Consider the following 228,698-nt stretch of genomic DNA (forward strand, 5'->3'; position numbering starts at 1 on the left):
GCCGAGGGCTGCGCCGGGGGGGTGTCGGCGGCGTTGGAGGCGGGCGGGGTTGCGGCGGGCGGGGCGTGGGTCGGGGGGGGGGGGGGGGCGGCGGGGGGGGGGGGGGGGGGGGGGGGGGGGGGGGGGGGGGGGGGGTGGGGGGGGGGGGGGGGGGGGGGGGGGGGCCCCGGGGGGGCCCCCCCCCCCACCCCGGTGTTCGGTGCGGATGCGGTCAGTTGACCGCGATCCCCCGCTCTTCGAGCGCGGCGACCATGTCCTGCTGGGTCTTGGTGAAGGCATCCACCAGCGGCGTCCCGCCGTCGATCGCGGCGGAGACGTTGTCGGACAGCGTCGCGAACAGGGTCGAGGACAGCGGCGGCCAGGACCAGGAGGTGTCGACCGCGGCATCCGACTCGGCGAAGACGTCCCAGATGTCCTGTCCTCCGTAGAAGGCGAACACCTCGGGGTCGTCCTGCAGCACCGTGATCTCACTGGTGTCCGCGATGGCGGGCCAGCCTGCACCGATGTTGGTGAGGATGTTGACGCTCTCCGGGTCGGAGTTCAGCCACAGCGCGAACTCGGCAGCAGCCTCCGGGTTGTCCGAGCCCTTCAGGACGGCGCTGGCCGAGCCTCCGGCCCAGGTCGCCGACACGTTCTCGCCTGCCTCCCACTGCGGGACGGCGCTGACGGCCCAGCTGCCCGCCGTGTCCGGCGCGGTGCCGCGCACGATCGCATCGGCCCAGGAGCCCGAGATCCACGTGGCGATGTTGCCGCTCTGGATGTCGGCGTTCCACTCGCTGGACATGTCGGCGACGACCTTGACGAGGTCCTCATCGATGAGCTTCTGCCAGAACTCGGCGACGGAGAGGGTCTCCTCGCCGTCGATCTCGACGGTCCAGGCGTCGTCCTCCGCGGTGAACCAGTTGGCGCCGCCCTGCTGGGCGAGACCGATCAGCCACGGCGCCTGGTTGAACGCGAACGCGGCGATGTAGCGGTCGGGGTCGGAGGCCCGGATGACCTTCGCCGCCTCGTAGTAGTCGGCCCAGGTCTCTGGCGCTGCGAGACCGAGCGAGTCGAAGATGTCCTTGCGGTAGAACTGGCCGAGCGGGCCGGACGCCTGCGGGACTGCGTACACCGCGTCGCCGAAGACGCCGGTCTCCCACTGCCAGGGCACGAAGAGGTCGGCGGAATCCGCCGCGTACTCGGTGATGTCCTCCAGGGCGTCGTTGACGAGGAAGTCGGGGATCACGTCGTAGCCGAGCTGGACGACGTCGGCGGGGTTGCCCGCCTGGACCGCAGCGAGCATGGTGGCGTAGCCGCCGTCCGGGCCCGCTGTGATGGTCTCGAGGGTGACCTGGATGTCGTCGTGCGATTCGTTGAAGGCGTCGACGGCGCGGTCGATGTTGGGCACCCAGGACTGGAACGTGATCTCGACGGGCTCGCCGTCTGCCTGCGGCGCGTCGTCAGCGCCGGCCGTGCAGCCGGAGAGGACGAGCGCAGCGGTCAGCCCTGCGGCCCCGAGAAGCACTGCCCTGCTGTGGCGCTTCCGTGCGGGTGTGGACATGGATTGCTCCCTTGCAATGCGGTGCGAGCACCGGGATCTCGGATGATGCCTGATGAGGCTACGGCGAAGCGCCCGCCGAACACATGGCGGATGCCATGGAGTGCCTGGACGATCCTACGGTCAGCCCAGCATCCACCGCGTCGAGGTCACCAGCTCTGCCGAACGCAGGCCGCAGAGCAGCCCCGCCTCGTCGACGCGCGCGCGGGCGGCGGTCGGCAGATCGACGGGCGTGCGGGCGGTGATCGGAGCCACGTGCAGGGTCAGCACCGCATCCTCGGGGACCTCCGTGACATCGATCCGCCATGGCTGCCCGTCCCAGAACCTGTCACGGATCACGACACCGTCGGCCCTGAGCTGCGCGACATCGCCCTCCCAGTCCAGGACGAGCTCGACGAGCGCATCCGCTGCGCGCTTCGGCGACGCCGGGATCTCGAGTCTCCAGACGGCGGCGACCTCGTCGAGCTGCGCGTCGTCCGGTGCCGTAGAACGCCCCGTCGCCGCGCCATAACCGGCGGGCGGCTCTTCCCATCGCCGCACCTGCTCCGCCCCGACGGGGAAGACCCCGTGCGGCCCCATCGCCACGGCAGGCACCGGGACGAAACGACGGCCGTCCCATCGGCGAACGTCGGTGGGACGCTCAACGCGCGCGACCATCCCGCCCGGCTCGCGCCAGACGGCGTCCGCCGTGTCGAGCAGTTCGTCTCCCACGTACCAGAGGCGCTCCGCGGTCGCCTCGTCGACGACGAGGACGCGCAGGGCATCGTCCACGGTGACCGCTTCGCCGGGCGCGAGCTCTATCGGCGAGGTCGCGTCGATGGCATCCGCGTCGCGCCGGATCCGGCATCCTGCGCCGAACATCACCCTGGCCGCGACGCCATCGTGGGCGCGGAGCACCAGCGTGGGCACCGACGCACCCACGAGCCCCGCCAGAGAGGCCGTCGCCCATTCGACGCGGACGCCGGCGACGTCGAGCCGAAGCGGCCACCGCCCGACGACGCCGGAGGGGATGTCGACCGGGCGATCGGGGACCACGAGGTCGGAGCCGGCCAGCGGGATGCGCCACTGCACCCCGGCGACCAGCCCGAGCGGCTCGTGCGGCTGGTGCGTGTTGAGGAAGAGGACGCCGCTCGCGCCGTCGGTCCGTACCGCCCAGCGCAGCGTCGCGAGGTCGTGGACGTCGACGGGCGCGTCTTCCGGAAGCGCACTGAACGCGCCGGCGAGAAAGGGGCCGAATGCCGCGAGGAAGGCGTTGTGCTCGCGCAGCGCGGAGAGCGGCGGGCCGGGGCGCCCCGTGGCGCCGAAGGCCGCCTGGAAGTCGTAGTCGAAGCGCGGCAGGTCGTTGGGGTATCCGCTGCGCCGGCTCTCCTGCAGACCGTCCTCGGGGTTCACGCCGCCGGCGTACATGTAGAAGCCCTGCCATGCCGAGCCGTTGCCGATCTTGATGTTCGCGAGCGCGGCGACATCCTGCCCCGTCGTGACCGGCCGGCGATGGTAGGCCGTCGCCATGCCGCCGCCGAGCTCGCAGGTCGAGGGCGGGAACTCCGGGTCCACGGGGCGGACGACGATCGACGAGGTGTCATCGCGCTGGTCCGCTCCGACGCCGGGGTCGTCCCAGACGTGCGTGAAGCGGAAGTGGTCCCGGAAGCTGTCGTCCCACCCCGAGCCCTGCCCTGCCCAGAAGCCGTCGGCGTAGCCGCTGTAGACCGGGAAGACGTCATGCTTCGGCAGCAGCGCCCCGCCCCACGCAGTCGCCGTCCACAGCGGCGCGTGCAGGCCCGCCTCGCGTGCGAGCGCCTTGAGGGTGGCGATGTGCTCCGGCCCGTCGTGCAGCTCGTTCTCGAGCTGGATGCCGATGATCGGGCGATCGGGCCCGCAGAACGGCCCGGCGTGCTCGGCGATCCTTCCGAACCAGGCCCGGACGAGGTCGAGGTACTCCGCATCGTCGGTGCGGGCGCGATCGCCGACCGCGTCGACGACCCAGTCCGGGTGCCCGCCGTTTCGCACCTCGCCATGGCACCAGGGGCCGATGCGCAAGACCACATCGATGCCCACACGCTCGGCGGTCTCCAGGAAGGCTCCGAGGTCGAGGTCGCCGTCGAACCGGACGAGGCCGCGCTCTCGCTCGTGGTGGATCCAGAAGACGTACGTGGAGATGCTGGTGAGCCCGGATGCCTGCATGAGGCGCAGCTGCTCCTCCCACCTCCGGCGCGGGATCCGACTGTAGTGCAGCTCGCCCGTCACGGGGATGGTGAGCACGCCGTCCTGCTCGACCCAGCGGCTCGTGAGGCGCAGCCGCTCATGGCGATCCTCGGCGTTGCTCATCGCCGGCTCGATCAGCGGCGGACGGGAGTCGCGGAGGCGGATGCGGAGCGGTGCGGGCGACATCGACGGCATGGTTCCCACGCTAGGGCGGCCCGAGGGGAGAGCAGCAGAACGAATCGCGTCCGCCCCTGGACGAAACGATGCCCGCCAGGGGTCGGTAGCATCGATGCATGAGCGACTCCCCCGCCGATGCGCCGCGCCCGAAGGGCCGGTATCCGAAGGGCATCGCCCGGCGTCAGGAGATCCTCGACAAGGCGATCGAGGTGTTCGCGAAGCGCGGCGCGCAGAAGACCAGCCTTCGCGCGATCGCCCAGGAGGTCGGCGTGACGCACGCGGCGCTCAGCCACTACTTCGGATCGCTCGAAGAGCTCCTCGTCGAGGTGTACGCCGGATCGCAGCGCCTGCCGAGCGCGGAGACGCCGGCGGATGCCACACCGGCGATGGCGATGAAGCTCTCGGCCGAGGCGAATCGGGAGATTCCCGGGCACGTGCAGCTGTACTCGACGCTGGTCGCGATGGCACTGGAGGATGGCCACCCCGCGGCGCAGCGCTGGGCGACCGACCGCTTCGCGCGGATCAGGGAGGAGATCGCCGGACGGGTGACGCAGATGCAGGCATCCGGCCGTCTGCGTGCGGACCTGGATCCCGTCCTCGTCGCAGCTCTCGTGATCGCGGCATCCGATGGCCTGCAGACCCAGTGGCTGCTGGATGAGACGGTCGAGCACGAGGCGGCGCTCGATATGCTCGACCGCCTCCTGCGGGGTCTCTGACCCTCGCAGGAGGCGGTCTCTCAGCGGATCGCGGCGCTCAGAGCGTCGCGGCGAAGGGGTCGAAGCCCTCCGGGAGCAGCGGCACAGGTGCCACGGTGCTCTGCACGACGACGGTCTGCCCCGTCGCAGCGGATTCCTCGGCGGAGAGCAGGATGTCCAGCACGTGGAATCCGAGCTCGCCGGAGGCGACGTGCGGGCGGCCTTCGGCGATGGCGCGGACCATGTCGAGGGCGCCGAGACCGCGGCCGATCTCGATGTCCTCGTGCGAGACCTCGATCCACTCCTGCTCGAACTTCATGCCGTCGCGGATGACACCGAGCGGCTTGACGTACGCGATGCGTCCGGCGAACTGGTTCGGGTCGGGGATCACGATGGTGCCCTCGGTGCCGTGGATCTCCACGACGCCGTGACGTTCGAGAGCCGAGTCGAAGCTCAGCAGGCTCTGCGCCTGGGCACCCTGCTCGAAGGCGGTCACGATCTGGATCGTCGACGGCACCTCGACGGGGAACGTCGTGCCCGCGTTCGGGCCGGTGTGGATCTCGCGCTCTTCGCGCGCCTTCGTGCCGACGGCGGAGACGCGGTCGACCGGTCCGAGGAGGCTCACGAGGGCGGAGAAGTAATACGGTCCCATGTCCAGCAGCGGGCCGGCGCCCTTCGCGAAGAGGAAAGCGGGGCTCGGATGCCAGAGGTCGGGCCCCTGGGTCTGGAACGCCGTCTGTGCGAACAGCGGGCGGCCGATGACACCGCTGTCGATCGCACGGCGCGCGGCCTGGAAGCCGGGGCCGAGCAGGGTGTCCGGCGCGGAGCCGATCCGCAGGCCGGCGGCCTCCGCCTCGCGGAGCAGCTCGGCTGCGCCGTCGCGGTCGAGACCGAGCGGCTTCTCGGTCCACACGTGCTTTCCCGCCGCGATCGCGGCGCGGGAGACCTCGATGTGCACGGCGGGGATCGTCAGGTTGATGACGAGGTCGACGCCGGGGTGCGCGAGCACGTCCTCCGCCGAGCCGAACGCGGGCACGCCGTACTTCTCGGCCTGCGCCTGGGCGCGGTCGAGAAGCAGGTCGCCGACGACGAGGACCTCGACATCGGGGAACGACGACAGGTTCTGCAGATAGGTGTCGCTGATGACGCCGACGCCGATGATGCCGACTCCGACGGCGCTCATCGGGCGAACCCGCCCTCGATGAGGAACGAGTAGCTTGCCGCGATGTCGGCGAAGACGTCGCCGGGGGCGTTGTCGTACTCGATGATCGCGTACTGCAGGGCGGTCGCCGCGCGCAGCGCATCGGCGAGCGGCACGTCGCCGGTGCCCGCGTGGCGCTGGTCGAGGGTGTCGGAGCCGAAGGACTCGGCGCCCGGGGCGAAGGGGTTGCTCGCGGGCGCGATGCCGTCCTTCACGTGGACGGCCGCGAGGCGGTCACCCAGGCGCGAGACGAGGGCGGTGACGTCCTGGCCTCCGACGAGGGCCCAGTACAGGTCGAGCTCGACGACGACGCGCTCGTCGGTGAGGGCGATGAAGCGCTCGTATGCGGTCTGTCCGTCGAAGCTCTCCACGAACTCCTGTGCGTGGTTGTGGTAGCCGACCGAGAGGCCGAACTCCGCTGCCTTGTCCGCGAGCGCGTTCAGGCGGTCTGCGATGTCGGTGACGCCCTCGAGCGTGAACCAGCGCTCCGGTGCGACGAACGGGTCGATGACCGTCTTCAGGCCGACCTTCGCGGCGGCCTCGAACACGACCTCGGGAGCGGGCGTGGGGATGGAGCCGTCCGGCGTCCACAGCTCGTCCGAGAGCAGCGGGGCGTGCCCGGTCGGCGAGACGAGGCCCGACGCGTCGAGCGCGGCCCGGATCTCATCGGGGCGACGCACGAAGTCGAACGCCTCGACATTGCGCAGTCCGATGGCGGCGAGCTTGTCGAGCGAGCCCGACATGTCGGCGGTGAACTCCGCCGCGAGCGTGTACAGCTGGACCGATGCTTCTGGCAGGGCCACGTTGACCTTCCTTCTCTGGCAGGGATGAGGGGTCGGCGACGCCGCCCCGCAGACACGATAGCAGAGGAAACCTCCGGGTGGAGGTTCTTGCGAAATCTGCCGCAACAGGGCGTGCAGCCCTTACTCCGCGAGCACCCCGATCTCCCTGGCGAAGCCCCGCATCCGCTCGGCCAGATCCGCCGGCACCTCGGCCGCCGCGAAGTGGCCACCCCGTTCGAGACGCTCGAACGTGCGCAGGTCGCGGTAGAAGCCGCGCGCGAAGGACTCCGGGTAGTCGTGCTCGTGCCGCTGGATGTGCACCGATGCGGGCACCTCGACCGGCGGGATCGTGTCGGGCTCGCCATCGCCCTCGTAGTAGGGACGGAACGAGGTGGCGATGCTCTGCGTCGTCCAGGAGATCATCGCCTCGGTGAGGATGCGCTCGCGGGAGATGCGCTCCTCCACCCGACGGGGATCACCGGGTGGGGTATCGCTCCACTCGACGAGCTTCTCGGCGATCCAGGCGAGCAGTCCCGCCGGGGAGTCGTTGAGCGCCGCAGCCAAGGTGTCTGGACGCGTCCCCTGCACATGGCCGTATGCACCGTTCGGGCCGCCCCACTGCTCCAGACGCTGCACGAAGGCGACCTCCTCCGGGTCCGTCAGCGACGCCCGCTCGGAGTGCGGCGGGAAGTGCGAGTGCGTGGCGAGGATCCCCGACACGGCCTCCGGGTAGGTGGCCGCGATCAGATCGCTCACGTTCGCGGTGACGTCCTCGCCATAGGTGAGGTAACGCTCGTAGCCGAGCACGTCGGTCATCAGCCGGTGCATCGTCTCGGCCATCCGCGGCTCGGTGAGTGCCCCCTCGCCGTAGGCCGACGAGTAGGCGAAGCCGGGAAGGCTCGGCACCACCACGTGGAAGTCGGGCAGCAGATCGGCGAAGTCGAGCTGCAGGGCGAAGGTGTGCGGCCAGCCGTGCATGATCAGCAGGGCAGGCGCATCAGCGCGCTGAGCCTTGCGGTGCACGAAGTGGATCGTGGCATCTTCGATCTCGACGAGGAACTGGGGATGCCGGTTCAGCCACGCCTCCCTGGCCCGCCAGTCCAGCACCCGCCAGCTCGCCACGAGCTCGGCCAGGTAGTCGGCGGACATCCCGGCCGCCGGACGGCGCGGCGAATCCGGCAGCGGCCGGAAGCGGTCGAGGCGTACGTGCAGATCGGAGAGCACGTCGTCATCGACGTGGATGGTGAACGACTGCGGCGTGTTCATGCAGGAAAGCTACTCCAGGCATCCGACACCGCAGACGGCGACTCCTGGGCGGAGCCACCTCATTCCGCCCAGATCTGCCGTTCGGAGCGGACGACGTCGCCGCTCTCCGCCGCACGGGCGACGAGCATGCCGAGATAGTGGTCCTGCGAGGCCTCGGCGAGCCCGTAGAAGGCGTCCCCGCCCCTGGCGTAGTCGGACATCTTCACCAGGCAGTCCGCCACGGCGATCTCGTCGTCGATGAAACCCGCCGGGGCGAACCGGTTGCGGTAGACCCATCGTTCCCCGGCGATCAGCCCCCGCAGGAAGTGCCCTTCCAAGTTCGTCTCGTGACCGGCATCCACCCGCCGGATCGTGTACTGGATCGGTGTGCGGAAGTCGGCGAGGTAGCGGACGTCCCGGCCATCGATCTCGCCGCGGTCTCCGCGGGCGAGCAGCCGGGTCGCCCGCACCCAGGATCGGTTCTGCGCGGGTGCCCAGTCGTAGACGCCGTGCCGGTCGCCGAAATCGAGATGGGCGATCGTCGTCTCGGCGACGCCGACGCGCTCCTCCTCGGGGTCGCCGCCGCGGCCCGGCCCGCCCATGAGCGGAGCCTCGAACCGGAGCGCGCGGATCTCCGCATCCTCGAATCCGATGCCGAGCATCCGACGCATGATGCTGATCGCGTGATAGCCGTGACTGATCGACACCCGGCATTCGCTCACATCGCCGATCACGCCGGATCGCGCGATCGACAGCTGCGCCGCGATGAGCGGCTGCAGATGGTACTGCTCGGCGACCTGGACCCGCGCGCCACCGGCCGAACGGTGCAGCGCGATCAGCCCCTCGATCGTCTCCGCCGGCGGGGTCTCCGTGAGCACGGGCACGTCGGCGGCGATGGCCTGCGCGATCAGTTCCGCGGATGCATCCCTGGGCACGCAGAGCACGAGGAAGTCGGGGGGACGATGCGCGAGCAGCTCCGCCATCGTCGAGTAGGTCGGGATCCCCCACGTGCTCGACAGGCGCTCGGCCTTGGCCGGGTCGCGCACGACGACCCCGATGGGTTCGAAGAGCTCGGGCAGCGATGCGGCGATACGGAGGATGAACTCCGCCCGCCAGCCCGCCCCGACGACCGCGACGCTGCTCGGCGTCGTCATGCGGGGTCTCCGAAGTCGCTCCCGCGCGGTCCGCGATTTCGGACGAGCCGCCGCACACGGACGATCACGAACCAGGCGAACAGCACCACGATGACGCCGACGACGATGTCGGAGAGCACGCCGCTCCAGGTCGAGAGCACCGACTCGATCGCCGGCCCGAAGGCGAATCCCAGACCGATCCAGATCCCGTTCCAGACGCCCGAGCCGACGACCGTCAGCAGGGTGAACGTCGCGAACGGCATCCGCTCGATCCCCGCCGGGATCGACACGAAGGATCTCACCAGCGGCACGCACCGCCCGAGAAGCACGGCCCACCTCCCCCACTTCAGGAAGAAGGCCTCCGCCCTGTCGAAATCGTCGTGGTCCATGAGCGGCACGCGCCCGACGAACCGCCTGGTCCGATCGCGCCCGAGGGCGGCGCCGATCGCGTACCAGCCCCACGCGCCGAGCAGCGCTCCGGTCGTCGCGGCCGCCCACGCGAGCCAGACGTTCATGCGTCCGTCGAAGGCGAGGAAGCCCGCACCGGGGAGGAGCGCCTCCGAGGGGATCGGCGGAAGGAACGTCTCCAGGAGGACGGCGATGCCCACGCCGAGCTCGCCCATCGTGTCCATGAGCGAGAGGACCCAGCCGATCAGACCCTCGTACTCGGCCGTGTACGTCATGCGGAGCTGCTTCCGTCGTGGCGGCACGTCATGCCTTCGACGCTAGCAAGCGCTCCCCGAGGATTCACCCAATGGGCGGCGCTTGGCCCATGGTCAGGCGCTCTCCACCGCGCCGCGCTTCGCGACCTCGCCGAGCCACCACAGGCTCGGCTTGGGCTGACGCTCGAACGTCTCCCTGTCCCAGCCGATCAGCCCGAAGGTGGGCCGGAACGAGCCCCACTCGTAGTTGTCCAGCAGCGACCAGTGCAGATAGCCGATGAGCGGCAGCCCCGCGGCCACCTCGTGATGCAGTGCTTCGAGCGCACCGCGGGTGTAATCGATCCGACGGCTGTCATCGGCGGTGGCGATTCCGTTCTCCGAGACGAAGACCGGCAGTCCCGTGATGTCGTAGGCGAGACGCGCGGCCTCGGCGATCGCCGGCGGGTAGTACTCCCACCCGGTCAGGGTCTGCTCGACGTCGTCCGGTGCCGGCAGCGGCCCGTCGGCGGTGATGCGCGTGCGGGTGTAGGCCTGGACGCCGACGAAGTCGTCGCCGCGGGATGCCTCGAGGAAGATGGTCTCCCGCGGATAGGCGTATGCGCGCATCACGTCTTCCGCGCCGGGGTCGGCGTAGAACTGCTGCGGCGCGATGGGCCAGCCCACCGGGCGACCGGTGGTGCGCACGAGCTCGACGGCCCTGCGGTGGGCCGCGATGATGTGCTCGGTCACGACGGCATCCGGTTCGGGCAGCGACCCGGCCTGGATCTGCTGGTTGCCTTCCTTCCCCGCGAAGATCATCGCGAGGATGTTCGGCTCGTTGATCGTGAACACGTGCGATGCCGTGGTCAGCAGCGGCAGCACGGTCTCCACGAAGCGCGCGAAGCGGTCGACGGATGCCGGGTTGCGCCAGCCCCCGTCATCGGCGAACCAGCGCGGGGTCGTGAAGTGGTAGATCGTGATCGCAGGCGCCACGCCCGCCTCGTGGCAGGCGTCGATGACGCGCTGGTAGTGCGACAGCGCCGCGCGGGACACCATTCCCTCCGCCGGCTCGATGCGCGACCACTCCAGCGAGAAGCGGTAGGTGTTCAGCCCCGACTGCGCCAGTAGCGCGATGTCCTCGCGGTAGCGGTGGTAGCCGTCAGCGGCGTCCCCCGAAGGCTCGGGGATGTCCGTGCCGGGGGCGACCTCGCGCGGCCACCAGTCGCTGTTCACGTTTCCGCCCTCGATCTGGTGCCCGGCGGTCGCCGCACCCCAGAAGAAGCCGTCGGGGAAGGTGAGCATGGTCATGGACGAGTCCTTGTCTGGGCTCACTTGAGCCCGGTCATGGCGATCCCCTGCACGAAGTAGCGCTGGAGGAACAGGAACAGGATGAGGATTGGCGTCACGACGAGCACGGAGCCTGCCATCAGCAGACCGTAATAGGTACCGTTCGAGCCGACCGAGTAGAGCGAGAGCGCCACGGGCAGGGTGTACATGCTCTCCGCCTGAGCGACCACGAGCGGCCAGAGGAAGTTGTTCCACGAGGCGAGGAAGGTGAGGATGGCGAGCGTCGCGATCGCCGGACCGCACTGCGGGAGGACGATCCGCAGGAAGATCCGGAACTCCCCCGCCCCATCGATGCGGGCGGCCTCGAGGAGCGCGTCGGGAACCCCCATGATGAACTGCCTCATGAGGAAGACGCCGAGCGGCCCCGCGAGGAACGGAAGGATGAGCGCCGGATAGGTGTCGACCAGGCCCATGTTGGCGACGAGCACGAACATCGGGACGAGCGTGACGACGCCGGGCACCATGAGCGTGAGCAGCACCAGCCCGAACAGCACCTTCTTGCCGGGGAACTCGAGCTTCGCCAGCGCGTAGGCGACCATCGAGCAGAACACGATGTTGCCGAGGACCACCACCACGGCAACGACGACCGAGTTCAGGAAGAACTGTCCGTAGTCGAGCTGGGTGAGCCACCGGGAGTAGTTGTCCAGCGTCGCCTGCTCCGGCCACCACGTGATCGGTCGCTGCAGCAGTTCGCCCTGCGTCTTGAAGCTGCCCAGCAGCATCCAGATGAAGGGCATCAGCGTGAAGATGAGCCCGATCGTGAGGGCGAGGTAGGTCGCGGAACGCGACCATTCGATGCGCCGACGCCGGCGTCCGGCGGTCGGTGCGGCCGACGCCTGGGACCGGAAGCCGGTCTCCGTCTGAGTCGTGATCGTCATGTCAGTTGTCCTTCGAACGCAGCAGTCGGAACTGCACGGCCGACAGTGCCGCGATGAACGCGAACAGCACGTAGGCCGCAGCGGATGCCAGCGAGTAGTCGCCGTAGCCGAACTGGTTGTAGACGTAGTAGCTGATCGTCAGGGTGGAGTTCAGCGGGCCGCCCTGCGTCATGACGAACGGCTCCTCGAACACCTGCAGGAATCCGACGGAGAGCAGGACTGCGCCGAGCAGGAGCGTGGGGCGCATCAGCGGCATGGTCAGGCCCGTGAACCGGCGCCAGGTCCCCGCGCCGTCCATCTCCGCCGCTTCATACAGCTCCCGGGGAATGGCCTGCAGGCCCGCGAGGAAGATGATCATGAGGGTGCCCATGTTGCGCCAGACCGCCATGACGATGATCGAGGGCATCGCCCACACCGGATCGTTCAGCCAGTCGGGACCATCGATGCCGACCCACGACAGCACGGTGTTCACAAGGCCGGCGTCCTGGAGGATGAAGCGCCACACGACGGCGACAGCGACGATCGAGGTGACCACGGGCGTGTAGTAGCCGACGCGGAACACGCTGCGGAACCGCTCGATGCCCGAGTTCAACGCCACCGCGAGCAGGAGCCCTGCCGCCATCGTCAGGGGGATGCCGATGATGACGAAGTAGAAGGTGTTGAAGATCGACTTCACGAACAGCTCGTCCTGGAACACCTCGACGAAGTTGTCGAAGGCGATGAAGTTCACCGCGAACGGCGAGCGCAGATCTTTCACCCCGAGGTCGGTGAACGACATCGCGAAGGAACCGAGCAGCGGTCCGAGCATGAACACCGCGAAGATCGCGACGAACGGGAGCGCGAACAGCCAGGCGATGAGCGCGGTCTTGCGCCGCTGACGGCGGAACCCCCCTCCCGTGGGGAGGTTCCGCCCAGCGGTGCCCGCAGCGGCGAGCGTCATGGTGCTTACCAGCCGGTTCCGAGCGACTCCGCCTCCGCCTCGATGGCGGATGCGGCATCCTCGGCGCTCGCACCGTTGGCGACCTTCTCGGCCTCGGTCTCGATGAACGCGGACATCTCGTTCCAGCTCGGCACCGACGGCGGAGCCCAGGTGCTCTCGAGCTGATCGCTGAGCACGGACAGTCGCGGGTCGGAGGCGAAGCTGTCATCGGCGAGCACGGAGGTCACTGCCGGGAGGTCGCTGGTGGTGTCGAACCAGGCCTGCTGCGTGTCGGCCTCGGAGAGCCAGCGGACGAACTTCCATGCGCCGTCGGCGTTCTCGGCATCCGCGAAGACGCCGAGGTGACCGCCGCCCAGGTAGGACTCGTTGTTGTCGGCGCCGGCCGGCACGGGGACGGTCGCCACATTCTCGGCGACCCAGTCGGCGTCCTCCATGTCCTCCAGGACCGAGACCATCCACGGGCCGGAGATGAAGGCCGGGTTCGAGCCGTCGACGAAGGCGGCCGTCTGCGAGTCGCCGTAGCCAGACGTGGGCGCGAGGCCGTCGGTGAAGAACGAGCCGTAGTACTCGAGCGCGTCGACGAGGGCGTCGTGATCCCATTCGTACGCGTCGCCCGCATCGTTGAGCTCCTCGCCGCCGGCCTGCGCGTAGAACGGCATGATGACCTGCGTGGAGTCCTCGGCATCGCCCATCGGCAGCTGCAGGCCGTATGCGGATCCCGCGTCCTTGAAGCCCTGCGCGAAGGACGTGAACTCGTCCCAGGTGGTGGGAGCCTCGAGCCCTGCGGCCTGCGCGAGGTCGCTGCGGTAGTAGAGCACGCGCGTCTCGACGTACCACGGCACGGCGTAGGAGGTCCCGTCGACGACGGTCGACTCGGCCGCCGTCTCGTTCAGTGTGCTGGTGTCGACGACGCCGTCCGGCACAGCCGCCAGCCCGCCGGCCGCGACCATCGCGGGCAGGAACGAAGAGCCGATCATGATCACGTCCGGCACCGTGCCTGCGGCGACCGCGGTCTGGTACTTGGTCATGACGTCCGCCCAGGGGATCGTCGTCACGGTGATGTCGGCGTCGGGGTTCTCCTCGACGAAGGCCTCGGAGAATGCTTCAAGGTTCTCGCCCTCCTCCCCCATCGCCCAGACGGTGATCTCCCCCGTCGCCGGCGCGTCGTCGATCGTCACGGCGTCGCCTTCGGAGGGGGTGTCCGCGTCGTCTGCGCGGCCGCAGCCGGCGAGCGTGAGCATGCCGACGATGCCGATCGCTCCGACGGCGAGTGCTGTGCGCCTCTTGTCCATGGTGTTCTCCTCGCTGAGTTCCCGGGTGATGATCCCGGTCTGAAACAAACCTCGCAACTGCTTGCTTAGTTTGTTGACTATAGACTGTGGCGAACATCGAGCGCAACCAGGAGAGCGATGAGCGACCAGCAGGATGCCGAGACACCCGCACGGACGGATCTGCGCCGCGTGCGCGGCGACCGTCGGCGCAAAGCCATTCTCGAGACGGCCGTCGACGTCTTCGGTGAGCAGGGCTACCGCGGCACATCGCTGCGCGAGGTCGCGCGCAGGGTGGGCATCTCGGATGCCGGGCTGCTGCACCACTTCGGCACGAAGGTCGGGCTGCTCGCTGCGACAATCGCCGAGCGCGACGAGATCGACCTCCACCGCCGCGAGGAGGCGGAGGCGGCCGGCGCGACGTTCGTCGAGACGATGCGCAGCCAGGTCGCGCGAAACGCCCAGTCCCCCGGGCTGGTCGCGCTGCACGTCGTCCTGTCGGCCGAGGCGACCGATCCGCAGCATCCGGCCCACGAGTCGTTCCGTGAGCGCTACCGACAGCTGCGCCACCAGGACGACGACGCGTTCACCCGTCTGCAGCACGAGGGGCAGCTGCGCGCCGACCTCGACCCGATGAGGGTCGGTCAGCTCGTCACGGCGATGATGGACGGCCTGCAGCTGCAGTGGCTGCTCGACCCGGACAACGTCGACATGGTCGGGCTGTTCGAGGATTTCCTGCGACTGCTGGAGGTACCCGGCAGGGAGAAGTCGGACGAGGACTGACCTCGCCCGACGAGGCTCCTACTTGAGCGACCCGTTGAGCAGCCCCGCGACGTAGTACTTCTGCAGGAGCAGATACACGATGACGCAGGGGATGACCGTGATCGCGACACCCGTCTGCATGAGACCGAAGTCGAGCTGGAAGTTCGCGTCGGCGGACAGGATGCCGATGCTCACCGGCAGCGTGTAGAGCTTCTGGTCGGTGATGAGGATGAGCGCCGCGAAGAACTCGTTCCAGGCACCGAAGAAGGACAGCAGCGCGGTCGACACGACGCCGGGAACGGCGACGGGCAGCATCACCCGCCACATCGCCCCGAAGGCCGTCGCACCGTCGATCTGGGCCGCCTCTTCGAGCGAGGACGGGATCGCCGCGAAGGAGTTGCGCATGAGGAAGATGCCCAGCGGCAGGTTGAACGTCGCGATGACGAGCGCCACGCCGACGAGGTTGTTCTGCAGGCCGATGTCGCGGAGGACGAGATACAGCGGGGTGATGATCGCCTGGAACGGGATCATGAACGTCACGAGCGTGACGAAGAACGCGATCCTGCTGCCGCGGTAGGGCAGCTTGGCGAACGCATAGCCCGCACATGTGCTGACCACGACGGCGGTGCCGGTGGCGAGCAGCGCGACGAACGCGGAGTTCCCCGCGCTCTGCCAGACGCTGAGACCTCGGCTGGAATCGAAGATCTGCGCGAGGTCGTTCGGCCCGACCTGCGACAGCATGACGCCGATCGGATAGAGGAAGAGCACCGCCAAACAGATGCTGATGACCCACCAGGCGAAGCGCGGCAGCATCCGCTGTCGTGGTCGAGGCGGCCGAGTGGCCTTGGGGAGGACGACGAGCGTTGTCGAGGAGAGCGTGGCGGTCATGAGTTGTCCGAGTTCCGAAGAAGAAGCATCTGCACGGCGCTGACGACACCGAGGGCGAGCATGAGCAGGATGGAGAGGGCCGAGGCGTACCCGACGTCGAACCGCACGAAGCCCGAACGGTAGATCTCGAAGACGGCGGTGATCGTCGACCCCGCCGGGCCCCCGGTGGTCATGATGTAGAACTGGTCGAAGGCCAGCAGTGAACCAGCCACGGAGAAGACGAGAACGAGCGCGAGCGTCGGCCGCAGCAACGGCACGGTGATGTGCCAGAAGCTCTGCCATGGGCCGGCACCATCGATCCTCGCCGCTTCGTTGACCTCCTCGGGCACCCCCTGGATGCCGGCGAGGACCAGGAGCATCTGAAGACCGACGACCTTCCAGGTGACCATCGCGACGACGATCGCGAACGCGGAGCCGAACTCCGCGAAGAAGTTGCGCGTCGGATCGATGAGTCCGAGCTCTCCCAGCAGCACCGTGGTGGGCCCGATGTCGGACTGCCACATGAACAGCCAGATGTAGCTTCCCGATGCGAGACCGATGACGACGGGCAGGAAGTAGATCGTCTGGAAGAAGCGGTGCGCGCGCGTGCCGCCTTTCACGAGGAAGGCCAGCGCGAAGGCGAGGACGATCAGGATCGGCGTGATGACCACCGTGTAGAGCAGGGTGAATCCGGCTGCACGAAGGAAGTTGGCGTCCTGGAAGGCGGCGAGGTAGTTCGCCGCCCCTGTGAACTCGGGCTCGCCCAGAAGCGGCCAGTCGTGCATGGACATCACGACGGTGCGGATGAGCGGCCAGACGAAGAACATCCCGAGCAGGACGAATGCGGGAAGGCTGAGCGCGAGCCCGAGCCTGCCTCGTCGCCGGGCGATCCGACCTGTGCGGTTCTGCGCCGGTGCGGCGCCATTGCGAAGTGCGGTCATGTCTCTCTCCGGAAGAACAGGGGCGGCCGGTGCGGGCCGCCCCTGCGCGCGGATGTCAGCCGTTGGCCTCGTCGAGGAGCGCCTGGGCCGCCTCCTGCGCCTTGGCCTGCGCGTCTGCCACGCTGCCCGGGCCGAAGACCGCCTCCTGGATCATGGTCGACCAGACGCCGTTGGGGTCATTGATGATCTCGTTCTCGATGACGCTGTACGGCACGCGTCCGACCTCGAGCGCATCCGCGAACACCTGGAAGCGCGGGTCCTGCGAGATGTAGAGGTCCTCGAGCAGGTCGAGACGCGTCGGCATCACGCCGTTCTCCGCGATGATGGCCTGCGCGTCCTCACCGGTAGCCCACTCCAGGAACTCCCACGCCCCGTCCGGGTTCTTCGCACCGGCGGGGATCGTCAGGTTGTCGCCTCCCGCGAAGGAGCCGATCTGCCCATCCGCAGCGCCCGGGATGGGGGCCACGCCCCAGTCGAAGGTCGCCTCCTCCTCGAGCGAGGAGAGGTAGAACGTGCCCCAGTTGTAGATGCCGACCTTGCCCTGGTTGAAGGCGTCGCCGGCGTTCGAGCCACCGTCGGACTGCACGAGGGCCGGCATCGCGCCGGACTCCCACATTTCGCGATAGAGCTCGAGCGTGGAAGTGACCTCTGCGCTGTCGAACTTCGCATCCAGGCCGTCCTCGGAGAGGACGTCGCCATCCTGCGCCCAGACGTACGGCCCCATCGAGAAGATGTTGCATCCGCCGCAGGCTCCGGAGAACGCGAAGCCGTAGTTCCCGTCGCCGGTCGCGGCGATGGCCTCGGCCGCTGCCTTGACCTCGTCCATCGTCGCGGGCGGTGCCTCGGGATCGAGGCCCGCCGCGGCGAAGAGGTCCTTGTTGTAGAACATCGCGGACACATCGGCCGTGAACGGCACCGAGTACACGCCAACCTCGTAGACGCCCTGGGCGATGTGCCCCGGGCTCATGTCGTCCTTGTAGTCGAGGCTGTTCCACTGCTCGCCGATGTCGGAGAGAGCCCCGACCGAGGCGAAGTACGGCACGTAGACGAGGTCGAGCGACGCGATGTCCGGTGCGTCGCCGCCGGCCGCCGCCGTGCCGAACTTCTGCACGTAGTCCCCCGAAGTGATCAGGGTGATCTCGACCTGCGTGTCGTGGCTCTCGTTGAATGCATCCGCGAGCTGCTGCATGAATCGCGACTGCGAGTCACGGACCCACATGGTGACGGTTCCGCCGTCCTCGGATCCGCCTGCTCCCGACGTCGAGCATCCGGCCAAGCCGAGACCGACGGCCGCGATGGTCGCCAAGGCGATGAAAGGCTTCAGGTGACGCCTCATTGCGTGGTTCCTCTCTCTGTGTCTCTCTGTGGTGAAGGGTGGCCGGTGAACGGCCGCCGTGGGGGTGTCAGATGGTCGGCACCCACACACGCATGGCTCCGGGGGCGCGGTTCGCCCACCGGAAGTAGGGGATCGCCCGGATGTCGCCGAGTTCTGTCGATTCGCCACGCGCGGTGTCCGAATAGAGGCGGTTCTCCTTGGCGCGTCGACGAGCACCGGGGATCGCCAGCGCCGGGGCGCCGAGGACATCGTCGTGACCCGCCTCTCGTGCGGTCGGCTCCTGGGGGATGACGACGTCTTCAAGTCGGATGCCGTCGTCGAGATCCGCTTCCTCGACGCAGTAGTAGATCGGCCCGCGACGCAGCGCGAGCGTTCCCCGCGATCCATCCACCCACGGGTGAGCACGCTCGAAGACGGGCTCTACGGAGAGGACCAGCGTGATGGAGCTCGCTCCGGCGGGCACGGCGACGTATCCTGCCTCGACCTGACGCGCTTCTCCCCCATCGACGGCGACCGTCGCACCCCTCGCCCACCCGGGGACACGAAGCTGCGTCTCACGGGTGGCGGGAGCGTCGAACGAGATCTCGATCGTCTCGTCCCACGGGAACGTCGTCGCCACCGTCGCCGTGACTCCGTCGCCGATCTCGTAGCGTCCCGCGGCGTACAGCTGGAACTGCACGGCGTTCTCGGTCTCGGTGACGAGGTACCCCGTGATCGAGGACAGCAGCCTCGCGAGGTTGGGCGGGCAGCAGGCGCAGAAGTACCAGTCGAGCCGCGTCGACGGGGCGTCCTCCTCGTGGGTGTGCCCGGATCGCAGCTGCAACGGGTTGGAGTAGAAGTACGACCTGCCGTCGATCGAGGTCGAGACGGCGATGGCGTTGTAGAGCCCGCGCTCCATCTCGTCCGCGTACCGTGCGTCGCCATCGAGCAGCAGCATCCGCCAGTTCCAGTGCAGGTTGGCGATCGCCGCGCACGTCTCGGAGTACGCGCGGTCGGCCGGCAGCTCATAGGGATCGCCGAACGACTCCCCCCGGTGGCGCGAGCCGAGGCCGCCGGTGACGTACATCTTGTGGTCGTGGACGCTGGTCCACAGCGCGTCGAGGGCATCGCGATATCCGGCATCCTCCTCATCCAGCTCGACGTCCGTGGCGCCCGCGAGCAGGTAGAGCTGACGGACCGCGTGACCGGTCGCCTCGCGCGACTCCTTCACGGGCGTGTAGTCCTGGTAGTACGCGCCGCCGAACTGCCCCTCACCGATCGTGCGGTGCCCGCGCAGATCCAGCATCCGCTTCGCCAGCTGCCTGTGCCGGTCGTCTCCGGTCAGACGCGCGAGTTCGACGAGCGCGGTCTCGATCTCGGGATGGCCGTCGATGTCGTCGCGGCGCCCTTCACCGAAGGTCTCGTGCACGAGCTCGACGTACCGCAGCGCGATGCCCAAGAGGTCGGCGCGCCCGGCGTGCGCCCACGCGACGGCGGCCTGGATCAGATGGCCGAGCTTGTACATCTCGTGACCCTGCGGGAGGTCCGTGAAGCGCCGCCCGGCATGAGGGCCCTGGTAGTAGCTGTCCAGGTAGCCGTCGTCCTCCTGCACCGCGGCGAGCAGGCGAGCCGACTCGTCCACGAACGGAAGGAACTCGGTGACGTCGCCTCGGACGGCTTCCCATCCGATCGCCTCGAGCGTCTTGTAGAGGTCGGAATCGGCGAACAGCGGGCCACGGAACGCGGCGTCGCTCTCCCCCACGAGGCGGCGGAGGTTGTCGAGCACCCCGGTGGTCTCGAGGCGCTCGATGACGTGCGGGATCGTGCCCTCACGGTTGACCCGCTGCCAGTCGCCCAGGAAACCTCCGTCGAGCCGGACCCGGCGCAGATCGACCGGCCGGAATGCGGTGGCGCGCGCCGGAGCGGCGGGCGTGACGAGCGCGTCGGAAACACTGACCATGGTTCTCCTCATTGAGCGGAATGATGTCGGCAGCCGGTAGTACACCGGTGCACTAAATGTGATAGTACACCGATGTACTAGACTTGCAACAGGCTTCCGCAGAAAGGTGGATCCATGAACAGCTCGCCGACGATGGCAGATGTCGCCCGCCTTGCCGGCGTCTCGAAGAAGACCGTCTCCAACTACTTCAACGGCTATCGCTATCTCCGAGAGGAGACGAAGGCGCGTATCGCGGATGCCGTCGAGCAGCTGAACTACAAGATCAACATCTCCGCCCGCAACCTCAGTTCGGGCCGCACCGGCGCGATCGGGCTGGCCATCCCCGAGCTGGCGCACCCGTACTTCTCCGAGTTCGCGCAGGCCGTGGTGGCCGCCGCGCAGCGGCGGAGCGTGAACGTCCTCGTCGAGGTGACCGGCGGCGAGCGCGAGCACGAACTCGACGTGCTCCGCGGAGGCAAGGGCCGCTCCGTCGACGGCGTCATCTTCGGCCCGCTGGCTCTCGGTGCGGATGACATCGCCGCCGCCACCGCCGACGTCCCGATCGTGCTCATCGGCGACCGCGCCGACTCCCGTCGCTTCGACTTCGTCACGGTCGACAACGAGCGGGGCGCATACGACGCGACCGCGCATCTCATCGCATCGGGGCGCACGCGCATCGTCGGTCTCGGCGCCGAGGAGAGCACCGCCCCGGCGGCAGCTTCGCTCCGCTCGCGCGGGTTCCGCGCGGCGCTCCACGATCACGGAGTCGCGATCGACCCGCAGCTGCTGACCGGTCCGATCCCCTGGACCCGCGCGTCGGGCGCGGACGCGGTGAACCGGCTCCTCGACGCGGGGACGGAGTTCGACGCCGTGTTCGGCCTCAACGACGCCCTCGCCCTGGGCGCGCTCAGCGCGCTTCAGGGACGAGGGGTCGCCGTGCCGGCCGAAGTGGCGGTCATCGGCTTCGACAACGTGGAGGAGGCGGGATTCGCCTCACCTCCTCTCACGACGGTCGACTCCGGCCTCGGCTGGGTCGCCGAGCGTGCGGTCGAGCTGCTGATGACCCGCATCGCGGGTGAGACCGGCGGGCCGACCTCCGAGATCGCGGCGCATCGCATCGTCGTGCGCGACACCGTGTGAGGCCCCGTCCAAGCGCACGATCCTCACCGTCGTCCTGGTGAGCTACTTGATGATCCTGCTCGACAACTCGGTGACCTTCCCCGTCTGCCCGCGCCATTGCTGATGACTTCGGGAGGCCGCTTCGGAGACACGGCGGAGCAGCGCACACGAAGTCGACCTCTCAGGTCAGAGACGTCACCGGCCGAGTCGACGTCGCACCACCCACTCACGCATCGTGTCGAAGGACGCGGAAACACCCTCCAGACTCGATGGTGAACGGCTCCGCTCCGGGAAGAAGGACCGTGCCCTCGACTCCGGTCGGCACGCGGAGTTCGTACTCGATGCCTTCGAGGGTTCGATGCCATGTGCCCTCGATCAGGCCGTACGGCGACTCGAATGCGATGCGTGCTGAATCGAGGCCGCCGCCGGGTTGCGGAGCCCAGACGATCCGGCGGTATCCGGGTGCGGCCGGCGAGAGCCCGCCGATCACACGGTGCATCCAGTCGGCCACCGAGCCGAGCGCGTAGTGGTTGAAGCTCGTCATCTCGCCGGGGTTGATGGTGCCGTCTGGCAGCATCGAGTCCCAGCGCTCCCAGATCGTGGTCCCGCCCATGCGCACGGTGTACAGCCACGAGGGGCACTCGGTCTCGAGCAGCAGATCGTACGCGGTGTCGAGATGTCCCGTCGACGACAGCGCATCACTGATCACCGGGGTTCCGGCGAAACCGGTGGCGATGCGGTTGCCTGCCTCGGCGACCAGTTCGCTGAGCCGTGCTCCGGCAGCATCCTGCTCGGAGGCGCTCAGCAATCCGAAACGGATCGCGAGTGCGTAGGCGGTCTGTGCGTCGGAGGTGAGCAGCCCTCCCCCGGCCGTGTACTCCGCACGGAAGGCATCTCGCGCTTCATCCGCGACGCGCGCGTAGCGCCCCGCGTCCGCGTCCTCGCCGAGCAGGCGCGCGATGTCCGCCAGACGACGCGTCGTGAACGCGAAGTACGCCGACGCGACGAGGTAGCGATCGGTACGCGCATCGGCCGGGTCGTGCGGTGGAGCCGCCGGGTCGAGCCAGTCGCCGAGCTGGTGGGCGTCGTGCCAGAGACGGGCGTCCCCCGACTGTCGGATCATGCGCTCGACCCACCGGCGTCCGCTCTCGTACTGGCGGCGGAGCACGCCGAGGTCGCCGAAGCGCTCGTACAGCGTCCACGGGGTCAACACGGAGACGTCGCCCCACACGGCACCCGTCTTGATCGGCGTCCATGTCGGGCCGCCCGGAACCACGGGAACGAACCAAGGGATCGTTCCGTCCGGCAACTGCTCCAGCGCGACATCCTGCAGCCAGTTCTCCAGGAATCCGGCCGAATCGAAGAGGAACGACGCGGTGGGTGCGAACACCTGGATGTCGCCGGTCCAGCCGAGGCGCTCATCGCGCTGGGGGCAGTCGGTCGGGATGCTGAGGAAGTTGCCGCGCATTCCCCAGACGACGTTCTCGTGCAAGCGGTCGACATCGGAGTTCGAGGTCTCGAGCCAGCCGGTGCGGCGCATGTCGTTGTGCAGCACCCGTGCGACGACGTCGCCCTCGGCGATGTCCGTGAGGCCTGTCACGGTGGCATAGCGGAAGCCGTGGAAGGTGAACTTCGGCTCCCACGTGCGCGCCGGTCCACCATCCAAGGTGAGGACATCGTGCGCATCGGCCAGACGGAGGGGGCGGACGCCGAGCGCGCCGCGCTCGAGGACCTCGGCGTGCCGCAGTGCGATGACACTCCCCTCGTCACCCCGCACGCGCACACGCAGACGGCCGACGAGGTTCTGCCCGAAGTCGATCAGATGCGTCGTGGCGTCCACCCGCGTGACGGTCTGCGGGAGGAGCTCCTCGGTGCAGCGCACGGGGGGCAGAGTCGGAGCCACGAGCGTCACCGGGTCCCGATGGCCTACGGCGACGGGCGACCAGCCGGCGCCGGGCGCGCCGGGAGCTGACCAGCCGACGAGTTCCGCGCGGGCGTCATGCTTCTCGCCGTCGTAGAGGCCCGAGAGCTGGATCGGGCTGAGAGCCGCCTCCCAGTCCGCATCGGTCGCGATGGTCGTGCGCGTGCCGTCCGTGTGCGTCACTTCGAGCTGAGCGATGAGCGCCTGATCGGTGCCGTAGAGATCACGGTAGCCGCCGTTGAAGCCGAGCCGCCCACGGTACCAGCCGTCACCGAGCCAAGCCCCGATGACGTTGTCGCCGAGAGCCACATGGTCGGTGACATCGAACGTCCAGTAGACGAGCCGTTCGTCGTACTTTGTCCACCCCGGGGAGAGCTCGTGGTCACCGACGCGCCTGCCGTTGATCTCCGCCTCATAGAGCCCGTGCGCGGTGACGTAGAGACGCGCGCGGTCGATCGGCTTCTCCACGCGGAATGCCGTGCGCACGAGCGCCGGACGGCGCTCGGTGTCCGGTTCCTCGCGCCAGCCCGCGCCGACCGGGCGGGCGCTCCAATCCTCAGCATCCAGCAGGCCAGCCTCGACGACGCCTGCCGCGCTCCACGGCGACCACGCACCGTCGGAGCCGCGGACGCGCACACGCACGTCGACGCGCTCACGCGACTCCAGCGGCGCGAACGGCCACTCGACGAGGAGCTGGTCATGACCGGAGCCCTCGGCGACGACGGATTCCCCGCCCCGGTCGCAGGAGAGCTGCCAGCCGTGCTGCGTCCACCCCTCCTCCGCGACGATCTTCCACGAGACGCGCGGCGCGGGCGTGCCGACTCCGATGGCGTCATCGAGGTGCTCGAAACGGGGAGCGGTGACCTGCACGAGGTTCCTTCCTGAGGCAGCGGCGGACATCAGCCCTTGACCGCTCCGGCCGTGAGGCCCTTCTGGATCTTCTGGTTGAGGATGAGGTAGATAAACAGCAACGCGAACACGTTGATGCTCACGGCGGCGAACAAGGGTCCGTACTGCGTGGTGCCGAACTGTCCGTTGAAGTTGAGCAATCCGACCTGGAGGGTGCGCAGGTCACCTGAGTTCGCGAAAGTGAGCGCGATGAGCAGGTCGTTCCAGAAGAAGAAGAACTGCACGAGACCGACCGTGAAGAGACCGTTGCGCATCATCGGGAGCGCGATCGAGAAGAACTGCCGATAGATGCTGGCGCCGTCGAGTGTGGCGGCTTCGAAGACCTCGCGGGGGATCGCGCGGAAGTACGTGGCCATGAGGAACACGGTCAACGGCAAGCCGGTCGCGGTGTAGGTGATGAGCAGCGGCCACAGCGTGCCGGTCAGCCCCAGCTGGAAGTAGGTGCTGAACAGCGGAAGCAGGATCATCTGGGTCGGGACCATGATTCCGGCGAGGAAGACGATCAGGACTCCGCCGCGGCCCTTCCACACGAGCACCTCCAGCGCGAAGGCGGCGGCGGTGCCCAGCAGCAGCATGAGCGCCAGCGAAGGGAGCACCGTGATCGCGCTGTTCAGCAACGACTGGCCGAGCCCTGCGGTGTCCCACGCGGTGACGTAGTTGTCGAAGTTCCACTCCTGGGGGAGCGCCCAGGTCGGCTCTTCGAGGAACTCGCGCTGGGTCTTGAACGACCCCAGGAGCAGCCAGAGCAGCGGGTAGCCCACCACGACGAGCAGCGCGGCGACGAGGATCCACACCGGGATGCGTCTCATGACGCGCGCGGTGCGACGGCGGGATGACGAGATCGAGGCGCTCATGCGGCGGCTCCCTTCTTCGCGGTGCGGGTGTTTGTCCGGAAGATGAAGACCGTGACAACGAGGCACACGATCGTGAGCAGCATGGCGATGGTGGATCCGTACCCGTAGTTGCCGTAGGTGAAGGCGTTGTCGAACATCGAGATGGTCAACGGGCTCGTCGAGGTTCCGGGGCCGCCGTTGGTGAGCGCCAGGACGCTGTCGAAGACCTTGAGCGTGCCGTTGATGGAGAAGATCAGCGATGAGATCAGCACGGGCGCCGACAGCGGGACGACGATGTGGCGGATGAGCTTCCAACCGCTGGCGCCGTCCAGACGCGCCGATTCGAGGACGTCCTCCGGAATGTCGATGAGGCCTGCATACAGCAGCACGCCGTAGAAGCCCATGGAGCGCCAGATGTCCATGATGGCGATCACGATGAAGGCGCTCGCGCCGTCACCGAACCAGTCGACGGGCACTCCGCCCATGCCGGACAGCAGGGAGTTGACGACGCCCTCGGTCGGAGCGATCGAGAACAGCTGCTGGAACAGCAGCGCGACCGCGACGGTCGGCATGACGACGGGGAAGAAGACGAGGGTGCGCACGATTCCCGATGCCCGCTTGAGCACGAACACGTACAGCAAGGAGAGGAGATAGCCGATCAGCACCTGGCCGATCGTCACGACCAGCGCGTAGCGGAGCGTGAACAGCAGCGCGGCATGGACCTCGGCGTCGCCGATCAGACGTACGAAGTTGTCGACGCCGACGAACTCGAAGCCGACGATCGCGTTCCCCTCGAAGAACGTGTAGCCGAGCGACCAGATCACCGGCACGAGCATGACGACCGAGTAGATCACCAGTGCCGGCCCGAGCATGATGGCGATCGCCTTGCGATCGCCCAGTACGTTCTGCATTCTCTCTCCCGTGTCGAACCGGGGCGGACCATGCGCGGCCCGCCCCGGTTGGTGAGTATCAGCCCAGGTCGGCCTGGATCATCGACATGAACTCCTCGGCCGAGATGCTCCCGGTCACCAGCGGAGCGGCGTTGCGCTGGCTGGTGGTGGTGGCCTCGGCGGAGAAGAGCGCCTCGAACCACAGGACGGTGGTCTCGGTGTCGGCGATCTGCTGCTGGATCAGCTGGGTCAGCTCGGGAACGTCGGTGACCTCCTCGTTCAGGGCGAAGCCGGACACGCGGTTCTCCTGGGCGAGGGCGGTGCTCCCGTAGTTCTCGGTGATGCAGCTCAGCCAGGCCTCGGTGTCCTCGGTGACCGCGTTGGCGTTCATCGTGACGGGGAGACCGACGTTCGCGGCGAGCTGCGAGCGGTCGCCCGCACCACCGGTCACGCCCGGGAAAGGCATGAATCCGACGTTCTCCGCACCGATCTGGTTCGCCTCCGGGTCGTTGGCCTGGCTGAGGAACCACGAGCCCATGTAGAACATCGCCGCGGAGCCGTTGAGGAACTGGTTCTCGCTGGTGGCCATGTCGATCGAGCCGACCCCCTGACCGAAGTAGCCCTTGGCGCCGAGGTCGGCGATGGCCTGGGCGGCCTCGACGTACTCGGGGTCGGTCAGCTTCGCGTCGCCGTCGGCGACCTTCTGCATGGCATCCGGGCCGAGGTCGCGGAAGATGTAGCTCGAGATCAGGCGAGTGATCGGCCAGCCCTGCTCGCCGCTTGCGGAGAATGGCTGGATGCCGGCATCGGCCAGCGTGTCGGCGGCGCTGACCAGGTCGTCGAAGGTCTGCGGCTCCTCGATGCCCTGCTCGGCGAAGATCGCCTTGTTGTACCAGATGCCCTCGACGTTGTACTCGAACGGCAGAGCGCGGAAGCCGCCGTACAGGTTCTCGATCGTGGAGATCGCGGCCGGCTCGACGTTGTCGATGACGTCGAGGTCCGTGAGCAGCTCCTCGAAGTCGGCGACGTGCCCCGCGTCGGCGAGAGTCTGGGTGAGCGCCGGGGCGTTTCCGGCCGAATAGAGCACCGGCAGGTCGCCCTGGCCGGCCTTGAGCTGGAGCTGCTGGTCGAGGTTGCTCTGCGGAACCGTCTCGACCGCGAGCGGCAGCGTCTCGGCCTCGGCCAGACAGACGTCGCCGGCAAGGGTCTCGAGGACGGCAGGAATCTCGGTGTTCTCGACGTTGATGAGCAGGCTGAGCTCATCGGAGCCCGCGTTGGCCCCGCCGCCCCCACCGCACGCGGTGAGAGCGAAGATGGTGGCGCCGGTCAGGGCGGTGACGGCACCGCGCCGGACGAGCTGTGCTGTGTTGCGCTTCATGAAATTCCTCCTCGAAAACGGGCGAGCCGCATTGATCACACACTTGAAGCGCTCCAAACAGTACACTTGAAGCGCTCAAATTGCCAAACGAGCGTCGGTGACGATTGGATGAACAGCGATGAACACCACCTTCGACGCATCGCGGCGTTCGAGACCCGTCATGGCAGATGTCGCGCGCCACGCGGGCGTTTCCCTGGGCACGGTCTCCAATGTGCTCAACAACCCGCACATCGTCACGCAGGACAAGCGCGAACGCGTCCTTCGTGCGATCAAGGAACTCGGCTTCGTCCGGAACAACGCGGCGCGTTCACTGGTGACCGGTCGTGCAGACACGGTCGGTTTCGTGGTCGTCGACCTCGGCAACTCCTACTTCGTCGACCTGGCACGCGGGGTCGAGGACGAACTCGATCGCCACGGCATGCGGCTGCTCCTCGCCAACAGTGATGTCGACCTGGCCAAGCAGGATGCCTACATCGGCGTTTTCGAAGAGACCAAGGTCGCCGGCATCCTGCTCGCCCCCTTGGACGCGCCGCTGGGCGCCGCCGACACAGCGCGTGAGCACGGCGTTCCCCTGGTGCTCGTGAACTGGCCCGGCGGTGACGGCTACTGCGGGGTCGTGGTCGACGAGGAACTCGGCGGCTATATCGCAGCGCGACACCTGCTCGACAAGGGGCTTCGGCGACTCGCCTTCGCCGGCGGCCCGTTCGCCCTGTCCGCGATCGCGCAGCGTCACGCCGGCGCATCACGCGCCGTCGCCGAAACACCGGGGGCAGTGCTCGAGGTCATCGAGACCCGGAGCATCACCGTCCGAGGCGGCTACGATCTGGGCGCCGCACTGAGCGAGCGCCCGTCCGACGAGCGCCCCGAAGGCCTGATCTCAGCCGCCGATGCTCTCGCGGCGGGAGCCATCCAGACGATGCAGCTGTCCGGCATCCGCGTCCCGGAAGACATCGCTGTCGTCGGCTACGACAACAACCACTTCGCTCAGGACAGCTCCATCCCGATCACCAGCGTCGGGCAGCCGGGACACGATATGGGCCGGATTGCCGCGAGCGTGCTGCTCGAGGAGGTCGCCGGCGAGGAAGACCATAGCCACCGGACGGTGACGCTCGCTCCGACGCTGTTCGAACGAGCGAGCTCGGGCGCCTGAGAGCTTCGTTCCCCCGGCACCACTAGTCCGAGCTGGATCTTCGCGGGCAAGGAATCAAAGCTGCAGGATCAGCCTTCATATTTGCGTTCTCAACAGGGATTCTGTGGCGGAGACGGAGGGATTTGAACCCTCGGTCCCCGTGAGGGGACTCCACCTTAGCAGGGTGGTGCACTAGGCCTGACTATGCGACGTCTCCATGCGCCCGGCCGAAACACGGACGCGTCATGCCATCATAACGGGTCGCGGGAGGCTGGTCGAACCACGGCTCGAGTTCCGCACGGTAAGCGCTTTCCAGTATCCTGGGTGAGGATGCGCAGAGGCATCCGTCTGGAGCCGCACCTATGACCACCGTCCTGCTCGTCGGAGCCCACGGCTACGGCGCCGTCCACTTGCGCAACCTCGAACGCCTCGGCGACCGCGTACAGCTGATCGGCCTCGCCGACCCCAAGGGCGGCCCCGAGGAGGGCTTCGGATCCGACACTCCCTCGTGGCCGACGCTGGGCGCGGCTCTGGATGCCGGCATCCGGCCGGACATCGTCATCGTCGCCACCCCCACCAACACGCACTTCGCCCTCGCCGCCAACGCGCTCGAAGCCGGCAGCCACGTCTATCTGGAGAAGCCACCGGTCGCCACGATGGCGCAGTTCACCGAGCTCCTCGCCCTCCAGGAGCGCACAGGGCTCGCCATCCAGGTCGGGTTCCAGAGCTTCGGATCGCATGGCCTGACCGAACTCGCAAGCCTTGGCGAGCCGACCTCGGTGGCGACCTGGGCCAACTGGAGCCGCGACGTCTCGTACTGGAACCGCTCCGCCTGGGCGGGCAAGCGCAGCCTGAACGGCGAACCGGTCGTCGACGGCGTCCTCACCAACGCCCTCTCGCACGCGATCGCCACCTCGCTGCGCATCGCCGGCGCGCGTCGCCGCGAAGACGTCGCACGCATCGAGCTGGAGCTCTACCGCGCGAACGACATCGAGGCCGACGACACCTCCAGCATCCGGATCACCCTCGCGAACGGCCGCATCGTGTCCGCCGCACTCACCCTCGCCGCCGACGAGCATCCGGAGCCCCTCGTCGAGGTGCGCACGCCCGCCGTCGACGTGCTCTTCACGTATACCGAAGACGTCCTGCAGTACCCCGATGGCCGCACATCCCGCCCCGGGCGCATCGAGCTGTTCGAGCAGTTCCTCGATCACCTCGACACCGGAGCGCCCCTGCTCTCGCCGCTCGTCGAGACCGGCGCCTACATGGAGGTGCTCGAGGCGGTCCGCACGGCACCCGACCCCGCACCGATCCCGGGGTCCGCCCTCACCCGCACAGCATCGCGCGTCTCGGTCGACGACATCTCCCAGTGGGTCCAGGCGACCGCGCGGGCGGGCGCCCTCTTCAGCGAGCTGCGCGCCCCCTTCGCCGCCGAGCCCTCCCCCGGGCGGACCAGCGAGTACCGCGTCGACGGACGCATCGTCGCCGTCCGCGACGACGGGTCGACCGTGGCACCCACCTCCGGCCCGCGCCCCTTCCTCCACCCGATCCGCACGCCGGGCGGCACCGTCGTCACCGACGCGCATCCCGCCGACCACGACTGGCACCTGGGCATTTCAGTGGCCGTGCAGCACGCGGGCGGCGTGAACTTCTGGGGCGGACGCACGTATGTCCCAGGCAGCGACTACCGCTGGCTCGCCGACCACGGCCGCATCGTCACGACCGCTCTCGACGCCGCCGGCGACGGCTTCTCCGCGAACGCCGAGTGGCTCACCCCCGCAGGTGCCGTACTGGTGACCGAGCAGACGGACTGGCGCTTCGCCGCCACCGACGATGCGCGGGCCTGGGCTTTCCGCACCGCGACGACGTTGACCGCCGGCACCGAGGCCGTCGAGCTGGGCAGCCCCGGATCGCACGGACGCATCGGCGGCGGCTACGGCGGCTTCGCCTGGCGCTTCCCGGCATCCGCCGATGTGGACGTCCGCACGCCGGATGCCTCCGGCGAGGATGCCGTGCACGGCACCACCTCCGCCTGGCTCGCCTTCGCCGCGCGGTTCCCCGACGGCGAGGCGACCGTCGTACTCGCACCAGGAGACGAGCGGACGGCGCTCGACCCCTGGTTCGTCCGCGTCGCCGGCTACCCGGGCATCGGCTCGTCACTCGCCTGGGACTCTTCCGTCCACGTCGCAGCCGGCCAATCCCTCACCCTGTCGTTCCGCGGACTCATCGCCGACGGACGCCTCTCGGATGCCGAGATCGAAGCCCTCCTCGGCTGACGCGGCGAGCGCTCATCGATCGGCATCAAGCCCGCCGCTGCAGCGCCTCCGCGAAGAGCTCCGCCGCCTCCGCCTGCATCGCCGCCGTCGACTCGTGCCCCGCGTCGTGGAACGCACCCCGGTATCCGCCGTCCGGGTGGACGGCCTCGAGATGTTCGTGGGCAGCACGCATCCCGCGCTCAGGGAACAGGAGGTCGTGCCGTCCGTACTGCACGAGAGTCCGCCGCCCACCGCCGATGGCGGCCACTTCGGGCCAGTCGAACTCCTCCCGCAGGCGCGGGCTGTGCAGCAACCAGGAATGCACATCCAGGTACGCGGGCACGAGCGAGTCGAACGTGGCCATCATGCACGTGATCACGACGGCTGACACCCGTGGATCCAGCGCACCCAACAGGGCCGCACGGCCTCCGCCGCCGGAGAGCCCGAAGACCCCGATCCGAGTGGGATCCACCTCCGGCAGGCCGCTGAGCACGTCCAGCGCCGCCAGGTCATCCGCCGCCACCGCACCGGCGAGACTCGTCCCGAGCATCCCCGCCGCCTTGGCGAGCGAATCCTCGTGCAGCCCCGAGATCGCATCGAAGCGCACATCGGGTGCGGGATCGATACCCGCCTCACGCCACGCCGCCTCCTGCGCGGCGATGAGCCCGGCCAGCCGCGGCGTCGGTGCGCTGAGATCGAAGGCCCGACTGCCCCAGGAGAATGTGTCGTGCACCAGCACGGCGAACCCCGCCATGGCCAGATCGTTCGCGGGGGCCTTCCCGTCGTAGACCTCGGCGCGCAGCCTGGCGGCGGCTGCCGACGGATCCCGGTCGGTGCGCACCAGCTGCTCCGCGCCGGTCGACCGCACCCCTCCGTGACAGTGCATCCCGAGGAGGCCAGGGACGGGCGCGACGACATCGTCGGGAACGAGCAGATACGCCGTCGTGGCGGGCCCGTACGGCAGCCGCCATTCCAGCTCTCGGCCGCGCACGCCGTCCTCACACCACTCGCGCACCACCCGTCTCTCCGCAGCCAGAGGGCGGCGCACACCGAGCACGGCAGCCAGCCTCGCCGCATCCGGATGCGCGGGCCGATACCTCGGCGCGTCCCTCAGATACGGCACCCAGTCCTCATAGCCGGCCAGAGGACCGGCCGCGCCGACGCCACCCGCATCCCTCATGCGCTTCTCCATCCGTCCTCCTCGTCGCCCGTGGAGCCGAAAGGGCCCGGAGGCGGTGCGAAACCGTCCCCGGGCCCTGATCAGTGCAGCAGGATCAGCCGGCTGCGTCGATCTCGCCCTGCAGCTCGGCGATGAACGCCTCCGCCGCGGCAGCGGGCTCGGTCTGACCCGCGAGCACCTCCTGCGTGTAGCGCTGCAGCATCGCCTCGATACCGCTCGCGCCGTTCGGGGCGACGATGGGGGCCGTGCCGGCCTCGATGCGGTTCTGGTACTCGATCGCGGCCTGATCGGTCTCGCTGAGGTCCGACTCGATGGCCGCCAGCGTGTTCTCGTTCGCCGGGATGCCGCGGTCGGTGCCGATGATCTTCGCCGCCGTCTCGCTGTTGAGGAAGTAGTCCACGAGGAGCGCGGCCTCGGCCGGGTGCTCGCTCTGGCTGGAGACCGTCCAGTACATCGACGGCTTGTAGAAGTCGGGCTTCTCGTCCGCCGGCTGCGGCAGCTTCAGCAGGACGAGGTTCCCACCGTTCGCCGCCTGGTACGCCGTCAGCTGAGCGTGCCATGCCATGCCCATCGCGACCTGGTTCGTCGAGATCGCGCTGCCGGAAAGACCTGCCGCGTAGCTCTCGTTGATCGCGTCGGCGCTCTGCGAGGCGCCCGAGTCGATCAGGTCGATCTGGTACTGCCACATGTCGGCCAGCGACTGCGGGTCGAGGCTGACCGTGCCGTCCTCCGCGAACAGCTCGCTGCCCACCGAACGACCCCAGTAGCGGACGCTGCCGGTATCGAGACCGCCGATCACACCCGTGCCGTGGATCTCTCCGCCGCTCTTGTCGGTGAGCTCCTTGGCGAGTGCCGCGTAGTCGTCCCAGGTCCAGGTCTCGTCGTCCGGAAGGGCGACACCGTACTGGTCGAAGAGGTCCTTGTTCGCGATGATCGAGTACACGCTGACGCCGATCGGCGCCCCGTACTGCACGCCGTCGACCTGACCGGTCCCGACCGCGTCCTCCGGGATGCCGGAGAGGTCGATGTCGAGGCTCGAGAGGTCTGCCAGCGCGCCGCGCGAGCCGTAGGACGCGATGTAGAGCTCGTCCATCTGGATCACATCAGCGGCGTCGTTGGCCGCGGTGGCGGTCGCGAGGCCGTCCCAGTAGCCGGCCCAGTCGCCGAAGGTGGGCTCGACGGTGATGTTCGGGTACTCCTCCTCGAACGCGTCGATGACCTGCTGGGTGAGCTCGGCACGGCTGTCGCTGCCCCACCAGGTCATGTTGATCGTGACGGGCTCGTCGCTGAGCTCGGGGGCCTCTCCCCCGTTGGACGTGCCGCCGCACGCGGTCAGCGCGAGCGCCGCCGTCGTGAGCGCTGCCACGGCGATGCCGCCGCGGCGCATGATCTTGCCGTTCATAAAAGGCTCCTTTGTCGTTATGTCGGACTGGTGCGGAAGGGATGGTGCTTACTTGCCTCCGGTCGTGGCGATTCCCTGGAGGAGGAAGCGCTGACCGATGAGGAAGATGAGGAAGACCGGGAGCAGGGATACGACGCTCATGGCGAAGATCGCGCCCCAGTCGGTGACCGACTGGGCGTCCACGAAGGCCCGCAGGGCGATCGGGGTCGTGTACAGGTCGGGCTTGGTCAGGTAGATCAGCTGCGAGAAGAAGTCGTTCCACGTCCAGATGAACGTGAAGATCGTCGTCGTCCCGAGGGCAGGAACCATCAGCGGCAGCACGATCTGGGAGTAGATCCGGCCGTGGCCCGCTCCGTCGATGCGTGCCGCTTCGTCGAGCTCCTTCGGGATGCCGCGGATGAACTGCACCATCAAGAAGATGAAGAAGGCATCGGTGGCGAGCACCTTCGGCAGGATCAGCGGGATGTACGTGTTCACCCAGTCCAGCTGGGAGAACATGATGTACTGCGGCACGATGATGACGTGGATCGGCACCATGATCGTGACGAGCATGATGGCGAACCAGAAGTTCTTCCCGCGGAACTCGAGTCTGGCGAAGGCGTACGCCGCCAGCGAGCAGGCGACGAGGTTGCCGAGGATGCATCCGATCACGATCAGCGCGGAGTTGACCATGTAGTGCCCGAAGGGCTGGGCGAAGGCGTTCCAGCCGTTGACGTAGTTCTGGATCTCGAAGTCCTGGAGCAGGATGCTCGGATCCTTGAAGATCTCGTCGTTGGGGCGCAGGGAGCTCGCCACCATCCACAGCACCGGATACAGCATGATCAGGGCGCCGAGGATGAGCACGATGTGCTTCACGACGGCGGAGACCGAGGTGGGCAGGCGTTTGCGGCCCGCGCTGGTCCGCGTCGCGCCGGTGCGTGCGTTCAGGATCGTCGAGGTCGCGGTGTCTTCACGCGGGAGCTGATCAGTCATCGTAGAAAACCCAGTACTTGGAAGCCCAGAAATTGATGGCGGTGAATCCGCCGATGATGAACACGAGCAGCCAGGCCAGCGCCGAGGCGTATCCCATGTCGAAGTTGCCGAAGCCGCGCTGGTACAGATACAGCGAGAACAGCAGCGTGGAGTCGGCCGGCCCGCCCGTCCCCGCCGAGACCACGAAGGCCTGCGTGAACGACTGGAACGCGTGGATGATCTGCAGCACGAGGTTGAAGAAGATGATCGGGCTCAGCAGCGGCATCGTGATCGACCAGAACTGGCGCCACTTGGTCGCGCCGTCGACGCTCGCCGCCTCGTAGTAGGAGTGCGGGATCTGCCTGAGGCCGGCGAGGAAGATCACCATCGGAGCACCGAACGTCCAGACGTTCAGGATGATCAGGGTACTCAACGCCGTGTCGGGGTTCGAGATCCAGCCCTGCCCCTCGATCCCGAAGAAGGCGAGGAACTGGTTGAAGAGCCCCTCGGTGCCGAAGACGGTCCGCCAGAGCACGGCGATCGCGACGCTGCCGCCGAGCAGCGAGGGCAGGTAGTAGATCGACCGGTAGAACGCCAGGCCGCGCACACCCCGGTTGAGCAGCACGGCGAGACCGAGCGCGAGGGCGAGCTGGAGCGGCACCGAGACGAGCACGTAGGTGAACGTCACCCCGAGCGACTGGTGCAGGCGCGCGTCGGTGAGCATCCGGATGAAGTTGTCCGCGCCGATGAACGTCGGCGGCTGGAGCAGGTTGTACTTCGTCGTGCTCAAGAACAGCGAGGCGATCATCGGACCCGCCGTCACGGCGAAGAGGCCGATGAACCAGGGCAGCAGGAAGAGGAGCGCGGCCTTGCCGTCGCCCTTCCGGGGCTTGACGCCCTTGAGGTGGCGGAGTTCGTTGAGGGCGGTCATGCCGCACTCACCGCCAAGCTCGATCTGTTGAACATCATCGTCCTTTCATCGCCTGCGACCGTTCGCACAAGCCAAAACGGAAAGCGTTTCCCGTTGATGGTAATCGCTTTCCCGATTCGATGCAAGCGGAAACAAGAAAGCGTTTCCCGACCGCTACGCATCCCACTCCCAGGTCTGCAGCATGCCGCACATCCCGTAGCGCCGATCCCCCTCGTCTCGCACCACACGCGTCACGAGGGACTCGGCCATCACGCCGGGCGCCCCCGCCTCCAAGGCGTCCAGCTGCACCCTGGTGCGCTCGGTCTCGGCGAGCACGGTGGCCTCCCACCGACGACGCCACTGCGCCACCCGGGGACGGACGAGCTCGACAGCCCTGCGCTGGAACTCCTCCAGCGCAGCCGGTCCGCCGTCGCGCAACCGCAGATAGCCCTCGAGCGCCAGATCGCGACGCGCCCTGGCGGCATCGGCGCGGCCATCGCCCTGCGGCAGCGTCGCCGCCTCGGCGTAGCGCCGGGGATCGGCCAGCACCCCGGCAGGGAAGGTCAGGACGGCGTCCCCCGCCTCAGGGAGGCCCGTATTGGCCATCACGGCCACGAGGCGTAAACCGTCGTCGTTGACCAGCCGATGGACGGTGCCGGGGGTGAACCAGAGCACGTCCCCCGCTCCGAGCGCATGACGGGCGAACCCGCCTGAGGAGAGCGTCTCGACGGCCCCCACCCCGCCCGTCACGAGGTAGCCCTCAGACGACGCGGTATGCACGTGCGGCGAGCCACCACGGCATCCGTCCGAGCCCGCCCAGTCGTAGACGGCGAGGTCGGTCAGCGCGACACCGCCGGGGAACACGCTCACAACAGCCCCTTGAGCCGCGCCGCAAGGCCGGCCGCAGCAGTATGGTCGGAATCCGCGACCCCGACCGCGTAGCGGAAGGTCACGGACTCCTGCGGCGCGATGGGGAGCTCCTCGCTGAAGAAGGGCGCGGGGTTCAGCGCTGCGAACTCGGCCGATCGGGCGAACCACTGCGGCGGATGCTGCGGATTGCGCTCGGCATCCACGATCACGAGCAACGACACCGCGTCGATGACGTCATGACGCCCCTCGAAGCCCATCCACTCATGCCGCTGGCCGCGCACGTCGTCGCCGCTGCCCGTGCGGTCCACCGTGACGAGCGTACCCTCGGTGAACGAGCGCGGCCCGCGCCAGAACAGCCCGCCATATCCCGCATTCTCGCGCCCCTTGGTCGTCGGAGAGCCGATGCGGACCTCCGCGTCGGAGACGTTCGTGAGCACCGTCTCGAAGGTCAGCGCCCAGCTGTCGTCATCCAGGAGCCGCACCGAGAGGGTTCGGCGTTCACGGAAGACCGCGCGCCCCGACTGCGTCGTCCACTCCAGCGCATGTGCGAAGCGGGCTCCGTCCTCGCCCGCCTCCGCCGTCTCGACGGAGACATGCCGCTGCGTCCCGTTGTTGGGCAGCTGCACATACCCCTCGCCGTGCACGTAGGTCGGACCGCCCCAGAAGTTCTCGTCGTCGACGACGGGCAGCGACCAGGCGATCCCCTTGTGCCAGACGTGATCCCAGGGCCGGAACAAGGACACGACACGGCCGGCCCTCGTGCGGATCGGATCGATGTAGGGCTTCGGCGATTCCAGCTCAGGGCTGTCCGGCACGAAGACGTACCGCAGCAACTCGGTGTCGCCGTCGCGCACGACGAACGAACCGTCGGTGGTCACGAAGGAGAGGGTCATCGCTGGACCTCCTTGATCCGGGACCACGGCACGGCGCCGCCGTCCATGCTGGTGTAGAACGGGTCGTCGCCGTCGATGTCGCCGGCGTGCACGAGAAGGCCACGGAACGCAGAGGCGTAGGTGGCGGCGGCGAACTCCAGCGTCCGCCTGGCGTCCTCGACATCCACCCCCGGCGCCTCTCCGGCGAGGAGCGCGTCGGCGATCGCCTTCACCTGACTGCGGTGCGCGCTGCGCTCGTCGTCCAGCCCGTCCTGCCAGAGCGCGAGGAGATGCTCGTGCCCGTCCGACGGCGTAAAGGTCCAGTCCGAGGCGCTGTAGCCGTAGACGTGCTCGACCTCGACGCTCGCGTGCTCGAAGTCGAACCGCAACCGCGACGACTCTCGCGGAGAGACGATCGAGTTCACCACGGTCGCCATCGCTCCGTTGTCGAACTCGACGAGGGCGAGGGAGACGTCTTCGGTGTCCGTCGGGAGCTTCTGCCGCGCTGCGAACGCCGACAGCCGACGCCACGGGCCGAGCACCGAGAGGAGCAGGTCGAACTGGTGGATGCCGTGCCCCATCGTCGGCCCGCCTCCCTCGACCTCCCACCGGCCGCGCCACGGCACGTCGAAGTACTCCGCCGGGCGATCCCACATGGTCTCGCAGGTGGCCACCAGCGGGCGCCCGAGATCGCCCTCCGCCACGAGCTCGCGCAGGCGCACCGCCGCCGCCCCGTACCGGTGCTGATACACCGTGAGCACCGGCATGCCTGTCTCGCGAGCCACCTCGGCGACGGCATCCAGCTCGGCGAGGCTGAGCGCGGTGGGCTTCTCCACGAGAGACGGCACGCCGGCACGGGCGGCCAGGATCGCCAGTGGCGCGTGCGTCTGCGGCGGGGTGCAGATGTGCACGAGGTCGATCTGCTCGCCCGCGAAGAGGGACTCGGCATCCTGGTACACCGCGGCGACGCCGAAGGCAGCCGCGAAATCGGCGGCACGAGTGCGGTCGAGGTCGACGACGGCCACGAGGTCGATGACCCCTGGCAGCGAACGGATGGCCTCCGCATGGGCGTGAGCGATGCCACCGGTGCCGATGATGGCGGCGCGGAGCGGGGCGGAAGGAGTGGTCATGGGCCCTTGCGGCTTTCCTCGAACCGCGTCTGCAGCGATGCGGATTCGAAATAGTGATCGTTCACCTTTTGTGACGCATGCCAAGATAGTGAACGATCATCCCTGCTGTCAACACGTCCTGAGGAGACACACGATGACGGACCAGCCCGCCGGACGACGACGTCCGACGATCATGGAGGTCGCCGCCCTCGCCGGCGTCTCACACCAGACCGTCTCGCGCTTCTTCCGCGACAACGCATCACTGAAGACGAGCACCAGGCAGAGCGTCGCGGCGGCGGTCACCGAACTGGGCTACCGCCCCAACCCCGCGGCGCGCTCGATGCGCACGAAGCAGACAGGACGACTGGCCGTCGTCGTCCCGACCCTCGCCTTCAGCCCCGCCCGCGTGCTCGCCGGGGCGAGCGCGACAGCCCATGCGAACGGCTTCGCGATCGATGTGCTCTCGGTCGAGGGCGGTGCCGAGGAGCGCACCGCCCGCACCGTCGAGCTGGCCGACTCGGGGCAGGTCGACGGCATCCTCTCGATCGCCCCGCTGACCAGCGAGATCCCGGAGACGGCCGTGCCGGTGCACGTGTCCGCGGGCTACGACGATCAGATGCGCGGCATCGCAGAGCTGACGGACGCCTCGCCGATCGGGGAGCTCGTGCACGGACTCGCCGCCCTGGGTCACACCCGTCTCCTGCACATCACGGGTGCACTCGAGTTCGCCTCGGCCCGCGCACGCAGCGCCGCCTTCCAGGCGGTGGTCGATGCGACCGAGGGGATCGACGGAGAGGTCGCCGAGGGCGACTGGACCGCCGAGTGCGGCATCGCGGCTGTGCGCCGCCTGCCCGAGCACGACCGCCCGACCGCCATCATCGCCGGCAACGACCTCATCGCCGCCGGCGTGCTTCGCGGGGCGCGGGAGCGCGGCTGGCAAGTCCCCCACGATCTCAGCGTGACGGGGTGGGACTGCCAGCCGATCGGTCAGTTCATGCACCCCGCCCTCACCACGGTCGACGTCGATCACGAGCTGCTCGGCGCGACGGCGATGACCGGCCTCATCGCCGTCCTGCGCGGAGGAGACGGCGCGGACACCCCGTCGCTCATCACCGCCGAGCGCCCGCTCAACCGCACCATCTGGCGGGAGTCGACGGGCCCGGCTCCCGCGCGCGTCGCAGCACGGGAATCCGTCGACGGGGGTTGACAGCGTCAGTGAACGTTCACTAGCGTCACTCGCGACCGTCGCAGTGAACGTTCACTAAGCGACTGCTTCCGTCTCGCCGACGATGCGGAAGCGGAAAGGCGCATCGATGTCCCGACCGTCCTCCTCCCGCCGTCGCCCCGCGCTCCTGGTGAGCGCCGCGGCCTCGGCACTGCTCTGCGCGGGCCTGCTCACGGCCGCGCCCGCCGCGGCGAGCCCCGGCATCACGATGCCGACGGATGCCTCCGCGGGCACCTTCGCCGGGTTCACCGACAAGACCCCTCTCGAATCCAAGGGGCGCGACGTGGTGTCCTCCGGCATCCTTCCCGTCGAGGACGGATCCGCCCCCGCAGGCAGCGGGATCACCTACTACGTCGATGCAGACGCCGGCGACGACAGCGCGGACGGGACCTCTGCCGCGACCGCGTGGCAGAGCTTCACCAACGTCAACGACCGCACCTTCGGCCCCGGCGACCGCATCCTCCTGAAGGCGGGGAGCGTCTGGGCGGCGGAGGGCACCGAGGTGAGCCGAGAGGCATACGACTACACCACGTGGAGCGGGGGCGCAGGCACCGACGTCGAGGGCACGGACGCCACCGCCCTGCTCGCGCCCGGCGGCTCCGGAACCGCCGAGCATCCCATCGTGCTGTCCAGCTACGGCGACGGCGCCGCCCCAGAGCTCAACGGGCGCGGCGTCGTGAACGACGTCCTGCAGCTCACCAACCAGTCGCACTGGGACATCTCGAACCTCGAGATCAGCAACGAGACCGCGGGCTTCGATCCGAGCGACTTCACCCCGGCGAGCGCATACGGTCAGGTACCGGGTCAGGAGGATCCGCTCACGGGTGACCTCCGAGGCATCCACGTGCAGGGCGAGAACGCCGGCAGCCTCACAGGATTCGACATCCATGACGTGTTCGTCCGCGACGTGAGCGGCGTGACATGGTCGGTCAGCGGCGCGGGGCTCGATCGCTCCAAGCGCACCGGCGGGATCATCTTCGAGGGGCTCAAGGGAGATGCGACCACGGCATCGACGTTCGAGGACGTCACCGTGCGCGACAGCGTCATCGCCAACACCTCCTTCGCGAACCTGACGTTCAAGCAGTTCGCGGGCATGGGCACCAACCGCTACCAGGATCTGAGCCCCGGCTGGGGGGACCGAGCCGTCGCGAAGGCCGCGGCGGACGGCACGATCACGGAGGACCCGGACTGGCGCCCGCACACCGACATCCACATCACCGGCAACTACCTGACCAACCGCGACACCGAATACGGCTGGGACGCGATGTACCTGACGAGCATCAAGGGCGCGGTCGTGGAGGGCAACGTCGTCGACGGCGCGGGGGTGTCCGGCATCGAGATGTACTACGCCGACGACATCGTCGTCCAGGACAACGAGGTGGCGGAGCTCGCGACCCGCACGGGCGCGGCGGACTCGAACGGGATCGACCCGGACCGCGGCACCTCGAACATCCTCATCCAGGGCAACTACGTGCACGATTCGGGCGAGGGCATCCTGCTCTGCGGCTTTGGCTTCGGCACCGCGGTGGTGCGCTACAACATCATCCAGGACGTCGACCGCAACTACATCAACCCGCACGGCAACAGCGGCGTCAACGTCATCTACAACAACCTGATGTACAACACCGTCGCACCGCTGAAGAACAACACCGTCGGATTCTTCGAGTCCTCTGGCAGCGCGAGCGACTACCTGGTTGCACGCAATCCGCATCATGTGATCGGCAACGTCTTCTACAACGCCAGGGCGAGCGTCGCCGGCGCCGCGTTCCGCACCGAGTTCCCCGGCGTGCATTTCGCAGGCAACTCCTACTTCGGCCCTCAGGTGACGGCACCGGCGGCCGACGCGACGGCGGCGACCGCTGACCCGCTGCTCGGCGGAGACCCCGCCGACGACATCCGCAATGCGGCGGTCGCTTCGTACACCTCGCCGCTCGTCGGCGCCGGCACCGACGTCGATCTCGCAGCGATCGCACCGGGCTTCGACACGACCGGAGGCCTCGGCACCAGCCTGCTCCCGCTCGCCGTCGACTTCTTCGGCGAGCCGCTGCCCGAGACGGGCCAGATCGGGCCGGTCGCGTACCGTCCCGCAGACGGCCACGGTCTCGTCGCCGGCACCGTCACGGATGCCGCGGGCGTCGCCGTCCCCGGGGCGACCGTCGCGGGCGGGTCCGTCTCCGTCACCACCGACGCCCGAGGCCGCTTCGTCCTCGAGCTGCCGGTCGGCGAGCACGTGCTCACCGCCTCGGCCACGGACTACGAGCCGGGCCAGGGGACGACGATCTCGCTCGCCGAGCACGCCTCGATCAGCCGCGACCTCGCGCTCGGCGCCACCACGACGACCAAGGGCACCCTCTCGGGCACGGTCAGCTCGGCGGGCTCCCCGCTCGCGGATGCCATCGTCGAGCTCTCGCTGGACGATGCCGTCATCGCCGAGACGCACACGGACGCATCCGGAGGCTACGCCTTCGCCGGTGTCGAGGCAGGAGACGGATACGCCGTGACGGCGCGCCGCGACGGATACCAGGATTCCTCCGTGACCGGCCTCTCGGTCTCGGCCGCGCGGACGACCGATGCGGACCTGATCCTGCGCACCGTCGTCGCCGAGACCTCGTACGCGATCAGCGAGAGCTTCGATGACGAGGGCGCCGGCGCTTTCAGCGGCACCGCGGACGGGATGCTCGTCGCCAAGACCAACGCGGCCGTCGGCACGATCACCGTCGAGGAGGACCAAGCGCAGGCAGGCAACAAATACCTGCGGATCAACAAGTCCAGCTCCTCCTCCGGGGTGCTGGGCGTGCACAACACCGAGGAGCTCGACCTCACCGGTACGGTGACGATCCAGGCGAGGCTGCAGCGCACAACGACGAACACGACGGCCAACCAGCTGGCGCTGTACTCGTACACGGAGAGCGGATGGAACGCCGCAGCGCCCGCCTCGTCGACGAACCCCTCGGCGACGATCGGCTTCTCCGGAGGACGGATCATGACCCACAACGTCACGGGGGCGAGCACGGTCAAGAACGTCACCGACTACGTCGTCGGGCGCTGGTACACGGTGCGCAACGTCGTCGATCTGGATGCCGGCACGTTCGACTTCTACGTCGATGACATGACGACGCCGCTGCTCACGGACCAGCCGCTGAGGACGAAGGTCGACGATCTCGACCACTTCCTCTTCTACATCAACGGCTCGAACGTCGGAGATCTGCTCATCGACGACTTCCGCGTGAACACCGGTGTGCCGTTCGAGGCCGACGACGCGGCGCTCGGCGCGGCGACGGTGCGGATCGGCGACGAGGACGTCGAGCTGACGCCGTCGGTCGATGGGCTCACGCTGACAGGCACCGTGGACGCGTTCGCCGAGAAGGCCACCGTCGGCGCCGCGGCGGACAGCCCGTTCGCCGCGGTGAGCGTCGATGGCACCATCGTCACCGACGAGAACGGCGTGGAGGTCGCGCTCGACGGCGCAGACCCCGACGTCGTCGAGATCGCCACGCGCATCCCCGTCGTCGTGACCGCCGAGGACGGATCGACCCGTGCATACACGGTCGTGCTCTCGCGGACCAACCCGAGCCAGCTGGCCGCGCTCGGCGACGTGCGGGTGGACGGGCTGGAGCTCTCCCCCGCATTCGATCCGTATCGCCAGGGATCGGACTCGCCCTATGTCGTGACCGAGGAGGTCGCGGCAGGGACGACGTCGGTGCGCGTGGAGGTGAACCGCGGTTGGAACGGCCAGCCCGTGCAGATCGATGGCGTCGAGCTGCCTGCCGATGAGTCGGGAGCGACGATCCCGCTCGCGGTCGGCGAGAACACCATCGAGATCACGGCCGGATCGTTCGCCGGCGATGTCGGCACATACTCGCTGCTGGTCACGCGGGCTGCGGCGCAGACGCCGGACACGACGAAGCCGGTGAGCACCCTGACGAGCCCGACCACCACGGGCCCGCATCGCACCCTCGCGGTGAGCGTCGATGCATCGGACGATCGAGGACTGCAGCGGATCGTGGCCAACATCTATCGCGGCAGCACGCTCGTCAAGAGCACGCAGACGGCGATGGACGGCGCCCGCTCCGGCACGCACAGCGCGACCGTCGCGCTCCCCGACGGCGACTACACCATCCGCTACAACGCGCAGGACCTCGCGGGGAACATCTCGCAGACGAGGACCTATGCGGTCACGATCGACGGCACCGCTCCTACCGTGACGGTGAAGAGCGGCGCCGGCGAGACGGTGGGCACCGGCGGCGTCTACACGCGCCTCAGCGTGAAGCTGTACGACGCCGGCCGCATCGACAGGGTGACGATCAACGGCACGGTCAAGGACCTCGTCGACAACGCATGGTCGGACGTGAACGGGATCGTCCCCGGGACGTTCGGAGCCGTGCGCGGCGAGAACACCCTCGTCGTCCACGACGTCGCCGGCAACACCACGACGCTCCGGTTCACCCTGGAGTAGCGGTCAGCGGTACGGCAGGGCGGTCGGCCTCGGCAGGCCGCCCTGCTGCACGGTCGGCCACCGCCCGTCGAGGGTGAGCACCTCCCACCCGTCCGCCGTGCGCAGCAGGGTGTCCTCCACCTTGACCCCCGGCGCGGTCGGGTTCCAGGCGAAGGCCTGCCCCTCGACGATCAGATCGCTCGTGGCATCCGTCGCCCTCGGGTCGCGCCCCGCGTATCCCGTCGGCCCGCCCTGATGGTGCCGCTGCCACTCATCCGCCGCGAAGCCGTTGGCCTCGTATGCGGCGCAGCCTGCGGCGAAGGCGTCGTCGAGTCGGGCACCGGGCACGGATGCGTCGAGGAAGGCCTGCTCCACGGCGAGGATGCGCTCATCGGCGGCATCCTCCCCCACCCACCTCGTCGCATTCGCGATGAGCCCATGCCGCCGCCCGCAGACGACGAGCATCGCCCGCCTGCCCAGCGGAGCATCGGTCGGCAGCGGATGCCGGTGCCCGATCCTCGATTCGCCTGCGACGAGCACGACGAGGGCGTCGATGCCGCGCGCGACGAGTCCCCCTGCCGCCGCCGCCGCGAGGGACCGCTCGGTGTCGGCGGGAGACGCCGCCCGCAGGACATCCGTGAGCACCTCCGCCGTGTCCCGTCCGAGCGCACGATAGCGTTCCCGCTCGGCCGGCAGCAGGGATGCTCGGGCGGCGCGGAGCTCCGAGGCGAGCGCCGACTCGGCTGCGCCACCGTCCGCCGCCGCAGCCACGGCGGGCGGAGTCTGCCAGGGGACGCGCACGAGGCGCTCCGCATCGGAGGGCAGCAGTTCCTCGGCGATCAGCCGATCCGCCTCGTTCGCCGCGACGAAGAGGGTGTCGCCCTCGTCGTCGACACGGACGGCGAGCACCGGAGGACCGGCGAGCGAGACGTGCGTGCGGACGCCGTCCAGATACCAGGACACCGCTTCGTGGGACGAGAGCACAAGCGGTCCACCGCTCTGCGCGCGCACCGCGGCGATCCGCTCCTGCTTCTGCGTGCGGTCTTCGAACGACCCGACCATCGCCACCTCCGGAAACGTTTTCTTGTCGATGTTGGCTAGTATGGCGTGACTCGCGCCGTCACGCGAGCCGAGGAGACGCACGATGGCACGAACGACGCCGAGGACACGCATCACCGACGTCGCGCGCCTCGCCGGGGTCTCGCTCTCCACCGTCTCCAGGGCCATGAACGGCAATCCGACCGTCGACCCCGCCCTCGCCGAGAAGGTGCGCGCCGCGGCGGCCGAGCTCGGCTACACGGCCAACCCCGTCGCCCGCAGCCTCGTCCTCGGGCGCACGCAGACGGTGGCCGTGGTGGTGCCTGATCTCGAGAACCCCACCTTCCAGGCCATCCTCAGAGGCCTCAGCCGCGCCGCGGCCTCCGACGGCTACCACGTGCTCATCGCCGATTCGATCGAGGATCTCGACAACGAGCGCGCCCTCGCTCGCACGACCAGGCTCCGCACCGACGGCCTGATCCTCTGCTCCCCCCGGATGCCGGAGGACGAGCTGCGCGCCCTCCTTCCCGACGTCTCGCCGGCCGTCGTCATCAACCGCGGCGAGCTGCCGAGCACCCCCGTCGTCGCGGCCGACTACGCGGCGGGCCTGCGCGAGAGCATCGATCACCTCGCCGCCCTCGGCCATCGCCACCTGGTGTACCTCGCGGGCACGTCGCGCAGCGTCTCGCACCTCGCCCGCCAGGAGGCCATCCGGCAGGCCGTGACGGAGATCGACGGCCTCGCCGTCGAGGAGATCCCGACCGGTGTCGACTTCGACAGCGGCGAGGCGGCGACGGACCGCGTGATCGCCTCCGGCGCGACGGGCGCCCTGGCCTTCAACGACCTCGTCGCGATGGGCCTGCTGTCCGGCCTCGCGGCGCGGGGAATCGCCGTTCCGGCGCAGTTCTCGGTGACCGGGTTCGACGGCATCCCCTTCTCGGCGTACACCACGCCTCCCCTGACCACCTCGGCCGTTCCCGCCGCGGAGCTCGGTGCGCACGCCTGGCGCGCCATGCACGAGCTCCTCGCCGGTGGCGAGCCGGCGCCAGCCGTGCGCATCACGCCCTCTCTCGTCGTGCGCGGCAGCACCGCGGCTCCCGCCTGACCCGCGCGCCCGCTTCGCCTGCTCCCCTCGGACCGGGTGTGCTACGTTAGTCGAGAAAACGTTTCCTGAGTGATCGAGAACGAGAATGACAAAGACGCGTTACGCCCTCGCCGGTGCAGGTCACCGCGCCCAGATGTATGTCGATGCGATCATCGGCACCCACAGCGACAAGGCGGAGCTCGTCGCCATCGTCGAGCCGAACCCCGTCCGCGCCGGCTACTACGCCGACCTCGTCGCGAACGCAGGCTTCCCCGCCCCTCGCACGGCGGCCCCCGAGGAGCTGGAGCGCGTCATCGGCGAGGAGAGCGTCGACCGCGTCATCATCTGCGCCCGCGACGACCTGCACGCCGAGCTCATCGTGCGCGCCCTCGAAGCGGGAGCCGACGTCGTCGTCGAGAAGCCCCTCACGATCGACGCGGCGAGCGCCGCACGCATCGAGGATGCCGTCGAGCGCACCGGCCGTGAGGTCGTGCTCACCTTCAACTACCGCTACTCCCCGCGCAACAGCGCGCTTCGCAAGCTGCTGCAAGACGGCGAGATCGGCGAGATCACCTCGATCGACTTCTCCTGGGTGCTCGACACGAACCACGGCGCCGACTACTTCCGCCGCTGGCACCGCCAGAAGGCGAACTCCGGCGGACTGCTCGTGCACAAGTCCAGCCACCACTTCGACCTCGTCAACTGGTGGCTGCGCTCTGCACCCACGAGGGTCTACGCCTCCGGCGGGCTGCGGTTCTACGGTGCCGAGAATGCGGCGGCGCGCGGGCTCGGCGAGCGCCCGGAGCGCGGAACGCACGACGGCGGCGATCTCTTCGAGCTGGACCTGCGCGATGACGAACGCCTGAAGGCGCTCTACCTCGACGCGGAGCAGCACGACGGCTACGTGCGCGACCTCGACGTCTTCAGCGAGGGGATCACCATCGAGGACAACCTCGCGCTCGTCGTGGACTACGCATCGGGCGCCACCCTCTCCTACTCGCTCAACGCGCACTCGCCCTGGGAGGGCTACCGCGTCGCCGTGAACGGCACACGGGGACGCGCGGAGCTCGAGGTGATCGAGCGCGGCGCGGTTCTCGCGGGCGAGGGGCTGCACCCCACCCTCGACCCGAGCCTGTCCGGCGGCGACGGAACGACGAGCCTGCGTCCCGAGGGCGAGCGCCTCATCCTGCAGAAGCACTGGACCGAGGCCCGCGAGATCGTCATCGAGTCCGGTGAGGGCGGACACGGCGGCGGCGACGCCCTGCTGCTCGCGGACGTCTTCGAGGGCCCAGGCGACGACCCGCTCGCCCGCCCCGCCGACTGGAGCGACGGCATCCGCTCCATCGCCGTTGGGATCGCCGGCAACCGCTCGCTGGAGAGCGGCCTGCCCGTGCGCATCGCCGACCTCGGCATCCGGGCCCTTCGACAGGCTCAGGGACCGAGCGCCCAGACTCAGGGACCGGGCGCCCAGACTCAGGGACCGAGTGCCCAGGCCCGAGCCGCGCAGGTCGGCTCATGAGCCGGATCGTCGTCACAGGCGGGGCCGGCCGACTCGGCCGCTCGCTCGTCGAGGGGCTCGCCGGGCTCGGCCATGAGCTCATCTCCCTCGATCGGGTGACCGCCCCCTCGCTCGCCCTGGACGCCGTGACGCAGGTCGAGGTCGATCTCTCCGACGCGGATGCCGCCGCCGCCGCCCTCACCGAGGCGCGCGCCGATGCACTCATCCATCTCGCGGCGATCGCCGTGCCGTTCTCCGCGCCGGAGGACGTCATCATGCGCACGAACGCGGGCCTCGCGGTCTCGGTGCTGCACGGCGCGGTGCGCGCGGGCATCCCGAAGATCGTCGCGGCGTCGAGCCCGACGGTCCTCGGCTACGGATGCCCGCGGGGCTGGACGCCCGACCGCCTTCCGCTCGACGAGGAATCCCCCGTCCTGCCGTGGAACGCCTATGCGCTCTCGAAGCAGATCATCGAGGACACGCTCGGGATGCTGCGCCGCCAGACCGGCGATGCCACGCGCTTCGCCGCCTTCCGTCCCTGCTACGTGATCGCGCCGGAGGAATGGGCGGGAGCACCGACCCAGCAGGGCCACACGGTGCGCGAGCGCCTGGACGATCCGGCGCTGTCGGCCCCGGCGCTGTTCAACTACGTCGATGCCCGCGACGTCGCCGGGTTCGCCGACACGCTGCTGGCAGGCATGGCGGAGATCCCCAACGGCGAGGTGTTCTTCGTCGGCGCGGCCGATGCGCTCGCCCGCGCACCCCTGGCCGATCTCCTGCCCCAGTTCCACCCAGGCACCGCCGATGCGGCTGCCACCCTCACGGGCACCCTCCCCGCCTTCAGCACCGCGAAGGCCACCCGCCTGCTCGGCTGGCGCCCCCAGCACGACTGGCGCACCGAACTCTCCCTCGCCGACTCCCTCCTCGCGAAAGGCCGATGATGAACTTCGACGGCATCCTCTTCTTCCCCGTCACCCCCTTCACCACCGACGACGCGGTCGAGCACGACCTGCTCGCCCAGCACGTCGACCGCGGGGTCGTCGCCGGCGCGGGCGGCGTGTTCCCCGCCTGCGGCACGGGTGAGTTCCACGCCCTGTCGGCCGCCGAGGCATCCGCCGTCACGCGCACCGCCGTCGCCGCCGTGAACGGCCGCGTGCCCGTGATCGCGGGAGCCGGTGGGCCGCTCGGGCACGCGCTCGAGGTCGCACGTGCCGCGGCGGATGCCGGAGCCGACGGCCTCCTCGTCCTGCCGCCCTACCTCGTCGGCGGCACGCAGGAGGGGCTGATCTCCTACGTCGAGGCGATCGCCGCGGCATCCGACCTGCCCGTCATCGTCTACCACCGCGGCACGGCGCAGTACGGCGTCGAGACCGTGCGACGCCTCGCCACCAACCCCAAGGTCGTAGGCTTCAAGGACGGCACGGGCGACATCGGCACCACCCAGCTCATCGTGCGCGCCGTCGCCGAGACGGGCAGGGACGACTTCGCGTTCTTCAACGGCCTGCTCACCGCCGAGCTCACGCAGGGCGCGTATCGCGGCATCGGGGTCCCGCTCTACTCCTCGGCCGCCTTCGCCATGATCCCCGAGGTCGCGAACGCCTTCTACCGCGCCTACGTCGACGGCGACGAGGCACGGCGCCTGCAGATCCTGGACGCCTTCTACCGCCCCCTGGTCGGGCTGCGCGACGAGACCCCCGGGTTCGGCGTCTCGCTCATCAAGACCGGGCTGCGCCTGAACGGCCTGCCGGTGGGCTCTGTGCGCGCGCCGCTCGTCGACCCGACGCCCGCGCAGCAGGACCGCCTGTCCGCGATCCTCGAGGCGGGGCGCGCGCTGCTGTGACCACCATCGCCCGGTTCTCCACCCGTCTGCAGCGGATCGCGCTCACCCGCCCCTGGGCGGCGGACGTCACGAGCGTCGGCGTGATCTCGACGCACGTCGTGCGCTCGGACGGAGTCGAGGGCTGGGGCTTCTCATGGACGCCTCAGATCGGCGCCACGGCCGTGCACGCGCTGCTCGAGGGCGACATCACCGCCTTCGCGACGGGCCGGTCCGCGGTGCCGGGCGAGCTCTGGCAGCCGGCCTGGGAGCACCTGCACGAGGCGGGCGGCGGAGGCATCACGACCATTGCGCTCGCGGGCCTGGACCTCGCGCTGTGGGATGCCGAGGCGCGCGCCCGCGGCACCGGCGTCGCCGACCTCATCGGACGTCGCCGCGATCGGGTGAAGGCATACGGCTCGGGCGTGAACCTGCACTACACGCAGGATGAGCTGCTCGCCCAGGTGCAGCGCTGGATGGATGCCGGGTTCACGGCCGTGAAGATCAAGGTCGGAAAACCGGACCTCGCCGAGGACGTCGATCGGGTCGGCGCCGTGCGGGAGCTGCTCGGCCCCGATCGCGAACTCATGATCGACGCCAACCAGCGCTGGGATCTGGACACAGCCGCGCGGTCCATGCAGGCCCTGTCGGTCTTCGACCTCGCCTGGATCGAGGAGCCGCTGCGCGCCGACGATCTGGCCGGTCACGCCGAGCTCGCCCGCCGCATCGACGTGCCGATCGCCGTGGGCGAGAACCTGCACACCGTGCACCGCTTCCGCGACTTCCTCCGTGCGGAGGCGGCGCAGATCGTGCAGCCGAACATCGTCCGCGTCGGCGGCATCACGCCCTTCCTGCGCATCGCATCGCTGGCGTCCGAGCACGGCGCCGCATTGCATCCCCACCTCCTGCCCGAGCTCTCCGGTCAGCTCGCCCTGACCCTCCCCGGCGAGCCGTGGGCGGAGGACGTCGAGGATGCCGGCTTCGGCGACCTCGGCGCTCTCGCCGACGTATCCCCCATCGCGATCGCGGACGGCTTCCTCACCGAGGTCCCCCACGACGGCCTCGGCCTCCGCTTCTCCCCCGTCCTCTCAGGAAAGGCCTGACATGACCACGACCACCGCACAGCTCGAGGAGTTCGCCACGGCAGCGGCCTCCGCCGCACCGATCTGGCGCCGCTCGACGGCGGATCAGCGCGCCGGATGGCTGCGCGCGATCGCCGACACGCTGGATGCGCACGTCGCGGAGCTCGTCGAGATCGCCGACCGAGAGACGCGACTGGGCGCGGGGCGACTCACCGGAGAGGTCGCGCGCACCACGGGTCAGCTGCGGCTGTTCGCCGGAGTCGTCGAGGAGGGCGCGTACCTCGAGATCACCGTCGACGATGCGGATGCCTCGGCCACCCCTCCGCGCCCCGAGCTGCGCCGATTCCTGACGGCAATCGGGCCGGTCGCGGTGTTCTCGGCCTCGAACTTCCCGTTCGCGTTCTCGGTCGCCGGCGGAGACACGGCCTCCGCACTCGCGGCGGGCAACCCGGTGATCGTGAAGGCCCACTCCGGACACCCCGAGCTCTCCCGGCGCACCGCCGCCCTGGTGATCGAGGCGCTGCGCGCCGCCGGCGCTCCCGAGGGCTCGTTCGCCCTCGTCGAGGGGCGCGAGGCAGGCAACGCCCTCGTGCAGCATCCGGTCATCCAGGCGGCCGGGTTCACCGGCTCCGTCTCCGGCGGCCGCGCCCTCTTCGACCTCGCCTCGGGACGCCCCGACCCCATCCCGTTCTACGGCGAGCTGGGCAGTGTGAACCCTGTCGTGCTCACCCCCGCCGCGGTCGCCGCCCGCGGGGCGGACCTCGCGGGCGGGCTGGTCGGCTCGTTCACACTCGGCGTCGGGCAGTTCTGCACCAAGCCAGGTGTGGTGTTCGTGCCGCGGGATGCCGGATTCGAGGATGCCGTCGCGGCTGCCGTAGCCCCGGTGGCCGGCGGCCCGCTGCTCACCGACCGGATCACCGACGCGTTCCCCGACGGCATCCGGAACCTGCTCGACGACCCGTCGACCGAGGTGATCGCGCACGGTGCCGAGACGACCGATGGCGCGCGTCCCGTCGTCGTGTCCACCGATGCCGCGGCCGTCGCCGAGCGGCCCGAGACGCTGCTCGAAGAGGTCTTCGGCCCGCTCACCCTCCTCGTCCGCTACGACGGCGAGGATGAGCTGCACGCCGCGCTCACGTCCGTGCCGGGCAGCCTCACGGCGACGCTGCACGCGGAGGCCTCGGACGAGGTCGACGAAACGGTCGATCTGCTCCAGCAGCGCGCCGGCCGCGTGCTGTTCGCCGGCTGGCCGACGGGCGTCGCTGTGACCTGGTCGCAGCAGCACGGCGGACCGTGGCCGGCGACGACGTCACTGCACACCTCCGTCGGGGCGACGGCGATCCGGCGCTTCCTGCGGCCGGTCGCCTACCAGGATGCTCCGCAGCGGCTGCTGCCCGCGCCGCTGCGCGACGAGGCGCTGGAGACCACGCCGCACCGCCGCAACGGGGAGCTCGTCCTGCCCTGATCCCGCCCGCCGCACGCTTCCGTTCCCTGAGCGAGAATCCCGTTCCCTGAGCCTGTCGAAGGGAACCCCGGCAAGCACGTTGTCCACAATCACGGAATCGCAGCCCACGCCAGCACGCATCGGGCCAGACTCACCTCATGGCATGGATGTACATCGTCCGCTGCTGCGACGGATCCTTCTACACGGGCAGCACCCGGCTCGACCCTGAGCAGCGCGCATGGGAGCACAACAACGACGACGCGGTCGCCGCCAACTACACGCGCAAGCGCCGCCCCGTCACGCTCGTCCACTGGGAGGAGTACGCCGATCTCAGGGATGCCTTCGCCCGCGAGAAGCAGGTTCAAGGCTGGTCGCGGGCGAAGAAGCAGGCCATGATCGACGGGCGGTACGGCGATCTGCCCGACCTGTCGAGATCGCGCGCTTCGACAAGCTCAGCGAGCGAGGAGGAAACACGCTCAGCGAGCTTCCCGTTCCCTGAGCCTGTCGAAGGGAACCCACCACGCGCTTCGACAGGCTCAGCGAGCGAGGAGAGGCAGGCTCCGCGAGCGAAGGAGCAAGTCCAGCGGGCTAGGGCAGGGCGCGGAGCGCGGCGATCGACGCGGCGATCTCCGTCTCGGCGTCATCGCCCCAGTTGCACTCCAGCGAGACGGGGCCGTCGAAGCCTCCGGCGCGCAGCGTCGCCACGAACTCGCGCCATTGCCCATCACCCGAGCCCAGCCAGAGGCGCCCGGCATCCGCGATATGCGCGTGCCCGATGCGGTCGATGTGCTCGGTCACCGTCGAGAGCGGCTCGCCCTCCCTCTCGATGTGGAACAGGTCGGCCACGACCGGCACACCCTCGATGCCATGCGCATCGAGGAACGCCACCGCCTCGCCGAGGGTGTGGATGAGGTTGGTCTCTCCCTGGTGCAGCGGCTCGAGCATCACCCGCAGCCCGTGCGCCGCCGCGGCATCCCGCGCGGCGACGAGGGATGCCGCGAAGCGCTTCTCCGCCGCATCCCTGTCGACGCCCTCAGGGATGCGGCGCGCGCCGCCCGACCCGAAGACGATCTTCGCCCCCGGCTCCGCCACCTCGGCGAGCACCGCGAACACCCGGCGGAAGTAGTCCTCCACGACGGCGAAGTCGAACGACGGGTCCGCGACCCGGACGTCGCCGGGCAGCAGGATCGCGAACGACGGGTACCGCTCCCCCGCGAAGTCGGGATTGAGGCTCAGCGAGCCGTCCTCTCCGATCAGCACGACGTTGCCGACGATCGCGGGCTCGACGTAGTCGACGCCGTGCTCCTTCGCGATGAGGCCGTTCGCGCGCGGTCCGATCAATCCGACAGTGGTCACTTGAGACTCCCAGAGACGAGGTCGAGGCGCCAGTAACGCTGGAGCACCAGCACGAAGGCGACGACCGGGATGATGGCGATCGCGGCGCCCGCGATGGCCAGGGTGTAGAGGATGGGCTCGCTGCCACCGCGGTTGAGCATCATGTACATGGCCACGGTGATCGGGAACAGGTCGGTCTTGGTGAGCATGATGTACGGCAGCAGGAAGTTGTTCCACGCGCCGATGAACTGCAGCAGGAAGATCGTCACGAGCCCCGGCATCAGCATGGGAAGCCCGACCGCGCGGAACGTGCGCCACTCGCTGGATCCGTCCACCCGTGCGGCCTCCAGCAGCTCCACCGGCACGGATGCCCTGGCGAACACGTACGCGAGGTAGATGCCGAACGGCGTGATCATCGTGGGGATCAGTACGGCCCAGTAGGTGTTGGCCAGGCCGATCTGCGCGAACAGGAGGTACTGCGGGATCGCCAGGGTGATGGTCGGCAGCAGGACGCCGCCGAGCAGGCCGATCATGATCGCGCGTTTCCCGCGGAACTCGTACATCGCCAGCGCGTAGCCCGCCCCGGCCGAGAACAGCGTCGAGGCGAGCGCTCCGACGATGCTGTACAGGAAGCTGTTGCCCAGCCACTTCGCGAATCCGCCGTTCTCGTACGTGAACAGCTCGACGATGTTGTCCCACAGGGCCGTCCCGAGGCTGAACGACGGTGTGGTGAACAGCTCGGCCGACGACTTGGTCGCCGAGAAGAACACCCACACCACCGGCAGCAGGAAGTACACCGCCGCGAGGATGAGCACCGTCGTGGGCAGGATCGCCGCGATCGGCACCCCCCGGCGCTTGTCACCGGCCGGCCGGTCGAACGCGGGCGGCCTGGCCGCCGTCTCGCGCTTCTCGCGCGTGGTCAGCACGCTCATGAGTTCACCTTCCTGGTCGCGAGCTGACGGCCGCCCAGCACGAGCAGCGAGAGCACCACCGTGCCCAGCGCCAGCATGATCGAGGCGGCCGCGGCGGAGTTCAGGTCGTCGTGGGCGAACGCGTCGCGGTAGACGCGCATCAGCGGGAAGAACGTCGAGTCGATCGAGTTCGTGAGCGTCGAGAGCATCGCCGGCTCGCTGTAGATCTGCAGCGCCCCGATCACCGAGAACAGTCCCGTGACGATCGTCGCGGGCACGACGTGCGGCAGCTTGATATACCAGGCGATGCGCCCCTCGCCGCAGCCGTCGATGCGCGCGGCGTCGATCTGCGAGCGGTCGAGCGACTGCAACGCCGTGTAGATGATGACGGTGTTGAAGCCGATGCCGCCCCAGAGGACGACGTTGACGATGCCGACGTAGACCCAGTCGCCGCGCAGCAGGTTCGGCAGCTCTATGCCGAGCCCCTGCGCGAGCTGGTAGACGGGGCTGATGTCGGGGACGTAGAGGAAGCCCCACATGAGCGCCGCGATGACGCTCGGGACCCCGTACGGCAGGAAGATCGCCGTCCGGCTGAACGCCCTGGCCTTCGCACGCGGGAGATCGAGCAGCAGCGCCAGCAGGATCGAGGTGACCATGAGCAGCGGCACCATGATGAGGGCGTAGATCCCGAGGCGCCCGAGGCTGGCCCAGAACGTGGGATCGTCGACGACGGAGGCGTAGTTCGCGAAGCCGACGAAGGTCTCCTCGCGGGGCGCGAACGCACCGCCGCCCGTCGACTCGCGTCCGCGCAGGCTCAGCCAGCCCGAGTAGACGATCGGGATGATGAACACCAGGGTGAACATCACCAGTGCCGGCGCCATGAGCGCGTAGGCGAAGAGCGTGTGCCGCTGGAGGTGCGGCCGGCGCGCCCGGCGCGGCGGGAGGACGACGCTGCGCGTCTCCTGTCCGCCGGCCGGGGCGCTCTCCTTGAGGAGTGCCGTCATGATCAGCCCAGGTCGTCCTCGACGGTCGCCTGCACCGTGGGAAGCACCTTCGACCAGTCACCCGACTCGATGCCGGTGCCCAGCGCGTCGTTCAGCGCGGTAAACGCGACCTGCGTGTTCGGACCCCACTGGACCGAGACGAGACCGGAGGCAGACTCCGCGGCCGTCGGCCAGTAGGTGTCGTCCTCGGGGATGAGGTCCGGCGCCGGACGGTCGATCTCCTGGCCGTGCAGTGCGGCGGTGAACTTGTTGATGCCGACCAGCCCCTCCGCACCCTCGTCGCTCGTGTTCAGCCAGGTGAGGAACTTCACGGAGGCGTCGTAGTGCTCGGTGTCGGCGAGGACGATGTTCGCCGAGCCGCCGCGCGCGAAGGTACGCAGCTCATCGGCATCCCACTGCGGGATCTGCGCCGCGCCCCACAGCCCGACCGTCTCCGGGTACTGGTTCAGCAGCGGACCGGGCGCCCATGCTCCCGCGATCTGTCCGAGCACCTTGCCGGAGGCGACGGCCTCGATGTACTCGGGGCTGTTGGTGAGGTAGGTGCTCACGAGGTCGTCCTCGACGAGCCCCTGCCAGTACTCCAGCACCTCAGCCGTGGCGTCGTCGTCGATGTCGACGTGCCAGGCCTCGTCGGAGTACTCCCACCACTGCGCGTCGTTCTGCAGCGCGAGACCCATGAAGAGGTCCGCATCCAGCGAGCTGAAGTTGGCGAGGTAGTGGTCGCCGGGGAGCGAGCGCACCTGCTCCGCCAGCGCACGGAAGTCGTCCCAGGTCGACGCCGGCTCGATGCCGAGCTCGCTGAACAGGTCGGTGCGGTAGACCCACAGCGCGGGCCCGAGGTCCTGCGGGATGCCGAAGACCGTGCCGTCGAAGGTGACGGTGTCCATCGTGCTCTCCGAGTACGCGGCCTCCAGGTCGCCGCGGACGGACTCGAGGTCCGCGACGACGCCGGCGGACACGTACGTCGGCAGCTGCGAGTACTCGGCCTGGGCGATGTCGGGTCCCTCTCCTGCGCGGACGGCGGAGAGGACCTTCACGGGGAAGTCCGCGCCGCCGGCCGGGGCGGAGATGTTGACCTGGATGTCCGGGTTCGCGGCGTTCCATTCTTCGACGCGCTTGTCGACGTTCGAGCCCCAGGCCCAGAACTCGAGGGTGACGGGCCCCTCCTCTGCCTCGGATCCGGTGTCGTCGGTGCTGCCTGCGCAGCCCGAGAGGGCGAGCCCTGCGATCGCGATTCCCGCGAGAGCGGTGAGCGTCCTGCGATGTGCCATGTGATCCTCCTTGATACGTGGTCCTGCGTTTTTTCGTTGCCGTGCGCTTCGACGAGCTCAGCGAACGGATACGTCTTCTCGTTGCCGTGCGCTTCGACGAGCTCAGCGAACGGGGTCAGAAGAGCTCGGCGAAGCCCAGCTCAGTGAGATTGCGGTGCGAGGTCTCCAGCGCCTCCCAGACGGTCCGCCCGTACAGGTCGTCCTGCTCGACGAGCAGGTACTCCGCACCGGACGCGATGCTCTGGGCGATGATCCCCGGCCAGTCGAGGTTCCCCTCGCCGACCTCCGCGAACTGCACGGCGCCGTTCCAGGCGGCACCCCATGCGGCCTGGTCGCCGCGCTCGAAGGCCTCGATGGCGGCGTCGTCCAGCCATCCGATCCGGTAGTCCTTCAGGTGCACCATCCGGACCCGGCCGGCGTACTCCCCGATCACCCGCGCGGGGTCCAGCCCTCCCCGGGCGATCCAGTGCGCGTCGAGCTCGATGCCCACGTGCGGGGAGTTCTCCGCGATGATGTCGAGCAGGTAGCGCCCGTCGACCTTCGCGAACTCGATGTGGTGGTTGTGGTAGTACAGCGCGATGCCCTCATCCGCCAGGCGCACGGCCGCGGCATCCGCTCGGCGGCAGAAGTCGAGCACCGTCTCCAGCGAGCGCATCGCCGGGATGGGCAGCATCCCGATGCGCACGAGGGATGCCCCGAGCGCCCTGGAGTCCGCGACGATCTTGTCGAAGTCGTCCTCCAGCGAGTCGTTGATCCCGCCGGCGGTGAGCGCTGCGGACAGCGCGCAGTACTCGAAGCCGAACTCGCCCTGCGCTCGACGCAGCTCCTCGACGGTCTCCCCCGTCAGCGGGATCTGCGACAGCTCCGCGACGCGGTATCCGATCTCGGATGCCTTTCGGAACGTTTCAAACGCGCCGAGCTCGGCGACGGCGCTCTTGAGCATCATCGCCTGCACTCCGATGCGTGCCATGGTTTTTCCTCTCACCAGTCGTGGACGGTTCCGTCATGGAGCCGGTTGTAAGGCAGGTAGGCCTGCTCGTACGGGTACTTCCCCGCTTCGTCGACATCGAGCTCGACGCCGATCCCCGGCTCGTCGCCGGGGTGCAGCAGGCCCTCGCGCCAGGAGAACGACTGCCGGAAGACCTGGTCGGTCTTCGAGCCGTGCTGCATGTACTCCTGGATGCCGAAGTTGTGGATCGCGAGCCCCAGGTGCATCTGCGCGGCCATCCCGACCGGCGAGATGTCCGTAGGCCCGTGGAAGCCGGACTTGATCTGGTACTGCGCGGCGTAGTCGACGGTCTTCTTCAGCGCCGTGATGCCGCCCATGTGCGTGACAGCACCTCGCACGTAGTCGATGAGCTGCTCGCGGATGAGGTCCTTGAAGTCCCAGATCGTGTTGAAGATCTCGCCGATCGCCAGCGGCGTCGTGGTGTGCTGACGCACCAGCCGCAGCGCCTCCTGGTTCTCCGCCGGAGTGCAGTCCTCCAGCCAGAACAGGTCGTACGGCTCCAGCGCCTTGCCGAGTTTGGCCGCCTGGATCGGCGTCATCCGGTGGTGCCCGTCGTGCAGCAGCGGGATCTCGGGGCCGAACTCGTTGCGGACGGCTTCGAAGACGCCAGGCAGATGCCGCAGATACGACCGGGTGTCCCAATCCTCCTCGACGGGCAGCGCACCGCGCCTGGCCGGCTCGTGATCGTAGCGCGCCTCGCCGCCGAACGTGTCGGCCGCCTGCGAGGCGATGCCGTAGATGGCCTTCAGCCCCGGCACGCCGGTCTGCACCCTGATCGCACGGTATCCCTGGTCCAGATGCGAGCGGATGCTGTCGAAGAGCTCGGGGAGCTCCTTGCCGGAGGCGTGTCCGTAGGCGAGGAGGCCCGTGCGCGACGCCCCGCCGAGCAGCTGGTAGAGCGGCATGCCGGCGGCCTTCGCCTTGATGTCCCACAGCGCCATGTCGACCGCGGCGATCGCTGCCATCGTCACGGGGCCGCGGCGCCAGTACGCCGAGCGGTACAGGAACTGCCAGGTGTCCTCGATGCGGTGCGCGTCGCGTCCGATGAGCAGCGGCACCACGTGCTCTGAGAGGTAGGCGACCACGGCGAGCTCTCTGCCGTTCAGCGTCGCGTCGCCGAGCCCGGTCAGCCCGTCATCCGTGGTGAGCTTGAGCGTCACGAAGTTGCGGTCCGGGCTCGTGACGATCACCTCGGCCTTGTCGATGATCACGCGTGCACTCCCTTCAGTTCCGCGATCGAGCGCGCGAGCTGCGCGCGGATCGCCTGCAGTTGCGGATGCCGCTGCAGCACGGCATCCGTGTCGATGTCTTCGGCCGCCGCCCAGGCGGCGATGGCGAGCACCTCGCCGGCACCGGCATCCAGCCCTTCGGCGAGCCTCGCCTCGATGACGGGCACGACCCTGACGCCGACCTTGATGTCCGAGTCGGTGGCGATCTGCCGCAGGGCATGGCGGATGCGGGCGTTCTCGAAGCGCGCGGTGATGATCGCGCGCTGCTCCGCGATCTCCGCCGCGTCGAAGGGCAGGACGGCGGCGGCGTCATCCCAGAGGTGATTCAGCGCATCGCGGCAGACGTCGTCCTCCATCGCCTGGGCGACGGTGGCGTGACCGCGCAGCCGCCCGAGGTTCGCGAGCAGCGAGTGCCCGGCGTTGAGCAGCCACAGCTTGCGGCGCTCGAAGGGTGCGATGTCCGCCGTGAACTGCGCGCCCGCGATCTCCCACGAGGGACGCCCCGCGGGGAAGTCCCCGGCGAGCACCCAGGAGGAAGCGGGCTCGGTGACGACCGCGCACGGGTCGTCGGTGACGGTGATCTCGCCTGCATCGGCGGCCGCCGGGGTGATGCGGTCGACGACCGACGACACGAACGAGGCGTTCTCGGCGATCCATCCGCGAAGACCCGGATCGGCGGCGTCCCGTACGAGCCGGGCGAGGAGCGCGCCGTTGCCGTCGAGGTTGTCGCAGCTCACGATCGCCATGGCACCGCCGCCGGCGGCACGGCGCGCATGCAGGCCGTCGACGATCCGCTCGGCCGCTCGGCTCCCCTCCCGGTATCCCGCCTCGGTGATCGTGACGGTGAGCACGTCGACCGTGGAGAGCGCATCGCGCCAGGCGTCGGCATCCGCACCGTCGTACGCGGCGACGATCGATGAGATCGGCTCGACGACGTCGCCCTCAGGCCCGCGGACGACGAGGTCGTACCGGCAGTCCTGGGCGGCGAGGGCCGCAGCGGCATCCGGACGGCGCCCTGTGAAGGCCGCGATCCCCCACTGCTCGTCGCCGGCGCGGTTGACGACCTCCGTGTACCAGGCCTGATGCGCGCGATGGAACGCCCCGAGGCCCAGATGGGCCACGCGGACGGGCGCGCGCTGGATGCGGGTCATGCCGTGGCGACCTCGATGGCCGGGACCTCGAGCGCGATGTCGTCGTACTCGCCGGCGATGACGTCGGCGATGCGGACCTTCTGCCCGAGCACGGCCGAGACGTAGACCGCACGCACGGTGGCGAGCGCGAGCACAGCGTCGTCGACGGTCAGGAGCGGCTCGCGCCCTTCGGCGATCGCGGCGAGCAGGTCGTCGTACTGACGGATGTGCCCGTCGACGAACTGCGTGGCGTCGACCGCCGCTGCGGACCCTGCCTCGTAGCGGTCGGCCTGGTTCCCCGAGCCCTGCAGGCCCATGTCCGCCGCGTCGCCCTCCTTGATGTGGATGTACTCCAGCGCATCGCGGTGGATGATCGCCGAGCCCTCGGAGCCGAGCACCGTGAGCCGGACGCCGAGTCCGGGGTACCCGGCCGTCGTCGCGTGCAGCACGGCGAGGGCCCCGCCCTCGAACGCGACGGTCGCGACAGCGGTGTCCTCGACCTCGACGCCCTCGTGGGCGAGCAGCGCGATCTCGGAGGAGACCGTGACGGGCCGGCCGAGGAACCACAGCAGCAGGTCGACGGTGTGCACGCCCTGGTTCATGAGGGCTCCTCCGCCGTCGAGAGCCCAGGTGCCGCGCCAATCGCCGGAGTCGTAGTACGCCTGCGAGCGCCACCACGGCACCGTCGCGATGCCGGAGGTGACCCGACCGAAGCCGCCGTCGGAGATCGCGGTGTGCACGATGGTGCTCGCGGGGTCGAAGCGGTGCTGGCTGATGACGCTGCACACCTGCCCCTTGGTCTTCGCGACGGCGGCCGCCTCCGCGAGACGCCTGGCGCGGACGAGATCCACGTCGAGCGGCTTCTCGATGAGCACGTGCGCGCCGGCCTCCAGAGCCACGACGGCCTGCTCGACGTGCAGCCCGCTGGGCGTCGCGACGACGACGAGCTGGGGAGCGGATGCCGCGACGAGGTCCTGCACGGTGGCGTAGACGTCCGGCCGGATGCCGGTGCGCTCCTCGACGACGTCGGCGAGCGCTCCCGCACGTTCGGCGCTGACGTCGACGAGCGCGTCGAGGCGGAGGCGGTCGGCGAGATGCAGCACGGCGTCGACGTGGGTGCGTCCGATGACGCCGCAGCCGATGATGGCGGTGGACAGGATGCTCATGAGAGGGTCACTCCAGCGTTGTCGGTGAGGGTGCGGAAGGCACGGGCGGCGAGCCCGTAGCCGTGGGGGCCGGTGAAGCCGCCGAGGGCGCTCTGGGCCGTCAGGTGAGGCTCGAGCGAGGCGAAGCCTGCGAAGCCGAGGTCGCGAAGGGCGGCGACGGTCTCGGCGAGTTCGCCGTCGCCCTCGCCCGCCGGGACGACATCACCGGTGTCCAGACGGGCATCCTTCACCTGCAGGTACTCGATGTAGGGCGCGAGGCTCGCGAAGCCGTCGGTGACGGGGCGCACGCCGACCTGCACGAAGTTCGCGTTGTCCCAGGCCAGGCGGAGCGCCGGCGAGCCGACGGAGGTCACGAGGTCGAGCACGCGCTCCGGCACGTCGCCGTAGATGTGCTTCTCGTTCTCGTGCAGCAGGACGACCCCCGCGGCCTCCGCGCGGTCGGCGAAGAGCCCGAGGCGCCGGATGACCTCGTCGCGCATCTGCTCGACGGGAGCGCCCTCGGGCTGCCAGAAGGAGAAGATCCGGATGTAACGAGCCCCGAGCGTCTGCGCCACGTGGATGATCCGGTCGAGCCGAGCGAGCTCCTCCTCGACGGGCGCGTCGATGTCGCACTTGCCGATCGGGGAGCCGATGGCCGAGACCCCCATGCCCGCGGCGCGGATGATGGCGTCGAGCTCGCCGAGCTGCGCGTCGTCGAGCTCGACGACGTTCACGCCCCACGCGGAGCGCACCTCGATGTGCCGCGCTCCGAGGGCGAGGAGCACCGCGCACTGGATGCGAGGATCCGGGTCGACTTCGTCTCCGAAGCCGGACAGATTCCAGGTGAGTGAGGGGGGTGAGGCAGGCGACATCGCATTCCTTCGACGGGGCCGGGTCGTTCCGGTGGAGACCACGGTAGCGAAACGGCAACCGGATGACAAGCGCTTGCCAAACTTTGCCAAAAACACTCGTGCATGGATATGCTCACCGCATGAGCGACACCGATGTCACCGGCCCGAGCGACGCCGCAGGCACCGCGGGCAGGGCCGCGACGATCACGGATGTGGCGCGCCTGGCCGGGGTAGCCGCATCGACGGTGTCCCGCGCGCTCAGCACGCCGGGCAGGGTCAACGCCGCGACACGACAGCGCATCGAGGAGGCAGCGGCCTCGCTCTCCTACGTGCCGAGCTCGCAGGCGCGCTCGCTCGCCTCCGGCCGCACCGGCACCGTCGCACTCCTCGTCCCCGACATCGCGAACCCCTTCTACTTCGACCTCATCCGCGGATCGCAGCGGCAGCTGCGCGCGGCGGGGTACACCCAGCTGCTCGTCGACACCGAGGAGTCCCGCGAGGTCGAGGCCGACACGCTGGAGCTCATGCGCAAGTCCGCCGACGGCGTGATCCTCGCCGCCTCGCGTCTCGACGAGGAGCAGCTCACCGCCGCCGCCGCCCGGCAGCCGCTCGTCACCGTCAACCGCGACCTGCCAGACGTCCCCAGTGTCCTCATCGACACCCCGACGGGCGTCCGCCAGGCGCTCACGCATCTGCACTCGCTCGGGCACCGCCGCATCGCCTATGTAGCGGGCCCCAGCGGATCCTGGTCCAGCGCCCGCCGCTGGGAGGCGCTGCAGGCGGCCGCCGCCGAGCTTTCTGTGGAACTCACCTTCCTCGGCCCGTGGGCGCCGAACGCCGCGGCCGGCGCGACCGCAGCCGACAGCGTCGCCTCCAGCGCGGTGACGGCGTGCATCGTTTTCAACGACCTGCTCGCCATCGGGATGCTCGGACGCCTCGCCCAGCGCGGCATCCGCGTCCCGGAGGACCTCTCGATCGTCGGGACCGACGACGTGTTCGGATCGGACTTCTGCCATCCGCCGCTCACCACGGTCTCCGCCCCCATCGAGGAGGCAGGTCGCGTAGCCGTCACCATGCTCCTCAGCCGACTGTCCGCCGGCGGGACGCCACGCCTGCGGACGATCCTGCCCACCTACCTCCGCACCCGCCAGAGCAGCGGCCCGGCACCCGCCTGAGCCGCGATCACCCCACGACGAAGGAGTCGCCCGTGCACCTCGATCTCTCCCCCGAACGCCTGCTGCCCGCCGACCCCGCGACGAGGCGCATCGCCGGAGAGCTCTACGAGGCCGTGCGGGATGCGCCGATCCTCTCCCCGCACGGGCACGTCGAGGCGTCGATGCTGCAGAGCGACGCGCCGTTCACGGATCCGGCCGATCTGCTCATCGTCCCAGATCACTACGTGCTGCGCCTGCTGCATGCGCACGGCGTCCCCCTCGACGAGCTCGGTCGCGGCGGCGGTTCCACAGACGCGCGGGCGATCTGGCGCCGGTTCGCCGAGCGCTGGCACCTGTTCGCGGGGACCCCGGTGCGCGTGTGGTTCGAGGATTCGCTGCACTCGGTGTTCGGGCTCACCGAGCATCCTTCCGCGGCCAACGCCGACGAGCAGTTCGATGCGATCACGGCGTGGATCGCGCACCCCGCGTCTCGACCGCGCGCCCTGTTCGATCGTTTCGGCATCGAGGTGCTCGCGACCACGGACGATCCGGCAGACTCGCTCGACGCGCACCGGGCGCTGCGTGAGGATGCCTCATTCGAGGGGCGCGTCCTGCCGACGTTCCGTCCCGACCGCTACGTCGACCCCTCCTCCCCGGTGTGGCGCGCGGCTCTCGATCAGCTGCATGCCGCGAGCGGCATCGACACGGGCACCGCGGCCGGCCTCATCCGTGCCATCGAAGACCGCCGGAGCTTCTTCCGCTCGCTCGGAGCGACGGCCACCGACACGGGCGTCGTGGATGCCTGGGCGACCCGACTCTCTTCGGAGGCCCTCGAACGCATCCATCGCGCAGGAATCGCCGGCACGGCAAGCGCGGACGACGCCACGGCCTACCGACGCCACATGCTCTGGGAGATGGCGCGGATGTCCAGCGAGGACGGCCTGGTGATGCAGCTGCACCCCGGGGTGCTGCGCGGCCACCACCGTCCCACGACCGAGCGCTTCGGCGCGGACACCGGCCACGACCTCCCCCTGCTGACGCGCTACACCGAGCCCCTGCGCGAGCTGCTGACGGACTTCGGCACGAACGAGACCTTCCGCATCGTGCTGTTCACCGTCGACGAGACGGCCTTCACCCGCGAGATCGCCCCCCTCGCCGGCTTCTACCCCTCGGTGTTCGCCGGGGCGCCGTGGTGGTTCCTGGACAGCCCTGACGGCATCCGCCGCTTCCGCGAGGGCGTGACGGACTCGGCCGGGTTCTACAAGACCAGCGGCTTCATCGACGACACCCGCGCGTATCTCTCGATCCCCGCCCGCCACGGCGTCTCCCGACGGATGGATGCCGGCTGGCTGGCGACGCTCGTCGTGACGGGCAGGCTCGGGGAGGAAGAGGCGCACGTGATCGCGCACGACCTCGTGGATGCGATCCCGCGGAGCGTGTTCCGGCTCTGAGCCTCAGCGGGCCTGCTTCGCGATCTTGTGGAACATGTCCTCCAGGAGGAAGCGCACGTCCACGCTCTCCACGACGAGCAGCTCCCCCGTGGAGGCCGCAGGCGTGTAGTGCCCGTCCTCCGTGAAGCGGATCCTCGGCTGCGTGCGCATCGCCGCGCAGAACGGTTCGAGCATGAGCGCGATCGCCGGGGAGTCGCCGAGCGAGCGCGATTCGATCGCAGTACGGTGATGCGCGGAGTTGAAGTCGACGACCTGCTGGGCGAGATAGCGGCCGAGCTCGCCGTGCGGCTCGACTCTGGCCTCGAGCTCGGCATAGGAGACGTTGACCTGACGGTAGATGTTCGAGGGCACCTGCCAGACGCGGATGCCGGAGTCGAGCACGACGTTGGCGGAGGCGATGTCGTTCTTGAGGTTGAACTCCGGCCAGGATCCGACCGAGACGACGTCGCCGTACGGCGGACCTCCGATCCAGATCACGGTGGTGTCGGTCTCGGCGATGTCCGGCGCCAAGAGCAGCGCGCTGGCCATGTCGGTGAGCGGGCCGAGGAAGGCGATGTACAGCGGACCGGCATCCGCCCGCCTTGCCTCCTCGATGATGAGGCGCGCGCCGGGGCTGTCGACCGGGGTGCTCTCGTCGGGGAGTGCGTGCGGTGCGCCGTCGGCGGTCGGCACGTCGCGGTCGAGGTCGAGCAGGCTGAGCAGCAGGTCGAGCTCCTCGCGCGACTCGGCCAGCGAATCCGTGGTGCGGTGCGTGCCGAAATGCGCGGGGATGATCCCGCGGATGTCCAGCGTCGGCGAGAGCAGTGCGTGCACCAGGGCGAACTGGTCGTCCGCCTCGTTCTTCACATCGGAGTCGATGATGACGCGGCGGGTGCGTCGATCGTCGTTGATCATGTCCGTCCTTCGGGGTCGGGGTCAGGTGGCGCGCTCGGCGAGGAGACGCGCCGTGGCCGTGGCCATGTGCACGGCCATCGCGGATGCCGCAGCATCCCCGTCGCCGTCGGAGACGCCGCGCAGCACCGCCTCGTGCTCGGCGAGCGCGCGCTCGGCGTGCTCGCTGGTGTGCACGGCGCGGTCCGCGTAGACCTGCAGGAGCGAGCGGATCACGTGCAGGTGATCTGTGAGCGTGGCGTTCCCGGCCGCCTCGGCGAGCGCATGGTGGAAGTCGAGGTCTGCCTTGGCGAAGGCACCGAGATCGGTCTGGATGGTCTCGCGCATGCGGGCGACGTCCTTCTCGAGCCGCGCCAGGATCCGCTCATCCGCTCTGACGGCCGCAAGGCGCGCGACGAAGATCTCCAGCCCTTCGCGCAGCTCCAGCAGCTGCGCGGTGTTGCGCTCGCCGATCAGCAGTCCCCAGCGCAGCGTCTGCGGCAGCAGCTCGCTCGCTGCCCCTCGCAGGTACGTTCCGGAGCCCGGTCGCACGTCGACGATCCCGAGGATCTCCAGCGCGGCGAGCGCCTCGCGCACCGCGGAGCGCCCGACGCCGAGCGTCGTCGCCAGCTGCCGCTCGGGAGGGAGTCGGGTGCCCGGTGCGATCGAGCCACCGGTGAAGAGATCGAGCAGCCGCCGCGCGACCTCGGAGACCGGCGTGCCAGACGGCAGCGCACCGAGCGCGGCGGTGATGTCGTCGACGGGATCACCGGGAAACGCGGGCATGCAGCAAACCTATCGGGCGACCCGCCCCGTGCGCATCATTTTGGTCAACCGGTTTTCGGCGGATCCCGGCCCGATGCTTGCCAGAGCGCACCCGGTTCGACTACGAACGAGAGCATGGCAGAACCCGACGGCGCATCGGCCGCCCTCATCGACGCGGGGCTCATCCCCGCCGACGCACGTCTGGAACAAGTGCACACCGGATCCGTCTGGATCGAGGGCCCGCTGTGGATCTCCGACCGCGGGCGCGTGCGGTTCAGCGACATCCCGAACGACTGCATCCGCGAATACGACCCCGCCTCGGGCGAGACCGCCGTCTACGCCTCCGGAGTGGAGTTCACGAACGGGCGCACGCTCGACGCCGACGGCAGCGTGCTGCAGTGCTCGCACGGCCGGCGCAGGGTGGAGCGCGACAGGGACGGCGTCGTGGAGAACGTCGTCGACGGCTGGAACGGCGTGCGCCTGAATTCGCCCAACGACATCGTCGTCGCCGGGGACGGCGCGATCTGGTTCACCGACCCGGCGTACGGCATCACCGAAGCACGCGAGGGCCACCCCGGCGAGCGCGAGTACGGCGATCACTACGTCTTCCGTCACGACCCCCGCACGGGCCGTACGACGCCGGCGATCATGGACGTCGAGCAGCCGAACGGGCTGGCGTTCTCCCCCGACGGCTCGCTGCTCTACGTCGCCGACTCGTCCCCTCTGCAGGACATCCGCGTCTACGACGTGCAGGACGGCGGACGTTGCAAGAATGGGCGCGTCTTCGCACGGCTCGGTGCGGGCGAGGGTGTGCCGGACGGCATCCGGATCGATGCTCGCGGGAGGGTCTGGTCGTCGAGCGGCATCGGAGTCGTCGTCTTCGATCCGGACGGCTCGCGCGTCGGCGCGATCCACGTCCCCGAGGTCGTCGCGAACCTCTGCTTCGGCGGAGCAGACGGGACGGACCTCTACATCGCGGCCACGACCAGCCTCTACCGGATACGCATGACCGTGGGCACCTGACCTTTCGCTTCGCTCTCGAGGAGAGGCGCTTGCAATTGGTCAACCGGTTTGCCAAAATGGTCGCAGCGTCTTGCCCATCACCGCCGATACAGGAGTCACTGTGGACAGCCCCCAGACCGCGAGCCCGGTCGCGAAATCCGCGATCAGGAAGATCTCCATCCGCCTCGTGCCGTTCGTGGCGCTGATGTTCTTCATCAACTACCTCGACCGCACCGCCGTGAGCTTCGCCTCCCCCAACGGCATGAACGATGACCTCGCACTCACCGCGGCCCAGTACGGCTTCGCCTCGGGCGTCTTCTTCATCGGCTACATCATCCTCGAGGTGCCCTCGAACCTGGCGCTGCACAAGTTCGGCGCCCGCCGCTGGCTCGCGCGCATCATGGTGTCCTGGGGCATCGTCGCGCTGCTGTTCACCTGGGTGCAGAACTACGAGCAGCTCGTCGTGCTGCGGTTCCTGCTCGGCGTCGCCGAGGCAGGCTTCTTCCCCGGCGCGATCCTGTTCCTCAGCCTCTGGGTCCCCGCGCAGTACCGCGGACGCATCCTCATGCTCTTCTACCTGGCCCAGCCGCTGACGACCGTCATCGGCGCTCCGCTGGCCGGTGCCCTCATCCAGCAGCACGGTCTGTTCGGCCTCGAAGGCTGGCGCGTGATGTTCCTCGGCGTCTCCGTGCCGGCGATCGTCGTCGGCGTCATCGCCTGGTTCTACCTCAAGGACAAGCCGTCCGAGGCGAAGTGGCTCTCCGCGGAGGAGCAGACCTGGCTCACCGGCGCCCTCGACGCCGAGCGCAAGAACACGGAGGCCGGGCAGAAGCACGTCTCGATCCGCTTCGCCTTCGCAAGCGGACGCGTGTGGCTGCTGTCGTTCATCTACTTCGGCTTCATCTACGGCCTCTACGCCCTCGCGTTCTTCCTCCCCACGATCATCGAGGGCTTCCAGGAGCAGTCGGGCGTCACCTACGACGTCTTCCAGAAGGGTCTCATCACCGCCATCCCGTACCTGCCTGCGGCCATCGTCATGTACCTCTGGTCGAGGGATGCCGGAAAGCGCGGCCTGAAGACGTGGCACATCGCCGTTCCGGCCGTCGCCGGTGCGATCTCGATCCCGTTGGCGCTGTTCGCAGGCTCTCCCGCCGCCACGATCGCGGTGATCACCGTGACCGCGTGCGCGATCTTCGCCGCACTGCCGAACTTCTGGACCCTGCCGACGCAGTTCCTCACCGGCGTCGCAGCCGCGGCCGGTGTCGCGCTCATCAACACCGTCGGGAACCTCGCAGGCTTCAGCGCCCCGTACATCACCGGCGCCGTGCACGACTGGACCGGCGGCTACGAGGTGCCGATGTTCATCGTGGGCGGGTTCATGCTGCTCAGCGCCGTGCTGATGATCGTGCTCTCCCGGCAGAGCAGGAACGCGGATGCGGGCGCCGAGGCCACGGAGACGAGCCGATGACGCGTCTGTGGAACGACCCGGCCGACTTCGCCGATGAGATGATCGACGGCTTCGTCGCCGCCAACGCGCGCTCGGTGCGCCGGGTTCCCGGCGGCGTCGTGCGCTCGACCGTGGTGCCCACCGGCCAGGTGGCCGTCGTGATCGGCGGAGGATCCGGCCACTACCCCGCGTTCGGCGGCCTCGTCGGCCAGGGGCTCGCGCATGGCGCGGCGATGGGGAATCTCTTCGCCTCCCCGTCAACGCAGCAGATCCACGCCGTCGCCACCGCGGCCGACCGTGGGGCCGGCGTGTTCTTCAGCTACGGCAACTACGCCGGTGACGTGCTCAACTTCGACGCCGCGCAGGACAGGCTCCGCGCCGAGGGCATCGAGGCGGCGACGGTGGCCGTGACGGACGACGTCTTCAGCGCACCGCTCGCGGAGAAGCACAAACGCCGCGGCATCGCCGGAGATCTCACCGTGTTCCGCACCGCCGCGGCGGCAGCGGAGGCGGGGTACGACCTCGCCGCGGTCGCCGAAGTCGCCGGCCGAGCCAACGACCGGACGCGCTCGATCGGCGTCGCCTTCACCGGCTGCACGCTGCCGGGCGCCCCCGCGCCGCTCTTCACGGTGCCGGCCGGCCGGATGGCGATCGGCCTCGGCATCCACGGCGAGCAAGGCATCGAGGAGACCGACATCCCCACCGCGGACGAACTCGCCGCCCTCCTCGTCGAGAAGCTCCTCGGCGAGGTGCCGGACGGCGTCGAGGTCGCCGGTGCGCGCGTGATCCCGATCCTGAACGGCCTCGGCTCCCTGAAGTACGAGGAGATGTTCGTCGTCTACCGGCGCATCGCACAGCTCCTCGAGGATGCCGGCCTGGTGATCGTCGACCCGCACGTGGGCGAGTACTGCACCTCGTTCGACATGGCCGGCACCTCGCTGACCCTGTTCTGGCTGGATGAGGAGCTCGAGCGCCTGTGGGAGACCCCGGTCGACGCCCCCGCCTATCGGAGGGGATCCGTCGTGGCAGCGGCGCAGGCGGATGCCGTCGACTTCGCCGTCGCCGAGGACGTCATCGCTCAGGGTGATGACGTCTCCCAGGAGGTCGCCCAGACCGTCCGCGCCGCGCTCCAGGTCATCGTCGACACCATCGACGAGAACGTCGAGGAGCTGGGCCGCATCGACGCCATCGCCGGCGACGGCGATCACGGGATCGGCATGCAGCGCGGCTCGCATGCGGCACTCGCGGCGGGGATCTCTGCCGCCGAGGCCGGCGCCGGAGCGCAGACCGTGCTCGCCCGTGCCGCGGACGCCTGGGCCGACAAGGCCGGCGGCACCTCCGGCGCGCTGTGGGGCGTCATCCTGAACGCCGTCGCCGCACGGCTCGGCGACAGCGGACGCCCGGATGCCTCGGCCGTCGCCGCAGGCGTCGCGGACGGCGCGCGCGGCGTGCAGGCCTACGGCAAGGCCGAAGTCGGAGACAAGACCCTCGTCGACGCACTCGTGCCGTTCTCCGCCGAGTTCGCCACCGCCGCCGACGGCGGCGCGCCGCTCGCCGACGCGTGGAGCAGCGCGGCCGCCGCCGCGAGCAGGGCCGCCGACGCGACGGCCGACCTCCTGCCGCGGATGGGCCGTGCACGCACCCACGGCGAGCACGCCATCGGAACCCCCGACCCCGGCGCGATCTCGCTCGCGCTCATCGCCACCCGCATCGGCGAGCTGCTCGCCGCGCGCGCTCGAAAGGACACCCACTCATGACCGAACCGCTCCGCCTCGTCATCGGCTGCGACGACGCCGGCTTCGACTACAAGGAGATCATCAAGAAGGATCTCGAGCAGAACCCTCAGGTCGCCTCCGTGGTCGATGTGGGAGTGGACGCCGACGGCCACACCCCCTACCCGAAGGTGGCGATCGAGGCTGCCGAGCGCGTCGCCCGCGGCGAGGCCGACCGCGCGATCCTCATCTGCGGCACGGGCCTCGGCGTCGCCATCAGCGCCAACAAGGTCCAGGGCATCCGCGCGGTGACGGCGCACGACTCCTTCTCCGTCGAGCGCTCGATCCTCTCCAACGACGCGCAGATCCTCTGCATGGGACAGCGCGTCGTCGGCATCGAGCTCGCGCGGCGCAACGTCCGCGAGTGGCTGACCTATCGCTTCGACCCGACCAGCGCCTCCGCCGAGAAGGTCGCCGTCCTCGAGCAGTACGAGAGCACCGGAAGCTGCTGATGACCGTTCCCCTCGTCGGCGTGAGCCTGAAGATGTACTTCGGGCATGACCGCGCGCGATCCTGGTTCGCCGAGGTCGCCGAGCGCGTCCGCGCCCACGATGCCGTGTCCCGCGGGGAGGTCGAGGTGTTCGTCACGCCGACCTTCCTGCAGGTGCTGCCCGCGGTGGCGGCGTTCGATGGCACTCCCGTGCGGATCGGCGGACAGGATGTCGCCGCGGAGGCATCCGGCGCCTTCACCGGCGAGGTCTCCGCCGCCGAGCTCGCCGAGGTCGGCGCGTCCATCGCGGAGATCGGCCACGCGGAGCGCCGACGGCTGTACGGCGAGACCGATGAGGTCGTGGCGGCGAAGACACGGCAGGCGCTGGATGCCGGCCTCACTCCCCTGCTCTGCATCGGCGAGACGGAGCAGCAGGATCCGCAGGCGGCTGCCGTCGTCGCCGTCGCCCAGTTGGCCGCGGCGCTCACCGGCGCTCCCGCCGGCGCCGTGATCGTCGCCTACGAGCCGGTCTGGGCGATCGGCGCACCGGAGCCCGCCGGCCACGCGCACATCAGGGTCGTGGCCGCCGCGCTGCGGGCGGCGCTCGACGCGGACCCTGCGCGGACGGGCTCCCGCGTGATCTACGGCGGCGCAGCCGGACCCGGGCTGCTGACCGCGCTGGGAGATGCCGTCGACGGGGTCTTCCTCGGGCGCTTCGCGCACGACCCCGATGCGCTGATGAGCGTCATCGACGAGGCGGCTTCGGTTGCCCTTCGACAGGCTCAGGGAACTCACCAGGGGACTCCCCCGCTCGCTGAGCCTGTCGAAGCGCAGCCCGCCGAGGAAGACGCCTCATGATCGGCCTCGGCACGTACGCGTACTTCTGGCAGCACTCCGACCGCGTGCCGGAGCCGCTCAGCCTCATCGGCGCGTTCGAGGACACCCGCGCCCAGGACGTCGAGCTGTTCCAGATCTGCGACTACGCGCCCCTCGACGCGATGACCGACGGCCAGCTGCGCGATGCAGCAGCCGCTGCCCGTGACCTCGGCCTCACCATCGAGCTGGGCACCAAGGGCATCGTGCCTGAGCACCTCAGCCGCTACCTGCGACTCGCCGAGGTGTTCGGCGCCGGCCTGGTGCGCAGCATGCTCTACGGCCCCGACTCCCGCCCCAGCCTCGCCGAGGCGGAGACGTGGCTGCGCAGCAGCATCCGCGCCTACGAATCCGCCGGCGTGACGCTCGCGCTGGAGACGTACGAGCAGGTCCCGACCGCCGAGCTGCTCGGCGTTGTCGATCGCGTGGGCAGCGACCGCCTCGGCATCTGCCTCGACCCAGCGAACGTCGTCGCGCAGCTGGAGAACCCGAAGGCCTGCGTCGAGCTGACGGCGGCAGCGACGAAGAACGTGCACGTCAAGGACTTCGCGTTCGCGCGCCAGCCGGGCTGGGTCGGCTTCACCTACGGCGGCGCGCCCATGGGTGCCGGGCTGCACGACTACGCCCACCTGCGCGCGACCGTCCGTCCGAGCGAGCGCGGCATCAACGAGATCGTCGAGCACTGGCTGAGCTGGCAGGACGACGCAGAGACCACCATCCGAACCGAGCGGGAATGGACCCGCATCACCCTGGAACACCTGAGGAGCACATCATGAGCGACACTTCGACAAGCTCAGCACCCTACAAGATCGCCGTCGTCGGCGCCGGCGGAAAGATGGGCATGCGCGTGTCCAACAACCTCGTGAAGACCGACCACACCGTCTGGTACGTGGAGAACTCGCCCGCGGGCCAGCAGCGCACGATCGACGCCGGCCGCGAGCTCACCGAGGCGTCCGTCGCCGTCGCCGACGCCGACATCGTGGTGCTCGCGGTGCCCGACCTCGCTCTGGGCCCGGTCACCGCCGACCTCGTCCCCCAGCTGAAGTCGGGGGCGATCGTGCTCACGCTCGACCCCGCCGCCGCATACGCCGGGCTCCTCACCACTCGCGAGGACGTCATCCAGGCCGTCGCGCACCCCTGCCACCCGTCGATCTTCCTGCAGCGCGAGACGCCGGAGCAGTGGGCGGACACCTTCGGCGGCATCGCCGCGCCCCAGGACGCCATCGCCGCCATCGAGTCCGACGACGAGGCCAAGAAGGCCATCGTCGAGGCCACCGTGCGCGCGATCTACGCCCCCGTCATCGACGTGCACTGGGTGACGATCAAGCAGCTCGCCCAGCTCGAGCCCACGCTCGTCGAGACCGTCGCCTGCATGATCGGCGACCTCCTCAACGAGGCTCTGCAGGAGACCGTGAACACCATGGGCGTCCCGGAGGCCGCCGCGCGCAGCATCCTCTACGGCCACACTCAGGTCGCGCTGGCCAACGGCCTGCGCGGAGACAACCCGTTCTCCGACGCCTGCCTCATCGCCATGCAGTACGGCCGCGACAGCATCATCAAGGAGGATTGGAAGAAGATCTTCCGGGACGACGAGCTGGACCGCAACCTCGCCAAGATGCTCCACCTCGATCACATCGAGCGCTGATCATGGGGCAGCTCGAAGGGAAGACCGCGCTCGTCACGGGTGCGGCGCTGGGCATCGGCCTTGCCGTCGCCCAGCGCTTCGCCCGCGAGGGCGCCCGGGTGATCCTCGCCGATCGCAACGGTGAGGGCGCGTCCGCCGCCGCAGCCGAGATCGGGGCGAACGCTCGCGCACTGACCATGGACATCTCGGACGAGGACGCCGTGGCGAGCGGCTTCGCCGAGGTCGCCGCCGACGGCTGGGCGCCGGACGTCGTCGTCGCCAACGCCGGCGTGCAGCTGTTCGGCCAGGATGCTCAGGCCGCCGACCTCGACCTCGATGTCTGGCGCCGCACGGTCGACATCAACCTCACCGGCACGTTCCTGACGGTCAAGCACGCCGTGCGCTCGATGCTGGCGACCGGCGGCGGATCCATCATCCTCACCGGCAGCCCCACCGGGGTCAACGGCGAGGGCAAGGACTTCACCGCGTACAGCGCGACGAAGGCCGGCATCCACGGTCTCGGCCGCACGGTCGCCGCGGCGTATGCCGACCGCGGCATCCGGGTGAACACCGTGCAGCCGGCGTACACCGAGACGCCGCTCGTCGCCGCGATCAGCGAGGACCCGGAGTCCAGGGCCGCGATCGTCAGCCGCATCCCGATCGGCCGCGCTGGAACGCCCGCCGACGTGGCGGGGATCATGGTCTATCTCGCCAGCGACGACGGCTCGTTCGCGACGGGAGCGACCTTCCAGGTCGACGGCGGGATGACCTCGCTCTGAGCCTGCGCCGATCGACGCCTGCACCCCCGTAGGATTGCGTGAAAACGTATGCCGCCGAGGGGGTGCAGGTGTCGAGGACGACACGGCGGGCCAATCCGAACATCAACGCCGTCGCACGCGAGGCCGGCGTCTCGGTCGGGACGGTCTCGAACGCCCTGAACAATCCGCAGCGGCTGGCGGAGGACACCCTGCAGCGGGTCCAGGAGGCGATCGACAGCCTCGGCTACATCCGCAGCTCGGCCGGTCGCACGCTGATCCGCAATCGCTCCGACAGCCTGGGCCTCGTCACGCCCGACCTCGTCAACGAGCTCTTCGTCCGTGTCGCCAGGGGCGCCCAAGCCACCGCTTCGGCGAACGGCCAGCGCCTCGTGATGGCCAACAGCCTGTTCAACGCACATGATCTGGCCTCCGGGGTCATGCAGCACGATCTGCAGGACTCCTACCTCGAGTACTTCGCCGAGGCGAGGACCGACGGAGTGCTCGTCGCGTCGATGCGCGACCCCACCGCCGGCATCGAGCGGATCCGCAACCACGTGCGCCCGATCGTCGTGATCAACTACGACGTGCCGGGTGCCGACTGGTGCACCGTCCTCATGGACAACGCGCAGGTCGGCAGATCCGCCGTCGCGCACATCGCCGATCTCGGCATCCGCCGCGCCTTCTTCGTCTCGATCCCCGACATCGTGCAGCCCGTCATCGAGCGCCGCCGCGGCGCGCACGAGGAGGCGGCGAGGCGCGGCATCGACCTGATCGACGTCGATGCCGCCGGACTCGATTCCGCAGCCGGGCAGGCGGCAGCGGCCACGATCATCCCGCAGGCCGCGGGCGAGCGGATCGCCGTGCTCGCCCTCTCCGACGATCTCGCCGCCGGGGTGCTTCGGACCTTGCGCACGAGCACCGCGCTGCGCGTGCCAGAGGACGTCGCCGTCGTCGGGCTAGACGGTGACCATCGCGATGCCGGGCTCGACTGGATCACGCTGACCTCGATCGAGCTTCCGGGCTACGAGATGGGTGCCCAGGCGATCCGTCTGCTCGAGGCGGAGGCGCAGCCGGGGCACGTGCACGAGCGCGTCGTCGTCCCCGTCCCGTTCACGCCGCGCCAGAGCACGGTGGGCTTCTCCGAGGCGCGCCCGACATGACCCGACCGCCCCGCACCGCAGATGAGATCCGCGCCCGTGCAGGTCTTCCTGCGATCGAGCACGCCCCTGGCGACCTCGCGCGCGGTGCGCTGTGGTGGTATCCGGACGACCAGTTCGAGCTGGCGACGCTGCAGCGCATCGTGGCAGAGGGGTTCGCCGCGAACCGATGGGTGGACTACGCCGAGAACACGGGCCGCGCAGCGCAGGGCGGACGCTTCCGCCGCGGCATCGGGCGCGGTGCGCTGACGGTGCGCGCGACCGGACCGATCTCCGCATGGCTGGACGGTCACGCGCTTCGGACGTCGGGGGATGCCCTCTCCCTCGACGCCGGCGACGGAGGCGGGCTGCTGGAGGTCGAGGTGCGGACGGGAGAAGGAGTCCCCGCCGCCGTCAGCGACGATGCCGGAGACGGTGTCGCGTGGGAGTTCTGCGCCGACGGCGATCGCTGGCGCCCGGCGCATCCGCGTCGATCGAGGCGGCACGCACCGCACCTCGAGCACGAGCCCGGTGTCGTCGTCGCGCTGGAACGTGATGACGACCTGTGGGCGTCGCCCGTTCCGCTGCTGGGCCGCGTCGTCGTCGAGACGGATGCCGCACCGACCATCCGATCCGGGGAGTCCCGCGAGGAAGCACGGTCCGATGGCGAGCACGAGAGCTCGCACGAGCTGATCGAGCGCGCGCCCGGTGTGTGGGCCTCCGTCCACGAGCTGGCGGTCCGCTGGCTCCGCATCGACGGCGAGGAGCCGACGGCGGTGCGGCTGGAAGCCGCGCTGCGGCCTGCTGAGCTGCGCGGGGCGTTCACGAGCAGCGACGCGACGCTGAACCGGATCTGGTCCATGAGCGCTCTGACGCTGCGGCTGTGCATGCAGCGCCTGATGGTCGACGGGATCAAGCGCGACCGGATGCCGTGGATCGGAGACCAGGCCCTCAGCGTGGGTGCGAACGCCTACAGCTGGGCGGATGCCGAGATCGTGCGGGACACGCTGACCGCTCTCGGGCGTCCCCGCGACGGCCACATCAACGGCATCGTGGACTATTCGCTGTGGTGGGTGATCGCGCACCGGTTCCAGCAGCGGTACTTCGCCGATGACGCTCAGCTCCGGCGGGAGGCGGACTGGCTGGATGCCTTCATGGCGCGGTTGGACGTCGAGGCGGATGCCGAAGGCGTCTTGCGGCCCTCGCCCGCGCCCGACGCCTTCGGCCCCGCAGGCCCGACGGGCGTCTTCATCGACTGGAACGTGACGGTGGACCCGGCGCGCACGCCGACCGCACTCCAGGTGCTGTGGTTCTGGGCACAGCACACAGCGGCGGAGCTGCTCGGCGCGATCGGCCACCCCCGGGCGCGGCACTGGGATGATCGTGCACAGGCGACCGCGCGGACTCTGCGTGCTCACGCCCTCGACAGCGCGAACGGGCGCTGGCGCACCTATCTCGACGGCGACGGCGCTGGCTCGGAGTACCCAAACTTCCTCGCGGTGCTCGCGGGCCTCGACGGCGCGGACGAGGATGCCCTCCGGGAGCTGCTGCGCACGCCGACCTCCGGCACGCCGTTCATGCAGAGCTTCGCGCTGCAGGCCCTGGGACTGCTCGGCGAGAGCGCACACGCCGTGGAGACGATCCGCGCGCGGTGGGGAACGATGCTCGCCCACGGCGCCCAGACGTGCTGGGAGGAGTTCGGCGACGAGGGCTCGCCCTGGGAGATGTACGGCCGGCCGTTCGGCAAGTCCCTCGCGCACGGCTGGTCGGCCGGCCCTGCGGCGCTGCTGCCCGAGCTCGTGCTCGGCATCCGCCCGCAGGAGGACGGCTGGCGATCGTTCACCGTCTCCCCGTCACTGGGCACGATCGCGTGGGCCTCGGCCGTCGTCCCCACGCCATACGGAGACATCGTCGTGCACGCCGATGGCACGGGCGTCCAGGTCGACGTACCGGCTCGCACCACGCTGACGACGCCGACCGCCCGATTCCTCGGGCCGGTCAGCGTGCACGGCTCGGATGCCGGCTGGAACGTGCTCTGACGGTCAGCGCGCTTCGCGCAGCCCCACCCGCACGAGGTGCTCGTTGACGAACCGGCCCGCAGGGTCGAGGCGCTCGAAGACCGCGCGGGCCTCGGCGAGGCGCGGGTGCACCCGCTCGAGGTCCGCCCGCTCCAGCAGGTGCCGCTTGCCCCAGTGCGGACGGGCTGCGAAGGGGGCGAGCACCGGCTCGATCACGCGGAGAGCCTCGGTGACCTCGTCGGGGTGGTTCTCCCAGGTGAAGTGGATGATGAAGGCATCCCGCTGGTACGCGCCGCTCAGCCACAGCTCGTCCGACGCCGCCGTGCGCAGCTCGGTCCAGATGAGGTGCTCGGTGAAGGGCGCCATGACCTCGCGCACGGCGCGAAGGGCTGCCGCAGCATCCACGCGGTCGACGAAGTACTCCGACTGGATCTCGTCACCGCGCGAGGGCTCTGCGTCGGCGCGGAAGTGCGGGAGGCGCTGGTACCAGGGACCTGCGGTTCCGATCTCGGTGACGTTGTCGCCGAGGCCGAGCGGTGAGACGCCGCTGTCGGAGAGGCGTCCGCCCAGCAGCTCCGTCGGCACGGCCGATGCGCCCTCGGTCGCCCGGCGCTTGACCCACACCCAGCCGAGGTCCTCGCCCCAGCGGGTGAACACGGAGACGCTGTCCCCTGCGGTGGTGACCGCGTCGATGTCGTTCAGCAGCGCGTCCCAGGACACCCCCGCGTAGAGGTCCTGGCGGACGAGGTAGGTGGGCTGGATGTCGAGGGTGAGTTCGGTGAGGATGCCGAAGGCACCGACGCCGACGGCGACAGCGGGGAAGTCCGCGTCGCCGCGGCGGAGTTCGCGGACCTCACCCGCGGCATCCACAAAGCGCACGGCGCGCACGGCGGTGGTGAGCACGCCGTTGCGGTCGCCGGATCCGTGCGTACCCGTCGAGGTGGCGCCGCCGACCGAGATGTGCGGCAGGGAGCCGGTGTTGTGCAGCGCCCAGCCCGCGTCGTGCAGCTGGGCGGCGAGGACGCCGTAGCGCGTGCCTGCGGTGATGCGGACGGTGCGGTCCTCGGCGTCGATGATCGCGGGGGCGTCGAGGCCGGCCATCTCGATGAGCGTGCCGCTGGTGTCGGGGAGGTCTGTGAAGGAGTGCCTGGTGCCGAGGGCGTGCACAGGCCCTGTTCCGGCGAGCGCCTCCTGCACCTCTGCCTCCGTGGAGACCGTCACGTGCTTCGGTGCCCGGTAGTCGTACGTCCCGGCCCAGTTGCCTGTCATCGCGGCCCTTTCCGATCGATGTGTCCTCGGTCGAGACTACCGGTCGATTGGTCAACCGGTTACGCTCGGAGGGTGGTTTCGAGGACGAATTCCTGGTGGCGCACGGACGCCACGACATGGAGCGCGAACGGGTGGCGTCTGGAGCTCCGCGGTGATGAGCTCGCGGAGATCGGATACGGCGGACGGATGCTGGTCCGCGCCGTCCGCGCAGCCGTCCGCGATCATGGCTGGCTGACCGTGCCGGTGCGGGTGCTCTCGACCTCCGGCGGCGACGAGACGCTGGAGCTGGAGCTTCGCCACGAAGGGCTCGGAGCGGACATCTCCTCTCGGCTGACTGTGCGTGCAGATGCGTCGGCGCTCACGATCTCGTGGGATGCCGTGAACGGCCCCGCCTTCGACACCTGCCGCACGGGGTTGGTCCTGTTGCACCCTGCCTCCTCCGCAGCGTCAGGGGCGACGGTGCTGCATCCGGACGGGTCGGAGGAGCGGACGGCGTTCCCTTCGGCGATCAGCCCGCATCAGCCGATCATGGACATCCGCGAGCTGCGGGTCGACGACGGCCCCGTGCTGGCCTTCGACGGCGATGTCTTCGAGATGGAGGATCAGCGCAACTGGACGGATGCCTCCTTCAAGACGTACAGCCGGCCGCTCGGGCTGCCGTATCCCTATCCGCTCACGGCGGGAGAGCGCGTGCGGCAGAGCATCACGATCAGGGTCGAGGGCCTCGCTTCCGTCCCGGCGGGCGCGACGGGCAAGGACACCGTCCACGACCCGGCGTCCGTTCCGGTGATCGCGCTCGTCGAAGGCGGCGCGTTCCCCGCCATCGGGGTCGAGGCATCGACCGCGCCCGATCCCGTAGCCGGGTCGGATGCCGGCGGATTCCGTGTGGTGGAGCTGGATCTGGCCACACCCACGTGGCCCGCCGCTCTCGGGCGGGCTGCCGCTGACGGCCTGCCGCTCGATGTGCGGCTGGTGACGGACGGCGACGCCGAGGGGATCGCTGCTGCGGTGCGAGCGCTCTCCGCGTACCCGGTGCTGCGCGTCGCTCCGTTCGATGCGGTGGAGCACGTCGCGCTGGAGTCCACGGTCGCCGCGCTGCGGGCTGCACTCGCGGAGACCGGTCTCGACGTTCCGGTGATGGGCGGTGCGCGTTCGCACTTCACCGAGCTGAACCGGGAGCAGGACCGCCTCGCGCGAGACGTCGACGGGATCGCGGTGAATACGACGCCGCTGTTCCACACCCTCGACACGGAACAGCTCGTCGAGGCGGTCGCGATGCAGCGCCTCATCGCCGAGCAGTCCGTGCGGATCGCGAACGGCGCACCGGTGCACATCGGGCCGGTTTCGCTGCGACCGCGATTCAACAATGTGGCGACGACGGCGGAGCCCGCGCCGACGCGGGAGGATCTCGCCGAAGGATACGGCGCGGAGTTCACGGGTTCGTCGGATCCGCGGCAGACCGCCGAGGAGTTGGCAGCCTGGGTGGTCGCGAGTGCGGCGGCCCTCGCCGTACCAGGCGTCGCGTCGTCGAGCTGGTTCGAGACGGTCGGCCCGCGGGGGGTCGAGGGCACGCCGGCGGCAGAGGCCATCGCGGCGCTCGCCGCGCTCGAAGGCGGGACCCTGCTGACGGGTGGGAGCCCGGATGGGCTCGTGTGGGCGGTCGGAGCCCGACGCCCGGACGGCGATGTCGTGCTCGCGGCGAACCTCGACCGGGTTGCGCGCCGCGTCAGCGTCCAGGTCGTCGGAGGAAAGACGGTCGAACGTGAGCTCGCCGCGGGCGGATGGGCGAGGTTGTAAGACGCAGCACGCCTTATGCGACGCAGCACATCGCACCTGCGCTGCGGGCGACTGGAGGGCGTTGCAGGACGCGACCCATCGCCCGTGATCGCGGGCACCCATGGCCTCTCAGAACGGGGCGGGCGTGGTGTCGAACCCAGTCGGCGTCGTCACCTGAACGGTGCGATCGGGTCTTGATCGATAACGTGCCCTCGTACGGTGATTGTGTCGGTGATCCCGTGGACACAGCGGGGCCAGATTCGCGATGTCCGTGGTTCCGCCGTTCGCCCACGGGGTGCGATGGTCGATGTCGGCGTCGACAGCGAGCCGCTCGCATCCGTCCCTGGCGCACGTGCCGTGTTGCAGAATGATCCAGTCGCGCTGCACCTTCGTCGGCCGATATGTTCGGCGATCCATGTCGAGCACCACTCCACGAACCGGGTCGGTGATGACCCTGCGGAAAGAGCTCGCGTCGAGGAAGAGCTGCCGCGCGGTGACCGGGTCGATCGCGCCGAGGCCGACGACCTCTGCCCGCTCATCCCTGATCGCGGCGGCCGCGCACTCGTCGATCGTGGCCCCGTCACGAACCGCCGCGAGCAGTTGCACGGGCACCGTGACGACGACCTTGGTCTTCACGGCCTGCGCTGTCCCTGCTCCGAGAAGCCAACCCGCGGCCAGATCGGAACGGAGCTGATCACGCGTGCGCCCGCAGCGCTCGAGGGATGGCATCTTCTTCGCCGTCGCCGTCGCGCGGCGGAAGGCTGCATGCGCCTGCGGCGTCGGGAGCAGGATCGAGAACCACGACATGCCGCCGTCGACATCCTCCACCGCCACCCGCCGATCCCGCATCGCTGCCGCATGCGCCTTCTCGGGTGCCAAAGGAGCGAGACGGTCGACCAATGCCTTCAGTCTTCTATTGAACGTCGCCGGGGCGCTGGTCTCCGACCACACCGCCGCGGCGAGATCGATCGCCTCGACGGCGGCCGTCTCGCGCGCGTGCTCCTCCGGCGAAGCTCCCACCGGCGCCTGCACACGATGCAGCGCTCCGACCGTGCGCTGCACGAGATACGGGGAAGCGAAGCCCGTCCGCGCCCTCGACCACAGTTCAGGAAGCCGTGTCGTCGCCACCTCCGCGACGTGCACCGTGTGCCGGACATGATCCTCGGAGAGGTTCATCCGCAGGGCGAGGTCGAAGACCGCAGCGCGTTCCGCGAAGGCGATCGACTCGGCGTCTGCCGCCCCGTCGACGTAGAGCTCGGGATGGCGCCGTGCGCACTGGACGACGCGGAGCATCCGCTCCGCCTGCCACGCCGCCTGACGATGCGCATCGACCTGCGTGCACTCCGCATCGGCGAGCAGCACGGCGATCTCCTCCTCGACGGCGAGCCGTCGAGGTTCGGTGCTGCTGTACCCGGGTTCCATGCGCCCAGTTTAGAACATCACTTCTAATCTGCGCAAGTGCTACCATCGCACTTATGTTCGATATACGAAGGCGGGGGCCGCCCTCTCGGACGACCCCCGCTTCAGCCCCTCCGGGTCACTCCACGGCGAACAGCGTGTAGCTCTCGGCGTTCGCGGCGTTGATGACGATGCAGTCGATGGACTGCTTCTCATCCGCGCCGGTCTCACCGGTGGTGATGAAGCTGTCCGCCTGCTGCACGGCCAGCTGCGAGATCAGCACGGCGGGCTGCAGACCGGTGGCCAGCAGCGTGCCGGCCTTGATCGCCTCGACGGCATCCGGGCTGCCGTCGAAACCGGCGATGACGACCTTGCCGGTGAGGCCCGCGGCCTCGACCGCGGCGACCGCGCCGAGCGCCATGGTGTCGTTGCCCGCGATGATCCCCTGGATGTCGGGGTCGCGCTGCAGCAGCGTCTCGATCTTCGTGAAGGCCTCGTCCTGGCTCCAGTTGGCCGTCTCCTTGGCCACCTGGACGAGGTTCGGATACTGCGAGATGACGCTCGCGAAGGCCTCGGAACGCACGCCGGCGTTCGTGTCGGACTCCTTGCCCGTCAGCTCGATGTACTTGCCGCCGTCGGGAAGGGCCGCGACCCACTCCTCGGCGACCGCCGCGGCGCCCTGCGCGTTGTTCGCGACGATCTGCGCGGCCGCGACGCCGGTCTCGTTGATCTCGCGGTCGATGAGGAACACCGGAATGCCGGCATCCTTCGCCTTCTGGATCGGACCGATGGAGGCATCGGCCCCCGCGTTGTCGAGCACGATCGCGACGGCGTCGTTGCTGATCGCCGCATCGATGAGCTCGCTCTGCTTGTTCGGGTCGTCGTCGTGCGAGGCGACGGAGGTCTCGTAGCCGAGCGACTCGGCCTCGGCCTGCGCCGCGTCTGCCTCGGCCTTGAAGAACGGGTTGTCGTGCGAGGGGGTGATGATCGCGATGAGGCCGCCGGCCTCACCGGATCCACCGTCGCCGCCCTCGGCCGGGGCGTCGCCGCCCGAGCTGCACGCGGCGAGCCCGAGGACGAGGGTCAGTGCCGCTGCCGCGGCGAGGATACTGCGTCGCATGATTCTCCTTCGATCGTGCTGTGGGTGCTGCGGACGTTGCAGCGGGTCACGCCGTGGCCGGCGTCGTCTGAGGGGGTGCTGATTGCTTGTTCGCCGCGGCGAGCGCCGCGTTCTTCGAACGGGTGATGCGCTGCTGGGCCTGGTCGAGCATCACGGCGAGGATGATGACCGCACCCTTGATGGCCATCTGCCAGAAGGTCGAGACGCCGACGAGCACGAGGCCGTCGCTGAGGAATCCGATGACGAACGCGCCGATGAGCACGCCGCGGACGTTGCCCCGCCCTCCGGTGAGGGCGGCCCCGCCGATCACCACGGCGGCGATGGCGTTGAGCTCGAAGGTCTCACCGAGCTGCGGCGCCGCACTGGTCAGCTCGGACGAGATGATGAGTCCGGTCGTCGCCGCGCAGAAGCCGCTGATCATGTAGACGCGGAGCTTGACCTTCTTCACCGGGACACCGGACAGCTCGGCGGCGCGCTCGTTGCCGCCGGTGGCGTACACCCAGCGGCCGAACGGCGTCTTGCGCAGCACGAAGGAGGCGACGAGGGCGAAGACCACCATGATCCAGATCGCGGTGGGGATGCCGAGGATGCGCCCGCCGCCGATGAGGAGGAAGCCCTGGTTGCCCAGTTCCTCCGTGCCGCCGAGCTTCGGGTACGTCGTCCCGTTCGATATCAGCATCGCGGCGCCGCGGGCGACGTAGAGCATGCCCAGGGTCGCGATGAAGGGTGCCACGTTGAACCGCGTGACGAGGATGCCGTTGATGAGCCCGACGAAGGTGCCGACGGCGAGCGCGATCACCACGACGAACCAGACCTGCGGGTACACGACGATGTCGAACAGACTCAGCTGCCATCCCTGCAGCATCGTTCCGGCCACGACGCCGGAGAGACCGACGGTGGAGCCGACCGAGAGGTCGATGCCGCCCTTGAGGATGACGAAGAGCATCCCGAGCGCCAGGATCGCGTTGTAGGCGACGTGCTTGGTCATCGTCACGAGGTTGCCGAAGCTGAGGAACGAGTCCGACAGCAGGGCGAAGATGACGATCAGCACGATGAGCGCGATGAACGCCCTGCCCTCCAGGAGCAGCGAGCCGATGTCGACGTTGCGGAGTCGGCCGGTGCGCGCGGCGGATGTCTCTGTGGTGCTCATTGCTCGCTCCCTGCGGGCTCGTCGGTGTGTGCTTCTCCGGAGGCGGCCATCAGGTCCTCACGGGTGGTTTTCTTCGGGTCGAACTCGCCGACGACGTGCCCCTTGCTCATCACGACGATGCGGTTGGAGACGCCGAGGGCCTCGCTCACCTCGCTGGTGGCGAAGAGGACGGCGAGTCCACGGCGCGCCTCGCGCGCCATGAGGGCGAAGATCTCGGCCTTCGCGCCGACGTCGATGCCGCGCGACGGCTCGTCGAGAAGGATCACGCGCGGGCCGGTCATGAGCGTCTTGGCGATCACGACCTTCTGCTGGTTGCCGCCCGACAGCGAGGTGATCGCCGCCTGCGGCCCCGCCGCCTTCACGCGCACATCCGCCATGCCCCTGGCGACGGCGTCCTTCTGACGCCGTCCGAGGATCCAGCCGAACGGCGCGAAGTCGAGGATGCTGGAGAGCGCGGTGTTCTCGCCGACCGACATCGTCTGGACGAGCCCGTCCCGCTGCCTGTCCTCGGGAACCAGGGCGAGCCCGGTGGAGATGCGCTCCGCGATGCTCTGTCTGTCGAGCTCTTCGCCGTGGATGAGCACGGTGCCTCGCTGGATCGGCGATCGGCCGGCGAGGGCCTCGAGGAGCTCCGTGCGCCCTGCGCCCATCAGCCCGTAGAGGCAGACGATCTCCCCCGCGCGCACGTCGAGGTCCAGTCCGTCGACGGCCAGTCGGCTCGGGTTGGCCGGGTCCGCGACGGTGACGCCGCGCAGCGAGAGGGCCACCTCGCCGAACTCGTCGAGGAGGTCGGGGGCCAGGTCGTCCGCCGCGCGTCCGACCATGTTCGCGACCACCCAGTTGAGGTCGATCTCGCCGCGCTCACCCGTCGCGACGAGGGCGCCGTCTCGGAAGACGACGGCGTGGTCGGCGATCTCGAGGGCCTCCTCGAGGTGGTGGGAGATGTAGACGATGGCGACGCCGGCATCCGTCAGCTCGCGGATGAGGGAGAAGAGCACTTCGACCTCACTGCCGCTGAGAGCGGAGGTCGGCTCGTCCATGATGAGCACCCTGGCTTCGCCGGCGAGAGCGCGGGCGATCTCCACGACCTGCTGCTGCCCGAGGCGGAGATCGCCGACGAGCGTGCGAGGGTCGAGGTCTTCGGCAAGGCGCTGCATGAGCTCGCGGGTCTTGGCGGTCTCCGCCCTGTCGTCGACGACGAGACCACCGCGGACGTACTCACGGCCCATGAAGATGTTGTCCTTGATGCTGAGGTTGGGCGCGAGGCTCAGCTCCTGGTGGATGATCGCGATCCCACGAGCGGCCGCATCGACCGTCCCCGCGAGCCGGATCTCCTCGCCGCGCAGCTCCAGGCTTCCCGAAGTGGGGGTCTCGACGCCGGACAGGATCTTCATCAGCGTGGACTTTCCCGCGCCGTTCTCGCCGAACAGCACCGTGACCGCTCCCGCGCGGATGTCGAAGTCCACGCCCTTGAGCGCGTGCGTGGCGCCGTAGACCTTGGTGATGCCGCGGGCGCGCATGACGACGGCATCCTGCGCGACCGTCTCGGCGAGCACCGTCATGGAGCGACCTCGAGTACGACCGGCACAACGGAGACGAGCGCCGGGTTCACGCGGGTGAACGCGCCGGTCACCGTCAGGGTCTGGCCCTCTGCGATCTGTCCTGCGTCAGCCAGGATGCCGTCGCGCACCCGATTGTTGAACTCGGTGGCGACCTCCTGGAACTCGAGCTGGTTGGTGAAGTCGTTGAAGGAGACGGTGCCGGTGACATCACGCAGCGCCGTTCCGTTGACGGCGGGCCCCACCTGGAGCTGCACCGTGACATCCGAGGGGACGCCTTCGACGGTGACCGGCAGGATCGAGCCGTTCTGCGCGCCGGCCGTCGCGGTGAACGTCACGGGGAAGCTGTACGAGCTGCCCTCCCCCGGCGCGTGTCCGAACTCGGACTCGTCGGCCCCACCGGCCAGGTCCGCCAGCAGAGTGCTGAGATCGATCGCCTCGTCCTCGATCTGCGGGACGACCTCGCTCTCGAAGCGCTCATCCGCGTAGGAGATCGGGTCAAAGGCGCCGGCGCTCGCACTGGCTGTCGCATCCTCGATGGAGATGTACTTCGTCGTCGCGAGGCCGACGCCCGTGACGACGAGAAGGGCAACGGTGATCGGGATCCAGGCCTTGATCCTGGGTCGACGCGCCGTCGCGTTCATAGGCTGCTCCTTCGCAGGTCGGGTTCCGGTCCCAGATCGCTCTTCCGAGACATCAACCGGTTGACCAAAATGTAGCAGGCGAAGGCGCGCGAGGGGAACCCCCGATGCGCGATGATCCGAACGGGTGCGATTCAGGTGCCACCCGGATCGGAGGAGATCACCCGATTCGGAGGAGCGAATATCGTCGAGGCATCCTCCTTTCCATGCGATCTCCTCCGCAGCTGCGCCGCCATCGGACGGCAGGGACTCAGCGCCAGTCGTGCTCGGGTGCGAAGCCGAGACGATCCTGGATCTTGCGCACGGAGAACAAGGACTCGTGCTCGCCGAGATCGTCCGCGACCGGCACACCAGGGAACCAGCGCTCGGCCGCCTCGCGCGACGTCGAGGCGATTCCGGAGCGCGGATGCGCCACGTGGTAGACCTCGAAGCCCGGCTGCGCATGCTCCAGCGCGAGGTGGACGGCGAGCGCCCCGTCGCGAGCGTCGATCCAGGACCCGAGGAGATCGCGCCGGTACCCGGGCTCGGACGCGCGCTGGAAGGTGGCGTACTCTCCCTCGGCGACGACATTGGTGAAGCGCAGTGCGGTGATCGAGACGCCGTCGCCCCACGCGACGAGCTGCGCGGCCATGGCCTCCTCGACGATCTTGCCGAGGGCATACGTGTTGAAGGCCTGCGCGTGCGTCTCGTCCAGCGGCAGCCGCGGCGGCGGCACCTCGTAGGGGAAGCCGGTGGCCGTGATGCTGGATGCCGTCACGATCGTCCGGATGCCCGCACGATGCGCCGCGTGCAGGACGTGGAAGGAGGAGAGGACGTTGTTCTCGAAGGTCGTCACGTCCGGCACGAGGCCGTTCACCGGCACCGCGCCGAGGTGCACGAGGGCATCGATCCCCGAGTGACGCGCCGTCACCCCGAGAAGCGCATCGAGGACCTGGCCGTAGTCCGTGAGGTCGACCCTCGTGAAGCCTGACCCCGCAGGACCGGCGAGGTCGAAACCGATGACCTCATGCCCCTCGGCGCGCAGTCGCGCCACGGTGGCACGCCCGAGCTTGCCCTCGCTGCCGGTGACCGCGATGATCACGCGGGCACCTGCGTCGGCACGTCGAGCCGGACGCTCGCCCGATGCACGCCGGGGCCGATCTCGACGCCCTCGGCGCCCGGGAGCCGGATGACGCCCGTCGTCCCGGTCGGCAACGCGACGTCGAGCACGAGCTCCTCCCTCTCCAGATGCCATGCGACGTCAATCCGTCCGTACGGAGACTCGTGCGAGGCGGACGCACGCGTGAACCCTCCTCCGACGTGCGGCTCGACGACGACCCTGCGATACCCGGGCTCGACCGGAGTGAGCCCGACGAGGACCCGGTGCATCCAGTCGGCGACAGAACCGAGCGCGTAGTGATTGAAGGACGTCATCGTGCCGGGGTTCACGGTGCCGTCAGGGAGCATCGAGTCCCAGCGCTCCCACACGGTCGTCGCCCCCTGCCGCACCTGGTACAGCCACGACGGGCACTCCTGCTCCAGCAGCAGCGCGAAGGAGGCCTCGTCCTGGCCAGTCGCGGTGAGCGCGTCGTTGATGATCGGCGTGCCGGCGAACCCGGTGGAGATGCGGTTGTCCGCCTCGGCGACCAGTTCGGCGAGGCGCCGCCCGGCGACGCTGCGCTGTTCGTCGGAGAGCAGCTCGAAACGGATCGCCAAGGCGTAGGCGGTCTGGGCGTCGCTGGCCATGCGACCGTCGGCGGTCGCATAGGCGGCGACGAACGCCGCCCTGACCTCTTCCGCGAGCCGGGCGTAGCGGACGGCATCCTCATCCTTGCCCAGCAGCTCGGCCATCTTCGCCAGATGCCGCGCCGACCACGCGAAGTACGCCGTCGCGACGAGGTAGCGGTCGGTCTTCGCCTCCGCCGGATCCTGCGGCGGTGCATCGGGGTCGAGCCAGTCTCCGAGCTGGAACCCCTCGTTCCACAGCCGATCGTCGCCGGCGAGCTCGGCCATCAGATCGACCCAGCGCCGAGCGCTGTCGTACTGCCTGGCGACGATCTCGGCGTCACCGAAGCGCTCGTACAGCGTCCAGGGCGTGAGCACCGCGACATCGCCCCACACCGCCCCCGGGCGGATCGGCGTCCACATCCGGTGCGCGGGGATGACGGGCACGTACCAGGGGATCGTGCCGTCGGGGAGCTGCTCGATCGCGACGTCGCGCAGCCAGGAGTCGAGCATCCCGGAGCAGTCGTAGAGGAAGCTCGCCGTCGGCGCGAAGACCTGGATGTCACCGGTCCAGCCGACCCGCTCGTCGCGCTGCGGGCAGTCGGTGGGGATGTCGAGGAAGTTGCCGCGCATGCCCCAGACGATGTTCTCGTGGAGCTGGTTGACGAGCTCGTTCGAGCTGTCGAACCAGCCGGTTCGTTCCATGTCCGTGTGGTAGACCCTGGCGACGATCGCGCCGTCGGCGACGGCGGCATCCAGATCCCCCGGCCACCCGCTGACGTCGACGTACTGGAAGCCGTGGACGGTGAAGCGCGGCTCCCATACCTCCTCGGCCCGCCCTGCAGCGATGTAGACGTCCGTCGACTTCGCCGAGCGGAGCGGGCGCGTGTAGATCTCGCCGTCCTGGAGGACCTCGGCGGTCGAGAGGGTGACGGTGTGACCGGCATCCGCATCGGAGATCCGGATGCGCAGGCGGCCGACGAGGTTCTGGCCGAAGTCGAGCACGCGACGGCCGGACGGCGACGTAAGGACGGCGACGGGCGGCACCTCCTGCGTGCAGCGCACCGGCGGTCCCACCGGGGCCTCGAGCGTACGCGGATCGCGCTCGCCGACGCGGACAGGCGTCCAGTCGGCATCGTCGAAGCCCGGCGACGACCAGCCCGCCTGCTCCTCGCGGGCGTCGTAGACCTCGCCGTCGTAGTTCCCGCTGCGCACGATCGGACCGATCGCCGCTTTCCAGCTGTCGTCCGTCGCGATGGTGCGGATGCTCCCGTCTGCACCCCGCAGCTCGAGCTGGGCGATCAGACCGATGTCGCTTCCGTACAGGTCGTAGAAGCCGCCGTTCCAGCCCATCCGGCCCCGGTACCAGCCATCGCCGAGCCACGAGCCGATGGCGTTCTCCCCTTGGGAGATGAGGTCAGTGACGTCGTAGGTGGCGTAGCGCAGCCGTTCGCCGTAGACCGTCCAGCCCGGCGCCATCGCCTCGGCGCCGACGCGCGTGCCGTTGATCTCGACCTCGTAGAGCCCGTGCGCCGAGACGTACAGGCGAGCGGATGCCGGCCTCTCGGCGACCTCGAACGAACGGCGGACGAGCGGCGGACGACGGTCGTCGCTCGCAGGCCCCTCGTCCCAGCCTGCGCCGACGGGCCGGGCTCGCCAGTCCTCCGGGCGCAGCAGCCCCGCCTCGAGGACCGTCGGCGCGCTCCACTCCGACTCCCCCGTCGTGCCGATGACCCGCACGCGCACGACCGCTCGCTCGCGGGAGACCAGGGCACGGAAGGGCCATGCCACGAGGACCGAGTCGGCGCCGTCGACGCGGATCCGCTCTGGCCCATCGGCGCCGATCACGCCCTCGATCTCGTAGCCGGTCTGCACCCACCCCGGAGCGGCTTGCGTCTTCCAGGACAGCCGGGGTCGGGACTCGCCGATCCCGAGAGGTTCGCGGTGATGCTCGATGCTCGGTGCGCTCAGAGTGATCGACATGTCGCGTGTTCTCCCGGTGTCTTCATCGTCCGTCGAGGATGCGGCGCCGCGCCGCGCGCCCGACAAGAGCCGGGCGGGTCCAGTATGACACGTTTCAAGTTGTGACGAGAAGGGACATTGCGAACTTCTGAAACGTGTCAGAGGTCATCGTCGCCGTACGAACGAACCGGTGCCCTCAGCGCGTCGTGCTGCGTCGCCGGATGAGACGCGGGGCGAAGACCGCATGCGATTCCGACAGTGGCACGGCGTCGATCTGGGCCATCAGCATCGCGATGGCCGCCTCCCCCATGGCCTGCCGCGGCACCTCGATCGAGGACAACGGCACGAGGGAGTTGGCGGCGTACTCGATGTCGTCGTAGCCGATGATCGCGATCTCTTCAGGGATCGCGATCCCCGCCGTGACGAGCGCCTGTTCGACGCCGATGGCGAGGAGGTCGTTCGCCGCGAAGATCCCGTTCGGCCGCTCGGACGGCGCCATTGCGACGATCCGCTCGCCGGCCGCGACTCCGGCGGCGATGGTCCGCACCGGTGTATCGATGAGCTCGATGCGCGCACCCGTCGTCTGCGAGACGACGCCGGTCGCACCGTGCAACCGATCGGCCACCTGGCGCACCGAAGTCGGCCCGCCGACGAACGCGAGCCGCGTGCACCCCGTGGAGATCAGTTCCTGCGCGGCGAGTTCGCCTCCGCGGATGTCATCCGCTGCGATGGAGGGCTGCTCGGCGGCATCCGTGCGCCGAAGCAGCACCGAGGGCATCCCGCGCTCGCGCAGCAACGCGAGCCGCTGCTCGACGGGGCCGGCGGAGGAGACGACGAGGCCTCCGAAGCCGTACTGCGCGAAGAGGTCGAGGTAGGCGCGCTCGCGATCGGGGTCGTCCCGCGTGTTCGCCACGAAGAGGGAGTAGCCGTGAGCCTCCGCCGCACCTTCCAGGGCCTCGGCGATGCCGATCGAGTAGGGATTGCCCGACTCGGGTGCGATGTAGCCGAGCGAGAAGCTGCGGCCCATCTTCAGCTGTCGGGCGACATCATTGCGTACGAAGCCCAGGCGCTCGATCGCCTCCTCGACGCGCTTGGCCCGCTCCGGCGAGACGAGCTCCGGATGATTGAGATAGTGCGAGACGGTACCGCTGGAGACGCCCGCCTCAGCGGCGACAGCGCGGATCCCGACTCTCTTCACGGCTCTCACGATAGGGGAACGGAGGCGGACGGTAGCGCAGAGCGCCCCGCATTGAATATTCTTTCGTTAGCGAATCTGAATTTGGAATCGCAGGAGAGGAAGCATCCGTGCCTTCGAATACTTACAGCCGCCCGCTCGACGGACAAGTGCGGCTCATGACGAAGGTCGCCAGGATGTACCACGAGCGCGGCATCCGGCAGTCCGAGATCGCGGAGTCGCTGAACATCTCGCAGGCGAAGGTCTCGCGGCTGCTCAAGCGCGCCGCGTCCGTCGGAATCGTCCGCACGATCGTGACGGTGGCGCCAGGGGTGTACGCCGAGACGGAGGAACTCCTCGAACAGCGCTTCGGGCTCGCCGAGGCCGTCGTCGTCGACGTCGACCCCGACGCCGAACGTGCGGAGACGCTCGCCGCCCTCGGCGCGGGCGCCGCCGCATACCTGGAAGCGACGCTCTCCGGCACCGACCGGATCGGCGTCTCCAGCTGGAGCCAGACGCTGCTCGCCGTCGTCGAGCGCATGCGCCCCTTCGCCGCTCGCGGCGCCACCGAGGTCGTCCAGCTGCTCGGAGGGTCTGGCGCACCTGAGGTGCAAGGCCACAGCCACCGCCTGCTCGGTGATCTGTCCAGGATCCTGGGCGCCGAGGCCGTCTACGTCCAGGCGCCGGGCATCGTCGCCGGCGCGGGGATCAGGGATTCCCTGCTGGCAGATGCGTCGATGCAGGAGATCACCCGCCGGTGGCGCGAGCTGACCATGACCATCATGGGCATCGGCAACATCGAGCCCAGCGACGTGCTGGCCTCCAGTGGCAACGCGTTCGCCGCAGAGGAGCGTGCAGAGCTGCTGGCAGACGGTGCGGTCGGCGACATCTGCCATCGCACATACCGACTCGACGGCAGCCCCGTGCAGGAGGGCTTCGACGAGCGGGTCATCGCGATCCCCGTCGAGGATCTGCTGCGCATCCCCCGTCGCCTGGGAATCGCGGGCGGCGCGCACAAGATCGACGCCATCCGCGGAGCCCTCGCCGGCGGCTGGGTCAACGCCCTCGTCACCGACCTGCGCACCGCAGAGACGCTGCTCGCCGGCTGACCCCTGGCCTGTCGGATCAGGACAGTACGTCGCGCAGGCGGGTCACGCCGGGCTCCAGGCTCGTGAGCACCGGCACATCGACGGCGACGGCGGCCGCCGCGCTGGCCATGGACGCCTGAGCGAGCACGACGACGTCCGCATCGGCCGCCAGCCGGGTGATCGCGGCGGCCACCAGAGCATCATGGGCGGTTCGGTCGCCGGACGCGACAGCAGCGAATGCGCCATCGACGACCTCGCTCACGATCACGGGAGTCACTCCGGCGAGCTCTGCGCGCTCGGCGATGAGGGCCGTCGTCGGCGCGAGAGTGGTCTGCAGCGTCGCGATCACGGCGATGCGCTCCCCGGTGGCGACCGCCTGATCCGCCATCGCCTCGTCGATACGGAGCACGGGGATGCCCACTCGATCGGACAGCGGTGCCGCGTACGCGGAGATCGACGAGCAGGTCAGCATCACGGCATCCGCCCCCGCCGACCTCGCGGCGCGCACGAGGCCCTCGAGCCGTTCGTCGACGGATGCAGCGCGTGTCGGGTCGCCGAGGTCCGCGACGATCTTGTCATCGAGGTAGTTCACCGTCTGCGCGGCGGGAAGCAGGCGTGCAGCGAGCTCCATCACTGGCGGGATGACCACTGCTCCGGTATGCAGGAACGCGATACGGGTCATGACTATCCCTTCACCGAGCCGGCAGCCATGCCGGCCATGATCTTCTTGTTGAGGAAGACGAACACGATCAGCAGGGCGACGATGTTGATGCTGATCGCCGCGAAGAGCGGGCCGTACTGCGTGGAGCCGTATTCGTCGTTCATGCTGAGCAGCCCCACCTGGATCGTCGCGAGCTCCGGCTTCGACGTGAACGTCAAGGCGATGAGCAGATCGTTCCAGACGCTGAAGAACTGCACCAGTGCGATCGTGAGGATCGCGTTCTTCATGAGCGGGAGGCCGATCACGAAGAACTGCTTGAGCGGGCTGCAGCCGTCCATCGTCGCTGCCTCGAACACCTCGCGGGGCACGGAGCGGAAGTACGTCGCCATGAGGAACGTCGTCAGGGGCAACCCCATCACCGTGTAGGTGATGATGAGCGGCCAGAGCGAATTCGTGAGCCCGAGCTTGAAGTAGACGGTGAACAGCGGGACGAGGATCATCTGACCGGGCACCATGATGCCGGCGAGGATGAGCAGCAGCGTGGTGTGCCGCCCCTTCCAGATCATCACCTCGAGCGCGTAGCCGGCTGCGACGCCGAGCAGAACGATGAGCGCTACCGATGGCAGCGTGACGAGCAGGCTGTTGCGGTAGTTCGTCGCGACGTTGCCGCGCGTGAACGCCTGGATGTAGTTCTCCAGGTTGAACGACTCGGGCAGTGCCCAGGTCGGATTCGAGAGGAACTCCGACTGCGTCTTGAACGACCCGAGGATCATCCAGATCTGCGGGTAGAGGACGATGATGAGCAGCAGCGTCACGATGAACCACACCGGGATGCGGCGGAGCACGCGTACGGCCTGGCGTGCGAGGGGCGCGGGCGGGGTCTTGCGCGAGATCGGCGATGCCCCGACGAGGGTCTGTGTCTCGGTCATGTCAGACCTCCGCATTCTTCTTGCTGGACGAGCGGAAGACCGCGAGCGTGAACACCAGGCACAGCAGAGTCAGCACGAGGGCGATCGTCGAACCGTAGCCGTACTCTGCGTACTCGAACGCGGTGCGGTACATGTAGAGCGTCAACGGAGCGGTCGTCGTGCCAGGGCCTCCGCCGTTGAGCGCGAGCAGGCTGTCGAACACCTTGAGGGTGGAGTTGAAGCTGAAGATGATCGACGAGATGAGAATGGGCAACGACAGCGGCAGGACGATGTGGCGGACGAGCTTCAGCCCGTTGGCCCCGTCGATGCGGGCGGACTCGATGACCTCGTCTGGGATGTCCAGGAGCCCCGTGTAGAGCAGCACGGCGTAGAAGCCCATCGAGCTCCACCACGTCATGGCGAGCGCGACCGCCATCGTGCCGACGGTGGATGCGAGGAACTCCACGCTGCCCAGCCCGAAGAAGTTGAGCAGGTCGTTGACCGGCCCCTGATTGTCGCCCACGGCGACGAAGCTCTTGAAGAGCAGGGCGACCGCGACGGTGGGCAGGACCATCGGGAAGAAGACGGCGGTGCGAAGAAAGGCCGAACCCTTGCGCAGCACGAACACGTACAACAGCGCCAGCAGGTAGCCGAAGACGATCTGTCCCGCCGTGGCGAGCACGGCGAAGATGATGCTCACCCAGAGCGATTGGATGCCGGCCGGGTCCTGGAAGAACTTCGCGAAGTTGTCCACCCCGACGAACTCGAAGCCGCGGAGGGTGTTCCCCTCGAAGAAGGACAGACCCAGCGACCATGCCACCGGGACGAGCTTGAGGCCGACGTACAGGAGCAGCGTGGGCGCGAGCAGGATGATGATCGTCTTGCGATCACCGAAGACGCGTTTCATGGGCGTGCTTTCGTGACGGAAGTCGGCCCGGGCCTGCATCCGCTGGGCGAACCAGTGCGGTCGCAGACCCGGGCCTGGGGATCAGTGTCCAGTCTGGACGAGGGATGTCATCGGTTCTCGTCGATGCTCTGCTGGAGCTGGGACATGTAGTCCTCTGCCGAGAGCTGACCGTTGACGAGGAGCGACATGTTCGACTGCGCGAGGCTGGTGGACTTGCCGTCCATGAGCGCCTCGAACCAAAGCACGGTCTCGGAGACTTCCGCGACCTTCTCCTGGATCGCCTGCGTCGTCACGGGAAGGTCGGGGACCTCCTCATTGACCTTGAAGCCGGAGATGACGCCGGCGTCCTTCAGGGCCTGCGCGCCGTAGTTCTCGGCGATGCAGCTCAGCCAGTCGCCGACCTTCGGACCGTAGGTCTTCGGGTTCATGGCGAACGCGGTGCCGGCGTTCGCCGGCCACTGGTCGATCGTGCCCTCGCCGCCCTCGACGGCGGGGAACGGCATGAAGCCGACGTTGTCGATGCCGATCTGGTTCTCGGCCTCGTTGTTGATGTTGCTCAGCAGCCAGGTGCCGTCGTACTTCATCGCGGCCTTGCCGGTGAAGAAGTCGTTCGTGGCGGCCGCGGCGTCCTTCGAGATGAAGCCCTCTCCGAAGGCGCCGGATGCAGCCAGGTCGGCGACGGCCTGTGCGGCCTCGACGTACTCGGGGTCGGTGAGCTTCGCATCGCCGTCGCGGATGGCCGTCATCGCGTCCGGCCCGGCGAGGCGATAGGCGTACATGCCGATGAGACGCGTGACCGGCCATGCCGCGGCGCCGGCCTCGGCCATCGGGGTGTACCCGGCAGCGAGGAGCGTGTCGTTCGCAGCGAGCAGCTCATCCCAGGTCTGCGGTTCCTCGATGCCCAGCTCCGCGAAGATCTCGGTGTTGTAGAAGATGCCCTCGAGGTTGTACTGGTACGGCAGCGAGACCATCTGACCGTAGACGTTCTCGATGGTCGAGGATGCCGCGGGCAGGATCTGGTCCCAGACACCGAGGTCGGTGAGCGCCTCTTCGTAGTCGAGCACGAGGCCTGCGGCACCCAGGTCGCCGTCCGGACGGACCATCGCCGTCCCGGCGATGAAGTGCGCGGGCAGGGAATCCTGGCTGGCGAGCAGCGTGACCTTCTGCACGACGTCGGCCTGGGCGACCGTCTCGTGCTCCAGCGGCAGCGCCTCGTTCTCGGCCTCGCACGCGCCGGCGGCGAGCGCGTCGAGCTCGGTGGCGAGGGTGGTGTTCTCGTTGGCGCTGAGGACGGTGAAGGTCTCGGGGTCGGTGCCGGCTGCCCCGCCGTCACCGGTGCCTGTGGTGCCACCGGAGCAGGCGACCAGCGAGGCGATGGTGACGAGGGCAAGCCCCGACGCGAACAGGGCGCGAGGGGTGCGACGGGCATTCATGGATGCGTCCTCCTTGACGACGGTGGTGCTGTGTTGTGTGGGGTGTGGTTGAAACGTTACGGAGAATGTCGAGTCGTGTCAACAGTCAGTACTGAAAATATATTCACTTTGGCTCTGAAACGTGACATACTGCCTATTCGAATGACCACCATCGAGACCAGGGACCGCTCAATGTCGACCTCCTCCCCGCACGCACCGCTTCGCCCGCTGGACGCCGCCGAGGCCCGGTGGTCCGGCGGATTCTGGGGCTCCGTGCAGGAGCGCACCTTCACCACCACCGTGCCGTCGATCTGGCGATCGCTCAGCGATGCAGAGACCAGCCCAGGGCTGCGCAACTTCCACATCGCCGCAGGCCTCGAGGACGGCGGACACGAGGGCCCGCCCTTCATGGACGGCGACTTCTACAAGTGGCTCGAGGCGGCGATCGCCCAGCTCGAGGTGGCGCCGGATCCCGAGCTCGCCGAGCGGATCGAGCAGCTCGCACAACTGATCTCCTCCGTGCAGCGCGAAGACGGCTACTTGCACACGCCGGTGCTCATCCAGACCATGCACGCGGAACAGGCCGTCGCGCTCGCCGACCGGTTCCACTTCGAGACGTACAACCTCGGCCACCTCATCACGATGGGCGTGCGGCACTTCGAGGTCACCGACAGCACAACCCTCCTCGACGTGGCGAAGCGCGCAGCTTCCTTCCTCGAGGACCTGGCGACGAACAAGCCGGTGGAGCTCGCCCGCAGCGCCATCTGCCCCTCGCACTACATGGCGGTGATCGAGCTGTACCGCGCGACGTCCGATCCGCAGTACCTGGAGCTCGCCGAGGCGTTCCTGCGCGTCCGAGACGACTTCGAAGGCGGCGACGACAATCAGGACCGCCTTCCGGTACGAGAGCAGACAGTGGCGGCGGGGCACGCCGTCCGCGCGAACTACCTGTACGCGGGTCTCGCCGACCTCGTCGCGGAGAACGGCGACGAGGAGCTCCTCCGCGTGCTGGAGCGCGTCTGGGAGGACGTCGTCGACACGAAGCTCTACATCACCGGCGGCTGCGGAGCCCTCTACGACGGCGCCTCACCGGACGCCTCGCCGTGGCAGGAGGACATCAGCCGCGTGCACCAGGCGTACGGCCGCGCCTTCCAGCTGCCGAACACGACGGCGCACAACGAATCCTGCGCGAACATCGGCATGATCCTGTGGAGCGAGCGGATGCTGGCACTCACCGGGGACGCCCGCTACGCGGACGTCATCGAGCAGATCGCCTACAACAGCCTGCTCGCGAGCATCAGCCTCGATGGCGCCGAGTACTTCTACACGAACCCGCTCCGTCAGGTCCGGGACCTGCCGTATCCGCTGCGACGCCCCGGCGATACCGCGATGCATCCGGTACCGACTCCTCCCCCTTCGGACGAGCGGTTCCGCGAGCGCTACCTCAGCTGCTTCTGCTGCCCGCCGAACATCGCGCGAACCCTCGCACGCTTCCACGAGCGTGCAGCGTCCGTGTCCGCCAAGGGCCTGTTCATCCACCAGTACGGCGGCAGCGCGATCGCACTCGATGGCGCAGCGCTGAGCCTGAGCGAGCAGAGCGACTACCCCTGGGACGGTCACATCGTGTTCACCGTGACTGCGGCGACCGACGGCGGGGTCCCCGTGCACCTGCGCATCCCGGGTTGGTCGCAGGGCGCGACGATCACGGTGAACGGTGAGTCGCACGAGGCATCCGAGCCCGGCACCTACACGCGCATCGCGCGGGACTGGGCGGTCGGCGACGTGATCGAGCTCGTGCTCCCGCTGCCCGTGCGCGTGCTCCGCGGACACCGGCTCGCCGAGGAGATCACGAACCAGGTCGCGGTCCGCCGCGGCCCTGTCGTCTACGCACTGGAGAGCACGGAGCTGCCAGGGGATGCGGTCCTCGAGCAGGCGGCGCTGCGCCGGGGCGCGTCCTTCACCACCGTCCGCGGCGAGATCGACGGTGTCGAGCTCACTCTGCTCGAGACCGAGCTCGCGCTCATCCCCGAGACCGCGGAGGAGAGCCTCTACGCTGACCTGGACGATGCAGAACTGCGCACCGCGCCCGTGCGACTGATCCCTTACTTCGCCTGGGGCAACCGCGGCAAGAGCGAGATGTCCGTCTGGCTCCCGGTGGTGTGGTGATGGCGGCCTCTGCGGAATCCGTCATCGCGACGTACATCATCGAGACCTCGCTCCCCCTGGAGCAGGCGGCTGAAGTGCTGGCCGGCGAGCAGTCCACCGGAACCTTCGTCCGCGTGGAGCGCGAATCCGACGAAGTGCGCGCCCGATTCGCGGCGCAGGTCGAGAGCCTCACCGAGATCCCGCTGACCGGAGCATCCGCCCTTCCCGGTGCCGTCGGCGACCCGGCGTCTCGCCAACGAGCGGTGCTGCGGCTGCGCTTCCCGCTCAGCAACTTCGGCCCCTCGCTGCCGAATCTCATGGCAGCGGTCGCGGGCAATCTCTTCGAGATCAAGGAGCTGGCCGCGATCAAGCTCATCGACCTCGACCTGCCCGCGGCGTTCGCCGAACGCTACCCCGGCCCGAAGTTCGGCGTGGAGGGCACCCGCCGGCTGATGTCCAGGCCCGCAGGCGCGATGATCGGCACCATCGTGAAGCCGAGCATCGGCCTGTCCCCCGCGCAGCTCGGCGAACTGGTCGGCGAGCTGGCCGCCGCAGGAGTCGATTTCATCAAGGACGACGAGCTGCAGGGCAATGGGCCGGCCGCTCCACTGCAGGCCAGGGTGGATGCCGTGATGCCGGTGCTCAAGAGGCATGCGGACCGCACCGGGACGATGCCCATGTACGCCTTCAACATCACCGACGACATCGGTCGGCTCGAGGCGAACCACGACCTCGTCGTCGCTGCGGGAGGCACGGCTGTGATGGCCTGCGTGAACCTCATCGGCTTCGCCGGCCTGGAGTTCCTGCACCGGCACGCGGAGGTTCCCATCCACGGACACCGCACCATGCTCGGCGCGATCATGCGCTCCGAGCAGGTCGGGATAGGGTACCGGGCATGGCAGAAGATCGCGCGTCTGAGCGGCGCAGACCACCTGCACACCAACGGGATCAGCAACAAGTTCTACGAGTCGGACGCTGAGGTGCTCGACTCGATCGCCGCCGTCCGCGAGCCCTTGCTCGGCATCACGCCGACGGTCCCCGTCCTCTCCAGCGGACAGTGGGCCGGCCTGGCGCACGCGACGTACGACGCGGTGCGGACGACCGATGTGCTCGTCCTCGCCGGTGGCGGCATCCACGGGCATCCGGACGGAGCCGCCGCTGGGGTGGCGAGCATGAGATCGGCGTGGGCGTCGGCCGAGCGTGGTGAGAGCGTCGAGCAGGCACTGGCGGAATCCGACCCGCTGCGGCGGGCAGCCGAGGTTTTCGGGCCTGCACGTGTCTGAGCTGCGGGTCGGATACTACGGCGACGACTTCACGGGCAGCGTCGATGTCCTGCTCCAGTTCGCCAGGCACGGCTGGTCCGGCCGGCTGTTCGTCGGTCTCCCCTCACCGGCGGAGCTGCGCGCTGCGGCGTCCGAGAACGACGTCGTCGGAATCGCCGGCATCGCACGGTCCCTGCCGACCGATCTGATGGATGCCGAGGTGCGACCCGTGCTCGAAGCGCTCCTCGCGCTCGAACCGCACGTCGTGCAGTACAAGGCGTGCTCGACAGCGGACTCCTCACCCGAGATCGGCAGCATCGGCCGCGTGATCGAGATCGGCCACGAGGTTGTCTCCGACCGGCCGACGCCGATGCTGTTCGCCCAGCCGGACTTCGGAAGGTACACCGTCTTCGGCACGCACTTCGCCGCCGAGGACGGAGTCGTGCACCGACTCGACCGGCAGCCCACGATGTCGACCCATCCGTCCACTCCCATGCACGAGGCCGAACTCGCGCGCCACTTCTCCGCTCAGACGGAGCTGCCGATCGGCGGGATCGCGCGCACCGCGTACGGCGATCTCGCCTCCCGCCTTGCGGCGTCGACGGATGCCGCCGTGGTGCTGGATGCCCTCGACAACGCCGATCTCGAGACGGTCGGCGGCGCCGTGCTCGCGCAGCCAGTACCCGCGTTGGCGATCGGATCCGGCGGCCTCAGCTGGGGCATCGGCGCCGCGTCACCGGGCGCCGCGGCCGACATCCCCCTGGCGACGCCCGCGCAGGGCCCCGTGCTCGCGGTCTCCGGCAGCCGTTCGGCGCAGAGCCGTCGTCAGATCGAGCACGCGGCGAGCGCCGGTTGGCTCGTGGAGCCGCTGTCGTTCACGGATGCCGCGACGCAGGTCGTCCGAGTGCGCGAGGCGCTGTCCGCAGGGCAGAGCGTCGCGCTGACCTCGGACGAGGCGCCGACCGCCGCGGACACGCTGGTGCGGATCGCCGACGCTGCCGCCGTGGCGATCCGCACGTCCGCGGATCTCACTCGCCGCGTCATCGTGGCCGGCGGCGACACCTCGGGTCGGGTCACACGCCTGCTGGGTGTGACGAGCCTGGCGATCGCCGCGAACCCGTTCGACAACGTCGTCGTCCTGCGGGCATCCGCGCCGACGGCAGGCATCGACGGCCTCGAGCTCCTCCTCAAGGGCGGCCAGGTCGGTGCGGATGACCTCTTCGAGAGCATCCGCACGCTCGGAGCCTGAAACGAGGGACGGGCGCTCACCCCACAGCGAGGCGCACCCGCCACGTCGTCCGCTCGCGCGGGACGCGATACCGCTCCGGCGTCGCCGGTCCGACCGATGCCGAGCCGAGCCCGAGCTGACTGTGGTCGAGGTTCAGCCACACCCGCCCCGAGTCGACCAGCTCGCGCGGTCTCGCGGCCCGTTCCAGCTCATGCGAGGTCCATCGCCGCGCAGTGAAATCGAACACGTCCCTGCCGTCCACCCGGAGCGCCGGCACGCCGTCTCCGGTGAGCCGCAGCATCCGGGTGTCGATGTGATTTCCGTTCTCCTGCGGCACGGGATAGGGCACCTGCAGCTCGTCGATGCTGCGCCGGTAGCGCCCGAGCGGCGCAGCATCGAACGAGTCGACGTAGCTCTCCCCCGGGCCTCGCCCCTGCCACTCCACATCCGCGTACTCCCGGGGAAGCCCGAACAGCAGCCCGAGTCGCGGTACCCAGATATCCCGGTGCATGTACGGCGTGTCGTCCCATGGGCCGACGAACTCTGCCGTGACCGTCAGCTCGAGACCCTCACCGTCTTGCTGCCACAGCATCGTCCAGGCCACACCGTGCGGATGCGTGCTCGGTGCCGTGCGACCTGCGATCTCCAGCCAGCCATCGCCTGCCCTCACCGCATCCGTGCGGTGCTCCAGACGGTTCATGCCCGTCTGCTGCCATACCTTCGCGATGTTGTTGTTCTCGCCCTGTCCACGGTCGTTCTCCGTCGGGGCTCGATGAAGATCCAGCCACGGCCCGTCGATGTCGACGCCGCCCAGCGACCGCAGCCGCCCGTTCGCGCCATCGAACACGGCGGTCCCGAGACGCACCTCGGCGGCCGTGACCGCCGAGCCGGCACCCGGAGCCGGGAGAGGATCGGGAGTCGGCCCGCGATCGAGCTCCGCCTGTCCCCAGGCCACGACGTGCCCCGCCTGCGCCCATGCCGTGGTCTCAGCCAGACGGGCCTGCACCGTCACAACGCGTTCGCCCTGCATATCGGAAGCCTGCAGGGATACGACCTCTGAGTCCCCGGGGCCGATCAGAGGGACCTCGAGCATCCCCTCACCGACGACCGAACCGTCCTGCTCGACGCTCCACGAGAATGCCAGGTCGGCTGTCGACGCCGAATGCCGATCATTGCGAATGGCCACGGCATCCTCGCCGACCTCGATACGCAACGGCGCGTACGCCGCGGCGAGCTCGGCGAGAGCGGGGGTCGGCGTGCGGTCGGCGAAGACGACGCCGTGCAGCGAGTAACGGCCGCCGTTCGGCTCGTAGTCCACGTCCTGACCATGCAGGACGTACGGGACGCCGTCGGCGTCCTCCGCCAGGAAGCCGTGGTCGATCCACTCCCAGACGAAGCCGCCGCAGATGCGATCGTGATCGCGCATGATGCGCCAGTAGTCCGAGAGCGATCCGGGGCCGTTGCCCATCGCGTGCGCGTATTCCACGAGCAGGAACGGCAGGCCGCGGCGGCGCTCGTCGACAGGATCCGGAGCCGTGTCGGCATCCGCCGATCCGTCGAACACCAGGCCGTGCATGCTCAGCTTCCCGGCGCGCGGCTCCTCGCGCCTGCCGATCAGCTCGAGGAGCTCGAGCGAGGGGTACATCACCGAGTAGAAGTCGGAGTCCTGGTAGCTGGGATCGCGCTCGTAGAGCACCGGACGCGAGGGGTCGCGATCGTCCAACCAGCGGCGCATCTCCCCGAAGGCGTCCCCCGTCATACTCTCGTTCGCGAGCGACCAGATCACGATGCTCGGGTGGTTCTTGTCGCGCTCCACCGAGCGGTGCAGACGGTCCATGATCGCGTCGCGCCACTCCGGCAGCGCGGGCGGATTGTGCTCCCACCCCTCGTAGATGAAGCCGTGCGTCTCGAGATCGTTCTCCAGCACGACCCACATGCCCAGTTCATCGCACAGACGCAGGAACTCCGGATGCGGCGGATAGTGGCTGGTGCGCACCGCATCGATGTTGGCGCGCTTCATCATCACGATGTCCTGGCGCATGGTCTCGGCGTCGAGGGCGCGACCACGGCGCGGGTCATGCTCATGGCGGTTCATCCCGCGGAAGGTGACAGACCGGCCGTTGACCGTGAACACCCCGTCGACGATCTCGACACGCCGGAACCCGACGGCGAGTTCGACAATCTCACCCGAAGAACGAAGGGTCCCTCGATACAGGCGCGGGCTCTCCGCGCTCCAGGGTTCGACAGGCACCTCGGCCGTGGAACCAGCCGGCATGACGATGCCGAGCTCGGGGATCTCCACCACAGCAGCGGTCGTCGCGTCCACTCTGAGTGTTCCGAGGCCCGTGCGGTGATCGTAGTCGGCGTGCACGAAGTGGTCGTCGATGGCGCCATCCGGACGCGCGATCAGCTCGACGTCACGGAAGATGCCGGGCAGCCACCACATGTCCTGGTCTTCGAGATACGTGCCTGCCGACCACCGGTGCACCCGCACGGCCAGCACGTTGCGGCCAGGACGGATCACTACGTCGAACTCGAATGGCAGGCGCGAGCCCATCGACCAGCCGAGCTCCTCGCCGTTCAACCACACCTTCGCGCAGGAGTCGACACCCTGGAAGCGGAGCACGGCCCGTTCGAACCCCTCCGGCGTCTCGAAGACGAGGCGGTAGTCGCCGGTGGGATTCGCCTCGGAGACGCGCGGTGCATCGAGCGGGATCGGGTAGGCGGTGTTCGTGTAGAGCGGCCCCTCGGCTGTGCCGAGCATCCGACGCGAAGGGCCGCCGGCGAGCGGCGTGAACTCCTCGAGCACCCAGTGCGACGGCACCCGCATGCGATCCCACGCGGCGTCATCGAAGCCTGCGTCGATGAATCCTTCTCCGGTGCCCGCAGCCGTCGGGGTGAGCCGGAACCGCCAGGTGCCGTTGAGGCTGAGGACGGCGGCGTCGCTGCGAGCATCCGCCCGCGGCGCACGCCGTCCGGCACCCGGCTCTGTGCTCTCCCAGTAGCGATCGGACAGGGGCACTTCCGGCGTAGGCATGAATATCCATTCGTCTATGAATCCATGTCCATTCTATCCGGATCAAGACACGACGGCACCCACGGTCGACGCGCGCACCACGAGTTCGGGCTGGAAGCGCACCCGACGCTCGAAGTCGCCCTCCGGCTCGTCGATCGAGCGGAGGAGCAGCTCCACCGCGGTGTGGCCGATGAGCTGCGCGGGCTGGCGGATCGACGAGAGCGGCACGACCGTGGCCGATGCGAAGTCGATGTCGTCGTAGCCGATCAGCGCGATGTCCTGCGGCACGCGCACGTCGCTGAACATCGTGAAGGCCTGCAGGATCCCGACGGCGAGGAGGTCGTTGGCCGCGAACACGGCATCCGGCCGCTCCCCGTCGACCCTGGCGACGATCCGCTCGCCGGCGTCCCGCCCGTTCAGCACCGTGAGCGCCGGCTGCTCGATGACCTCCAGCACGGCTCCATCCACCTCGGCGACGGCGCGCAGAGCGCCGGCGAGACGGTTCGCGACCTGCGCGATCGACCGCGGCCCCGCCACGAACGCGAGCCGGCGCCTGCCGATCTCGAGCAGGTGCCGCGCGGCGAGGTAGCCGCCCTCGACGTCGTCGACGGACACCGAGAGGAAGTCGCTCCCCGGGATCTCGTGGTCCACGAGCACCACCGGCGTCCCGGCATCCGCGATGCGCTGGAGCTTGGGCACGTCATCGGATGCCGGGGAGATGAGCACGCCGTTGACCCGCTGCTCGCGGAACAGATCGAGGTAGCCGTCCTCCCGCGAGGCGTCCTCGTCGCTGTTGCCGAGCAGCACGGAGAGCCGGTCCTCGTCGGCTCTGGCCTCCGCCCCGCGGGCGACATCGGCGAAGAACGGGTTGCCGGCGTCCAGCACCACGAGCCCGATGCTCCGGCTCCGGCCGGCCCTCAGCTGCCTGGCCGCGTCGTTGCGCACGAAGCCCAGGTGCTCGATCGCCGCCTGCACGCGCTCGACCGTGGACGCGGCCACCTTGTCAGGCCGGTTCAGCACATTGGACACGGTGCCGACGGAGACCCCCGCGGTCGCCGCGACGTCGCGTACGCTCACTGCCACCTGCTGCCTCCTGCCCCGCACTGTCCGCGAGTGTACGGCATGGCGGCCCTACGCCCCCGCCCCCGTCCGCTGCACGGAGAGCGCGTCGAGCCGCTCGGCGATCGCGCCGCGCACCTCGGGACCCGTCAGCCGCAGCAGCCGGTCTCCGAGCGTGAGCCGAGGACTCCACTCGGTGCTGTCCCTGAAATCCGCGACGACCTGAGGCCGGAGCTCCGTGAGCACATCGAGGATCGCGGTGTACGCCTCGGTGTCGTCGATGATCGCCGCCAGGCTCGATGAGAACCCGACAGCGCCCGGCGCTGCTACCTGTGCGGGAGCCGACGAGATCCAGCGGTGCGAGCCAGAGCCGACCGTGTGCCGCGTCCCATCCGGCAGCACGACGTCGGCCTCCGTGTTCGGCGGAACCGTCGCCACCACGATGACCTCGTCGCCGTCGCGGTCCCAGCGCACGCGCGCCTGGCCGTATGGCGTCCGGTGGGCCGCCTCCGCGAAGTCGAACCCCTCCAGAGGATGCGGCTCGATCGCCAGCCGCGCGTATCCCGGGCTGGCCGGCGCGAGCCCCGCCAGCGATCGGTGCAGCCAGTCGGCGATGGCGCCGAGCGCATAGTGGTTGAACGACGTCATCTCGCCCGGATTGATCGTGCCGTCCGGGAGCATCGAGTCCCAGCGCTCCCAGATCGTCGTCGCCCCCATCGTCACCGGGTACAGCCAGGAGGGGTTCTCCGTCGCGGTGAGCAGACGCCGCGCGGTGTCGAGGTGCCCGGTCGCCGTCAGGGCATCCTGGATGATCGGCGTGCCGACGAAGCCTGTGCCGATCCGGTAGGCGCCGAGGCGCGTGAGCTCGGCGAGCCGGTCGCCGAGGGCCTGCCTGCGCTCCGGCTCCACGATGCCGAACACGATCGCGAGCGAGTACGCCGTCTGAGCATCCGAGAGCATCCGCCCCGCCGGCGTCACGTACTCGGCGAGGAAGGCCTGACGCACCTCCTCGGCGATGCGGGCGTACTCCTCGGCATCCGCCGTCCTCCCCAGCAGCGCCGCCGAGCGCGCGGTGAGATCCGCCGAGCGGAACACATAGGCCGAGGCGACGATGTCCGCCGAGGTCTTCGCCTTGGCCGGCTGCTCCGGCGGAGCATCGGGGTCGAGCCAGTCGCCGAACTGGAACATCCCCTCCCACAGCCGACGCTCGCCGGACAGGGCGAGGACAGCGTCCGTCCAGCCCTTCATGCTGTCGTACTGGCGATCCAGCGTCTCGGTATCGGCGAACCGCTCGTGCAGCACCCACGGGACCACGGCCGCCGCATCCCCCCATGCCGCGGCAGGACGCGCGGCGCCCAGCACGTTCGGCACGACGAAGGGGACCACCCCGTCGACCTGGTCGATGGCGAGGTCGCGCAGCCAGGAGTCCAGGAACCCGCGCACGTCGTAGAGGAAGCTCGCCGTCGGCGCGAACACCTGGATGTCCCCCGTCCACCCGAGGCGCTCATCGCGCTGGGGGCAGTCGGTGGGCACGGAGAGGAAATTGCCACGCAGACCCCACACGACGTTGTCGTGGAGCTTGCGCACGAGCTCGTGCGAGGTGTCGAACCAGCCGGTGCGCTCCATGTCGCTGTGGATGACGACGGCGGTGACGTCGACGGGATCGAAGGCGCCCGGCCAGCCGTCGACCTCCGCATAGCGGAAGCCGTGGAAGGTGAACTCCGGCTCCCACTCCTCCACCCCCGTGCCCGCGAGCGTGTAGCGATCGGTGGCCGCCGCCGCCCTCAGCGGACGCGTTCCGAGCTCGCCGTGCTCGAGCACCTCGGCGTGGCGAAGGGTCACCACCTCGCCGGCGTCGCCGGACACCCTGATCCGCAGCCGCCCCACGAGGTTCTGGCCGAAGTCGAGGACGGTCTTGCCGGACGGGGTCGTGATGACCTCGACCACCGCGATCTCCTCGATGCGCCGGACGAACGGCGACACCCTGGCCCCCGGAACGGGGATGTCCTCGACGACCGCGACGGGAACCCACGCGCGGGGCTCGACGCGCGCATCGTGATCCTCGCCCGCGTACAGGCCGCTCGCCGTGATCGGCCCCGGCGCGCTCTCCCAGGAGTCATCCGTGCGAATCGTCTCGGAGCGCCCATCCGCGTATTCCACGAGCAGCTGGGCGGCGAAGCGCGGCTGCTCGCCGTAGACCGCCTGCGCGTTCTCGCGGAAGCCGTACCGCTCGGTCGCCCACGCGCCGGCGATCCGCACGGCGAGCGTGTTCTCCCCCTCCGTCAGCAGGGCCGTGACATCGGTCGTCTCGTGCACGGTGCGGGTGTGGAACGGCGTCCAGCCGGGCTTGAGCACCTGGTCGTCGACATCCGTCCCGTTGACGGCCGCCTGGTACACGCCGACGGCGGTGGCGTACAGAGTCGCCCTGCGCACCTCCCCCGTCGCGGTGAAGATCCGCCGCAGCACGGCGGGCTCCGCATGCCCTGCAGGGGCGGCGACCGCGATCGTCTGCGCCTCCCACTCGCCGTCGGCGAGGAAGCCGGCGACGATCCGCTGGGGTTCGCTCCACTCCGATCGGATGCCGTCGGCGCCCGTCACCCTCACCCGCAGCCGCGCCTCCTCGCGCGGCCGCAACGGATGGAAGGGCCAGGCGATGCGCACAGCCTCCCGCCCCTCGACGGTGTGCGTCTGCACCCCGTCCCCGGCCTCCAGTTCCAGGTCAGCGGATGCCTGCGTCCACCCCCCGGTGTCCGTCTCCGTCGCCCACCCGATCGCCGGGGTGGGAGTGGGGGTCGCCTCGCTGCCGTACGGCGCGTCCACGTCGACGCGCGCGACTGTCAGGGTCATCGCTGTGCCTTTCTCAGTTCCTCAGTGCGTGGTTCATCTCAACGTCCGGCGACGGCGGGTGCCGTCACCGTGATCTCGTGCGTTCCCGGCGCCAGCACGCGTGATGCGGCACCGCCGTCGATCGCGATCTCCGAGTCCGCCGTGGTGGGCAGATCGAGCACGGCCGTTGTCCCGAAGGGGAGCTCGACCGTGGCGCGGAGCTCATCGCCGTCCAGGCGCCAGTCGATCGAGACCGGCCCGAAGCCGGTGTCGATGGATGCCGCGGCGTGCTCCAGCCCGACGGCGGGGCGCGGCGCGATGCGCACCCGCCGATATCCGGGCTCCGCGGGGGCGATCCCCGCGACGGTGCGGTACACCCAGTCGATCATCGCGCCGTAGGCGTAGTGGTTGAACGACAGCATGCTGCCGCCCTCCTCGCTGGATCCGGCATCCATGTCGCCGGAGTGGATGGCCCCGTCCGGGCGGATCGCATCCCAGCGCTCCCAGACCGTGGTGGCCCCGCGGTCGACCTGGTAGAGCCAGCTCGGCGCCTCGCGGCGCAGCAGCATGAGGTAGGCCTCGTCGAGGTGGCCGTTGTTCGAGAGCGCGAAGAGCACGAGGGGCGTGCCGAGGAAGCCCGTCGAGATGCGGCCGTTCTCCGCGCGGACGTTCGCTGCGAGCCCATCGGCGATCGCGGCGCGCTCGGCATCGGGGGCGATCCCGAACTCCAGCGCCAGTGCGGCGCCGGTCTGAGTGCCGACGGCCTCCGCACCCCAGCGCCGCCAGGTCTCCGCGGCGACCCGATCGGCGAGCGCCGCGTACTCCTCGGCCCTCGCCGCGTCCCCGACGAGCCGCTCTGCACGCGCGAGCAGGCGCGCGGAGTGCACGTAGAAGGCGTTCGCGACGTAGTCGCTGGACACCTTCGCCTCCCAGGGCCGTGCCCCCGGCGCGTCAGGGTCGAGCCAGTCGCCGTACTGGAAGGGCTCGGTGGGCAGGACCACGTCGTCCCCGGCCCGGCGACGGAGGTGCTCGACCCATCGGCGCATGCTGCGCAGCTGCTGCCGCAGCACCTCGTCGCTGCCGGTGGACTCGTAGACGGCCCATGGCACGATCGTGGCGGCATCCGCCCAGCCCGCGCGGCCCATGTTGTTCACGGGCCCCTCGCCCATGCGCATGTCCTCGAAGCGGATGATGTCCGGCACGACCGAGGCCACGCCGCCCTCGTCGGTCTGGTCGACCTCGAGGTCGCGCAGCCACGTGCGCCAGAAGGCCTCGGCATCCATCAGCGTGCTCGCCGTCGCGGCGAACGCCTGTGCGTCACCCGTCCAGCCGAGCCGCTCGTCCCGCTGCGGGCAGTCGGTAGGAACCGAGACGAAGTTGTCGCGCTGCGACCAGAACACGTTCGAGTGGAAGCGGTCGAGTGCCGCGGATGCCGAGCGGAAGCTCGACCGGGCGGGCAGATCGCTGGAGATGGCGACGGCCGTCGCCGAGACGACCTCGGCGGCGCCGGTGACCTCGGCGTGCTGGAAACCATGGAAGGTGAAACGGGGTTCGAGCACGTGCTCGCCGTCGCGGTCGAGGATGTACCGGTCGGTGGCCGACGCCGTGCGCAGGGCGGCGGTGTGCAGGTCTCCAGACGGCTCGAGGATCTCCGCATGCCGGATGACGATCTCGTCCCCTGCTGCACCGTTGACGACCAGGCGCACCCAGCCGGAGATGTTCTGTCCGGCGTCGAACTGCACAGCGCCGTCGCGGTCCGTGCGGGTCATGGCGAGCTCGGCGACCACACGGATCGGCGGCGCCGAGCGAGGCTCGAACCGGGCCGTGTCCTCGGCGATGACGGATGCCTGCGCCCACGCCGCATCGTCGAAGTCCGCCTCATGCACGCCGATCGGCGCCTCGCGCAGGTCGACGGTGGTGCCGTCGTAGATGCTCGCGCCGCGGACCGCGCCGAAGCCGCCCCGCCAGGTCTCATCCGTGGCGACGAGGAGGCCGGCGTCCGAGTCGATCTGCGCGACCGCGCCGGAGCGATCGCCGTAGATCTCCGTGCGGTTCGCGAATCCCATCCTGCCGCGGTACCAGCCGTCGCCCACCTCGAGCACGATGACGTTCTCGCCCTCACGCAGAAGCGGGGTGACGTCGAGGGTGTCGAGCAGCACGCGCTCCTGATACGAGGTCCACCCTGGTGTCAGGTGCGCATCCGTGGCAGGCACCCCGTTGATCCAGGCGTTCACGAGACCGAGCGCGCTCAGCCGGAGGCGCGCGTTCTCCGTCGACCCCTGCACGGTGAAGACGCGGCGCAGGAGCACTGCGGGGCCCTCGACCTCGCTGGGGATTCCGATCACGGCCGCCTGCAGGGCGGCCCCCTCGATGCCCGCTTCCACGACGAGGGGCTCGCTGAACGGCGACCATCCGTCATCGGTCGCGATGCGCACGGCGAAGGCGCGTCGCTCACCGGGCGCGAGGTCCCCCGCCGGCACGGCGAGCGCATCGGCGGAGGCGATCACGGGCCCTGCCACGAGCTCCTCGCCGACGGGGGCCGACGCGAGCTGGTAGGCGAGCTGCGTGCCGCGCCCTGCGCTCTCGGCACGCCAGGTCAGGCGTAGACCACGACCAGGGACACCGAGGAGCCCTTCGCCATGCTGGGAGCGCAGTCCTGTGATGCGGGTGCCCGCGTCGGAGCGCGTGAGATCAGGGGCTGCCGCCATGGCTTCGTCCTTCCGGTGGCGCATCGTCGTGCCACGACTCAATTCGGAAACGACCGTTGACTCTCGTCCCGGATCGTCGTACCTTACGGAGAGTTGAATGGTTTCAACGCTTCCATTCACCATCATTGCGCTCTCGATGTCGAGAACGCAACCGAGAGTCAGCTTTTACATGGAGGTAAAGGTATGAACAGCACCCGCACCCGCAGGGTCCTTCTCGCCGCCGCCGGCGTGACGGCCCTCGCGCTCCCCCTCGCCGCCTGCAGCACCGGCGGAGGAGGCGGCGAGTCGGACGGCAGCGTCGAGATCACGTTCCTCGTCCCGAACTCGGGCACGAACGTGGAATCGGCAGAGGCGATGATCGCCGCGTTCGAGGACGAGAACCCCGACATCACCGTCAAGCTCGAGTCGCAGCCGGCCGGCACCGAGGGCGACAACCTCATGAAGACCAAGCTCGCCACCGGCGAGATGTCGGATGTGTTCTGGTACAACTCCGGCTCGCTCTTCCAGGCGCTCAACCCCGACCAGAACCTCGCCCCGCTCACCGACGAGGCATGGGTCGGCGACATGCAGGACTCGATGAGCGCGGTCGTCTCCACCGACAACGGCGTCTACGGCGCACCGTTCGGAGCTACGCAGGCCGGCGCGGTCGTCTACAACAAGAAGGTCTACGCCGACCTCGGCCTCGAGGTCCCGACGAGCTGGGACGAGTTCGCGGCGAACAACGAGACCATCAAGGCCGCCGGCATCGCGCCCGTCATCCAGACCTACGGCGACACCTGGACCAGCCAGCTGTTCGTGCTCGGCGACTTCGGAAACGTCCTCGCCCAGGATGCAGACTGGGCGACCGGCTACACCGCCGGCGAGCGCAAGTACGTCGACGAGCCGGCGCTGCAGGGCTTCACCAACCAGCAGGCGGGCTTCGACGCCGGCTGGTGGAACGAGGACTTCGCCTCGGCGCTGTACGACGACGGCGCCCGCATGGTCGCCACCGGAGAGGGAGCGCACTACCCGATCCTCACCGGCATCGTCTCGACCTTCCAGCAGAACTTCCCCGACGAGCTGGAGAACATCGGGGTCTTCCCGCTGCCCGCCCAGAACGCCGAGGACACCAAGCTGACCGTCTGGCTGCCCAACGCGGTCTACATCCCGAAGACCACCGAGGGCGACAAGCTCGAGGCGGCCAAGACCTTCGTGGCCTTCATCAACTCCGACGCCGGCTGCGAGGTGCAGAACACCGCCATGGTGCCGTCCGGACCGTACGCGATCAGCAGCTGCACGCTGGCCGACGACGTGCCCGGTCTCCTGAAGGACATGCAGGTGTACTTCGACGAGGGCAACACCAACCCGGCCCTGGAGTTCCTCTCCCCCATCAAGGGACCGAACCTCGAGAACATCACGGTCGAGGTCGGCAGCGGCATCCGACCGGCAGACGAGGGCGCGGCGCTCTACGACGAGGATGTGAAGAAGCAGGCCCAGCAGCTGGGCCTCGACGGATGGTGATCGGCCGCTGATCACCCGGGGTGCGGGCGCGCCGCGCCCGCACCCCGCCATCCACCCACTCAACGGAGAGACCATGACCGCACTCGCGACGCCACCCGCCGCCAAGACCTCCCCGCGGGGGAGGAAAGGGATCAAGAGCTCCTACCCGACGTGGTTCTACATCCCGTCGGCCGTGCTCTACATCGTCCTGTTCGCCGTTCCGACGTTCGCCTCGTTCTACTTCAGCCTGACCCGCTGGTCGCTGTTCGACATCGAGTTCATCGGCTTCGACAACTACGTCCAGTTCTTCACGGAGCCCATGCTCGTGCAGGGCTTCGTCAACACCTTCATCTACGGTTTCATCACCTCTGGCCTCAAGGTCGTCTTCGGTCTCGGTCTCGCTCTGCTGCTGACCGGATCCATCCTCGGTCGCGGCTACCTGCGCTCGACGATCTTCTTCCCCGTGCTGGTCTCCACGGTCGGCATCGGCATCACCTTCAAGGTGCTGATGGACCCCTTCGACGGGCTCATCAACCAGACCCTCGCCGCCGTCGGCATCCAGGGGCCAGGATGGCTGACGGACCCTGCACTCGCCCTGCTGTCGGTCGCGCTCGTGGACGTCTGGAAGGGCGTCGGCATCGCGACGCTGATCTTCATCGCCGGTCTCGTCGCCATCCCTCAGGAGTTCTTCGAAGCCGCCAAGGTCGACGGCGCGAGTGCATGGCAGCGGTTCAAGAGCATCACCCTGCCGCTCGTGCAGCCGGCCACCGCGACCGTCATCCTGCTCTCCCTCATCGGAGGCCTGCGGTCGTTCGAGCTCATCTGGGCCATGACCAAGGGCGGCCCCGGCTTCACCAGCGATGTGATCGCCTCGGTCATCTACAAGCAGTACCAGGCCGGGTTCTACGGCCTCTCCACCGCGGGCAACGTCGTGCTCTTCCTCGTCGTGACCGCCATCATCGTCCCCATCCAGTACGTCCTGAACAAGAGGCAGGTGGAGTCATGACCCTCACCCGCACGATCACCACCGCCGGATCCTCGAAGGCCAAGATCGCCCGCGAGGACCGCCGCCGGATCACCCCGCGCCTGTTCCTGACGCGTTACGTGGTCGGCATCGTCGCGATCCTCATCTCGATCGTCGTGTTCATCGTCCCGTTCGCGTTCATCTTCCTCACCGCGGTGAAGAACCCGCAGGAGGCGGCGCTGTTCGAGTTCTCCCTGCCGGCGCAGGGCTGGTACCTCTGGGAGAACGTCGTCGAGGTGCTGCAGACCCGGGACTGGATGCTGGTGACGGCGTTCATCAACTCCACGATCCTGACCGTGGTCAGCGTGGCGATCATGGTCGTCTTCTCGGCGATGGTCGGCTACATCCTCCAGCGCCGCAAGTCCCGCTGGAACCACGTCATCAACATCTTCGTGCTCGCCGGTCTCATCGTGCCGCCTGCCGTCGTTCCGACGATCTGGGTGCTGCAGGGCATCGGGCTGTTCAAGACCATGCCCGGCATGATCCTCATCGAGGCGACGTTCGGGCTGAGCTTCTGCATCCTGCTGTTCCGCGCGTTCATCTCCACGATCCCGCGCGAGCTCGACGAAGCGGCGGTCATCGACGGCGCGGGCCCTCTCCGGCTGTTTTTCACCGTCGTGATGCCGCTGCTGAAGCCGACAGCGGTGACCGTGATCGTCGTGCAGTCGGTGTCGGTGTTCAACGACTTCACCGGCCCGCTGTACTTCCTGCCCGGTGACGCCAACGCGACCGTCCAGCTGACGCTGTACAACTTCCAGAGCCAGAGCCTCAGCCAGTGGAACCTGCTGTTCATGAACATCCTGCTCATCACGATCCCGCCGCTGGTGATGTACATCTTCTTCAACAGGCAGATCGTCGCCGGTATGACCAGCGGCGCCGTCAAGGGCTGAGCGAGCGGCATGGAACACCAGGAACGCGCGCTGGCGGCCTACGTCGATCAGGTGGCGGCGTCGGACGACACGGTCGGCGTCGTGCTGATCGGGTCACTGGCCCGCGGCGTCGAACGCGAGGACTCCGACGTCGACGTCTACCTGATCGTGACGCCGGATGCCTTCGCCCGCTCGACCGCGGAAGACCGCTGGGCGTGGATCGATCGACGAGACCTCGACTACCCGGGCTCCTACATCGATGTGAAGCTCGCCGACATCGACTACCTGCGGGCGGCCGTCGAGCGGGCGGACGACCCGACGAGGGCATCCTTCGCGGGAGCACGCGTGGCCTTCAGCAGGGACGATGAGCTCGAAGGGCTCGTCCAGCGGATCAGCGTCCTCGATGAGGAGGTCTGGGCCGAGCGCGTTCGCTCCCACGTCGCACAGGTGCACCTGCACGGCGGGTACTTCCTCCGGCAGGCGGAGGAGCACGGCGACGCGTTCCTCCTGCAGCACGCCGCGGTGCACACCGCGCTCGCGGCGGCGCGCGCTGCTCTGGCATCCGCGCACCGGTTGATGCCGGGGCCGAAGTACATCCGCGCGCTCGTCCGCGAGGTGCCGAGCCCCGAGGGCTTCGTCGCCGCCTGGGACCGGCTCGTGGATGCGCCGAGCGTCGCCGCCTCGAAGGACCTCATCGCGATCGTGGACGACTGGTTGAGCGGGGATCAGTCGCACCTGGATTCGCTGTCCGTGTTCATCAGGGACAACGAGCTCGCGTGGCTTCGCGGCACGATCCCTGCCGAGTACTTCTGAGGTTGCAGGATCCGGCGGACGGACCTATTCTTGAAACGATTCATTACCCCGACCGAGGAGCCCGTCGACGATGACCTCCACACGCGTGTGCTTCCAGCTGCAGGTTCGCCCCGAGCTGCTGGACGAGTACCTCGCGCGCCACTCCCCCGTCTGGCCGGAGATGCTGGCCGAGATCGCCGCGTCCGGTCGGCGCAACTACTCTCTGTTCCTCGGCGAGGGCGGCAGGCTCATCGGCTACTACGAGACCGACGACGACGCCGCCGCGCAGGCGTACCTGGCCGCCTCCGAGGTCGCGGGGCGTTGGGAGGCCGAGATGGGCCGCTTCTTCGTCGGTCTCGAAGGCCGCCCCGATCAGGCGGCCACCCCCCTCACCGAAGTCTTCAACCTGGCGGACCAGCTCTCCGCCGCATCCGAAACCGGTCGCTGAGCCCGCTGAGCTCGCCGAAGCACCCCCGTAGAAAGTGACAACCCCATGAGCATCCTGTCCACCGAGAACCTCGCCGCTCTGGAGCAGCAGGGCATCGAGCTGCCGAGCTGGGCCTTCGGCAACTCCGGTACCCGCTTCAAGGTGTTCGGCACCCCCGGCACCCCTCGCGATCCTTTCGAGAAGATCGCCGATGCCGCGCAGGTCAACGCCTACACCGCGCTCGCGCCGTCCGTCGCGCTGCACATCCCGTGGGACCTCGTCGACTCCTTCGACGATCTGCGCAAGCACGCCGAAGACCTCGGCGTGACGCTGGGCACGATCAACTCGAACACGTTCCAGGACGACGACTACAAGTTCGGCGCCCTCACCCACGAAGACGCGGCGATCCGCCAGAAGGCGATCGACCACCACCTCGCCTGCATCGACGTGATGGACGCCACGGGCTCCCGCGACCTGAAGATCTGGCTCGCCGAGGGCTCCAACTACCCGGGACAGGCCGACATGCGCGGCCGTCAGGACCGCCTGCACGAGTCGCTCTCCACCATCTACGCGCGCCTCGGCGACGACCAGCGCCTGGTGCTCGAGTACAAGTTCTTCGAGCCGGCTTTCTACCACACCGACGTTCCGGACTGGGGCACTTCCTACGCCCAGGTCGCCGCCCTCGGCGACAAGGCATCCGTCTGCCTGGACACCGGTCACCACGCGCCGGGAACGAACATCGAGTTCATCGTGATGCAGCTGCTGCGCCTCGGCAAGCTCGGCTCGTTCGACTTCAACTCGCGCTTCTACGCCGACGACGACCTCATCGTGGGCGCGGCCGACCCGTTCCAGCTCTTCCGCATCCTCTTCGAGGTCGTCCGCGGCGGCGGCCTCAACAACCCCGACGTGGCGTTCATGCTCGACCAGTGCCACAACGTCGAGGACAAGATCCCCGGCCAGATCCGCAGCGTCCTCAACGTGCAGGAGATGACCGCGCGCGCCCTGCTCGTCGACCGCGACGCCCTCGCCGCCGCGCAGCGCTCCGGCGACGTCCTGGCCGCGAACGCCGTGTTCATGGACGCGTTCTACACCGACGTGCGCCCTGCGCTCGCCGAGTGGCGCGAGTCCCGCGGCCTCGCCGCCGACCCGATGGCCGCCTACGCCGCCTCCGGCTACCAGCAGAAGATCGCCGCCGAGCGCGTCGGCGGCGTGCAGGCCGGCTGGGGCGCCTGACCCGATAGACCCGCCGGGGGCGCGGGATGCCGATCCCCGTGCCTCCGGCGCACCACCGACGCGGAACCGACAGAATGGATGCCGTGATCGAACCGTACGCCGCCGCCGACTCTCTTGTCCGCGTCTATCCCGCCGCCGCGCCGAACGGCACCGGCCTCGTATGGGCGCACGGCGGCGCCTTCGCCTTCGGCGACATCGACATGCCGGAGGCGGACTGGGTAGCGAGCCAGCTCGCCGCGCGGGGCACCACCGTCGTCTCGGTGGACTACCGGCTCGCCCCTGTGCCGGCCGGATTCCGCCCCGATATGGAGCCACGAGACGGTCATGTCTACCCGGCGGGATCCGACGACATGGTCCGTGCCTGGCGATGGGCCCACGCGAACGCGGCAGAGCTCGGCATCGATCCGGCTCGTCTCGCCATCGGCGGGACGAGCGCCGGTGGCAACCTCGCGGCCGGGGCCACGCTTCGTCTGCTCGGCGATGACGACTCCCCCGCCCTCGCGATCCTCGCGTATCCGACGCTGCTCGCGGTCCAGCCTGACCCGGATGCCGCGCTGCGCGCCGCGCTCGATGCGAACCCCGACGCCGACCGCTTCGGCCCCGCGTCCGTGCTCGCGATGTACGAGAACTATCTCGGAGGTCCGGTGGACGACGCACCGCTGCCCGCGGTGCCTGGCCTCGCGACCGCCGATGATCTGGCCGACTTCCCGCCGACGCTCATGATCAACGGCGATGTCGACGAGCTGCGCGTCTCCGGCGAGCACTTCGCACGCACGCTCTCCGGCGCAGGCCGTCCGATCGAGCTCGGGCTCGAGCCGGGCACCACGCACGGCCACCTCAACCGCGCGGACGACCCCGCCGCGATCAGGACGATCGAGCGGATCGCCGCCCGGCTCGGCGAGCTGGCAGCGCGCCCCTGATCCTGCGGCTCACCGCCGTGACGCGTTGAGCGCATCCAGCAGCGCGAACCGCTCGCGCACGACCGCATAGGCGTCATGTCGCGCCGGATCCGGCAGGAACTCCGCTTCGATCTCGCTGGATGCGCGCTGGATGTCGTCCACCGACGCGATCATCCCGGTCGCGAGCCCCGCGAGCATCGCCGCGCCCTGCGCCGCACCATGTCCGCTGGCCGGGCGCAGCACGGGGACGCCGAGGACGTCCGCCTTGATCTGGAGCCATGCATCCGAGGACGCACCGCCCCCGGTGCTGATCACCCTGTCGATCGGGAAGCCATGGGCGCGCAGCGCATCGATGTCGCGCGCCAGCGCCAGGGCGTTGCCCTCCATCGCCGCGAGCAGCAGATCGGTGCCGTCGGTGGCGAGATCGATGCCGTCGATGATCCCTCGGGCGGCGGGGTTCCATGAGGGCGTCCGCTCGCCCGCGAGACTCGGGACCATGAGCACGCGTCCGGGTCGCGGTCTGGCGAGGATCGCCTCGGCGGAGCGCAGGTCCTCGTGCGGATTCAGCCCGTTCACCCAGTCGATCGTCGCTCCGGCCGTCACCTGCGCGGTGATGAGCAGATCGGTGCCCGGCAGGCAGTGCCTGGAGTGGATGAACCCCGGGACGGCCGTGCCTGCGGGTACGGCGAGCATGGTGACGCTGGAGAAGCCGGTCATGTCGACGAAGGGATCGCCGGGGGCGAAGGCGCCGGCCTCGAGCGCGGAGCCGATGGCGTCGATCCCACCGGCGACGACGGGCGTGCCCTCTGCGAGTCCCGTCTCCCTCGCGGCGGCCGTCGTGACCGTTCCCACGACCGTGTCGGCGGACACGATGCGGGGCAGCGATGTCAGGGCGGGAACCGCTTCACGCAGCGACGAAGGGAAGTCGCCGATCCGTTCGTCGAAGCCCTGCATCAGCGAGGCGGTGGTGTCATCCAGCACCGAGATGCCGGTGAGTCGCCGCACCAGGTAGCCGTTGGTGGACAGCACCACGGCGGCGTCCGCCAGCGTCTGCGGGCGGTGCTCGGCGAGCCAGGCGAGCTTCGCGGTGCCGAAGAAGGGGTCGGCGCCGTTCCGCGAATCCGGAACCACCTCCGCGATCCGGAGCGCCTGGGCGGTCGCGCGCCGGTCGAGCCAGGTGAGGGCAGGTCCCACAGGATGCCCGTCTGCGTCGACGGCCACGAAGCTCGGAGCCTGGGAGGTCACCGCGACGGCCGCCACCTCGATCCCCGGCAGCATGGCGGCGAGCGCCTCGCGCAGCGCGCGCCACCAATCGCCGGCGTCCTGCTCGGCTCCCGTCCCCTCGGTCCTCGTCGGATACGGGACGGACCGATCGGCGAGCCGGCGACCGCTCAGGTCGGTCGCGACGACCTTGACCGAGCTCGTGCCCGCGTCGATGCCGAGCAGTGCCCTGGTCACCGCCCCACCGTCCGCGGCCCCGCGACGAGGGGGTTCAGCGCCGCTTCTCCGGCGAGGAACCGGCGCACCTCCTCCGCGACGCCGCGCGCCGCCCGCACCGCGGTCTCCTGGCTCGCCCCCGCGATGTGCGGGGTGAGCACGACATCCTTGCCCTCGTGCGCAAGACGGAACAGGGCGTGGTCGAAGTCGACCGGCTCCTCCGGGTAGACGTCGAACGCCGCTCCCCCGAGCTGTCCGCTCTCGATCGCCGTGGCGACGGCGTCGTAATCCACGAGACCCCCGCGCGCGGCGTTCACGAGGAGCGCACCCGGCTTCATGAGGCCGATCGTATCCGCATCGACCATGTTCGCGGTCTCCGCGGTGAGACGGGCATGCACGGACACGAGGTCGCTGCGGCGGAAGACGTCCTCCGCCGTGTCGACCGTCTCGATCTCGCTGCCGAGCGAACCAGGCGCGAGATAGGGGTCGAAGACGATCACTCGGGCGCCCATGCCCGCGAAGGAGCGGGCGACGTGGGAGCCGACGGCCCCGGCACCGAGGAGTCCGATGACAGAACCGGCGACCTCGCGGCCGACGGCATCCGAACGGTACAGGTCGCCTCGCCACGTCGCCGCCATCAGGCTGTCGTGCGCGAGCGGGATCCTGCGCATGAGAGCGAGGGCGAGCCCCACCGTCATCTCTGCGGTGGCGACTCCGTTGCGCCCTGGCACGTTCGCCACCCGGATGCCCCGCTGCTCGGCCGCGGCGAGGTTGACGTTGGTCGGGCCGCCCCGGGAGACCGCGATGAGACGGAGGTCGGGGGATGCCGCCATGACCCGCTCCGTCATCGGAGCGAGCTGGGTCACGATCGCCGTCGCGCCCTCCAGCGCCGCGATCACCTCGTCCTCGCTTCCGGATGCCTCATCGACCTCCGCGACGCTGCCGAACGGCTCGTCCGGCCACGCGAACTCGAGCTCTGCGACGTCGATGCCCTCGGGCACGGCGCTCTCGAGCTCGGCACGCAGCAGCGAGGAGCGGATGAAGCGGTCGCCGGCGGCGAGCACTCGGGTCATGATGTCAGGTCCTTCCGTCCGCGGCGTCGCGCGGGTCGAATCGGGTCCCGCCGCCCGCGCTGCGGCGGGCGGCGGGTGAGGCGGGGATCAGCCCCCGAACACCTCGTCGAAGTACTCCTGGGCGTTCGAGGAGTCGATCACCGTGATCGGCATGTACTGGTCCTTCTCGACGTCCTCGCCGGCGAGCAGGTCCAGCGTGATGTCGATGAGCGTGCGCCCGTGTGCCTTGCCGCCGCCGAGGCTGATCGTCGACTTCTCGGGATCGCCGTTGATGATGTTCTGCACCTCGTTCTCGGTGGCGTCGATGCCGAACAGGCCGAAGGAGTCGTAGTCGGTGATACCCGCCGACTTCACACCCTCATTGCCGCCGACGGCGCCGCCGCCGCCGATCGTCGCGATGACCTTCAGGTCGGGGTTCGCCTGGATGAAGTTCTCCGCGTTCGCGACGCCCTCCTCCGCCGTCAGGGCCGGAGCGGTCGCGACGAGCTCGGCGTTGGGGGCGAGCTCGGCGATGGCATCCTTGATCCCGTCGGCGCGCTCGATGATCTCGGGGAAGCGCGGCAGGTCCATCAGCGCCCACTCCACGGTCTCAGACGCGTCGAAGTTGGCGTTGATCCATTCCGCAGCGGCCTCGCCGTTCGCGTAGCCGGTGTTGTACGCGTCGACGAGGTACTGGGCGTCGTAGTTCTCCAGCACCTGCGTGTAGCCGACGACCCTGATCCCGGCATCCTGTGCCTTCTTGGTCACGTCGACGAGCGCGTTCGCGTCGACGGCGCAGATGATGATGGTCCCCACACCCTGCTGGATGAAGTTCTCGATCTGCGTGACCTGCGTGGCGGCGTCGTTGCCCGCATCAACGAAGTTCACCGAGAGGCCCTTCTCGGAGCCGTACGTCTGCGCCTCCTGGACGAGCTCTGCCCAGACGGGGTTGCTGAGGTCGGAGAAGGTGATGCCGACGGAGGTGTTGCCCTCCGTCGTGGTACCGGTCGAGGTGCCATCGGATTCGGGGAGCGTGGTGCATCCGCCGAGCAGGAGGGTCGCGGCGGCGGCCGCCGCGACGAACAGGGTGAGCTTCTTCTTCACGATGAAGTCCTTTCTTCCGTGAGAGGTGTTCGGGTGGTGAGAGGTGTTGCGAGGGGTGCGAGGACGGGTCAGGCGGCCTTCGCGGGCACGAGCGGAACGCCGCCGATCTGCTTGCGGCGGCCCGTCGAGTTCTTGGAGACGGCGTCGTAGATGACCGCCGCGAGCAGGATGCATCCCTTGATGACGAGCTGCACGTACTCGCTGACGTTCATCAGGACGAGCCCGTTGTCGAGCACGCCGACGATGAGCACGCCGACGAACGCGCCGAAGAGGCTGCCCCGACCGCCCATCACGCTGATCCCGCCGAGCACGCACGCGGTCAGCACGCTGAACTCGAAGCCCGCTCCGGTGGCCGACTGCGCCGAGTTGAGCCGCGACAGCAGCAGAACCGCTCCGATGGCGGTGAAGAATCCGCACAGCGCGTAGACGAGCACGATGGTGCGCCGCGTGTTCACGCCGGAGAGACGCGCGGCCTCGACGTTGTTGCCGATCGCGTAGAAGTAGCGGCCGATGTAGGTCTTGTTCAGGATGAAGAGCCCGACGGCCCAGACCAGGATCAGTACGTAGAGCGAGACGGGGATGCCGGCGATCGCACCCTGTCCGAGCATCGAGAAGCCTGCGGGGAAGCCGAAGATCGGAAGGCCCTTGGACAGCAGGTAGCTGATGCCGTTCAGGATCATCATCATCGACAGCGTGACGATCAGCGGGGCAACGCCGGTGAGGGTGATGATCATCCCGTTGATCAGGCCGATCACCGTGCCCAGGACGAGCGCGGCGAGGACCGCGACGACCCATGGCACGTCGAACTGCGCCATGAGCATTCCTGTGACGACGACGTTGAGCGAGATCTGATACCCGACCGAGAGGTCGATGCCGCCGGTGATGAGGACGAACGAGAAGCCGACCGCGCAGATGCCGAGCGTCGCGATCTGACGCGCGATGTTGAGGATGTTGTTCGGGTCGAGGAAGTTCGGCGTCATCAGACTGAACGCGATGACGAGAACGATGAACACGAGGAGGATCCCGAGCTCCTTCACCCGGGGCAGCAACGCGGTCTTCATTGGATGTCTCCTTGAGCGGCGAGGGCCAGGACGGCCTCTGGGTTGATCTCGTCGCGGGCGAGGATGCCTTCCTGCATCCCCTCCCGCAGCACGACGATGCGGTCGGCCATCCCGATGAGCTCCTCCATGTCGGAGGAGATCATCAGGATCGTCTTGCCCGCCTCGGCGAGCCGGTTCATGATGAGGTAGATCTCGGCGCGGGCGCCGACGTCGATCCCCCTGGTGGGCTCGTCGAAGATGAGCACCTCTGGGTTCGTGGCCAGCCACTTCGCCAGCACGACCTTCTGCTGGTTCCCGCCGGACAGGTTGCCCACGATCGTCGAGGAGCCGGGCGCCTTGATGCGCAGATCCTTCATGTAGGCGTCCGCCAGCTCGCGCTCGGCGCGGCGCGAGACGACCGTTCCCGTGGAGAGCTGCCCGGCGAGCTGCGGCAGCGTGACGTTCTGCTCGATGGAGAACGGCAGGATGAGGCCGTGGCGCTTGCGGTCCTCCGGGACGAGGGCGATGCGATTGCCGATCGCCTGGATCGGGGAGCGAGAGACGACGGATCGGCCGTGCAGCGTGACCTCGCCCTCGACGATGGGCTTGGCTCCGAACAGCACCTCCATGAGCTCGGTCCGTCCGGCGCCGATGAGACCGGCGAAGCCGAGGATCTCCCCCGCATGGGCCTCGAAGCTGATGCCGTGCACGCCGTTGCCGGTGACACCGTCGACGCGCAGGGTGACCTCCCCGCGCGCGAAGTCGCGTTCGGGATAGCCCTCGGTGAGCTCGCGCCCGACCATGAGACTGATCAGCTCGCGGCGCGAGGTCTCGGCGATGTCCCTTGTCGCGATGTACTGGCCGTCGCGGAGGACGGAGACGCGGTCGGCGAGGCGGAAGATCTCCTCCATGCGGTGCGAGATGTACACGATCGTCATGCCTTCCGCGCGCAGCGCATCCACCACGGCGTACATCGCCTCGACCTCGCTCGCCGTCAGCGGCGCGGAGGGCTCGTCCATGATGAGCAGGCGCGCGTCGCGGGAGAGCGCCTTCGCGATCTCGACGATCTGCTGGTACCCGGTCGTCAGCTCGCTGACCAGCCGCCGCGGGTCGATGCGGACGCCCAGGCGGGCGAAGAGCTTCTCGGCGGCCGCGTGCATCCGCTTGCGGTCGAGCACGGGTCCGCGAAGCATGTAATGCCCCAGGAACACGTTCTCGGTCGCATTCAGGGTCGGGACCAGGGTGAACTCCTGGTAGATGACCGCGATCCCGAGCTCCTGCGCGAGGGCGGGATTGAGGCGGTCGTAATCGACGCCGTCGACGATGATGCGTCCTGAGGTGGGCTCGATGGCGCCGGCGAGCACTTTGATGAGCGTGGACTTGCCCGCGCCGTTCTCACCGACGATGGCGTGGACCTCGCCGGGGCGGAGGTCGAGGGTGACGCCGTTCAGCGCCTTCACACCCGGATAGACCTTCGTGATGTCGGCGACGGTGATGTCGATCGCTGGGCGCTCGCTCATCGGCACACACTCCCTTGTGAGTCGGTCAGTACCCCAAGGATGTTACATCGTGTGAAACTTTGTCAAGATACGTTCGATAACGAATGCGCAAACGCGTCCCACTCGGCGAGGCCGCCGCGTGGGTGCGCCGTTGCGCGCGGCGTCAGAGCACGGAGGGAAGCGCGCTGCGGTACGGCGCGAGTTCGTCCGACGCGGCGTCGAGCTCGGTGGCGAGGACCCCGACGCGGTCGAGCGGCACCGCCGCAGCGGTGGCGACGTCGCCGAGCTTCTCGGCGTGCGCGCCGATGACCACGCGGGCGGACGACCGGGCGAAGGCGCGCTTGAGCTCCGCCTCCTCGAGGGTGTCCTCGTAGCAGGCGCGCACATCGATCGCGGCCGCGGAGGCGAAGAAGGCGGCGAACCGCATGTTCTCGAGGAACGCCGTCGCCACGGGGCCAACGAGCGAGTCGGAGCGGCGGTCCGACTCCCCGCCCGTGAGGATGGCGGTGACACCCGGGCGATCCTGCAGCACTTGGAAGGTCGAGAGCCCGTTCGTCACGATCGTCAGATCGTCTGCACCGGCGATCGCCTGGGCGAGGCGGTTCATCGTCGTCGACGAGTCCATCGCGATCACCCCGCTCGTGGGCACGAGCGGCAGCAGCTTCTCGGCGATCGTCGCCTTCTCATCGGCGTGCGACCGCTCTCGCCCCTGAAAGCTGACGGGCCCGCCGTACACGGCTCCGCCCCGGACGCGCCGTGCGATGCCGCGCTCCTCCATCACCGTCAGATCGCGTCGAACGGTCATCTCGCTCACGCCGAGCGCCAGGGCTGCCTCGCTCAGCGAGATCGCCTTGGATTCCTGCAGCTGGGTGAGCAGCCAGTTCCAGCGCTCTTCGGCGGCGAGTGAGTTCACGGTCTCATTCTAGGAACTGCAGCCCGGAATTCACACGATCTCACATGAAGCCGCTGCCCCTCCGCATCCGGCTCGGATAGATTCCTAGCCATGGCACTCTCCGGAAACCTCGACGCCCAGCGCCGCAGAGACGAGCTCGTCGAGCTCGCGAACGGCCCGCAGGGCGTGCTCATCGAGGCGGCGGCAGAGCTCTTCTCCGTGTCGTCCATGACCATCAGACGAGATCTGCTCGAACTCGAAGCGGAGGGCCGCGTGCGGCGGGTGCGCGGCGGGGCGACGTCGGCGCCGAGGGCGCGCCCCTTCGACACCCGGCGGGCGATGCGCGCCGGCGCGAAGCGGACGATCGCGGCGAAGGCGCTGCGCTTCGTGCCCGACCGCGGCAGCATCGCCTTCGACGCCTCGACGACCATCAGCACCCTCGCCTCGACGCTCGGACCACGATCGGGCCTGAGCGTCTACACGAACTCCTACGAATCCTTCCAGGCGCTCCACCCCATCGACGGCGTATCGGCGGTGCTCTCCGGCGGGAGCGCGGAGCCGACGACGGGGAGCCTGATCGGCCCGGTCGCCCGACGCAGCATGAGCTCGCTGTACTTCGACGCGTTCTTCTCCTCGGCGGACGCCCTGGATGCCGCGGACGGGACCTCCGAGGTCTCGATGGAGGAGGCGGAGCTCAAGCAGGTGATGGCCGCGAACGCCGCGCTCACCATCGTCTGCGTGGATGCAGGGAAGCTCGGCAGGCGCTCGGTGGCCAGAGCCCTGGAGCGCGAAGAGATCTCGATCCTCATCACGGATCTCGACCCGGAGGACGAGCGCCTCGACCCGTACCGGGAGATCACCGAGATCGTCTGACCCCTTTCGGCGCATGTATCTTTCATGTTATCTTTCACATGAAGTAACAGCCATGACGCGCATCGACGCGCCCCGCATCCTCGCCCTGGAGAGCTCATGACCAATCCCACCGCCGCCGCCCTGATCGAGCGGTCGAACCGCCTGGGCGCCGACCCCAAGAACACGAACTACGCCGGCGGGAACACCTCGGCCAAGGGCACGGAGACCGACCCGGTCACCGGTCAGCCCGTCGAGCTGCTGTGGGTCAAGGGATCCGGTGGAGACCTCGGCACGCTGACCGAGCAGGGTCTCGCCGTGCTCCGCCTCGACCGGATGCGCGCGCTCGTCGACGTCTACCCCGGCATCGACCGCGAAGACGAGATGGTCGCCGCCTTCGACTACTGCCTGCACGGCAAGGGCGGTGCCGCCCCCTCGATCGACACCGCCATGCACGGGCTCGTCGACGCCGCGCACGTCGACCACCTGCACCCCGACTCCGGCATCGCGATCGCGACGGCGGCAGACGGCGAGGCGCTCACCGCGGCCATCTTCGGCGACAAGGTCGCCTGGGTGCCGTGGCGGCGACCCGGCTTCCAGCTGGGCCTGGACATCGCCGCCATCAAGGCGGAGAACCCGCAGGCCATCGGCACGATCCTCGGCGGTCACGGCATCACCGCGTGGGGCGACACCTCAGAGGAGGCCGAGGCCAACTCGCTGTGGATCATCGAGACAGCCGCGGCCTACATCGCCGAGCACGGCAAGGCCCAGCCCTTCGGCGGCGTGCGCGTCGGCTTCGAGGCGCTGGCGGATGCCGAGCGCCGCGAGCGCGCCGCAGCCCTCGCCCCCACGATCCGAGGGATCGCCTCGCACGACAAGCCCATGGTCGGGCACTTCACCGACGCGGACGTCGTCCTGGACTTCCTCGCCTCCGAGGCCGCCCCTCGCCTGGCCGCGCTCGGCACGAGCTGCCCAGACCACTTCCTCCGCACCAAGGTGAAGCCGCTCATCCTCGACCTGCCGGTCACGGCATCCGTCGAGGAACAGATCGCGCGCCTGCACGAGCTGCACGAGGAGTACCGGGCCGACTACCAGGCCTACTACGACGCGCATGCGACGGCCGAGTCCCCCGCCATCCGCGGTGCGGACCCGCTCATCGTCCTCATCCCAGGGGTCGGCATGTTCTCGTACGGCGCGAACAAGCAGACCGCCCGCGTCGCCGGTGAGTTCTACGTCAACGCGATCAACGTCATGCGCGGCGCGGAGGCGCTCTCGACCTACTCCCCCATCTCCGACGCCGAGAAGTTCCGCATCGAGTACTGGGCGCTGGAGGAGGCCAAGCTGCAGCGGATGCCGAAGCCGAAGTCGCACCAGGGCCGCATCGCCTTCGTCACCGGTGCCGCATCCGGTATCGGCAAGGCCATCGCCACCCGCCTCGCCGCGGAGGGCGCGTGCGTCGTCGTCGCCGACCTCGACCTCGAGAAGGCCAAGGCAGCAGCGGCCGAGCTCGGAAACGCCGACGTCGCGATCGGCGTCGCGGCGAACGTCGCCGACGCGGATGCCGTTCAGGCAGCGCTGAACGAGGCGGTGCTCGCCTTCGGCGGTGTCGACCTCGTCGTGAACAACGCGGGTCTCTCGCTGTCCAAGCCGCTCCTGGAGACCACCGAGAAGGACTGGGACCTGCAGCACGACGTCATGGCGAAGGGCTCGTTCCTCGTCTCCAAGGCCGCCGCGAAGGTGCTCATCGACCAGAAGCTCGGCGGAGACATTATCTACATCTCCTCCAAGAACTCCGTCTTCGCCGGTCCGAACAACATCGCCTACTCGGCGACGAAGGCCGACCAGGCGCACCAGGTGCGCCTGCTGGCCGTCGAGCTCGGCGAGTACGGTGTGCGCGTGAACGGCATCAACCCCGACGGCGTCGTCCGCGGCTCCGGCATCTTCGCCTCCGGCTGGGGCGCCAACCGCGCGGCCACGTACGGCGTCGCCGAGGAGGACCTGGGCCAGTTCTACGCGAACCGCACCATCCTCAAGCGCGAAGTCGTGCCCGAGAACGTCGCGGATGCCGTCTACGTGCTTACCGGCCCTGAGCTCAGCCGCACCACCGGCCTGCACATCCCGGTCGACTCCGGCGTCGCCGCCGCCTTCCTGCGATGACGGCCCCCGAAACATCGACACCACGCCGAACCGGCGGCAAATCGACGCGGGTTCGGCGTGGTGTCGCAGTCTCGCTGAGGGGGTGCAGCCGATGAGCCGCGCGGTTGCCGCGGTCGATCTCGGCGCCACCTCCGGTCGCGTCGTGATCGGCCGCATTGGCCCCGACACGCTCGATCTCGAACTCGTCACCCGCTTCCCCAACGGCCCGGTCGAGCGCGTGGACGGCCTGCACTGGGACTTCGGCGCCCTCTACGACCACATCGTGGATGGCCTCGCCGAGGCCGTCCGGCGCGAGCCCGCGATCGAGAGCATCGGGATCGACTCCTGGGCGGTCGACTACGGTCTGCTCCGCGGAGGCGAGCTGCTCGCCGAGCCGTTCCACTATCGGGACGAGCGCAGTGAGCGCGGCGTCGAGCTCGTGCACGCGGATGCTCCCTTCACGGAGCTGTACGCCCGCAACGGTCTGCAGTTCCTCCCGTTCAACACGCTGTACCAGTACCGCGTCGATGAGCAGATCGCGGAAGCCGACACGGCACTGCTCATCCCGGATCTCGTGGCGCACCTGCTCACCGGCGCGGCGGTCGCGGAGCGCACCAACGCCTCCACGACCGGCCTGCTGGGCGTTCGCACGTCCGACTGGGACCTCGAGCTCGTCGAGCGCCTGAGCATTCCGGCTGGCATCCTGCCTCCGCTCGTCGATCCAGGCACCGTGATCGGTTCGCTCCGCCCTGAGCTGGCGGCGCGGATCGGCAAGGAGCTCCCGGTGATCGCGGTCGGATCGCACGACACGGCATCCGCCGTCGTCGCCGTACCGCTGTCGTCGCCGGATTCGGCGTACATCTCCTGCGGCACCTGGGGCCTGGTCGGCGTCGAGCTGACCGAGCCCGTGGTCACGGATGCCGCGCGAGAGGCGAACTTCACGCACGAGCTCGGAGTGGACGGCCGGTTCCGGTTCCTGCACAACGTGACCGGTCTCTGGCTGCTCAGCGAGACGGTCCGCGCCTGGGAGGCGGAGGACGGTTCGTCCATCGACCTGCCGGAACTCCTGGCTGCCGCAGCCGCCGTGACGGAGGACGTGCCGCTGTTCGACGCGAACGACCCATCGCTCAGCGCACCGGGCGACATGCCAGCGCGCATCGCAGAGGTGCTGCGCGCCGCGGGGGCTGAGGCTCCTCAGGGGCGTGCGGCGTTCGCACGGACGATCGTCGAGTCGATCGCGGATGCTTTCGCGCACGCCGTGCAGACGGCGGCGGAGCTGTCCGGCAGGGAGATCGACAGCATCCACCTCGTCGGCGGCGGCTCGCTGAACCGCCTGCTCTGCCAGGCCACCGCCGACCGCTCGGGCCTTCCCGTCCTGGCCGGTCCCGTCGAGGCGACGGCGCTGGGAAACGTGCTCGTCCAGGCACGCGCCCTCGGCGCGGCTCCCGCCACGCTGGAGGAGCTGCGCGCCCTCGTCGCCCGCACGCACGAGCCGGTGAGGTACGACCCGGCCTGACGAGAAGCACGCCGTCGACGACACACTTGTCGGTCGAAGTCACAGATGTCGGTCGGAATCGCGGATTTCGACCGACATCTGTCTATGGGTCCGACATCCGTACCGCCCACGCGGCAGACGAAACGGCCCCCGCCGCGGAAGCGACGGGGGCGGTTCGAAAGGCGACTCAGAAGTCGAAGTCGCCGATGTTGTCCGCGTCGAAGACGAACGGGTCGCCCAGCAGCACGACGCCGTCGGCGCCGACCGTGTACTCGCCGAGGTCTCCGGCCTCGAAGGTGTCACCCTCTTCACCGGTGATGTCGCCCTGGATGAGGGCGGCCGCGGCGTAGGCCGCCAGGTAGCCGAGATCCTCCGGGTTCCACAGCGCGAACGCGGTGACGGTGCCGTCCTCGACGTACTCGCGCATCTGGTTCGGGGTGCCGAGGCCGGTCAGAGCGACCTGACCCTTGTAGTCCGAGGTGGACAGGTAGCGCGCGGCAGCCGCGACGCCGACCGTGGTGGGCGAGATGATGCCCTTCAGGTTCGGGTGCGTCTGCAGCAGGGCAGCGGTCTTGTCGAACGACGTCTGGTCGTCGTCGTCGCCGTACACGGTCTCGACGAGGGTGATGTCGGGGTACTCGCTGGCGAGGTATTCCTTCATCAGCTCGATCCACGCGTTCTGGTTGGTCGCGTTCGCGGATGCCGACAGGATGGCGATCTCGCCGGCTCCGCCGATCTGCTCCGCGATGAGGTCGACCTGGACCTTGGCGATGCCATCGGCATCCGCCTGGTTGATGAACAGGTCACGGCAGTCCGTGTTCGTGTCGGAGTCGAAGGTGACCACCTTCACACCGGCGTCGCGGGCCTCGTTGAGCGCATCGCAGATGGCCTGCGGGTCGTTCGCCGAGACGACGAGCGCGCCGACACCCTGCTGAGTCGCGGTGTTGATGTAGCTGACCTGCGCGTCCGGCGTGGCCTCGGCGGGGCCGACTTCGGCGAAGGTTCCGCCGATCGCCTCGACGGCTGCCTTGCCGCCCTTGCTCGAGGTGTCGAAGTACGGGTTGCCGAGGTTCTTGGGCAGGAACGTGATCGAGAGGTTGTCGCTCGATCCGCCCTCAGAACCGCCCTCGGAGCCGGTCGAGCCGGTGTCGGCGCAGCCGGTCAGCACGAGTGCTGCGGCCACCGCCACGGCCGCGAGGGCCGTGACGCGCTTGCGTGCAAACTTCATTGTTCTTCCTTTCGTGACGATCACCGCAGGCGGATGCCCGAGATGAGGGGCCGCCTCATGGTGCGGGAGAGGCTGCTGGACGGAGGGGTGGCCCCGCCTTCGCCCGTACGCGTTGCGCCCAGGCGAGGACGCTGGCCGCGACGACGGAGAAGACGAGCAGGCCGCCCGTGATGATGTTGATGACGTCACTGGTGACGTAGGCGAGGCGGAGGGCGCTCGAGAGCACCCCGATGAGCAGCACCGCGGCGACGACACCGTGCAGGTGCCCTCGACCGCCGAACACCGAGACCCCGCCGAGGACGACCGCGGCGATCACCTGCAGCTCGAGACCTGTGGCGTTGTCGCCGCGGGCGCTGCCGAAGCGCAGGGTGTAGAAGATCCCCGCGAAGGCGGCGACGAGACCGGCGAGCACGAAGAGGATGAACTTGGTGCGCTCGACGTCGACGCCGGAGAACCGGGCCGCGTCCTTCGAGAGGCCGATGGCGAAGATGCCCCGGCCGAAGGGGGTGAAGTGCAGGATGACCACGAAGATCACGAGCAGCACGAGGAACGGGATCACGATGTAGGGGATCTGCGTGCCGGCGATCTTGGCCTTGGCGAGTGCGGTCCACGTCTCGGGGAAGTCGGTGACCGCCGTCGTGCCGAGCAGGCCCACGGCGAGCCCGCGGAACAGCGCGAGTGTTCCGATGGTGACCGCCAGCGAGGGAAGGCCCACCACGGTCACGAGGAACCCGTTGAACGCGCCTCCGACGACGCCGACGAGGAGCGCGATGATCGCGGCGACCTCGAAGGGTGTTCCCGCCTGCACCAGCACGCCGGTGACGACGCTGGACAGGCCGACCATCGACCCCACGGAGAGATCGATCTCGCCGGTGACCATGACGAGCGTCATCGGCAGCGCGATGAGCAGGATCGGTGCGACATCCAGCAACAGGTAGTTGTACGTGATCGGCTGGGCGAAGCCCTTGATCGTCGCCGAGGAGACGATGATCACCAGTGCCAGCAGGCCGATGATCGCGAACTCGCGGGTGAGGAGCACCCGCCGCCAGAGCGGCCGGTCGTAGTCGCGGATGACCCGCGTCGTCGTGGTGGTCGCGGTGGTCATGATTCGTCCCTCGCCTCGATGAGCCGACGTCTCTGCCGTACCGCGAGGACGCGGTCGAGCACGATGGCCCCGATGATGAGCACGCCGACGACGGCGCGCTGCCAGAAGTCCGGGATGCCGAGGATCGGCAGCGCCCTGTTGATGGTCATGAGCAGCATGGCGCCGATCGCCGCGCCCCAGACGGAGCCGACGCCGCCGGTGATCGCGATGCCGCCGATGACCGCCGCGCCGACCGCGTCGAGCTCCCAGCCCGAGCCCGCCTGCGAGGAGATCGATCCGTAGCGCGCGGCGTAGAACACGCCGGCGAGACCCGCGAGCGCTCCGGAGAGGATGAACGCGGTGAGCACGCGGCGGGTGACCTTGAGCCCGTACAGCTCTGCGGCGGCGGGGTCGGACCCGATGGCGTAGTACTCGCGCCCGCCTCGCGTGTTGCGCATGTACCAGGCGGCCGCGGCGAGCACGATCACGGCGATGATCGACAGCACGGGGATGGTCAGCACCTGCTGGGTGCCGAGGCCGAGGAACTCCTTCGGCATGTCGGAGGGGTTGATCCGGTCACTGCCGGTCCATACGACGTTGATGCCGCGGTAGGCGTAGAGCGTGCCGAGCGTGATGACCATGGCCGGGACCTTGGCGTAGGCGACCAGTGCGCCGTTGACGAGTCCGAGGAGGGCGCCGAACACGACGGCGGCGATGACGACGACGATGATCGGGATGCCTGGCACGTCGATGAACAGCCGGCCGGTGAGGTAGGCCGTGAGCCCCATCACCGAGCCGACGGACAGGTCGACGTTGCGGGTGATGATCACGATCGCCTGCCCGACGGCGACGAGCACGAGGATCGACGGGGTCAGCAGCAGGTCGCGCCAGCCGTCCGCGGAGAACAGGAAGTTCGGGTTCTTGACGGTCGCGGCGATGACGACGAGGACGAGGGCGGCCAGGATGCCGATCTCGCGGGCACGGCCGGAGCCGCCGAAGGCCTTCTTCTTCGCGGCCGCGGGGGCCGGGGCGGTCAGGGTGCTCATGCGTGCTGCTCCGATGCGTGGGTCGCGGCGAACATGACGTTCTCGCTGGTGGCGTCCGCCCTGTCGATCTCGGCGGTGATCCTTCCCTCGCGCATGACGAGGACGCGGTCGGCCATGCCGAGCACCTCGGGCAGCTCAGAGGAGATCATCACGATGCCCATTCCCTCTCCGGCGAGCTGGGAGAGGAGGCGATGCACCTCGGACTTGGTTCCCACGTCGATGCCGCGGGTCGGTTCGTCGATGATGAGCACCTTGGGGTCGGTGGCGAGCCATTTGGCCAGCACCACCTTCTGCTGGTTGCCGCCCGAGAGGGTCGCGGCGACGGTGTCGAGGGCGTGGGTCTTCACCTCGAGGCGGGACGCCCACTCCTTGGCCGCGCGGTTCTCGATGCCGGTGGTGATGAGGCCCCACTTCGCCAGGCGCCGGCGGATGGCGAGGGCGATGTTTCCGCCCACGCCCGCGTCGATCACGAGCCCCTGACGGCGACGGTCCTCGGGGACGAGGGCCAGCCCTGCGCGCATCGCGGCGGTGGGGTTGCGGCGGGGCACGGTGCTGCCGAGCATCCGCACCTCGCCGTCGCGGTAGCCGTCGACGCCGAAGACGGCACGGACGACTTCGCTGCGCCCGGCACCCACCAGGCCCGCGAGTGCGACGATCTCACCGGAGCGCACGGTGAAGGAGATGTCGCGGAAGACGCCGGGGTTCGTGAGGCCCTCGACCTCGAGCAGCGGCGCGCCGATCTCGGCATCCTGCTTGGGGAACAGCTCGGTGACATCGCGCCCGACCATCTGACGCACGAGCTCGTCGACCGTCGTCTCGGCGATCGCGGTCGTGGCGATGTACGCCCCGTCGCGCATGACGGTGACGGTGTCGCAGAGGTCGAAGACCTCGTCGAAGCGGTGCGAGATGAACAGGATCGCCCTGCCCTCGTCGCGCAGGCTCCGGGCGACGGCGAAGAGCCGGTCGACCTCGACGCCGCTGAGGGCAGCCGTCGGCTCGTCCATGATGAGCACGCTGGCATCGAGCGAGATGGCCTTGGCGATCTCGATGATCTGCTGGTCGGCGATGGAGAGGCCGTCGGTGATGCGGTCGGGATCGAGGGTCACACCGAGCCGGGTGAAGATCTGCTCGACCTCGACGCGCATGGCCCTGCGGTCGATGCGCCCGACGCGGTTCACCGGCTGGCGGCCCATGAAGATGTTCTCGGTGACCGACAGGTCGGGGAAGAGCGTCGGCTCCTGGTAGATCACGGCGATGCCCGCCGCCTTCGACTGCGCGGTGCTCGTGAAGTCGACGTCCTCGCCGTGGAGGCGGAAGTCTCCCGAGTCGCGCCGGTAGAGCCCCGCCATGATCTTCACGAGCGTGGACTTGCCCGCACCGTTCTCGCCGATGAGGGCGTGGATGGAACGCGGCTGCAGCGTGAGGCTGCCGGAGCGGAGCGCGACGACGGGTCCGAAGGACTTCACGACGCGATGCAGCTCCAGCGCGGCGCTCGCTGCGCTGCCTGGGGATACTTCGTCGACCACGGGCGGGTCCTCTCCTTCGAGGCGGATGAATGTGAACCGGATGAACTATACCTGAATCGATTCAGGTGCGTTTCAGGCTAGTGTATGTCACACCGGCACGAGGTCAACACCTCCTGCCGGTGGGTATCGAATCGTGATCAGCGCCGACGACGAGAGGAGAGCGCATGTCCGTCAGCATCCGTGACGTGGCTCAGCGCGCCGGTGTGTCCGTCGGCACCGTCTCGAACGTCCTGAACCGCCCGGACGAGGTGTCCAGCGATTCCGTGCAGCGCGTCACCAGAGCCATCGACGAGCTCGGATACGTGCGCAACGACGCCGCACGGAAACTGCGCGCCGGCGTCAGCACCACGGTCGGGTTCGTCGTGCTCGACGGGCAGAACCCGTTCTACAACGACGTCGTCCGCGGCGCCGAGGACGAGGCCTCCAGCCACGGCATCGCCATCCTCTACGGCAACACCGATGAGGATCCATCCCGCGAGAAGGTCTATCTCGACCTGTTCCGGGAGCAGCAGGTGCGAGGCCTGCTGATCGCGCCGTACGGCGACGTCATGACCCAGTTGCGCAGCTTCCGCTCCAGCGGTATCGCGACCGTCCTGGTCGACCGGTTCAGCGCGGACAGCGGCTTCTCATCCGTCTCCGTCGACAGCGTCGCGGGAGGGCGGCTCGCCGTCGAGCATCTCATCGACGTCGGACGGCGTCGCATCGCGTTCGTGGGCGGGCCGTTCGACATGCGCCAGGTCACGGACCGACTGGCCGGGGCACGCGCCGCGGCGGAGAACGCCGCCATCCGCGTCGATCTGGAGGTCGTCGCCACCGCCGCGATGACGGTCGAGGAGGGAGCCGCCGCCGGAGCGCGCCTGCTCTCCCGCCCGCCGCGCGAACGCCCGGACGCCGTCTTCGCAGCCAATGATCTCGTCGCCCTCGGCCTGCTGCAGTCCCTCGTCGCCGGCGGTCGGATGCTCGTCCCCGACGAGATCGCGCTGATCGGATTCGACGACATCCCCTTCGCCGCGGCTGCCGCCGTGCCGCTGTCATCGATCCGCCAGCCTGCACGGATGATCGGACGCACCGCGCTGCGGGTCGTACTGGAAGAGGCGGCGGACCCTGCCAGCATCCCCCGTCAGACCGTGTTCCCGCCCGAGCTCGTCGTCCGCCGGTCCACCGGCGGCTGAGCTACTACCTGCCGTTCCCGTTCGAGCAGGTCTTCTGGGCGACCGTCGTCCCCGAGACCGACGACGGCAGCTCGACCGCCGTCTGTGAGGGAGTGGGCGTCGCGCTCTGGGAGGGCGCGGGCGACGGTGTCCCCTGCTCCTCCTCGACGACCACGCCGTCGTACTTCGTGGCCTCATGCGTGATCTGCAGGGGCTGATTCGATGCGATGGCCTCGAAGAGATCGTCCGCTGCCGAACGAATCGGCACGACGCGGTCAGGATCGGACGAGTCCGCCGCGACAGGGTACTTCAGGAAGACGATGTCCTCGTAGGGCACGTCCTTCACGGCGAGGGCGATCTGCGCGATCATCACCGGGTTCGCCAGGGACGTGCTGGGCTCGACGTTGCTCAGGCCGACGTTGGCGAGCTTCAGCATGGTGCCGACGTCTCCCAGCGTCTCCTCCGATCGCAGCTTCCTGACGAGGGCGTTGAGGTAGACCTGCTGGTTGCCGATGCGGGCGAGGTCGCTCTCGCCGACGAGGCCGTGACGTGTCCGCAGGAACTGCAGGGCCGAGAGCCCTTCGAGCGTGTGGTCGCCGGCCGGGAGATCGAGACCCGTGTGACGGTCCCGGATGCTGTTCGCGAGGCAGACCTCGACGCCGCCGATCGCGTTCGTGATCTCGATGACCCCGCCGAAGGTGACCGATGCGGCGAACGGGATCTGCTGGCCTGTCAGCTCCGAGATCGTCTTTACGACGCAGTTCAACCCGCCGCGGTCGTACGCCGTGTTGAGCTGCGCACGGCTCACCGCGGACCGCGTGTTGCCGTCCTCATCGGTGCACGACGGCATCCCGATCAGCAGGTCGCGCGGAAAGCTCACCGCCGTGATGCGGCGCGGCTCATCGGAGACGTGGATGAGCATGTTCACGTCGTTGAGGGTGCCCTGCGCATCCGGTCCCTCGCAGCGCTCCTCGAACAGGTACGCGTACTCCTGCTCGCAGGTGTCCACGCCCGTGAGCAGGAGGTTGAACCCGCCCTCGTACGCGGCGATGTCCGGCGGAAGCGACTCGGTGCCCTCCAGCTCGACGGCGTCCGACGTGACCTCCGTGACGAGCGTCGCTCCGACCGCGGCGACGATCCCGAGACCGCTGACGGCGAGCACCAGCGCGCTGACACCGATGAGTTTCAGGAGCTGACCTGCCGCCCCTGGTGACTCCAGTTGGCCGTGGCGCGCCACCGTTCGACGCTTTCGGATGCCCATTCTCTGCCCTTCCGGGCGGACTCAGCCCTGGTTGCCGTTGGAGCAGGTCTGCTGCGCGGCGGAGTTGCCCTTGATCGAGTCTGGCAGGGCGACGACGGTTTCGCTGGGATCCGGCGCGGGCGTCGCGCTCTCGGTCGGCTCCGGCGTCGTCGTGTCGTCCGGCGCCTCGGTGGCCGTCGAGGGGCTCTCGATCGTCCCCTCTTCGACGACGACGCCGTCATTGCCGTTGTTCTCGTGCGTGATCTCGAGCTGCGCGTTCGCCTCGATGGCCTCGAAGAGTGCGTCCGCTGCCGAACGGTTCGGCACGACCTTGTTCGGGTCTGCGGAGTCCGTACCCGTCGGGTACTGCACGAAGACGATGTCCTCGTACGGCACGTCCTTCACGGCGAGCGCGATCTGCGCGATCGTCATCGGGTTGGTCAGCGACGTGCTGGGGGTGATGTTGCTCAGCGCCGTGTTCGCGAGCTTGAGCATCGTTCCGACATCGCCCAGCACCTCGGAGCTGATCAGCTTGCGGGCGAGGGAGGACATGTACTGCTGCTGGTTGCCGATGCGGCCGAGGTCGCTGCCGTCGCCGACGCCGTGGCGGGTGCGCAGGAACTGGAGCGCCTGGAGGCCTGCGACCGTGTGCGTGCCCGCCTCCATGTCGAGTCCGGTGTACTTGTCCTTGATGCCGCTGGCCAGACACACCTCGACGCCGCCGATCGCGTCGGTGATCTCGATGACTCCGCCGAAGGTGACGGATGCCGCGAACTGGATCTCCTGGCCGGTGAGCTCGCTGATCGTCTGCGCCACGCAGTTCAGTCCGCCGTACCCCCAGGCGCTGTTCAGCGGCTGCTTGCTCATCGCGGAGTACGTGTTGCCCTCCTCGTCCGTGCAGGACGGGATGGGGAGCATCGTGTCGCGCGGGAAGCTGACGGCCGTGATGCGTCGAGGAGCGTCGGAGACGTGCACGAGGAGGTTCACGTCGTTGAGGGTGGCATCCCCCTCGCGGTTCTCGCACCGGCTGCCGAACAGCTCTGCATACTTCTCTTCACAGGTGTCAACGCCCACCAGGAGGAGATTGAAGCCTCCTTCGTAGGCGCCGACATCCGGGGGCAGCGACTCCGTGCCCTCCAGCTCGACCGCATCGGCCGTCGCCGTTCCGAGGAGCATCGCGCCGACGACGCCCGCGACGCCGACACCGGAGACCAGCACGACGGCCAGCACGATTCCGATCATCTTCAGCAGCTGACCGGCGGCACCCGGCGTACGGAGCTGACCATGGCGCGCGACGGTACGACGACGTCCGATCTTCTCGCTCACTCAGTGCCTTTCGGGAATGCCGACGGTTCCGGGACCGTCTACTCTGCGGAGGGTGTGGGATTCGAACCCACGAGACATCTCTGCCCACTGGTTTTCAAGACCAGCTCCATCGGCCGCTCGGACAACCCTCCTCGGCGGACGAATCCACCGACAAGCCGTGAGTCTAGCCGAGTTCTATTCTCCCGCGCTGACCTGGGCGGGTGCTGGAAGCGAGTCGAGGGCGAGGGCGAGACCGCCGACGTTGACGTCCTCCGTCTCCTCCCCCGCGGCATCCTTGACCTCTTGCGGGGCCTGCCCCATCGCGATGGCTCTGCCCCCTGCGCGCAACGCCCAGCCGAACATGCCGATGTCGTTGCGACCGTCCCCCGCGACCAGCACGCGAGCGCCGGTGATGCCGAGCCCTGCCCGCACGCGCTCCAGGGCGGTGCCCTTGTCGACGCCCTGCGGGGCGATGTCGAGCCACGCCGTCCACCCGATGGCGTAGGAGACCTCGTTCAGCCCCGCATCGGCGACCAGCCGGTGGAAGTCTTCCTCGTCATGACCGGGAGAGACCACGACCACGCGGGACACCGGGTGCTCGCCGAGCTCCTCGAAGCTCACCTGCCGCCCTCCGTCGAGCGTCCAGTCGTCGAGGTGCGCGGTGTAGAGGCGCTGGCCGGAGCCGAGCTCGACCATGTAGCGGGCCTCGGGGAGCCGATCCCCCAGGAGCGCGAGCACCGCGCTCGGGTCGAAGACCTCGACGTGCCAGCGCTCCCAGCCCGCGTCCGTGCGGCGCATCGTGACGGCACCGTTGGAGCAGACGACGTACTCCGGCGTCAGCTCCAACGCCTCGACCCAGCGCTGCGTGGCGCTCCAGCTGCGTCCGGTCGCGATCGTGACCTCGTGGCCGGCATCCCTCAGGCGCGCGACGGCCTCGGGGACGCCGGGGCTCATCGACTCGTCCTGGAGCAGGATCGTCCCGTCCACGTCGAGGCCGACGAGCCAGCGGCCCTCGACCGGCTCCAGGCCTGCGCCGCTCAAGACACGGGCTCCAGGATCTCCAGCCCGCCCAGATACGGTCGGAGCACCTCCGGCACGACGACGGATCCGTCCTCGCGCTGGTGCGTCTCGAGGATCGCGACGATCCAGCGGGTCGTGGCGAGCGTGCCGTTCAAGGTGGCCACGTGCTGGGTCTTCGCCTCGGCGCCCTCCGGACGATGCCTGACGTCCAGCCGACGGGCCTGGAACGTCGTGCAGTTCGAGGTGGAGGTGAGCTCCCGGAACGCATCCTGAGTGGGGACCCACGCCTCGATGTCGTACTTGCGCGCGGCGCTGGAGCCCAGGTCCCCCGCGGCGACGTCGATGACGCGGTAGCTGAGCCCGAGCGCCTGCAGCATCTCCTCCTGGAGCGCGACGAGACGGAGGTGCTCCGCCTCCGCATCCTCCGGGGTCGTGTAGACGAACATCTCCAGCTTGTTGAACTGGTGGACGCGGATGATGCCCCTGGTGTCCTTGCCGTAGGAGCCGGCCTCGCGTCGGTAGCAGGTCGACCATCCGGCGTAGCGCAGCGCACCCTTCGACAGGTCGACGATCTCGTCCTTGTGGTATCCGGCGAGCGCGACCTCGCTGGTGCCGACGAGATAGAGGTCGTCGTCCTTGTCGAGGTGGTAGACCTCGTCGGCGTGCTCGCCGAGGAACCCGGTGCCCTGCATGATCTCCGGGCGGACGAGCGTCGGTGTGATCAACGGGACGAAGCCGTTCTGCAGCGCCTTGTCCAGCGCCATGTTCATCAGCGCGATCTCAAGGCGCGCGCCGACGCCGCGCAGGAAGTAGAAGCGCGAGCCCGACACCTTGACGCCGCGCTCCATGTCGATCGCTCCGAGGGCCTCACCGATCTCGAGGTGGTCGCGGGGGGCGAAGTCGAAGACGGGCGGCTCGCCCACACGACGCAGCTCGACGAAGTCCGCCTCACCACCGGACGGCACGCCGTCGATGACCACGTTCTCGATGCGCGCGAGCGCGGAGGCCGCGGCCTCGCCCGCCTCGTTCGCCGCGTGCTGGGCCTGCTTGACGCGCTCGGCGAGGTCCTTGGCCTGCGCGACGAGCGCCGCCTTCTCCTCTTTGGGCGCCTTGGCGACCTGCTTGCCGAAGGCGTTCTGCTCGGCACGGAGCTCTTCGAAGGACGTCAGCGCTGCGCGACGGGATCGGTCGGCCTCGATCGCCGCATCGACGGTTGCCGCGTCGTTGCCGCGCGCGGTCTGCGAGCGACGGACGAGGTCGGGATTGTCGCGAAGGAGAGCGAGGTCGATCATTGCTCAAGTCTATGGCGTGACCAGGCGCGGATCCTCGGCCCCTGGCACGCGGACGGGTGCGACGGCGCGTCATCGGCAGCACGTAGAGTATCGCCATGACGACACCCGAGCCCGACCAGCGAAGGCTCGCGCTCGTCTACAACCCCATCAAGGTCGATGAGGCCCGCCTGCGCGCGTCGGTGAGCCGTCTCGCCGCCGAGGCGGGCTGGCCGGAACCGGCCTTCCACACCACGACGGTCGACGATGCGGGGCAGGGCTGCGCGCGCGACGCCCTCGACGCCGGAGCCACCGCGGTACTCGTCGCCGGCGGCGACGGCACGGTCCGCGCCGTCGCCGAGGCGATGGCCGGCACAGGCATCCCGCTGGGGATCGTACCGAGCGGGACGGGCAATCTCCTGGCTCGCAACATCGGCCTCCCGCTCTCGGACGCCGAAGCGATCATCCGCGCCGCCATAGACGGAAGGACCCTCGCGATCGACATCGGGTGGGCGCGCCTCACCCGCACCGACGGCACCGATGAGGAGCACGCCTTCGTCGTGCTCGCCGGCATGGGGCTCGACGCGGACATGATCGCCAACACGCGCCCCGACCTGAAGAAGTCCGTCGGCTGGGTCGCCTATGTCGACGGCGCGGCGCGCTCGCTCGTCGCCGCGAAGCCGTTCCGCATCGTCTACCAGGTGGACGAGTCACGGCTGCACTCGGCGAAGGCGCACAGCGTGCTGTTCGCCAACTGCGGGATGCTTCCGGCGGGGATCTCCCTCGTGCCGACCGCCTCGATCACAGACGGCGCGCTGGACATCGCCGTGATCCAGCCGGCGGGCCCGCTCGGCTGGTTCGGCGTCTGGCGCAAGATCTGGTGGGACAACTCGATCCTGCGCCGCTCGAGGATCGGCCGGTTGGCGCTGGAGCGCCGGGGCAAGAACGCCTCGGTCCGCTATCTGCATGGCCTCGTCGCGGAGGCGGCGGCCACAGAGCCGACCCCGATCGAGCTCGACGGCGACGAGTTCGGCCGTGCCGTCCGGATCGTCTGCCGTGTCGACCCGGACGCGCTGCTGCTCGCCGTGCCGGAAGGCATCACCGCCGACGCCCTGTGAGCCTGTTCCCGGGTCGACGGACGGTTGCGCCCGCCGAGCCGGATGCCTGGTCGGCTCAGCCTCGGACCGCCACGGTGCCGTCGAGCCCGCCTCCGGCGAGGGTGAGCTGGAAGCCGTCATCCTCGATGGAGTCATCGGGGAAGGCGACGATCGTGGCGCGCGGCGCCATGTCCTGGGTGCAGGCCTGCGCCTCGTCCGTCACGAACGTGACGGTGCCGGCGGCACCCGATCCCTCGACCGACTCGACGACCGGCGGGCAGCTCGACGAGCCCCAGGTGAGCAGGACCAGGCTCTCGTCGTCGAACCAGCCGGCGCTGGGCGCGTACTCGGTCGGCTCCCCGGGGATGCCGATCAGGGTGGCGTCACCTTCCAGGTCGGCGTCGTCGGAGAACTCGCCGTAGGTGACGACGAGCTCGACATCCTTGCTCGGGTCGACGCCTTCGGGCAGAGCGCCGATGCTGGCCCGCGGCGCGAGGTCTGCGGTGCACACGGCATCCTCACCCTGCACGTCGACGAGCGTGACGGCGACCTGCTGCCCCTGCGCCTCGACCGTGTCGACGGAGGGGATGCAGGTGGACGATCCCCAGCTCACGACGGCGAACATGCGTCCTTCGTCGAGCCAGGCCGCCTCGAAGCCGTCTTCGACCTCAGGGGCGGACGAAGGCTGAGCCGCGCTGCTCGGCTCCGTCGAGCTCGTGGGAGCCGAGGTGCCAGGGTCGGTGGCGCAGCCGGCCAGCAGCAGCGCGCCGGCGGCGATGACGGAGGTCAGCAGGAGACGCGTGGGGGAGGTCATGCCCTCAGGGTACCCGGCGCTACTGCAGCGCAGAGGTCAATCGGGCGAGATTGTCGAGCACAGTCGAGCGCAGGGGCTGCTGCATCCACTCCTCGAGGGTGAGCTCCCTGCTGAGCCGGCGGTACTCGTCCTCCACCTCACGCATCTCGCGGACGAACTCCTCGCCGCGCACGAGCATGGAGATCTCCAGATTCAGACCGAAGGAGCGCATGTCCATGTTGCTGGAGCCGATCACCGCCACCTCATCGTCGATCGTGAGGCTCTTGGTGTGGAGGATGAAGGGCTTGCGGTACATCCAGATGCGCACGCCCGAGGTCAGCAGCGCCTCGTAGTAGCTGCGCTGGGCGTGGTACACCATCGCCTGATCGCCCTCTTCCGAGACGAAGAGCTGGACGTCGACCCCGCGGTCGACGGCGGCGGTGACGGCGAGGAGCAGCGCCTCATCGGGGACGAAGTAGGGGCTCACGATCATGATCCGGCGCTTGGCCGCATAGAGGAGTCCGAGGAAGAGCCGCAGGTTGTTCTCGACCTCGAATCCCGGGCCGGAGGGGACGATCTGGCAGTCGAGATCGCCCGACCCCGGCGAGGGCTGGGTGATGTCGACGCCGTCCGGGACCTCGTCCGTCTCGCTGTACCAGTCGGAGAGGAAGACGGCATTGACACTGGCGACGACAGGGCCGTCCAGACGAACCATGAGATCGACCCAGTGCAGGCCGCGCTTGATGTTCTTGGGGAGGTTGTAAGTGGAGTCCGTGATGTTCTGCGATCCGAGGAACGCGACGCGGCCGTCGACGACGAGGAGCTTGCGGTGATTGCGCAGATCAGGGCGCTGCATCCTGCCCTTGAGGGGCTGGACGGGCAGCATCAGATGCCAATCCGCGCCCATTCGATTCAGCCGCCGGATCGTCTCGCGGTAGCGCGGCTTCCAGCGGTTGGCCCAGTGGTCGAGCATGACGCGCACGGGCACGCCGCGTGCGGCGACCTCCTCCATGGCGCGGAAGAAGTTATCGGTGGCGGCGTCCGACTGGAGGATGTAGAACTCCACGTGCACGTAGTCGACGGCCGTGCGGATCTCCTCGGCCATCGCGTCGAGGGACTCCTGGTAATCGCCGATGAGATGGGCGCCGTTGTCGCCGGAGATCGGCATCGCTCCCATGCTCTGGTTCATCTGGACGAGCGGCCCGAACCATGCAGGCGCGTCCGGCCGGAGCGTTCCGAAGTGCAGCTGCTCACTCGTCTCGGCGATGACCTCGTTGATCTGCTGCTGCTTGCGGCGCCGCGCACGAGGAAGCCGCGGGTTGCCGATGAGGAGGAAGAGGAAGACGCCGACGAAGGGGATGAAGAACACCGCCAGCAGCCACGCCATCGCCGCGGTGGGCCTGCGGTTGCGCGGGATCACGATGATGGCGGTCGCGCGGATCGTCACGTCGATGACGAAGATGCCGGCGAGCACCCACCACGGCCACGTCTCCATCGCGTCACCCCCGGCCCGTTCGACACCCCACCCCGTTGGCGGATGCTCTCAGCGTACTGCGCCCTACGGACACCGCCGCTGGCGCGCCGTGGATGCGATCAGGAGGAGCGAGGCGGAAGACCCCTGAGGGCGCGCTCCTCGGCCTCGATCTTCGCGTGCACCTTCCGCTCCGTGCGGTCGGAGCGCAGGATGCCGCGGAGCACGAAGTAGAAGACCACGCAGACGGCGATGGTCGGAAGGATCGACCACATCATCGCTGCCCAGAAGCTCTCCATGCCTCCATGGTACGCCGCCGCGAGCGCCCGCCCGCCCAGGGAGCACTCTCCCTGCACATCGGATGCGCCCCTGGATTCCCTCTCACAACCCGTCCACGCGGCGCTCCGCGCTCGCACACTCGGGGCATGACAACTGTGATGAAAGCCAAAGGCTCGGCGGACTTCCTCGCCCTCGTCCCCGTCCTCGCCGGGTGCACGCCCACCCGGAGCATCGTTCTGCTCCCCTTCGAGGGATCGCGGACCTACGGCGCACTGCGGATCGATCTCCCGGGCGACGAAGCGATCGACAGCTTTGCCGAGGGCGTCGCCCGGCTGGTCGGCCGTGTGGAGCGCACCGATGCCGTGGCGCTGGTCGTCTACAGCGACGAGCGCGCGATCACGACCGGCGACGGCCTCGTGCTCCCGCACTCCGTCCTCGCCGATCACATCCTGATCGCGTTCGAGGAGGTCGGCCTGCGCATCGTCGATGCCCTGTGCGCGATGCCGGAGGGATGGGCGAGCTATCTCGACGACGAACCGTCGCTCGCGCCGCTCCCCGCCCCACCGGACGATGCCGAGCTCGATGTGCCGACAGGGGACCAGATCGCGGGGGCCGAAGTGCCGCCGGTAGATCTGGCGACGAAAGAACGAGCCGCTCACGCTCTCGCGGAGCTGCGGCGCATCACCGACGTCGGGGCGGTCGACGTCGAGCCGGCCGGTGTGATAGCCGCAGCCGCGCTGGAGCTGCTCGACGACATGCCCGCGCTCGTCGAGGCCGTCGTCCTGCACGGCGGCTCCCCCGGACCCGCCGAGGCTGCGGCGCTGTTGTGGATGATGGACGTTCCCGCGTTGCGGGATGCCGTCCTCATGCAGTGGACGTCCGATCTCGTCTGTGGTCGCGCAGCGTTCGAGGCTCAGCTCGCCTTCGGGCGCAGCGGCGCTCTGCCCGCGTCCGCGCACATCAGGACCGTGATGGGCGAGGGACCGCGACCGGATATGCCGCGGTTGCACACCGCGCTCAGGATCACGAGAGCGCTGATCGCGATCGCTGCGCCCTCAGACAGACGAGGCCCGCTCGCTCTCGCCGCCTGGCTGTCGTGGGCGACCGGTCGGGCCTCGCACGCCGCGGTGCACCTCGCCGAGCTGCGACGGGTCGATCCGCGCTACGGCTTCGCCGAGCTGCTCGAGACCCTCATCGACGCGCGGCCGTTGCCCGACTGGGCCTTCGATCGCCGATCGTTCGACGCGCCGTGAGCACTCTCGTCCTGCATGCTCCCCTCGGCGCAGCGACTCACTTCACGAGCGGGAAGAGGATGGTCTCGCGGATGCCGAGCCCGGTGATCGCCATGAGGAGCCGGTCGATGCCCATACCCATGCCACCGGACGGCGGCATACCGTGCTCGAGTGCGCGAAGGAACTCCTCGTCGACCCTCATCGCCTCGACATCGCCCCGCGCGGCCAGCTTCGCCTGTTCCACGAACCTCTCGCGCTGGATGACGGGGTCCACGAGCTCGGAGTATCCGGTCGCGAGCTCGAAGCCGCGGATGTACAGGTCCCACTTCTCCACGACGCCCGCGATCGAGCGGTGCTCGCGCACCAGCGGCGATGTGTCGACCGGGAAGTCCATCACGAAGGTCGGGCGGACGAGATCGCCCTTCACGAAGTGCTCCCACAGCTCCTCGACGAGCTTGCCGTGCGTGGCCTGCGGCGGCACGTCGACACCGCTCGCCTCGGCGAAGGCGATGAGGTCCTCGACGGTGTCGTCCGGGGTCACCGTGCGGCCGGCGGCGACGGACAGCGACTCGTACATCGAGATGCGATCCCACTCGCCGCCCAGGTCGTACTCGGTCCCATCGGCCCACGTGACCGTCGTCGAACCGGTGACGGCGATCGCCGCCTCCTGGACGAGCTGCTGGGTGAGCTCGGCCATCTGGTTGTAGTCGCCGTACGCCTGGTACGCCTCGAGCATCGCGAACTCGGGGCTGTGCGTCGAGTCCGCTCCCTCGTTGCGGAAGTTGCGGTTGATCTCGAACACCCGCTCGATGCCGCCGACGACGGCGCGCTTCAGGTACAGCTCCGGCGCGATGCGAAGGTACAGCTCTGTGTCGAAGGCGTTCGAATGCGTGATGAAGGGACGCGCCGACGCACCGCCGTGCTGCACCTGCAGCATGGGCGTCTCGACCTCGAGATAGTCGTGGCTCGAGAAGGTGGCACGAAGGCTGGCGTTCACCGCGGCGCGGGCGCGCACCGTCGTGCGGGCCTGCTCACGGACGATGAGATCCAGGTACCGGCTGCGGACCCTCGTCTCCTCGCTGAGCTCGGCGTAGGCATTGGGCAGCGGGAGGATCGCCTTCGACGCGATCGCCCAGTCATCCGCCATGATCGACAGCTCACCTCGGCGGCTGGAGATCACCTCGCCGTGCACGAAGACGTGGTCGCCCAGGTCGACGTACTCCTTCCAATCGGCGAGGGACTCCTCGCCGACGTTCGCCAGGGAGATCATCGCCTGGATGCGCGAGCCGTCACCGGCCTGCAGCGTGGCGAAGCAGAGCTTGCCGGTGTTGCGGCTGAACACGATCCGACCGGCGACGCCGACCACGACGCCCGTCTCGGCGCCGGCCTCGAGCTCGCCGTACTCGGCGCGCAAAGCGGGGATCGTCGTCGACACGGGGACCCCGACGGGGAAGGCGCCACCGGAGGCATCCGCGCGCTTGGCGATGAGGCGCTCGCGCTTGGCGAGACGGACGGCCTTCTGCTCGTGGACGTCCTCTGCGTCGTCGGCAGGGATGTTCGCTGGCGCGTCTGGCGCGTTCGTCATTCAGGGCTCCTCGGAAGTCAGCCCTCAGTTTACCGTGAGCGGCCGTCCTCCCTTCGGGGGATGCCCGCGCCCGCGGGGCTGATTAGCGTGGAGGCATGAGGGCATCCCGCATGACACCCCTGCTCGCGGCCGCAGCACTCGCAGGCGGCGTGCTCCTGTCGGCCGCGTCGGCACTGCCCGCCGCAGCCGCCGCAGACGTCGACGACTTCGACTACTCGTCCTGGGATGCGCGATACGAACTCGGGCTGGACGACGAGGGACGCGCCGTCCTCTCGGTGCAGGAGCACGTGGTGGCCGAGTTCCCCGAACACGACCAGAACAAGGGCATCGTCCGCGGTCTCGCGACCCGCTACGAAGGCGCGGATCTGGGCACCACGATCCTCTCGGTGACAGATGGGGAAGGCCGGCCCGTCCCCTACGAGACGGAGGAGGAGGACGGCGTCCTCTTCGTGCTCACCGGCACCGACGAGTACGTGCACGGGGCCACCGACTACGTCATCTCCTACGAGATGCGTGACGTCGTGCTCACCGCCTCCGACACGGGAGCCGATGAGTTCTCCTGGGATCTCCTCCCCCTCGACAGCACGCAGGATATCGCCGCGTTCCGCACCGAGATCGTGCTCGACGACGCGCTGGCCGACCGGCTCACCGGCGAGGCCGCCTGCTATCAGGGCCCACAAGGATCGCGAGAGAGGTGCGAACTCTCCGGCCCCCGCTCCGAGGCAGGAGGCGATGTCTTCTCCGTGCAGTCCGGTCACCGGGATGCGGGAGACGGCGTGACGATCGCCATCGGCCTGCTGCCGGGGACGGTCGTGCAACCGCCGGCCAGGCATCCGAACGCCGTAGCCGACATCGGTCCGTTCGCCGCGGGAGCCGGCGCCGCGCTACTCGCTGCCGGCGGCTGGGTCGCCGTCGGCGCACAGCGCAGACGGCGACGGCGGGCGACCGGCATCGTGGTGGCGCAGTACGAGGTGCCGGCGGATCTGCCTCCGCTGCTGGCAGCTCCCCTCCTGCCCCGGGCTCACACGCCGGTCGCTGCCCAGATCGTCCATCTCGCCGTCACCGATCGACTGCGCATCGAGGACAGGGGCGATCGCCAACCGATCCTGCATCGGGCCGAGAACGTGACATCCGGGGATCCTCTGGATGAGAGAACCCTCGCGCAGCTCTTCCGCAAGGGCGGATCGGTCAAGATCCCCCGTGCGAGCGAGGGGTTCGCGAAGAGGATGCAGAAGCTCGAGGAGGCCGGGATCGCCGAGGCCGCCTCACGCGGGCTCACCGAGAAGCGCCGAAGCCGCGCTGCGCAGGTGTGGGCGGTGCTCTCACTGCTGCCGCTGGCGGCGTCCGTCGGCCTGGCGATCTGGGGCATCGTGCAGGGTCGCGACACGGCGGCGCCTGCGCTGCTTGTCGCCATCCTGGCCGCGGCGATCGTCGTGGTGAGCGCGTTCTTCGCCTTCGCAGCGCACACCGTGCTCACGCCGGCAGGAGCACAGCGGTCCGAGCACCTCGAGGGGGTGCGGGAGTTCATCCGCATCGCCGAAGCCGATCGGCTGCGGATGCTGCAGTCGTACTCAGGCGCCGAGCGGTACACCCGCGACGGCCGGGAGCTCGTCCACCTCTATGAGCGGCTGCTGCCCTACGCCATCCTCTTCGGCATGGAACGCGAATGGGGTGAGGTGCTCCAGAGCCGGTACGACAGCGGCGACGGGGTTCCGGCATGGCTGGTCGGCTACCAGACCGGTCTCCTGGTCTCTCAGCTCACGCACTTCGGCACGACGACGCAGACGGCGGCGCAGTACACGTCGCCGTCGGCGGGCGCATCCTCGTCCGTATCGGGCGCCGCCGGTGCCGGTTTCTCCGGTGCCGGCGGCGGCGGAGGATTCTCCGGAGGCCGCTGAGGGCAGGCAGCAGAGCGGTTCGCGCAGCGGGACCGCCGAGCGGCTCAGGTGTCGGATGCTTCGCGCAGCGCGCGCTCGACCGTGGACTGCACGAGGGCGGAGAGGAACCCGCCGGGGTTCTCCACGCCGATCCCGCGCAACAGCGTCGTGGCCTGCCCGATGATCGATCGGGAGAACTCGGCCGCCGTCGCGATCGCCTCGGCATAGGCCGGGCGATCGGCTTCGGCGATCACGACGGGCTCGCAGCCGAGCTCGACGGCCAGCGCCTGGGCGATCGGCAGCACGGCGGCCGGGGCGCTCACCGCGGCGAAGCTCGCCGGGAGCTGGCGCAGGTCGATCGAGGTGCCCGTGAAGGTGATCGCGGGATGGACGGCGAGGGGAATCGCTCCTGACCGCTGCACGGGCTCCAGAACGTCGATGCCGTACGCCGGGTCGGTGTGCAGCACGAGCTGGCCCGCCTGCCAGGCGCCGAGCTCGGCGAGGCCCGCGACGAGACCGGCGAGTTCGTCGTGCGGGACGGCGACGACCACGAGCTCGCTGCGGCGCACCACCTCCTGCGCGTCGAGCACGGGCACGCCGGGCAGCACGGCCGAGACGCGCTCGTCGTCCGAGCCGCTCGTGATCCCGGTGATCGCGTGCCCCGCGCCGGCGAGCGCAGCGCCGACGACGGGACCGACGCGACCGGCGCCGATGATGCCGACGCCGAGCCTGCCGTCACGATTCACGGGACTCCCGGAGGGCTCGACGGCTGGACGGGGCGTCGGACGAACCCGATGTCTCGGGCTGGGGAGCCGTGGCGGCGGGAGGGGGCGGCGGTGCGACGGGCGGCACGGCTCCCGCAGGCGGCGCGGGCGGCGGTGCGACCGGCGGCACGGCTCCCGCAGGCGGCGCAGGCGGGGGCGCGACGGGCTGCGGTGCCACGGGCGGCACCCAGCCCACGGGCGGCGCAGGCGGAGCCGCAGGCGGCGCGACCGGCGATGGCACGAACCCGGCCGGGGTCACAGGCGGCGCGACCGGGCCGACGCCTGCGTGCGGAGCATCCGTGTCGACCTGCGCCCAGCGGTGCGAACGGTCCCGCCCTGCGGCGGCCGACGCGCGCCGATCGACGTCGTCGAAGGCGCGCACGAGAACCGCGCTGTCGATCCCGACCACTTCGCCGAGGATGGGGCCGGTCACGCTGTGCGCCTTCATCCATGCCACGCGCTGAAGACGATCGATCGGTCCCTGCGAGACGGAGACACCCTGCAGGCGGGCGAGCGGGAAGATCGCGAGCTTCCGCCACAGGATGCCGCGGCGCAGGATCAGCCCGAAGTCCGTCAGCGCGAAGCCGTGCCTGCGCCAGGAGACGGGACGCCGCCACCACGCGCGAGCAGGCATCCGCACGAAGGGGTCGCCCTGGACCGGACCGAGGATGCCGTGCTCCCACACCAGCGGCAGATCAGCCGCGGGGAGGTCGGGCATGATCAGCCCGAGCACGCGCTCGACGTCGGCGCGTTTGCCGACCGGGAGCACGATGTTGAACTGCTGGGCGTTGCCGGACTGCTGCTGCGAGGCGCTCTTTCCGCTCATCCGGTTGATCTTGATCGTCCACCACCCGAACGGCTTCCACAGCAGCGGCTGCGACACCTCGACCGCGAAGATGCGCCCCGGCGGGATCGTCTCGGTGACGGTGGTGAACAGGCCGAACGTGATCCGCACCCCGTCGCTCGTCGGCGCGATCGAGTACCGCAGCGACTTCGAGATCTGCGCCCAGGTGATCGCCACGGTCGCCAGCACGAGCGGGATGCCGATGCCGAGCGAGATCCCGATGATCGCGAAGCCCGCAGCGGGCCCCTCGTCGCGCAGGATGGCGGGCAGGGTCGAGAGCACGACCGCGCCGCCGACGATGACGAAGAAGACGAACCAGAGCACACCGCTGAGCGTCTGCGATCCGACCAGTCGGCCCGTGGGGATCTTGACGACGCTCTCGGGCGCGACATCCGCGAGGTCGACGCCGCCGATGAGGCCCGTGACGCCGGCGTTGAACTCGCCGACGAGGTTCGCCCTGATCGAGGCGGCCGGAACGCCGCGTCGCGCGGCCTCCCTCGCCGCACGCGCTCCGGATGCCAGGCGCAGGATGTCTGCCCGCACGCCCTCGGCCTTGCCCGTGGACAGGTACTCCAGGGGGACGTTCGCATCGGTTCCGGCGCCGACGACCTCCAGCTTCGCCATGCCGATCAGGCGAGCGGGGAACGGGCGGGTGAGGTTCACGCCCTGCACGCGGTCGAGCGGCGCCCTGCGGTGCGAGCGGAACACGATTCCCTTGCGCACCTCCACGTGCTCATCCGTGATGCGGAACTCCTGGAAGCGCCAGACCAGCCAGAACGCCAGGCACAGCACCACGAGAACGCCGAGGACGGCCGCGAGCACCACGAGGATGAGGTTGTTCGCCAGCACCCAGTCGACCGGGTCGCCGGACGTGTAGTCCTCGACGTGCACCTCGCTCGGGGTGAACAGCCCGACGAACCAGTAGACGAGCCTGTCGCGGAAGCTGTTCAGAGCGATGCCGGCGACGATGATCAGGGCCAGCCCGCCCTTGAACAGGGGGGTCAGTGGATGCAGCCGGTGCCACTCGCCGTCGGCGAGCGTCTCCGCCGACGACGGAGCCGACACGGATGCCGCAGAGGGAACCGGCTGCGGGACGCCAGGAACGCTCACAGGCCCGTCCGCCGGGTCTCGGCCACCTCGATGAGGGTGTCGCGCAGCGACTCGGCGGCGGCCTGAGTGAGCCCTGGGATCTGCACGCCGGTCGTCGCGGCTGCCGTGACCATCTTCAGCTGCGACACCCCGAAAGCGCGATCCAGCGGGCCGTGCGTGATGTCGACGAGCTGCATCCGGCCGTACGGCACCGCGATGATCCGCTGCCACAGGATGCCCTTGCGGAACACGATGTCGTCCGCACGCAGCATGTACCCGATCGCCTTGGCCTGCCTGGGCAGGATGATCAGCGTGATCAGGGTGATGAGGATGATCACCCCGGCCGGGATCCAGACCCAGTCCTGCTCGGTCACGATGTTCAGGACGACCGCGACGATCACGACGACGGCGAGGAAGATGGCGTTCTGCACGAGCTGCGAGACGACGTAGCGTCGCGAGATCTGGTGCCACTGGCCGTCCAGCGCCAGGCGGCCGGCGCCGCGCGGTTCACGGAGCCGCTCATAGGTGCCCTCGTCCAGGACGGGAGCGCCCAGCGCCACGGAGGGGCGCACCGGCTCAGCGGAGCCCTGGTTCGGCTCCAGGGGCGGTGTCGTCGAGCTGTCGGTCATCAGGGTCCTTCGGCAGGGTGCAGAAATGTTCGGCGAGGAGTGCCGCGGCCACGAGCACGAGCGCACTCGCGGACAGAGCGATCATCGCCACAACCGACCCTACCTGCGGAGCGACGGGCCGCGACAGGAGGAACACCGCGAGCCCTGCGCCGAAGCCGGCCAGCAGGGCCCCGAGCAGGCTCGATGCCTTGGCGAGGCTCGCCGCGCGCACCGCACGGAACGGGTCGACCCGTGCGGCAGAGGGATTCTTGAGGCTCCGACGCACCGGCCAGGCGAGCAGGAGCACCCCCGCGGCCAGCAGGACCAGGAGCACGGGGAGCAGCCATGACGGCGTGAAGGTGACCCGTCCCGCCGCCGTGAGGAGATGATCGAGCAGGTATCCCCCGCCCGCCCCGAGCAGCGCGAGGAGCACGAGCACGCCCGCAGAGGTGCGTCTCACGGCTGATCCCTGAGAGCGGCGACGAGGTCGGCGACGCGCCCTGCATCGGGCAGTTCTGCCTGGGGGTCGACTTCCAGCCACGGCTCGAGGACGAAGAGCCGCTCGGCGGCGCGAGGATGCGGCAGCAGCATCTCCGGGTCGGCAGAGCGCTCCTCGCCGTACGCGATCAGATCGAGGTCGAGCGTCCGGTCGCCCCAGCGCTCCGCGCGCTCTCTGCCGTTCTCCTCTTCGATGGCGTGGAGCATGCCGAGAAGCACCCGGGGTGCGAGTCGCGTGCGCACCAGAGCGACCGCGTTGACATAGGCCGGCGCTTCGGGGTCAGGGCCGTCGAGACGCAGCGCGACGGTCTCGTGCAGCGCCGAGAGCACCACCTCGTCAACGAGCGGCAAGCGGGCGATCCGTTCGGCAGCGCCGCGCACCGTCTCGTGCCGATCGCCGAGGTTCGAGCCGAGGGCGACCACGGCGGTGGTCTCGCCGCGGCGCGGCCGCGGCTCAGGCGAGGGGATCGGCGGCATCCGGACCATCATCCGTCTTCCCTGCCTCGATGAAGCGTGACGGCGACGTCCGTGAAGTTGTGGGCGATCGGCGCCTGCGGCTTGTGGACGGTGACGGCGACGTGCAGGACGCGCTCGTCCGCGAGGACGACGGCGGCGATGCGGTCGGCAAGCGTCTCGATGAGGTCGACCGGCTCTCCGCCGACGACGGCTGCGACGCGATCGGCGAGCTCGCCGTAGTGCACGGTGTCGGCGACGTCGTCGGACGCCGCAGCGGCGGCGAGGCTCAGGTGCAGGCGCAGATCGATGACGAACAGCTGTCCGTCCTCGCGCTCATGGTCGTAGACGCCGTGACGGCCGAAGACGCTCAGGCCTGTGAGGACGATCTCGTCGACGGGGTTCATGCTCATCCCTCCCATGCCTGGGCCACGGCGAGCGCATCCCGAGTCGCCGCGACGTCGTGCACGCGCACCGCCCACGCGCCCGCCCGTGCGGCGAGCGCGCTCGTCACGGCCGTCGCGAGGTCCCGGCGCTGCTCAGAGACGTCGGTGTCGGCGTCCGATCGGAGCGCCTCCGCGAGGAAGTGCTTGCGGGAGGTGCCGATGAGAACACGATGCCCGAGGCCCGTGATCTCGTCGAGGCCACGGAGCACGTCCCAGTTCTGCGCGCCCGCCTTGGCGAAGCCGAGACCGGGATCGAGGATCAGCCGCGATGGCGCGATGCCCGCCGCGGCGGCACGCGCGACTCCTTCGCGCAGCTCCCCCGCCACCTCACGCGCGACCCTGCGGTACTCCGCTCTGGCGTACATGTCGGAGGAGGGGCCTCGCCAGTGGCCGAGCGCGTAGTCGGCATCCGTCGAGGCGATGACGGCCAGCATCCGCTCGTCGGCGAGCCCGCCCGCGACGTCGTTCACGATCCGCGCTCCGGCCGATACGGCGGCGAGAGCGGTGTCGGCGTTCAGCGTGTCGATGCTGACGACCGCGCCCTGCGCAGCGAGCGCCGTGACGACCGGGATGACGCGCTCCTGCTCGACGTCCGGCGTCACACGTTCCGAACCGGGTCTCGTCGACTCTCCGCCGATGTCGAGGACTGTCGCCCCCTGCGCGAGCAGCTCGATCCCGTGGGCGATGGCGCGGTCGTGATCGAGGTAGCGCCCGCCGTCGCTGAACGAGTCCGGCGTGACGTTGACGATTCCCCAGATCCCGATCATGCGCCGACCCCTCCTGCCCCGATGAGGGAGATGATCTCGGTGCGGGCGATCGGGTCCGTGTAGTCTCCGCGCGCGGCGACGGTGAGGGTGGATGCCTCCGGCTGGCGGCCTCCGCGCATCGTGACGCAGCCGTGCACGGCGTCGAGCACCACGAGCACTCCTCTGGTGTCCAGGTGCTGATCGATGGCATCCGCGATCTGCTCACCGAGGCGCTCCTGCACCTGCGGACGCGCGGCGAGGATCTCGACCACCTTGACGAGCGCGCCGAGGCCGACCACCTGCTCGCCGGGGAGGTAGGCGATGTGGGCGACGCCCGCGAAGGGCAGGAGGTGATGCTCGCACACCGAGCGGAAGCGGATATCGCGGAGGACGACGGCGCCGCTGGGGAGCGTGTCCGGCGCGGGGCCCCTGGAGACGCTGATCGTGTGCGCCAGAGGGGCGGCAGGGTCTTCGCCGACGCCGGCGAAGAACTCGGCGTACAGCTCGGCCATCCGCTGCGGGGTCTGCTTGAGGCCCGGACGCTCAGGGTCCTCGCCGATCGCCTGCAGCAGCTCGCGGGTCAACGCCGCGATCCGCTCCCTGTCGACGCTCACGATCAGGCGGTCGCCGGTCGCGGGTGCCCCGGTGACGCCGGCTTGCCTGAGGTGCCGGGCTGCGCCTCGGCGGGCGCTGCCTCGCTCGCGGCCGCATCCGCAGGGATGACGCGCTTGGGCACCTCGATCGGCGGGCGGTCGGAGACCGGACGGTCGTCGCTGGAGAGCCAGAGCGGGCGGGGCGGAAGCTTGCGCACGTGCTGGAAGATCTCGGCGATCCGGTTGTGGTCGAGCGTCTCCTCCTCGAGGAGGGCGAGAGCGAGGGCGTCGAGGATGTCCCGGTTGTCGCTGATGACCTGGTATGCCTCGTTGTGCGCCTGCTCGATGAGAGCCCGCACCTCGACGTCGACGCGCTCTGCGACGCTCTCCGAGTAGTCGCGACCGTGGCCGAAGTCGCGGCCCGCGAAGGGCTCGCCGCCCTCGGAGCCGAGCTTGACCGGGCCGAGCTTCGTCGTCATGCCGTACTCGATGACCATCTTGCGGGCGATGCTCGTCGCCTTCTCGATGTCGTTCGAGGCACCGGTGGTCGGGTCGTGGAAGACGAGCTCCTCGGCGACGCGACCGCCCATGGCGTAGGTGAGCTGGTCCTGCAGCTCGTTGCGGGTGACCGAGTACTTGTCGTCCACCGGCAGCACCATCGTGTAGCCGAGTGCCTTGCCTCGGGGAAGGATCGTGATCTTGGTGACCGGATCGGTGTGGTTCATCGCGGCCGCGGCGAGCGCGTGACCGCCCTCGTGGTACGCCGTGATGAGCTTCTCGCGGTCCTTCATGACGCGGGTGCGCCGCTGGGGACCCGCGATCACGCGGTCGATGGCCTCGTCGAGGGCGCGGTTGTCGATGAGCTGCGCGTTCGAGCGCGCGGTGAGCAGTGCGGCCTCGTTCAGGACGTTGGCGAGGTCCGCTCCGGTGAAGCCCGGCGTCTTGCGCGCGACGACCTCGAGATCGACGGAGGCCGACAGCGGCTTTCCCTTGGCGTGCACCTGGAGGATGTGCAGGCGGCCCTTGAGGTCGGGGGCGTCCACGCCGATCTGCCGGTCGAACCGGCCAGGACGCAGCAGTGCGGGGTCGAGGATGTCGGGACGGTTGGTCGCCGCGATGACGATGACGTTGGCGTTGGGGTCGAAGCCGTCCATCTCGACGAGCATCTGGTTCAGCGTCTGCTCGCGCTCGTCGTTGCCGCCGCCCATGCCGGCGCCGCGGTGACGACCGACGGCGTCGATCTCGTCGATGAAGATGATCGCGGGGGCGTTCTCCTTCGCCTGGGTGAAGAGGTCGCGCACGCGCGAGGCTCCGACACCGACGAACATCTCGACGAAGTCGGATCCCGAGATCGAGTAGAAGGGAGCACCCGCCTCGCCGGCGACGGCGCGGGCGAGCAGGGTCTTTCCGGTTCCTGGCGGGCCGTACAGCAGTACGCCCTTCGGGATGCGGGCGCCGATCGCCTGGAACTTCGCCGGATCCTGGAGGAACTCCTTGATCTCGTGGAGCTCCTCGATTGCCTCGTCTGCACCCGCGACGTCGGCGAAGGTGACGGTGGGGGTCTCTTTGTTGACGAGCTTGGCCTTGGACTTGCCGAACTGCATGACCTTGCCGCCGCCGCCCTGCATCGAGGACAGCAGCCACCAGAAGAGCAGCCCGAGCAGAACGAGCGGGATGAGGAGCGAGAGGAAGCTGTCGAACCAGGTCGCCCGCGGAACGACGTCATCGAAGCCGTCCTTCGGGTCGGCCGCGTTGATCGCCGCAACGACCTCGTCGGCACGAGCATCCACGTAGTAGAACTGGACCTTCTCGGAGCCCTCGAAGGCCTTCGACAGGGTCATGTCGACGCGCTGATCGCCGTCGGTGTTCGTCACCTCGGTGACGGTCTCACCGGCGAGCAGTTCGAGGCCCTCCTGGGTGCTGATCTGCTTGGGGGCGCCGAGGTTCGAGATCAGCAGGAAGCCGCCGAACAGGAGCACGCCGATCAGCGCCACGTAGATCAGCGGATTCCGAGTGATCTTCTTCACATCCATGATCCGTTCAGCGTACCGTCCGTGCGCTTTGCGCCCGCTGTGATTCGCCTACGGCGAACCCCGCCGATACCGGGGAGAACGTCAGCTGTAGACGTGCGGGGCGAGCACGGCGACATCGCGCAGGTTGCGGTAGCGCTCGTCGTAGTCCAGCCCGTAGCCGACGACGAAGTCGGTGGGGATGTCGAAGCCGACGTACTTGCAGTCGATGACGACCTTGGCGGCCTCCGGCTTGCGCAGAAGGGCCAGCACCTCGATGGACTCCGCGCCGCGGGTGCCGAAGTTCTCCAGCAGCCAGCTGAGGGTGAGGCCGGAGTCGATGATGTCCTCGACGATGAGCACATGCTTGCCGTGCAGGTCGGTGTCGAGGTCCTTGCGGATCTGCACGACGCCGCTCGACTTCGTGCTCGCCCCGTAGCTCGACACGGCCATCCAGTCCATCGGCGCGTGGAAGGGCAGGGCGCGGGCGAAGTCGGCCATCACCATGACCGCGCCCTTCAGGACGCCGACCAGGAGCAGGTCCTTGCCCTCGTAGTCCACGGCGACCTGGGCGGCGAGCTCTTCGAGCTTCGCGTGGATCTCCTCCTCTGTGACGAGGATCTGTGCAAGGTCGGACGGGATCTCTGCGGCGCGCATGCGTCGATTTTAGGCGACGGATCGTGCCGCTCCCCCACTACTGTGAGCAGAGAACCGGGCGACGCCCCAGACGGAAGGATCCTCCATGGCCCTCGACGACATCCTCAAGCAGGTTCCGATCGACGACATCGCCGCCAAGCTCGGTGTCTCGCCGGACGTGGCCAAGCAGGCCGTTGAGCAGGGCGGCGCCGTGCTCCTGGGCGGCCTCGCGAAGAACGCCGAGACCGATGAGGGCTCGGCCGCCATCTCCGCCGCGCTGAAGAAGCACGAGAACTCGTCGAAGGCGTCGAGCGTCGACGACATCGATCAGGCCGACGGCGGCAAGATCGTGAAGCACATCCTCGGCGACAAGGAGCAGGAGGTCACCGCGAAGCTCACCGAGTCGACGCAGACGGCGGGCATCGACTTCGGCAAGCTCCTGCCGATCCTCGCCCCGATCGTCATGGGCCTCATCGCCAACGCGAACAAGGGCAAGACGGAGTCGGCATCGGCCGGCGAGGCCTCCGGCGGCGGCATCGGGGACCTCATCGGCGGTCTGCTCGGCGGCGGGAACTCCTCCGGCGGCTCCGGAGGCGGCATCGGCGATCTGCTCGGCGGCCTGCTGGGCGGCGGCTCGAACGCGTCGACGGGCGGCGGCCTCGACCTCGGCGGCATCATCGGAGGGCTCTTCGGCAAGAAGTAACCGCTCCGCGAAGCATCCGGAGCGATCCGGATGCTTCGCGGGATCGAAAAGGCACCTCACGCGCCCCGCGGAGGTGCCTTTTCGATCTCCGCCTGGGCCGGAGGGATCAGGGACGCGCGGCGAAGAGGAGCTGAGCGCCCCGGCGAGCGGCCGTGCAGCTGGGGAGGTCGATCGGGCCCTGGCCGGACCAGTCGGTGACGAGCCTGGCGACCTCGCCGGTCTGCGCCCTGGTGAGGGCGACGCCGAACTCGCTGTCCACGACGAGGCGGATGATGCGGTTGCGCAGCGCGGCCGGGTTCGCAGCGAGCGCTGCGACGCTCACCGCGATGCCCGCCTCGGCGTGCTCGACGATGTCCTCGATCGTCTCGTGGATCATCTCGTCGAAGGCCTCGGCGTCCTCGCGGAGCTGCTCGGCGGTCCGGGCGAGCGCCTCGGCGATCCCCGGGCCGAGCTCGGTCTCGAGCACGGGCAGCACCCGCTCGCGCACCCTCACTCTGCGGTACCGGTCGTCGGTGTTGTGCGGGTCGTTCCAGGGCTCCAGCTCGGATGCTTCGCAGAACGCCCTGGTGGTCGCGCGTCGGATGCCGAGGAGCGGCCGGATCCAGCGGAGCCCGTCCTCGTCCTCGCGGATCGGCGCCATGCCCTGCAGGCTGGTCGCGCCTGAGCCGCGCGCGAGACCGAGGAGGACCGTCTCGGCCTGGTCGTCGAGGGTGTGACCGAGGAGTACGGCAGCGGCCGACTCCGCGGCGGCGATGCTGCGGATGGCCGTGTACCGCGCATCCCGCGCGGCGGCCTCCGGACCATCGCCGCTGTCGTCGACCTGCACCTTCGTCTGGAGCGCGTCGTGCACGCCCAGCTGCTCCGCTGCGACGGCTGCGGTGGCGGCCACGAGATCGGAGCCGGGCTGGAGCTGGTGATCGAGGGTGAGGCTGAGGACCCGCAGCCCGAGCTTGGGCGCTTCGAACGCGGCAGCGGCGGTCAGTGCGAGCGAGTCCGCACCGCCGGAGAGGGCGACCAGGATGGTCGACCCTTCAGGGAGGCCGGCGAGCGCAGTGCGCACGGCGAGGCGGATCTCGGCGACGGCGGGGTTCAGCGAAGGCACGTCACCACGCTAGTCGCCTCACGCAAGTAGGCTTGCCTGAGGCATCCAACCGTCTTTTCCAAGGAGCACACGCATGGGCGCACACGACGCCGTCATCGAGATCCCGCGCGGCAGCCGCGTTAAGTACGAGGTCGACCACGAGACCGGACGAGTCCACCTCGACCGCGTGCTCTACACGACCTTCGGCTACCCGGCCGACTACGGCTACTTCGACAACACGCTCGGCGAGGACGGCGACCCGCTGGACGTGCTGGTCCTCCTCGACCACGCGATCTACCCCGGCGTCGTCGTCGAGGTGCGTCCGGTCGCCGTGCTGAAGATGAGCGACGAGGCCGGCGGCGACGACAAGCTCGTCGCCGTGCTGTCCAAGGACCCGCGCTGGGCGCACATCCAGGACATCGAGGACATCGCCGAGTACACGAAGAAGGAGATCGAGCACTTCTTCGAGCACTACAAGGACCTGGAGCCTGCCAAGTGGGTCAAGGTCGACGAGTGGGGCAACGCCGCCGAGGCGCAGCGCATCCTCGACGAGGCGATCGCCCGTTTCGGTGAGCAGCACTGAGCTGCCATAGACGACGAAGAAGCCCCGCGGCTCGCGCCGCGGGGCTTCTTCGTATCCGGATGTCAGACGTTGACGCCGCGGTCCCGGAGGAAGGGCGCGGGGTTGACGGTGCCGCCCCGGTAGACCTCGAAGTGCAGGTGGCAGCCGAGCGAGTTGCCGGTGTTGCCCGCATAGGCGATGAGCTGACCGGCGCTGACACGCTGGCCGCTGCGGACGAGCAGCCCGCCCTTGCGGATGTGCGCGTATCCGGTGGCGACGCCGCCGGAGTGCTGGATCTTGATGTAGTAGCCGTAGCCGCCGTTGTAGCCGGAGTACTGGACGACGCCACTGGAAGCCGCGTAGATGCCCGCACCGCAGCCGTTGGCGAAGTCGAGCCCGCGGTGGTAGCCCGAGGAGCATTTGCCGTTGGAGCACTTCACCGGTCGAGGCCCGTAGCTGGACGAGATCCGTCCGCCATGCGGGCGCGCCCAGCCGGAAGACCCGACGTTGCCGCCGCCTCCTCCGCCACCGCTGCTTCCGCCGCCCCCACCGCCACCGGAGTTGTTGTTCTTGGCAGCCTCTTCGGCTTCCTTGCGCTTGCGCTCCGCCTCGATGCGGGCGCGCTCCGCGACGCCGGCCTGATAGGCGGCGACCGTCTTGGCCGTGCTGTCCTTCAGAGCGGCGAGCTGCGACTGCAGGGTGTCGAGGTTGGCCGACTGCTCGTCGAGGGCTGCCTGCGCGGCGTCCGCCGCTTCCTGGGCGGCGATCATCTTGTCTTCGGCGACCTGCTGCAGGCGGTCGCGCTCCTCGCGGGCGACGACGGCCTGATCGGTGAGCAGCTGAGCGGCGTCACGAGCCGCGACGGCGTCGTCGTAGACGGTCTGGTTGTACTCCAGCAGCTTGTCCATCGTGCCGAGCTTGGAGAGGAGCTGATCGGCATCGGCGGCGGAGCCGGAGAAGAAGAGCTGCAGGGCGGTGTCGTCGCCGCCGTTGCGGTAGAGCTGTGCGGCGACCTGCGCGGCCTTCTTGGCCGATTCGTCGGCGATGGCCGCCTGCTCGTCGGCCTGCGCCTGGAGGTCGTCTGCTTCGGCGGCGGCCTCGAAGTAGGCCTGCTGCGCCTCGTAGAACTCGTTGGATGCCGCGATCTCCGCAGCCTCGGTCTCGGCGACCTTCTGGGTGAGGGAGGCGATGAGGCCTTCGATGCGGGTGATCTCGGCGGACTTGGCCGCCTCGCTCTGCTTGGCCTTCTGCACGTCGTCCCAGCTCGGGTACGTGGCGGCGTATGCGGCGCCGACGCCCGAGGAGATGCCGAAGGCGCTGAGGGCGACCGCGCTGAGCACACCGACGCCGAGCGCCGTGCGACGGGTCATGCCTCCGCGGTTCCAGAGGGCGCGCTGCTCCGCAGGACTGGGCGCGCAGCCGCAGTCCTCGGATGCCGCGACAGCAGCATCCTTCGCGAGTTGTTCCTGGTTCACACGGCCCCTTCCGCCGGTTTCACAGATGCCACACTAACAACTACTTTCACATCCGCAACAGAGTTCTCACGGCATCCGCGCCCTCTCCCTAGGGCGCGGAGCGCACCGATCACAGCATCCATCGTCCTCCCGACACGCCCGATGTGGAAGAGGACGCGCGCTCGATTCGCGTTTTGCCCGAATCGTCCCTTATGCTTGAGCGTCGGCAAGGACGTCCCGCAAGGGGCAGACTTCGGCCCCATCGTTTAGCGGCCTAGGACGCCGCCCTTTCACGGCGGTAGCACGGGTTCGAATCCCGTTGGGGTCACGCCTTCCGATACAATTGAAAACAAGTATGGCCCTGTAGCGCAGTTGGTTAGCGTGCCGCCCTGTCACGGCGGAGGTCGCGGGTTCAAGTCCCGTCAGGGTCGCTCTGAGCGACAGGCCCTTTTCTCGAAGAGGGCCTGTCGTATAAGACGCGGCAGTTGCAAGATGTGCCGTGAGGCTCTGTAGCTCAGTTGGTAGAGCGCACGACTGAAAATCGTGAGGTCACGGGATCGACGCCCGTCGGAGCCACAAGGCTGATCATTACAATCAGTCCAGAAACCCTCGCCTAGCTTCTACATGGCGGGGGTTTTGCTTTGCCCTGGTGAGGGCGGGGTTTTGGGACTCGCTGTTCAGGTCCCTGAGCTTGTCGAAGGGACGCCACTCCACCCATCGTCGAGCGAGCGAGGCAGGCCAGAGCGGGCCCGTCAGAGGAATTTGGGCCAGTCTAGGTCCGGTCAGGGCTCGACACCGACGGCGCCAGGCCGTTCGGCCCTATGCGTTCGAAAGGTACGCCGACCTATAGCGTACGAGTGTGCCTCCCCTGACGCCGGCCCAGTTGTCCCTCGAACTACGGGTCCCCCAGAAGCGAATTCGTGATGCCCTCCGGCAGCTCTACGGATCCTTGCCGGACGATCAGTCACGGTGGCAACTTGATGAGGATCAGGCTGACCAGGTGCGCGCCCACTTCAACAGGACCGCCACAGATCCCCTGGATGCGTGGGTGCTTGAACCCGGGGATGTTGTCCGTCGACGAGCCATCCATGAAACCTACGGCGGCCAGCAGCAGGGCGGGATATCAACGCCACGAAGCATCCCGGAGATCTTCATCTTCACGGATCCAGAAGCTGGCGCGAAGTTTGGCTATGACCAGTTCGAGGGGCTCCGCGAGGATGGCTCCTACTCATACACGGGCGAAGGACAGTACGGTCCTCAGATCTTCGTTCGCGGAAACAAAGCGCTCCGTGATGCCGCAACGGATGGCAAGATCATTCGCCTGCTCCGCACGAAGGGGGTCTCAGCAACTTACGTAGGCTCGTTCACGACGGGCACTCCGACATATGCGATCGAGACAATTCCCGACGCAGACGGCAATCCTCGCGACGGCATCATTTTCAACTTGATCCCCATCGATGCACGGGTTGAGCTCCTCCCCGCGTACGGCGGTGAACTCGAGCCAGCGAACGGTCTGATCAACTACGCCGCGACGCCCCGCACTTGGACTCCTCCGGAGTTCAGCGACGTGGTGATCACGGAATCCGAACACGCACAGGGGGAACGAGTTGTCTCCCGAATCGAGTTCGAGCTACAAGCAGACTTCGGTGCGTGGCTTACTTCGACGGGCACGGAACCGAAGCGCCTGCCGCTGCGGGTCGGAAGTACTCTGATTGAGCCTGATCTGTTCGTCCCTGAGCGCAACTGGATCGTCGAGGCCAAACGCTCCACTGCTCGTGGACACGTCAGAACCGCAATCGGCCAAGTTCTCGACTACGTGCACGTTGCCGCGAAGTCTGGCTTGCACGCCATCCCAGTAGTCCTGCTCCCCGGTCTCCCCGAACAGGACCTGCGAGAGCTCATGTCTAACCTCGGCATAACCGTTGTTACCCGAGGCGGCAATGACTTCCGTGTCACTGCGCCCACAATCGACCAGTCATAAGTAGGTCAACCGCCGGCAAGTCCGGTGCGGCCCAATCAAGATCACCCAGATCCTGAAGCGCGGTCCACACCATCCGATCGTGATCAGTACTCGATTCGGACGGCTCACCCACGAGCTCGGCATGAAGGCAGATCAGCCTGATCGTCCTCTCTCCGACCAGAGTGTCGCTTGTCGCCACCTCACCGAGTACTCGAATCTCGATACCGAGTTCTTCTGAAATCTCACGGCGCACCGCTTCTTCGGCAGTCTCCCCGGCTTCGATCTTGCCGCCGGGGAACTCCCACTTCCCGCCCGCAGCTTTTCCTGCACGACGCCGACAAGCAAGCACATGGCCGTCCTTGAGGATGGCAGCAGCTGCGACCTGCAGAACATTGTCCATAAGACGACGGTAGACCAGCGGAGTCAAGCGACACCGTCGAGTACTCCTCAAGTCTCCGGATGCCCATCAGGGAAGTCGGAGCGACAATGCCGGTTGCGCCCCGCTGAGTGGTGGAGTTTCTCGACACCGTGCGGGGTCAGCTGTTGTTGATCATGCCGCGTTGAATTCGGGGATTGCTACCTCCGCAACCTCGGCGACCGACAGCTTCATCGAGTGCACGATCACCGATGAGCGCTTGACCTTCTTCGGCGGCGCAGCGATCGCTCACACACTCTTGCCCGATCTGCACCTGTCTGAAGACATCACCCTCCTCGCGCGCGCACCGTGCATGAGCATCGCTGAAGAAAATCAAGATGTCTTGGTCGCGGCGCTACGAAGCTGATCGGCACGCCGATCTTCGAACCCGCCCTGACGGACACGCGCGGCTCGCAGATACGCGTCACGCTCGTCGCCCGACGAGCCGGCTCGCTGCACATCGAGTTCACGTACCCAAGACCCAACCCCGGTGTGGTGACTGTGTCTTCGCTTACAAGCTCGCGGTCAGGAGCCTGAGTGTCAACTGGTCGAGCCACCCTGAGCGTCGAGGGCCGCTGACCGGGCTATCCCCAGTCCAGCTCCCATACTTTCCGCTCTACGATTCGGCGCTCGATCGGCCCCACATCACTGGGCAGAACTGCCCTCCCTCCACCCCGTCACCGCTCCGATAGGCTCGGACGCATCACGAGGAACCGGGGGGATTCATGGATCGTGACGATCTGGGGCGGCTGCCACACACGACGTTCATACCGAGAACGATGATCCGGACAGCGACCATCGCGCTGCTCTGCGTTGTTGCAGGCGCGAGCGCCGTCGGATGCGCCGCGCTCCCGCTCGGGCCGAGCGAGACCAGCAGCGCACCCGCCGAGCAGGCGGCAGACACGCGGGATGCCTCGTGCGATATCGTCGCGGCGGAATGGGGCTGGGCGCTCGACCCCTGGCGAGACCTCCGCGTCGGTAGCGAGAGCGGCCGCAACGACTTCACGCAGATGCAGCTCGACCATCGGGAGATGATCACCGAGCTCCAGGACGTCGCCGACCGCACCACGGATGCCGATGTGCGGGCCGTGCTCGATACGACGATCCAGGTCCACGAGAAGTACGTCGAAGAGGTGTGGCCGGTGCTGATCACCCTTCCGAAGGGCTTCGTCGTCGACCTGAACGACCCGACGAACACGCTGGTGGTTCTCGGGGAGACGACGGCCGCCTACGACCGAGAGCTGCTCGACGCCGATGTGGCGCGGTACGACCTCTGCGGCCCTGTGCAGGACGGGCAGACCGGAGCGCAAGCCTGCACGATCGTCAACGAGGACTGGGTCGATGGCGGCCTGGTCTTCAACTCGGCCGCAGACAAGACCGCCAAGCAGGACATCGATGAAGGCATCGCGCTCGGTGCCGACGCCCTGGGTCAGCTCAAGGACGCACTGGTCCAGGTCACCGTCCCCGAAGTCCTCGACGAACTGGTCGTCATGTACGGCGCCTATGAGACCTTCTACGAGGAGCAGTTCTTCATCGCGCCGACCGCCGAGGAGTCGGCGCAGATGTCCGAAGAGGAATGGGCCGAGTACGTCGCCACCGCTGAGGAGCTCTTCGCGGCGTGGGACGGCACGCTGCTCGCGGGTGAGGAGAAGCTCGCCACGTACTGCGGCGGCGTGGAGTAGCACCAGGCACACCGTTCAACGGCCCCGCCGGACGCGACGGCGACCGATGGGGATGCGTGCCGCAAGACCGCGCATACGCTGACAATAGGCGCGGCTTCGCACACTGAGGGGTATGCACGCTCACGCTCGAACACGCAGCTCGCGCCCGCTCATCGCTCTCGCGGTCGTCGGCGCGCTCATCACGGGGACCGTCGCGTGGAATGCCGGGATCGGCCAAGCGCGCGGCGACGCCCCCGAGCCGGGTGGCTATGCCTGGCCTGCGACCGGAGCAGCAGCGATCGCCGTCAACGGCGGGCCGGCCTCCGCCAGCTCGGACCGCGCCTACCCCATGGCAAGCATCTCGAAGGTCGTCACAAGCCTGATGATCCTTGAGGAGCGCCCCCTGAGCGTCGGCGAGGAAGGCGAGCGGTACCGAATGACCGAGACGCATGAACGCGCGTACCTCGAATCGGTGCAGAGAGGAGAGTCCGCGCTCGAGGTCCCCGTCGGCGGCGACCTCTCGCAGTATCAGCTGCTCGAAGGCATCCTCATCGGGTCGGCGTGCAACTACGCGGATATCCTCGTCGAGCGCATCTGGGGTGATGACGACGCCTTCGCCGACGCCGTAGCCTCCTTCCTCGCCCGGCAGGGCCTGACCGGGATCACCATGGTCGAGCCCACGGGCATCGATCCGCGGAACACCGCAACGCCCGCCGCCCTCGTAGACCTCGGCCGCCTCGCGCTGGCCGACCCTGTCGTCGCGGAGATCGTCGCGAAACGCTCCGTCGTCCTCCCGGGCGCAGGACGGGTCGAGAACACCAACGAACTGCTCGCCGAGCCCGGATCGCTCGGGATCAAGACCGGCACCGTGGACGGCAACTACAACCTGCTCTCCGCGCGCGACATCATCGCCGCGGACGGCGCGACCCTTCGCGTCATCGTGGTCGTGCTCGGGCAGCCCGATGACGAAACACGCTTCGAGGCGTCACGAGCGCTCTCCTCCCAGATCGAGCAGACGGTGCCGGTCGGCGCTCCCTGACCACCTCACGGCAGATCCTCCACCTCGATCTCGTCGTCGCCGTCGTCCTCGACGTCCTCGTCATCCGGCTCCGGGTCGGTCGTCGGAAAGTCCGGGTCGAAGCCCTCGGCCTCTACCCGGCGCTCCTCTTCGGGGAATCCCTGTGGGTCTGACATGGTTGCTCCTTGTGTAGGGGTTGTCGAGATTCGAGTGTGCGCTCCGCGCACGCAGATCTCACCCCCGTTGACACCGAACCCCGCAAGTCGAACCGTCCAGAAGTGGACGGTTCGACTGCGCGCCATGAAGCCAGACACACGAGCGCCCGCACGCATCCAGGGCACCCGAGAAGGACGAGAAACCATGACCCCCAGCGACGTCTCCGCCATGATCGATCACACGCTGCTCAGCGCCACAGCCACCCGCGCCGATGTCGCCGCCCTCGTCGACGAGGCGATCGAGCTCGGGGCGTACGCCGTGTGCGTCTCGCCCAACATGCTGCCCCTCGACCTCCCCGCCGACTCCGACCTCAAGGTCGCCGTCGTGTGCGGCTTCCCCAGCGGCAAGCACGCGTCCGAGGTCAAGGCCGCCGAGGCCGCCCTCGCCGTCACCAAGGGTGCGGACGAGATCGACATGGTGATCGACATCGCCGCCGCCATCGAGCACGACGAAGCCGCCCTCGAGGCAGATATCGCCGCGGTCCGCCGCGCCGCACCGGCCCCCAGCGTCCTCAAGGTCATCATCGAATCCGCGGCTCTCGACGAGGCCGGTGTCATCGCCGCATCCCGCGCCGCCGTCCGTGCTGGCGCGGACTTCGTGAAGACTTCCACAGGGTTCCACCCCGCTGGCGGCGCCACCACGCGCGCCGTCGAGCTGATGGCCAAGACCGTCGACGGCAAGGCCCAGATCAAGGCATCCGGCGGAGTCCGCACGCTCGCGGATGCCGAGGCCATGATCGCCGCCGGAGCCACCCGACTCGGCGTCTCGGGAACGCGCGCCCTCCTCGCGGGCGCCGCATCCACGGGATACTGACGCAGAGCGCACGATGCCCCCGGAGGTCGTTCCTCCGGGGGCATCGTCATGTCCGTCCTACGTCAGCCGATCGGATCGAGCTCCTGGTGCTCGGTGATCCACTTCGTGAGCCGCGGGTACACCCAGAAGCTGTAGATCCCGATGGTCACGATGCACAGCAGCAGCCACTTGATCCACATGCCGAAGAGCCTCGGAGCGGTCCCGGTGAACCGCAGACGCTGACCGTTGATGAACGTGTGCTTCGCCTTCCACCGGTAGGTCATCACGACCGCCCAGGGATAGCAGATGCCCAGCGTGACGACGGTGATGAGGAACCCGCCGATCTGGATGCCGACCCACGTGGCCGCCCCGCCATCGAAGCCCCACTGCAGGTGAGGCAGACGCCCCGGTGTCTGAATCGCAGGCGCATCGGTCATTGCATCGTGTCCTTCCGGATGCCGCGGACGTCAGCCGCGGAGAGCAAGAGAAGGGAGCGCTCGCGATCCGCAAGGCGCTCCCTCCGCTGACATTAGCGGATCGGCGACCTTCCCTCGGCGCGAGCCCGCCTCACCACCGGGATACGGTGGATGCCATGAGCACCCGCCGCGTCGAGCTGACCCTGCACAAGCCCTGGTTCGCGCTCTATGCCGGCATCCGACCCACCCTCGTGATCGCCGGCCGCGGCCAGCCGACGCAGTGGGGTCGCGGCACCTGGCAGGTGCCGGCGGACGAATCGGTGCGCCTGGAAGTCTTCCTCTTCAATCGCATCTGGCGCTTCGGTCAGGCGGAGATCACGCTCGCCCCGGACGCCGAGGGGACGCTGAACTACCGTGCGCCGGCTCTGCCGTTCCTCCGCGGGCAGTTCCGGCTGACGCCAACCGACTGACCGAACGGTGCCAGAAGCCCCCGGGCGAGCAGCAGACTTCTCCCTCCGCGAACTTCCATGCTCATGTATGGAAACAGGCGTAGCGTGGATGGTGGCCGCACACGCCGACCCGCCCGGCACCTCGCCAACGGATGAGGCCCCGGACGCCGAACAGCAAGCCCAGGAGGCTCTCATGACGGACGCACGATTCAGCGACAAGACCATCATCATCACCGGCGGAGGATCCGGCCTCGGCCGCGCCACCGCAGTGCGCCTGGCGGGCGAAGGCGCCAACCTCGCCCTTGTCGACGTCTCGGAGCAGGGGCTCGCGGACACCGTCGCCGCCGTGCGCGAGACCACCCCAGACGCCCGCGTGATCACGACCGTCGCCGATGTCTCCGATGAGACGCAGGTGCAGGCCTACGTCGACGCCGCCGTCGCCGAGTTCGGCCGCATCGACGGCTTCTTCAACAACGCCGGCATCGAAGGCAAGCAGAACCTGACCGAGGACTTCACCGCGGCCGAGTTCGACAAGGTCGTCGCCATCAACCTCCGGGGCGTCTTCCTCGGCCTCGAGAAGGTCCTCGCCGTCATGCACAAGCAGGGCAGCGGATCGATCGTGAACACCGCGAGCGTCGGCGGCATCCGCGGTGTCGGCAACCAGTCCGGATACGCCGCCGCCAAGCACGGCGTCGTCGGCCTCACCCGCAACTCGGCCATCGAGTACGGCAAGTTCGGCATCCGCCTGAACGCGATCGCCCCGGGCGCGATCTGGACCCCGATGGTCGAGAACTCGATGAAGCAGATCGACCCGGAGAACCCGCGCAAGGCCGCCGAGCAGTTCATCCAGGCCAACCCCACCAAGCGTTACGGTGAGGCGCACGAGATCGCCGCGGTCGTGGCGTTCCTGCTCTCCGACGACTCGTCCTACGTCAACGCCGCCGTCGTGCCGATCGACGGCGGGCAGTCCGCGGCGTACTGACCCCGTCGCCGCCTGTGGCGGCACCCCGGGAGCGCAGGTGGATGGTCGACATCTGCCTGCCCTCCCGGCACGCGCGGGATCAGGCCGACCACACCGCAGGGCGCACCGCGAGCAGACCAGCGCGCGTCTCCAGCTCTGCGGCGAGCGCGATGATCGACGCCTCGCCTCCCGGACGCCCGATGAGCTGCACGCAGACCGGATGCCCGACGGCATCCACCGTCACCGGAACGACGATCGCCGGGAGCCCCGCGACGTTGACGAAACTCGAGTAGGGCGCGTACCGCACCTGCTGATCGAAGTTGCGGGCCGCGTCGGTGCGGTCGAACCAGCCCACCGGACGCGCCGGGAGGGCGAGCGCAGGGGTGAGCACGGCGTCGAAGGGAGCGAAAGCCGTGATCGTCTGCTTCTCGAAGACGGTCGCCGCCGCGAGCCCGTCCAGCACCTCGCGTCCCGACAGGCGTCGCCCTTCCCGAGCGAGCCATGCCGTGATGGGCTCGACGAGCTCCAGCTCGTCATCAGACAGCGCCATCCGTGCGGCGCTGGTGCGCCAGAGCGTCGTGAACATCTCTGCATATCCGCGCGGTCGCCACGCGAAGGCGTCGACGCCGTGCCCGGCATCCGACAACAGCGCACCCGCGACCTCGACGGCACGCGCCGCCTCCGCGTCGAGGCGGATGTCGGTGTCGTCGTCCCAGGGCGAGACGGTCGTGACCCCGACGCGCGCGGCGCCGGTGAACGGGACCGCATCCGGGGCGGCCGTGGCATAGCCGTACGGGCGTCCGGAGATCTGCACGTCCAGCAGCAGTGCGGCATCCGCCACCGTTCTCGCGATCGGACCGGCGACCGCGAGACCTCCGGGGCCGTCCAGCCCAGAGGCGAACGGCACCCTCCCCCGCGACGGCTTGATCCCTACCAGTCCGACGGTGGCGGCGGGGATGCGGATCGACCCGCCGGCGTCGGATGCCGGAGCCACAGGCAGCAGCCCCGCAGCAACCGCCGTCGCCGCCCCTCCGCTGGAGCCGCCTGCTCCGTTCGCCGGATTCCACGGATCGCGCGCGGGTGGCGCGACCTGCGACTCGGTGTACCCGGTCATCCCGAACTCCGGCGTGTTCGTCTTGCCGAGGCTCACCCCGCCCGCCTCGTCGAGCACGGCCGCCTGATCGCCGGTCGTGTCGGCCACGGCGTCGCGATGAAGAAGCGAGCCGAACCTCGTCGGCACCCCTGCCCTCGGCACAAGGTCCTTGTCACCGAACGGCAGCCCCCACAGCGCGCCAGCCGGCGCGCTGCCACCGAGGGTCGTCGCCCGCTCGAGAGCGGCGTCCGCGGTCACCTCGACGAAGGCACCCAGCTCGCCGTCCAGACGGGCGATGCGGTCGAGGTAGTGCGTCACGAGTTCTCGCGGCGAGAGCTCCCCCACTCGCAGCGCCGCCAGCTGTTCCGTCGCGGTGAGGTCATGCAGCTCGGCCATCCTCCGAGCCTACGGGCGAGTCACGATCCGACGGCGATCTCGCCGCCCCGCGCATCCTGTCTGTGAGGATCTGCCTATGAGGATCCGACTTCCCGCCGCGCTCGCCGCGTGTGCGCTCATCACGGGGTCTCTCACCGGCTGCGGGGTCATGAGCGACTCCTGCATCGACTGGGTGTACTTCGAGACTCCCGCCGATGCTGCCGAGGACGCGGATGCCGTCGTTCTCGGCACCATCGTGCAGCAGACAGGCACGACCACCTACCTCGGCATGACGGCGACGACGTGGATGATTCAGGTCGATGAATGGGTCGACGGCAACGGCGACGAGGAGATCGTCGTCACATCCCTCCCCCGCCGCTGCGGGGACAGAGGCGACACGATGGCGGACAGACAGGGCGAAGAGGGCATGATCCTCTTCCTCCGCGACGATGACGAGACATCGACCTGGCAGGCGATCACGCCCTGGCAGGGCGTCGTACCCGCGGGCCCCGGTGGTTCCATCCCGGAGTCCTGGCCGGACGACATCTACGACTGAGCATCCACCGACCGGTGGATGCGATGATCCGCCACCTCACCGCTTACGCGCTCCCTCCGCGACGGGCACGCTGGACGCATGACCGACAACGTGATCGAGGTCCGAGACCTTCGCAAGTCGTACGGGGCCTTCACCGCCGTGGACGGCATCAGTTTCGACATCCACCGGGGTGAGACCTTCGCCCTGCTCGGACCGAACGGGGCAGGCAAATCCACGACGATCGAGATCCTGGAGGGATACCGGCATCGCACCTCGGGCGACGTGCACGTGCTCGGCGTCGATCCGCAGCACGGCGGCCTGGACTGGAAGGCCCGCCTGGGGATCGTGCTCCAGTCCACCGGCGAGACCGGGAGCTTCACCGTCCGTGAGCTGCTCACCGAGTTCGCCGGCTACTACCCGAACCCCCGCGACGTCGACGAGATCATCGCCGCCGTAGGGCTGACCGAGAAGCAGAAGACGAGGGCCGGTCGGCTCTCGGGCGGTCAGCAGCGCCGTCTCGATGTGGCGCTCGGCATCATCGGCCGCCCTGAGCTGCTGTTCCTCGACGAGCCGACGACCGGATTCGACCCCGAGGCCCGCCGCCAGTTCTGGGATCTCATCCGCTCCCTGAAGGCCGACGGCACGAGCATCCTGCTCACCACCCACTACCTCGACGAGGCCGCGCAGCTCGGCGATCGGGCGGCCGTGATCACCGGTGGACGCATCGCCGCCATCGGTCCGATCGACGAGATCGGCGGCACCGAGGCCCGCACTCCGCTGGTCCGGTGGAGCGCCGGAGGGGAGACCCGTGAGGAACGCACCACCGCACCGGGCTCGCTCGTCGCAGAGCTCGTCCGCTCTGGCGGGGAGCCGACCGGCCTCGAGGTGCTGCGTCCGACCCTGGAGGACATCTACCTCGGCCTGATCCGCGCATCGGAAGAGGACCCCGCCGACGAGACCCTCGTGAAGGAGCTGTCATGACGACCACCACCGCCCCCGGCCGCTTCGGGCCCGCTCGTACGGTGCGGCTGGGGCTCCGCCGCATCGGCTTCGAGCTTCGGCAGTACTTCCGCGCCGGGGATCAGGTCTTCTTCACCTTCCTCTTCCCGACGATGATGTACCTCCTGTTCGCCACGATCTTCACGGGCGACATCGGCGGAGGCGAGGACACGATCAGCATGGCGACGTACTATCTGCCCGGCCTCATCGCCGGCGGCATCCTGCTCTCCGGCGTCCAGGGACCCGCGCTGGAGATCGCCACGGAGAAGAGCGACGGGACCCTCAAGCGGCTCGGTGGCACCCCGATCTCGCCGATCACCTACTTCATCGGGAAGATCGGCGAGGTCTTCGTCACGGCCGTGCTGCAGATCGCGCTGCTCATCGCCGTCGCCGTCCTCGTCTACCGTGTCGAGCTGCCCGCGGATGCGGATGCGTGGTGGCGCTTCGCCTGGGTGTTCGTGCTCGGCCTCATCACATGCACCCTGCTCGGCATCGCGCTGTCGGCGGTGCCCCGCAGCGGGAAGTCCGCTGCCGCCGTCGTCATCCCCGTCGTGCTGCTCATCCAGTTCGTCTCCGGTGTGTACATCGCCTTCTCGATGCTCCCGGAGTGGCTGCAGAACGCTGCAGGGGTGCTGCCCGTCGCCTGGATCGCCAGGGGAATGCGCTCGGTGTTCCTGCCGGAGTCCTTCCAGGCGGCCGAGGTCAGCGGCAGCTGGGACACCGGGATGACCGCCCTCGTCCTCGTCGCGTGGCTCGTCATCGGACTGATCCTGAGCCTGGTGACGTTCCGCTGGATCCGCAGGGATCGGTGACGTCCGCGGTGCGGATGAGAGAGTGGAGCCCATGAACCGCGGCGGCAAAGAGCATCTGGGCTGGGACCTCGCCACCGGCGCGCTGCTGATCGTCATCACGGTCATCGCGTTCACGCTGCCGGAGCGGTTCCCGTGGTCGTCCTGGATGCTCGTCTGCAACGCCGTCGCGCTGGTGCTCGTGTACGTCCTGGGGGCGCGGCCCTTCGTCAGCATCCATGAGGACGCTGTGCCCTCCGTGCGACGCTCCTACCTCATCCAGGCCGCGCTCATCGTGCTGCTGGCGGTGGGCACCATGATCGAGCCGAACATGCTGCTGCTGCAGACGATCGTCCTCCCGCTGATCTGGATGACCTCGCGCTCCACACGCCAGTCGCTGACGGTGACGGTGATCAACGCCGTCGTGCTCGGTCTCGCGTACTCGGCATGGGGCGGCTTCGCGCCGACGACCGTGATGGCGGGGTTCCTCACCAGCGGCCTGTCCGCCGCCTTCTCCATCGCGCTCGGTCTATGGATCACGCGCATCGCCGAATGGGGATCCGAACGCCAGCGGCTCCTCGCCGAGCTCACGTCCGCTCAGGCTGACCTCGAATCGGCGAGTCGGGAGGCCGGCGCGACGGCCGAACGCGCGAGACTCGCCCGCGACGTCCACGACACCATCGCCCAGGGGCTCACCAGCATCGTGATGCTCGCCGAACGCGCCAGGCACGAGCCATCGCCGCAGACCATCGGCCTCATCGAGGACGCCGCCAGGGAGGCCCTCCGCGAGGCGAGGGCGCTCGTCGTCGTCGAATCGCCCGCGACCGATCCCTCCGGCTCGCTGGCGGAGGCGTTGCGCAGGCTCGGCACGCGGTTCGAGCGCGAGACGGGTGTGCGCGTCAGCGTGGATGCCGCGGAGACGGGCGTGCCCCGCGATATCCAGGTGGTTCTGCTCCGATGCGCGCAGGAGGGCCTCGCCAATGTGCGAAAGCACGCCGAAGCACGCTCGGCGGCTGTGACGCTGACGGTCGGCGTGGAAGCCGCGCTCACCGTCCGCGACGATGGACGAGGGCTCGGACCCGACGGCGCCGACGAGAGCCGCGGCTTCGGCCTGGCGGGAATGCGCGACCGCGTCGCCCTCGTGGGAGGAACACTCGATGCGAGCGACGACGCGCCGCGAGGCACCGTGGTGACCGTCCGCATCCCGCTCGAGACCGCGGAGGCCGACGCATGATCCGCATCCTCGTCGCCGACGACCACCCGATCGTCCGCTCGGGCATCGTGGGCCTGCTCGCCCTCGACGAAGGGCTGGACGTCGTCGGGCAGGCTGCGGACGGAGCGGAGGCAGTGCGGATGGCCTCGAGCCTGCATCCGGACGTGGTCCTGATGGATCTGCGGATGCCGGGGCTGAGCGGCGCAGAGGCGACGGCCAGGATCACCTCCGCGCACCCGGATGTGCGGGTCCTCGTCCTCACGACCTACGAGTCCGACGACGACATCCTCGGAGCCATCGAGGCGGGAGCGAGCGGCTATCTGCTCAAGGCGGCCCCGCACGAGGAGATCATCGCCGGCATCCGCGCCGTGGCGGTCGGCAGGACGGTCCTCGCACCGTCGATCGCCGCGACCCTCGTCGCACGGATGCGCGAGGATGCCGTCGAGCGCCCTCAGCTCAGCCCGCGCGAGACCGAGGTTCTGCGCCTCGTCGCCGCGGGACGGAGCAACCCCGAGATCGCCAGGGAGCTCTTCATCGGAGAAGCGACGGTGAAGACCCACCTGCTGCACGTCTTCGAGAAGCTCGGCGTCTCGGATCGGACGAGAGCGGTCACGCTCGCGCTGGAGCTCGGGATCCTCTGAGAACGGTCACCCAGCGCGGCGGAACTGCGCGGCAGCCGGGCAGTCGAAGGGGTCGCGGGCTGCGAGCCCGACGCGGTTGAGGTAGTCGATGACGATCGCGTACGAGCGGCCGAGGCTCGTCTCGACATACGGCACGTCGTTCGCCGCGCAGTAGTCCCGCACGATCTCGCGGGCCTTGGAGAGGTGCAGCCGGGACATGTTCGGGAAGAGGTGATGCTCGACCTGGTGGTTGAGGCCGCCCATCAGCCAGGTGGCCCACCAGCCGCCCGTGATGTTGCGGGAGGTGCGCACCTGCTTGGAGAAGAAGTCGAGCTTGGCGTCGGGCGCGATGATCGCCATCCCCTTGTGGTTCGGCGCGAACGAGGCGCCCATGTAGACGCCGAAGACCGCCAGCTGCACGCCCATGAAGGCGAAGGCCATGCCCAGCGGAAGCAGCAGGAAGACGGGCATCAGGATCATCGCGAAGCGCAGCGTGATGAGGCCGAGCTCGATCCATCGTCCCTTCACGCCTTTGCGCGTCAGGAGGTGCTTCAGCCCGATGTAGTGCAGGTTGAGACCCTCGAGGGTCAGCAGCGGGAAGAACAGCCAGCCCTGTCTGCGGGTGATCAGGCGGATGAGGCCGCGGGATTTCGCAGCATCCGCTTCCAGGAACGAGATCGTGTCGACCTCGATGTCCGGATCTTTGCCCACCTGGTTGGGATTGCCGTGATGGCGGGTGTGCTTGGAGTCCCACCAGGCGTAGCTCATGCCGACGATCCCCGCCAGAATGCGGGCGAGGCGGAAGTTCGCCGGCCCTGAGCTCAGGATCTGGCGATGCGCGGCCTCATGTGCGAGGAACGCGACCTGTGTGAAGAGGATGCCGAGGGCGGCCGCGATGAGCAGCTGGAACCAGCTGTCGCCGAGCAGGATGAATCCGGTCACGCATCCGCCGAAGCCGACGAGGAGCGCTGCGGCGACCAGGGAGTAGAAGATCGGGGTGCGCTGCAGGAGCCCGGTCTCTTTGACGACCTGCTGGACGTCTCGGTATGCCCGTGCCATGGGCGGGAACTCGGCATTGCCCGCGTAGGTCTGGCGTACCGGTCCGAGAGTGGCGGAGGTCGTGTCGACCTGCGGGATGGAGATGATGCTCTCCTGTCGATCGGAGCCCTTGAGCTATGAAAGCCAAGGGCAGCTGCCGATCGCCTACCTCAGGGTAGCCCGCCCGATATGCACGGATGGGCATACGTTCATCGATCCAGCGGGGGTCAGGCCCTCGCCCGGCGGACGCGGCGACGCAGCGTCAGCCGCAGCGGGTGCTTCGCCGGCCGACCAGCCGTCTCGAGGGCGCGACGGGCGTCGGCGAGGGTGGAGAAAGCACCGAGGTCGGTGCCTCGTTCGTCGCGCAGGACGTGCGCGTCGCCGTCGAATTCGACGAAGCCGGCGAACTCGCCGTCCCGCGTCGCGACGTGCACGTCGTCGTCGGCCTGCTTCCAGTTCAGTGTGTCGTTGATGATGCTCATGGTGTTGCTTGCTCTTGCTCTGGGGCGGGCGCGCGCAGGCGCGCCTCACGTTCTCGTGAGATCGAGGGCGGATGCCGCGCGCGTCGGTGTGCGTGGTCCGTGATGGCCCTGATCAGTGGCGACGTGATGCGCCGAATCGCGGCGAATCGTTCACGTTGCGTCACCCAGTCTAGCAGGCACCCCCTGACAGAGGGTCGAAAGGGTCAACTCGAGGCCGCGAGCACCTCGTCCTCGGACACCGGATCAGCCGGCATCCACACCCGCCGGGGGTGCGCCGAGGACCCGGTCACGACCCAGCGACCGGCGGGCTCGACGGGCGGATGCTCCGGCGCAGCATCCTCGCTCTGCCAGACGTCGCGGATGATGCGACGGGGATCGTACTGGCGGGGGTCCAGCGCCGACCAGTCCTCGCGGACGAGAGCGACGCCGCTGTCCTCCTCCGCCCTCTTCCGTGCCTCGCCGGCGACGTCCTTGAGCCGTCGCAGCATGGTTGCCAGTCGGGCAGCGTACGCGGGGAGGCGATGCGGCCCGATGATCACGGCAGCGACCAGCGCCACGAGGAAGAGCTTCTCGATCGTCAACCCGAACATGTCATGCTCTCGCTTCCTGGACGTGCGCGAGCGCCCGCCGGTCCGCCGCCCTGTCGTGCCACCACGCAATGGCGAGCGCCGCGAGGAAAAGCAGGGCCATCGGGATCGCGATGAGGAACATCGACAGCACATCGGCGGCCGGGGTCACCACTGCGCTGAACACGACGATCGCGACGATCACGATGCGCCAGCTCCTCGCGACGGTCCGGGCGGCGAGCAGTCCGAGGAGGTTCAGCACGACGATGAACACGGGGAGGACGAAAGCGATGCCGGTGGCGAGCACGATCTTGAGCACGAAGTCCACGTAGTACGAGGCCTGCAGCAGGGTCGAATCCTCACTGTCGGCGAAGCTCGCCAGGAGCTCCACCATGCGGGGGAACAGGAGGAAGCCGAGCGTGCAGCCTGCGGCGAAGAGCGGGATCGCGGCCCCGAGGAACCCGAAGGCGTACTTCTTCTCGCGTCGCGTGAGCCCGGGCGCGAGGAAGCGGAAGAGCTCGTAGAGCCACACCGGGATCGCGATCACGAGGCCCGCGTACAGGGCGATCTTGAGCTTCAGATCGAAGGCGCCGGTGATGCTGTCGTAGTTCAGGCTCGCGTCGCGGGATTCGGCGAGCGCGGTGATGGGTGCGCGCAGCACCTCCAGGATCACTCCCGACAGGAGGTATCCGACGATCACGGAGATCAGCAGCGCCGCCGTCGCGCGGAAGGCGCGGGTGCGCGCCTCCCGCAGGTGCGAGGCGAGCGGCATCCGCCCGGCGGGCGGCGTCTCCGTGATCGTCGGAGCGGGACCGGTCATGGTCTACTCCGCTGCGGCGAGCTTCGGGCGATCGGAAGCCGCACCGGCGGAGGCCGCGGCATGCGCGTGCCCGCTCTGGTCCTCTGCGACCGCCGCCTCCACGGCATCCGCCCTCGCCGCCTCGGGTGTCTGCGCCTCCGAGCGCAGGATCCGCATCGACTGCCCGACGCTGCGGGCGAGAGCGGGGAGCTTGGTGGCCCCGAAGACGAGGACGACGATGGCGAGGATGATCAGGGCGTGCCACCCTGTGAGGTTCTGGAACATGTCGGTTCTCCTGTCGTGTGAGCTGGTCTCAGTTGGACGGCGGCTCGCCCGGCCCGGTGGAGTCTCCGGATCCCCCGGGGCCTCCGCTGCCGCCTGGCGCGGCTCCGGCGCTCGGCGTGGTCGAGGTGTCGATGCGTACCTGCAGGGTCGCGGTGTACCCGTTCGAGGCATCGCCCGTCACGGTCGCCAATTGCAGGGCCGCGCTGTCGTCACCGAAGACGTTGTCGCTGGCGAGCGTGATCTGCGAGAGGTTCTGCGCCGACCCGTCGTACCTCGCATCCGCGTACACCGCGTCGCAGGCGTCTTCGGGCAAGGCCAGCTGCGAAGTGGCGATGGCGTTGGCGGAATCCGTGATGGAGTCGACGTCCGGGTAGACCTCGAAGTGGATGTGCGGCCAGCGGCCCGAATAGCAACCGGGGAAGATCGAGGCGAAAGAGACGGTGCCTGACGCATCAGCGACCTGAACCCCGCGCAGATACGTGACGTCCTCGAGGCCCTCGGAGTACATCGAGTACTCGCCCTCGGCGGTGCAGTGCCAGGCGTACACGGCGACGCCCTCGAACGGCGCATCGTCGTTCGCCATGTCGAGCACCTCGAGCTCGAACGTCAGGGGAACGCCGTCTGCGGTCGCCGAGCCATCGATCGAGGTGGTGATGTCCTGGCGGACGATGCCGGTCTCCTCCAGCACATCAGGACCGTTCGACCCGTCGCCGGGATAGGGGCCTGCGGTCTCATCGGGGATCTCCCCCTCGGCCGTCGTGCCGGTCGAGGACGTGCCCTCGCCCGACGAGGTCGACGTCGTGCCCGACGTTGACGAGCTCGCCGTCGCCGAGCAGGCCGCCAGGACGACGGCACCGACGCCGAGACCGGCGATGCTGAGCACGCTCCGACGACTGATCAGTGTGCGCAGGTCGAAGGGGGCACCCTGATCGACGACCTCTTCGTCCGGTCGGTCGAGGAGACGGCCCTCGTAGGTCGGGCCGCCCGGGGTCTCGATGGGTTCTGGGATGCGGCTCATGATCGTGCTCCTCTCGTGCCGAACCGTGGTGGGTGAGACCCATGGTTCCCGAGGAGCCGATCAGCGAGCTATGCCAGATCTATGTGCTTTCTATGAGACGCGCTCGACCGGAGGTCGGATGACGAGCACGGCGACGATCACCGCGAGGATGCCGGCCGTCAGCGTGACAGGGACGGGGATCACGGGGTCGAGCAGCACGAGCAGCGCACCGATCGGGACCACGGTGTTGACCACGCGATCCGCGTTCTCGCGGATCGCGACGAACCAGATCCCCAGCAGGAAGACCGCGATCGGGATCGTCACGGAGAACGAGGCCGCCAGCGAGGAGAGCTCGCTCTCGCCCATCATCACGTCGATCTCGACCTCGATGCCCGCAGAGAAGGCGGCCGCGGCCATGAAGACGAAGTAATGGATGTACCCGTAGCGCAGCGAACGGGGCAGCGTGTCCACCGAGTGGTGGTGCTCCGGCCAGAAGTAGATCCACCACATCGCCGCTGTCGCGATGAGGGTGAGCACGGCGATGGCGATGAGAGGACCGATGCTCTCCGCATCCTGCAGCGCGCCGATGATCGCGTTCGCCGAGGCGAGCAGGCTCTCGCCGAGGACGATGAGGGTGAACAGCCCATACCGCTCCGTGACGTGATGCCGGTGCCACGGCGTCTGGTTGCGGTACTCGGCGAAGACCGGCACGGCGAGCTCGAGAAGGGCGCAGACGACGAAGGCGGGCAGCCGGATGCCTTCCGGCAGGAAGAGGAACACGACCCAGAGCACCTGGACGACCGCGATGCCGCCGGCGTACTTGAGCGCCGCACCGCGCAGCGGCCCCGCATTGCTCGCAGCCCGCAGCCACTGCGAGATCATCGCGATGCGCATGATGATGTAGCCGATGACGACGATGAGGAAGTCGCCGTGGAACGCATTCGGGATGCCGGCGGCGAGAACGAGCACGCCGCCCATCTGGACGATGGTGGTCACCCGGTACACCCAGTCGTCGGTGTCGAAGGCGCTGGCGAACCAGGTGAAGTTCATCCAGGCCCACCAGATCGCGAAGAAGACGCAGGCGTAGGAGACCAGCCCCTCCAGCGCGTGCCCCTCGGCGATCGCATGGTGTAACTGCCCGGACGCCGTGCTGACCGCGACGACGAAGACGAGGTCGAAGAACAGCTCGAGCGTGCTCGCGACACGATGCGGCTGCCCAGGGTCGCGGGGCAGCATGCGTGTCATCCGGAACCGGGGTGCGGTGCGCTGGTCGGTCATCGCAACAGAGTAGACCTGCCTCCGGACGCCTCCGTGCCGTGCGACGACTTTGACCCCCGGTCGACGGACAAGCCCGCATCCGCCGTTTTCATCCATTCGGGGGATAAATCTTCCGCAGACGTTCAGGATCCGCTAAAGTGATCGACGTCTGCAGTTCTGCTGCATCGGACGCCGTGTGGGAACGGCGATCCACACCGTGCGACGTGGGGTCGTGAGGAGCAGCAGAACCCGAGGGGTCGGGAATGCAGGCGGATGCCGCATGCACATCGCGTGCGGTCTGGGGAAAATCTGGGGAAATCATGGCGCACTGGGGAAATCTGCGTACATATGAGGCTCGCGAGGCCCTGGCATGACGTCCGTCGAGGAGGCGCTGGGGCTCACTCGCTCGACGCCGACGTTCACGCCTGCCGCATCGCGAGCCAAGGTCGCATCGCGCACCGTCGTCGCGCCGCGGGTCTCCGCGACGCTCGAACGCCGTCAGCTGTGGGAGCGACGGTACCGGATGCGCCTGCGTCTGACCGACGCCGCGATCATCGTCGCCGCGACCGCGCTGACCGCCGTCGTCCAGCTGCTCGTGCTGGGGACACCGGTCGGCGTGGTCGTGCGCGGCGGCGTGGTGCTGGCGGTCGGCTGGTATCTGATGCTGAGCGCGCTGAACACGCGCGCCGCGGCGATCTTCGGCTCCGGGGCTGCCGAGTACCGTCGCGTCGCGCATGCCGGTGGCCTCGCCTTCGGGTTCCTCGCGATCATCGGCGTGCTGCTGGAGTGGGAAGGGCTCCGCCCGCAGCTGCTGATCGCCCTGCCGTTGGGGATGCTGGGGCTCCTCGTCGCGCGGTGGACCTGGCGCCGGTGGCTGCAGCGTCAGCGCCTGGGCGGTCACTACGTGTCGCGGACGCTCGTCGTCGGCGACACCGCCGATGTCGAGTACGTCATCGACTCGCTGCAGACCAGTGGGGAGAACGGGTATCACGTCGTGGGGACGACGTTGCTCGATCACGATGGCGACTCGCTCGTGTACGGCGAGAGCGTGTACCCCGTGATCGGCAGCGTCGACACCGTCGCCGCTGCCGCGACCGAATTCGGCGCGGACACCATCATGGTCGCGAGCCGTCCTGAGGGCGACCCGGACTTCGTGAAGCATCTCAGCTGGCAGCTCGAGGGCACCGCCTCGGAGCTCGTGCTCTCCAGCCGCCTGACCGATGTCGCCGGCCCACGGATCTCGCTGCGTCAGGTCGAGGGCCTGCCCCTCATCCAGGTGAAGATCCCGACCTACGAGGGCGGCGTGCACCTGCTCAAGCGGGCGCTCGACATCGTGGTCTCCGCGATCGCGCTCATCCCGATCGGTCTCGTCTCGCTCGTGCTGATCCCGCTGATCAAGCTCGACTCGCCGGGCCCTGCGTTCTTCTTCCAGGAGCGCGTCGGTCGCGATGGCAGGACCTTCAAGATCGTCAAGTTCCGCTCCATGAAGACGGATGCCGAGCAGCAGCTCGCCGCGCTCAAGGAGCAGAACGAGGGCGCGGGTCTCCTCTTCAAGATGAAGGACGACCCCCGCGTGACCAGGGTGGGGAAGATCCTGCGCAAGCTCTCCCTCGACGAGCTGCCGCAGTTCTGGAACGTCCTCGTCGGTGACATGAGCGTCGTCGGGCCTCGCCCGCCACTGCCGAGCGAGGTCACGGCATACGACGGGACGGTGTACCGCAGGCTGTACATCAAGCCGGGGATCACGGGCCTCTGGCAGGTGTCCGGTCGCAGCGATCTCTCGTGGGACGAGAGCGTCCGCCTCGATCTGCGCTACGTGGAGAACTGGTCGGTCATGAACGACCTCCAGATCATGTGGCGTACGGCCAAGGTCATGGTGCAGCCGAGCGGGGCATACTGATTCCGTGAGCGAACCTGCATCGCCCGTCCGTGACGGGGCGTCCGTCGACGTGTCCGGCGTGCGCGTCGTCCCGTTCACGGAGGCCTCCCTCGTCGCGCGCGTCATCGAGATGGCCCGGAGCGACGGCGTCGACGTCTCCGTCGGCGTGAACGCGCACGTGTGCAATCTGGCCCGCAAGGACGCCTCTTTCCGCAGCCTCCTCGCGCGGAGCACGAACTACGCCGACGGCCAGTCCGTCGTCTGGGCGGCACGCATCCTCGGCGGAGAGCTGCCCGAGAGGCTCGCGACCACCGATCTCGCGGAGCCGATCCTCCGGGCGGCGGCCGACGCCGGCATCCCCGCCTACTTCTTCGGCGCCGCGGACGGCGTCGCCGAGGCCGCAGCCGAGAGACTGCGCGCCAGGATCCCCGGCTTGGAGCTGCGCACGCACCACGGCTACGTGAAGGATGCCGGGGTCGACGCCGTGCTCGACGACATCGCAGGCCACCGCACGGGCATCCTCTTCGTCGGCATGGGCGATCCTGCGCAGCAGCTCTGGGTGGACGCCCACCGGGATCGGCTGCCCCCCGCGGTCCTCACCTGCGGCGGCCTGTTCGACTGGCTGAGCGGATCGAACAGGCGCGCACCGTCGTGGATGATCAAGGCCGGCCTGGAATGGCTGTGGCGACTCATGATCGAGCCGCGTCGGCTCGCCAGGCGCTACCTGCTCGGCAACCCCTCCTTCATGCTGGCGGTCGCGAGGCAGAAGCTGCGCGGGCGAAGCGCATGAGCACGGCATCCGAGACGTCTCGCGGGGAGTTCGCGCGCGGCAGCGCGCTCAGCTTCGTCGGGGCGGCGATCAGCGCGGTGATGGGCCTCGTGCTCATCATCGTGCTCGGCCAGTTGCTGGGAGACGCGGGCTCGGGTGTCGTCCTGCAGGCGATCGGGGTCTTCACGATCGCCCTCGCCGTGTCGCGGCTCGGCATGGACTCCGCGTCGGTCTGGATCCTCCCGCGGCTCCTCGACGACCGTCGCGACATGATCCGCCCCACCGGGTGGTTCATGGTGATCGTCTCCGGTCTGGGCGGCGTGGTCGCCGCCCTCGTGCTCCTCCTCGGCGCACAGCTGATGGAGGCGAGCAGCCCTGGCGACCCCGTCGCGGACGCGGTCCGCGCGGTCGCGCCCTTCCTCCCTCTGGCGTCGATGTTCCAGACCGCCGTCTCGTCCATGCGCGCGCTCGGCTCGGTGAGTGCATTCGTGTTCGTCGGGAACATCCCCCTGCCGACCGTGCGGCCCCTCGTCGTGGCGATCGCCGTCGGCGTCGGCGCAGGCCTCAGCGGCGTCGCCATCGCCTGGGCGCTGCCGTTCGTCCCGCTGCTCGCGATCGCACTCGTCGTCCTGGCGCTCCAGCTGAGACGCCACGGCACGCGGGCGAGCCGTGGGTTCCTCCGCAGCGACATCCCGAAAGCCACGGCCGGCTACGCCGTTCCGCGCATCTTCGCGGCCTCCGTGGAGCAGTTGCTGCTGTGGCTGGCCGTCGTCGTCATCGGCTTCCTCGCAGGACCGGCGGCCGCCGGCGTCTACGGCGCGGCGAGCCGGTTCGTCTCCTCGGGCTTCATCATCGACACCGCGTTGCGCGTCGTGTTCTCCCCCACGTTCAGCCGGTTGATGCATCGCGGAGATCACGAGGAGCTTCAGGCGGTATACCGCACCGCCACGATCTGGCTCGTCCTGTTCAGCACGCCCGTCTACCTCCTCCTCGCGGCGTTCGCTCCCGTGGCCCTGTCCCTCGTCGGCGAGGCGTTCATCGAGGGCGATGCCGTGATCATCCTGATGTCCGTCGGTGCGATCGTGACGTTCCTGGCGGGGAACATCCAATCCCTGCTGCTGATGAGCGGCCGCAGCAGCCTCGCCGCGATGAACAAGGCCATCGCCGTGGCCGTCAACATCGCGCTCATCTACCTGCTCGTTCCGATCTGGGGCATCGCGGGGGCCGCCGCGGCCTGGGCCATCGCCTTCTCACTCGACGCGGCCCTCGCCACGATCGAGGTGCGGTACGTCCTCAAGCTGCGCATCTCGCCCGCAGCGAGCTTCTACCCTCTGCTCGTCGCCGTGCTGACGATCGGAGTGCCCGCGGTCGCCGCGCGCCTCCTGCTCGGCCCGACGTGGCTGGGCCTCATCGTCGCGACACTCGTCGGCGGCGCCCTGTTCATCGTGTGGTGCGCCAAGGACAGAACTCGGCTCCACCTCGACGACCTGAGCCTTCTCAAGCGCCGCGGATAATCCGATATATCACTCTTCCCTCCGCGCACTTGCCGGTGGTAAGATCGCGCATTGGGGAAAGCGCAGACGTTTCGACGGGACTGCGCGCTCGGTGGGACGAGCATCTAAAACTGGGGATATTCAATGTCTGGGGACATTTCTAAGGGGAGCGTCGCGCGCATGCGCGGCAAGACTCTCTGGGTCGCGCTCGGAGCGCTCATCATCGCCGTCGCAGGTGTGGCTGTCGCCATCGCGCTCGGATCCGGCGGATCGCCGAGCGGGTCCGAATCCGGACAGCCGGCGCCGACCGCGTCCGTGACCGAGACACCGGCTCCTGCCGCCGATCCGACGGAGGTCGGCGAGCTCGAGGAGGATCAGGCGCTCGATGTGATCCAGACCGCCCTGGCGGCGCCGATCGCCTCTGTGGGCACGTCCGCCGACCTCCAAGAGCTGCTCCGCGATGTCGCCGCGGACTCGTATGCCGCCGAGCTCGAAGCCCAGTGGCAGGAGTACGCCGCGAACGGCTGGACCGTGACCGGCACCCCCGAGCTCATCTCCGCCGACGTCACCGACCTCGACACGGACGCCTCGCCGGCGACCGCTGCAGTGACGGCATGCATCGACTCGTCCGCGGTCACGATCGAGGACGCCGCAGGCGAACCGATCGGCGATCCGTCGGCGCGCGCGGAGCGCGCGCTGCACCTGTTCTCGCTCGCACAGGGCGACGACGGCACCTGGCGGATCACCGCCCACAGTTTCCCGAACGACCCGAAATGCTGAACGCGGTTGCTGAAGAAAGGCACCCTGACATGAATCGCACACCCTTCCGCCGCGGCCGCCTGGCCGTCGCAGCCGCCAGTGCGGTGGTGACGCTCGCGGCACTGCTCGTTCCGACTGCGGCCATCGCCGTCGACGAGCCGGCCCTGCCTGCCGCCGACGGTCTCACCGAGCTCACGGCCGCAGCATCCTGCTGGGAGATCAAGCAGAACAATCCCGCATCCCCCGATGGCGTCTACTGGCTGCTCACGCCGGCGATGACCAAGGGCGCGGAGCAGTTCTACTGCGACCAGACGCGCAACGGCGGCGGATGGGTGCTCATCGGCCGAGGCCGCGAGGACTGGTCGGTCTCGAACGCGGGATCCGGTACGGCGGCACAGGTGCGGGGCACGGTCACCGGCACGGATGCCTTCGTGCCGCGCCAGCTCTCCAGCGAGACGATCGATCAGCTGAACAACGGCGAGCCCATCTCGGCGATGACCGACGGCATCCGGCTGGTCCGCGCCACCAACCAGGCCGGCACGACGTGGCAGGACCTGACGTTCACGCTGAAGAGCCCTCGCGACTCGTGGACCTGGCAGTTCAACAACCAGCAGCGCGTCAACACCTACACGATCGACGGCACAAAGCGCACGGTCAGCGGCAACGGGACCTACACCGCGAACTTCGGCGCGGACAACAACTACGCCAGAGTCAGCATGGCGACCACGGCCACGCAGGGGTGGAAGATGGGCTTCGGCTTCGGCAGCAACCTGCGAGGCAACCCGAGCGCCACCAGCTACCTGTGGTCCAAGGACACCAGCACGGGCTACGCCCGGCCGTTCACGCAGGTCTTCATCCGGCCGAAGCTGACCAGCACGGCGCTCTTCACCGCCATCCCCGAGACGGGAACGGCGGCGCAGACGTACGCCTCCGTCGCCGACAGCTTCGCGCAGACGCAGAACTGGGGCGTCGCGGGTCTCGGGGCCGGCCCCTCCTCCGTGGAGGCGAGCAACGAGGTCTCCGCCTTCACCGAGGTCGGCAGCACCGTCTTCGTCGGCGGGAACTTCACCTCCGTGCAGAAGAACGCGAGCGGCGGCAGCGCCGTCTCGCAGAAGTACCTCGCGGCCTTCAGCCGTGATACGGCCGAGTTCGTCACGACGTTCCGCCCCACCTTCAACAACCAGGTGATGGCGCTGGCGGCGCTGCCGAACAACCGCGTCGCGGCCGGCGGATACTTCACCGAGGTCAACGGCCAGCCCTATGCCGGGCTCGTCGTCCTCAACGCAACGACCGGCGCCGTGGACACGGCCTTCACGGGTCGCCTGATCAACTACCTGTCCGGCGGCGTTCCCATCGTGCGCTCGATGGACGTGCAGGACGGCTGGCTCTACGTCGCCGGCGTCTTCACGCACTCGGCTGGCGGCACCTCGCTGACCGAGCAGTACACGCGCGGCGCCGCTCGCCTCTCCGTGGTGGACGGCACGCCGGACTCCACGTGGAACCCCGAGCTCAACGGAACCGTCATGGATGTCGACGCCTCCGCGAACGGGGACCGCGTCTACCTCGCCGGCTTCTTCAACCAGTCGCGCTCCCAGACGGCGGACAAGGCCGCAGCGGTCTCGGCGACCGGGAACGAGCTGTACGACTGGCAGGTGCACTTCTCCAACCGTGACGGCGGACGCCTCGGCTACCAGCAGGCCGTCCTCGAGGTGGGCGACCGGGTCTGGCTCGCCGGGTCGGAGCACTCGCTGGTCAGCTACGACCGCGATGACTTCGCGATGCTGACCTCCACGATCGGCCTCGCCGGTGGCGACTTCCAGTCGCTGGCGACCGACGGCGAGAACGTCTACGGCGGATGCCACTGCTTCGAGACGCAGTACGAGGGCGCCACGGCATGGCCGACGGTGGGCACCAACTGGACCTCCGCGGACGCGATCTACGGCTCCGGCGCGTGGAGCGCGGACACCGGCGCTCGCGTGAACGACTTCAATGGAGCGTTCTACACCCGCGGCGGCAAGGGCGTATGGGCGCTGTTCGTCGACTCGACCGGCCAGCTCTGGCAGGGCGGCGACTACACCAACTCGATGCGGTCGAACTACTCTCGGCAGTGGTCGGGCGGCTTCGTCCGGCACACCCAGGTGGATGCCACCGCACCGACCGCGCCCAGCGGGCTGACCGCGACGGTCGCGGCCGGCGGCGTCGATCTCGCCTGGTCGGCGGCCACGGACGACGTCGGGGTGAAGGCGTACCAGGTGCTGCGCAACGACCGCGTCGTCGCAACGGTGACCGGAACGTCCTTGACGCTTCCGGCAGCGCCGAGCAGCACGCACTACTTCGTACGCGCCGTCGACGCCCGCGGCAACGTCTCCGCCTCCACGGCGGCCGTGACCGCGGTGATCCCGCCCGAGGAGCCGGAGGAGCCGGAGACGGCGACGCTCATCGCCGCCGGGTCGACGTGGAGCTACCTGTTCACGAACGCGGGCCCGGCCGGCACCTGGACCTCCAAGGACTACGACGCGTCGTCCTGGCAGACCGGTGCGGCGCCGCTGGGCTGGGGACAGGCAAGCCTCGGCACCACCCTGACCTCGTCCGAGACCTCGAAGCCGATCGTGTCGTTCTACCGGCGCAGCTTCGATGTCGCGGATGCTTCGAAGGTCGAGAGCGTGACGGTGACGACCCGTGCCGATGACGGGGTGGTCGTCTACCTGAACGGCGTCGAGATCGGGCGCAGCAATGTGACCGGGTCCGCGGTGGGCAGTTACGCGACCTCGGCGATCAGCGCTGCGAACGCGCTCGCCAATCCCGTGACGTTCACGGTTCCGGGCAACCTCGTCACGACCGGCACGAACGTGATCAGCGCCTCGGTGCACTCGAACTACCGCTCGACACCGAGCCACAGCTTCGAGCTGACCGCCGAGGCGACCATCGGGACGCAGCCGGTCGTCGAGCCGGAGCCGGAGCCCGAACCGGAGCCCACGACCGAGACGGTTCTCGCGACCGGGTCCACGTGGTCGTACGCTTTCCCGACCGCCGCTCTCGCGAGCGATTGGGCCTCGGAGGCATACGACGACACGACCTGGGCGACCGGGGCAGGCACGTTCGGCTGGGGATACAGCACCATCGCGACCGCGTTGGACACCTCGCTGAGCCCCCGTCCGCTGACGAGCTACTACCGCACCACGGTCTCCCTGGACGCGGTGGACTTCGACGCGCTGACCCTGACGACCCGCGCGGACGACGGCATCGTCGTCTACGTGAACGGCACGGAGGTCGGCCGCAAGAACATGCCGGCCGGCGCGACGACGCTGAACACCTACGCGAGTTCGGCGATCGGTTCGACGGCGGTGCTCGCGAACCCCTACGTTCTGGACGTGCCGCTGGCTCTGCTGCACACCGGGGACAACACGATCGCCGTCGAGGTCCACTCGAACTACCGGACCACGCCGAGCCACAGCTTCGAGATGGAGGCGGTCGCGTCATGACGGGCGCTACGGCCACGATCGCGGGGCGCGGCACGTTCCGCACGCACCTCGATGATCTGAACCGCGCGCAGAAGAGCGGGGCGGGTGTCCCGGCGTACACGCGGTGGATCAACCGTCGGCTGGCCAGGGGGGTCGCCGCCGCGGCGGCGACCGCCGGTCTCGGCCCGAACGCGGTGACCCTGCTGAGCGCCGTCCTCTCCGCGGCCGGTCTCGTGGTCCTGATCGCGGCCGGGCCGAGTTGGTGGTCGGCACTGCTGACCGCCGCACTGCTCGCCGCCGGCTACGTCTTCGACTCCGCCGATGGGCAGGTCGCACGGCTGACCGGCAAGAGCAGCCCGGCCGGCGAGTGGCTCGACCATGTCGTCGACGCGATCCGCACACCGGCGATCCACGTCTCGGTGGCGATCGCCGTGTTCCTGCACACGCCGGAACTGCTCTGGCTCGCCGTGGTCGCGCTCGGCTTCACAGTCATGACCGGCGGCCAGTTTATGAGCCAGATCCTCGCCGAGCAGCTGGTGCGCAACCGCGGTGGCGAGCCCGCCGAGGCATCCGGCGTGCGAAAGTCGCTGATGCTGCTCCCCACCGACACGGGAGTGCTGTGCTGGGCGTTCGCCCTGTGGGCGGTGCCGCCGCTGTTCGCGGTCGTCTACACGGCTCTGCTCGTGATCAACGCCGTGCACACGGCGGCATCGATGCGCCGGAAGTACCACAAGCTCGCAGAGCGCTGACGAGCACACGAAGAAGGCGGCATCCGAGAAATCGGATGCCGCCTTCTTCGTGTGGCCCTCACTCCGTGAGAACCGGCACCTGCTCGGGCTGCGGTGCGCGCCGGCTCCGGCGGGTACCGAGCACACCGCGGTTCTCGGTGTGCCGGGCCGCACGCTCGACGACCGCGCCGATCACGGGAGTCTCGATGCCCTCGGCTTCTTCGCGCAGCCAGCGCAGCTCAGGCAGAAGCGTCTCCTTCTCGCGGGTGACGATGACCACGGCCTGCGCGACACGCAGCGCGGCGAGGATCGTCGCCGGGTGCGCGGAGGAGGTGAGCACGAGGAACGTGAGCGCGTCCTCGGGGGTGGCGTCGATGACCGCGTGCGCCTGGCTCGTCAGGAGCAGGTCTCCCTGGTTCTCGTCGCCCGTGTCCTCCGGCTGCACGTAGGAGAGGGCGGGAATGCGTGCGGAACGGAACCGGCCTTCTCCGTCGCCCTGAAGCTCGAGGGCCTCCTCCAGCTTGGCGCGCACCGCGTCCTCCGCCTCGGGTACGAGCAGCTGCACGTCGTGGCCGACCTGCGCGGTCACGACCGCCAGGTTGATCGCCGTGGTCGATACCGAGCTCGCGCGCGTGGCGTCGAGCACGAGCACCGTCGACCCGAGGTAGAGCTCGGCGAGCATCCGCTCACGGGCGACCCTGACCGCATCCGCCGCCTCGCCGACCGGCGGGACGTCCTCGCGACGGGCATCCACCGAGACGAAGACGGGCGCATCCAGAGCGCGCGACATCTCGACGGGGTTTCGCAGCCGTCGGTCGAAGGGATTGCGGACGAACGCGGCGATCACGCCGAGGACGAGGCCGGCGGCGAGGCCGGTGAGAAGCGTGATCGTTCGCCCGGGCGAGTAGTCGAGGGTGCTGTCCTCCGCCGCCGTCAGCACGATGCCACCCGTCGTGTCGACGCTCTGGAGCTCGTTGCGCTGCGAGAGCAGGCCGTCGAGCTCGGTGAGGATCTGCGAGCGCTGCGTGGTCGCCTGCGCGTAGGCGGCGGTCTCCTGCCCCGAGGAGGCGATCGTCTCGTTCACGGTCGCGAGCGTCGCGTTGAGCGCGTCGATGCGCTCGGCGAGGTTGCCCACCATGACCTCGATGCGCGCGTCCGCCTGCTCGCTGCGGAAGGCGAGGTACGCCGCCGCGACGGCGTCTGCGCCCTCGATGGCCTGTGCGGCGGAGTCGCCGTCGAAAGCCACCTTGACGACCGTCGCACCCGACGATGTCGACACGGTCGAGGCCTGGCGGATCTCGGTTGCCGTCAGCGATTCGCTCATCGCCTCGGCCGCTCTCGCCGCCACGACGTGAGAGCTCGCGATATCCGCCTCCGTCACGTCATCGAGCAGACCGGATGCCGCGCGCTGGGGGTTGAAGGGATCGGTGGTGATGACGTTCAGGTTCAGTGTCGTCGTGGCCGTCACCGTGGTGGGTGCGATCACGAGATACGCCCCCGCGATCAGTGCGCCGAGCAGCGTCACGGCAGCGACGACGCGCCACTGCCGCTTGAGCACGAACACGTACTGTTCGAACCCCAGCGATGCGGTTCTGTCCTGGTCCTCGTTCACGAAGGCTCCCCCTCCTCATGCGACGATGCGCTGCAGAGGCTCCCACAGCCTCACAGGCACGCGCAGGCCCGGCTGTCTATTCTAGGTGGTGAGCCTGGGGATATACGGAGGACGCGTGACGACGCTGAGAGCACGCACGGCGGGGGATGCCGCGGCGTCTCGCGCGCGCCCGGACCTGCCCCGCTGGCCGTTCACGGCGATGCTCGCGCTGTTCCCGCTCTGGTGGGGCTTCGGTGCCGCGGAGATGGTCTGGATCCCGCTCGCCGCCTGCATGGTGGTGCTCATGATCCGCCGCGGCGGCACGATGATCCCTCGTGGGTTCGCGCTCTGGCTGCTGTTCATCCTGCTGATGCTCTGCTCGATCATCGGAATCGACACCTCCGGCCGCATGATTGGCTTCGTCTACCGGGCGCTGCTGTATCTCACCGTCACCGTGGTGTTCATCTACGTCTACAACGCCAGGGCGACGCTGACGGCGCGGTACGTGCTCGGGGTGATCACGGTGTTCTGGCTGTGGGCCGTGCTCGGCGGCTACGCCGGGGTGTTCTTCCCCGTCGCCTCCTTCCGGACGCCGCTGGCCTACATCCTCCCGCAGAGCCTGCAGGCGAACGAGCTGATCGGCGAGATGGTGGTCCGCCGCTTCACGCAGTACAACCCGGACGGATGGCTGCAGATCGACCCGCGCCCCTCCGCGCCCTTCCTCTACACCAACGGGTGGGGCAACGTGTACTCGCTGACCCTCCCCGCCGTCATCGCCTATATGACGATGATCCGCCGCGGTCGCCGGTTCTGGGCTCTCGTGGTCCTCGTGCCGCTCTCGGTGGTGCCCGCCTTTCTCACGCTGAACCGCGGGATGTTCGTCGGTCTAGGCGTCGCGGCTGCCTACATGCTCTTCCGGTATGCCCTGGCCGGCCGGCTGAGGCAGGTCGCCCTGCTCGCCTTCGTCGGCGTCGCGTTCGTCATCACCGCGCTCTCGATGGGGATCCTGGATCGCCTGACCGACCGGCTGGACACCAGCACGTCGACACGGGATAGAGCGAACCTCTACGACGAGACCTTCACCCGAACCCTGCAGTCTCCGCTCTTCGGGTACGGCGCGCCCCGTCCATCGTTCGTCGAGGATGCGCCATCGGCCGGCACGCAGGGCCATGTCTGGATGGTGATGTTCTCGCATGGCTTCCCGGCACTCGTGCTGTTCCTGGCAGCCCTGGCCTGGATGTTCTTCGCGACCTGGCGCGTGCGCAGCACGGCGATGCTCGTGATGCATGCGATCCAGCTGGTGATCCTCGTCGAGGTGTTCTTCTACGGCGTGCTGCCGTACGGGCTGATCCTCACCTTCGCCGCGGCGGCCGTCGTCATCAGGGAGCGCGATGAGGCTCCCGCGCCGCCGAGGCGCGCACGCGTCCTGGGCAGGAAGCAGAGACTCCCGCTATCATGAGGGGAGTCGCGCATGATTGGGGATGCGCGACGTTCGACCAGGACTTGGGGAGTCGATGGTGAAACCGATCGTGAGTGTCGTCATGGCGACACGGAATCGTCCGCAGCTTCTTCGTCGCGCCGTCGCATCGGTGCTCGCCCAGCAGGGCGCGGCCCCGATCGAGGTGGTGCTCGTCTATGACGGCACCGAGATCGACGAGCTGACCGACCTCGAACGCGGTCCGCACACGATCCGCGCCATGCACAACAGCCGGACTCCCGGCCTGGCCGGTGCGAGGAACACCGGGATCACCGCCGCCACGGCGGATCTCATCGCCTTCTGCGACGACGACGACGAATGGAAGCCGGGGAAGCTGGCCGCACAGCTGCCGCTCTTCGACGACGCCAAGACGGTGCTCGCGGCGACCGGCATCGAGATACATTCCGCGGGAGGCATCCATCAGCGGCTGTCGCCCGAGAGCGTGGTGCTGGACGACCTCCTCCGCTCGCGCATCACCGAGCTGCACCCCTCGTCCTTCCTCGTGCGAGCCTCGGCGCTGCGCGGAGATCTGGGCCTCGTCGATGAGGAACTGCCCGCATCGTACGGCGAGGACTACGACGTCCTGCTCCGCGCTGCGAAGACGGGTCGCGTCGTGGCCGTCCCCGACGCCCTGACGATCATCCACTGGGATCGGACGAGCTATTTCAGCGAGAAGTGGCAGGGCATCGTCGATGGCCTGAGCTACCTGCTCGACAAGCATCCGGAGTTCGCCCGTTCGGGCGAGGGTCAGGCGAGGATCGAGGGCCAGATCGCCTTCGCCCACGGCGCTCTCGGCGACCGCCCACAGGCGCGGGCATGGGCGCGACGCGCGATCAAGCACGACGCCAGGCAGCCACGCGCGTATCTCGCGATGATGGTGGGGCTCGGGGTCGTCTCTGGTGAGCGCGTCGTGGCAGCGCTGAACAAGCGCGGCCGGGGCATGTGACGATGACTGTCGGCATGTCGCCGCGGCAGCGCTTCCGGATGGAGTGGAGCGCGGACAAGGCGGCGAACTCCGCGTATCCGAAGAGCAGGTTCGTGCTCCGCTGGCTGCGCTCCGCACAGCGCTGGCGCCGCTCGCGCGGGCCGCTCGCCCGGGCGATGTTCGTCGTCGTCGGCGGATCGTACAAGCTCATCACCGAGGGGTTCATGGGCATCGAGCTGCCCGTGAGCACCTCGATCGGCCCCGGTCTGCGCCTTCGTCACGGCGTCGGCCTCGTCGTGAACCCTGCCAGCACGATCGGCGCGGGCGTGATGCTGCGCCAGGGTGTCACCCTGGGAAACCGCAAGGGCAAGAACGACTGCCCTGCCATCGGCGACGGTGTGGAGATCGGCGTCGGAGCGGTCGTGATCGGAGCGATCACCGTCGGCGAGAATGCCAGGATCGGGCCCAACGCCGTGGTCTTCCGCGACGTCCCTGCCGGTGCGATCGTGCTCTCCCCCGCGAGCGAGATACGGCTTCCGTAGGGGTTCGCGGCCGACCGCCCGACTTGACGCGCGCCTCTGGGCATGCTGTGATGCATTCGTTACTTTATCCGCGGAGGGGGTTCCGAAGATGAGTGAAGACATACATGACGCACCCGCGACGCACGATCCTGGCCGCACTCGCGGCCGCCTCCGTCACCGCCTCCCTGCTGGTGGCGGCCCCCGCCCTCGCCGCTGAATCCGCGCCGACCCCCACCTGGACCCTCGCTCAGGACGTCGATCTCTCCGATCCGACCCTGTGGAAGGTGGAGACCGGACAGGCATCCAACACCCTGTCCTACGACCGCCCGGGCAACGTCGCCTTCAGCGACGCAGGCCTCACCGTCACCGGCAAGCGGGAGAGCTACTCCGGCAGCGCGTACACCTCCGGCGACGCCAAGGGCACCGGGATCAGCATCCCGAACTACGCCAGGGTCGAGGCCATCGGCACGACCCCGCACGGCACGGGTCTCTGGCCCGCGCTTCTCTGGCTGCGCCCGCTCGACAGCGCAGACGGCGAGATCGACCTCATGGAGGTGTTCGGAGCCGACGACCGCGTGACGGCGACGCTGCACAACGAGTACGGCGCCGGGCACCGCAGCACCAAGGGCTCCGTCGCCTGGTCGTCGCTGTCCAACACCTCTCCGACGGCGACGCACACCTACGTGATGGAGAAGACGCCGGACCGCATCGTGCTCAGCGTCGACGGCAAGGTGATGCTGGATGCAGGGCCAGAGGACGTCCCGGCCGGATTCGACTGGGACGAGATCTTCGAGCGCGCAGACGCCACCTGGTACCCGCGCGTCACGATGCAGATCGGCTGCGGCGCCGAGCTCACGAACTGCTCGCTCGGCACGCCGGCCTCGACGTGGAAGTCCTCCACGATCACGCTCACGAGCCTGAAGGTGTGGAGCTGGTCCCCGAACGGCACCACGCCAGGCATCGTCACTCCCGCGCCGGCGCCCGCCCCGGCTCCCGCGCCGGCACCGGTTCCCGCGCCGACCACTCCCGTCGTCACGCAGCCGCTGGTGCAGTCCGGCTCTGCGACCGTCGCGCCAGGAGCGATGACGACCCGCGCATACACGACGAGGATCACCGCGCCGCATCGCGCGCAGGTCACCTTCACCGTGCCGTCGAACCTCGGCAGCGGCGTCCTCTACGGTTCGCTGCAGACGGCGTCCTCGACCAAGGGCGACAGCGGATTCCGCGCCACCGTGGCGATCAAGGCGCGAGGCAGTCTCTATCTGACGCTGTACCGCGTCCAGGGCGGCAAGCAGGTCGTGCTCCAGGAGCGCTATCTCGGCGCGGCGGGCACTTACGCCGCAGGGAGCAAGATCACCGTCGCCGTGTCCTACGACGGCACGACCGTGAAGGCGAAGGCCTGGGTGGCGGGCAAGACGCAGCCCGGCTGGCAGGTGTCGAAGACGTCGACGATCCCGTCCGGCTCGACCGGCACGGTGCACGTGATGTCGTATCTCTCCAAGGGAGCGCCCCGCGCCGTGGTCGCGAAGTGGAGCGGTCTGCAGGCGGCGAAGCTCTAGAGCTCGCCCGGTCGCATTGCCTCCGCGTCGATGGCGCGGATGATCCGCACGGCGGCGGTGTCCGGCTTCGGCTCGGACGCCGCCGTCGTCGTCTCCCCCGCCGCACGTCCCCGCCGCGGCGCGTACACGACGAGCGAGTGGAACAGGAACCGCGCGAAGAACGCGACGACGAGCGAGATCGCCGTGGCGAGGACGCTCGAGATGTGCCACGTCTCGACCATCAGCGCCATGATCGGGATCCGCAGCGCCGCCTCGACGTTGTTGAAGGCGAACGAGGTGAGGAAGCGAACGCCGGCGCTGCGCGCATCCGAGCGCATGTCTGCGAAGACGAAGCGCTCCTGCAGAAGGAAGTTGCCGATGATGGTGGCCTCGGCGCCGATGATCGCCGCCCAGACATACGGCATCCCCAGCGCCGTCAACGCCCACATGATCCCGAGGTTCGCGGCGGCGCCGACGACGCCGATGATCGCGAACCGCGACATCTTGCCGAACCGCAGCCTCGCCAGATGCAGGGCGAACGTGGCGCCCTGCCGCATGCTCGCCTTCGACGTGCCGTGCTTGCGCTCGGCGAACTCCATCGGCACCTCGGCGATGCGGACGTCGGATCGCGCGAGGATCTCGAGCAGGATCTTGAAGCCTTGAGGTTTGAGGCCGGGCAGATCGATCCGCCGGCGGTCGACGAGGAAGAACCCCGTCATCGGATCCGTGCTCCCGGCGAGCCGCCGCGGGAACATCCCCTTGGTGAGGAGGGTGGCCGCTCTCGAGACCCCGAAGCGCACCGCCGTGCCGAGGCCCTGCGAGTCCCCTCCCCCGATGTACCGCGAGGCGGCGACGACGTCCGCATCTCCGACGGCGTGCCGGTCGAGCATCGCAGGGATGAGCTCCGGCGGATGCTGGAGGTCGCCGTCCATCACGACGCAGAGGTCGGCGCCGGCTTCGGCGAGCCCGCGCACGACGGCTCCCGAGAGCCCTCCCGTGTTGTGCTCGCGGTGGACGACGCGCACCGGCAGAGCGGCGGATGCCGCGACGCGCGCGACCTCGGATGCGGTGTCGTCGCTGCTGTCGTCGACGAAGAGGATCTCCGCGTCGCGCCCGCGCAGGGCCACGGTGATCCTGGAGATCAGTTCGGCGACGTTGTCGCGTTCGTTGAAGGTCGGGACGACGACGGTGACGTCGAGCGCCATGAGTCCCCCTTCGATCGCGCCGGATGCCGACATCCATCGTGTCACGTCAGGCTATGCGTCTGCGCCACGACGGCACGGGAACGGGTGCGCTCGCGGGCCGGAACCGCTAGACTCGGCAGATACGGCTGTGGGAGCCGTTGGTGGCCGTGGGGGCCGCCTCTACTGGGGAATCTGATCTGGGGAGATCATGGGGACGCGTATCGGCTATGCCGCTGGGGCATTCGACCTTTTCCACGTCGGGCATCTGAACCTGCTCCGTCATGCCAAGTCGCAGTGCGATGTTCTCATCGCCGGCGTCGTGAGCGATGAGATGCTGCGCGAGGTGAAGGGCATCGAGCCCGTCATCCCGACCGCGGAGCGCGTCGAGATCGTGCGCCACATCTCGTTCGTCGACCACGTTCACGTGGAGACGACGCCGTCGAAGATGGATGCCTGGCGCGATGTGCATTTCACGCACTTCTTCAAGGGCGACGACTGGCGCGGCACCGAGAAGGGGCTGCGCCTCGAGCGCGAGTTCGCCGAGGTGGGCGTCGAGGTCGTGTACTTCCCGTACACCGCGCACACCTCGAGCTCTTCGTTGCGGCGCGCCCTCGACGCCATCACCGCTGGCGCCTCGTCCGGCGGTCTCGTCGCACAGGGCTGATCCCGTCCCCCTAAGGGGGTTCGCGGGTCCTCGTCGGTTCTGCCCTGCCCGCCGAGGACCCGCGGTGCGGATGCTGGTGATCAGCGTTCCGCGATCATGCCGGTTCGGCGTTTCGCCCGAGACCGAAGCGGCATGAGGTCTTTCAGGATTCCGGCGCGCTGACGCCGAGCAGGCTGCGCGCCATCTGCGCGACGCGCGGCGGGATGTGCGGCCCGAGCCAGACGGTCCATTCCATCGCCGGCTCCCCGCACGTCCACTCCACGCACCAGGCATGCACGGCGGCGGCCAGCCGCTCGCCGCGCAGGCGCGCCTGTGTGCCGTCGCCGCGCATCAGCCATCGGACCGAGACGCCCTCGGGCACATCGATATGCCGGATCTGGATCCGAGCGGCGGCTTCGAGCAGGACGACACCCTGGGCGTCCCACGGCAACCGCGCGCAGATCGATCGGATCGTCTGCAGGTCGTGGGAGTCCCCCGCGATGAGCGCCGGCCCGCCGAGGTTCTCCCAGTCCGGGTCGTCGAGGTGCTCATGCGCAGTGGTCACGGGACAACTATAGGTAAGGCTTACCTAATTACGCAAGATCCTGACCGCGCCATGTCCGTGAAACGGCCGTACGCTGGAACGATGACGACCTCGACCGACACCATCACGATGTTCGGCGCCGACTGGTGCCGCGACTGCATCCGCACGAAGAAGCAGCTCGACGACCTGGGCATCGCGTACACCTATGTCGATCTGGTCGCCGACCCGGCGGCCGCCGACGTCGCCAAGGAGATCTCCGGGCGCACGAACATCCCCGTGGTGCTGTACCCGGACTCCTCGCACCACGTCGAGCCGTCCAACGCCGACGTCGAGGCGAAGCTGCGGGAGCTGTCCCTGATCTGAGGCGCAGTACACTGGCGCGATGAGTCACGATGTCGTGCCCTCTGCGGCATCCGCCCGTCTCTCCGCGCGGACCGTCACCGCCTACGCCATCGGCTCCCTCGGCACGGGAGGCTACGCCACGCTCCCCGGCCTGGTGCTGACCTACTTCCTCACCGACAACCTCGGCGTCGCAGCCCTCGCCGCCGGCCTCATCGTGACCGCCGCGAAGGTATGGGACGTCCTCATCGATCCGGTCATCGGGGCACTCTCGGACCGGCAGCTGGCGCGCACGGGTTCGCGTCGCGGACTGATGCTCGTGGGCGCGCTGAGCCTTCCCGTGTTCTTCGCGCTCACCTTCGCCGTGCCCCCGGCGTGGGGCCCGATCGCCGGTGCGATCAGCGTGCTGCTCGCGTTCCTCGCGACCGCGACGGCGTTCAGCGTCTTCCAGGTGCCGTACGTCGCGCTCCCCGCCGAGCTGACGGACGGGTACGACGAGCGAACCCGTCTCCTCGGCTGGCGAGTGGTCGTGCTCACCGCCGCGATCCTCCTGTTCGGCGCGGGAGGCCCGATGCTGCGCAGGGTGACCGGAGACCCCGTCACCGGCTACCTCCTGATGGGCATCGTGGCCGGGCTCGTGATCGGCGTCGGGATGCTCATCGCCACCCGCACCGCCTCGCGTACCCGCCGCGAGCCCCACGACCCTGCGAGTGCACCGGACGCCGCGGTCCAGGCATCGAGCGCATCCGGCATCCGCGCGCACTACGCCGCCGGCATCGGGGCACTCCGGCGCAGCGCACCGTTTCGCGCACTGCTCGGAACGTTCGTGCTGCAGGCGGTCGCCACCGGGACGATGCTCGCCGGCGCCCAGTACGTCGCCACCTGGGTGCTGCGCTCGGAGGCCGCCGTCGAGATCCTCTTCGTCGCCCTCGTCGGCCCCGCCCTCATCGCGACGCCCGCGTGGACGGCGTTGTCCCGCCGCGTCGGCAAGGAGCGCGCCTTCGGCCTCGCGAGCATCCTGTTCCTCGCCGCGGCGACCTCGATCACGCTCGCGATCTGGGCGCCTGGCGCCTGGCTCTACGGCGGTGTGGCGGTGGCCGGCATCGCCTACGCTGGCCTTCAATCGCTCCCCATGGCGATGCTCCCCGACGTCATCTCGCACGACGAGCGCACCTCGGGAGCGGGCAGGGCCGGCACCTTCACCGGCGTATGGACCGCGGGCGAGACCGTCGGCTTCGCGCTCGGCGCGACAGCGGTCTCGCTCGTCCTCGCGGCGACCGGGTATGTGTCCGGCGTCGCGGGTTCGGCCACGACGCAACCCGCCGCGGCCGTCACGGGGATCGTCGTGGCGTTCAGCGTCGTCCCCGCGGCGCTCATGGCCCTGAGCCTCGTCCCCCTGTCGCGGTACCGGCTGCGCAGGGTCGACATCGACGCGGCGAGCATCCCGACCTGATCCGCGCCGCTCTCAGCCGATCGGCATAGGCTGGGAGCCCCTGCCCGAAGGAGACGCCGATGACACCAGCGCCCGCCAAGGCGACGGCCCCCGACAAGGCTCCGCGTTCCGCCCCGAAGGCGGCGGCGGCGGATGCCGGGGAGCAGCGCTCCCTCGACGCCGCGATCGACGAGCTCCAGGTCGGCGCACGCAGCTGGACCGCGTTGTCCCTCGCTCAGCGCGCGACGCTGCTGCGCGCCGTACGGCGCTCGGTCGCCGCGGCGGCCGAGGACTGGGCGCACACCGCCGCGTCATCGAAGGGCCTGCCAGGCAGGCATCCCCTGCGCGGCGAGGAATGGCTCAGCGGCCCCTACAGCACCCTCGGCGCCCTGGACGCGTACATCGAGACGCTGACGCGCCTCGCCCAGGGGCGCAACCCGCTCGACGACGTCCGCATCGACCGCGCGCCAGGGGGTCGCACCCGGGTGCACGCCTTCCCGCTGACCGGCATCGATCGGATGCTGTTGTCCGGATTCACCGGCGAGGTGTGGCTGGAGCCAGGGGTCACACCACGGCAGGCGAGGGCCGCCGCAGGTCTCGCGCAGCGCACGCCGACGGAATCCGGCGGGGTGGGGCTCGTGCTCGGCGCCGGCAATGTCACCTCGATCCCTGTGCTGGACGTCCTCTACGAGCTTCTGGCGCACAACAGGACGGCGCTGCTGAAGGTGAACCCGACGCAGGACGCTCTGGTCACGGTCTACCGTCGCGCCCTCGCGCCGCTCATCGAACCGGGGTTCCTGCGCATCGTGCAGGGCGGTCCGGCGACCGGCGCCTACCTCACCGCCCACAAGGACCTCGCGCACGTGCACATCACCGGCTCTGCGGCGACGTTCGACGCCATCGCCTGGGGCACTCCTGGAGCCGCGCAGACCGCCCGTCGGCGCCGTGAGAACCGGCCGTCGCTGAAGAAGCCCATCACCGCCGAGCTGGGCGGCGTCTCGCCGATCATCGTGGTGCCGGGAGAGTGGACAGACGCCGACCTGCGCTTCCAGGCCGAGCACATCGCCACCATGCGACTGCAGAACAGCGGCCACAACTGCATCGCGGGTCAGGTCGTGATCCTCTCGAGCGACTGGCCCCAGCGCGCGCAGTTCCTCGCCGCGCTGCGCCGCGCGTATGCGGGCGCCCCTGAGCGTCCGATCTGGTACCCCGGGTCGGATGCCAGGATGGGGCGCGCCGCGGAGGACTATCCCGCCGCGCTCGCGCTCGGCGATCGGCTGCTCGTCGAGGTCGGCGACGGCGGGGATGCGACAGCCGTGGAGACCACGGAGTACTTCGCCCCCGTGCTGGGTGTGGTCGAGGTCGCCGGGACCGGGCAGGAGTTCCTGGATGCGGCGGTCGCCCACGCGAACGACCGGCTGCAGGGGACCCTCGGCGCGAACCTGCTCATCGATCCCGTGACCGAGCGGCAGCTGGGGACCGGGTTCGAGCGGGCCCTGACCGAGCTCCGCTACGGATCGATCGCGGTGAACGCGTGGACGGCGTTCGGCTTCATCACACCCACCCTCACCTGGGGCGCCTTCCCCGGCGGCTCGCTTCAGGATGTGGGCAGCGGGATCGGGGTCGTCCACAACGCCTTGCTGCTGGATGCCGTGGAGCGATCCGTGGTGCGCGGCCCGTTCCGCCCGTTCCCGCGATGGATGCCCGGGGCACTCGCACGCCAGGGCGACCGGTTCACGATCCTGCCGAAGCCGCCGTGGTTCGTCTCGGCTCGGACGGGCGCACGCGTGAGCGAGGGCCTCACGAGGTTCCGCGCGAACGGGAGGATCCCCGGTCTGATCGCGACGCTGATCCAGGCGCTGCGCGCGTAGTTCCCTGAGACCCACAGAGTTCCCTGAGACCCACAGAGTTCCCTGAGACCCACAGAGTTCCCTGAGCCCCCACAGAGTTCCCTGAGCCTGTCGAAGGGAACGGGCCCCGCACGCTTCGACAAGCTCAGCGAGCTGCACCAGAGAAGAACGCCCGCGAACAACCCCTGAGCCGAACACAATTCCCCCAGCCCAACAGAGTTCCCTGAGCCTGTCGAAGGGAACGGGCCCCGCACGCTTCGACAAGCTCAGGGGGCTACGGGGCGAAGCGGTCGGTGGCGGCGCGCAGCGCCGCCTGGATGCCCGGTTCCGACGCGGCATGCCCCGCATCGTCGACCACGACGAACTCGGCTTCCGGCCACGCGGTGTGCAGATCCCACGCCGTCATCATCGGCGTGCAGACGTCGTAGCGCCCCTGAACGATGACGGCGGGGATGTGGCGGATCGCATCGGCGCCCGCGATCAGCTGCCCCTCGGCGAGCCAACCGCGGTGGACGAAGAAGTGGTTCTCGATCCGTGCGAAGGCGAGCGCGGCCGAGGGTTCCGTCATCGCTGCGACGGTCCCCTCATCCGGCCGGAGCGTGATCGTCGACGCCTCCCACGTCGTCCAGGCGAGTGCGGCCGGCCCGTGCACCGCCGGGTCGGGATCGAAGAGGCGGCGGTGATAGGCGTCCAGCATCCGACTGCGCTCGAGCACGGGGATGGGCGCGACGTATCCCTCCCACAGATCAGGGAAGAGCGCGGCGGCACCGCCCTCGTAGAACCACTCCAGCTCGGCACGCCGCAGCGTGAAGATCCCGCGGAGGACGAGCTCCGTGACGGCATCCGGATGCGCCTGCGCGTAGGCCAGCGCCAGGGCGCTTCCCCACGATCCGCCGAACACCTGCCAGCGCTCGATCCCGAGGTTCTTGCGCAGCAGCTCGATGTCGGCGATGAGGTGATGCGTCGTGTTGAAGCGCAGGTCCGCATCCGGGGCGCTCACGTGCGGCGTGCTCCGACCGCAGCCGCGCTGATCGAACAGGACGATCCGATACCTCTCCGGGTCGAAGAAGCGGCGGTGCCAGGGAGACGTGCCGCCGCCCGGTCCACCGTGCAGGAAGACGACGGGCTTGCCGTCGGGATTGCCGCTGACCTCCCAGGCGATGCGCTGACCGTCGCCCGCGAGCAGCATCCCGCTGTCGTACGGCTCGATCTCCGGATACAGAGCGTCCAGGTTCATCATCGACCCCCGAGCAAAACCAGCCTGCAGTGATTCCCCACGCTACCGCGTACGCGTCACGAGACGAGGTCGATGTCCACCGCGGCGTCGAAGGTGTCGCAGACGCCGAGGCCGTTCTGGTAGCCGTTCGCGAACCAGTACTGACGGTTCTCGCTGCTGCCGTGGGTGAACGACTCAGGGTTGGAGAAGCCGGACATCTCCTGGATGTGATCGTCGCCGACGACGAGCGCCGCGTTCAGCGCGTCGCTGAGCTGAGTCTCGGTGGGGGTCTCGAGATAGTCCTGCTCGGCGAAGTCGCCGATCCACGCGCCGGCGTAGCAGTCGGCCTGCAGCTCCATGCGCACGCCGCTGCTGCCAGGACCCGTTCCATCGTTGGGGTGGTCGGACATCGTCCCGGTGATGTTCTGGATGTGATGGCCCCACTCGTGCCCGACGATGTAGAGCTGCGCGAGGTTGCCCGCCGACGCCCCGAACTGCTGCTGCATCACGGTGAAGAAGGTCGGGTCGATGTACACGCCCTGCTCGGGCGGGCAGTAGAACGGGCCGACGGCGTTGGATGCCGTGCCGCACTGCGTCGAGGTCGATCCGTCGACGACGGTGAGGGTCGGAGCGACGTAGCCGTCGACGTGCTCCTCCCAGTACGCGTCGAGAGCGACCTGGGCTCCCGCCATGCGGCAGTCGACGTCTTCGTTGGCGTCGGCGCCGGTGTCGCACTGGTCGAGGCCCGGCGCGCTCGTGCTCGTACCGGTACCGGGCTCGGTCGTCCCGCCACCGAGCAGGCCCGACAGATCGACGTCGCCGCCCGACAGCAGGCTCACCACGAGCACGACGATCGCGCCGAGGCCGACGGCGCCGCCGCCCACGGCGGCCGCGGTGCGTCCACGGCGACGCGTGGAGTGGCCGGAGATGTCGGCATCGGGCTTGAAGGTCATGGATCCGAGCGTAGCGCGGTCGTAGGCTCTGATCATGGCGACCACGATCACGATCACGGGTGCGGGCGGGCAGATCGGCTATGCACTGCTGTTCCGCATCGCCGCGGGCGATCTCCTCGGAGCGGATGAACCCGTCCGGCTGCGGCTGCTGGAGATCCCCCAGGGGATCAAGGCCGCCGAGGGAGCGGCGCTCGAACTGCAGGACGGCGCCTTCGGCCTGCTCGAAGATGTCGAGGTCACCGATGACCCGGCGATCGCCTTCGACGGATGCGACCTGGCGCTCCTCGTCGGCGCCAGGCCCCGCGGCCCTGGGATGGAGCGCGGCGACCTGCTGACCGCCAACGCCGGCATCTTCGGCCCGCAGGGCGCGGCGATCGCGGCGAACGCGGCATCCGGCGTGAGGGTCACCGTCGTCGGCAACCCTGCCAACACGAACGCCCTCATCGCCGCGGCATCCGCCGACGGGGTGCCGTCGGATCGCTTCACCGCGCTGACCCGCCTGGATGAGAACAGGGCCAGGGCGCAGCTCGCGCTCGCCCTGGACGCGCCCGTCCGCAGCATCCGCCGTGTGCCGATCTGGGGGAACCACTCGGCGACGCAGTTCCCCGATGTCTCGCACGCGAGCGTCGACGGACGGCCGGTGGCGGATGCTCTCGCCGAACGCGTCGGCGACGTCACCGCCTGGCTGGAGACCACCTTCATCCCTCGGGTCGCGAAGCGCGGTGCGGAGATCATCGACGTGCGCGGCTCCTCCTCTGTGGCATCCGCCGCGAACGCCGCCATCGATCACGTCCGCGACTGGGTGCACGGTACCGAGGACTGGACGAGTGCCGGCGTCGTCTCGCACGGCGAGTACGGGGTGCCGGAGGGTCTCGTCTCCTCCTTCCCCGTCCGTGCGGTCGACGGACGCTGGCAGATCGTGGAGGGACTGGAGCTCGATGCCTGGGCGAGGGCCCGCATCGACGCATCCGTGGCCGAACTCGTCGAGGAGAGGGAGATCGTCCGCTCGCTCGGCATGCTCTGACCCGCACAAATCTCCGCCGCCTCGGGCAGAATGGAACGCGGAGGTGCGCCGATGAGCGAGACGAACGACCTGACGACCGAGGCCGTGCACATCGAGGATGCTCTCACGAGCCCCGTGCATCTGCCGCATGCGGCGGCCGAATGCCCCAAATGCTTCACGGAGCTCCTGCAGAACCGGGACTTCTGGTCGGCACGCCCCGACGGATCACGCCTCGTCGGACTGGTCGTGGCTCGCGAGGGGATGCCTCCCGTGGTGACGCAGCGCGATGAGCTGACACGGTTCGGGGTGCCGATCGAGGGTTTCCGTCACCCGGCTCCCGAGATCCTGGAGAGCTGGAGCGACCGGCTCGCCCGTTTCATCGCGACGCTGCACAAGGGAGACGTGCTCGTGGTCGCCAATGCCCACGCCCTCGGCCGCGACCGGGACGAGGAGCGCCGCACCGTCGCCGAGCTGCGCCAGCGCGGCATCATGGTGAAGGTGCTGAGCCAGGACTCCCGGCACCTCGCCGACGTCGCGCGCTGAGCGCGCTCAGGCGTAAGCCCTGGCCGTTCCGCCCAGCGCGGCGGTGAGCTCGAGGATCCGCTCGACGCGGTCGACGGGAACCGCGACGAGCGGATGCGCGTCCGGGTCCTCCTCGAGGTAGACGAGGGTGAGCCCGTGCGCCACGAGCATCTCAGCAGCGACGGCGATCGCCGCTTCCAGGTCTTCGACGTCGCCCACGGGGTCGAGATCGATGCCGGTCGCGAAGATGCGCGGAAGCTGCGCGAGCGCGTCCGCGAGCTCGACTCCGGTGTCCGTGCTCTCCAGATAGGCGAGCGCTCCCGAGTCGTCCAGGCCGTCGAACAGCGAGGCCCATGCATCCGCATCCTCGCCGCGCTCGAGCTCGGCCCGCACGCCGTCGAGCAGTTCTTCGTCGTCGTCGAGGAGCCGGCACAGCGACTCCCACGAGGCGACGGACGCGGCCTCACTCGCCATCGGCGTCGCTCTGGTTCCGCAGCGCCTCGTCATCGAGGAGCGGGAGATCCGCCCTCGTGACGACTTGAGACGTCACGGCGTACTCGACAAGGCGAGCGCGCCGATTGGTCGCGAGCTTGCCCGGTCCACCGCGCAGACCCTGCACGCCCATCCGATCGAGCTTGTCGCAGACGTTGTCGAGCTTGCGGTTGAACTTGCTCATCGTCCAGCCGAGGCGCTTGGCGGCGTCGCTCGACGACGGCAGCTCGTTCATGCTGACGCCCTCTCGACGCAGCATGGGCTCGGCGAGAGCGACGATGAGCTGCTTCTGCAGCGGTGTGAAACTGGCCGGCATGACCGTCGTCTCCCCGCTCATCGACATCTCCACCTGGCGGGAGACCTCGTAAGGAGCCTCCTCGGTGTGCAGGCTGAACTCGTAGGTGATCGGTCCCGCCGTGAAGACGATGACGTTGCGCTCGAAGACGAGCGGCATGCGCGCGCCCGGTGAGAGCCAGGACTGCACCGCGCCGCCGGCGCTGGACACTGTGGCTGCCAGACGGACGCCGACGTTGGCGAGCCACCACAGACCGTCACGATGCTGAAGCTCCAGGAAATGACGATGCAGGTACGGATTCTCGTCGATCTCGAGGTCGCCTTCACGACCGATGATGAACGGCCTCCCGGCCGGCACATCCTGCCATTCCCCCGCGAACTCCAGGCGCAACGGTGCGATCCGCTGCCCCTCCGTCTTCGTCGCGCTTACATCGAGCTCCGCTGCCGGATTCCCATCAGTCACGTAACGACCCCCTCGGCAGACCATCCTGCCACGGAGAGGCGCCGCGCGGGGCGCTGAGGGGCAGAGGAGCCCGCTCAACGCCGCGATCAGGAAGCGGTGTCGGGCTGAACCGTCCCCGCGAGGAACTTGCCCACGAGTTCGAGCTCGTAATAGTAGGCGAGGCTCATATCAAGCTGTGGCTCGACGCGCTCGGGGTCCGCGCCACGGGCCACCAGGGCGCCGAAGATCCGAGCGAGGTCCGCCACGAGCTCCGCATTCAACGGCTTGTCGTCCGAGCGATCGGGCTGATCATCTCGACGCCGCGGCAGCACCTCCTGGGCCGCTCTGGCAGCCCGGCCCAGCGGCGTGGTCCCCTTGGAATCCACCGCATGGACGTCAGCACCCGCGTCCAGCAGTGCGATGAGCACCTGGAAAGCAGCGTCAGCGCTTTCCAGGCTGTTCACCGGAAGCCACTGCTTCTCGGACGAGCCGGTCACGGACAGACGCACCCAGCGCGATCGCTTGACTGCTGCCGCCAACGCATCGTGAAGCACGGACTTGGCCCAACCACTCGGAGATCCGGTATCCGCGAAGTTCGGATCGGCCCCGCTCGCCAGCAAGAACATCGCAATGGAGAACGCCCCGGAACGGATCGCTACCTGGAGCGCGGACTGGCCGGCGTACTGCTTGGGCTGCCCGGTGGCGACGGCGTCGACGAGCGACGGATCTTTGGCGATCCGCTCTCGCACCTTCTGCTCATCGCCGTTGACGATATCCGTGAAGACGGCCTGCATACGATACTCCGATCAGTCCAGCGGAACACTGCCGCGATCGACGGCGAACAGATCGGGCTGAGCACGCATGAACGCGTCCTCGAGCGCGGCGGGGCCGTTGGTTGCGACAAACGCCGCTTCGGCTTGAGTGATCGGCACGAGCTGCAACCACGTCACATGGACGTCTTCGTCGTCGTAAGCCACGAAGTTCGCCCCCCAGACGAAGGGAGAGACGGAGAACAGATGGGGTGTCGTCGCTGATGCGTAGATCTTGGAGACAGCATCTCGGTACACGGTGCCCGGCTTGACATCGTTCGCCGGATCGATGGCGAAGGCCGCGGCAGCGACGGCATCGCCGAATCGGTCGAGTCTGGCATCGACGGCAGCCACGAACTCGACGCGCACACCGCGTCCGTCCGGGGTCCGGAAAGGCGTCTCGAACGCGCTGGCCTCGACCGTCGCCCAGGAGTCGACGCCCCGTACCGGGCAATCAGGAACGAGGAGCACGCCGACGGCGCGCGACTCGTCGACGGTGCTGCGCTTGGTCGGGGGCTCGCCGGGTTCAGCCTGGAAGCCTGCGAGGACTCGCGCGACGATCTCGTACGGATTGATCACATCATCTCCTTCGGCGATCCTGCGCCGATTCACGGCCCGACATAGTCATCCCAGCCTAGTTCATGACTACCGCTCGAACTCGTGTGCGGCGACTCCGGTCGGTACTGCATCATCGTGTAGTACTCCTCGAGGAACTGCTCGCGAGTGATGCCTCGCTCCTGCGCCGAGCGCTGATGATGACGGAACTCGTACCCGGGCGCATGCCCCATGATCCAAGGTTCGTTCTTGTTGAGCGGATCCCCGGAGACGGGGTCGCGAACGATCCCGTCTCGGCCCATCGCGTCGTCCCAGACACGATCCCGCATCCCCGCGCGCCAACCGCTCGGGCGATCGTACGTCGAGTCCCTCGTGCTGTCCGGGTTCGGCGCGAAGCGGCCTCGATCATCGCGCAGCGGCCCGTCCTGGCCGCTGCCTGGTGTGCTGCTCCCCGTGGGATCGTCGAACCGGTCCTGACCCTTGACCTTCTTGACGACATCGTCGATACCCTCGGCGATGTTGTCCCCGACCTGGTGCAGTTTCTCGTCCATGTGGCGCAGACCCTTGACGCCTGCCTGCTTGAGCTCCCGGATGACGGGCTTGATCGCGCTCATCAGTCATCACCTCCGAAATCCAGCGCGGAGAACTCCGCGAAGAACGTCGACGTCAGCGTGGAGATGTCCGCGCTGTGCAGCTTCATGGTCGACTGCGCATCCTCGAGAGCGGCGAGGTCGGCATGGAACTCGTCCGAATCCCCCACGGCTCCCTCCACCAGCGGAGCGTCCAGAATCGCATCCACCACCGCAGGCAGCTGCTCCGCCAAAGGCTCGATCGCCATCGGCGCCAACTGCGCGATGAGCTGTTCGACCACGATGTCGACCGCCGCGTTCAGGAGCTTCTTCTTGATCAGAAGCATCGGCCCCGAACCCGCCGCTGTGATCGGGTTCGTCAGCATCGCCACCAGCGTGACCAGCGTCGTCGTCACATCGACGATGACCTTCATCTTCAAACCGAAGATCGCATCCGCACCGATTTCCATCGCCGTCGCCGCCGGCGGCATGATGTCCACCAGCTTCTGCAGATTCTGCGAACGATTCGAGTTCCACGCGCTCAACATCGCAGGACCCGTCTTGCCCTTGAGCGCGTTGCCCAGGTCGCCGTTCATCTTGCTGTCCACTGCCTGGATCACCGACTCGAGGTCGGAGCTGAAGGTGCGCACCAGGGTGGCGCCCTTGCGAACCTCGTCCTCATCGATATCCGGCCACTCGAACCCGAGCTTCTCCATCACCCAGACGAGCTCATTCGGCAACATCATTCCCACGGCGCCCACCTCCTGCGACGACTGTACGATCCCGCCGACGTCCGCACCATGGGTAGCGCTCCCCCTCGGGCCCCCTCCGGCGCATGGCGATCACCTGCCCGGCACATCGATCTCGATGCTGACGAACGGCGTGCCGTCGACAGGGACGACCTCGACGTCCGCGCCGTCGAGCGTTCCTGGGTCGAGGTCGAAACGGGTCTCGACCTCGTCGTTCTTGAGAGACGTGAGCTGCGCGGTCTCGGATTCCGGTGCGAGCATCCGCATGTCACCGGGCTTCTCTCCGTATTCGTCGGGGCTGCTCTGTCCGATCGCCATCTCGAACAACTCGTCGACCAGCTGTTCGGCAGCCTTCTTCGGGATCCCCTTGACCTCGCCGAGGACCTCCTTCGGGAAATCCCGGACAGCCTGGCCGGCCGCCCCGCCGAGGTCGCGCATGACGTTGTAGTCCGGGTTGGAGTGCCGCGGTGCGCGGCCGAGCGTCTCGATCCCCCTGGAAACGTCGAGGAGGATGTTGTAGTCCTTCGCGTGAGACACCGGGCGTCGGTCTGCCCTGTGCCGCGGGGTCTGCGCAGCCGCCCTCCTGTCCAGGCCCCTGATCGCGTCAGCATCCGCCCTGTGCTTGCCACCGCGCTTGCGGAACGCGCCAGCGAAGCCCTGCTTGAACTCCCGGCCTGCACCGTCCGCGGCGTCCACGATGTCGCGGATCAGCTTCTTCAGCATCATGTCTCAGTCCCCCGTGAGCTGCAGGTTGGCGAGATCGGCGAGGAGGCGATCCGTGAGGTCCTCGACGTCGGCGGCATGGGCGTCCATCTCCTCCGCCGCCGACTCCAAGGCCTGAAGGTCGGCGTAGAAGTCATCGACGTCCCCCACCGTGCTCTCGACCACCGGAGCATCCAGCAACGCCGCGACCAGCACAGGGACCTGGGCCGCCATCGGCTCCACCGCCAGCGGGAGAACCTCCTCCAGCACCTTCTCCAGCGTCAGCTCCATGGCGATGGAGAAGAGCTTCTTCCGCGCAAGGATCAGCACTGCGGCTCCTCCCGCGCCCAGGGGACCCGCCGCGAGCAAGGGGATCAACTGGATCACCGTGGCGGTGATCTCCATGATCACTTTGACCTTGAGAGCCGCCACGATGTTGGCGGCGAGGTCGATGCCCACCGCGGCGGGGCCGAGCAGGTCGAGCAGCTGCTGCACGTTCTCCGAACGATTGCGATTCCACCCTGCGACGTGCGCAGCGCCGGCCTGCCCCTGCATCGCGCCGGCGATCACTCCGTTGATGCTCCGATCCGCCGTCTGGACGAGCGTCTCCATGTCGTCGCGGTACCCCCGCAGGTAGACCGCGGCCTTCCGGACCTCGTCCTCATCGATGTCCGGCCAGTCGAGCCCCAGCTTGTCCATGACCCAGATCAGGTCATTCGGCAACATCATTCCCATGTCGACCACCCTCCTGCGACGAAGCTATTCGTCCGGTCGACGGGAAGGCCATGGGGAGTTCAGCCCATGGGGACTTCAGCCCAGAGTGGATGAGCGCGCGGCGCCTTCAACAGGCTCAGCCGCGCAGCCGACGACTGATCTCTTCGAGCATCCGTTCCGTCTCGGCCCGTTGCACCGCGACGGTCGTCACCGTCGACGGATCCACCGGCTCGAACGTGTCCACGAGCTTTTCGACCTGCTCCGGTGTGATCCGATAGGCCTTCAGCCCAGCACCCTGATCCCTGGCCATGCCGCTCGGCCACACGTCAGCCTGCGCGCCGGCGACCCCGATCCGCCACCCGAACGGCTCGAGCTCTTCTCGGACCATGCAGAGAGCCTCAAAGGCGTCGAAGGCGGTCGCCTCTGCTGTGCCGAACGCCGCACAGTGAAGGGTCACCACCCACGAGCGCGGCGCATGGAACTGCCACGTCGCCGTGGCAGCTCGATCGATTCCCTCGCGACGGACCTGGATCGTGCGCGACCCTCCGGTCATGTCTTCGGGATGTCCGCCGGATCGATGACCAGGGCGACCTCGGTCCACGGGTTGAGGGCGATGCGAACACCCTCGGGCAGCGATGCGGCAAAATCGCGCCCGTGCACCGTCGCGAACTCGGCGTACCCGGAGACGGCGGCCTTCTCCACGTCGGTGAACGCGTAGGCGAGCTGCCCGCCGTCCTTCGCATCGAACAGCACGGTGCCGCCCTCCGATGGATAGAGGATCACGACCTCGGCATCGGCGAACGCCCGTTCGAACTGCTCGCTCTTCACGTGTCCGGCGCGCGCGAGCTGCAGCACGCGCTCGAGATCCGTGGTAGGCGCCGGCCAGCCACGCCCCGCCGGTGACGGCACGTACCGCGGATTGGGAGTGAATTCCTCGCTCAGCTCGCCGGCGTCGTTCGATCGCCACGCTCCGATGATGCCTTCAGGTGGCACGCCATCGCTCCCGTCGAACTCCGGGTCGATCGCGTACACCCACCCGCCGGGGTTGGCTCGTGCCTGAGCACGGAGCGCATCCGTGATCGGCGGCGTCGCGGGTCGGTTCACGTGCGGTTCTGTGCCGTCCATGTCGAGATCACTCATCACGCACCACCATAGTTCGGATTCGGGATCCAGTCCGTCGGCTTCCCATCGACGACCCTATGCACACCGACGATGAACTCGGTGGGAACCCCGCCCTGGAAGGTGATCTCGCTTTCCGGCGTGAACGTGGTCGGCCCGTGAGGGTTATCCGGAATGGTTGCGTCGGCATCGATGCCACCTGGGGCGTTGATGGTGTACCGGTAGTTGCCGCCCCATACAAGATCCGGATCCCTGGTGGTAGAGACGAAGTTGGACGGCGTGTTTCGCGTCACGAAGGCACGATAGTCGTTGTCGCTCCGATTCCAGGGTTGGAAACCGGAGTCGAAGATGTCATCGGGACTGCGGGTGTCGAAGCGGTAGAGCGGTTCGGTGGTCGTCCGATCCACCCGGTTCGTGTTGTACCCCGTCAGATCCGGGGCTTCCGTGCCGTCGAGGAGCCTCACCTTCTGCTTGATGTCCTCGAGGTGATCGTCGAGCTTGCGCGTCACCTCGGGCAGCCGGACGTCCGCGTCCTTGCCGCCCTTCACGACCGCCTGCCAGAGGTCCTTGAACAGCTTGCCGATGCCCATACCCATCAGGCGTCTCCCCCGAAATCGAGCGCGGAGAACTCCGCGAAGAACGTGGATGTCACCGTGGAGATGTCATCGCCATGGAGCTTCATCGCGGACTGCGCGTCCTCCAGAGCCGCGAGGTCCGCGTAGAACTCGTCCGAGTCGCCCACCGCACCCTCCACCATCGGAGCGTCCAGGATCGCGTCGATCACCGCGGGGAGCTGCTCCGCCATCGGCTCGATCGCCATCGGGAGCAGCTGCGCGATCAGCTGCTCCATAACGATGTCCACTGCCGCGTTCAGTAGCTTCTTCTTGATCAGCAGCATCGGCCCCGAACCCGCCGCCGTGATCGGGTTCGTCAGCATCGCCACCAGCGTGATCAGGGTCGTCGTGACATCGACGATGACCTTCATCTTCAAACCGAAGATCGCATCCGCACCGATATCCATCGCCGTCGCCGCCGGCGGCATGATGTCCACCAGCTTCTGCAGATTCTGCGACCGATTCGCATTCCACGCACTCAACGTCGCAGGCCCCGTCTTGCCCCTGAGCGCATTGCCCAGATCGGAGTTCACTCTCCGATCCACGGCCTGGATCACCGACTCGAGGTCGGTTCCGAGGTTGCGCACCAGAACGGCACCCTTGCGAACCTCGTCCTCATCGATATCCGGCCACTCGAACCCGAGCTTCTCCATCACCCAGATGAGCTCATTCGGCAACATCATTCCCACGGCACAACCTCCTCGGAAGACTCTACGGGCCGCGACCGACCTGTCGCGATGGGGAGAACCACCCACTTCCCGCCGATCACGGCACGGCCGCCCATTGGACGACGGCGTACGTCAGCGAAGCGAGCGCTCCGGTCCGCGGTGTGACACCTGTCACGTCGCGATCGACGATGGTGACACGGGGGTTCACCGCGATGGGCAGCGCGACGGCAGCGCGGACGATGGTCCCCTCGATGGAGGCCAGGACGTCCCTCGCCTCATAGATGTCCGTGGTCTGCGCCAGCTGTCCGATGAGCTCATCCCGTTGCGGATCGGTCTGACCCGTCAGGGATGCCGCACCGCCGGTGCCCCACTGCGCGGCGATCTCCTCCGGCGTCTGCGGGATCGCGACCTGACGGATCACAGCGTCCCCCCGGCCCGCGGCGTACGCAGACTCGACGTCATCGCTCCCGCAGTCGACGATCTTCCAGCCGGCCTCGGCGACGGCCGTGCGCAGAGCGGCGAACGCGCCGGAGGCGAACTCGCTCGTCGTGTCGTACAGCACGCAGATGCCCCGGTCGGCGCCCACACCGGCCCGCTCCCGGTCGAGCACGGGGTCCTCCGCTGGTGTGCCGAGGGTGCGAGCGAACCCTGAGTCCTCGTTGACGATGTCGTAGGCGCGGGATCCGGGAGCCGAGAGCATCGATGTCGTGGCCGTGTACGCGGATGCCCATGACCCGCCACCGCCGTCGGCCAATGTGCTCGGCAGCACGGAGCGAAGGAAAGCGGTGCGCGCGTCCACGCGGGTGAACACGCCGGACGGGCGGAGCATCAGTGCCCAGAGCGTGCCGTCATGGGTCGTCGCGACGGTGAAGTCCTGGCGCTCGAGGTCACGGACGGCCTGACGGTTGGCCGCGACCGGCGCCACCTGTGCGATGTCGACCAGCTGTCCGACGGCAGCCACCGGATCGGCACCGGCGGGCACCAGCTCTATCCGCGCGACCTGAGCGCCCACGAGCCCTCGGTAAGACGTGTTCGGGACGAGCGTGACCGTCTGGCCCTCTTCGCCCGCGGCGATCTCATCGATGAGATAGGCGCCGCTGGACAGCAGCAGCTCGGCGGGGATGTCCGCGGGATCCTCGATCGCGAAAGCTTGGTTCCACACGGCCGTCATCGCGTCCAGGGCATCCGCATCGCCATCGCGGATCGCCGCGATCACCGCCTGCTTGGCCTCCATCGGATCATCGATGTCGAAGGCGCGCTGGCCGACGACATGGGCAGGGACAGGGACGTCCACCGCCTGCTGCCATCCGATGTCCGGGGTCGTGAAGGTCACGTCGATCGACCGGGCGAACTCGTCGAGCACCGGCACCGGGGCGGAGGTGTCGCGCTCCATGGGTGCGCCCTCCTCGTCCGTCGCGAAGTACCCGGCGCGACCCGCCCAGCCGAGCATGAGGTCCGCGCCGTCCAAAGGGATCCCGTCCGACCAGACCGGCTCCGCCAGGTCGTAGCGCGCGGTGAACGGCTCCTCCTCCACGATGGATGCCGTCCCGAACCCCTCATCGGCGATGAATGCCCCATCGACCATGTCGCCGAAGCCGGCACGGATGGTCTCGGCGATGTCCACGTTCCCCGGCGTCGGCGCAGCGGCCGCGTTCAGGGACGTGAGCTCCTGCGCCCACCCCACCGTGATGCTCGTCCCAGGCACCACGGAATCGGGCAGCGCAGGCGCGCATGCGGCGAGAACGACGACGAGCACGAGCACGGCGGATGCCGCGGCCGCACGGATGCCCCCCGTCGCCCTCACGGAAGTTCGATGTCGCCTTCTGCTTCCGCGAGCGCGCGGAAGGGTTCGCTCTCCTCGCTCTCCAGCCAGGCGCGCGCGTGCTCAAGCAGCACCGCGGGGGACTCCTCCGCCTCCTGGTACGTGGCGAACGGGCCGATCGTGTCCTCGGAGGGGCGCTCGTCCGCCTCCTGAACCGACTGGGTGGACAGGTTGAACCAGTAATAGCTCCGCGACTCGCTCATCAGTTCTGCTCTCCGATCATGGTGCCGATTCTATGCGGCGGCCCGGTGGGCCTGACACGGCGGAGGCCGCGACTCCAGTCCCCCGACTGTCGCCGCGGCCTCCGCCGTCGGTGTGGGCTCAGACGCCGCCGGCCATGCCCGCGTCGTTGTCCTGGATCTGCAGAGCCATCTTGTCGAGCGCGTCGGCCATGTCGTTCACGGCCTCGGACGCGTCATCGAGCGAGGTCGTCAGCTCGTTGTACGCCGTGGAGTACGCCTCGGAGGCGTTCTGGGTCTTGAACCCGTCCTGCACGAGGTCATCGATGATGCCCTGCAGCTCCTTCAGGGTGTCGGTGACGGTCTGACGACCGTCACGCAGGCGCTGCGCAGCGCTCTCCATCTCGCTGTATGTTGCACCAAAGTCATGTCCGGCCATGAGAACCGCCTCCAGGTTTCGTCGTCTTCAGGCCGCTCGGCCTCTTATCCACGAGGTTAGCCAATGTTGCGCGCCCGGCAAACGGGGAGCGCTACCCATGCACCCCTACCCATCGGTGCCGGCCGGCACGAACGGCACCTGGGTGGTGATCGCCTGGCCTGCCTGCACCATGATCCCGCGCCCGACGGGGAAGTCGGAGCGCTTGATCCGGCTGAAGGGCATCTTGAACAGCGACTCGCCGTCGTAGGTCTCCGGCTTCAGGGCGATGCCCTGGCGACCGGACTTCCATTCGCCCAGCACACCGATGCTGCCGCTGGCGCGGGTGATCTCCGCCTCGCCGATGAGCATGTGGTCGCTGTTGTTCATCGCCTGGAGCAGGGCCCGCATCGCGCGATCGGCGGTGCTGTCCGCGAGGTGCGGGATGTCCTCGATGACGATGAGGATGCGCCCCTCCTGGACGTCGCGCAGCACGAGCTCGGACAGCTCCTCGGCCAGCGCCTTCTCGTCGTCAGGACGCGTGGCGCTCTTGACCCACGGCCGGAAGTCCTTGAGCTCCGCACGCCTGCTGCCGAAGTGGTAGAGCCGGATGCTCGGGTCGAAGCGCTCCATCGCGATGATGAGGGCCTTCAGCGCGTTCGTCTTGCCGGAGACCGGCGGGCCGGTCACGATGAACGAGCCGATCGGCTCGAAGCCGAAGGGAGCCAGCGACTCGTCCGCGACGCCGAACACCGGCTTCCCGCCCACCGTCGCCGGCATCTCCGTGACGGGAACCATCGTGGGCAGTGCGCCGATCTCGGGCAGGTCGCCGACGCCGTCCGCGCGCAGGCGATCGCCGAGCGCCCGAAGGGCCTTGGTCTGCTCGACGACGTTCATGGTGCCGCCGAGCACCGCGATCTGCGCCTCGTGCCCGTCGATGACGGCGCGCCCCGGCGCGGACTGCTCGTCGAGCACGTCGCGCGGCACGTTCAGGAGCATGTACTGGCTCGGATCCCCCATCCGCAGCACGACGCGGCGGGAGACGTTCGACGCGACGGCGCTGGGCACCGCGTTGCCGCGATCGGCGGTGATGACGGTGTGCACGCCGAGCGTGCGTCCCTCACCGAGTATCCGCATGAAGATCCGGTAGAACGGGCCCCGACCAGGGGCCATCTCCCAATCCTTCTTGAACTCCGGGTAGTTGTCAATGAGCAGGAGGATGCGCGGCATCCGCTTGTCGGCGATGTCGCGGTACTCCTGCACGGAGGCGGCGCTGGCCGCCGAGAAGAGCGCGGCACGACGGTCGAGCTCGCGGTCCAGCGTCCGCAGCAGGCGCTGGATGCGCTCCGCGTCCGCACCGTCGACGACGGAGCCGACGTGCGGCAGGGCGCTGAGCACGCCGAGGGCTCCGCTCGCGAAGTCGAGGCAGTACACCTGGACACGGCCGAGCTCTGGCCGCATGCCCGCGGAAGTCGCGATCGTCTTGAGCAGGGTGGACTTCCCCGAGCCGGAGGTGCCGTAGATCACCAGTGAGCCGTCGCGGTCGGGGACGAAGACGGCGGCCTCCTGCTTCTGCTCCTCCGGGACGTCCAGCAGGGCCAGCGGGATGCGCGTATCGCCGTCGTGCGCCAGATCCTGCAGATCGACCAGAGGCGCCAGATCGTCCAGCCATGGGCGACGAGGGCGCGGCAGCCGTGCGGCGTCGCTCGCCCTGATCAGCGTCGACACGATCCGCTTCTGGTCGTTGGGACCGAGGTCCTCCTCGTGCGCATCGGACTCCGCAGGGCGGTCGGGCTCCCACTCGGCGGTGGCGCCGAAGCGCAGCTCCGAGACGCGCACGTCTGCGACTCCGGACTCGTCCTCCGTGGTCCAGCCGCCCGCATAGGCGGACTGGAACGGGACGAGCCGCCCAGGCCCGGTCTTCGCGATCGCACGACCGGGGATGGCCGCCGAGAAGCTCGCGGCGACGGCGTCGTCGACGACGTCGCGGGAGTCCGCCTCGTCGGCCATGCGCAGCGCGATGCGCAGGTTGGTGTTCGCCCGCAGGTTGTCCTTGATGACACCGGCGGGGCGCTGCGTCGCCATGATGAGGTGGATGCCCAGAGAGCGACCGCGCTGGGCGATGTCCACGACGCCGTCGACGAAGTCCGGCATCTCCGAGGCGAGCGCGGCGAACTCGTCGATGACGAGCACGAGCGCGGGCGGGCACTCCGGATCCTGACGCTTCTCGAGCTCGAGGAGGTCCTTCGCCTTCTTCCGGTTCAGCAGATGCTCGCGGTGCTGCAGCTCCGCTCGCAGGCTCGTCAGCGCTCGACGCACGAGGTGCGGGCTGAGGTCGGTGACCAGGCCGACGCAGTGCGGCAGCTCGACGCAGTCGGCGAACGCCGATCCGCCCTTGTAGTCGACGAAGAGGAACGTCACACGGTCCGGGCTGTGCGCAGCGGCCATGCCGAGCACCCACGCCTGGAGGAACTCGGACTTGCCTGCACCGGTCGTACCGCCGACGAGGGCGTGCGGGCCCTGGGTCCGCAGGTCGAGCGCCATGGCGTCGCTGGCGCCCTGACCGATGATCGCGCGCAGCGTGCCCGCCTTCTTCAATCGCGGACGCGGGGCGGGCGTCCGGTCGATGATGGTGTTGTTCTGCCGCCAGCGTTCGATGACCACGTTCGGGTCCTCGGCGATGGCCGGGTCGACGAGCTGCAGGAACATCACCGATCCCGGGATGTCGGACGCGTCGTGGACGACGGTGCTGGCGTCGACCACCGGAGCCAGACGCCGGGCGAGCATGTTCATGTAGGCGTTCGAGACGCCCTCCACCTGCACGTGCTCGAAGACCTCGCCGTTGCGGACGAGGCCCACCTGGGCGTCCGCAAGACCCGTGGTGACATCGATGTAGCTGCGGCAGACGGCCGGCAGCGACTCGACCGTCGGCGAGACGAAGACGGCGTGCACGCCGTGGTCGGCTCCGCGCTCGAGCACGTCCGTGAGGCGTCCGCGGTCGACGGGGGCATCGCTGGTCACGAAGACGACGACGGAGAGCTTCGGGGTCTTCTGATGCTCGTTCGCGGCACGGGAGACGTCCGTCCCGTACAGCAGCGGATTCCACTCCTCTTTGAAGGGCCCGCGCGGCTCGCCGTCCGGGCCGTCGCCGACGGCGCGCTTGACGTAGTCCTCCAGCATGCTGAGCAGGGCCGCGGACGTCGGAGCCGTATCGGCGAGCGCGACGCCCTGGAACGGGCTGCGTTCGGCGGACGTGTGCGGCATCCACTTCAGCCAGTCGAGTTCCGGTGTCCAGCCGGCATCCGAGAACGCGACAGCGACGAGGTCGTTGGGGGCATGCAGCCCGAACAGCTGGACCGCGATCCCCCTCATCGCATCGGCCACCGGCCCCGGCGAGCCGGAGATGCCCACCGAACCGGCGTCGGCGAGGAGGTCGAAGACGGGGACGTCGTCGACGTACTCGTAGCGCTCGCGGAGGCGATCGACCCTGTCGATGAACTCGGGAAGCCCGTCCGGGGCCTCCTGATCGTCGATCTGGTTGCGCGCGGGGAGCCGGCAGCTCCCCAGCCGGAGGCCGAGGAAGTTCCAGTGCTCAGGACGCCGGGTCCACAGCATGGGCCCCAACCGCATCGCCTGATCGAAGACCTCGGCGACGGGCGGCGCCTCGGCGTTGCGCGCGGCCTCCTCCTCCGGCTTGCCCCGGAAGAAGTCCTCCTCGAGCTGCTCGTACTGGCGCTCGAAGAGGAGGAACTCGTGGTTCTCGCTCTTCTTGCTCTGCACCGACTGGTTGATGATGTTTCCGAAGGCCATCAGCGGAGTCATGACGATCATGAGCAGAGAACGCGGGTTGCCGTTCAGAGCGAACAGCGCCATGCCCATGAGGATCGGGGCCACCATGATCGGCCACGGGAAGATCTTGCCGATCTTCTCGGCGGGCAGGCGCGGCATCTTGAAGCGGGTGCCCGGATAGCGCACCTCCACGCGGGGGCTGCGGTTGAACATCAGACCGCCGCCGCGCTCGATCACCGGTTCCTCGGAGGCCGAGCCGTCGAACGACCTGGCAAGACGCAGCTCCAGCGTCGTCCCGCCGATGACGAACGGCTCCCCCTCCTCGATCCGCACGCGCTGGACGGCCACGCCGTCGACGAGCACGCCGTTCGCGGAGTTGAGGTCGACGAGCTCGATGTGGGTGCCCACTTCGAGCCTGGCGTGCCGCTTGGACGCCATGGGATCGGCGAGCACCACATCGTTGCCCGCGTCGCGTCCGAGGAACACATGACCCGCGGTGATCGGATACTCCTGGCCGGAGAGCTCTCCGGCCGTCGCGCGGAGGATGCCGACGGTCTCGCGCCGTCCTGCGACGACGTGGTCCGGTCCGTAGTTGACGATCGAGGCCGCGAAACCGGAGCCGATCGGGGCCTCGCCGATCGGGACGTCCGGCTGCAGAGGGACGAGGCGCTCACCCGTGGGCGGGGCCACCGCGAGGGTGACCACATCGCCTTCGGCGACCGGGGTGGCACGCGTCGGATCGGCCTCTGCGACATGGCGCGCCACATCGCCGGCGGTCGCCGTGGAGTCCGTCGTGATCACGATGTCGACCGGATCACCGCTCTGGCGGTGCAAGGTCAGCTTGAGCCTCATTCGTCTCCCCTGGTTCCGATCGGCCTCTCAGCCGTCATCGTCGTGCGCACGCCCGAGATCACACCCGCACCACGGCCGCGGTGCGGTCGCCGATCCGGATGGTGTCGCCGTCCGTCGTCAGCACCGGTGTGCCGGCAGCGAGCGCGTACTCGACGCCGTCGCGGATCAGCCCCGACCCGTTCGTCGAGCGGCAGTCCACCACTTCGAGACCCCCTGCGGCCGGACGCACGAGCAGATGCGTCTTGGACAGCGACCTGCTGTCGTCGGCGAGCGCGATCGGCCGCGCACCCTCCGCGGCGTCCGGGTTGCGACCGAGCACCACGGGCTCCGAGATGAGGATGCTGTCGCCGTTGTCGAGCCTGAGCCCGAACCTGGCAGCCGGGGCGGCCTGTCGTGCCGCTGCGCGCGTCAACGGCGGCTGGCCGGCGGAGGCCGGGGAGGCGGGCTGGGCTGCGGGCGGCGCGGGCTGGACTGCGGCCGGTGCAGGCGTCGGCTGCGGTACGGGATCGGGGGCCTGCTGCGGTGGTTCGGCCGTCGCGGCAGGGGAGGGCGCTGGCTGCGGCAAAGGAGCCTGGGCAGGTTGCGGTGCGGCGGCAGGCTGCGCCTCCACGACGGGCGGCGCAGGAACGACGGAGGGCGGGGATGCGGGAACGACAGGCGGCGTCGGCACCACGGGGTGCGCAGGGGCGGCGGGCGTTCGCAGCTCCTGCGCTCCGCGATATCCGCCGAGCACGGGCTTGCCCTCCTCCGCGGAGACCGGAGCTGCCTGCGTCGCGGGGGTCGCGAGACCTCCCCCTGGACGCTCGTCAGGGCGGTGCGGACGGGCCACCCCGAGCACACCCGCGCTGATCCGCCCGCCGGGGCGGTACGCGGGCTGCGCCGAGGGATCCACCGGGGTCGCCAGCGACGGCAGCGCCGCCCGCTCCGGTGCAGGGTCGGCCATGACGACCTTGCGCGCGACACGCATCCGCTTCTCGTCGTACGGCTGCAGGCCCTTGCGGATGTCGACGAGCCAGACCCGCGTCGCCTGATCGTGCCAGCCGCGGCCTCGGCGCTCGAGATCGAACATCGGCGAGATGAAGAAGAGCGCCTGTCCGATGATCGGCACGATGCCGGCGGCACCGAGGATGAGGAAGCGCAGCAGTACGGCTCCCGCGCCCGGCTTCTCGAGCGTTCGGACGTTGATCGTGCGGATGCCGGTGATCGCCTTGCCGATGGTGAGGCCCTTGCGGCCGTGCAGGACGAGCTGGACGATGAGGAAGACCAGGCTCAGCCCTGCGGAGACTGCGGCCATGACGACAGCCAGCACGAATCCGGGGTGGTTGAGGAACCCGTAGGCCGAGATCGATCCGCTCGCGAGCTTCAGCAGGAGGGGGACGGCTCCCAGCCACAGGGGCAGTTGCAGGAGCAGCCAGATCGCGCCGTCGCACACCGCGGCGAGCGCGCGACGCCCGAGCGGCGCGGGAAGGAGCCCCAGTGCCGCGGCGTACGCCGGGTCCGGCTTGCCTGCGGCATCCAGACCCTCGATCTTCTGTTCTTCCTCGTGGATCTCCCAGATCATCCGCCGACGCACCCCCGCGTCGGCTCTGATGCTCGTCCGTCCGAGCGGGTGATCACCACGTCGATGCACACCTCACCGGCGCCGTCGACGGTCAGCGTCGCCGTGGGCACGGTCACCCGCTCACTGACGGCCTCGCCGGAGAGGGACACCTGCTCCCAGATGTACGCGTCGCCCTCCTCCTCGTCAGGGTTCGTCCATGTGAAGGTCACCCGATCGCCCTCGCGCACACCGGTGAGCTCCTCCACCGCCGGCACAGCGGTGGAGTACGGGTCCTGGGGCTGTTCGACGGCTTCCGTCTCCACCGGCTCCGGCTGGGCGTTGAGGCCGGATGCGAGGAGGTTGATGCCGACCACGCCTCCGGCGACGACCGCGATCGCCGCGACGATGCCGCCCACGATCCACCACACTCGTCCGGAGCGCCGCGGCGGCTCAGGCTCGGCGAGAGGTGCGGGGGCAGTCGGCGCGGGCGCCTGCGCCGCGACCACACGGGGCGGGCGCAGCAGGGTTCGTTCCTCCGCGGAGGAGACCGGAGCGGTCGGCGAGACGACCGTCGGGGGACGCATGACGGTGTCGTCCGCCTGCGAAGGGGACGGCGCCGCAGCAGGAGCCGCCGCGGATGCAACGGGCGCCTCCGGCGCGAAGGGGCTGGGTGCGAAGGAACTCGGCGCGAAGGGCTGGGTCAGTGCGGAGGGACGCGTGGCGCCGGCATCCGGGGAGATGCTGACGACCTCGCGCACCCTGGTGAGGCCGTCGTCGTCATCCTCCAGCTGTTCGATCGGGTGATCATCGACGATGTCGATCGGCGTGACCGAATGCGAGAGCTCGATCTGGATCTTCTGCAGCGCCCTCGCGAACGCCACAGCGCTGGGGAAGCGATCGGCCGGGTTCTTCGCCATGGCCCGCTCGAGCAGGCGCTGCAGGCTGGCCGGAGCATCCGGACGTCCGAGCGCCGGGAGCGGGGAACGCTCGATGCGCTCGATGAGGTCCGCGCTGGAGTTGCGCTCACCCGGTCGCTCGAACGGGGTGCGCCCGACCAGCAGGGTGAAGAGGGTGGCGCCCAACGCCCAGACATCCGACCAGGTGCCGCTCTGAGGCGGGTCGCCGAACGACTCGGGCGGTGACCACGGGATCGACATCCCCGTCGCCTCCGTGATCGCCGCCGACGTCGAGGCGATGCCGAAGTCCGTCAGCGCCGGCCGGTTGTACTCGGTGACGAGGATGTTCGCCGGCTTGATGTCGCGGTGCAGGACCCCCGCACGATGCGCGGTCTCGACCGCGCCCGCGACCTGGATGCCGACACGGAGGGCCTCGGCGACCGAGAACGGCTCCTTGCGCGCGCGCAGCTGAAGGTTCGGACGCGGGCAGTACTCCATCACCAGGTACGGACGCCCGTCCGCGGCGACGCCGGCCTGATAGATCGTCACGATGGCCGGATGCGTCGACAGCATCGCCATGACGTTGGCCTCGTCGGTGAACTCCTGCGCCGCTCCGCTCGAGATGCGGTCGGCGAGCAGCACCTTCACGGCGACGCGGCGCTTGGGAAGCTGCTGCTCGTAGAGGAAGACGTCCGCGAAACCGCCCGCGCCGAGCGGTTCCACGTACGTGAAGCCGTGCAGCTCCGGAGGAGCGGAGGGGGGTCGGCTCACGGCAGATCCTCGAAGGCGACCGTGACGCCGTCACCGAGGTCGACCACGTCTCCGGTGAGCACGAGCGTCGCCTCGCCGGGGTGAAGGCGCACGGGCTCGTTCCCAGGGCGGAGCAGAGTGGATCCGTTCGTCGTGTGCAGGTCGACGACGACCACCGTGTCGCTCTCGGGACGGATCTCGAGATGGCTGCGGGAGATGTCCTGCTGGGGGCTCTCGACGGCGATGAGGTGAGGAAGGCTCGCCCCTGATGCGCGTGGCGCCCGCGGGCGCCGGCCGATCACGACGGTCCTGTCCAGAGCGACGACCTGTCCGGTCGAGACGCGAACGCGGCCCAGCGCGGAGCCGGAGGTCGGGATCAGCGCCGTCGGCGCATCCGGCGCCGCGGCGGGCGGCGGAGGCGGCGGGAGCTCACCGCGGAGCGCGCGCGCCTCGGCGACCGAGACGGTCGCGCCGTCGTGATCGCCGATGACCGCGGGCGGTGCGGGCGGCACGACATGGACGGTGTCGCCGAAGAGCTGCTGGAACTCGTCGAGATCCGCATCGATCGTGTGGTCGCTCGGGATGAGCGTCTGGTCGCTCACGGGCGACTCCGCGGGCTCGGGCTCGACCGCCGGCTCGGGCTCGGGTTCCGGCTCCGGCTGCGACTCCGGCTCGGGCTCCGGCTGCGGCTCCGGCTCCGGCTCCGGTTCGGACTCCGGCTCAGGCTCCGGTTCTGATGCCACGTCCGCGTCAACCACGGCGATGGGAGGGATGACCTCGGGAGCGGGAGCGACCACCGGAGCGGGCTCGACGACAGACGCAGGCTCTGCGGCGAGCGCGGGCTCATCCACCGCCCGGCCCGCCGCTGCCGACGCCGCGGGGACGCCGTCCGCATCGCCCGGCTCGATGTCGACCACGGCCTCGGCCGCACGCACGATTCCGCCGAGCACCGGCAGCGTGACGGCGCCCGGCGCTTCCTGCAGGTACAGGCCGACCCGCGAGACGCCGGGAACGAAGTGCTCGCTCCAGGTCGTGACATTCGCCCCGGACAGCGTCTGCGCGCCGTCGGCGGCCGTCACGCGTGCGCGCACGTCTCCACGCAGGGCGACTCGCGCGTGATCGCCCTCGAGCACGACAGCGGCGAAGGGCGGCATCGCGGCGAACGACCCACCGGCCGCGTCGGTGAGCGCGTCCACGATCACGGCCAGCGTGCGATCGGCGGCGAGACGCTCCCACAGCCTCGCCACGAGAACGTCGGATGCCTCGGGCGACAGGGCCACGAGAGCGCCGGGAACCACGATCAGGTTCCACTCCCCCGGGCGATAGTTGGACTGCATCAGCGCATCCCTCCTGCGACTTCTTCCCTCGGGCGCGTGTCGGCGTCCAGATCATCGTCCGCCTGCATCGGTCGGCCTGGCTTCGATGCGACGAGCACCGCATCGGCGACGACCACGGTGATGTTGTCACGGCCACCGGCGCGCACGGCCTCGTCCACGAGGAGGTCGGCCGCGGTCTGCGGATCGGGTTCGGTGACGAGCACTTCCCGGATGCGCTCGTCCGACAGCTCGGAGGACAGCCCGTCCGAGCAGATCAGCATGCGGTCGCCGAGCTCGGCGGGAAACATCCAGTAGTCGGCCTCGCCGGTGCTGCCAGCCCCGACGGCCCGGGTGATGATGTTGCGGCGGTGATCGGTGGCCGCGTCCTCCGGCGAGAGCTCACCGGCCTCGATGAGCTCCTGGACGACGGAGTGGTCGACGCTGATCTGCTCGAGCTCACCGCCGGCGAGACGGTACGTCCTCGAGTCGCCGATGTTGAGCGCGAGCCAGTACCCCATCCCGTCCACGGCGGCGATGACGACGCCACTCACGGTCGTTCCCGCACGCCCGTTGCCCGTCGTCGACAGCGCGTCGACGGCATCCCTGGCGCTGGCCAGCGCGGAGCGCACATCGTCCAGCACGAGGGAGGGGCGACCGATGAAGCGCGCGAACTCCTCGACGACGACCGCGCTGGCGCGCTCGCCCGCCTCGTGCCCGCCCATGCCGTCGGCGACGAGGAAGACCGGCGAGCTCGCGAGGAGGGAGTCCTCGTTCAACGGGCGACGGGTTCCGGGGTGCGTCGCGGACCCGGTCGAGACGATCATCGAGGGCATCATTCGTAGCCTCCGACGGTCACGACGCGGTCGCCGATGGCGATGACGTCGCCGAGCCGGATCGTCACGCGCTGTCCGGGCGGGCAGGGGATGGAGGCGCCGTCACGGATGATCGTCGTGCCGTTCGTCGACCCGCGGTCGATGAGCCAGCCGCCTGCCGCCTCGGATGCCGCCTCGAAATGCGTCTTGGAGAGCGAGAGCGTCTCGTCGCGCACCGGAACGACCACGGCGCCGTCCTCCGCTGCGGGATTGCGCCCGAAGACGGTGCGCCGCGAGACAGACACGCGCGTGCCGTCATCCCAGATGAACACCAGCCGATGACCGGGGACGCTGATCCTGGTCTGCTCGATGTCGCCGTCGTCCGGGGTGGTGAAGGACGGCGCCGCCTCGGTGGGGGCAGGCGCCGGAGCCACGACCGGCGCGGGTGCAGGTGGCGTCGCGGGTTCCGGTGCGGGCGGGACTACGGGCGCGGCTGCGGGCTCGGGTGCCGGCACGGCTGCGGGCGCAGGCGGGGCTGCGGGAGCGGGCGGTCCGGCGGGTGCGGGGTCGCGCGGCGGCGGGCCGTCGAGCGTCACACCGGGGACGAACGCGATGACCCCGTCTCCCGCCGGCGGCGCCGGAGGCGCGGTGACCGGTGCCGGCGGGCGCGGCGGCACGATGGTCTGATCCATATCGACCGGGGCGGGGGGCGCGGGAACCGCTGGCGCAACGGGTGCGGGTGCCGGGGGGACAGGCGGGCCGACCGGATGAGCAGGAGCCGGCGCCGGGGCGGCGTAGCCGGGCATGATCGGCGCCGGAGCGCCGGCCGGCAGCGGCGGAGCAGTCACCGGGGCGGCAGGGACGGCAGGAGCCGCGCCGATGCCGTTGACGACGGGCATCGCTGTGGTCGCCGGAGCCCCCGCACCTCGGGCGTCGAGGAGGAGCGATCGGGTGGCCTTGTCATGCCATCCCTGGAACCTGCCGGAGCCGTCGAACAGCGGCGAGAAGTAACCCACCACGATCGAGCCCGCGAGCCCGAAGACGATGTTGCGCAGCAGCGCACGCCCGAATCCGATGGGCTGCCCCGTCTGGGCATCCACCAGTCGCACGCCCTGGGCGCGCATGCCGATGGAACCCGTCTTCGACTGCATGAACGTGTAGACCAGCATCCAGGCGAGCAGCGCGAGCGAGACCAGCGGCGACCCCAGCACGAGGATGGAGAGCATCGACTCCACGCTTCCGCTCGCGAAGGCGACGCCGATGAGGATGCCGCCGAGCACGATGCCCAGCCCTGCCGCGATGAGCGCATCGAGGAGATAGGCCACCGCGCGCCGCTGGATCGGGGCGATCTGCCCGAAGGGAACCGTCGTCATGCGCTCTCGCTCTCCGAGGTGGGGGATGTGCTCTTGTCGATCGTGCCAGGTTCTCGCCGGATCCGCGCGGCTGCGGCGTCCTTCAGACCGGCGAAGCGGGAGGAGAGGCCGGAGCCTCCCAGCACGGAGCGCAGGTTCAGACGCGCCTTCAGGCGCTTGAAGAACCCGGCATCCTTGCCGAGGCCGCCGACGATGCCGTCGACCTCCGCCCAGAACGCATCGACCTGCTCGGCGGTCGGCTCGCCTGGGCCGAAGACGTCCGCATCGGCGCGGCGGGCCAGCACCGTGACCGCCGGCACCGTGAGAGCCTCCGCGACCTGACCGGCCTCTTCCGTCCTCGTGCCGCCGGGCGCGATGCGCGCACCGTAGTCCACGGCGCGGTCAGTCAGCTCGTCCCAGCCTCCGCTGATCCGGTCCGAGGTCCGCTCCGCGGTGCGCCGCGCGCGGCGCTTCGCCGCCTTCCACGCGCCGATCACGATGAACGGGGATGCCAGGAGCGCCAGCACGCCCAGCGTGAGGCCGCCGATGGCGAGGATCGTGCCGATGAGACCGGCGAGGTTGAAGTCCTCGTCCTCCGCCTCGCGGTCGTCCGGCAGCGTCGGCGGCAGATCGACCGGCTCCTGCGGCGGGGGCGGCGGCTGCAGCACCTGCGGCTTGGGCTCGGAGCGAGGCTTGGTGTTCTGGTCGTTGGGGACCTTGTCCTCCGGCGGGGTCGGGTCGAAGGCGACCCATCCGAAGCCGGCGAAGTCGACCTCGACCCAGGCGTGCAGGTCGTCGCCCGTCGCGGCGAAGGTCGCCGATGCGGCATCCTCCTCGTCGGGGTAGAAGCCCATCACGACGCGCGCGGGGATGTCGAGCTCACGGGCCAGGAGCGTCATGGCGACGGCGTACTGCTCGTCATCGCCGATCATCTGCTCGCCGCCCAGGAGGGTCGTGATGCGCTCCGAGGTGTGCCCGGCGCGCGAGATGACCTCGCCCTCCAGACCGTGGCTGAAGAACCCGCCCTCGGCGAGGAACACCTCCAGCGCCCTAACCTGCTCGATCGGGGTCTCGGCATCCTTGACCGTCTCGGCGGCGATCGAGGCGAGCTCGTCCGGCACGTTCGACTGCTTGGGCAGCTCCACCGCGGCGAAGTCAGCGTCGGAGAGCTGCTCGTCCTCGAGATCCTCGGGGAGCACGACGTCGAGGGTGTACGCGTCGCCGTCGGCCAGGGGCACGGTCGAGACGCCGGTGCCGCTGCCCTCGTTGTAGTACGTCGATCGCCGCAGCTCCTCGGCGCTGCTCCCCTCATAAGCGAGCTCGCGCACGCGGCCGGCCGTGGGGATCCATTCGCCGGAGTACTCGCCGATCTCCACCTGCAGGGTGGCGGCCACCCCCTCCGCCTCGGCGGACATGTTCCCGCGCAGCGGCGAGAAGGCCCCGGAGGAGCCTGCGCCGTCGTCCGAGACGTTGTAGACCTGCCCGTCGAAGTCGTCCATGGCCGCCAGGCGCATGCGCGCGCCCTCCGGCAGGCCCTTCACCGTGAAGAGGGTGTCGTCGCGGTCGTCGCGGATGTACTTCCGGTACGACTGCAGCGGGCTCGGGTACTCGCGGATGTTGAACGGCGGGATGATCGTGTCGCGGAACACGAGCCGCGGGCTCGCCGGGTCCGCGACCGCACTGGTGGCGACGCCGGCCCCGGCCGCGACGACGAGCACGGCGGCTCCGGCGCCGATGCGACGCCAGCGCATGTGCGCGGCCCGCGTCGGATCGACCTCGCCGACCGAGACCGCGGCGTTCTGCGGGGCCCAGAGCTGACGCAGCGAGAGCCAGCCGATGCTCACGAGGGCGAAGACGAGCCCCTGGACCACTGGTACGGCGGGCGTCGGGACGCCCAGCGCGATCGTGAGCATGAGCGCGGCACCGGCCGGGATGAGCGCCCAGCCCGCGTGCGAGAGCCGCAGGGCGAGTGATCCGGTGACGACGCCCGCGACGAGGAGCAGGAGGAAGGGGACGAGCAGATGACCGTCGGCAGCGGCGACCGGGGCCACCGTGGTGAGCATCTGCTTCCACGACGTCACCGTGCCGACGGCGAGCCACTGCAGGGTGTCGATCGTCGGGATGACCCCGGCGAGGGTCGTGTGCGGCAGTGCGAGCGCCCCGCCGAAGACGAAGTAGACCGCGATGGTGAGCCCGGCGATGACGAGCACGCCCCATCGACGCCAGGCGCACACGCCGGCGACGGCGAGGCCGAGCAGGATCGCGCCGATCGCGGCGCCGAGATAGCTCGGGCCCGCGAAGGACGGCCAGAACCCGGCGGCGGCGACGGCGAGCAGCAGCGCGGATGCCGTGAGGTCGAGCACCCACCGGCGGATGCCGATGGGGGCGGGAGCGGCGGTGGCGGCGGTGGTCATGCGAGCACCTTCTGCAGTGCGATGGGAAGCTGCTCGAGAGAGCCGACGGTCACGACATCCGCCTCAGCGATACGGCGCAGCGTCGGCGTCTCGGCGCGGAGGTCCACGACGACGGCCAGCACGCGCGCGCCGAACGGCACCCTGGCGCATGCGGCGCGGAGGTCCTCCGAGGACGCCTTGGCACCCGTGACGAGCACGACGAAGCTCGCAAGGGCCATCGTCGCCGAGAGAACACCGGCGAGCTCGTCGATGCCGCCCTCACGGGGCTTGGACACCTCGACCGTCGCGAGAGAGTCGAGCAGCTGCTTGCCCGTGCCGGCGGGCAGCTCTCGTCCCTGCACGCGCAGGTCGACGCGCTGGGAGTCCCTGAGCGCTCGCAGGCCGACGGATCCGGCGACGGAGACGGCGCGCTCGAACTCCTCCGGCTCGGCGTACTCGGCGGAGTTCAGCGAGAGACCGATGACGAAGTGCGAACGGCGGGTCTCCTCGAACTGCCGGACCATCATCACGCCCGTCCGTGCGGTCGAACGCCAGTGCACGTGGCGCAGGTCGTCGCCCGGCTGGTACTCCAGCAGCGCATGGAAGGACACGTCGTCGCGGGAGAGGTCGGCGGCCGGCATCCCCTCGAGGTCGCGGAGGAAGCCGAGCGACTGGCCGTCGAACAGGACGGTCTTCGGATGCACGTAGAGGTCGACGGGTTCGTCCCGCCGGTGGGCGCGCTCGAAGAGGCCGAGCGGGTCGCCTCGGACGACGCTGACAGGGCCGACCTTCACCACGCTGCGCTTCTGAGTCGGGATGGCGAAGAGCTCCTCGGCCTGCTCCCCCGGCGCGAGACGCTGGATGCCGAACTCTCCACGGCCAGAGCCGACCGGCAGCACGACGCGCGAGGGCAGGATCGCCCTGCCGCTGCTGTTCTTGAGCGTGAGGGCGCCGACGGCGCGCTCACCGACGACGACCCGCGTACGGGCGAGGTCGAGCGAGACGTCATAGGCGGTGCGCCCGATGAGGAACAGCGCGCACAGGACGACCGTGATGGCGATGACCACGGCTGCGACGGTCAGCTCCCACCAGCCGAGCGCCTGGCCGACGATCCACAGCCCCACGCTCGCGCCGATGAGCACCCACGCCAGCGGGCGGATGGCTGATGCGATCAGCCGGAGACGCATCCCGAGCCGGGAGCCGACGACCATCGCGATGTCACGCCAGCCGGCTTCGCGAGCGATCGTCTGCGCCGAGGCCGGAACGGTCTCCGAGCTCATCACGCCGCCGATCGCGCCTGGGGCGCAGCGACCGCGTCGAGCACGCGGGAGATGACGGTGTCCGCCGTGGTGCCGGCGAACTCCGCCTCGGCATCCAGGAGCAGACGGTGCTGCCACGCGGGGCGCACGAGGGTCTTGATGTCGTCGGGAAGGACGTAGTGACGGCCCTGCGCGGCCGCCCATACCTTCGCGATGCGCACCATGGCGATCGCGCCACGCACCGAGACGCCGAGGCGCACGCCCTGGTCGTTGCGGGTCGCCTCGGCGAGCTCGGCGACGTAGCGCAGCACCGCGGGCTCGACGTGGGTCGACGCGGCGAGATCGGCCATGTCGGCGACGGCACCGGTGGTGATGATCGCCGAGAGGCTCGAGGAAGGGTTGCGGTCGGACGCACCGGCCAGGATGCTCTCGGTGACCGCGAGGTCGGGGTATCCGATCGAGGTCTTGATGAGGAAGCGGTCGAGCTGCGCCTCCGGCAGCTTGTACGTTCCCGCCTGCTCGACGGGGTTCTGCGTAG

At 69.0% G+C, this 228,698-nt stretch carries 199 protein-coding genes, 5 tRNA genes and 1 pseudogene (1 of these 205 cut by a window edge); 78 read left to right on the forward strand and 127 right to left on the reverse strand.

Annotated elements, in window-relative coordinates; genetic code table 11:
* Nucleotides 1–211: 211 nt before the first annotated feature.
* Nucleotides 212–1,543, reverse strand: coding sequence for an ABC transporter substrate-binding protein (locus tag ACWGJP_RS02810; protein ID WP_452328230.1), 1,332 nt, complete (start codon nt 1,541–1,543; stop codon nt 212–214).
* Nucleotides 1,544–1,663: 120 nt separating this feature from the next.
* Complete coding sequence (locus tag ACWGJP_RS02815; RefSeq protein WP_452328231.1) at nt 1,664–3,937, reverse strand: beta-galactosidase; 2,274 nt, start codon at nt 3,935–3,937, stop codon at nt 1,664–1,666.
* A gap of 98 nt (nt 3,938–4,035) precedes the next feature.
* Between ACWGJP_RS02815 and ACWGJP_RS02820 the strand changes: the two genes are divergently transcribed.
* Complete coding sequence (locus tag ACWGJP_RS02820) at nt 4,036–4,635, forward strand: TetR/AcrR family transcriptional regulator (protein WP_452328232.1); 600 nt, start codon at nt 4,036–4,038, stop codon at nt 4,633–4,635.
* A 37-nt stretch (nt 4,636–4,672) separates the two neighbouring features.
* Here the strand turns inward: ACWGJP_RS02820 and ACWGJP_RS02825 are convergent, their stop codons facing one another.
* From ACWGJP_RS02825 to ACWGJP_RS02865, 9 genes are all read right to left on the reverse strand, one after another.
* Entirely contained in the window at nt 4,673–5,797 is a 1,125-nt protein-coding gene (locus ACWGJP_RS02825) for a Gfo/Idh/MocA family protein (RefSeq protein WP_452328233.1), read from the reverse strand.
* Nucleotides 5,794–6,618, reverse strand: coding sequence for a sugar phosphate isomerase/epimerase family protein (locus tag ACWGJP_RS02830; RefSeq protein WP_452328234.1), 825 nt, complete (start codon nt 6,616–6,618; stop codon nt 5,794–5,796). The genes ACWGJP_RS02825 and ACWGJP_RS02830 overlap by 4 nt, the downstream gene beginning before the upstream one ends.
* 120 nt (nt 6,619–6,738) lie before the next feature.
* Complete coding sequence (locus tag ACWGJP_RS02835; RefSeq protein ID WP_452328235.1) at nt 6,739–7,863, reverse strand: epoxide hydrolase family protein; 1,125 nt, start codon at nt 7,861–7,863, stop codon at nt 6,739–6,741.
* Nucleotides 7,864–7,922: 59 nt separating this feature from the next.
* Complete coding sequence (locus tag ACWGJP_RS02840; RefSeq protein ID WP_452328236.1) at nt 7,923–8,996, reverse strand: Gfo/Idh/MocA family protein; 1,074 nt, start codon at nt 8,994–8,996, stop codon at nt 7,923–7,925.
* Nucleotides 8,993–9,658, reverse strand: a complete 666-nt coding sequence (locus tag ACWGJP_RS02845; protein ID WP_452328237.1) for a DedA family protein — start codon at nt 9,656–9,658, stop codon at nt 8,993–8,995. Before ACWGJP_RS02845 ends, ACWGJP_RS02840 begins: the two co-directional genes overlap by 4 nt.
* A 93-nt stretch (nt 9,659–9,751) precedes the next feature.
* Nucleotides 9,752–10,924, reverse strand: a complete 1,173-nt coding sequence (locus ACWGJP_RS02850) for a glycoside hydrolase family 1 protein (protein ID WP_452328238.1) — start codon at nt 10,922–10,924, stop codon at nt 9,752–9,754.
* Between the two features lie 20 nt (nt 10,925–10,944).
* Nucleotides 10,945–11,841: a carbohydrate ABC transporter permease gene (locus ACWGJP_RS02855; protein ID WP_452328239.1), complete on the reverse strand. Its 897-nt coding sequence runs from the start codon at nt 11,839–11,841 to the stop codon at nt 10,945–10,947.
* Nucleotide 11,842: 1 nt separating this feature from the next.
* Entirely contained in the window at nt 11,843–12,781 is a 939-nt protein-coding gene (locus ACWGJP_RS02860) for a carbohydrate ABC transporter permease (RefSeq protein WP_452328240.1), read from the reverse strand.
* A gap of 5 nt (nt 12,782–12,786) precedes the next feature.
* Complete coding sequence (locus ACWGJP_RS02865) at nt 12,787–14,073, reverse strand: extracellular solute-binding protein (protein WP_452328241.1); 1,287 nt, start codon at nt 14,071–14,073, stop codon at nt 12,787–12,789.
* Nucleotides 14,074–14,190: 117 nt separating this feature from the next.
* Between ACWGJP_RS02865 and ACWGJP_RS02870 the strand changes: the two genes are divergently transcribed.
* Nucleotides 14,191–14,832, forward strand: a complete 642-nt coding sequence (locus ACWGJP_RS02870) for a TetR/AcrR family transcriptional regulator (protein WP_452328242.1) — start codon at nt 14,191–14,193, stop codon at nt 14,830–14,832.
* 18 nt (nt 14,833–14,850) lie between these two features.
* Here the strand turns inward: ACWGJP_RS02870 and ACWGJP_RS02875 are convergent, their stop codons facing one another.
* The 4 genes from ACWGJP_RS02875 to ACWGJP_RS02890 all read right to left on the reverse strand — a co-directional run bounded on the left by ACWGJP_RS02875 (nt 14,851) and on the right by ACWGJP_RS02890 (nt 19,894).
* Nucleotides 14,851–15,699: a carbohydrate ABC transporter permease gene (locus ACWGJP_RS02875; RefSeq protein ID WP_452328243.1), complete on the reverse strand. Its 849-nt coding sequence runs from the start codon at nt 15,697–15,699 to the stop codon at nt 14,851–14,853.
* Nucleotides 15,696–16,619 carry a carbohydrate ABC transporter permease gene (locus ACWGJP_RS02880; RefSeq protein WP_452328244.1) on the reverse strand — a complete coding sequence of 308 codons (924 nt, stop codon included), beginning with the start codon at nt 16,617–16,619 and terminating at the stop codon, nt 15,696–15,698. Before ACWGJP_RS02880 ends, ACWGJP_RS02875 begins: the two co-directional genes overlap by 4 nt.
* Nucleotides 16,620–16,674: 55 nt before the next feature.
* Nucleotides 16,675–17,955, reverse strand: coding sequence for an ABC transporter substrate-binding protein (locus tag ACWGJP_RS02885; RefSeq protein WP_452328245.1), 1,281 nt, complete (start codon nt 17,953–17,955; stop codon nt 16,675–16,677).
* A gap of 67 nt (nt 17,956–18,022) precedes the next feature.
* The gene (locus ACWGJP_RS02890) at nt 18,023–19,894 is read right to left on the reverse strand and encodes a glycoside hydrolase family 127 protein (protein WP_452328246.1); all 1,872 of its coding nucleotides are present in this window, start codon (nt 19,892–19,894) and stop codon (nt 18,023–18,025) included.
* A gap of 114 nt (nt 19,895–20,008) precedes the next feature.
* On the opposite strand from ACWGJP_RS02890, the gene ACWGJP_RS02895 reads away from it, so the two are divergent.
* A complete protein-coding gene (locus ACWGJP_RS02895; protein ID WP_452328247.1) occupies nt 20,009–21,013 on the forward strand; it encodes a LacI family DNA-binding transcriptional regulator in 1,005 nt (334 codons plus the stop codon).
* A gap of 205 nt (nt 21,014–21,218) precedes the next feature.
* Here the strand turns inward: ACWGJP_RS02895 and ACWGJP_RS02900 are convergent, their stop codons facing one another.
* The 4 genes from ACWGJP_RS02900 to ACWGJP_RS02915 are packed head-to-tail and all read right to left on the reverse strand — an operon-like array spanning nt 21,219 to nt 26,923.
* Nucleotides 21,219–23,813: a family 78 glycoside hydrolase catalytic domain gene (locus ACWGJP_RS02900; RefSeq protein WP_452328248.1), complete on the reverse strand. Its 2,595-nt coding sequence runs from the start codon at nt 23,811–23,813 to the stop codon at nt 21,219–21,221.
* Complete coding sequence (locus ACWGJP_RS02905; protein WP_452328249.1) at nt 23,813–24,676, reverse strand: carbohydrate ABC transporter permease; 864 nt, start codon at nt 24,674–24,676, stop codon at nt 23,813–23,815. The genes ACWGJP_RS02900 and ACWGJP_RS02905 overlap by 1 nt, the downstream gene beginning before the upstream one ends.
* Nucleotides 24,673–25,566, reverse strand: a complete 894-nt coding sequence (locus tag ACWGJP_RS02910) for a carbohydrate ABC transporter permease (protein WP_452328250.1) — start codon at nt 25,564–25,566, stop codon at nt 24,673–24,675. Before ACWGJP_RS02910 ends, ACWGJP_RS02905 begins: the two co-directional genes overlap by 4 nt.
* A gap of 58 nt (nt 25,567–25,624) precedes the next feature.
* Entirely contained in the window at nt 25,625–26,923 is a 1,299-nt protein-coding gene (locus tag ACWGJP_RS02915) for an ABC transporter substrate-binding protein (RefSeq protein WP_452328251.1), read from the reverse strand.
* Nucleotides 26,924–27,083: 160 nt separating this feature from the next.
* Between ACWGJP_RS02915 and ACWGJP_RS02920 the strand changes: the two genes are divergently transcribed.
* Nucleotides 27,084–28,073 (forward strand): LacI family DNA-binding transcriptional regulator, encoded by a 990-nt coding sequence (locus ACWGJP_RS02920; protein ID WP_452328252.1) that lies wholly within the window; start codon nt 27,084–27,086, stop codon nt 28,071–28,073.
* Nucleotides 28,074–28,177: 104 nt separating this feature from the next.
* Here the strand turns inward: ACWGJP_RS02920 and ACWGJP_RS02925 are convergent.
* Nucleotides 28,178–28,269, reverse strand: a tRNA-Ser gene (locus tag ACWGJP_RS02925).
* Nucleotides 28,270–28,414: 145 nt separating this feature from the next.
* Here ACWGJP_RS02925 and ACWGJP_RS02930 point away from each other — a divergent pair.
* Nucleotides 28,415–30,328 (forward strand): DUF6807 family protein, encoded by a 1,914-nt coding sequence (locus ACWGJP_RS02930; RefSeq protein WP_452328253.1) that lies wholly within the window; start codon nt 28,415–28,417, stop codon nt 30,326–30,328.
* A 25-nt stretch (nt 30,329–30,353) separates the two neighbouring features.
* On the opposite strand, the gene ACWGJP_RS02935 is transcribed toward ACWGJP_RS02930, so the two are convergent.
* The 7 genes from ACWGJP_RS02935 to ACWGJP_RS02965 all read right to left on the reverse strand — a co-directional run bounded on the left by ACWGJP_RS02935 (nt 30,354) and on the right by ACWGJP_RS02965 (nt 37,622).
* On the reverse strand, nt 30,354–31,499 hold the full coding sequence (locus ACWGJP_RS02935) for an acetylxylan esterase (protein ID WP_452328254.1): 1,146 nt from the start codon (nt 31,497–31,499) through the stop codon (nt 30,354–30,356).
* A gap of 82 nt (nt 31,500–31,581) precedes the next feature.
* Nucleotides 31,582–32,889: an ABC transporter substrate-binding protein gene (locus tag ACWGJP_RS02940; RefSeq protein ID WP_452328255.1), complete on the reverse strand. Its 1,308-nt coding sequence runs from the start codon at nt 32,887–32,889 to the stop codon at nt 31,582–31,584.
* 48 nt (nt 32,890–32,937) lie between these two features.
* The gene (locus ACWGJP_RS02945; RefSeq protein WP_452328256.1) at nt 32,938–33,861 is read right to left on the reverse strand and encodes a carbohydrate ABC transporter permease; all 924 of its coding nucleotides are present in this window, start codon (nt 33,859–33,861) and stop codon (nt 32,938–32,940) included.
* On the reverse strand, nt 33,854–34,771 hold the full coding sequence (locus ACWGJP_RS02950) for a carbohydrate ABC transporter permease (RefSeq protein ID WP_452328257.1): 918 nt from the start codon (nt 34,769–34,771) through the stop codon (nt 33,854–33,856). The genes ACWGJP_RS02945 and ACWGJP_RS02950 overlap by 8 nt, the downstream gene beginning before the upstream one ends.
* A gap of 153 nt (nt 34,772–34,924) precedes the next feature.
* Complete coding sequence (locus ACWGJP_RS02955) at nt 34,925–35,620, reverse strand: cupin domain-containing protein (protein ID WP_452328258.1); 696 nt, start codon at nt 35,618–35,620, stop codon at nt 34,925–34,927.
* Nucleotides 35,617–36,513, reverse strand: coding sequence for a DUF6807 domain-containing protein (locus ACWGJP_RS02960; RefSeq protein WP_452328259.1), 897 nt, complete (start codon nt 36,511–36,513; stop codon nt 35,617–35,619). Before ACWGJP_RS02960 ends, ACWGJP_RS02955 begins: the two co-directional genes overlap by 4 nt.
* Nucleotides 36,510–37,622 carry a Gfo/Idh/MocA family protein gene (locus tag ACWGJP_RS02965; protein WP_452328260.1) on the reverse strand — a complete coding sequence of 371 codons (1,113 nt, stop codon included), beginning with the start codon at nt 37,620–37,622 and terminating at the stop codon, nt 36,510–36,512. Before ACWGJP_RS02965 ends, ACWGJP_RS02960 begins: the two co-directional genes overlap by 4 nt.
* A gap of 133 nt (nt 37,623–37,755) precedes the next feature.
* Here ACWGJP_RS02965 and ACWGJP_RS02970 point away from each other — a divergent pair, with 133 nt between their 5' ends.
* Entirely contained in the window at nt 37,756–38,808 is a 1,053-nt protein-coding gene (locus tag ACWGJP_RS02970) for a LacI family DNA-binding transcriptional regulator (protein ID WP_452328261.1), read from the forward strand.
* A gap of 106 nt (nt 38,809–38,914) precedes the next feature.
* The gene (locus ACWGJP_RS02975) at nt 38,915–43,282 is read left to right on the forward strand and encodes a carboxypeptidase regulatory-like domain-containing protein (RefSeq protein ID WP_452328262.1); all 4,368 of its coding nucleotides are present in this window, start codon (nt 38,915–38,917) and stop codon (nt 43,280–43,282) included.
* A 3-nt stretch (nt 43,283–43,285) separates the two neighbouring features.
* On the opposite strand, the gene ACWGJP_RS02980 is transcribed toward ACWGJP_RS02975, so the two are convergent.
* Nucleotides 43,286–44,245 (reverse strand): M24 family metallopeptidase, encoded by a 960-nt coding sequence (locus tag ACWGJP_RS02980; RefSeq protein ID WP_452329484.1) that lies wholly within the window; start codon nt 44,243–44,245, stop codon nt 43,286–43,288.
* A gap of 160 nt (nt 44,246–44,405) precedes the next feature.
* Between ACWGJP_RS02980 and ACWGJP_RS02985 the strand changes: the two genes are divergently transcribed.
* The 7 genes and pseudogenes from ACWGJP_RS02985 to ACWGJP_RS03015 form a co-directional block, all read left to right on the forward strand.
* Nucleotides 44,406–45,404, forward strand: a complete 999-nt coding sequence (locus tag ACWGJP_RS02985) for a LacI family DNA-binding transcriptional regulator (protein ID WP_452328263.1) — start codon at nt 44,406–44,408, stop codon at nt 45,402–45,404.
* Between the two features lie 85 nt (nt 45,405–45,489).
* Complete coding sequence (locus ACWGJP_RS02990; RefSeq protein ID WP_452328264.1) at nt 45,490–46,902, forward strand: Gfo/Idh/MocA family protein; 1,413 nt, start codon at nt 45,490–45,492, stop codon at nt 46,900–46,902.
* Nucleotides 46,899–47,822: an NAD-dependent epimerase/dehydratase family protein gene (locus ACWGJP_RS02995; RefSeq protein WP_452328265.1), complete on the forward strand. Its 924-nt coding sequence runs from the start codon at nt 46,899–46,901 to the stop codon at nt 47,820–47,822. Before ACWGJP_RS02990 ends, ACWGJP_RS02995 begins: the two co-directional genes overlap by 4 nt.
* Nucleotides 47,822–48,721, forward strand: a complete 900-nt coding sequence (locus tag ACWGJP_RS03000; protein WP_452329485.1) for a 5-dehydro-4-deoxyglucarate dehydratase — start codon at nt 47,822–47,824, stop codon at nt 48,719–48,721. The genes ACWGJP_RS02995 and ACWGJP_RS03000 overlap by 1 nt, the downstream gene beginning before the upstream one ends.
* A complete protein-coding gene (locus tag ACWGJP_RS03005; protein WP_452328266.1) occupies nt 48,718–49,800 on the forward strand; it encodes a mandelate racemase/muconate lactonizing enzyme family protein in 1,083 nt (360 codons plus the stop codon). The genes ACWGJP_RS03000 and ACWGJP_RS03005 overlap by 4 nt, the downstream gene beginning before the upstream one ends.
* A 1-nt stretch (nt 49,801) precedes the next feature.
* Entirely contained in the window at nt 49,802–51,244 is a 1,443-nt protein-coding gene (locus ACWGJP_RS03010) for an aldehyde dehydrogenase (NADP(+)) (RefSeq protein ID WP_452328267.1), read from the forward strand.
* A 146-nt stretch (nt 51,245–51,390) separates the two neighbouring features.
* Nucleotides 51,391–51,597, forward strand: a pseudogene (locus tag ACWGJP_RS03015) (GIY-YIG nuclease family protein); the annotation flags it as partial.
* A gap of 214 nt (nt 51,598–51,811) precedes the next feature.
* On the opposite strand, the gene ACWGJP_RS03020 reads toward ACWGJP_RS03015, so the two are convergent.
* The 9 genes from ACWGJP_RS03020 to ACWGJP_RS03060 all read right to left on the reverse strand — a co-directional run bounded on the left by ACWGJP_RS03020 (nt 51,812) and on the right by ACWGJP_RS03060 (nt 61,129).
* Nucleotides 51,812–52,579 carry a sugar phosphate isomerase/epimerase family protein gene (locus ACWGJP_RS03020; RefSeq protein WP_452328268.1) on the reverse strand — a complete coding sequence of 256 codons (768 nt, stop codon included), beginning with the start codon at nt 52,577–52,579 and terminating at the stop codon, nt 51,812–51,814.
* Nucleotides 52,576–53,490: a carbohydrate ABC transporter permease gene (locus ACWGJP_RS03025; protein ID WP_452328269.1), complete on the reverse strand. Its 915-nt coding sequence runs from the start codon at nt 53,488–53,490 to the stop codon at nt 52,576–52,578. The genes ACWGJP_RS03020 and ACWGJP_RS03025 overlap by 4 nt, the downstream gene beginning before the upstream one ends.
* Nucleotides 53,487–54,473 carry a carbohydrate ABC transporter permease gene (locus tag ACWGJP_RS03030; protein WP_452328270.1) on the reverse strand — a complete coding sequence of 329 codons (987 nt, stop codon included), beginning with the start codon at nt 54,471–54,473 and terminating at the stop codon, nt 53,487–53,489. Before ACWGJP_RS03030 ends, ACWGJP_RS03025 begins: the two co-directional genes overlap by 4 nt.
* 2 nt (nt 54,474–54,475) lie before the next feature.
* Nucleotides 54,476–55,744 carry an ABC transporter substrate-binding protein gene (locus ACWGJP_RS03035; protein ID WP_452328271.1) on the reverse strand — a complete coding sequence of 423 codons (1,269 nt, stop codon included), beginning with the start codon at nt 55,742–55,744 and terminating at the stop codon, nt 54,476–54,478.
* A 115-nt stretch (nt 55,745–55,859) separates the two neighbouring features.
* Nucleotides 55,860–56,714, reverse strand: a complete 855-nt coding sequence (locus tag ACWGJP_RS03040; RefSeq protein WP_452328272.1) for a sugar phosphate isomerase/epimerase family protein — start codon at nt 56,712–56,714, stop codon at nt 55,860–55,862.
* 11 nt (nt 56,715–56,725) lie between these two features.
* The gene (manD, locus tag ACWGJP_RS03045) at nt 56,726–57,964 is read right to left on the reverse strand and encodes a D-mannonate dehydratase ManD (RefSeq protein WP_452328273.1); all 1,239 of its coding nucleotides are present in this window, start codon (nt 57,962–57,964) and stop codon (nt 56,726–56,728) included.
* Nucleotides 57,961–59,133 carry a mannitol dehydrogenase family protein gene (locus ACWGJP_RS03050; RefSeq protein ID WP_452328274.1) on the reverse strand — a complete coding sequence of 391 codons (1,173 nt, stop codon included), beginning with the start codon at nt 59,131–59,133 and terminating at the stop codon, nt 57,961–57,963. Before ACWGJP_RS03050 ends, manD begins: the two co-directional genes overlap by 4 nt.
* Nucleotides 59,130–60,278, reverse strand: a complete 1,149-nt coding sequence (locus ACWGJP_RS03055; RefSeq protein ID WP_452328275.1) for a Gfo/Idh/MocA family protein — start codon at nt 60,276–60,278, stop codon at nt 59,130–59,132. Before ACWGJP_RS03055 ends, ACWGJP_RS03050 begins: the two co-directional genes overlap by 4 nt.
* Complete coding sequence (locus tag ACWGJP_RS03060; RefSeq protein WP_452328276.1) at nt 60,275–61,129, reverse strand: sugar phosphate isomerase/epimerase family protein; 855 nt, start codon at nt 61,127–61,129, stop codon at nt 60,275–60,277. The genes ACWGJP_RS03055 and ACWGJP_RS03060 overlap by 4 nt, the downstream gene beginning before the upstream one ends.
* 119 nt (nt 61,130–61,248) lie before the next feature.
* On the opposite strand from ACWGJP_RS03060, the gene ACWGJP_RS03065 reads away from it, so the two are divergent.
* Together ACWGJP_RS03065 and uxaC are read left to right on the forward strand one after the other, a co-directional pair.
* Nucleotides 61,249–62,283, forward strand: a complete 1,035-nt coding sequence (locus ACWGJP_RS03065) for a LacI family DNA-binding transcriptional regulator (protein WP_452328277.1) — start codon at nt 61,249–61,251, stop codon at nt 62,281–62,283.
* A 32-nt stretch (nt 62,284–62,315) separates the two neighbouring features.
* Nucleotides 62,316–63,713, forward strand: a complete 1,398-nt coding sequence (gene uxaC / locus ACWGJP_RS03070; protein ID WP_452328278.1) for a glucuronate isomerase — start codon at nt 62,316–62,318, stop codon at nt 63,711–63,713.
* Between the two features lie 3 nt (nt 63,714–63,716).
* Here the strand turns inward: uxaC and ACWGJP_RS03075 are convergent, their stop codons facing one another.
* Nucleotides 63,717–64,607 carry a nucleoside hydrolase gene (locus tag ACWGJP_RS03075; protein WP_452328279.1) on the reverse strand — a complete coding sequence of 297 codons (891 nt, stop codon included), beginning with the start codon at nt 64,605–64,607 and terminating at the stop codon, nt 63,717–63,719.
* A 21-nt stretch (nt 64,608–64,628) separates the two neighbouring features.
* Nucleotides 64,629–65,369, reverse strand: a complete 741-nt coding sequence (locus tag ACWGJP_RS03080; protein ID WP_452328280.1) for a FadR/GntR family transcriptional regulator — start codon at nt 65,367–65,369, stop codon at nt 64,629–64,631.
* Between the two features lie 114 nt (nt 65,370–65,483).
* Between ACWGJP_RS03080 and ACWGJP_RS03085 the strand changes: the two genes are divergently transcribed.
* The 10 genes from ACWGJP_RS03085 to ACWGJP_RS03130 all read left to right on the forward strand — a co-directional run bounded on the left by ACWGJP_RS03085 (nt 65,484) and on the right by ACWGJP_RS03130 (nt 76,429).
* On the forward strand, nt 65,484–66,371 hold the full coding sequence (locus tag ACWGJP_RS03085) for an SMP-30/gluconolactonase/LRE family protein (protein WP_452328281.1): 888 nt from the start codon (nt 65,484–65,486) through the stop codon (nt 66,369–66,371).
* Between the two features lie 100 nt (nt 66,372–66,471).
* The gene (locus ACWGJP_RS03090) at nt 66,472–67,818 is read left to right on the forward strand and encodes an MFS transporter (protein ID WP_452328282.1); all 1,347 of its coding nucleotides are present in this window, start codon (nt 66,472–66,474) and stop codon (nt 67,816–67,818) included.
* Nucleotides 67,815–69,554, forward strand: a complete 1,740-nt coding sequence (locus ACWGJP_RS03095; RefSeq protein WP_452328283.1) for a dihydroxyacetone kinase family protein — start codon at nt 67,815–67,817, stop codon at nt 69,552–69,554. Before ACWGJP_RS03090 ends, ACWGJP_RS03095 begins: the two co-directional genes overlap by 4 nt.
* Entirely contained in the window at nt 69,551–70,021 is a 471-nt protein-coding gene (locus ACWGJP_RS03100; protein WP_452328284.1) for a ribose-5-phosphate isomerase, read from the forward strand. Before ACWGJP_RS03095 ends, ACWGJP_RS03100 begins: the two co-directional genes overlap by 4 nt.
* Nucleotides 70,021–70,857, forward strand: coding sequence for a triose-phosphate isomerase family protein (locus tag ACWGJP_RS03105; RefSeq protein ID WP_452328285.1), 837 nt, complete (start codon nt 70,021–70,023; stop codon nt 70,855–70,857). The genes ACWGJP_RS03100 and ACWGJP_RS03105 overlap by 1 nt, the downstream gene beginning before the upstream one ends.
* A complete protein-coding gene (locus ACWGJP_RS03110; protein ID WP_452328286.1) occupies nt 70,854–71,648 on the forward strand; it encodes a TIM barrel protein in 795 nt (264 codons plus the stop codon). The genes ACWGJP_RS03105 and ACWGJP_RS03110 overlap by 4 nt, the downstream gene beginning before the upstream one ends.
* The gene (locus ACWGJP_RS03115; RefSeq protein ID WP_452328287.1) at nt 71,645–72,517 is read left to right on the forward strand and encodes a phosphogluconate dehydrogenase C-terminal domain-containing protein; all 873 of its coding nucleotides are present in this window, start codon (nt 71,645–71,647) and stop codon (nt 72,515–72,517) included. The genes ACWGJP_RS03110 and ACWGJP_RS03115 overlap by 4 nt, the downstream gene beginning before the upstream one ends.
* A 2-nt stretch (nt 72,518–72,519) precedes the next feature.
* A complete protein-coding gene (locus ACWGJP_RS03120; protein ID WP_452328288.1) occupies nt 72,520–73,275 on the forward strand; it encodes an SDR family NAD(P)-dependent oxidoreductase in 756 nt (251 codons plus the stop codon).
* A gap of 38 nt (nt 73,276–73,313) precedes the next feature.
* Complete coding sequence (locus ACWGJP_RS03125) at nt 73,314–74,414, forward strand: LacI family DNA-binding transcriptional regulator (protein WP_452328289.1); 1,101 nt, start codon at nt 73,314–73,316, stop codon at nt 74,412–74,414.
* Nucleotides 74,411–76,429, forward strand: a complete 2,019-nt coding sequence (locus ACWGJP_RS03130; RefSeq protein ID WP_452328290.1) for an alpha-L-rhamnosidase-related protein — start codon at nt 74,411–74,413, stop codon at nt 76,427–76,429. The genes ACWGJP_RS03125 and ACWGJP_RS03130 overlap by 4 nt, the downstream gene beginning before the upstream one ends.
* 3 nt (nt 76,430–76,432) lie before the next feature.
* Here ACWGJP_RS03130 and ACWGJP_RS03135 read toward each other — a convergent pair whose 3' ends face one another.
* Complete coding sequence (locus ACWGJP_RS03135) at nt 76,433–77,677, reverse strand: D-arabinono-1,4-lactone oxidase (RefSeq protein WP_452328291.1); 1,245 nt, start codon at nt 77,675–77,677, stop codon at nt 76,433–76,435.
* A gap of 72 nt (nt 77,678–77,749) precedes the next feature.
* On the opposite strand from ACWGJP_RS03135, the gene ACWGJP_RS03140 reads away from it, so the two are divergent.
* Nucleotides 77,750–79,474, forward strand: coding sequence for a hypothetical protein (locus ACWGJP_RS03140; RefSeq protein WP_452328292.1), 1,725 nt, complete (start codon nt 77,750–77,752; stop codon nt 79,472–79,474).
* A gap of 108 nt (nt 79,475–79,582) precedes the next feature.
* Here ACWGJP_RS03140 and ACWGJP_RS03145 read toward each other — a convergent pair whose 3' ends face one another.
* The 8 genes from ACWGJP_RS03145 to ACWGJP_RS03180 form a co-directional block, all read right to left on the reverse strand.
* Nucleotides 79,583–80,875, reverse strand: coding sequence for an HNH endonuclease signature motif containing protein (locus ACWGJP_RS03145; protein ID WP_452328293.1), 1,293 nt, complete (start codon nt 80,873–80,875; stop codon nt 79,583–79,585).
* A 115-nt stretch (nt 80,876–80,990) separates the two neighbouring features.
* Nucleotides 80,991–81,971, reverse strand: a complete 981-nt coding sequence (locus ACWGJP_RS03150) for a substrate-binding domain-containing protein (protein WP_452328294.1) — start codon at nt 81,969–81,971, stop codon at nt 80,991–80,993.
* Between the two features lie 46 nt (nt 81,972–82,017).
* Nucleotides 82,018–83,121, reverse strand: coding sequence for an ABC transporter permease (locus tag ACWGJP_RS03155; protein ID WP_452328295.1), 1,104 nt, complete (start codon nt 83,119–83,121; stop codon nt 82,018–82,020).
* Complete coding sequence (locus ACWGJP_RS03160; RefSeq protein WP_452328296.1) at nt 83,118–84,683, reverse strand: sugar ABC transporter ATP-binding protein; 1,566 nt, start codon at nt 84,681–84,683, stop codon at nt 83,118–83,120. Before ACWGJP_RS03160 ends, ACWGJP_RS03155 begins: the two co-directional genes overlap by 4 nt.
* On the reverse strand, nt 84,680–85,324 hold the full coding sequence (locus ACWGJP_RS03165; RefSeq protein WP_452328297.1) for a DUF2291 family protein: 645 nt from the start codon (nt 85,322–85,324) through the stop codon (nt 84,680–84,682). The genes ACWGJP_RS03160 and ACWGJP_RS03165 overlap by 4 nt, the downstream gene beginning before the upstream one ends.
* A gap of 247 nt (nt 85,325–85,571) precedes the next feature.
* Nucleotides 85,572–86,402, reverse strand: coding sequence for an NAD-dependent epimerase/dehydratase family protein (locus tag ACWGJP_RS03170; RefSeq protein ID WP_452328298.1), 831 nt, complete (start codon nt 86,400–86,402; stop codon nt 85,572–85,574).
* Entirely contained in the window at nt 86,399–89,008 is a 2,610-nt protein-coding gene (locus tag ACWGJP_RS03175) for a family 78 glycoside hydrolase catalytic domain (protein WP_452328299.1), read from the reverse strand. Before ACWGJP_RS03175 ends, ACWGJP_RS03170 begins: the two co-directional genes overlap by 4 nt.
* 175 nt (nt 89,009–89,183) lie before the next feature.
* On the reverse strand, nt 89,184–90,185 hold the full coding sequence (locus ACWGJP_RS03180; RefSeq protein WP_452328300.1) for a LacI family DNA-binding transcriptional regulator: 1,002 nt from the start codon (nt 90,183–90,185) through the stop codon (nt 89,184–89,186).
* A 107-nt stretch (nt 90,186–90,292) separates the two neighbouring features.
* On the opposite strand from ACWGJP_RS03180, the gene ACWGJP_RS03185 reads away from it, so the two are divergent.
* Nucleotides 90,293–91,270 (forward strand): sugar-binding transcriptional regulator, encoded by a 978-nt coding sequence (locus tag ACWGJP_RS03185; protein ID WP_452328301.1) that lies wholly within the window; start codon nt 90,293–90,295, stop codon nt 91,268–91,270.
* 16 nt (nt 91,271–91,286) lie between these two features.
* Here ACWGJP_RS03185 and ACWGJP_RS03190 read toward each other — a convergent pair whose 3' ends face one another.
* The 4 genes from ACWGJP_RS03190 to ACWGJP_RS03205 form a co-directional block, all read right to left on the reverse strand.
* Nucleotides 91,287–91,931, reverse strand: coding sequence for an aspartate/glutamate racemase family protein (locus ACWGJP_RS03190; RefSeq protein WP_452328302.1), 645 nt, complete (start codon nt 91,929–91,931; stop codon nt 91,287–91,289).
* A gap of 2 nt (nt 91,932–91,933) precedes the next feature.
* Nucleotides 91,934–92,839 carry a carbohydrate ABC transporter permease gene (locus ACWGJP_RS03195; RefSeq protein WP_452328303.1) on the reverse strand — a complete coding sequence of 302 codons (906 nt, stop codon included), beginning with the start codon at nt 92,837–92,839 and terminating at the stop codon, nt 91,934–91,936.
* 1 nt (nt 92,840) lies between these two features.
* Nucleotides 92,841–93,725: a carbohydrate ABC transporter permease gene (locus ACWGJP_RS03200; RefSeq protein WP_452328304.1), complete on the reverse strand. Its 885-nt coding sequence runs from the start codon at nt 93,723–93,725 to the stop codon at nt 92,841–92,843.
* Between the two features lie 107 nt (nt 93,726–93,832).
* Entirely contained in the window at nt 93,833–95,158 is a 1,326-nt protein-coding gene (locus ACWGJP_RS03205; protein ID WP_452328305.1) for an ABC transporter substrate-binding protein, read from the reverse strand.
* A 141-nt stretch (nt 95,159–95,299) separates the two neighbouring features.
* On the opposite strand from ACWGJP_RS03205, the gene ACWGJP_RS03210 reads away from it, so the two are divergent.
* Genes ACWGJP_RS03210 through ACWGJP_RS03220 form a run of 3 tightly spaced genes read left to right on the forward strand, consistent with a single transcriptional unit; the run spans nt 95,300 to nt 99,793 of the window.
* Nucleotides 95,300–97,303 carry a glycoside hydrolase family 127 protein gene (locus ACWGJP_RS03210; protein ID WP_452328306.1) on the forward strand — a complete coding sequence of 668 codons (2,004 nt, stop codon included), beginning with the start codon at nt 95,300–95,302 and terminating at the stop codon, nt 97,301–97,303.
* On the forward strand, nt 97,303–98,565 hold the full coding sequence (locus ACWGJP_RS03215; RefSeq protein WP_452328307.1) for a RuBisCO large subunit C-terminal-like domain-containing protein: 1,263 nt from the start codon (nt 97,303–97,305) through the stop codon (nt 98,563–98,565). Before ACWGJP_RS03210 ends, ACWGJP_RS03215 begins: the two co-directional genes overlap by 1 nt.
* Nucleotides 98,558–99,793, forward strand: coding sequence for a four-carbon acid sugar kinase family protein (locus ACWGJP_RS03220; RefSeq protein WP_452328308.1), 1,236 nt, complete (start codon nt 98,558–98,560; stop codon nt 99,791–99,793). The genes ACWGJP_RS03215 and ACWGJP_RS03220 overlap by 8 nt, the downstream gene beginning before the upstream one ends.
* 16 nt (nt 99,794–99,809) lie before the next feature.
* On the opposite strand, the gene ACWGJP_RS03225 is transcribed toward ACWGJP_RS03220, so the two are convergent.
* From ACWGJP_RS03225 to ACWGJP_RS03240, 4 genes are read right to left on the reverse strand one after another with little or no spacing between them, the layout of a single operon-like run.
* Nucleotides 99,810–102,809, reverse strand: a complete 3,000-nt coding sequence (locus ACWGJP_RS03225; RefSeq protein WP_452328309.1) for a glycoside hydrolase family 2 TIM barrel-domain containing protein — start codon at nt 102,807–102,809, stop codon at nt 99,810–99,812.
* A gap of 42 nt (nt 102,810–102,851) precedes the next feature.
* A complete protein-coding gene (locus tag ACWGJP_RS03230; RefSeq protein ID WP_452328310.1) occupies nt 102,852–103,871 on the reverse strand; it encodes a LacI family DNA-binding transcriptional regulator in 1,020 nt (339 codons plus the stop codon).
* A gap of 48 nt (nt 103,872–103,919) precedes the next feature.
* On the reverse strand, nt 103,920–106,694 hold the full coding sequence (locus ACWGJP_RS03235) for a family 78 glycoside hydrolase catalytic domain (protein ID WP_452328311.1): 2,775 nt from the start codon (nt 106,692–106,694) through the stop codon (nt 103,920–103,922).
* Between the two features lie 38 nt (nt 106,695–106,732).
* Nucleotides 106,733–109,381, reverse strand: coding sequence for a family 78 glycoside hydrolase catalytic domain (locus ACWGJP_RS03240; protein ID WP_452328312.1), 2,649 nt, complete (start codon nt 109,379–109,381; stop codon nt 106,733–106,735).
* Between the two features lie 183 nt (nt 109,382–109,564).
* On the opposite strand from ACWGJP_RS03240, the gene ACWGJP_RS03245 reads away from it, so the two are divergent.
* The 7 genes from ACWGJP_RS03245 to ACWGJP_RS03275 all read left to right on the forward strand — a co-directional run bounded on the left by ACWGJP_RS03245 (nt 109,565) and on the right by ACWGJP_RS03275 (nt 116,125).
* Nucleotides 109,565–110,881: an ABC transporter substrate-binding protein gene (locus ACWGJP_RS03245; protein ID WP_452328313.1), complete on the forward strand. Its 1,317-nt coding sequence runs from the start codon at nt 109,565–109,567 to the stop codon at nt 110,879–110,881.
* 73 nt (nt 110,882–110,954) lie between these two features.
* Nucleotides 110,955–111,866 (forward strand): carbohydrate ABC transporter permease, encoded by a 912-nt coding sequence (locus ACWGJP_RS03250; protein WP_452328314.1) that lies wholly within the window; start codon nt 110,955–110,957, stop codon nt 111,864–111,866.
* The gene (locus tag ACWGJP_RS03255; protein WP_452328315.1) at nt 111,863–112,774 is read left to right on the forward strand and encodes a carbohydrate ABC transporter permease; all 912 of its coding nucleotides are present in this window, start codon (nt 111,863–111,865) and stop codon (nt 112,772–112,774) included. Before ACWGJP_RS03250 ends, ACWGJP_RS03255 begins: the two co-directional genes overlap by 4 nt.
* Before the next feature lie 9 nt (nt 112,775–112,783).
* Nucleotides 112,784–113,566: a nucleotidyltransferase domain-containing protein gene (locus ACWGJP_RS03260; protein ID WP_452328316.1), complete on the forward strand. Its 783-nt coding sequence runs from the start codon at nt 112,784–112,786 to the stop codon at nt 113,564–113,566.
* Between the two features lie 70 nt (nt 113,567–113,636).
* Entirely contained in the window at nt 113,637–113,993 is a 357-nt protein-coding gene (locus tag ACWGJP_RS03265) for an L-rhamnose mutarotase (RefSeq protein ID WP_452328317.1), read from the forward strand.
* Nucleotides 113,994–114,038: 45 nt separating this feature from the next.
* Nucleotides 114,039–115,205, forward strand: coding sequence for an L-rhamnose isomerase (gene rhaI, locus ACWGJP_RS03270; RefSeq protein ID WP_452328318.1), 1,167 nt, complete (start codon nt 114,039–114,041; stop codon nt 115,203–115,205).
* Nucleotides 115,206–115,279: 74 nt separating this feature from the next.
* A complete protein-coding gene (locus ACWGJP_RS03275) occupies nt 115,280–116,125 on the forward strand; it encodes an alpha/beta hydrolase (RefSeq protein WP_452328319.1) in 846 nt (281 codons plus the stop codon).
* Between the two features lie 9 nt (nt 116,126–116,134).
* Here ACWGJP_RS03275 and ACWGJP_RS03280 read toward each other — a convergent pair whose 3' ends face one another.
* The 6 genes from ACWGJP_RS03280 to ACWGJP_RS03305 form a co-directional block, all read right to left on the reverse strand.
* Complete coding sequence (locus ACWGJP_RS03280) at nt 116,135–117,562, reverse strand: xylulokinase (protein WP_452328320.1); 1,428 nt, start codon at nt 117,560–117,562, stop codon at nt 116,135–116,137.
* Nucleotides 117,559–118,614 (reverse strand): 2-hydroxyacid dehydrogenase, encoded by a 1,056-nt coding sequence (locus ACWGJP_RS03285; protein ID WP_452328321.1) that lies wholly within the window; start codon nt 118,612–118,614, stop codon nt 117,559–117,561. Before ACWGJP_RS03285 ends, ACWGJP_RS03280 begins: the two co-directional genes overlap by 4 nt.
* 87 nt (nt 118,615–118,701) lie before the next feature.
* Nucleotides 118,702–119,697 (reverse strand): sugar ABC transporter substrate-binding protein, encoded by a 996-nt coding sequence (locus ACWGJP_RS03290; protein ID WP_452328322.1) that lies wholly within the window; start codon nt 119,695–119,697, stop codon nt 118,702–118,704.
* A 68-nt stretch (nt 119,698–119,765) separates the two neighbouring features.
* A complete protein-coding gene (locus ACWGJP_RS03295) occupies nt 119,766–120,758 on the reverse strand; it encodes an ABC transporter permease (protein ID WP_452328323.1) in 993 nt (330 codons plus the stop codon).
* Entirely contained in the window at nt 120,755–122,257 is a 1,503-nt protein-coding gene (locus tag ACWGJP_RS03300) for a sugar ABC transporter ATP-binding protein (protein WP_452328324.1), read from the reverse strand. The genes ACWGJP_RS03295 and ACWGJP_RS03300 overlap by 4 nt, the downstream gene beginning before the upstream one ends.
* 142 nt (nt 122,258–122,399) lie before the next feature.
* Nucleotides 122,400–123,149 (reverse strand): DeoR/GlpR family DNA-binding transcription regulator, encoded by a 750-nt coding sequence (locus ACWGJP_RS03305; protein ID WP_452328325.1) that lies wholly within the window; start codon nt 123,147–123,149, stop codon nt 122,400–122,402.
* 90 nt (nt 123,150–123,239) lie between these two features.
* On the opposite strand from ACWGJP_RS03305, the gene ACWGJP_RS03310 reads away from it, so the two are divergent.
* The 3 genes from ACWGJP_RS03310 (at nt 123,240) to ACWGJP_RS03320 (ending at nt 127,629) form a co-directional block, all read left to right on the forward strand.
* Nucleotides 123,240–124,001, forward strand: a complete 762-nt coding sequence (locus ACWGJP_RS03310; protein ID WP_452328326.1) for a DeoR/GlpR family DNA-binding transcription regulator — start codon at nt 123,240–123,242, stop codon at nt 123,999–124,001.
* Between the two features lie 96 nt (nt 124,002–124,097).
* Entirely contained in the window at nt 124,098–126,134 is a 2,037-nt protein-coding gene (locus ACWGJP_RS03315; RefSeq protein ID WP_452328327.1) for a bifunctional aldolase/short-chain dehydrogenase, read from the forward strand.
* A gap of 91 nt (nt 126,135–126,225) precedes the next feature.
* Nucleotides 126,226–127,629 carry a rhamnulokinase gene (locus ACWGJP_RS03320; RefSeq protein ID WP_452328328.1) on the forward strand — a complete coding sequence of 468 codons (1,404 nt, stop codon included), beginning with the start codon at nt 126,226–126,228 and terminating at the stop codon, nt 127,627–127,629.
* A gap of 166 nt (nt 127,630–127,795) precedes the next feature.
* Here the strand turns inward: ACWGJP_RS03320 and rhaS are convergent, their stop codons facing one another.
* From rhaS to ACWGJP_RS03340, 4 genes are read right to left on the reverse strand one after another with little or no spacing between them, the layout of a single operon-like run.
* Nucleotides 127,796–128,836, reverse strand: coding sequence for a rhamnose ABC transporter substrate-binding protein (rhaS, locus tag ACWGJP_RS03325; protein WP_452328329.1), 1,041 nt, complete (start codon nt 128,834–128,836; stop codon nt 127,796–127,798).
* A 55-nt stretch (nt 128,837–128,891) separates the two neighbouring features.
* Nucleotides 128,892–129,941 (reverse strand): ABC transporter permease, encoded by a 1,050-nt coding sequence (locus tag ACWGJP_RS03330; RefSeq protein ID WP_452328330.1) that lies wholly within the window; start codon nt 129,939–129,941, stop codon nt 128,892–128,894.
* Nucleotides 129,938–130,966 carry an ABC transporter permease gene (locus ACWGJP_RS03335; RefSeq protein WP_452328331.1) on the reverse strand — a complete coding sequence of 343 codons (1,029 nt, stop codon included), beginning with the start codon at nt 130,964–130,966 and terminating at the stop codon, nt 129,938–129,940. The genes ACWGJP_RS03330 and ACWGJP_RS03335 overlap by 4 nt, the downstream gene beginning before the upstream one ends.
* Nucleotides 130,963–132,492, reverse strand: a complete 1,530-nt coding sequence (locus tag ACWGJP_RS03340) for a sugar ABC transporter ATP-binding protein (RefSeq protein WP_452328332.1) — start codon at nt 132,490–132,492, stop codon at nt 130,963–130,965. Before ACWGJP_RS03340 ends, ACWGJP_RS03335 begins: the two co-directional genes overlap by 4 nt.
* A gap of 164 nt (nt 132,493–132,656) precedes the next feature.
* Here ACWGJP_RS03340 and ACWGJP_RS03345 point away from each other — a divergent pair, with 164 nt between their 5' ends.
* A complete protein-coding gene (locus ACWGJP_RS03345) occupies nt 132,657–133,664 on the forward strand; it encodes a LacI family DNA-binding transcriptional regulator (RefSeq protein ID WP_452328333.1) in 1,008 nt (335 codons plus the stop codon).
* Between the two features lie 4 nt (nt 133,665–133,668).
* On the opposite strand, the gene ACWGJP_RS03350 is transcribed toward ACWGJP_RS03345, so the two are convergent.
* From ACWGJP_RS03350 to serS, 5 genes are all read right to left on the reverse strand, one after another.
* Nucleotides 133,669–134,880 (reverse strand): LCP family protein, encoded by a 1,212-nt coding sequence (locus ACWGJP_RS03350; protein ID WP_452328334.1) that lies wholly within the window; start codon nt 134,878–134,880, stop codon nt 133,669–133,671.
* A 45-nt stretch (nt 134,881–134,925) separates the two neighbouring features.
* The gene (locus ACWGJP_RS03355) at nt 134,926–136,209 is read right to left on the reverse strand and encodes an LCP family protein (RefSeq protein ID WP_452328335.1); all 1,284 of its coding nucleotides are present in this window, start codon (nt 136,207–136,209) and stop codon (nt 134,926–134,928) included.
* 46 nt (nt 136,210–136,255) lie between these two features.
* Nucleotides 136,256–136,340, reverse strand: a tRNA-Ser gene (locus ACWGJP_RS03360).
* Nucleotides 136,341–136,383: 43 nt separating this feature from the next.
* Complete coding sequence (locus ACWGJP_RS03365; protein ID WP_452328336.1) at nt 136,384–137,229, reverse strand: HAD family hydrolase; 846 nt, start codon at nt 137,227–137,229, stop codon at nt 136,384–136,386.
* Entirely contained in the window at nt 137,226–138,500 is a 1,275-nt protein-coding gene (gene serS / locus ACWGJP_RS03370; RefSeq protein WP_452328337.1) for a serine--tRNA ligase, read from the reverse strand. The genes ACWGJP_RS03365 and serS overlap by 4 nt, the downstream gene beginning before the upstream one ends.
* A gap of 95 nt (nt 138,501–138,595) precedes the next feature.
* Here serS and ACWGJP_RS03375 point away from each other — a divergent pair, with 95 nt between their 5' ends.
* Entirely contained in the window at nt 138,596–139,594 is a 999-nt protein-coding gene (locus tag ACWGJP_RS03375; RefSeq protein ID WP_452328338.1) for a diacylglycerol/lipid kinase family protein, read from the forward strand.
* A 55-nt stretch (nt 139,595–139,649) separates the two neighbouring features.
* Here the strand turns inward: ACWGJP_RS03375 and ACWGJP_RS03380 are convergent, their stop codons facing one another.
* From ACWGJP_RS03380 to ACWGJP_RS03390, 3 genes are all read right to left on the reverse strand, one after another.
* The gene (locus ACWGJP_RS03380; protein WP_452328339.1) at nt 139,650–140,387 is read right to left on the reverse strand and encodes a hypothetical protein; all 738 of its coding nucleotides are present in this window, start codon (nt 140,385–140,387) and stop codon (nt 139,650–139,652) included.
* Nucleotides 140,388–140,406: 19 nt separating this feature from the next.
* On the reverse strand, nt 140,407–141,861 hold the full coding sequence (cls, locus tag ACWGJP_RS03385; RefSeq protein WP_452328340.1) for a cardiolipin synthase: 1,455 nt from the start codon (nt 141,859–141,861) through the stop codon (nt 140,407–140,409).
* Between the two features lie 98 nt (nt 141,862–141,959).
* A complete protein-coding gene (locus ACWGJP_RS03390) occupies nt 141,960–142,136 on the reverse strand; it encodes a hypothetical protein (protein WP_452328341.1) in 177 nt (58 codons plus the stop codon).
* Between the two features lie 126 nt (nt 142,137–142,262).
* On the opposite strand from ACWGJP_RS03390, the gene ACWGJP_RS03395 reads away from it, so the two are divergent.
* Nucleotides 142,263–143,369 carry a DUF4192 family protein gene (locus ACWGJP_RS03395; protein WP_452328342.1) on the forward strand — a complete coding sequence of 369 codons (1,107 nt, stop codon included), beginning with the start codon at nt 142,263–142,265 and terminating at the stop codon, nt 143,367–143,369.
* A gap of 37 nt (nt 143,370–143,406) precedes the next feature.
* Here the strand turns inward: ACWGJP_RS03395 and lysS are convergent, their stop codons facing one another.
* On the reverse strand, nt 143,407–144,933 hold the full coding sequence (lysS, locus tag ACWGJP_RS03400) for a lysine--tRNA ligase (protein ID WP_452328343.1): 1,527 nt from the start codon (nt 144,931–144,933) through the stop codon (nt 143,407–143,409).
* 95 nt (nt 144,934–145,028) lie between these two features.
* Between lysS and ACWGJP_RS03405 the strand changes: the two genes are divergently transcribed.
* Entirely contained in the window at nt 145,029–146,831 is a 1,803-nt protein-coding gene (locus tag ACWGJP_RS03405; RefSeq protein ID WP_452328344.1) for a DUF2207 family protein, read from the forward strand.
* Between the two features lie 44 nt (nt 146,832–146,875).
* Here ACWGJP_RS03405 and ACWGJP_RS03410 read toward each other — a convergent pair whose 3' ends face one another.
* The 10 genes from ACWGJP_RS03410 to hpt form a co-directional block, all read right to left on the reverse strand.
* Nucleotides 146,876–147,556, reverse strand: coding sequence for a DUF2520 domain-containing protein (locus tag ACWGJP_RS03410; RefSeq protein WP_452328345.1), 681 nt, complete (start codon nt 147,554–147,556; stop codon nt 146,876–146,878).
* Nucleotides 147,546–149,528 carry a PH domain-containing protein gene (locus ACWGJP_RS03415; protein ID WP_452328346.1) on the reverse strand — a complete coding sequence of 661 codons (1,983 nt, stop codon included), beginning with the start codon at nt 149,526–149,528 and terminating at the stop codon, nt 147,546–147,548. The genes ACWGJP_RS03410 and ACWGJP_RS03415 overlap by 11 nt, the downstream gene beginning before the upstream one ends.
* Entirely contained in the window at nt 149,525–150,136 is a 612-nt protein-coding gene (locus ACWGJP_RS03420) for a PH domain-containing protein (protein ID WP_452328347.1), read from the reverse strand. Before ACWGJP_RS03420 ends, ACWGJP_RS03415 begins: the two co-directional genes overlap by 4 nt.
* Entirely contained in the window at nt 150,084–150,575 is a 492-nt protein-coding gene (locus ACWGJP_RS03425) for a DUF3180 domain-containing protein (protein ID WP_452328348.1), read from the reverse strand. Before ACWGJP_RS03425 ends, ACWGJP_RS03420 begins: the two co-directional genes overlap by 53 nt.
* Entirely contained in the window at nt 150,572–151,090 is a 519-nt protein-coding gene (gene folK, locus ACWGJP_RS03430; protein WP_452328349.1) for a 2-amino-4-hydroxy-6-hydroxymethyldihydropteridine diphosphokinase, read from the reverse strand. The genes ACWGJP_RS03425 and folK overlap by 4 nt, the downstream gene beginning before the upstream one ends.
* Before the next feature lie 8 nt (nt 151,091–151,098).
* A complete protein-coding gene (folB, locus tag ACWGJP_RS03435; protein ID WP_452329486.1) occupies nt 151,099–151,473 on the reverse strand; it encodes a dihydroneopterin aldolase in 375 nt (124 codons plus the stop codon).
* A gap of 2 nt (nt 151,474–151,475) precedes the next feature.
* Nucleotides 151,476–152,279: a dihydropteroate synthase gene (gene folP, locus ACWGJP_RS03440; protein WP_452328350.1), complete on the reverse strand. Its 804-nt coding sequence runs from the start codon at nt 152,277–152,279 to the stop codon at nt 151,476–151,478.
* Entirely contained in the window at nt 152,276–152,872 is a 597-nt protein-coding gene (gene folE / locus ACWGJP_RS03445; protein WP_452328351.1) for a GTP cyclohydrolase I, read from the reverse strand. The genes folP and folE overlap by 4 nt, the downstream gene beginning before the upstream one ends.
* 2 nt (nt 152,873–152,874) lie before the next feature.
* Complete coding sequence (ftsH, locus tag ACWGJP_RS03450; protein ID WP_452328352.1) at nt 152,875–154,884, reverse strand: ATP-dependent zinc metalloprotease FtsH; 2,010 nt, start codon at nt 154,882–154,884, stop codon at nt 152,875–152,877.
* A gap of 81 nt (nt 154,885–154,965) precedes the next feature.
* Nucleotides 154,966–155,517 carry a hypoxanthine phosphoribosyltransferase gene (gene hpt, locus ACWGJP_RS03455; RefSeq protein WP_452328353.1) on the reverse strand — a complete coding sequence of 184 codons (552 nt, stop codon included), beginning with the start codon at nt 155,515–155,517 and terminating at the stop codon, nt 154,966–154,968.
* A gap of 85 nt (nt 155,518–155,602) precedes the next feature.
* On the opposite strand from hpt, the gene ACWGJP_RS03460 reads away from it, so the two are divergent.
* On the forward strand, nt 155,603–156,199 hold the full coding sequence (locus ACWGJP_RS03460) for a DUF937 domain-containing protein (protein ID WP_452328354.1): 597 nt from the start codon (nt 155,603–155,605) through the stop codon (nt 156,197–156,199).
* 106 nt (nt 156,200–156,305) lie between these two features.
* Here ACWGJP_RS03460 and tilS read toward each other — a convergent pair whose 3' ends face one another.
* Nucleotides 156,306–157,301, reverse strand: coding sequence for a tRNA lysidine(34) synthetase TilS (tilS, locus tag ACWGJP_RS03465; RefSeq protein WP_452328355.1), 996 nt, complete (start codon nt 157,299–157,301; stop codon nt 156,306–156,308).
* Nucleotides 157,302–157,374: 73 nt separating this feature from the next.
* Here tilS and ppa point away from each other — a divergent pair, with 73 nt between their 5' ends.
* The gene (gene ppa, locus ACWGJP_RS03470) at nt 157,375–157,863 is read left to right on the forward strand and encodes an inorganic diphosphatase (protein ID WP_452328356.1); all 489 of its coding nucleotides are present in this window, start codon (nt 157,375–157,377) and stop codon (nt 157,861–157,863) included.
* Between the two features lie 62 nt (nt 157,864–157,925).
* Here the strand turns inward: ppa and ACWGJP_RS03475 are convergent, their stop codons facing one another.
* Entirely contained in the window at nt 157,926–159,317 is a 1,392-nt protein-coding gene (locus tag ACWGJP_RS03475; protein ID WP_452328357.1) for a M23 family metallopeptidase, read from the reverse strand.
* 234 nt (nt 159,318–159,551) lie between these two features.
* On the opposite strand from ACWGJP_RS03475, the gene ACWGJP_RS03480 reads away from it, so the two are divergent.
* The 4 genes from ACWGJP_RS03480 to ACWGJP_RS03495 all read left to right on the forward strand — a co-directional run bounded on the left by ACWGJP_RS03480 (nt 159,552) and on the right by ACWGJP_RS03495 (nt 161,277).
* Nucleotides 159,552–159,624, forward strand: a tRNA-Glu gene (locus ACWGJP_RS03480).
* A 29-nt stretch (nt 159,625–159,653) separates the two neighbouring features.
* Nucleotides 159,654–159,727: transfer RNA gene (locus ACWGJP_RS03485), tRNA-Asp, on the forward strand.
* 72 nt (nt 159,728–159,799) lie between these two features.
* A tRNA-Phe gene (locus ACWGJP_RS03490) sits at nt 159,800–159,872 on the forward strand.
* A 424-nt stretch (nt 159,873–160,296) separates the two neighbouring features.
* Entirely contained in the window at nt 160,297–161,277 is a 981-nt protein-coding gene (locus ACWGJP_RS03495) for a hypothetical protein (RefSeq protein ID WP_452328358.1), read from the forward strand.
* Here the strand turns inward: ACWGJP_RS03495 and ACWGJP_RS03500 are convergent.
* Nucleotides 161,249–161,656, reverse strand: coding sequence for a (deoxy)nucleoside triphosphate pyrophosphohydrolase (locus tag ACWGJP_RS03500; RefSeq protein ID WP_452328359.1), 408 nt, complete (start codon nt 161,654–161,656; stop codon nt 161,249–161,251). The two genes, ACWGJP_RS03495 and ACWGJP_RS03500, sit on opposite strands and share 29 nt — an antisense overlap.
* A gap of 160 nt (nt 161,657–161,816) precedes the next feature.
* Between ACWGJP_RS03500 and ACWGJP_RS03505 the strand changes: the two genes are divergently transcribed.
* The 3 genes from ACWGJP_RS03505 (at nt 161,817) to ACWGJP_RS03515 (ending at nt 164,371) form a co-directional block, all read left to right on the forward strand.
* Complete coding sequence (locus tag ACWGJP_RS03505; RefSeq protein ID WP_452328360.1) at nt 161,817–162,038, forward strand: hypothetical protein; 222 nt, start codon at nt 161,817–161,819, stop codon at nt 162,036–162,038.
* Nucleotides 162,039–162,450: 412 nt separating this feature from the next.
* On the forward strand, nt 162,451–163,353 hold the full coding sequence (locus tag ACWGJP_RS03510) for a hypothetical protein (protein ID WP_452328361.1): 903 nt from the start codon (nt 162,451–162,453) through the stop codon (nt 163,351–163,353).
* 112 nt (nt 163,354–163,465) lie between these two features.
* The gene (locus ACWGJP_RS03515; RefSeq protein WP_452328362.1) at nt 163,466–164,371 is read left to right on the forward strand and encodes a hypothetical protein; all 906 of its coding nucleotides are present in this window, start codon (nt 163,466–163,468) and stop codon (nt 164,369–164,371) included.
* A gap of 5 nt (nt 164,372–164,376) precedes the next feature.
* Here ACWGJP_RS03515 and ACWGJP_RS03520 read toward each other — a convergent pair whose 3' ends face one another.
* Nucleotides 164,377–164,526: a hypothetical protein gene (locus tag ACWGJP_RS03520; protein WP_452328363.1), complete on the reverse strand. Its 150-nt coding sequence runs from the start codon at nt 164,524–164,526 to the stop codon at nt 164,377–164,379.
* Nucleotides 164,527–164,710: 184 nt separating this feature from the next.
* Between ACWGJP_RS03520 and deoC the strand changes: the two genes are divergently transcribed.
* On the forward strand, nt 164,711–165,379 hold the full coding sequence (deoC, locus tag ACWGJP_RS03525; RefSeq protein ID WP_452328364.1) for a deoxyribose-phosphate aldolase: 669 nt from the start codon (nt 164,711–164,713) through the stop codon (nt 165,377–165,379).
* 62 nt (nt 165,380–165,441) lie between these two features.
* On the opposite strand, the gene ACWGJP_RS03530 is transcribed toward deoC, so the two are convergent.
* Nucleotides 165,442–165,795: a DUF898 family protein gene (locus tag ACWGJP_RS03530; protein ID WP_452328365.1), complete on the reverse strand. Its 354-nt coding sequence runs from the start codon at nt 165,793–165,795 to the stop codon at nt 165,442–165,444.
* Nucleotides 165,796–165,950: 155 nt separating this feature from the next.
* Between ACWGJP_RS03530 and ACWGJP_RS03535 the strand changes: the two genes are divergently transcribed.
* Together ACWGJP_RS03535 and ACWGJP_RS03540 are read left to right on the forward strand one after the other, a co-directional pair.
* Nucleotides 165,951–166,244 carry a hypothetical protein gene (locus tag ACWGJP_RS03535; protein ID WP_452328366.1) on the forward strand — a complete coding sequence of 98 codons (294 nt, stop codon included), beginning with the start codon at nt 165,951–165,953 and terminating at the stop codon, nt 166,242–166,244.
* A gap of 172 nt (nt 166,245–166,416) precedes the next feature.
* Nucleotides 166,417–167,205 (forward strand): glucose 1-dehydrogenase, encoded by a 789-nt coding sequence (locus tag ACWGJP_RS03540; protein WP_452328367.1) that lies wholly within the window; start codon nt 166,417–166,419, stop codon nt 167,203–167,205.
* 79 nt (nt 167,206–167,284) lie between these two features.
* Here the strand turns inward: ACWGJP_RS03540 and ACWGJP_RS03545 are convergent, their stop codons facing one another.
* On the reverse strand, nt 167,285–168,673 hold the full coding sequence (locus ACWGJP_RS03545) for an amidase (RefSeq protein ID WP_452328368.1): 1,389 nt from the start codon (nt 168,671–168,673) through the stop codon (nt 167,285–167,287).
* 76 nt (nt 168,674–168,749) lie between these two features.
* On the opposite strand from ACWGJP_RS03545, the gene ACWGJP_RS03550 reads away from it, so the two are divergent.
* The 5 genes from ACWGJP_RS03550 to ACWGJP_RS03570 all read left to right on the forward strand — a co-directional run bounded on the left by ACWGJP_RS03550 (nt 168,750) and on the right by ACWGJP_RS03570 (nt 172,828).
* The gene (locus ACWGJP_RS03550) at nt 168,750–169,208 is read left to right on the forward strand and encodes a hypothetical protein (RefSeq protein WP_452328369.1); all 459 of its coding nucleotides are present in this window, start codon (nt 168,750–168,752) and stop codon (nt 169,206–169,208) included.
* Between the two features lie 78 nt (nt 169,209–169,286).
* Nucleotides 169,287–170,168 carry an ABC transporter ATP-binding protein gene (locus ACWGJP_RS03555; RefSeq protein ID WP_452328370.1) on the forward strand — a complete coding sequence of 294 codons (882 nt, stop codon included), beginning with the start codon at nt 169,287–169,289 and terminating at the stop codon, nt 170,166–170,168.
* Nucleotides 170,165–170,998: an ABC transporter permease gene (locus tag ACWGJP_RS03560; RefSeq protein ID WP_452328371.1), complete on the forward strand. Its 834-nt coding sequence runs from the start codon at nt 170,165–170,167 to the stop codon at nt 170,996–170,998. Before ACWGJP_RS03555 ends, ACWGJP_RS03560 begins: the two co-directional genes overlap by 4 nt.
* Nucleotides 170,999–171,029: 31 nt before the next feature.
* Nucleotides 171,030–172,208 carry a sensor histidine kinase gene (locus ACWGJP_RS03565; protein WP_452328372.1) on the forward strand — a complete coding sequence of 393 codons (1,179 nt, stop codon included), beginning with the start codon at nt 171,030–171,032 and terminating at the stop codon, nt 172,206–172,208.
* On the forward strand, nt 172,205–172,828 hold the full coding sequence (locus ACWGJP_RS03570) for a response regulator (protein ID WP_452328373.1): 624 nt from the start codon (nt 172,205–172,207) through the stop codon (nt 172,826–172,828). Before ACWGJP_RS03565 ends, ACWGJP_RS03570 begins: the two co-directional genes overlap by 4 nt.
* Nucleotides 172,829–172,834: 6 nt before the next feature.
* Here the strand turns inward: ACWGJP_RS03570 and ACWGJP_RS03575 are convergent, their stop codons facing one another.
* The 7 genes from ACWGJP_RS03575 to ACWGJP_RS03605 form a co-directional block, all read right to left on the reverse strand.
* Nucleotides 172,835–173,953, reverse strand: coding sequence for a fatty acid desaturase family protein (locus tag ACWGJP_RS03575; protein ID WP_452329487.1), 1,119 nt, complete (start codon nt 173,951–173,953; stop codon nt 172,835–172,837).
* A 119-nt stretch (nt 173,954–174,072) separates the two neighbouring features.
* Nucleotides 174,073–174,327, reverse strand: a complete 255-nt coding sequence (locus ACWGJP_RS03580) for a hypothetical protein (protein ID WP_452328374.1) — start codon at nt 174,325–174,327, stop codon at nt 174,073–174,075.
* A 203-nt stretch (nt 174,328–174,530) separates the two neighbouring features.
* Complete coding sequence (locus ACWGJP_RS03585; protein ID WP_452328375.1) at nt 174,531–174,917, reverse strand: Sec-independent protein translocase subunit TatA/TatB; 387 nt, start codon at nt 174,915–174,917, stop codon at nt 174,531–174,533.
* A gap of 1 nt (nt 174,918) precedes the next feature.
* Nucleotides 174,919–175,713 (reverse strand): twin-arginine translocase subunit TatC, encoded by a 795-nt coding sequence (tatC, locus tag ACWGJP_RS03590; protein WP_452328376.1) that lies wholly within the window; start codon nt 175,711–175,713, stop codon nt 174,919–174,921.
* Nucleotides 175,714–175,716: 3 nt separating this feature from the next.
* Complete coding sequence (locus ACWGJP_RS03595; protein ID WP_452328377.1) at nt 175,717–175,977, reverse strand: twin-arginine translocase TatA/TatE family subunit; 261 nt, start codon at nt 175,975–175,977, stop codon at nt 175,717–175,719.
* A gap of 28 nt (nt 175,978–176,005) precedes the next feature.
* A complete protein-coding gene (locus ACWGJP_RS03600; RefSeq protein ID WP_452328378.1) occupies nt 176,006–176,995 on the reverse strand; it encodes an intradiol ring-cleavage dioxygenase in 990 nt (329 codons plus the stop codon).
* Nucleotides 176,996–177,085: 90 nt separating this feature from the next.
* Entirely contained in the window at nt 177,086–178,252 is a 1,167-nt protein-coding gene (locus ACWGJP_RS03605) for a low temperature requirement protein A (protein WP_452328379.1), read from the reverse strand.
* Nucleotides 178,253–178,601: 349 nt separating this feature from the next.
* Here ACWGJP_RS03605 and ACWGJP_RS03610 point away from each other — a divergent pair, with 349 nt between their 5' ends.
* From ACWGJP_RS03610 to ACWGJP_RS03635, 6 genes are all read left to right on the forward strand, one after another.
* Nucleotides 178,602–180,131 (forward strand): sugar transferase, encoded by a 1,530-nt coding sequence (locus tag ACWGJP_RS03610; protein ID WP_452328380.1) that lies wholly within the window; start codon nt 178,602–178,604, stop codon nt 180,129–180,131.
* Between the two features lie 4 nt (nt 180,132–180,135).
* Nucleotides 180,136–180,900 (forward strand): WecB/TagA/CpsF family glycosyltransferase, encoded by a 765-nt coding sequence (locus ACWGJP_RS03615; RefSeq protein WP_452328381.1) that lies wholly within the window; start codon nt 180,136–180,138, stop codon nt 180,898–180,900.
* The gene (locus ACWGJP_RS03620; RefSeq protein WP_452328382.1) at nt 180,897–182,393 is read left to right on the forward strand and encodes a hypothetical protein; all 1,497 of its coding nucleotides are present in this window, start codon (nt 180,897–180,899) and stop codon (nt 182,391–182,393) included. The genes ACWGJP_RS03615 and ACWGJP_RS03620 overlap by 4 nt, the downstream gene beginning before the upstream one ends.
* A 159-nt stretch (nt 182,394–182,552) precedes the next feature.
* Complete coding sequence (locus ACWGJP_RS03625; RefSeq protein WP_452328383.1) at nt 182,553–183,152, forward strand: hypothetical protein; 600 nt, start codon at nt 182,553–182,555, stop codon at nt 183,150–183,152.
* Between the two features lie 29 nt (nt 183,153–183,181).
* Nucleotides 183,182–186,613: a fibrinogen-like YCDxxxxGGGW domain-containing protein gene (locus ACWGJP_RS03630; RefSeq protein WP_452328384.1), complete on the forward strand. Its 3,432-nt coding sequence runs from the start codon at nt 183,182–183,184 to the stop codon at nt 186,611–186,613.
* Nucleotides 186,610–187,341 (forward strand): CDP-alcohol phosphatidyltransferase family protein, encoded by a 732-nt coding sequence (locus ACWGJP_RS03635; protein WP_452328385.1) that lies wholly within the window; start codon nt 186,610–186,612, stop codon nt 187,339–187,341. The genes ACWGJP_RS03630 and ACWGJP_RS03635 overlap by 4 nt, the downstream gene beginning before the upstream one ends.
* Before the next feature lie 58 nt (nt 187,342–187,399).
* On the opposite strand, the gene ACWGJP_RS03640 is transcribed toward ACWGJP_RS03635, so the two are convergent.
* A complete protein-coding gene (locus tag ACWGJP_RS03640; RefSeq protein ID WP_452328386.1) occupies nt 187,400–188,932 on the reverse strand; it encodes a hypothetical protein in 1,533 nt (510 codons plus the stop codon).
* A 115-nt stretch (nt 188,933–189,047) separates the two neighbouring features.
* Here ACWGJP_RS03640 and ACWGJP_RS03645 point away from each other — a divergent pair, with 115 nt between their 5' ends.
* The 4 genes from ACWGJP_RS03645 to ACWGJP_RS03660 all read left to right on the forward strand — a co-directional run bounded on the left by ACWGJP_RS03645 (nt 189,048) and on the right by ACWGJP_RS03660 (nt 193,393).
* Nucleotides 189,048–190,370: an O-antigen ligase family protein gene (locus tag ACWGJP_RS03645; protein WP_452328387.1), complete on the forward strand. Its 1,323-nt coding sequence runs from the start codon at nt 189,048–189,050 to the stop codon at nt 190,368–190,370.
* Nucleotides 190,371–190,452: 82 nt separating this feature from the next.
* The gene (locus ACWGJP_RS03650) at nt 190,453–191,334 is read left to right on the forward strand and encodes a glycosyltransferase family 2 protein (protein WP_452328388.1); all 882 of its coding nucleotides are present in this window, start codon (nt 190,453–190,455) and stop codon (nt 191,332–191,334) included.
* Nucleotides 191,335–191,336: 2 nt separating this feature from the next.
* Nucleotides 191,337–191,855, forward strand: a complete 519-nt coding sequence (locus ACWGJP_RS03655; RefSeq protein WP_452328389.1) for a serine acetyltransferase — start codon at nt 191,337–191,339, stop codon at nt 191,853–191,855.
* Between the two features lie 104 nt (nt 191,856–191,959).
* A complete protein-coding gene (locus tag ACWGJP_RS03660) occupies nt 191,960–193,393 on the forward strand; it encodes a glycoside hydrolase family 16 protein (protein ID WP_452328390.1) in 1,434 nt (477 codons plus the stop codon).
* On the opposite strand, the gene ACWGJP_RS03665 is transcribed toward ACWGJP_RS03660, so the two are convergent.
* Nucleotides 193,390–194,610: a glycosyltransferase gene (locus ACWGJP_RS03665; RefSeq protein WP_452328391.1), complete on the reverse strand. Its 1,221-nt coding sequence runs from the start codon at nt 194,608–194,610 to the stop codon at nt 193,390–193,392. The genes ACWGJP_RS03660 and ACWGJP_RS03665 overlap by 4 nt on opposite strands.
* Nucleotides 194,611–194,764: 154 nt before the next feature.
* Between ACWGJP_RS03665 and ACWGJP_RS03670 the strand changes: the two genes are divergently transcribed.
* Nucleotides 194,765–195,220, forward strand: coding sequence for an adenylyltransferase/cytidyltransferase family protein (locus ACWGJP_RS03670; RefSeq protein WP_452328392.1), 456 nt, complete (start codon nt 194,765–194,767; stop codon nt 195,218–195,220).
* A 142-nt stretch (nt 195,221–195,362) separates the two neighbouring features.
* Here ACWGJP_RS03670 and ACWGJP_RS03675 read toward each other — a convergent pair whose 3' ends face one another.
* Complete coding sequence (locus ACWGJP_RS03675; RefSeq protein WP_452328393.1) at nt 195,363–195,764, reverse strand: SIP domain-containing protein; 402 nt, start codon at nt 195,762–195,764, stop codon at nt 195,363–195,365.
* 81 nt (nt 195,765–195,845) lie between these two features.
* On the opposite strand from ACWGJP_RS03675, the gene ACWGJP_RS03680 reads away from it, so the two are divergent.
* From ACWGJP_RS03680 to ACWGJP_RS03690, 3 genes are read left to right on the forward strand one after another with little or no spacing between them, the layout of a single operon-like run.
* Nucleotides 195,846–196,106: a glutaredoxin domain-containing protein gene (locus tag ACWGJP_RS03680; protein ID WP_452328394.1), complete on the forward strand. Its 261-nt coding sequence runs from the start codon at nt 195,846–195,848 to the stop codon at nt 196,104–196,106.
* A 19-nt stretch (nt 196,107–196,125) separates the two neighbouring features.
* Nucleotides 196,126–197,535 (forward strand): MFS transporter, encoded by a 1,410-nt coding sequence (locus ACWGJP_RS03685; protein WP_452328395.1) that lies wholly within the window; start codon nt 196,126–196,128, stop codon nt 197,533–197,535.
* A 59-nt stretch (nt 197,536–197,594) separates the two neighbouring features.
* Nucleotides 197,595–199,385, forward strand: coding sequence for an aldehyde dehydrogenase family protein (locus ACWGJP_RS03690; RefSeq protein ID WP_452328396.1), 1,791 nt, complete (start codon nt 197,595–197,597; stop codon nt 199,383–199,385).
* A 253-nt stretch (nt 199,386–199,638) separates the two neighbouring features.
* On the opposite strand, the gene pip is transcribed toward ACWGJP_RS03690, so the two are convergent.
* On the reverse strand, nt 199,639–200,604 hold the full coding sequence (pip, locus tag ACWGJP_RS03695; RefSeq protein ID WP_452328397.1) for a prolyl aminopeptidase: 966 nt from the start codon (nt 200,602–200,604) through the stop codon (nt 199,639–199,641).
* Nucleotides 200,605–200,657: 53 nt separating this feature from the next.
* Complete coding sequence (gene ypfJ, locus ACWGJP_RS03700) at nt 200,658–201,533, reverse strand: KPN_02809 family neutral zinc metallopeptidase (RefSeq protein ID WP_452328398.1); 876 nt, start codon at nt 201,531–201,533, stop codon at nt 200,658–200,660.
* Nucleotides 201,534–201,567: 34 nt separating this feature from the next.
* Here ypfJ and ACWGJP_RS03705 point away from each other — a divergent pair, with 34 nt between their 5' ends.
* Complete coding sequence (locus ACWGJP_RS03705; protein WP_452328399.1) at nt 201,568–202,557, forward strand: malate dehydrogenase; 990 nt, start codon at nt 201,568–201,570, stop codon at nt 202,555–202,557.
* Between the two features lie 51 nt (nt 202,558–202,608).
* Nucleotides 202,609–203,079 (forward strand): dehydrogenase, encoded by a 471-nt coding sequence (locus tag ACWGJP_RS03710; protein WP_452328400.1) that lies wholly within the window; start codon nt 202,609–202,611, stop codon nt 203,077–203,079.
* A 6-nt stretch (nt 203,080–203,085) separates the two neighbouring features.
* Here ACWGJP_RS03710 and ACWGJP_RS03715 read toward each other — a convergent pair whose 3' ends face one another.
* From ACWGJP_RS03715 to ACWGJP_RS03830, 24 genes are all read right to left on the reverse strand, one after another.
* Entirely contained in the window at nt 203,086–203,532 is a 447-nt protein-coding gene (locus ACWGJP_RS03715; protein WP_452328401.1) for a DUF6630 family protein, read from the reverse strand.
* Nucleotides 203,522–204,244, reverse strand: coding sequence for a hypothetical protein (locus ACWGJP_RS03720; protein WP_452329488.1), 723 nt, complete (start codon nt 204,242–204,244; stop codon nt 203,522–203,524). Before ACWGJP_RS03720 ends, ACWGJP_RS03715 begins: the two co-directional genes overlap by 11 nt.
* A gap of 149 nt (nt 204,245–204,393) precedes the next feature.
* Nucleotides 204,394–205,080: a hypothetical protein gene (locus ACWGJP_RS03725; RefSeq protein WP_452328402.1), complete on the reverse strand. Its 687-nt coding sequence runs from the start codon at nt 205,078–205,080 to the stop codon at nt 204,394–204,396.
* 12 nt (nt 205,081–205,092) lie between these two features.
* Nucleotides 205,093–205,674, reverse strand: coding sequence for a suppressor of fused domain protein (locus tag ACWGJP_RS03730; protein ID WP_452328403.1), 582 nt, complete (start codon nt 205,672–205,674; stop codon nt 205,093–205,095).
* A 29-nt stretch (nt 205,675–205,703) separates the two neighbouring features.
* A complete protein-coding gene (locus tag ACWGJP_RS03735; RefSeq protein ID WP_452328404.1) occupies nt 205,704–206,264 on the reverse strand; it encodes a GH-E family nuclease in 561 nt (186 codons plus the stop codon).
* Entirely contained in the window at nt 206,264–206,965 is a 702-nt protein-coding gene (locus ACWGJP_RS03740) for a WXG100-like domain-containing protein (RefSeq protein WP_452329489.1), read from the reverse strand. Before ACWGJP_RS03740 ends, ACWGJP_RS03735 begins: the two co-directional genes overlap by 1 nt.
* 96 nt (nt 206,966–207,061) lie before the next feature.
* On the reverse strand, nt 207,062–207,694 hold the full coding sequence (locus ACWGJP_RS03745; RefSeq protein ID WP_452328405.1) for a hypothetical protein: 633 nt from the start codon (nt 207,692–207,694) through the stop codon (nt 207,062–207,064).
* 3 nt (nt 207,695–207,697) lie between these two features.
* Nucleotides 207,698–208,405, reverse strand: coding sequence for a WXG100-like domain-containing protein (locus tag ACWGJP_RS03750; protein WP_452328406.1), 708 nt, complete (start codon nt 208,403–208,405; stop codon nt 207,698–207,700).
* A 115-nt stretch (nt 208,406–208,520) separates the two neighbouring features.
* Nucleotides 208,521–208,772, reverse strand: coding sequence for a hypothetical protein (locus tag ACWGJP_RS03755; protein WP_452328407.1), 252 nt, complete (start codon nt 208,770–208,772; stop codon nt 208,521–208,523).
* 161 nt (nt 208,773–208,933) lie between these two features.
* Entirely contained in the window at nt 208,934–209,524 is a 591-nt protein-coding gene (locus ACWGJP_RS03760; protein ID WP_452328408.1) for a type VII secretion system-associated protein, read from the reverse strand.
* Nucleotides 209,524–210,099, reverse strand: a complete 576-nt coding sequence (locus tag ACWGJP_RS03765) for a scabin-related ADP-ribosyltransferase (RefSeq protein WP_452328409.1) — start codon at nt 210,097–210,099, stop codon at nt 209,524–209,526. The genes ACWGJP_RS03760 and ACWGJP_RS03765 overlap by 1 nt, the downstream gene beginning before the upstream one ends.
* Nucleotides 210,099–210,800: a WXG100-like domain-containing protein gene (locus ACWGJP_RS03770; protein ID WP_452328410.1), complete on the reverse strand. Its 702-nt coding sequence runs from the start codon at nt 210,798–210,800 to the stop codon at nt 210,099–210,101. The genes ACWGJP_RS03765 and ACWGJP_RS03770 overlap by 1 nt, the downstream gene beginning before the upstream one ends.
* Before the next feature lie 82 nt (nt 210,801–210,882).
* A complete protein-coding gene (locus ACWGJP_RS03775) occupies nt 210,883–212,589 on the reverse strand; it encodes an ABC transporter substrate-binding protein (RefSeq protein ID WP_452328411.1) in 1,707 nt (568 codons plus the stop codon).
* Nucleotides 212,586–212,810, reverse strand: a complete 225-nt coding sequence (locus tag ACWGJP_RS03780; protein ID WP_452328412.1) for a hypothetical protein — start codon at nt 212,808–212,810, stop codon at nt 212,586–212,588. Before ACWGJP_RS03780 ends, ACWGJP_RS03775 begins: the two co-directional genes overlap by 4 nt.
* A 118-nt stretch (nt 212,811–212,928) precedes the next feature.
* A complete protein-coding gene (locus ACWGJP_RS03785; protein ID WP_452328413.1) occupies nt 212,929–213,225 on the reverse strand; it encodes a WXG100 family type VII secretion target in 297 nt (98 codons plus the stop codon).
* Between the two features lie 105 nt (nt 213,226–213,330).
* Complete coding sequence (locus ACWGJP_RS03790; protein WP_452328414.1) at nt 213,331–217,842, reverse strand: FtsK/SpoIIIE domain-containing protein; 4,512 nt, start codon at nt 217,840–217,842, stop codon at nt 213,331–213,333.
* 58 nt (nt 217,843–217,900) lie between these two features.
* The gene (locus ACWGJP_RS03795) at nt 217,901–219,403 is read right to left on the reverse strand and encodes an RDD family protein (protein ID WP_452328415.1); all 1,503 of its coding nucleotides are present in this window, start codon (nt 219,401–219,403) and stop codon (nt 217,901–217,903) included.
* Complete coding sequence (locus ACWGJP_RS03800) at nt 219,400–221,049, reverse strand: serine/threonine-protein kinase (RefSeq protein WP_452328416.1); 1,650 nt, start codon at nt 221,047–221,049, stop codon at nt 219,400–219,402. The genes ACWGJP_RS03795 and ACWGJP_RS03800 overlap by 4 nt, the downstream gene beginning before the upstream one ends.
* Nucleotides 221,046–222,365, reverse strand: coding sequence for an FHA domain-containing protein (locus ACWGJP_RS03805; RefSeq protein WP_452328417.1), 1,320 nt, complete (start codon nt 222,363–222,365; stop codon nt 221,046–221,048). Before ACWGJP_RS03805 ends, ACWGJP_RS03800 begins: the two co-directional genes overlap by 4 nt.
* Complete coding sequence (locus tag ACWGJP_RS03810; protein WP_452328418.1) at nt 222,365–223,168, reverse strand: PP2C family protein-serine/threonine phosphatase; 804 nt, start codon at nt 223,166–223,168, stop codon at nt 222,365–222,367. The genes ACWGJP_RS03805 and ACWGJP_RS03810 overlap by 1 nt, the downstream gene beginning before the upstream one ends.
* Before the next feature lie 8 nt (nt 223,169–223,176).
* Nucleotides 223,177–224,529 (reverse strand): RDD family protein, encoded by a 1,353-nt coding sequence (locus ACWGJP_RS03815; RefSeq protein WP_452328419.1) that lies wholly within the window; start codon nt 224,527–224,529, stop codon nt 223,177–223,179.
* Nucleotides 224,526–226,922 (reverse strand): transglutaminase-like domain-containing protein, encoded by a 2,397-nt coding sequence (locus ACWGJP_RS03820; protein WP_452328420.1) that lies wholly within the window; start codon nt 226,920–226,922, stop codon nt 224,526–224,528. The genes ACWGJP_RS03815 and ACWGJP_RS03820 overlap by 4 nt, the downstream gene beginning before the upstream one ends.
* Nucleotides 226,919–228,181, reverse strand: coding sequence for a DUF58 domain-containing protein (locus ACWGJP_RS03825; RefSeq protein ID WP_452328421.1), 1,263 nt, complete (start codon nt 228,179–228,181; stop codon nt 226,919–226,921). The genes ACWGJP_RS03820 and ACWGJP_RS03825 overlap by 4 nt, the downstream gene beginning before the upstream one ends.
* On the reverse strand, nt 228,181–228,698 hold the 3' portion of the coding sequence (locus ACWGJP_RS03830; RefSeq protein WP_452328422.1) for an AAA family ATPase. Its footprint extends 454 nt past the window's final position; the window shows 518 of its 972 coding nt (coding positions 455–972); its start codon lies off the right edge, out of view — the gene reads right to left on this strand; its stop codon occupies nt 228,181–228,183. Before ACWGJP_RS03830 ends, ACWGJP_RS03825 begins: the two co-directional genes overlap by 1 nt.

This window comes from Microbacterium sp. NPDC055903, assembly GCF_053615555.1.

Bases quoted from the DNA above. Each gene is read 5' to 3' on its own strand.
- ACWGJP_RS02850 (WP_452328238.1), bottom strand. From the start codon at position 10,924: ATGACCATGCTCACCTTCCCCGACGGCTTCTTCTGGGGTGCGGCGACC.
- ACWGJP_RS03155 (WP_452328295.1), bottom strand. From the start codon at position 83,121: ATGAGCACCACAGAGACATCCGCCGCGCGCACCGGCCGACTCCGCAAC.
- ACWGJP_RS03625 (WP_452328383.1), top strand. From the start codon at position 182,553: ATGCGCGGCAAGACTCTCTGGGTCGCGCTCGGAGCGCTCATCATCGCC.
- ACWGJP_RS03810 (WP_452328418.1), bottom strand. From the start codon at position 223,168: ATGATCGTCTCGACCGGGTCCGCGACGCACCCCGGAACCCGTCGCCCG.
- ACWGJP_RS03605 (WP_452328379.1), bottom strand. From the start codon at position 178,252: ATGACCGACCAGCGCACCGCACCCCGGTTCCGGATGACACGCATGCTG.
- ACWGJP_RS03160 (WP_452328296.1), bottom strand. From the start codon at position 84,683: ATGACGGTGCTCGCCGAGACGGTCGCGCAGGATGCCGTCGTCATGCGC.
- ACWGJP_RS02825 (WP_452328233.1), bottom strand. From the start codon at position 5,797: ATGAGCGCCGTCGGAGTCGGCATCATCGGCGTCGGCGTCATCAGCGAC.
- hpt (WP_452328353.1), bottom strand. From the start codon at position 155,517: ATGCGCGCCGCAGAGATCCCGTCCGACCTTGCACAGATCCTCGTCACA.
- ACWGJP_RS03570 (WP_452328373.1), top strand. From the start codon at position 172,205: ATGATCCGCATCCTCGTCGCCGACGACCACCCGATCGTCCGCTCGGGC.
- ACWGJP_RS03820 (WP_452328420.1), bottom strand. From the start codon at position 226,922: ATGACCACCGCCGCCACCGCCGCTCCCGCCCCCATCGGCATCCGCCGG.
- folK (WP_452328349.1), bottom strand. From the start codon at position 151,090: ATGCCGCCGATCCCCTCGCCTGAGCCGCGGCCGCGCCGCGGCGAGACC.
- ACWGJP_RS03760 (WP_452328408.1), bottom strand. From the start codon at position 209,524: ATGAGTGATCTCGACATGGACGGCACAGAACCGCACGTGAACCGACCC.
- ACWGJP_RS03520 (WP_452328363.1), bottom strand. From the start codon at position 164,526: ATGTCAGACCCACAGGGATTCCCCGAAGAGGAGCGCCGGGTAGAGGCC.
- ACWGJP_RS03660 (WP_452328390.1), top strand. From the start codon at position 191,960: ATGACGCACCCGCGACGCACGATCCTGGCCGCACTCGCGGCCGCCTCC.
- ACWGJP_RS03545 (WP_452328368.1), bottom strand. From the start codon at position 168,673: ATGGCCGAGCTGCATGACCTCACCGCGACGGAACAGCTGGCGGCGCTG.
- ACWGJP_RS03815 (WP_452328419.1), bottom strand. From the start codon at position 224,529: ATGACGACGGTTCCCTTCGGGCAGATCGCCCCGATCCAGCGGCGCGCG.
- ACWGJP_RS03010 (WP_452328267.1), top strand. From the start codon at position 49,802: ATGACCACGACCACCGCACAGCTCGAGGAGTTCGCCACGGCAGCGGCC.
- ACWGJP_RS03085 (WP_452328281.1), top strand. From the start codon at position 65,484: ATGGCAGAACCCGACGGCGCATCGGCCGCCCTCATCGACGCGGGGCTC.
- ACWGJP_RS02910 (WP_452328250.1), bottom strand. From the start codon at position 25,566: ATGCAGAACGTACTGGGCGATCGCAAGGCGATCGCCATCATGCTCGGG.
- ACWGJP_RS03670 (WP_452328392.1), top strand. From the start codon at position 194,765: ATGGGGACGCGTATCGGCTATGCCGCTGGGGCATTCGACCTTTTCCAC.
- tatC (WP_452328376.1), bottom strand. From the start codon at position 175,713: ATGACCGGTCCCGCTCCGACGATCACGGAGACGCCGCCCGCCGGGCGG.
- lysS (WP_452328343.1), bottom strand. From the start codon at position 144,933: ATGACGAACGCGCCAGACGCGCCAGCGAACATCCCTGCCGACGACGCA.
- ACWGJP_RS03790 (WP_452328414.1), bottom strand. From the start codon at position 217,842: ATGAGGCTCAAGCTGACCTTGCACCGCCAGAGCGGTGATCCGGTCGAC.
- ACWGJP_RS02895 (WP_452328247.1), top strand. From the start codon at position 20,009: ATGAACAGCTCGCCGACGATGGCAGATGTCGCCCGCCTTGCCGGCGTC.
- ACWGJP_RS03095 (WP_452328283.1), top strand. From the start codon at position 67,815: ATGACGCGTCTGTGGAACGACCCGGCCGACTTCGCCGATGAGATGATC.
- ACWGJP_RS03530 (WP_452328365.1), bottom strand. From the start codon at position 165,795: ATGACCGATGCGCCTGCGATTCAGACACCGGGGCGTCTGCCTCACCTG.
- ACWGJP_RS03165 (WP_452328297.1), bottom strand. From the start codon at position 85,324: ATGAACGCGACGGCGCGTCGACCCAGGATCAAGGCCTGGATCCCGATC.
- ACWGJP_RS02815 (WP_452328231.1), bottom strand. From the start codon at position 3,937: ATGCCGTCGATGTCGCCCGCACCGCTCCGCATCCGCCTCCGCGACTCC.
- ACWGJP_RS03580 (WP_452328374.1), bottom strand. From the start codon at position 174,327: ATGAGCATCATCAACGACACACTGAACTGGAAGCAGGCCGACGACGAC.
- ACWGJP_RS03330 (WP_452328330.1), bottom strand. From the start codon at position 129,941: ATGACCACCGCGACCACCACGACGACGCGGGTCATCCGCGACTACGAC.
- ACWGJP_RS03560 (WP_452328371.1), top strand. From the start codon at position 170,165: ATGACGACCACCACCGCCCCCGGCCGCTTCGGGCCCGCTCGTACGGTG.
- ACWGJP_RS02995 (WP_452328265.1), top strand. From the start codon at position 46,899: ATGAGCCGGATCGTCGTCACAGGCGGGGCCGGCCGACTCGGCCGCTCG.
- ACWGJP_RS03405 (WP_452328344.1), top strand. From the start codon at position 145,029: ATGAGGGCATCCCGCATGACACCCCTGCTCGCGGCCGCAGCACTCGCA.
- ACWGJP_RS03460 (WP_452328354.1), top strand. From the start codon at position 155,603: ATGGCCCTCGACGACATCCTCAAGCAGGTTCCGATCGACGACATCGCC.
- ACWGJP_RS02820 (WP_452328232.1), top strand. From the start codon at position 4,036: ATGAGCGACTCCCCCGCCGATGCGCCGCGCCCGAAGGGCCGGTATCCG.
- rhaI (WP_452328318.1), top strand. From the start codon at position 114,039: ATGAGCATCCTGTCCACCGAGAACCTCGCCGCTCTGGAGCAGCAGGGC.
- ACWGJP_RS03050 (WP_452328274.1), bottom strand. From the start codon at position 59,133: ATGACCCGCATCCAGCGCGCGCCCGTCCGCGTGGCCCATCTGGGCCTC.
- ACWGJP_RS02840 (WP_452328236.1), bottom strand. From the start codon at position 8,996: ATGACGACGCCGAGCAGCGTCGCGGTCGTCGGGGCGGGCTGGCGGGCG.
- ACWGJP_RS03420 (WP_452328347.1), bottom strand. From the start codon at position 150,136: ATGACCGACAGCTCGACGACACCGCCCCTGGAGCCGAACCAGGGCTCC.
- ACWGJP_RS02945 (WP_452328256.1), bottom strand. From the start codon at position 33,861: ATGACTGATCAGCTCCCGCGTGAAGACACCGCGACCTCGACGATCCTG.
- ACWGJP_RS02930 (WP_452328253.1), top strand. From the start codon at position 28,415: ATGACCACCGTCCTGCTCGTCGGAGCCCACGGCTACGGCGCCGTCCAC.
- ACWGJP_RS03535 (WP_452328366.1), top strand. From the start codon at position 165,951: ATGAGCACCCGCCGCGTCGAGCTGACCCTGCACAAGCCCTGGTTCGCG.
- ACWGJP_RS02975 (WP_452328262.1), top strand. From the start codon at position 38,915: ATGTCCCGACCGTCCTCCTCCCGCCGTCGCCCCGCGCTCCTGGTGAGC.
- ACWGJP_RS03055 (WP_452328275.1), bottom strand. From the start codon at position 60,278: ATGAGCATCCTGTCCACCGCCATCATCGGCTGCGGCGTCATCGGACGC.
- ACWGJP_RS03745 (WP_452328405.1), bottom strand. From the start codon at position 207,694: ATGATGCTGAAGAAGCTGATCCGCGACATCGTGGACGCCGCGGACGGT.
- ACWGJP_RS03310 (WP_452328326.1), top strand. From the start codon at position 123,240: ATGGCACTCTCCGGAAACCTCGACGCCCAGCGCCGCAGAGACGAGCTC.
- ACWGJP_RS03295 (WP_452328323.1), bottom strand. From the start codon at position 120,758: ATGAAGACCGCGTTGCTGCCCCGGGTGAAGGAGCTCGGGATCCTCCTC.
- ACWGJP_RS03710 (WP_452328400.1), top strand. From the start codon at position 202,609: ATGAGCGAGACGAACGACCTGACGACCGAGGCCGTGCACATCGAGGAT.
- ACWGJP_RS03115 (WP_452328287.1), top strand. From the start codon at position 71,645: ATGAGCGACACTTCGACAAGCTCAGCACCCTACAAGATCGCCGTCGTC.
- ACWGJP_RS02860 (WP_452328240.1), bottom strand. From the start codon at position 12,781: ATGACGCTCGCCGCTGCGGGCACCGCTGGGCGGAACCTCCCCACGGGA.
- ACWGJP_RS03805 (WP_452328417.1), bottom strand. From the start codon at position 222,365: ATGCAGTCCAACTATCGCCCGGGGGAGTGGAACCTGATCGTGGTTCCC.
- ACWGJP_RS03770 (WP_452328410.1), bottom strand. From the start codon at position 210,800: ATGATGTTGCCGAATGAGCTCATCTGGGTGATGGAGAAGCTCGGGTTC.
- ppa (WP_452328356.1), top strand. From the start codon at position 157,375: ATGGGCGCACACGACGCCGTCATCGAGATCCCGCGCGGCAGCCGCGTT.
- ACWGJP_RS03705 (WP_452328399.1), top strand. From the start codon at position 201,568: ATGGCGACCACGATCACGATCACGGGTGCGGGCGGGCAGATCGGCTAT.
- ACWGJP_RS03030 (WP_452328270.1), bottom strand. From the start codon at position 54,473: ATGACGGCACTCCTCAAGGAGAGCGCCCCGGCCGGCGGACAGGAGACG.
- ACWGJP_RS02950 (WP_452328257.1), bottom strand. From the start codon at position 34,771: ATGACCGCCCTCAACGAACTCCGCCACCTCAAGGGCGTCAAGCCCCGG.
- cls (WP_452328340.1), bottom strand. From the start codon at position 141,861: ATGGAGACGTGGCCGTGGTGGGTGCTCGCCGGCATCTTCGTCATCGAC.
- ACWGJP_RS02970 (WP_452328261.1), top strand. From the start codon at position 37,756: ATGACGGACCAGCCCGCCGGACGACGACGTCCGACGATCATGGAGGTC.
- serS (WP_452328337.1), bottom strand. From the start codon at position 138,500: ATGATCGACCTCGCTCTCCTTCGCGACAATCCCGACCTCGTCCGTCGC.
- ACWGJP_RS03565 (WP_452328372.1), top strand. From the start codon at position 171,030: ATGAACCGCGGCGGCAAAGAGCATCTGGGCTGGGACCTCGCCACCGGC.
- ACWGJP_RS02845 (WP_452328237.1), bottom strand. From the start codon at position 9,658: ATGACGTACACGGCCGAGTACGAGGGTCTGATCGGCTGGGTCCTCTCG.
- ACWGJP_RS03390 (WP_452328341.1), bottom strand. From the start codon at position 142,136: ATGGAGAGCTTCTGGGCAGCGATGATGTGGTCGATCCTTCCGACCATC.
- ACWGJP_RS03510 (WP_452328361.1), top strand. From the start codon at position 162,451: ATGATCCGGACAGCGACCATCGCGCTGCTCTGCGTTGTTGCAGGCGCG.
- ACWGJP_RS03635 (WP_452328385.1), top strand. From the start codon at position 186,610: ATGACGGGCGCTACGGCCACGATCGCGGGGCGCGGCACGTTCCGCACG.
- ACWGJP_RS03320 (WP_452328328.1), top strand. From the start codon at position 126,226: ATGAGCCGCGCGGTTGCCGCGGTCGATCTCGGCGCCACCTCCGGTCGC.
- ACWGJP_RS03750 (WP_452328406.1), bottom strand. From the start codon at position 208,405: ATGGGAATGATGTTGCCGAATGACCTGATCTGGGTCATGGACAAGCTG.
- ACWGJP_RS02990 (WP_452328264.1), top strand. From the start codon at position 45,490: ATGACAAAGACGCGTTACGCCCTCGCCGGTGCAGGTCACCGCGCCCAG.
- ACWGJP_RS03680 (WP_452328394.1), top strand. From the start codon at position 195,846: ATGACGACCTCGACCGACACCATCACGATGTTCGGCGCCGACTGGTGC.
- ACWGJP_RS03215 (WP_452328307.1), top strand. From the start codon at position 97,303: ATGGCGGCCTCTGCGGAATCCGTCATCGCGACGTACATCATCGAGACC.
- ypfJ (WP_452328398.1), bottom strand. From the start codon at position 201,533: ATGACCTTCAAGCCCGATGCCGACATCTCCGGCCACTCCACGCGTCGC.
- ACWGJP_RS03195 (WP_452328303.1), bottom strand. From the start codon at position 92,839: ATGACCGAGACACAGACCCTCGTCGGGGCATCGCCGATCTCGCGCAAG.
- ACWGJP_RS03275 (WP_452328319.1), top strand. From the start codon at position 115,280: ATGGATGCCGTGATCGAACCGTACGCCGCCGCCGACTCTCTTGTCCGC.
- ACWGJP_RS03780 (WP_452328412.1), bottom strand. From the start codon at position 212,810: ATGAGCGAGTCGCGGAGCTATTACTGGTTCAACCTGTCCACCCAGTCG.
- ACWGJP_RS02880 (WP_452328244.1), bottom strand. From the start codon at position 16,619: ATGACCGCACTTCGCAATGGCGCCGCACCGGCGCAGAACCGCACAGGT.
- ACWGJP_RS03725 (WP_452328402.1), bottom strand. From the start codon at position 205,080: ATGCAGGCCGTCTTCACGGATATCGTCAACGGCGATGAGCAGAAGGTG.
- ACWGJP_RS03665 (WP_452328391.1), bottom strand. From the start codon at position 194,610: ATGTCGGCATCCGGCGCGATCGAAGGGGGACTCATGGCGCTCGACGTC.
- ACWGJP_RS03380 (WP_452328339.1), bottom strand. From the start codon at position 140,387: ATGACCTCCCCCACGCGTCTCCTGCTGACCTCCGTCATCGCCGCCGGC.
- ACWGJP_RS02935 (WP_452328254.1), bottom strand. From the start codon at position 31,499: ATGGAGAAGCGCATGAGGGATGCGGGTGGCGTCGGCGCGGCCGGTCCT.
- ACWGJP_RS03735 (WP_452328404.1), bottom strand. From the start codon at position 206,264: ATGAGCGCGATCAAGCCCGTCATCCGGGAGCTCAAGCAGGCAGGCGTC.
- ACWGJP_RS03175 (WP_452328299.1), bottom strand. From the start codon at position 89,008: ATGTCGATCACTCTGAGCGCACCGAGCATCGAGCATCACCGCGAACCT.
- ACWGJP_RS03120 (WP_452328288.1), top strand. From the start codon at position 72,520: ATGGGGCAGCTCGAAGGGAAGACCGCGCTCGTCACGGGTGCGGCGCTG.
- ACWGJP_RS02920 (WP_452328252.1), top strand. From the start codon at position 27,084: ATGGCAGATGTCGCGCGCCACGCGGGCGTTTCCCTGGGCACGGTCTCC.
- ACWGJP_RS03105 (WP_452328285.1), top strand. From the start codon at position 70,021: ATGACCGTTCCCCTCGTCGGCGTGAGCCTGAAGATGTACTTCGGGCAT.
- ACWGJP_RS02875 (WP_452328243.1), bottom strand. From the start codon at position 15,699: ATGACCGCCACGCTCTCCTCGACAACGCTCGTCGTCCTCCCCAAGGCC.
- ACWGJP_RS03100 (WP_452328284.1), top strand. From the start codon at position 69,551: ATGACCGAACCGCTCCGCCTCGTCATCGGCTGCGACGACGCCGGCTTC.
- ACWGJP_RS02865 (WP_452328241.1), bottom strand. From the start codon at position 14,073: ATGGACAAGAGGCGCACAGCACTCGCCGTCGGAGCGATCGGCATCGTC.
- ACWGJP_RS03655 (WP_452328389.1), top strand. From the start codon at position 191,337: ATGACTGTCGGCATGTCGCCGCGGCAGCGCTTCCGGATGGAGTGGAGC.
- ACWGJP_RS03375 (WP_452328338.1), top strand. From the start codon at position 138,596: ATGACGACACCCGAGCCCGACCAGCGAAGGCTCGCGCTCGTCTACAAC.
- ACWGJP_RS03225 (WP_452328309.1), bottom strand. From the start codon at position 102,809: ATGCCTACGCCGGAAGTGCCCCTGTCCGATCGCTACTGGGAGAGCACA.
- ACWGJP_RS03060 (WP_452328276.1), bottom strand. From the start codon at position 61,129: ATGTCGCCTGCCTCACCCCCCTCACTCACCTGGAATCTGTCCGGCTTC.
- ACWGJP_RS03585 (WP_452328375.1), bottom strand. From the start codon at position 174,917: ATGTTCGGGTTGACGATCGAGAAGCTCTTCCTCGTGGCGCTGGTCGCT.
- ACWGJP_RS03600 (WP_452328378.1), bottom strand. From the start codon at position 176,995: ATGAGCCGCATCCCAGAACCCATCGAGACCCCGGGCGGCCCGACCTAC.
- ACWGJP_RS02965 (WP_452328260.1), bottom strand. From the start codon at position 37,622: ATGACCACTCCTTCCGCCCCGCTCCGCGCCGCCATCATCGGCACCGGT.
- ACWGJP_RS03555 (WP_452328370.1), top strand. From the start codon at position 169,287: ATGACCGACAACGTGATCGAGGTCCGAGACCTTCGCAAGTCGTACGGG.
- ACWGJP_RS03345 (WP_452328333.1), top strand. From the start codon at position 132,657: ATGTCCGTCAGCATCCGTGACGTGGCTCAGCGCGCCGGTGTGTCCGTC.
- ACWGJP_RS03610 (WP_452328380.1), top strand. From the start codon at position 178,602: ATGACGTCCGTCGAGGAGGCGCTGGGGCTCACTCGCTCGACGCCGACG.
- ACWGJP_RS03285 (WP_452328321.1), bottom strand. From the start codon at position 118,614: ATGACCCGAGTGCTCGCCGCCGGCGACCGCTTCATCCGCTCCTCGCTG.
- deoC (WP_452328364.1), top strand. From the start codon at position 164,711: ATGACCCCCAGCGACGTCTCCGCCATGATCGATCACACGCTGCTCAGC.
- ftsH (WP_452328352.1), bottom strand. From the start codon at position 154,884: ATGGATGTGAAGAAGATCACTCGGAATCCGCTGATCTACGTGGCGCTG.
- ACWGJP_RS03335 (WP_452328331.1), bottom strand. From the start codon at position 130,966: ATGAGCACCCTGACCGCCCCGGCCCCCGCGGCCGCGAAGAAGAAGGCC.
- ACWGJP_RS02890 (WP_452328246.1), bottom strand. From the start codon at position 19,894: ATGGTCAGTGTTTCCGACGCGCTCGTCACGCCCGCCGCTCCGGCGCGC.
- ACWGJP_RS02915 (WP_452328251.1), bottom strand. From the start codon at position 26,923: ATGAAGCGCAACACAGCACAGCTCGTCCGGCGCGGTGCCGTCACCGCC.
- ACWGJP_RS02985 (WP_452328263.1), top strand. From the start codon at position 44,406: ATGGCACGAACGACGCCGAGGACACGCATCACCGACGTCGCGCGCCTC.
- ACWGJP_RS03265 (WP_452328317.1), top strand. From the start codon at position 113,637: ATGACCTCCACACGCGTGTGCTTCCAGCTGCAGGTTCGCCCCGAGCTG.
- ACWGJP_RS03740 (WP_452329489.1), bottom strand. From the start codon at position 206,965: ATGATGTTGCCGAATGAGCTCGTCTGGGTGATGGAGAAGCTCGGGTTC.
- ACWGJP_RS03515 (WP_452328362.1), top strand. From the start codon at position 163,466: ATGCACGCTCACGCTCGAACACGCAGCTCGCGCCCGCTCATCGCTCTC.
- ACWGJP_RS03765 (WP_452328409.1), bottom strand. From the start codon at position 210,099: ATGGGTATGGGCATCGGCAAGCTGTTCAAGGACCTCTGGCAGGCGGTC.
- ACWGJP_RS03255 (WP_452328315.1), top strand. From the start codon at position 111,863: ATGACCCTCACCCGCACGATCACCACCGCCGGATCCTCGAAGGCCAAG.
- ACWGJP_RS03685 (WP_452328395.1), top strand. From the start codon at position 196,126: ATGAGTCACGATGTCGTGCCCTCTGCGGCATCCGCCCGTCTCTCCGCG.
- ACWGJP_RS02855 (WP_452328239.1), bottom strand. From the start codon at position 11,841: ATGACGATCACGACTCAGACGGAGACCGGCTTCCGGTCCCAGGCGTCG.
- ACWGJP_RS03025 (WP_452328269.1), bottom strand. From the start codon at position 53,490: ATGAGCGTGCTGACCACGCGCGAGAAGCGCGAGACGGCGGCCAGGCCG.
- ACWGJP_RS03135 (WP_452328291.1), bottom strand. From the start codon at position 77,677: ATGACAGGCAACTGGGCCGGGACGTACGACTACCGGGCACCGAAGCAC.
- ACWGJP_RS03245 (WP_452328313.1), top strand. From the start codon at position 109,565: ATGAACAGCACCCGCACCCGCAGGGTCCTTCTCGCCGCCGCCGGCGTG.
- pip (WP_452328397.1), bottom strand. From the start codon at position 200,604: ATGATGAACCTGGACGCTCTGTATCCGGAGATCGAGCCGTACGACAGC.
- ACWGJP_RS03315 (WP_452328327.1), top strand. From the start codon at position 124,098: ATGACCAATCCCACCGCCGCCGCCCTGATCGAGCGGTCGAACCGCCTG.
- ACWGJP_RS03240 (WP_452328312.1), bottom strand. From the start codon at position 109,381: ATGGCGGCAGCCCCTGATCTCACGCGCTCCGACGCGGGCACCCGCATC.
- ACWGJP_RS03500 (WP_452328359.1), bottom strand. From the start codon at position 161,656: ATGGACAATGTTCTGCAGGTCGCAGCTGCTGCCATCCTCAAGGACGGC.
- ACWGJP_RS03235 (WP_452328311.1), bottom strand. From the start codon at position 106,694: ATGACCCTGACAGTCGCGCGCGTCGACGTGGACGCGCCGTACGGCAGC.
- ACWGJP_RS02870 (WP_452328242.1), top strand. From the start codon at position 14,191: ATGAGCGACCAGCAGGATGCCGAGACACCCGCACGGACGGATCTGCGC.
- ACWGJP_RS02885 (WP_452328245.1), bottom strand. From the start codon at position 17,955: ATGAGGCGTCACCTGAAGCCTTTCATCGCCTTGGCGACCATCGCGGCC.
- ACWGJP_RS03205 (WP_452328305.1), bottom strand. From the start codon at position 95,158: ATGAATGCCCGTCGCACCCCTCGCGCCCTGTTCGCGTCGGGGCTTGCC.
- ACWGJP_RS03630 (WP_452328384.1), top strand. From the start codon at position 183,182: ATGAATCGCACACCCTTCCGCCGCGGCCGCCTGGCCGTCGCAGCCGCC.
- ACWGJP_RS03540 (WP_452328367.1), top strand. From the start codon at position 166,417: ATGACGGACGCACGATTCAGCGACAAGACCATCATCATCACCGGCGGA.
- folP (WP_452328350.1), bottom strand. From the start codon at position 152,279: ATGATCGGGATCTGGGGAATCGTCAACGTCACGCCGGACTCGTTCAGC.
- ACWGJP_RS03650 (WP_452328388.1), top strand. From the start codon at position 190,453: ATGGCGACACGGAATCGTCCGCAGCTTCTTCGTCGCGCCGTCGCATCG.
- ACWGJP_RS03715 (WP_452328401.1), bottom strand. From the start codon at position 203,532: ATGGCGAGTGAGGCCGCGTCCGTCGCCTCGTGGGAGTCGCTGTGCCGG.
- ACWGJP_RS03795 (WP_452328415.1), bottom strand. From the start codon at position 219,403: ATGATCTGGGAGATCCACGAGGAAGAACAGAAGATCGAGGGTCTGGAT.
- rhaS (WP_452328329.1), bottom strand. From the start codon at position 128,836: ATGAAGTTTGCACGCAAGCGCGTCACGGCCCTCGCGGCCGTGGCGGTG.
- ACWGJP_RS03080 (WP_452328280.1), bottom strand. From the start codon at position 65,369: ATGCCCGCGTTTCCCGGTGATCCCGTCGACGACATCACCGCCGCGCTC.
- ACWGJP_RS03075 (WP_452328279.1), bottom strand. From the start codon at position 64,607: ATGATCAACGACGATCGACGCACCCGCCGCGTCATCATCGACTCCGAT.
- ACWGJP_RS03395 (WP_452328342.1), top strand. From the start codon at position 142,263: ATGACAACTGTGATGAAAGCCAAAGGCTCGGCGGACTTCCTCGCCCTC.
- ACWGJP_RS02905 (WP_452328249.1), bottom strand. From the start codon at position 24,676: ATGAGCGCCTCGATCTCGTCATCCCGCCGTCGCACCGCGCGCGTCATG.
- ACWGJP_RS03550 (WP_452328369.1), top strand. From the start codon at position 168,750: ATGAGGATCCGACTTCCCGCCGCGCTCGCCGCGTGTGCGCTCATCACG.
- ACWGJP_RS03755 (WP_452328407.1), bottom strand. From the start codon at position 208,772: ATGGTCCGAGAAGAGCTCGAGCCGTTCGGGTGGCGGATCGGGGTCGCC.
- ACWGJP_RS03200 (WP_452328304.1), bottom strand. From the start codon at position 93,725: ATGAAACGCGTCTTCGGTGATCGCAAGACGATCATCATCCTGCTCGCG.
- ACWGJP_RS03210 (WP_452328306.1), top strand. From the start codon at position 95,300: ATGACCACCATCGAGACCAGGGACCGCTCAATGTCGACCTCCTCCCCG.
- ACWGJP_RS02940 (WP_452328255.1), bottom strand. From the start codon at position 32,889: ATGAACGGCAAGATCATGCGCCGCGGCGGCATCGCCGTGGCAGCGCTC.
- ACWGJP_RS03620 (WP_452328382.1), top strand. From the start codon at position 180,897: ATGAGCACGGCATCCGAGACGTCTCGCGGGGAGTTCGCGCGCGGCAGC.
- ACWGJP_RS03150 (WP_452328294.1), bottom strand. From the start codon at position 81,971: ATGCGACGCAGTATCCTCGCCGCGGCAGCGGCACTGACCCTCGTCCTC.
- ACWGJP_RS03035 (WP_452328271.1), bottom strand. From the start codon at position 55,744: ATGGCACATCGCAGGACGCTCACCGCTCTCGCGGGAATCGCGATCGCA.
- ACWGJP_RS03145 (WP_452328293.1), bottom strand. From the start codon at position 80,875: ATGGAACCCGGGTACAGCAGCACCGAACCTCGACGGCTCGCCGTCGAG.
- ACWGJP_RS03825 (WP_452328421.1), bottom strand. From the start codon at position 228,181: ATGAGCTCGGAGACCGTTCCGGCCTCGGCGCAGACGATCGCTCGCGAA.
- ACWGJP_RS03040 (WP_452328272.1), bottom strand. From the start codon at position 56,714: ATGGCACGCATCGGAGTGCAGGCGATGATGCTCAAGAGCGCCGTCGCC.
- ACWGJP_RS03300 (WP_452328324.1), bottom strand. From the start codon at position 122,257: ATGAGCGAGCGCCCAGCGATCGACATCACCGTCGCCGACATCACGAAG.
- ACWGJP_RS03785 (WP_452328413.1), bottom strand. From the start codon at position 213,225: ATGGCCGGACATGACTTTGGTGCAACATACAGCGAGATGGAGAGCGCT.
- ACWGJP_RS03110 (WP_452328286.1), top strand. From the start codon at position 70,854: ATGATCGGCCTCGGCACGTACGCGTACTTCTGGCAGCACTCCGACCGC.
- ACWGJP_RS03000 (WP_452329485.1), top strand. From the start codon at position 47,822: ATGAACTTCGACGGCATCCTCTTCTTCCCCGTCACCCCCTTCACCACC.
- ACWGJP_RS03190 (WP_452328302.1), bottom strand. From the start codon at position 91,931: ATGACCCGTATCGCGTTCCTGCATACCGGAGCAGTGGTCATCCCGCCA.
- ACWGJP_RS02960 (WP_452328259.1), bottom strand. From the start codon at position 36,513: ATGACCCTCTCCTTCGTGACCACCGACGGTTCGTTCGTCGTGCGCGAC.
- ACWGJP_RS03250 (WP_452328314.1), top strand. From the start codon at position 110,955: ATGACCGCACTCGCGACGCCACCCGCCGCCAAGACCTCCCCGCGGGGG.
- ACWGJP_RS03595 (WP_452328377.1), bottom strand. From the start codon at position 175,977: ATGTTCCAGAACCTCACAGGGTGGCACGCCCTGATCATCCTCGCCATC.
- ACWGJP_RS02900 (WP_452328248.1), bottom strand. From the start codon at position 23,813: ATGTCCGCCGCTGCCTCAGGAAGGAACCTCGTGCAGGTCACCGCTCCC.
- ACWGJP_RS03130 (WP_452328290.1), top strand. From the start codon at position 74,411: ATGACCCGACCGCCCCGCACCGCAGATGAGATCCGCGCCCGTGCAGGT.
- folB (WP_452329486.1), bottom strand. From the start codon at position 151,473: ATGAACCCCGTCGACGAGATCGTCCTCACAGGCCTGAGCGTCTTCGGC.
- ACWGJP_RS02835 (WP_452328235.1), bottom strand. From the start codon at position 7,863: ATGAACACGCCGCAGTCGTTCACCATCCACGTCGATGACGACGTGCTC.
- ACWGJP_RS03260 (WP_452328316.1), top strand. From the start codon at position 112,784: ATGGAACACCAGGAACGCGCGCTGGCGGCCTACGTCGATCAGGTGGCG.
- ACWGJP_RS02810 (WP_452328230.1), bottom strand. From the start codon at position 1,543: ATGTCCACACCCGCACGGAAGCGCCACAGCAGGGCAGTGCTTCTCGGG.
- ACWGJP_RS03065 (WP_452328277.1), top strand. From the start codon at position 61,249: ATGAGCGACACCGATGTCACCGGCCCGAGCGACGCCGCAGGCACCGCG.
- ACWGJP_RS03690 (WP_452328396.1), top strand. From the start codon at position 197,595: ATGACACCAGCGCCCGCCAAGGCGACGGCCCCCGACAAGGCTCCGCGT.